The organism is Halomonas huangheensis (genome assembly GCF_001431725.1).
Lineage (GTDB): Bacteria > Pseudomonadota > Gammaproteobacteria > Pseudomonadales > Halomonadaceae > Halomonas > Halomonas huangheensis.
Window position 1 is genome coordinate 1,897,977 of the sequence record NZ_CP013106.1, and the last position, 230,686, is coordinate 2,128,662.

The window sequence follows — 230,686 nt, forward strand, 5'->3', positions numbered from 1 at the left end:
TTCGCGGTATCGAAACACGCCAGGCACTACTGGGCTTCACCTGGAACTGGCTGGAGAACCAGCTGGCGGTGGCCTGCAAGGCCATGCCTCTGGGGCATACCGCAGCCCAGCGTCTGGTGGAGCGTCTGCGACCGGAGTTGATCCGCTGTATCGACCAGGCACTGGTACTCGAGGATGACCAGCTCGGTCCGGCATTGCCGGGGCTGGCATTGGCCAGTGCGAAACACGAAACCCAGTACTCGCGTCTGTTTCGCAGTTGAGTCTCGTCTTCGAGAGGGCTGCGAGGACTGTATGCAATACACAAACAGAGGAATTGACCATGACCGATACCGCACCCCGTCACTGTCTGCGTGTTGGTGTGGGCGGCCCAGTGGGATCGGGCAAGACTGCGTTGCTTCGCCAGCTATGCAAGGCGCTACGTGATCGCTACGACATCGCGGTGGTGACCAACGATATCTATACCCGTGAAGATGCCGATTTTCTGACTCGACATGAAGCCTTGTCGGCGGATCGTATCCTCGGCGTGGAAACCGGCGGCTGCCCGCATACCGCCATCCGCGAGGATGCCTCGATGAATCTCGCTGCCATTGATGATCTGCAGCAACGTCATCCCGGGCTCGAGATGGTGCTGGTGGAATCGGGAGGAGACAACCTTTCGGCGACATTCAGCCCGGAGTTGTCGGACCTGACGCTCTACGTGATCGATGTTTCCGCAGGAGACAAGATTCCGCGCAAGGGTGGCCCCGGCATTACCCGTTCCGACCTGTTGATCATCAACAAGATCGATATCGCCGAGCAGGTACATGCCTCGCTGGATGTCATGGAGCGCGACTCACGAAAAATGCGTGGTGAGCGTCCCTTTGTCTTCACCAATCTTTATGACGGCGTTGGCCTCGACACCATCATCGATTTCATCATCGAGCGCGGCATGCTGCCTGAGCGTCATGTTGCCGCCACCGGCCAGGCCTCATAGGACGCCTGACTCGCTGTGTTGAACCGTCTTCTATACAACGTCTTCCATTGATAAGGAGAAAGCCATGCCCCGCTTGATGTTTCGTCTATTGACCGTTGCGCCACTTGCCCTCGGATCCGGACTTGCGTTGGCGCATCCTGGCCATGGGGCTGAGCAGGGTGGTCTGGTCGCCGGCCTGACGCATCCCTGGTTGGGACTCGATCACCTGCTGGCGATGATTGCCATCGGCCTCTGGAGCATGCGTCAGGGCGCGTCGGTACGTACCGCCGTACCTTGGCTGGCTCTGGGCGGAATGGTTGCTGGAGCCAGTATTGCTGCATCAGGTCTATCTTTACCTGGCGTGGAAGGTGCTATTGCATTGTCAGTACTGCTGGCCGGCATTATGGTAGCCAGCCTGGCTCGTCTGCCGAGTGCCTTGGGTATGGTATTGGTCGTCGCCTTCATGCTGTTTCATGGCTATGCTCACGGCAGTGAAATTCCCGCGGGTAGCTCGTTGTTGGCCTTTTTCGTCGGCTTTGCCATTTCAACCTTGCTGATCACCTGGGGCGCACGTCACCTCGGCGGTTGGCTGGGGTCTCGCGAGAACCCAGCGCTGCGTGTCCTCGGAGCAGGAATTGCCGCTTGTGGGGCGTTCTTCATGATGTCGTGATGACGTTGAGATGATTTTGTAGTATCTGTTGCTACCGACGTATCCTATTGAGGTATATCTGGGTTTATAAGAAAAACAGGGGTTAATAATATTAAATGGCGCCGCTCGGGATGACTCTCTCATCGACGGTGTAGGCGCAGGGAACAAGGGAGAAGAGCACATGGATGTGTCTGCTCAGAAGGTGGCTACCCTGGACAATGAAAGTTCAGGGGTGGATGCCGGCTGTCTGGCATGTGGTGCAATCCAGCCGCTTAGCTGGGGGCAGGTGATTTACCTGGAACGAGGGGGCGAGCACCGATGTACCGGCTGCGGTGTGAACTGTGTGTGCGACAGCAGCACAAGGCAGCAACTGCAGGTTGTCTACGAGCATATGCAGGAAGAGATTCGAAGTCGACGTATGATCATCGGTGTGAGCGTGTTCGTCATGGTTCTGACTTCGATTTCGTTGGTGGTGGCGAACAGTCTGTCCTTCAGTACCAGCGTACTGATTTTGGTAGTTGGAGTCGCCACCAACTTCGCTGTGGCCGGTAAGTGTTTCAGGTTTGGCGATAAGGTTGTAGTGCCACTGCGAACCCTTTCTGATTTCAGGAGGGAAGGCCTGTAGCGGGGTGGGCATGATGATTCGCCTATACCAACCCCTCATTGGATGCCCGGCAGAAGCCGGGCATCGCCATTTGTGGTATTGCACGACAATTCCTCCGCACTTCCTGTCTTCGCCCGGCTTGTTATACCTTGTGACCCAGTGATTGAGGCATGGTCCCAGGGCATCGTCTGTAGCTGGTACTGACGATCAGAGAACATCGGAGATCCTTCAGGAGAAGGTTGATGCAGGGAAGAAGAAAAGGCGCCAGAGCGAAGCGTCTGGTTGTGTGGTTGTTGGTGCTGTTGTTGCTGGCCTGGGGGACGATGGCCCTGTGGCAGACGATCAAGCCATTGCCGGATACGGTGGGCAAGGCCTGGCCGCTGCGGACGGCTGAAGATATCCGCTTTCTCAGTGACCGTACCTGGTACGATGCCCGTGGGCAGCGACATCTTGATCAGCAGATATTCGATGAGGTGTTGAGCATGATTGCTCAAGCGCGCCAACTGGTCGTGATGGACATGTTCCTGTTCAATTCGCTATCCGGGGACAATCCGAGTGTGTCACGCCACCTTGCTGACCAACTGAGCCAGGCGCTGATCGATGCTCGGCAGCAGCATCCGCAGCTACGTGTAGTGGTGATCAGTGACCCCCTCAACACCTTCTACGGCGGGGTCATGCCAGAGCACTTTCGCAAGCTGCAGGACTCAGGTATTGAAGTCCTGTTCACCGACCTTGATCGGTTGAGGGCCTCGAATCCGCTGTGGTCCGGGTTATGGCATCTGGGTCTCGATCGTCTCGGCAATGACCCAGAAGGCGGCTGGTTGCCCAATATCTTCAAGGGACCGGACGTCACGCTGCGCAGCTACCTGGCGATGCTCAATTTCCGCGCCAATCATCGCAAGACACTGGTGGTGGATCAGAATGACACATGGTCAGCGCTGATTACCTCTGCCAATCCCCATGATGGCAGTAGTCGCCATGGTAATGTCGCCTTGCGCATCAGCGGAAATCTCGCATTGGATGTGCTCGCCTCGGAAGCCACCGTGGCGGGTTGGGGAGGAGTAGACATCGAACTACCGGCAGAGCCTGTTGCTGCCTCGGGAGATGGCGCCCAGGTACAGCTGGTCACCGAAAGTGCAATCCGGGATGCATCCCTGGCACTGATCGCGGACGCCGAATCTGGTGATCGTCTTGATATGGCTGCTTTCTACCTCGCGCACCGTCCGCTAATCGACGCTCTCAAGCAAGCGGTGGAGCGGGGAGTCCAGATACGTGTTTTGCTGGACCCCAATCGTGAGGCTTTTGGTTTTGCCAAGGGTGGCCTGCCCAATCAGCCAGTGGCGACGGAGTTGCATGATGTGGGTATTGCGGTCCGCTGGTGTCTTACCGCGGGTGAGCAGTGCCACAGCAAGGTGCTGCACCTGGTTCGAGCGAATGGTGGGAATAAAGTGATCCTGGGTTCCGCCAATATGACCCGCCGTAACCTGGACGACTACAACCTCGAAACCAGTGTGCTCCTGAAAGCGCCGTCTGATGAACCGGTCATGCGGCAGATCAGCGCCTGGTTCGAACAGCGCTGGGAGTCCTCTCCGGAGAGGCGAACCAGCCGCCGCTGGCGACCTGCAGAGCGCAGTGGTTGGTTCGAAAACTGGCGATATCGGGTGATGGAAGCGACAGGGTTATCGACGTTCTAGGCGATATTTCGCCATCAGGTGTTAACCTGGCCCCCCGAACTGGCTGACTTGACACCCAGTGGAGCGCCGCTCATCTTTCCTGGGTAGCGGTTGCTCACGAAGGCGCAGAAGGAATCGGCCAGCGGGCAACCTTTTCCTGTCGTTATCCGGGGGAGCTCATGGATAGATTCTGGTTGGTGATCAAGGTTGTCTGTCTGGCACTGATTGTCATTCTGGTGGTGCAGAACATCGAGATGGTGCATGTCCAACTGCTGGGGTGGACCATCACCATGCCGATGGCACTGCTGGTGGTGGTGATCTATGTGTTGGGAATGGTCAGCGGGCGTGGTCTGATGGGGGTGGTTCGTCGTCTTCGTCACGAGGATCCGAAACACTGACGAAGGGTGGCCGGACTGATTTCGTGGTCAGATAATAGCTTGTAGCTGAATGGTGGGGCGTAGCGAGCTCTCGGGGAGTAGTCTGTTTTCCGGGAGAGACATACCAGGGCAATCCCAGGCGGCTGTTGTGTTCGAGTTCGGCAATCACCTGGGCGCCGAGTAGCAGGATCGCTGCGCCGACTTCCAGACTCAGCAGTATGACAACCAGAGTGGCCAATGAGCCGTAAACTTCGTTGACGAGTGAAAGATTGGCGAAGTAATAGACCAGCACCAGACGTGCAGCTTCCCACATCAAGGCTGCCGCAAAACCTCCTGCCAGGGCGCGGCGTAATGAAATTCTCACCACTGGCAGGATCTTGTAGATGGCGCTGAACAGGAAGAAGACTCCTGTGAAGCTGATCAAGTTGAGTAACGGATCCTGGAGATTGGCGATCGGCAGCGGGCTGCCATATATCGCCATCCACAGTGAGTTGACGATATTGGCGAGGCTCACCGCGATCGCCAGGCTGAACAACAGCGCCGTCAGGACCAGCATGAAGCCATAGGGCAGCAGAAAGGAAACCCATAGACTGCGTCGGTCTTGCACATCGGGCTTGTGAAAGATGATGGCGAGCGCATCTTCCAGCATGCGAAACGCAAAGGAACTGAACAACAGTAATACCGGAATACCGTACAGACTGATCAAGGCACTGGAGTCGATCAGGCCGCGCACCGATTCGAGCATGATATCGGCATGGGCCGGTGCAATGTGCCTCGCCTGCAAGCTGAGTACCGTCAGCAGCTGTTGTTCGTCGACCACCTGGGCGATGACCACTACCATCAGCGCGAACAGCGGAATGGTCGATAGCAGGATATTGAAGCCGACGCCTCCTGCCAGCAGCATCCCGTGGTTATGCACGAAATTGACCAGTACTCGCCAGAAGAAGACTGCGAGGCGCGGGGCCAGCGTAAGCAGGGAAAGATAGTACCTGCGAGCTTTGCTCATGGATCTGTCTTCCTTGATGGACAGCCCATGATAGTCGTCCGCATAGGGCGAACGTCAAACTATCGCGATGGATCATCGGCCGGCTATTCGTAGGCCTGGAACATTCTTGCCAATTCCTGTCGTCATGACAGAGCACCATCCGTAGTGCACCCCGCTGTTAGTGCACCCCGCTGATATTGTGGATTGATGATGAGTGCTGGCTGGGCAGACGGGCTTCGACGCATGCCCCATAGGCATTTGCAGGATTTTTCCGCTGCTCGATGGCGTGAATGCTCGGATGAGCGCATTTTTGGCGAAGCCTGGTTCTGACAGTTGTCGTGACTAGCGGGTATGCTGGAGAGGCACTCATGGTGCCGACCTGAACGGTCGGCGGCTGGAAATTCAACGGGAGACACCCCTATGAATGACAATAATACGCAGGACGGACCTCGGAAGAAGCCACAGAGCTCCTCTCAGGATACGGACGAGAACAACGCCGAGAACGCCACTGAGAACACCAATACGAGCAAGGATGCTGAGGCGGATAAGGGCACCTCGAAGACAGGTGCAGAGAAGGCTTCAGAAAGCGCCTCAAGCAAAGCGACCAGCAGTACCTCCGGGAGCGTTGCTGGAAGCTCTTCGGAGACAATCTCCAGTAAGGCTTCAACCGAGAGCACCGCTGAAGGCTCATCAGGTAGCGCTGCCGGGAACAGTCGAGGGCATGCTGGTAAGCCACCGTCTGCGGGGCAGTCGGGCTCGGTAGCGGAGTTCCTGAAGGATAACCGGGTAAAAGGGCTGGTCGCCGTAGCGGGGGTAAGCCTGGTCTGGGCGATTGTTGCTCAAACCACGGCAAATTCGAACGGGGATGCCCGTGATGAGCTTCAGCAGCAGCTCGAGAGTCGTCAGGCTGAGCTGGCGACTCTCGAAGATCAAGCTGCTGGCATGGAGCAGGAGCTTGGTGAATGGCGCGAGGCTGATCAGACGCTCCAGCAGATGCGCTCGGATGCTGAGACACTGGCGATACGCGTTGAGGAGGCTCGTGCGGAACAGGCCGCTGCCGAGGAAGAAGCGGCGCGAGTTGAGGCGAATCTCCAGCAACTTGAGGCCACCGAGGCCAATCTCGACGCTGAGCTGGTGGCGGCGCGTAACCGACTATCAGAAGTGACGGCTGAGCGTGAGTCCCTGGCTTCCGAACGCGATACGCTGTCCGAAGAAATCAGCTCGCTGGAGAGCAGGATCAGCGATGCTGAGGCTCGAGTGGAAGAATTGGCTGCTGAAATCGAGACGAAGAACGCGACGGTAGGTGAGCTGGAAGAGCAGATTGCCACCCTCCAACAACAGCAGCAGCAAGCCGATCAGCAACAGCAGCAGGCCCTTGCTGAGCTTGAAACCACACTCAAGGATGTTGCTGAACAGCGTGCCAGTGCCGAACAGCAACTCAAGGAAGTGCGGGCACAATCCGAACAGGCAGCGGCAACCCGAGACCAGTTGCAGAACGCGGTAGCAGACCTTGAACAGAGCATCGGTGTGCGTCGTGATCATCTTCAGCAGCTTAATCAGCAGCTGGAAGGGTGGCGCGCATCATTGGCGGATCTTGCCGAATCGGCTCCGGCATTGCCTCCGGCACTCGCCAGGGATTCGAGTGAAGAGTCGACCGGTAGTGCGGCGACCGATAATGCGGCGACCGATAGTGCGGCGACCGGTACTGATGTGGAGGAGTCCGCTGCAACTGGCGACGGCAAGACCTCCAGCGACGACCAGGCCGCAAAAACCGCGGACTCGGAGCCTCGCGTCGAGTTCATTACTGAAAAGGACGGTTCCAGCGCCGAGGATGGCGATGCAGAGAGTGGTGAAGCAGCGGGTTCTGCTGCTGATGCCGAGCAGTCAAAGTCCAGTGAGGACGCGGCCGAGCAGTAGAACGGCTCGATGCCCTTTCCACGTATTGACGGCGGGCCTTCGGGCCTGCCGTCATGCGTTTATGGCATAGCGTTGTTGATGGCCCGCGGTGGCATCGCCTCAGGCCTGGCTGGCGCGTATACTGCAAGGATCAGACAAATGCTGTGAAGATCAACCAGGACTGCACGTTAGTGAACGTGTCAATCTCGGCAACAGGAGTAGGTTGTGATTGAAGGGGTCAAGCATATCGTCGCCGTTGCCTCAGGAAAGGGCGGTGTCGGCAAGTCTACGGTAACGGTGAATCTGGCTTTGGCGATGGCGGCTGAAGGCTATCGTGTCGGAGTACTGGATGCCGACATCTACGGCCCCAGTCAGGCTCAGATGCTGGGAATTGCTGAGGGAACAAGGCCGAAAGCCATTGGCGAGAACCGCTTCCAACCACTCGAGGCCCACGGTATCCAGGCGATGTCGATGGCGTTCATGGTTGATGTGCGTGAGCCCATGGTCTGGCGAGGACCGATGGTTGCAGGTGCTTTTCAGCAGATGCTCAACCAGACGTTATGGGATGAGGTGGATTATCTGTTCATCGACATGCCGCCGGGTACGGGGGATATTCAGTTGACGTTGGCGCAGAAAGTGCCGGTCGATGGCGCGGTGATCGTGACCACTCCTCAAGACATTGCGTTACTTGATGCGCGCAAGGGTATCGAGATGTTCCGCAAGGTCAAGGTCCCGGTGTTGGGGGTGGTCGAGAATATGAGCCTGCACACCTGCTCGCAGTGCGGACACACCGAGCCGGTGTTTGGCGAAGGTGGTGGTGAACGTATTGCCAGCGAATATCAGACCCGCCTGATTGGGCGTTTACCATTGTCGTTGGATATTCGCCAGCAGGTCGATGGTGGACATCCCAGTGTTGTGGCTGAACCGGATGGTGAGGTGGCGGCTACCTTCCGCGAGATGGCTCGACAGGTAGCGGCACAGATCGATACCGGGCAGGGCGATTCCAGCCCAACCATCAGCTTCAGCGACTGAGCCGCGACAGGCACGCGATTCAGCGTTCGTGACGTGATAAGCCGGGGTCGGTATCATGTGGCCCCGTTTCCGAACCACCCAGCAGGAAGTCCCATGAGCATCAAGTCCGACAACTGGATTCGCCGTATGGCCGAGAGCGAGGGCATGATCGAGCCATTCGAGGCCGATCAAGTCCGTTACGTCAACGATCGACGGGTCATCTCCTATGGGACCTCCAGCTACGGGTATGACGTGCGCTGTGCCGATGAGTTCAAGGTGTTTACCAATATTCACTCGGCGGTCGTTGATCCCAAGGCCTTCGACGAGAAGAGCTTTGTCGACGTCAAGGGTGATGTGTGTGTCATTCCGCCGAACTCCTTCGCGCTGGCGAGGACGGTGGAATACTTCCGTATCCCGCGTAGCGTACTGACCATTTGCCTCGGCAAATCCACTTACGCGCGTTGTGGCATTATCGTCAATGTCACCCCGTTGGAGCCCGAGTGGGAAGGACACGTTACCCTCGAGTTTTCCAACACCACTAATCTGCCAGCGAAGATCTACGCCAACGAAGGCGTGGCGCAGATGTTGTTCCTTGAGTCCGATGAAGTCTGCCATACGTCCTACAAGGATCGCGGCGGCAAGTATATGGGACAGCGTGGTGTAACACTGCCGAGGACATGATAGCGACGAGCTGTAAGCTATAAGTCAGAAGCTATAAGTCAGAAGCTGTAAGAAGAACACCCCGCCAATGCTGTTGGCGGGGTGTTCTCGTATCATGGCTTCAGAATGACAACTTGGTTGCTTATAGCTTATAGCTTGTGGTCATTCTTCCTCGTCCAGTTCGTCGGAGGCATCCTCATGAGAGAGACGCATACCGCCGGGAGGCAGTGGATAGCCGTCAATCGTTGCCAGGTTGCCGTCGAGGCGTAGACGTCCCTCAAGGAACCAGCGCACCGCGATCGGGAAGATCAAATGCTCGCGGGTCAAGACACGAGCCTTGAGGCTATCCTCGTCGTCGTCAGGAGTGACATTGACGGCGGCCTGGACCAGCACCGGGCCGCCGTCCAGTTCCTCGGTAACGAAATGCACGCTGCAGCCGTGTTCGGTGACACCGTCCTGAAGCGCGCGACGGTGGGTATGCAGCCCTTGATAGGCAGGCAGCAGCGACGGGTGGATATTGATCATACGTCCGAGGAAGCGCTGCACGAAACGTGGCGTGAGGATACGCATGAACCCGGCCAGTACCACCAGGTCAGGTTCATGGCGCTCGATGACCTTGGTCAGTGCCGAGTCAAAGGCCTCGCGGGAGTCGTACTCCCGGTGAGGTAGCGCGACAGCATCGATACCTGCATCACGAGCGCGCTTGAGGCCATAGGCATCGGCTACGTTCGAAACCACGGCGACAATCTCTCCGCCCAACTCGTCATGCTGCTGGGCCTCGATCAGTGCCTGGAGATTGGTGCCACCACCGGAAATCAGCACCACCACTCGTGGAGTGGTGGACTCTTCGGGAGTGAAACCGTTCAGGGTATCGTCACTCATGCCGACGGCATCTCCAACTGGACCTGTTCCTCGTCACCCTGACGCGCCGCAATATGGCCGATACGGAAGACACTTTCACCCTGTCCCTGCAGGTGGGCTCGCATCTGGTCGGCCTTGTCGGCAGGCACGACCATGACCATACCGATACCGCAGTTGAGGACGCGGTACATCTCGCGGTCCTCGACATTACCCTGCTCCTGCAACCAGTCGAAGACGGCAGAGCGCTGCCAGCTACCGGTGTCGACGTGGGCAGTGAGATTCTCGGGCAACACCCGTGGCAGGTTTTCCAGCAGACCGCCGCCAGTGATGTGCGACAGTGCATGGATCTGGTAGTCGTCATGACGCAGCAGCTCAAGCACTGGCTTGACGTAGATGCGGGTCGGCGCCATCAGTGCGTCGGCAAGGCTCTGACCGTCGATCTCGCGCTGCAGGTCGGCTTCAGCGACTTCAAGGATCTTGCGGATCAGTGAGTAGCCATTGGAGTGCGGGCCGGAAGAGGCCAGCCCCAGCAGCACATCGCCCTCGGCAACCTTGCTGCCGTCGAGGATCTCATCCTTCTCGACAACGCCGACGCAGAAGCCGGCGAGGTCATAGTCGCTGCCTTCATACATGCCAGGCATTTCGGCGGTTTCACCACCGACCAGCGCGCAACCAGCTTGCTCACAGCCAGCACCGATACCGGTAACCACATCAGCGGCGATATCAACGTCGAGTTTTCCGGTGGCGTAGTAGTCGAGGAACAGCAGTGGTTCGGCGCCGGCGACGATCAGATCGTTGACGCACATCGCCACAAGGTCAATGCCGATGGTGTCATGACGTCCAAGGTCCATGGCCAGACGCAATTTGGTACCGACACCATCGGTGCCGGTGACCAGCACTGGCTCGCGGTAGCCGCTGGGCAACTGGCAGAGTGCGCCGAAGCCGCCCAGTCCACCCATGACTTCGGGACGAGCGGTGCGTTTGGCTACGCCCTTGATGCGGTCAACCAGGGCATTACCGGCGTCGATGTCGACACCAGCGTCCTTGTAGCTGAGTGATGCCCGTTCCGGGCGGGATGAGTCGCTCATGACAGATCCTGTGGAGAGGGTTGCGCACGCCTTTTTGAGCAGGGGTATCGTTGGTGCGTCAAGGGGCGAGCGTGAGACAATGAGTCAATGGGTAATGAATGGATTCGGGGGCCGAATTGTAGCACTACGTGGCGCGGCCCGCATCGCAGTTTCGTAAGCGCTCCATGAGCTTTGAATAAGTGGAATCGCCAGCGTCTCGAGTTCAGATTGGTTGCCAGGGCTTGCACCGCTTCGTAGAGTGTGGCGGCTGCAAACCCACCTGGCGGCATGGCGCCGCTACTCGCAGGAGGCATGCCGATGGCTTGTGAAGAGATTACCTTGCAGACTCGGGACGGGAAGTGCTCGGCCTATGTATTCACTCCGCACGGTAATGGCCCCTGGCCAGCGGTGATCGTCTACATGGATGCCTTCGGTATTCGGCCCGGGCTCAAGCAGATGGCGGAAACCATTGCCGCCGGCGGTTATCTGGTGCTGTTGCCGGATCTGTTCTACCGATTGGGAGAGTATGGTCCACTGGTGCCGGAGGACATCTTTGCCAATGGTGATATTCGCCCCGTGATCGGTCCCTTGATGGCCAGCACTGATAACCACAAGGCGGCAGCGGATACCGAAGTATTCCTGAAATACCTGGACTCACGCGATGATATCACTGGCGACCAGATAGCTACGGTGGGGTTCTGCATGGGCGGTGGTATGGCGATCACTGCTGCAGCCTGCTATCCGCGTCGTGTCGCAGCGTCGGTCAGCTTCCATGGCGGCAACCTGGCCACCGACCAGCCCACCAGTCCACATCTACTGGCATCGAAGCTCAAGGCCGAGCTGTATATTGCGGTGGCGGACAACGACAAGAGCTATCCGCCGGAAATGGCGGAACGTTTCGAGAAGGCGTTGATAGCCGCCGGGGTGACGTATCGCAGTGAACTGTACCCGGGGGCAGCCCACGGCTGGATGAAGCCGGATTTTCCTGTCTACGATAGGCAGGCAGCCGACAGGGGCTGGGTCGAGATGTTCGCGCTGTTCGCGCGTACCCTCTGATGGCGACCAATGACTGGAGCAGCGGCTTGCGGAAGGCGTGAGCTGCTGTCACTGCCTCTGCCTTGAGGGGCTACGAGCCTGTAAATGAATCTGTGTAGCGGATATCCAACTGCCGATGGAGTAGCTGGCGCTTCACCGAGGTTGTTCCTGAACAATGGATGTATCGCCACCACCGGTCCTGCCCGCTTGACCAGCCAGGTCTGTGGTCGCTCCCTGCTTCTGCTGCTCTTGCGCCTTTCTCATGTTCGTCGAGGCATGCCGTAACAGTAATCCGTGGCAAGCAAACAGGGCTGTGCTGGTGATCCAATCGAGCCGTTTCTGCTGTAGAATCGCTGGGTGGTATCAGGGAATGGATTCAGCGAAAAAAGCCTTTTTGAATCATAGAGTAACCTCTTCGCAGCATCATGGAGATCAGCGATGCGTAGGCAGTGGTGGATTGTCGCGGCTGTGGTCGCAGTGGCGTTATGGTTCTTCGTCAGTATCGAGCCGGTCCTCGCGCCGTTCTTCGTAAGTATGGTATTGGCGTACCTGGGAGACCCACTTGCCGACCGGCTGGAGGATCGTGGTTTATCGCGTCGCCTCGCCGTTACGGTGGTGTTTGTGCTGTTGATTCTGGTGGTCGTTCTGACGCTGGTATTGGTTGTTCCCATACTGGGACGGCAGTTCGGACAGTTGGTTGAGGCGTTTCCCGCCATTCTCAATTGGATTCAGCAAACGGTGTTGCCCGAAGTGCAGTCGCTGACAGGTCTGGATTTGAGTACGGATTTCGACGCGTTGCGTCAGGCAGTCGTGGAGAACTGGAAGGAGACCAGCACCATTGCCGCCACACTGCTGGCTCAGGTTTCACGTTCGGGACTGGCGTTGGTCGGTTGGTTGGCCAATCTGGCGCTGATCCCTGTCGTGACGTTTTACCTGCTGCTCGATTGGGATGTGCTGGTTGGTAAGGTCCGCAGGATGTTGCCGCGTCAGTGGGAGCCGGCGGCGGTGCGTCTGGCGGGAGAGTGTGACGAGGTGTTGTCGGCCTTCCTGCGAGGCCAGCTGATAGTGATGCTGTGTCTAGGGGTGATCTACGGCATTGGCCTGACCTTGCTTGGTGTGCGTTTCGGTCTGCTGATTGGTCTACTGGCGGGGCTGGCCAGTATCGTGCCTTACCTGGGCGTTATCGTCGGTATTGCAGTGGCGGGTGTGGTGACTTTCTTCCAGTTCCACGATTGGCTGATGCTCGTGGGGGTTGGAGTGGTGTTTGGTTTCGGCCAGTTGATGGAGAGCGTGGTGTTGCAGCCCAAATTGCTGGGCGACAAGATTGGCTTGCACCCCGTCGCGGTCATTTTTGCAGTGCTGGCCGGTGGGCAACTGTTCGGTTTCACGGGGGTATTGCTGGCGTTGCCGGTAGCGGCAATGGTGATGGTGATCTTGCGTTATCTGCTCGAGAATTATAAAAACTCCACTCTTTATGATGCGGGGCAGAAGACACCACAGCGGTCGTCAGTGCCATCATCCGACGAGGAGACTTCATGAGTCGATCGCCCGCGCAGCTACCTCTCGGGGTCGGGCTGCGTGATGATTCCACCTTCAGCAATTTTTACTCGGGTGCCAATGCCGCTCTCGTCGATCATTTGCAGCGGCAGTTCGAGGATGACGGCGAGCCCTTCCTGTACCTGTGGGGGGCACCCGGGTCGGGACGCAGCCATCTGTTGCAGGCGGCCTGTCACGAGGCGTCGGCGCGGGATCTGCGTACGCTATATCTGCCGTTGGAGGAACTTGGGCATTTCCCTCCATTGATGTTGGAAGATGTTGAACGCCTCGACCTGGTGGCGATTGATGATCTAGAGCGGGTCGTTGGACGTCAGCGGTGGGAAGAGGGGTTGTTCCATGCCTTCAACCGCTTGCGGGATAGTGGCAAACGGCTGGTGATCTGTGCCGATCGCCCACCACGTCAGTTGGAAGTGAGTTTGCCGGATCTGGCGTCACGTCTGACCTGGGGGGTGACCTTCCACCTTGCACTGCCCGGCGATGAAGATCGTATGCGTGCGCTGCAGTTGCGTGCAAGACTGCGCGGCATGCAGCTTCCCGATGAGGTGGCGCGTTATATCCTGCACCGTGGTTCCCGGGAGTTCGGTGAGTTATTGCGTTCGCTGGAAATTCTCGACAATGCGTCACTCTCGGCCAAGCGCAAGCTGACCATACCCTTCGTCAAGAAGGCGCTGGACTGGTAGCGATTGTCAGCTGCCCCGAAAACGACTCGAGCCGCGCAATGCGGCCCGAGTGCTGGTCTTTTCCCTTAACGGCTCAGATCCACTTCGGTGCGATGATCATTACGCAGCGTGGTTTCCTTGATGATGATCTGACGCTTGCCGGTAGCAGGGTCGACGATCGTGCCGGAGACGTAGAAGTCACCCGGTGGTAGGCCAGTCAACTGAAAGTAACCATCGGCATCTGTTTTAGTGTAATGGCTGTACTCTCGGGCGCGGGGATCGGCGCGTTCAACGGCCTTGCCAGCCAGTGCCTGGGCGGCCGCTTCGGCAGAGTAGGTGGTGATCGGAGCAACGGAGATGCTTTCATTGGCGCCGATGACGGTACCGCCGCCAATCTCCATGGTCACACGACCACTGACTGCGGCAGTGCCGGTTTTCGGCAGCTGCGCATATTCCTCAGGGTTGAATACGATCTCACGTGTGACGCGGCCTTCATCAGAGGGCGGTTTGCTCTCGGGCGGAGGTTCAGATTGGTCCGTGCCATCTTGGATATCGATGATTTCTGGCTGGCGAGTGGTGCCGCTGGGGCTGATCGTTCCGCAACCGACGAGGCTTACGGCAACGATGGCGGCCATCATGGCCAATAGCCAGTGACGTTGAGTAGGTGTCATATCAAGGTCCCTCCTGGGTGACGTAGAAAGCACGACGCTGTGTCAGATTAACGCAAAATGGCCCCCGATCCAGAGATCGGGGGCCATGTCTTTCGAGCCGCCTTGATGTGAACCTGTATTGTCAGGCCGACATCCGGTGTTCGGCCTATACTTACTTGGCGCTGGCGGCCTTGGAAGCAGTGTCAGTCGCTTTCTTGACGTTTGCTTCGGTCAGCTTCTGGCTTTCGGAAACGAAGTCCTGCTGCAGAGCGACGACTTTCTCGGCATCACCCTTCAGGCGCTCGGTCAGCTCCTTGGCGACTTTCTGCTGGCCTTCCATGTAGCCGCGGAGGCCTTCAGCGTCTTTTACAGCAGCAAAAGCGCGAACCTGAGCCAGACCAGTGTCGGCGTAAGCCTTGGCAGCGTCCAGCTGAGCATGAGCCAGCTTTTCGGTGAAGTCGACGGTCAGGGAAGTGTAGGCACGAGCCGGCGCGAAGAAGATGTCTTCAAACTGGCTGACGTCAAAGAATGCCTTGGTGTCAAAAGTACGCATCGTGAGTTCTCCTGGGGTCATGGAGGTTAGGTCAAGGCGATGACCCTTCGGGTCGATGCCTTTCGCTTGCTGTTGCAATAACTGTTATTGCAATGATTCGTCTGTTGCAGTGCACAATAGCAAAGCGTTTTGTGCACTGCAACATGATTTTCGATGCTATTGTCGAAACCGCTCGTGATTGCATATTTCTGCGTCGTGGGTGTGCTGCAACTGAGGGGCATGGAGTAGCGTAGAGCAGGCCGATGACACTGATATGACGCTTGAAAGTGCAGAGAACGGGCACCATTGTGGTTAGTGGACCGTGGCACGACCTCTGTTTCAGGAGCAGTGCATGACTCAAACTCGAATTGAACGCGACAGCATGGGTGACCTCGAGGTGCCAGAGAGTGCCCTCTACGGTGCCCAGACTCAGCGTGCCATCAATAATTTCCCGGTGTCGGGGCAGCCAATGCCACCGGCCTTCATACACGCCATTGCACGCATCAAGCGTGCTGCCGCGACGGTCAACCAGCAGTTGGGACTGCTGGATGATAGACGCGCGGAGGCCATTGTCGCTGCCGCCGATGAGATCATTGCTGGTCGGCATGATGACCAGTTCCCCATTGATGTGTTCCAGACGGGCTCCGGCACCTCGAGCAACATGAATGTGAATGAGGTGATCGCTCATCTGGCATCCAGCGATTCACTGGAGGTGGCTCCCAATGATCACGTCAATATGGGGCAGTCGAGTAACGACGTGATTCCTACTGCGTTGCATCTGTCCGCGGCGATTGAAGTGACGGGGTCGCTGCGACCGGCACTGGTGCATCTGCGTGAGGCTATCGACGGCCGTGCTGATGAGCTGGATCAGGTCATCAAGACCGGACGTACCCATCTCATGGATGCCATGCCATTGAGTATGGGACAGGAGCTGCGCGGTTGGTCCAGCCAGTTGGGTCAGGCCATTGAGCGCTTCGATAGTGCTCTGGTAAGGGTCTGTCGCCTGGCGCAGGGCGGTACGGCTGTGGGAACGGGAATCAATGCCCATGCGGAATTTGCCGAGCGGATGGCTGGAGAATTATCCAATCAGACGGGGTTGAGCCTGACGCCCAATGACAGCTTCTTTGCCAGCCTTGGCTCCCAGGACGCTGCCGTGGAACTGTCGGGACAGTTGCGTGGACTGGCCTGCGTGGTGATGAAGATAGCCAATGACTTGCGCTGGATGAACTCGGGGCCCCTGGCCGGACTGGGAGAGATCGAGCTCGAGGCGTTGCAGCCTGGCAGTTCGATCATGCCTGGCAAGGTCAATCCGGTGATCCCTGAGTCTGCTGCCCAGGCCGCGGCCCAGGTGATTGGTCTGGATGCCGCGGTCACGGTGGCGGGGCAGAGTGGTAACTTCCAGCTGAACGTGATGTTACCGCTGGTGGCCAATAATCTGCTGACCTCCATCAAGCTGATGGGCAATACCGCTCACCTGTTGGCCGATCGAGCCATTGCCACCTTCACGGTGCGTGAGGACCAGCTACGCGAGCCGCTGGCTCGTAACCCGATTCTGGTCACCGCCTTGAACTCGGTAATCGGCTATAACGCTGCAGCAGCCATCGCCAAGAAGGCTTACCAGGCGGGTCGGCCGATCGTGGATGTTGCCGAGGAAGAGACCGAGCTATCACGTGAGGAGCTCGAGCGGCTATTGGATCCCGCAGCGCTGACTCGGGGTGGGATTCCGGAGTGAGGTGAGGTTATGGCGCTTCGGCCCGTGATTCGGGCCGAAGCACTCGGAATCAGGTTGCGGTGGCAGTGCCGAGGGCGCTGTCGCCGGAGTCAGCTTGCCTGGACGTGGCGCCATCCTGCCGGTGTGCCGGGCTTTGCTGGTGTGCTTGTTGTCCACGCTGCAGGGTGAAGTATTCCTGCAGACGTATGTCGGCATCGTTGCCGAACAGAATCTCGCAAGCCTCCTTCAGGCCTGGCGACTCATGAATTTCGGCCTCGCTGACCACCAGTGATATCTTGGAGCGTCGACGCAGAAAATCTTCGAGGCGCGTCACCATCTCGCGGCTTTGTGCATGCTCCAGCTCACAGCGCAGGTACTCAGTGCCTTCGATCAGCAGCTCGGCCTGGGCGGCGTCCTGTCCGATGCGCTCGAGCATGGCGAAGGCCCCCTCACCATAGCGACGCCATAGGCGCACGCTGAGCGGCTCGCTCGAGGTGGATGGCGTCATCTGGTCGAGCCCGATCTGTTGAGCGCGCTCGATGAAGGCCTGGTGGGTCTCCGGGCCGGGCTCGCCATACCAGAGTGCATCCGGCTCGGGGATCTCGATGCCCAGTTGCTGTACCTCCTTGACGATTTCCTCGCCGACATTCAAGCAATCGGTCAGCTTGCCGCCAAAGATGCTGATATGACCATCCTTCTCGCTGATGTCGATGGCATGCTTGCGTGACATCTGCAGGAAGTCGCGACCACCATTCTGGTTGGACCTGACGGCCAGCGGTCGCACCCCGCAGCGTGTAGCGATGATGTCATCGCGAGTCAGCGGCTTGTCGAGTGTCAGACGCTTGTTGATGTTGTCGAGCACGAAGTTGATATCGTCATCGGTAATCTCGACCTCGGGGTACTCTTCACGAGTATCGGTCGTGCCGATGCAGGTGCGTGGCCCCATGGGGATCACGAAAAACAGTCGGCCATCATCGGCGAAGAATGCCAGAACGCGCCTTTGCTCTGTCAATTGGGGCACGATCAGATGGATGCCCTTGGAAAACGCATGGTGATGGTCCGTGTGCTGGCCAGTCAGGTGGTTGTGCTGGTCGACCCAGGGGCCTGCGGCATTGATCACCACTCGAGCGCGAACTTCCAGGTCTGATTGGTTGGTTACGTCGCGTAGCTGGCAGTGCCAGACACCGTTCTCGCGTTTCGCACCCAGCGATTCCACGTAGTTGGCTGCACAGGCGCCGGCATCCAGGGCGTTGCGTACGAAACTGAAAACGAAGCGTGCGTCGTTGTCGTGCAGGTAGGCATCGGAGTACTCGAAACCGCCCAGCGCGTCATCCGTATTGATGATCGACTCTTCGCGCCGGATGGCACGCGGCTTGAGAAAACGCGGTATCCGGGTGAAGCCGTTTCCCATCAACCAGTACAACCAGGTCCCCGCCCAGAGGGTGCGGGGATGGAAGCGAAAGCCCTTGCTGATGGTGGTGAGAAAGCGAATTTCCTGGACCGTGGAAGGGAAGCTCTCGATCAGGTGGTTACGACTTCGGCACAGTTTGCGCACCAGGGCGAAGTCGTGGCTCTCCATGTACTTGATGCCACCCCAGACCAGGTTGGAAGACTGCTGACTGGTGGCGCTGGCGAAATCGCCGCGATCGATGAGCGCCACCTTGACGCCCTTGCCGGCCAATGCCGCCGCTGCTGACGCGCCATTGATGCCGCCACCGACGATCAGCACATCGAAGGTGTCTTCCGTCAGTCGTTGAAGATTGCTGTTGCGCAGTTGCATTGGATTGGCTCCTGGTGGCGCTTGCCGACCCCTGTTGATTAGTCCCGTTCCCAGCCCATGGTGCGTTCCACGGCCTTTTTCCAGCCCTTGTAGCGCTGTTCTCGATCTTCGACTGACATGCTCGGTTCGAAGGTGCGTTCGATCTCACCCTTGTGCGCGACTTCTTCCTGAGTCCACATGCCCACCGCGATGCCGGCGAGATAGGCCGCTCCCAGGGCGGTGGTCTCGGTCAGTTTGGGGCGGTCGACATTGACGCCGAGCATATCGGCCTGGAACTGCATCATGACGTTATTGGCCACCGCACCACCATCGACCCGTAACGACTTGAGCGTGATGCCTGAGTCTGCCTGCATGGCGTCAATGATGTCGCGGGTCTGATAGGCGAGGGCATCCAGCGTGGCACGGGTGATGTGTTCCTTGCTTGAGCCGCGAGTCAGGCCGAAAATGGCACCGCGCGCATACATGTCCCAGTACGGGGCACCGAGCCCGGCGAAGGCCGGTACCACATAGACACCGCCGGAATCCTCGACCTTGCCGGCGTAATACTCGGAGTCCTCGGCGGAGTCGATCATCTTCAGCTCATCGCGCAACCACTGCACGGCGGCGCCGGCGATGAAGATCGACCCTTCCAGTGCATAGGTCACCTTGCCGTTCAGACCCCAGGCAATGGTGGTCAGCAGGCCGGACCGCGAGGGAACCGGTTCCTCGCCGGTATTCATCAGCAGGAAGCAGCCGGTACCGTAGGTGTTCTTGACCATGCCCTTGTCGAAGCATGCCTGACCAAACAGTGCGGCTTGTTGGTCGCCGGCGATTCCCGCGATGGGCAATTTGGCACCACCGAACATCCTGGCGTCTGTTGTGCCGTAGATCTCGCTGGACGGACGCACCTCAGGGAGCATCGCTCGAGGAATATCGAGAGCTTCCAGCAGGCGCTCATCCCAGTCGAGAGCATGAATGTCGAACAGCATGGTACGTGAGGCATTGGTCACGTCGGTGACATGGCGCTCGCCTCGGGTCAGGTTCCATACCAGCCAGGAGTCCATGGTGCCGAACAGCAGCTCTCCGCGTTCGGCACGCTGCTGGGCACCCTCAACATTGTCGAGAATCCAGCGAATCTTGGTGCCAGAGAAGTAGGCATCGACCACCAGGCCTGTGGTGTCGCGAATATGCTGCTCGAGACCCTGTTCCTTGAGCGCATCACACAGCGGAGCGGTCCTGCGATCCTGCCAGACGATGGCGTGATGAATCGGCTTGCCGGTGGCCTTGTCCCAGACCACGGTGGTCTCGCGTTGGTTGGTAATGCCGATGGCGGCGACTTCGGTAGGAGAGACGCCCTGGGTTTCGAGCACTTCGCGAGCCACGCCCATCTGGCTGCCCCAGATTTCCATAGCGTCGTGTTCGACGCGACCAGGCTGTGGATAATGCTGCTGGAACTCCTTCTGCGCGATGCCGACGATACGGGCATCACGATCAAAGAGAATAGCGCGACAGCTGGTGGTGCCCTGGTCCAGGGCAAGAATGTATCGGGTTTCCGGAGAGTGCTGTGCTTCCATGGTGGCGGCTCCTGAGTGAATCTAGTTGTTTGAATGCCAGAGGTCGGCAGGGTTGCATGAGATCAATAAGGTGTCTGGTCGAGGTCAGTCGCATCCCTGGCGCTTGAGATGGGCCGCCTGTCGGCGCGCGCCAATCACGCCATAAAGCAGCCACAGCACCACCGCGCCGATTGCGAGGCAGAGCAATAATGTATCGCCGTTGACGAACACGTGCTGGTAGAACTGCGCTCCCGCAAGCCCACCGATGATCGGACCGACCACCGGGATCCAGGCATACTGCCAGTGGTTGCCGCCCTTGCCGGGAATCGGCAGTAGGGCATGCGCCAGGCGCGGACCCAGGTCGCGGGCCGGGTTGATGGCGTAGCCGGTGGTGCCGCCCAGCGATAGGCCAATGGCCAATACCAGCAGCCCGACAATCAGTGGGTTGAGGCCATCCGTGAATTGATTGGCGCCGATCGCCAGTATTCCCACTACAAACACAAAGGTACCGATGATTTCGCTGGCGAGGTTGGCCAGAGGGCGGTCGATAGCAGGATCGGTACAGAATACTGCGCGCTTTGCGTCGCTGTCGGAGGTGGCTTCCCAGTGCGGAGCATAATGAAGCCATACCACGCTGGCGCCAATGAAGGCGCCGATCATCTGGGCCAATATATAGCCAGGTACATCACGCCAGGGGAATTCTCCGAGGCTGGCCAGCGCGAGGGTGACGGCCGGGTTGAGATGTGCGCCACTGAACTGGCCAACCGCATAGACCGCCATCGCCACTCCCAGGCCCCAGCCAAAGGTGATCACGATCCAGCCGCCGGCAGCAGCCTTGGATTCCTTGAGCACAACACCAGCTATTACGCCACCGCCGAAGATGATCAGTAGCATTGTGCCCACGAGTTCGCCGATAAACGGAGTCATGACGGCCGGTCTCCTTTGTTTCCGATGGTTTGTTGTAATGAATCCCGAACGTCCTGATGTTCGAAATACGCCTATAAAGTTCGAATTCGAACAAACAATAGTGCGATAGCGAACAGCGAACAAGTGTAAAAGGCGCGTATTGTCTACACCTTTGGTCGTATCCAGTGTTTGAGTGTGCATAGTGAGAGGGGGAGGGAGCAGGCACGGTTCAGCCATTCAGGGCCTGTATGGCTGGCCTGGGTTGAGGCAGCAGCGGATCACACATCTCGCTGATGTTCACAAGGAGTGTTGCGATGTTCGAAAATGGTGAGGGTCAATGCTGAAGCTTGATACCCTCTGACAGCATTCTGTTGGGGCGCTGAGGTATAGGCGGGCACTGGACGAAGGCCAGCGAATGGTCGAGATCACAAAAGGTCTGCGCTGAATGGGTAGCGGCCGGGCTCGAAGGCTTCAGGCGATATGCAGGTTTACATCATGCTCACGCAGCAGACGCATGATGTCGGCCGGTGGTTCGCGGTCAGTGAATAGTGCGTCGAGCTGTGAGACATTGCCCTGACGGACCACCGGGTTGCGATGGAACTTGGAGTGGTCCGCGGCGAGGAACACCTGGCGAGAATTGCCGATGATCGCCTGAGCAACACGAACCTCCTGATAATCGAACTCGAGCAGAGAGCCGTCTTCGTCGATACCGCTGATGCCGATCAAGCCGATATCGACCTTGAACTGGTTAATGAAGTCGATGGTCGCCTCGCCGATGATGCCGCCATCCCGAGCACGGACCTGGCCACCGGCAACGATCACGTTGAAGTCCTCCTTGTGATGGAGAACCGCCGCCACATTGAGATTGTTGGTGATGATTTCCAATCCCTGATGATCGAGAAGCGCCTCGGCGACCAGCTCATTGCTGGTACCGATATTGATGAACAGGGACGAATGGTTGGGCACTTCGCGTGCCACGGCTTCAGCGATACGTCGTTTGGCATCGAGGTTGAGTGTCTTGCGAGTGGCATAGGCTGTATTGACGGTACTGGATTCCAGTCCGGCACCGCCGTGCACCCGACGTACGCGCCCCTCGGCGGCCAGTGCATTGAGGTCACGGCGTATGGTCTGTGGTGTGACCGCAAAGTGCTCGGTCAATTGCTCTATGCTGGCGTAGCCCTGCTGGCTGACCAGTTCGATGATGGCCGTATGGCGTTGTTGTTGGTTCATTCAGGGCTCCATATGGTGTCTCGTCAGTCCGTCGTGCTTCAGAGCCATCCGGCATCGTCGCTTATTGGCACGCTGGATGACGCTGCAGACTTGCGAAACATCATACCAGGGACCATGCCCTGATCGTAAACGAACATGGTGCGGCTGGCGATGATCAAAGAGTCGGCTTCCTGTACGTAACTCAATCACTTGCATTTAGCCGCCATCTGGGTAGAATACGCATCCGTTGTCAGGGCAGTCATTGCCTTGGGACAGTTGCGGGGTTGCTTGCAAAGCGTTTCTTGAAGAAGTCTTGAAGAACAGCAGCAGGACCATAGCTCAGTTGGTTAGAGCGCTACCTTGACATGGTAGAGGTCGGCGGTTCGAATCCGCCTGGTCCTACCACCTTGCAACACTCTGTCGCACGAACATACAGGACCATAGCTCAGTTGGTTAGAGCGCCACCTTGACATGGTGGAGGTCGGCGGTTCGAATCCGCCTGGTCCTACCAGTGTTCCTCCGCGATCTCCCGACAACACCGCTTTCCAGGACCATAGCTCAGTTGGTTAGAGCGCTACCTTGACATGGTAGAGGTCGGCGGTTCGAATCCGCCTGGTCCTACCAGATACAAGAAAGCCCCCATCGCTTCTGGCGATGGGGGCTTTTTGTTGTTGCGGCGGGAGCCCGAGCTATGAATAGCTCGGGCTGTAATCTGTGAGTTACAAGAGGGAAGGGGAGAGAAGGAAGAAACCCCGAACCCCGGTTCTTGTCTGTGTTCTGGCGGGTGGCATTGAGCTGCTCACAGCTCGGGGCTTACGGCTGCGACCGCAGTTCCGTCTGCTCGCGAAACACTTCAATCAGCCCTTCAATCCCGTTCTGATCTTCTGCGCTGAAGCGACCTGTGACCGGGCTGTCCAGATCGAGGACCCCCCATAGTTCGCCATCCTCAGCGATAACGGGTACTACCAGTTCTGACTGGGAGGCGCTGTCGCAGGCAATGTGATCGGCAATGGCGTGAACATCATCGACACGTTGCGTCTGACGGCTGCGGGCCGCGGCTCCGCAAACTCCCTTGGAGAACGGAATGGGATGGCAGGCCGGTTTGCCCTGGAAAGGGCCGAGCGACAGTACTTGTGGCTGCCGCTGCAGGTAGAAGCCTACCCAGTTGAGCTCCGGGAGTTCCTGCATCAGGAAGGCGCTGGTCTGGGCGCTGTTGGTCAGCCAGTCGCGGGTATCAAGCAATGCCCGCAGTTGGCGAGCGAGTAGAGCATAGTCGGTCATGAGACATTCTTTCTTCGGTGGTTCGGTAGCCTGAACGGCAGAAGGCCGGCGCAATGCCGGCCTTCTTCAAGGTGTTGCCATTACTCCCAGCCGGGAACGGCTGCACCCTTGAACAGTTCGTCGGCCTTGGCGGCGACTTCATCTGACTGGTAGGCCTCGACCAACTGCTGGATCTCCTCGCGTTCTTCATCACCCGCGCGTACTGCGATGATGTTGACATAGGGAGACTCGGGGCCTTCGCGCACCAGGGCGTCATCCAGCGACAGGCCGGCAGGCTGAGCAAAAGTGTTGTTGATGAAGGCGAGATCGACATCGGGAAGGATGTGCGGAAGCTGTGCTGCTTCGATTTCCTTGAAATCATAGTCGTGCGGGTTGTCGACGATATTCAGCGGTGTTGCTTCGAGGTTTTCCGGGTCGTCGAGCTTGATCAGTCCCTTGTTGTGCAGCAGGATCAGCGAGCGTCCTTCGTTGGACGGATCGTTGGGCAGCGCGATGCTGGCACCGTCCGGCAGGTCGTCGAGACTGTCGTGCTGCTCGGAGTAGGCACCGATCGGGTAGACAAAAGTGCGCCCGGCAATGGCAAAGTCAAAGCCGCGATCACGTACCATGGCATTCATGTACGGCTCGTGTTGGTAGGCATTGGCGTCCAGGCTGCCATCGGCCAGCGCGGCGTTGGGCGTAACATAGTCGGTGAACTCGATGATTTCGACTTCAAGGCCGAACTTCTCCTCGGCGATATCCGCAGCGACCTGCATGACATCGGTTTCCGGGCCAGCCACGGTGCCTACCTTGATGTGGTGGTCGTGAGCCAGTGCCTGACCAATGGACAGCGACAGTGTGGAAAGCGCGAGGGCGCCGATCAATGTCTTGCGCATCTTTGTATCTCCCTTCAACTCTTTTTCGTTAGCCGTTCTTTTTCGTTAGTCATCAGATGGTGACGCTGGAGTCGATATTAATGGAATAAGAAGCCAAAGTGTAATTCTGTTTGGTTATTTGTGTGACCGTCCGCCAGCATGGATCACTTGTGGTTGCTCTTGCGCACCAGGTAGTCGCCAAGACTCTGCAGGCCCTGGACCATGATGACCAGAATCACCACGGTGACCAGCATGATCGTCTCATTGTAGCGCTGGTGGCCGTAGCGAATCCCCAGATCGCCGAGGCCGCCACCGCCCACGGCACCGGCCATGGCCGAATAGCTGATCAGTGTGACCACCGTAACGGTCAGGGCCGTGTAGATGCCGCCACGGGCTTCCGGCAACAGCACCTTGGTAATGATCTGCCAGGGCGTGGCGCCCATCGACTGGGCGGCTTCGACCAATCCCGGAGAAATTTCATTCAGAGCACCTTCGACCAGTCGGGCGACAAAGGGAATGGCGGCGATGGTCAGCGGTACCGCTGCAGCCGCAGTGCCGATGGAAGAGCCCACCAGCAGGCGTGTGAACGGCACAATGGCCACCAGCAGGATAATAAACGGGATCGAACGGCCGATATTGGTGACCACACTGAGCACCGACTGCAGCACCGGCTGGGCCAGAATCTGCCCTGGGCGGGTGACATACAGCAGCACTCCTAGAGGGATGCCGACCAGGGCGGCGATGATGCCAGAGATTGCCACCATGTAGAGGGTCTCGAGGGTGGCTTCGAGAATCAGATCAATCATTGCGCTGGACATGGCCAAGCACCTCCACGTTCAGGTCATGAGCCATCAGGTAGTCAATGGCGCGCTGAGTATCGTCGGCATTACCCATCAGTTCGGCAATCATCAGGCCCAGGGTGCGGTCCTGGATGGATTCCACCTTGGCCTGGAGGATGCTGACATCGACACCGCACTCGCGCACCAGGCGCGAGATCAGTGGCGTAGCCACGGCGTCCCCTGAGAAGCCCAGACGCACTATGGGATGGGTGTGTTCGTCAGGCGCTTCAAGCAGCCGGTCGATCAGTGCGCGCGGTGGCTCCAGTTCGAGAAAGTCATTGAGGAAGTGGCGGCCGAGGCGGGTACGCGGCGCGGTGAAGAAATCGCCGACATTGGCTTCCTCGACCAGTTCCCCGTCGCTGATCAGACTGACGCGGTGACAGATACTCTTGACCACCTCCATTTCATGGGTGATCAGCAGAATAGTCAGGCCCAGTTTGTGATTGATGTCCTGCAGCAGTTCCAGTATCGATGCCGTGGTCTGCGGGTCGAGTGCTGAGGTGGCCTCGTCGCAGAGCAGTACCTTGGGGCGACTGGCGAGAGCGCGGGCGATGGCAACACGCTGCTTCTGTCCGCCAGACAGTTGGGCGGGGTATTGGCGCGCCTTGTCGCTGAGGCCGACCAGATCGAGCAGTGGTGTGACCCGTTCGCGGATCTCATTGCGTGACACGCCCATCAGTTCGAGTGGCAAGGCCACATTGTCGAAGACGGTGCGTGATGTCAGCAGGTTGAAGTGCTGGAAGATCATGCCGATGCGATGGCGAGCCTTGTTCAGCGTGTCGCGAGACAGGCTGGTCAACTCCTGGCCATCCACGTGCACCTTGCCGGAGCTGGGGCGTTCAAGCAGGTTGACGCAGCGGATCAAGGTTGATTTACCAGCACCTGACAGGCCAATGACGCCGTGGATCTGTCCGGCGGGAACTTCCAGGTCGATGTTCTTCAGTGCAGTGACCGCGCGTGGGCCGCTGCCGAAAGTCTTGGAAATGTTTTGCAGTCGTATCATCTCAGCCACTCGGTGGTGCCGATGACTGCGGGGATGGGCCTGGGTGAAGTGCAGGAAGGTGACGAAAAAAGGCCACCCTGACGGGTGGCCATCAACGCTGGACACACCCTTTTAGCTGCACTTCACCCGACAACGCCTTGTGAGCGTCGTCGTGCTGGCGCCCGCAATCCGGGTACAAATCGGCGCCTCAAAAATGTAGCGGGCAAGCATAGGGGCGCTGGAGTTCAGTGTCAATGATCTGAGGCTGTCAATGCATTGTTCGCACCAGTTGTTGGTTGTTTTGCCGGAAACTCGACTACGCAACAGCAGCCGATGACGAATGTATTGCTACTGTACTGCTACTCCTCTGGATGCGTCAGAAGAGCGAAAATGGTATCAATGAGCGCCTTGCGCGTGCCAACGACCTCGGGCTGTCGCGTCGCCAGCGGCTTGAACCATCAGCAGCATAGATCATCAGTAGTGAAGGGGAGACCTTTGTATGTTTACCGGTATTGTTCAGGGCACAGCAACGCTGCTGGCCATCGAAGAAGCGCAGGATTTTCGTACCCATGTGGTGGCACTTTCCGAGGACTTACGTCAGGGACTGGAGCTGGGTGCTTCCGTATCACACAACGGGGTGTGCCTGACGGTCACTGCTATTGATGGTGAACGCATCAGTTTCGATCTGATGCGTGAAACTCTCAGAATCACCAATCTCGGTGATCTGGACGTTGGCGATTACGTCAACATCGAACGCGCCGCACGTTTCGGTGATGAGATCGGCGGACACGCCATGTCCGGACATGTCTCGGGGATGGCCGAGCTGGTTGAGCTGGATGAAGCGCCCAACAATCGCCGGCTGTGGTTTCGTCTGCCGCAAGGACTGGAGCGTTTTGTATTCGCCAAGGGCTATATCGGCATCGATGGTATCAGTCTGACCATTGGCGATGTTCGTGCCTTTGCGGGAGAGCAGGGGCGGGAATTCTGTGTCGATCTGATTCCCGAGACGCTGTCGCGTACTACGCTAGGCGATCGGCGGCCCGGTGCTCGGGTCAATATCGAGATCGACCCCCAGACCCAGGCCATTGTTGAAACTGTGGAGCGCGTACTGGCATCACGCGATTGACGGAGTGCCGGGGGAGTACATGACTGCGCCTATACCGACATATTGCCTATTCTGGTAGAGTGTCGCGCTTTTCGTGGCGCTATCTTCTACAGTCGATCTTACCCTCAATCGATCTCACTCCAGGATCCGGCATATGTCCCATCCCGACTCCAGCAAGACAGAAAATCATAACAACAGTCTGCTCGACCGCTATTTCAGGCTCAGTGAGCACGGTACCAATGTCAGAACGGAAGTGATTGCAGGTATCACGACCTTCCTGACCATGGCTTACATCATTTTCGTCAATCCCAGCATCCTGGCTGAGGCGGGAATGGACAGCGGTGCAGTGTTCGTGGCGACCTGCCTAGCGGCTGCAATCGGCTGTCTGATAATGGGCCTGTGGGCCAATTATCCGATTGCCCTTGCTCCGGGAATGGGGCTCAACGCCTTCTTTACCTATACCGTGGTACTCGGTATGGGCCATACCTGGCAGGTGGCGCTGGGGGCAGTGTTTCTCTCTGGCTTGACCTTCTTCCTGCTCAGTATCTTTCGAATTCGCGAGTGGATCATCAACTCGATTCCTTTACCCCTGCGTTTAGGAATTGCCGCTGGTATCGGGCTGTTTCTGGCGATGGTGGCGCTCAAGAACGCCGGTATCATTGTCGATAGTCCGGCGACCCTGGTAACGGTAGGCGATCTGTCCCAGCCCGGCCCCCTGTATGCACTTGCCGGTTTCTTCGTGATTACAGCGCTGGCGTATCGCCGTGTTACCGGTGCGGTCATGATCGGTATTCTGGGGATTACCGTGCTGGCGATCATTCTTGGTCACAATGAGTTTGCCGGCCTGATGTCAATGCCGCCATCGGTGATGCCGACCCTGATGCAGATGGATATCGCCGGGGCGTTGGATGTTGGCATGGTCAGCATCATCTTCGCATTCCTGTTTGTGGATCTATTCGATACTTCCGGCACTCTGGTGGGGGTTGCTCACCGTGGTGGCCTGCTGGAAAAAGACGGGAAGTTACCGCGCCTTGGGCGTGCATTGATGGCGGACTCCAGCGCCACCATGGCTGGTGCCGCACTGGGCACTTCCACTACTACCAGTTATGTTGAGAGTACCTCGGGCATTGCCGCGGGAGGGCGCACAGGACTGACGGCGGTGGTGGTTGCCTTGCTGTTCCTTGCCAGTCTGTTCTTTGCGCCGCTTGCCGGGTCCATCCCGGCGTACGCTACTGCTGGCGCACTGTTGTATGTGGCTTCGCTGATGGCTGGCAGTCTGGCGAGCGCTGACTGGGATGACGCTACGGAAGCTGCGCCAGTGCTGATTGCTGCTCTGGCCATGCCGTTGACCTTCTCGATCGCTGAGGGCATTGCGCTGGGCTTCGTCAGCTACCTGGCGATCAAGGTGCTGGCCGGCCGCTTCTCCGACCTCAACCCCGCTGTGGTGGTGTTGGGTCTGTTGTTTGCGGTCAAGCTGATCTTCATCGATTGATGCCATGCCCGTCTGGCGCATGCAGTGCCAGACGGGCATGTCTTTCACCCAGGTACATGTCTTACGTACCTGAGACGAACACTGCTTCATAGAGACATGTGATGAGTATCTACGGCGACTACATCAAGTCGGTCATTCGTACCGTTCCCGACTGGCCGCAACCCGGCGTCAATTTCCGTGACATCACGCCGCTGTTGCAGAACAGCGCGGCGTTTCGCAAGTTGATCGACAGCTTCGTTCATCGTTACCAGGAGATGGATCTCGACGCCATTGCCGCTATTGATGCTCGTGGCTTCATCATTGGCGCGCCGCTGGCCTATGAATTGGGCTGCAGCTTTGTGCCGGTGCGCAAGAAGGGCAAACTGCCGTTCAAGACCATCAGCCAGACCTATACCCTCGAGTACGGTCAGGCCGAGGTGGAACTGCATTCCGATGCGTTCCGTGAAGGTGATCGGATCCTGATCATGGACGATCTGATTGCCACCGGTGGCACCATGCTGGCAGCCGCCGAACTGATCTCTCGCAGCGGTGGTCAGGTAGTGGAAACGGCGGCCATTATCGACCTGATAGAGCTGGGTGGTTCGCAGAAGGTACGCGATGCCGGTTATAGCGTATTCGCTGTCTGTTCCTTCACCGAGGATGAATGATTCCATGAGCAGCCGATATCACAAGCATTTCACCGTTTCCTGGGACCAGTTGCATCGCGATGTTCGCGAACTCTGTCACCGCCTGATGGAGCGTGACCTCAAGGGTATCATCGCCGTGACTCGCGGTGGTTTGATTCCGGCGGCGTTGATTGCCCGCGAGTTGGACATACGCCTGATCGATACAGTGTGCATCAAGAGCTATGAGCATATGGACCAGGACGCGCTGCATGTGCTCAAGGGCGTGGACCATGACGGCGATGGCTGGCTTCTGGTCGATGATCTGGTCGATACCGGCAAGACTGCCCGCGCGGTGCGCGAGATGCTGCCGCAAGCGTATTTCGTGACAATCTATGCCAAGCCGGAAGGGCGTCCGCTGGTTGATCAGTATCTGACCGAGGTAGCTCAGGACTGCTGGATTCAGTTTCCCTGGGATATGGGGGTGGCTTACGTCGAGCCGCTTGTGGATCGGCATCGTTCCGCGGTGGAGTGATGGATATGACCCAGGTGCTTCCCGATAGCTGGCAGGCGTGGTTGGGTGATGAATTCGAGCAGCCCTATATGCAGGCACTGCGTGAGTTCCTTGCTCGTGAAAAAGCGGCGCGCAAGGTCGTCTATCCGCATTCTTCTGACTGGTTCCGCGCCTTTGAACTGACACCGCTGGATCAGGTCAAGATCGTAATGCTGGGCCAGGACCCCTATCACGGGCCAGGCCAGGCTCATGGTCTGTGCTTCTCGGTGAGGCCAGAAGTACGTACGCCACCATCGCTGGTCAATATCTACAAGGAACTGGCACAGGATGTTGGCTTCCAGCCCGTCAATCATGGTCACCTGGAGAGCTGGGCGCGCCAGGGAGTGTTGCTGCTCAACACCTCGCTGACGGTAGAACACGGCAACGCCGGCTCTCATCGGGGGCAAGGTTGGGAGACCTTTACCGACAAGGCCATCGCCACGGTCAGTGCCAAGGCGCCACCTTCGGTGTTTCTGCTGTGGGGTAGCCACGCACGGGCAAAGAAATCACTGGTTGATACCAGCCGGCATCTGATACTTGAGTCTCCTCATCCTTCGCCGTTGTCCGCGTACCGTGGTTTCTTCGGCAACCATCATTTCTCGCGTGCCAATGCCTTCCTGAAAGAGCATGGTCGTGAGCCGGTGAACTGGCAGTTGCCCGATACCCCCTGAGCGCGCCAGACGGCCCATCATCCGGGCTTTACCTTGAGAGATGGCTTTATTGCACCTCTCCGATGCGGTTAAAATGGCGCGCAAATCCGGGTTTGTCGGCATGTCGTCGGCGATCCTGTCCTGCCGTCATCAAAGAGGTCCTCCCATGAGCGTCCACGCCATCAATCATCCCCTGGTTCAGCACAAGCTCGGCTTGATGCGCGAGGCCGGCATCAGTACCAAGAGCTTTCGCGAGCTGGCAGGAGAAGTGGCCAAGTTGCTCACTTATGAGGCCACCGCTGATCTGGAGCTGGAAAACTATCCGCTCGACGGTTGGAATGGCGAAACCATCAACGTCAAACTGCTCAAGGGAAAGAAAGTTACCATCGTACCGATTCTGCGGGCGGGACTGGGTATGCTGGAGGGCGTGACGGACCTGATTCCCAGTGCTCGCGTTAGCGTAGTTGGGCTCTATCGCGACGAGGAGACCCTCGAGCCGGTGCCTTACTTCTCCAAGTTTGCTGGTGATATGGATGAGCGTATGGCGATTGTCATCGATCCCATGCTGGCAACCGGTGGCTCCATGGTGGCGACTCTCGACATGTTACGCGAGCGCGGTTGCACCCAGATGCGTGTGATCGTGCTGGTTGCGGCACCCGAGGGCATCAAGCGGGTTCAGGAATCCTATCCGGACATCGAAATCTATACCGCCTCGGTAGATGATCGCCTGGATGAGAACGGGTATATCGTGCCCGGCCTCGGCGATGCCGGTGACAAGATTTTCGGAACACGTTGATTGTGTTGATGAGGTAAATTGCGTTGGCGCGGTAAATTGTGTTGATGCGGTAAGGAGCTGAGCGTGAATTGACACGCACTTGCGGCTCCAGAGGCGCGTCCAGAGGGCCCGATGTTCAATAACGAACATCGGGCCCTCTGCGTTGTTGAGAGACGGATGACAGGTATTCTTTCGTCGAGTTAGACAAAAGTTGATTTAACGCATGACTGTTAATAAAAACAAATAGATAGAAGTTCGCTACTGCATTTTTAGAGCCAGCTTGCATAGTTTCGTTTAAGGACATCCGGGCGCTATTTCGAATCCAGGATACGTTAAAGAGGCGTACCCCGGTGAACCGAGGGGTGGATTCGACAGCAGGATGGACGAACGCTTATATGTCCCTGAGCCTGGAAGCGGTCACCCGTGCAGTGGCCAATGAAACACATCTCGATCAGATATCACTGACTCTGGAATCAGGGTCCTTCAATGTGCTGCTGGGCCGCACGCTGGCCGGCAAGACCTCTCTAATGCGCCTGATGGCTGGATTGGACCAGCCAAGTAGTGGTCGCATTTTGATAAACGGTGAGGACGTTACCGGTCGCGGTGTGCGCGAGCGCAATGTGTCGATGGTCTATCAGCAGTTCATCAATTACCCCCATCAGAGTGTCTTTGACAACATTGCCTCTCCATTGAAGATTGCGCGCGTTGCGGGTGATGAAATCCAGCAGCGGGTCCATGAAGTGGCGAGCCTGCTGCATATCGAGCACCTGCTGGAGCGTATGCCTCTCGAACTTTCCGGTGGGCAGCAGCAACGCACGGCGATGGCCAGAGCGTTGGTCAAGGATGCCGACCTGGTACTGTTCGACGAACCGCTGGTCAATCTCGACTACAAGCTTCGTGAGGAGTTTCGAGAGGAACTAGGTGCACTATTTGCCAGCCGTGATTGCATAGCGGTGTATGCGACCACCGAACCCGCTGAGGCGCTGGCGCTCGGAGGACACACAGCGGTGCTCCATGAGGGACGCCTGGTGCAGTATGGAGCGACTGCAGATGTCTATCGGCGACCGCAATCGCTGACCGCCGCCGAGATGTTTTCGGAGCCACCGATCAATGTGTTGAGCGGTTATATTCGTGGCGGCGAGGTGACATTTGACGAGGACGTTCATTTTCCGCTGGACGAGGCGCTCGCGACGTTGGCAGAAGGGCGCTACCACTTCGGCGTGCGGCCTTCACATCTGACCCTGAAGCAACAGTCCGAAGATGACCTGACGTTGAATGTACAGGTTGATCTCGCTGAAATCAGCGGCTCCGAGACCTTCCTGCACGTGCACAGTGACAAGGTATCGCTGGTCGCACATCTGGCTGGCGTGCATAGCTTCGCCGTCGATCAACAGCTACGGCTGTACTTCCCGATCCATGGTCTCTACGCCTTCGATGGTAGCGGCACTACTGTGCACGTGCCTGGTGCTGCGCGGATGAATGTTGCACAGGGAGATGTGTAGATGGCGGAAATAACGCTTTCCGGATTGGCGCATAGTTATCAACAGGATCCGTCTGGTGACGAGGACTATGCGCTTAGACGGATGGACCATGTCTGGGAGGAAGGCGGCGCTTACGCTTTGCTGGGTCCATCCGGATGTGGCAAGTCGACACTGCTCAATATCATTTCCGGATTGCTGGCACCGTCGAGTGGTGAGGTGTTGTTCAATGGCCGTCGTGTCAACGAATTGCCGCCTGAAGAGCGCAACATTGCCCAGGTATTCCAGTTCCCGGTGGTCTACGACACCATGACGGTGTACGACAATCTGGCCTTTCCATTGCGTAATGTGAAAACGCCGGAAGAGGTGGTGCATCAGCGGGTGATGGAGGTTGCGGATAGCCTCGAGCTCAGCGCTCAGTTGCAGCGCAAGGCACGCAACCTCACAGCTGACGAGAAGCAGAAGGTCTCCATGGGGCGTGGCCTGGTGCGCGACGATGTCGCTGCCATTCTATTTGATGAGCCACTGACGGTTATCGACCCACAATTGAAGTTCAAGTTGAGGCGCAAGCTCAAGGAAATTCATCAGCGCTTTGCCATCACCATGATTTACGTGACCCACGACCAACTGGAAGCCTCGACCTTTGCCGACCGCATTGCGGTGATGTATGACGGCCAGATCGTCCAGTTCGGTACTCCTCAGGAATTGTTTGAACGACCCACCCATACCTTTGTCGGCTACTTCATCGGCAGTCCCGGCATGAACTTCGTGACCGTCAGTGAGCAGGGCGGAGAGCTGCTCGCCGATGGCGAAGCTCTGCCGTTATCGGTCGCCTGGCAAGACGCCGTGCGTCAGGCATTACAGCAAACCGATAACGTCAAGCTGGGCATTCGGCCTGAGTTTGTTGAGGTTCTCGACACGAGTACCCGCAATGACGCGCAGCAAACAGTCTCGCTGGCGATGGATGTCGAGCACTGTCAGGACCTCGGCACATACGCCATTGTCACATTGCGTGCCGCGGGCATTCGCCTCAAGGCACGTATCAATGAAGGCCACTCCTTGCCTTTCGATGTTGCGGTGGGGACTCGCGTGGATGTGCGCTTGCCAGCCGAGCAGCTTGGGCTTTATGTCGATGAATTCCGGCGGGAGGTGGAATCATGAGCAAGGTCCGCAATAATCGAGCATGGTGGCTGATCCTGCCGATGCTGGCACTGGTGGCATTCTCCGCGATCATTCCGTTGATGACGGTGGTCAACTATTCCGTGCAGGATGTCTTCGACCCCAGCACTCGCTTCTTTACCGGCAGCGAGTGGTTTGTGCAGATGCTCAACGACCCGGCACTGCAGGCGGCGTTGCTGCGGCAGTTCGCCTTCTCATTGACGATTCTGCTCATTGAGGTGCCGCTGGGCATCGGCATCGCGCTGTTGATGCCGAAACGTGGCTGGCAGGCGTCGGTGGTACTGGTGTTGGTGACCTTGCCATTGCTGATCCCCTGGAATGTGGTGGGCAGCATCTGGCAGATATTTACCCGCGGTGACATTGGTCTGATGGGCTGGAGCCTGCGACAGGTCGGCTATCCCTACAACATTACCTCCAATCCGCTGGATGCCTGGGTCACCATCGTGTTGATGGATGTCTGGCATTGGACCTCGCTGATCGCATTGCTCTGTTACAGCGGTCTTCGTGCCATTCCGGAGGCATACTACCAGGCGGCGCGCATCGACCGTGCTTCGCATTGGGCGATATTCCGTTACATCCAGTTGCCCAAGCTGACCAATGTCCTGGTGATCGGGGTGCTGCTGCGTTTTATGCACTCCTTCATGATCTACGCCGAGCCCTTCGTCTTGACCGGAGGCGGGCCCGGCAATTCGACGACTTTCCTCAGTCAGTCGCTGGCCGTCATGGCCACGGCACAGTTCGACGTCGGCCCGGCAGCAGCGTTTTCCTTGATCTACTTCCTGATCATTCTGCTGGTGTGTTGGGTGTTCTACACCGTGATCATGAATCTGCAGAAGGACAGCGCGTCGGGGGTATCCCATGACTGATGTGATACGCAAGGGAAGGGTGATACGCCGTACCCTGCTGATGGGGCTATATCTGCTATTCGTGCTGCTGCCGATCTATTGGCTGGTCAATATGTCGTTGCAGAGCAACAGCGAGATACTCGGCGAACTGACCCTCTGGCCACAGCAACTCACCTGGGGTAACTACACGCGGATTTTCACTGACTCCAGTTGGTACATGGGCTACGTCAATTCGATTACCTACGTACTCATGAACATGGTGATCAGCATGGCTGTGGCACTTCCGGCGGCTTATGCTTTCAGTCGCTATAGCTTCATCGGCGACAAGCACCTGTTCTTCTGGTTATTGACCAACATGATGGCTCCACCAGCGGTCTTTCTGCTGCCTTACTTCCAGCTTTATTACTCGGTGGGGTTGTTCGATACCCATATCGCCGTGGCACTGGCGCACTGCTTGTTCAATATTCCGCTGGCCGTGTGGATTCTCGAAGGCTTCATGAGCAGCGTACCGCGCGAAATCGACGAGACCGCCTTTATCGATGGCTATAGCTTTCCGCGTTTTTTCCTGCGCGTGTTCCTGCCGCTGATCCGTTCCGGGATAGGGGTCACGTTGTTCTTCCTGTTCATGTTCTCCTGGGTTGAGTTGTTGCTGGCACGCACTCTGACGTCGACACAGGCTCAGCCTATTGCCTCGGTCATGACACGGACCTCGACGGCATCGGGAATTGATTGGGGCACTCTGGCAGCTGCCGGTGTGCTGACCATCGTGCCGGGGATTCTGGTGGTGTTCTTTGTTCGGCATCACATTGCCAAGGGCTTCGCCCTCGGGCGTACCTGAGGAGTCTGCATAATGGATTGGATGGTCTGGACCCTACCTACTGCCATCTTCTTTGCGGCAATTGGCGTCATGCTGGCAGGTATGACGATCTGGGAGCTGGCGTCACCCACGCTGGAGAGGCGTGGTTTCCTGCCGATGGCAACTACCCGAGGAGACCGCTTCTTCATCGGTATGCTCTCTGCCGCATGGATTCATCTGCTGATAGTGGGCTTCACTCCCCTCAGCTTGTGGTTGGCGCTGGGCACTTCGGTAGTCTGGATGCTGATTCTGCTGCGCTGGGGTTAAGAGGGCAGCTTGGCTCCGCATGACGCTTCTGGCAGCGGGGAGTGGCAAGGGAGGAATCGCATGACGGGCAGGAGCAACTGCCTGGGTTCACGGTAGCGGTATTCAACCGCTCGATATCAACCACACGATATCAATAACAAGAGGTGACTATGAAAGCGACGTACAAGACAAGCGCCTGGCTGGCCGTCGGGGCGATGCTCGCCAGCATTGGTACGCAGGCTCAAGAGGATCGTAGCGCGGTCATCGAGCGGCTGGCCGATGAAGTCTTCGCTGACTCGACGCTCAGCCGCGAGGAAAAGATCGCTGAGCTGGAGTGGTTCGCCGAGGCCGCAGAGCCGTTTCGTGGTATGGAGATCAATACGGTTGCCGAGGGCCTGACCACTCACACCTGGGAGCGCGATGTGCTGGCGCCGGCCTTTGAAGAACTCACCGGGATCGATATCACGCACAACATCATCGGTGAAGGTGATGTGGTCCAGAACATGCAGACCCAGATGCAGTCGGGCCGCAATATCTACGATGCCTACATCAACGACTCTGACTCGATCGGTACTCATATCCGCTATGGCGCTACGGTCAACCTGAGCGAGGCGATGGAAAATGAGTGGAAGGACCTGACATTGCCGACGCTGGACCTGGAGGATTTCATCGGTATTCAGTACACCACTGGACCTGACGGTAGTATCTACCAGATACCGGATCAGCAGTTCGCCAACCTCTACTGGTTCCGCTATGACTGGTTCCAGCGCGAAGATCTCCAGCAGCAGTTCCGCGATATCTACGGCTACGACCTGGGGGTGCCGACCAACTGGACAGCCTATGAGGACATTGCAGAGTTCTTCACTGAACACGTCGGTGAGATCGATGGCAAGAAGGTCTATGGTCACATGGACTACGGACGTCGCGACCCGTCGCTGGGCTGGCGTTTTCACGATTCCTGGCTGTCGATGGCGGGTATGGGGAGCCCTGGTGTACCGTTCGGCAATCCGGTTGATGACTGGGGGATTCGCGTCGATGAGAACAGCCATCCGGTCGGTGCCAGCGTCAGTCGCGGTGGTGGCACCAACTCTCCAGCCTCGGTGTTCGCTGTTACCAAGATGGTCGATTGGTTGCGCGACTACGCACCGCCTGAGGCTCAGGGCATGACCTTTGGTGAGGCCGGGCCAGTACCGGCACAGGGCAATGTTGCTCAGCAGATATTCTGGTACACCGCCTTCACCGCCGATATGGTCAGCCCCGACGTGGCAGTGACCGATGACGAAGGTAACCCCAAATGGCGGATGGCTCCATCACCTGTCGGCCCCTATTGGGAAGACGGCATGAAGGTCGGTTATCAGGACGTAGGGGCCTGGACGTTCTTCAACTCCACACCAGAGGATCGTCGCAGTGCGGCCTGGCTGTTCGCCCAGTTCACGGTCTCGAAGACCGTCTCGCTGGAAAAGCTGATGGCGGGGCTGACACCGATTCGCGAATCGGACATCTTCTCCGACCAGATGACAGAGATGGCACCGCAACTGGGAGGGTTGGTCGAGTTCTATCGTAGCCCCAACGAGTCCAACTGGACACCAACCGGCACCAACGTGCCGGATTACCCGCGCATGGCGCCGCTGTGGTGGCAGAATCTTGCTCCCGCAGTCAATGGTGACATCAGTGCTCAGGAAGCGCTGGATAATCTTGCCAGTGACCTCGATAACATCATGACGCGGTTGGCGCGTGCCAAGGTGTTCTCGACCTATGAGCCGGTCCTCAATGAGCCGCGTGATCCTCAGGAATGGCTCGATGAACCTGGCGCACCCAAGGCGAAACTGGATAATGAAATGCCACAGGGCACTACGGTTCCCTATGACCAACTGATGGAAGAGTGGATGTCAGCCGGTACACGTGAGTAGAGCACCGATACGACATACCCGGAGCCTCCGCTGGTATCACCAGCGGAGGCTTCTCATATCCGGGGGTACCACTGAGTAGGTGGAGCCTGTTGCTTATGCACTAGCTGTTGATTATGCATCCAATTATCGCCTGGGCATTGGTAACATAGCGCTTGCCTTGTGATGCACCTCTCCCTGCAATGATTCCCACCCTGGAGCCCTTCATGTCTGACTCTCCACCGTCCGCGACAACTGTGTCCGCGGGATCCATGTCACGCGTCATCCTGACCGGCACACAGATGCTGTTCGTCGCCTTCGGCTCGCTGGTGCTGGTGCCACTGTTGACCGGCCTCGATCCCAATGTTGCGCTGTTTACGGCGGGTATCGGCACTCTGGTATTTCATCTGGTCACTGGTTTGAGTGTCCCTGTCTTCCTCGCGTCCTCCTTTGCCTTCATTGCCCCGATCAACAGTTCCATCGCCAATTTCGGTGTTTCGGCCACGCTCGGTGGCATGATTGCGGCAGGGTTGGTCTATGTTGCCATTTCTCAGGCGGTACGCCTCAAGGGCACGGCATGGTTGCACCGTCTACTGCCGGCGGTTGTGGTTGGTCCGGTTATCATGGTTATCGGCCTCGCGCTGGCACCGATAGCGGTACAGATGGCGACTGGCGCCAATAGTGAAGGCATTGGTTACGGGCGCGCCATGGTGCTGTCGATGTCGAGTCTGTTTGTGACCTTGATACTGGCGGTATTCGGACGTGGTCTGTTGCGTCTGGTGCCGATCATGGGCGGTATCGTGGTCGGCTACCTGTTGGCGCTGACGATGGGAGTGGTCGACTTTACGCCGGTTCGTGAAGCAGCCTGGCTGGCTCTGCCATCCTTTACCGCGCCGAGTTTTCACTGGGCAGCGATATTGTTCATGATTCCGGTGGCCATTGCCCCGGCAGTGGAGCATATCGGCGATATGGTTGCGATCGGCTCGGTAACCGGGCGCAATTACCTCGATAAACCGGGCCTGCACCGCACACTGCTGGGAGATGGTCTGGCCACGATTACTGCCAGTATCTTCGGTGGTCCGCCCAACACCACCTATTCGGAAGTGACAGGTGCCGTTACCCTGACTCGTGCCTTCGATCCCAGAATCATGGTGGTGGCGTCGTTCACCGCGATTGTACTGGCTTTTTTTGCCAAGCTTGGGGCCATTCTTCAGACCATTCCCGCGCCGGTGATGGGGGGGATCATGACGCTGTTGTTCGGTTCGATCGCCGTAGTAGGCATGAACACTCTGGTACGTTCCGGCAAACCTCTGACTGCACCGCGCAACCTGGTGATTGTTTCGCTGGTACTGGTATTCGGTATTGGCGGTATGCAGATCGGCGGCGGGCAGTTTGCCCTCCAGGGCGTAAGTCTCGCAGCCCTGGTTGGGATTGTGCTGAACCTGGTGTTGCCTCCGGCGAAGGAAGAGGAGTAGCTACAGGCTCCTCGTTTGCGGCCTCAGGTCTTAGGCCTCAGGTCTCAGGCGTGGTGCAGTTCCTGGCCACCGTCCGAGAAGGTCGGTGGCGTATTGGCGCTGACGATAACGCACTGCTGGCTACCCTGGTTGCGGAAGCGATGGGGTAGCCGCGAATCGAAGTAGTAGGCGTCTCCAGGGCCGAGTAGACCGACTTCGCCATTGACCGTGATTTCGATCTCGCCGGTGATGATGACACCGCCTTCCTCACCATCGTGCTCAAGCATTTCCTCTCCGGTATCGGCACCAGGCGGATAGTATTCGTGCAGGATCGACATGCGACGATCCGGACGCCTGGCAGCCACCAGCCGCCAGCTGAGCTGCCCATCGCCGATATCAGTGAGTTCGGAGGCACGGTAGAACGGACTGGGGTGATTGGGTTCATCGCCGGCAAAGAATGCGCTGATCGATACCGGCAGAGCGTCAAGAATCTTCTTCAGCGAGCTGACTGATGGGCTCACATTGTTGAGCTCAATCAGTGAGATAGTGCTGTTGGTGACGCCTGCGCGTTTAGCAAGCTCCCGCTGGGAAAGCTGCTTTTCCTGGCGTAGTTGGCGTAACCGCGCCCCAACGTCAAAACCTTCTTCCATGCTGATTTCCATCGCGGCGCTGCCGCTGCTTTCCCGAGGTTTGTTCAATACATGCCGTGCGGCGTGCTGTGCAAAATGTGCAACAGATGATACCTGCTTGGATGAGTCTATGACACATCGCATTCAGCGGATCATTTCCATGAGCGAATGGCGGTGGCGGCCAGCGTAAGGCATGATGAATGGGTAGCTGAATGGTATTGATATCCAGATATAAAGCTCTTGGGAGGCTCGAGTAGTGGCGATGGAGCCTGGAGTCTTGACCGGACTGGTATTGGCGGGCGGTCAGGGGATGCGCATGGGAGGCATCGACAAGGGGCTGATGGAGTTCGCCGGGGTGCCGATGGTAGCCTGGGCAACGCAGTGCCTTCGGCCTCATGTAGATGAAGTCCTGATCAGTGCCAACCGGAATCTCGAGCAGTATGCTGCCTTCGCGGATCGTGTAATCGAAGATCGCGTGGCCGGCTTTCATGGCCCCTTGATGGGCATATACAGTGGCATGTGTGCCAGCCGCAGCGAGTGGGTGGTCATCGTCCCTTGTGATAGTCCCATGCTCCCCGAAGATCTGGTGGCGCGCCTCCATGCTGAAGCCGCATCTGGCGCCGACATTGCCGTCGCCCATGATGGAGAGCGATGGCACCCAGTCGTAGCGATGATCAGACGTGACCTGCATGATGACCTGCGTGACGCGTTGCAAGCCGGTGAGCGCAAGGTGGGCCGCTGGTATGCACGCCACTGTTGTCGATCGGTGGATATGTCAGATTGTGCCGAGACCCTGGCGAATCTCAACTCCGAGGTTGAGCGTGGCGCACTCGAAGCGAGGCTGAGGAGGCGGTATGACAAGCACTACTGACAGTCGGCTGATACTCGATCCAACCCTACCGATTCTTGGCCTCGCGGCCTGGAGTGGGACCGGCAAGACGACATTGCTCGAACAGTTGTTGCCGGCTCTGGGGCATGCAGGTATCCGCAGTGCGGTGATCAAGCACGCCCACCATTCCTTCGATGTCGATCAGCCGGGCAAGGACAGCCATCGCCTTCGCCAGGCTGGGGCAACGCCCATGTTGGTGGCATCCCGACAGCGGTTGGCCTTGATGTTGGAAACACCAGGCGAGGAAGACGCCGATCTGGCGATGCTGGTGCGCATGGTGATGCCGCTACAACCCGACCTCATCCTGGTCGAGGGCTTCAAGGAGTGGCCATTACCCAAGCTGGAGTTGCATCGTGTCGGTCTCGGCAAGTCGTTATTGGTCGAGCAGGACCGCTGGGTGCAGGCACTGGCCTGTGATGAACCGGATGCGATGTCGGTCAGCGTGCCGGTGCTGGACATCAATGATCAGGCGGCAATGGTCGATTGGGTGGTCAGATGGGTACGAGACTGGCCATCGAAGTGCCGAGCTCTGAACGGGGAGTGTCGGCCATGAGTCTTGCTCTGTCGTGCTTCGAACCCGGCGATCATATGCTGAGTGTCGAGCAGGCCAGGCAGGCGGTGCTGGGTCTGATCAAGGCACCGCTAGCCAGTGAGCGCGTCGCTTTGGCTGAGGCACATGGGCGAGTGCTCTCCGAGCCCGTATTCGCCAGCTTCGATGTGCCGGGGCACACCAATGCGGCAATGGATGGAATTGCCCTGGCCTGGCCGCAGGTTGCGGAGGCCGATCAGCACGGCGATGCAGAAGTGGCCAGTAGGGGCCGTCAATGGCTGCGTGTTGGCGAAGCATTGGCCGGGCGTCCCTTTGCGGGTGTCATTGGCGCTGGTGAGTGCGTTGTGATCACCACTGGAGCACCGTTACCAACGGGTACTGACACGGTGATCATGCAGGAGCAGGTTGAAGCACAAGGAGACCTGTTCAGTATCTGTGACCCACAGCTCGTGCGAACCGGACAGAACGTTCGTCAGGCTGGTGAGGATATTGCCTGCGGTGCGACGGCGCTGGCCGCAGGTACACGTCTTGATGCGGCAGCCCTTGGCATGCTGGCCTCTCTGGGATTCGCCGAGGTTGCGGTCAGGCGTAGGGCGCGGGTGGCGGTCTTCTCTACGGGAGATGAAGTGACTGCGCCAGGCGAGCGTCGCGGAGCGGCTGCCATTTATGACGCCAACCGGTTCTCGCTTATGGGATTGTTGCGCGAGCAGGGCGCAGAGGTCATGGATCTGGGAATCATCGTCGATGATCGACAGGCGTTGATTGTGGGGTTGCGGAGGGCGGCCTCTATGGCAGATCTGGTGGTTTCCAGCGGTGGCGTGTCTACGGGACAGGCCGATCATACCCGTGCGGCGCTTGAGCAGCTCGGGCGATTGGCGGTATGGCGTATTGCTCTGCGTCCGGGGCGGCCCATGGCCTGTGGTCTGTTGACGGAACGTGAAGTGCCGTTTCTGGGCCTGCCCGGTAATCCCGTCGCCTGCATGGTCACTGCGCTATGCTTCATGATACCGATGCTACGCGTGATGCAGGGCAGGGAGTCCATTACTGAAAGTTGGCAAGGTATCGCCGAAAGTCACTTCGAAAGCCGGGCCGGTCGTACCGATTTCTGCCGTGGTGTTTATCGTGTTGATCAGCAGGGTAACTTGCGCGTGGTCAATACGGGGGAACAGGGGTCCGGTATTCTATCGTCCATGGTGGCGGCCAATTGTCTGGTCGAGCTCAGCGAGCAAAGCAGCGGTGCTGGGCCAGGTGATATGGTGGCAATTCATCCACTATCCAAATTTGTGTGAGGCACAGTAAATGACGCTTACCCATCTCAATGCACGTGGCGAGGCCAGCATGGTCGATGTGAGCGACAAGGCCTCCACCAGGCGTGAGGCAACGGCGAGCGGTGCTATCTATATGGCTCCCGCCACGCTGGCATTGTTGACGGATGGCAAACTGCCCAAGGGCGATGTGCTGGCTACTGCACGCATTGCCGGAATCCAGGCGGCCAAGCGTACTCATGAGTTGATCCCGCTATGCCACCAGTTGGCATTGTCGGGAGTGGCTGTCGATTTCGATATCGATACAGAGCAGGGGTGTGTTCTTGTGTCGGCGACCTGTCGTCTGGCCGGGCGCACCGGAGTGGAAATGGAAGCGCTGACGGCAGTATCTGTTGCCTGTTTGACGTTGTATGACATGTGCAAGGCCGTCGACAAGGATATGGAAATTTCGCGGATCCATCTCGATGCCAAGCAGGGTGGCCGCTCCGGCGTCTATCAACGAGGCGCCTTGTCGGCGGGCCGCGGTGCGGTCGTATCGGCGGTAAGCGAAGATCCGATTGTCACCGGGCAGGGCGCGAGCGGAGAGATGGATCTGGGATTGGTCCCGGGCGCCGAGCAGTGTGTGCGCGTCAAATGTCTTGCAGAGTTGCGGGAACGGTTGGGGATTGGTGAAGTGGTTGTACCTCTGGACCGCTTGCCGAGTGCCGATGTCGCCGGTCTGAAGACCGCACTGAAGTCCATGGATCCACGCTTTGCCGGACTGGATCAGGGGCGTGTACTCTGTGCCGTCAATCAAGTAATGGCGGGTGATGGCACGCATTTGACCAGTGAGGACGAGGTGGCCTTCTTTCCTCCGGTCACTGGAGGCTGAAATGATCCGGGGGTTGAGATGATCCGAGGGTTGAGATGATAAAAGTTCAGTACGAGCCGTTTGATGCCGGGCAGGAACAACAGTCGCTGTTGGCTGGTCGCACAGATATCGGGGCAGTGGTAAGTTTTACTGGCTTGGTACGTGACTTCAATGAATGCCCGGATGTCGAGGCGCTGACGTTGGAGCATTATCCTGGCATGACCGAGGCGAGTCTCGTGCAGATTGCCGACGAAGCGCATCAGCGTTGGTCCTTGTCGGGGTTGACGCTGATTCATCGCGTTGGGCGTCTGGCACCTGGCGACCCTATTGTGCTGGTTATCGTGGCCAGTGAGCACCGTCGTGCCGCCTATGAAGCCTGTGAATTTCTCATGGATTATCTCAAGACACGTGCTCCGTTCTGGAAGAAGGAACATACCGCCAGCGGCGACTACTGGGTGTCTGAGCGGGAACAGGATCATGCGGATGCCCAGCGGTGGGAGGTAGGTACATCATGACGACACAGCAGTTGATCGATGATTTTGGTCGCAGGGTTTCCTATGTTCGTCTTTCCGTGACGGATCGTTGCGATTTTCGTTGTGTTTATTGCATGAGTGAGGAGATGACCTTCCTGCCTCGCGCACAGGTGCTGACGTTGGAGGAAATCTCGCAGATTGCCAGAGCGTTCACTGAGCTGGGTGTCGAGAAGATCCGGTTGACTGGCGGTGAACCGCTGGTGCGTCGCAATATTTCCGAGCTGGTGAGTAACATCGGTAGTTTGCCGGGGCTCAAGGATTTCACCATGACCACCAATGGCGCAGGGTTGCGCCGTTATGCTGATGATCTGCGTCGCGGCGGGATGTCACGACTGAATATCAGCCTCGACTCCCTGGATCCAGAGCGTTTTCGTCGTCTGACTCGTACCGGTGATTTGAGCAAGGTTATCGATGGAATTCATGCGGCAAAGGACGCGGGCTTCGAGCGCATCAAGCTCAATGCGGTGGTGCTCAAGGGACGCAATGATGACGAAGTGGTGGATCTGGTTGATTTCGCGCGCCGGCACCAGCTCGATATCAGTTTTATTGAGGAAATGCCGCTTGGCGATGTCTCCGATCACTCAAGAGCTGAAACCTATTGTTCCAGTGATGAGGTCCGGGAGGTTATCGAGCCATATTATCCGTTGACCCAGACCACTGAAGCCACGGCTGGTCCATCGCGTTACTTCCGTATGGCGGATAGTGGTACTCGGGTCGGTTTCATTTCGCCTCATAGCCATAATTTCTGCAGCAGTTGTAACCGTGTTCGTGTCACCGTGGAAGGGCGCTTGCTGTTGTGTCTCGGCAACGAGCATTCTGTTGACCTTCGCGCTGTGCTTCGCCGCTACCCCGGTGATGGTGAGCGCCTCAAGCAGACCATCATCGAAGCCATGGCGTTGAAGCCTGAGCGCCATTATTTCAAGACCGATGGTGATGTTCAGATAGTACGTTTCATGAACATGACCGGTGGTTGAGCCCGACGGGCTGTCATCTCTTATTCTACCTTGGTGAACAGACACGGCTTTATGCGCTGCTACGCGTGTAAAGCCGTGTCCGTATTTGTGCTGAACGCCTGCTGAAAATGGGCGCTTACCCGTACGGCTCGTGACCACTACTCTGGCTATCCAGCAAAATCGATGTGCATGAATGCGCAAGTACTGTTCGAAATGACTATGGAAATGCGTTGGATAGGTGAACAGCTTGACCGTATCAACAGTCGAAACAGGGTATAGGGTTACAGGTTTTCTACTGAAATATTCAAAAAAACCTTGTCGATATTCTTGCCAACACAAGCGTAGAGCATATACTTTTCATCAAGTGAATATTGCTATCCTGTGATCGTGTAAAAAGGCATGGAGGGATATATGTCCAGTGAATCTCTTGAGCGTATTGCTCGGAACAAGAATGTGGCGCGCGCCGCAGCCCGTCAGCTGAGCATGGAGCAATTGCAGAAGCTGGCTGAGGTTGTTGAAGAAGTGATTGAACAAAAGAAGGGCGAGGATCGTCAGCGGCAGGAAGAAGAGGTGCAAAAGGCACGCAAGCTGGCAGAGATTCGTGAACAGATCACCGAAGCAGGACTGTCGCTTGATGATCTGGTCTCGGAACAGCCTAAGCGCAAGCGTGGCCGTCCGCCGAAGAACAAGAAGTGATCGGTGGCATTTCGTCCCTTGATATATCTGTAACGATGGATTGAACCTGGGTACGCCGGAGTGTCGATATTGAACGCTCTCATGTCAGTGCACGTATCGTGGCAGAGAAACAACAAGCGGCTCGAGAGCTTTCCTCTCGAGTCGCTTGTTGCATATAAGGGATGCCAGTAGGTGAAGTGCTTCAGTAGGTGAAGTACTTCCAGCAGGTGATGGGCCTAGGGCACGCTATCGACAAGATATTCTGTTTCGGTGGCCATCAATTGCAGTTGGATATCCGGAGTGTGCTGTACATGGTCAGATAGCCAACTTCCGATTCGGGGGTGTAGAAGTCGTCTCAGTCCTGCCAGGGTGTCTGTGGCAATATCATCGAGCTGTTCATCCAGCCAGTCGCAGAAGCTATCTTCGTCCAGTGGGCTGCTTTCACTGGTATCAAGTAGCAGGCGCCCGATGCGTGTCCAGCCTGTCGTAGTGGCTGCCAGGGTAATGGCTATGAACAGGGTGCCATGTCGAGAGATTCGAGCTTGCGTGTCTGATTTCACGGGACTCAGTGCATTGCGTTGCACGAGGCGAACTTGCTGGGGAAACCGCTGTTCAAGGCGTAGTCCGCTGTCATCGAAATGAATCATATCGCCATTGCTCGGCAATAGGTTTGCGGTGATACCCATGCCTCTGGCTAGATCTGCATGCGCAGTCTGGTGAACAGGCTCACCGTGTACTGGCAGTAGATGCGCAGGTTTCACCCAGTGATAAAGGCTTTCGAGTTCCTCCTGGGCAGGATGGCCTGACGCATGCAGTTGCGGATGTGAAAATTCGTCGAGAATATTGACCTCGAAACGTTTCAATCCTCTCTTGAGTCGCTCAATGAGATGCTCATTTCCCGGAATGGCCTTGGCCGAGAAGATCACGCTATCACCGGTGGTCAGCTCGAAATGGGGGTGTCGCCCCTGTGCCAGTCTCGATAGCGCGGCGCGAGGCTCGCCTTGGCTGCCGGTGGCAATTACCAGCACTTCGTCGGCAGGTAGATAGCCGAGATCGGAGGCGGGAACCAATGCTGGAAAGTCGTCGAAGTAGTCGAGCTGCCTGGCGATGGCGACCATTCTCTCCATCGAGCGACCCAGCAGGCTGACACGTCTATTGCAGGATGCTGCGGCGCGCGCAATCGACAGCACTCGAGCCAGATTGCTGGCAAAGCAACTGACCACGACACGGCCAGAGCATTTACCGATGGTCTCGGTCAGCGCTCTGGCCACCTGGCGTTCGCTGTGCGAACGGCCGAGGATATTGGCGTTGGTGGAATCGCCAACCACCAGGTCTACCGGTGCCAGACTACGGAATAACTGCTCATCGACCGGAGCACCGATCACTGGGTCGGGATCGATCTTCCAGTCACCGGTATGCAGAATACGATGCCCCCCAGCCTCCATGATGAGTGCGCAACTCTCCGGGATGGAGTGTGTCACTGGGAGAAAGCGTACGTTGAAGGCGTCGCTGCTGCAGGCTTCACCGGGTTCGATGACCTTGATCGAGGCGGTAGCCAGCCCATGCTCGGCGAAGCGTGTGCGAAGCATTTCCGCCGCCAGTGGTGTGGCGTATATCGGGCAGCCCCAGTTTGGCCACAGCCACACCACTGCACCGATATGGTCTTCATGTCCGTGGGTGATGATCAGGGCTTCCGGCGTGATATTGCATGCCTTGAACGCTTGAGGATCGGGAACCTGCAGGGGGTTGCCGTCGAGGTCCTGGCGAATCAGCATGCCGCAATCTACGGCGATCCAACTGTCGAGATAGCCGTATAGGGTCAGGTTCATGCCGACTTCGCCACAACCCCCCAGCGGTAGTATGCGTAATGGTGGTCGGCGGCGGCGGCGGATCTGAACCTTGGGTGTCGGCATCGCATCAGGCATCGTTGATGATATTCCCCCACTATACGGGAAGCCCTGGTGTCCCCTCAATCCGCGTGGCTGTTCTGAATCAAGGCGCCGTGCCGAGAGCTGGGCTTTTGGTTACAATGCCGGCCTCTGTTTTTACCCAGCCCTGTTTTATCCACCCCTGTTTCATCGAGAGTAGTGTAGTCATGTCACATTTTTATCGTCTGGTGGTGTCCTGCCCCGATCGTCTGGGCATCGTGGCAAGAGTGTCGAATTTCATTGCCGGTCACGGGGGATCCATTACCGAGGCCAGCCAGCACTCGGACCTCGAAACCGGACGGTTCTTCATGCGTTACGAGATTCTTGCTGATTCGATTGGCATGACGCTGGAAGAACTTCGTGAGGCTTTTGAGCCTGTCGCGAGAGAGTTCGATATGCAGTGGGCGTTGCGCGATACCCAGCAGCGTCAACGGGTGGTGTTGATGGTGTCGCGAGAGTCCCACTGCCTGGTGGATCTGTTGTACCGCTGGACGGCGGAAGGACTGGATTGCGATGTCGTGGCGGTGGTGTCCAACCATGATGACCTACGCAGCATGGTCGAATGGCATGGCATACCCTACCATCATGTGCCGGTGACCCCGGAGACCCGACCTCAGGCCTTTGCTCAGGTCGAGCAACTGATCGGAGAGTATCAGGCGGACACCATCGTGCTGGCTCGCTACATGCAGATACTGCCGCCGGACCTGTGCCGCAACTACGCGGGCCGGGTGATCAATATCCACCACAGCTTCCTGCCATCCTTCGCCGGAGCCAGGCCCTATCACCAGGCCTATCAGCGTGGAGTCAAGCTGATTGGTGCGACCTGCCACTATGTGACCGAGGAGCTGGATGCTGGCCCGATCATCGAGCAGGACATCCATCGTGTCAGCCATTGCCACACGCCCACCGATCTGGTGCGTTTTGGTCGTGACGTAGAGAAGACAGTACTGGCACGTGGCCTGCGGTGGCACCTCGAGGATCGTGTGATCATCCACGGTAACAAGACGGTGGTCTTTGCCTGACCGGTATGCCGTGACGAGAGTCGTGGTTCCAGGCTGAAACGGTGGTCTTTAGCCTGGGCTGCGGGCGGATACGTCTGCCGCGGCTTCAGCCGCGGCGCATCCGAGAAGGTTGGGGGTGAGGATCGGCGTGAACTGTGCAGTCTGGATTGAAATGCAGGCCACGGGATTCTCGCCGTTGCCGCGCGCAGGTGACCGTCAGCAACGATAGTGTCAGTGCCTGGCGACAGGCTGCCAGATCGGTACTGGGTGCTGCATTCCGGCAGTGATTCTGCATCTTCTGTTCGAGTTGCTGGAGTTGCTGAAACGCTTCATCGAGTCCTGTATCGCTGCGCACGATGGCGACTCTTGCGCTCATGATCTCGCGCATACGGCTCCGCCATTGCTGAATCTGTTGCTTGTCGATCTGGGGGCCACCCCATTGGGTGCCGACCAACTCTGCGGTGTGGTTCTTGGTTGGCTGATGCAGATGCTGTGCTGCCGCACGAGCGAATACCAGGCATTCGAGCAGAGAATTGCTGGCCATGCGGTTGGCACCATGCAGCCCGGTATAGGCTACTTCGCCCACAGCATACAGTCCACGGACGCCGGTGGCGCCGTTCAGATCCGTGGCGATGCCGCCACAGCTGTAGTGAGCGGCGGGAACCACCGGAATCGGCTGTTGGGTGATGTCGAGGCCGCGACCGAAGCAGTGAGCGTAGATGGTCGGGAAGTGATGGCGGATGTTCTCCGCTCCCAGATGGCGGACATCCAGCAACACATGATCGCTGCCACACTGCTGCATCCGCGAGTCGATGGCGCGGGCCACTACGTCGCGGGGCGCCAGTTCCGCACGCTCATCAATGTCCGGCATGAAACGTTGGCCATGGATGTCGAGCAGGATTCCACCTTCGCCGCGTACCGCCTCGCTGATCAGGAACGGTGGCCCTTCGGGATCGTAAAGACAGGTGGGGTGGAATTGCTGGAACTCCAGGTTGGCCAGCTCCGCGCCAAGTTCCCATGCCATCGCCATGCCTTCGCCACTCGCTGGGCTGGGGCTTGTGGTGTGACGATACAGGCCGCTGGCGCCGCCGGTTGCCAGTACCGTATCACCTGCGAGAAGCTCATGAAGCTCGCCGTTGACATCAATACAGCGGGCGCCGCGACAGGCACCAGCGAGATCACCGATCAGCTCGATGGCAGTAAGGTCGTCGCGGATCTGGATCTCCGGATGTGATGCGACCTTGTCGAGCAGGGTGTCGGTGACAGCGCGTCCAGTGGCGTCATCGGCATGGATGATGCGCCGCGTATTGTGTCCACCTTCTCGAGTCAGGTGATAAGGATAGCTCGCGTCGGGATCGGGGTCGGGAGTGAAGGGCACGCCCATCGCCAGTAGCCACTGGATGGCTGAAGGTCCTTGCTCGACGGTGAAGCGCACTGCGGCTTTCTCGCAGAGACCATCACCGGCAACCAGGGTGTCCTGAATATGGGCCTCGACGTTGTCGGTCGGTGCCAGTACCGCGGCAATTCCCCCTTGAGCCCAGCGACTTGCGCCCTGTGCTTCTTCACCGGGCCGCAACAGGGTTACGGGCCGGTGATCCGCGATCTCCAGCGCCATGGACAGGCCGGCGACACCACCGCCGATTATCAGTACATCAATGGGGGCCTGGTTCATGCTGACTTCCTTCCTTGCTGTCGAGGTGCGAGGCCTCGTGAAGCCCGTGGCGACCTGCACGCAGGCGCAGGCGCTTGCTTGGTAGGCGCTCGAGGCTGGCGAGTCGCACGGCGGTGCTCGAGGCGACTCGGGCCAGTTCGCGATTCAACCACAGATAGCCACTGGGACTGAACAGCATACGGCCATCGGCGCCTCTGGCACCGCTGGCCAGATCGGCGAAACCCTGTAGCTCGAAGGGCCGGATATCTGCCGAGACGGTCTGCCCAGTACGGACGTGAAAGGCGAGGGTGCTGAGGTCCCGGGCCAGAGTATGTTGCTGGTCACGCAATCCTTGCATCGCATCGATGCGGTCGTGCCCCTCGCGCGTCGTCCAGTGGGACTCGAGTAGCAGCTCGATGGTTGACAGCATGCGACGTTGATAAGAGACCAGTTCGTCGACTTCCTGGCGAGTCAGGCGGCCTTCGCGGTGAACTGCGTCGGTCAGACCGCGCTGTTTTACCAGCAGAGAAGTGGTGGCCTTGAGCAGCTCACGAGTATCTACCCCTGGCGCGGCGGTCGCAGAAGTGTGGGCATGATAGAGGCGTGCGAGTCGGTCAAGGTTGTCAGCCAGCATGAAACGCATCACGTCAGTCGCCTTGTGGGGCAGCACGACCAGGGTAGCGGCGATACCGATCAAGGTGCCGATCAGGACATCAGCACTGCGCCATAGGGCAACGCTGAAGTCCGGCGCACCATTGCCGATGACCAGCAACAGGCTGATGGCAAACATCAGTCCGGCATAGGCCTGTCGACTGGAAAACACCACCCAGGTGGCTATGGCAATGGCGATCAGCGCCCCGACCTGGACTCCCCAGCCGGGAATCGGCAAGCTGATCAGCATCAGCCCGATACCGGCACCGACGAGGGTGCCTACCAGGCGCTGGCGGCCCTTGTCGAGGACACCACCGATATGCGGCAGGTTGCCCATCACCATCACGGTACTGACCAACGCCCAACCGCTGTGTTGCATGGGGAACAGGTGGACGATGGCAAAGGTGACTGTCAGGGCCAGGCTGACCCGCAGCACATGAAAGAGTCGCCGGTAACGGTAATTGGTATATGGGTCTCGCAGGCGGCCCAGCAGCATTCAGTATGTCTCCCTGATGCGTCGAGAAAAGAGGCGCTGGAGGCGGGGGCTCAGAGGGGCGTAATAGGTGCTCAAGGTTGTTGATCTGCCGACTGAATTACGAACAGGAATGGTCGACAATTCTACCATGTGGTCGGCGTCGAGTCGCGTGGTGGGCGCTGCAGGGCAGTACAATGTGAGTAGGGCTCGTCTTTATCGGGGGCCATCGGGCGAGCTCATGACGATGGCTGGTGTGCACGGCAGACATTGGAGGTGAATTGATGTTGAGGCTATTCAGGATAGAAGGTGGGCTGATTCAAGAGATCCAATGTGCCGACGAGGAGAAGGAACTGCACCTCAAGGACGCTCAATGGATTGATGCTCACGAGCCCGATCAGGAAGAGCGTTCACTTCTGGAGCGAATACTGCACACGGATATCCCGGAGTCAGATGAGGTCGATGAGATTGAAGCATCGGCACGCTGCTTCATGGATCAGGCTGGTATTCATATCCATTCTCTGTTCCTGTCGCCATCCGAGGGTCGTCACCATACCGTCTCCGTGGCCTGCATTCTGCAAACGACCCGGTTGATCACGATTCGCGAGGACGAAATAGCGGATTTTCGTCTACTCCGCATGCGAGCGCGTCGTCAACAGGTCGAGGTGCAGAGCCCCCAGGGATTGATGGTGACACTGCTTGAGCAGAAGGTGGAGAACCAGGCCGACACCATCGAGGATATACATCGGCAGTTGGAAGGCGTCAGCTATTCCGTGCTGGAAGATGAAGACTCCGAGCTGGAAGATGCCATCAGCAAGCTGGCGCGCCTGGAAGACAGTAATGGCAAGGCACGGTTGTGCCTGATGGACACCCAGCGCGATATTTCCTTTCTACTGCGCCATTTGCATACCCAGCCGGATCAGTTGGAGACGCTGCGCGAGATCATGCGTGATATCGAGACACTGATGTCGCACACCACCTTTCTGTTCGACAAGATCAACTTCCTGATGGATTCCACCCAGGGCTTCATCAATATTCAGCAGAATCAGATCATCAAGATATTCTCCATCGCGGCGGTGGTCTTTCTGCCGCCGACGTTGATTGCCAGTATCTACGGCATGAACTTCGCGCATATGCCGGAGTTGGACTGGCTGCTGGGCTATCCATGGGCCATCGGATTGATGATCGGTGCAGGCATTGCGCCGTACTGGTATTTCAAGCGCAAGGGTTGGCTGTAGCCCCAACGGCTCGGTAGGTGATGGAGTTGCATCGGTATAAACGGTTGCTGCCCACGAAGGCTGGTATCATACCTTCGGAACTGGAGAAATTTGATGGCTGAGAAGCGTTACCGCGTAGTGACTTCGCATCAGAGCCTGTATCCGCGCCCGATCACCTTCCGCGAGGGCGCATTGTTACAGAGCACCCGAGTTCGACACTCCCAGTCCGATTTTGATCTGAAATTGGCACCTGTGGTCCGAGAATTCAGGACACCCTGAATAACATCCTCGCTGTCGATGCTGGCATTATGCTTCAGTCTGTAGGTTATTCAGAGCTTGCCTAATCGCTGACCAGCTGCATGATCTCGAACGCATTCAGCGCTGCGCCACGTAACAACTGATCACCGCTGATGAATAGATCCAGCCCGTGTTCGCCGTAGATCAGGTTGTAGCGAATCCGCCCAACCTCCACCGCATGTTTATAGGTCGATGTCATCGGCATCTGATAAGCCCCCTTCTTCGGGTCATCCACAACCTCAACCCCCGGTGCGGCGTGCAACAAATCGCGAACCTGGTCCAGTGACTGGATGTGCTGTTTGAAGTGGAGGCTCAGACTCTCTGCATGAGAGCGCAGGGATGGCACACGAACTGCTGTGGTGCTGATAGCCAGCCCGGGGTCGCCCAGAACTTTGCGTAACTCCCAGACTACTTTCATTTCTTCACGGGTGTAGCCATTGTCCTCAAACGAGTCGACATGGGGAATTACGTTAAAGGCCAGGTTATGGGTAAAGCTTTCACTATCATTCTGGTCGCCATAGTCACTAAAGTCCCTTGCCTTTTCCCGCAACTCCAGCATCGCGGGTTGCCCAGCCCCACTGGCTGCTTGATAAGTAGAGATGATCACACTGTCTAGTCCAAAGGCGTTATGCAATGGACCCAGCACCATCAATGCAATAGCCGAAGAGCAATTGGGGTTTGCAATGAGTTTTTCACCCTTGTAATGCTGGCCATTGATCGGAGGTACGAGTAGTGGGATCTCCTTGTGATAGCGGAAAGCCGACGAGTTATCGATGACATAAGAGTTTTTAGCTAGATGCTCGCCATATTCCAAGGCAAAATCCCCGGAAACACACAAGAAGACGATGTCACACAAGGCACAGCTTTCGACCGTAAAGGCTTCGATCAAGTGTTCGGTATTCCTGACCTTGAGTCTCCTGCCGGCAGAACGTTCAGAGGCCATGCAGACAACATTATAGTCTGTGCTTTCAAGCAACTGCAGCATGGTCATGCCCACTGCACCAGTGCAACCCACCACGGCGACCTTCTTCATTTCAGCTCCTTTGTCTAAAAAACGCACCGTCCTGAAACGGCGAAAACGGATATGTCATGTCGTGCGCATTGGCACCGCCAACCTAGCAGCTGCCGCTGCACGCTGAACTCGTATGGAGTTCCACGTAAACAGCGCAAGCGCCAACCAGATGAACGAAAAGGCCATTAGTTTTAACGATGAGGCCGGCTCACCATAAATGAATGCTGCCAATAGGAAGTTGCAGGTTGGCGGGAAAAATTGCAGGAAGCCCAGAGTGATTATTGATAGTTGCTTAGCTGCCAGACTATACCACTATAACGGCAGCGCCGTGATCAGACCTGTAGCAACCAGTAGTAGATCCCCGGTGTTCGATTGAAGAAACAGATGGCCCAACCCTTGAAATTGTGCCAACAGCAGAAATAGAGCTGCAAATGGCAGCATGACCGCAATTTCCAGGGTTTGGACCACTAATCGGAAAATAACAACCCTATGCCGGTAGTTGAATTGAGGCCAACAATGCAGCTGTCACCTTTGTGAGGTGTCGCCATCTTTTTTCATAAGACTGTCTGCCAATGACTATAATAGGCGAGGAGTGGAAGGTATAGTGCAGGAGGAGGAATTGCCTGAATCCGCACATGCTAAGTGCTTGTGTAGTGATAATTTGGCATGGAATATATAAGATATTAGTTTTAATTGTTTTATTTGGATTGTGAGAGCGAAAATATTAGCTAATTTACTTATCATAATCTTTTGTTAAAGAATCTCTGAATAACTCTGAGTTCATAAAATGACCGCAGCACTTTGGGCCACCAGCAACTGGCCTGGATCCAGCGGTACCAGGTTCATGCCTGCATGGATGTTGGAAAGATCCAGACGCAGATCGCGATAACTTGGAATTCACAGCAGTACTGTCTTCCGGGAGCTGTACCGAAATGCATCGTCAGGGGGAATGCAGGCTCAGGGCCTCAGTGATCAGCGTCGCTGCAGTGTGTGGAAGTGGACGAAGCAACTACCCGGCATGATGGAAGCGGGGTGACCATATTGTTGCTCATGGATTGGAGCCCTGAACAAGTCAGCTAGTTCATGAAGCTCACACCAGGGGCAAGTGTCAGTTACCAATGGATCTATGCCTTCATCTGGGCGGGATAGAGCGAGAGGCGGCAGTCTCTGGAAGAAATTGCGCCACCCCAGGTGACCTGGACGGCAGAGGGGATTAGCGAGTCCGTGCTTGAGGGCAAGCAGACCGACAAGGAACTGCGCTACCTCAGTGGCAGTGATGTCCTGTTTGAAGTGTTACCGGTTTGAGATGAGCATTCCCAGCATGCCAGTCGCCACGGAAGATGAGGCTGGTTAAGAGTTCGATGATTGTGATCCGAGACCCAGCGGGTAGCTACTATGTACAGGAATGGGTCAACGGAATTTTCTACAGAGAGACTTGGGGGGGTATCCAAAGAAACTCGAGAATGCAGTACTGAAATTACTGGGGTGTCGGTAGCCGCATTGGTAGGCTGCCTGGGCAACCTGGCAACCACTCTCCAACAGAGCATGGGCTTTGCGCATACGTAGGTCATGCAACATGCGGTGTGGAGTGGTGTTGAAATGCTTGTGAAAGCCTTCCTTCAGCTTGAATTCATTGAGCCCTGTCGCTGCGCAGAGGTGAGGGATCGTCAACGGCTGGTCAAGACGTTCCAGCATCAGGTCGCGAACGCTTTCCAGAGCTTCGACGTCCTGCCAGCTCAAGGAAGAGGACTCCGGTGTGGGTGGGGCAATTGGGCGTAGTTGTTCGGAAAGCAGGGCAAGGCTGTGAAAGTGCATGTCCAGCAGATTGGGGCTGGACATGCAGAAAGCGCTGGCCAGAGCTGTGGCATGTCCTTGACTGACTCGCGAGCTCTTGCGGAATGCCAGTTGTTGAATGCTTTTCCCGCCCAGTAGGGCCCTGGCCCTGGATTGACCCAGATATTTGCTCAAGGTCTGTTCACCGACCAGCAGGCGCAATTGTGAGACTGTGTTGCCGGCTACGTAGTGGCGTTCACCATGACTACTGCAGAACGCAGCGACAGTCGTAAAACCAGCGCGAAACAGTAACTCCGTCCCTTCTGTACCCCGGTAACCGGATTGTCCTTCGAGCCCGAAGGTGATGGCCAGCATATGCCGACCATGGGGGTTAATGGTCTCTTCCTTCAGATTGCAGGTGGGACGGTAGCGTAGTCGTACCAGAATCAAATCGTTCTCCAGGGAAATGCGCTCGCAGTAGCATGCACCCACGTCTTCAGGAAGCTCGAGGTACTCGCGATTCGAATCTTCGCGTCTGGCCAGCCTGACCTGGTCCATTCTCAGGTGACGTGGAGACTGAGTCATCGCGTTGGAAACCGCCATACCGGATTTCTCCTTCCGTGGATCATACGGATTACTACGAAATGAATATGTATCTCATATGCTATTGATTCACATTTGCTCTTATAATCCTGCCCATGTCAATGCAAAGCGCATTCTTGTAGGTGATAAAGGGCACGGCTGAGCAAGCCGTCCCCTTCTCGTAAGGGGAATGTATGAGAGGTAGGCAATATATCGGGGTGGGGACACTGGCGAGCCTGTTGGCAGTACCTGTGGCAGAGGCACAGGTACTGCCGGCTGTAACCGTAACGGCCAACAAGATTGAGCAGAAGGAAGAACGCGTTCCTGCGTCACTATCGGTACTCTATGGAGAAGATCTTCGTGATGCTGGAGTGGATGATCTGAATGGTCTGGCTCGGCGAACGCCCAATTTTACCTTTCAGCCGTTTGGGCAGTCCGGGACCAATCTGCCGGTAGTGCGTGGTCTGTCCTCCAGTGCCACTGCGTTCTCCTCATCCATGTTGATGCTGGTCGATGGGGTGCCCACGCTTATGGGGCAGGGGTTCGAAAATAGTCTGGTCGGTGTGGAGCGTGTGGAGATTCTGCGTGGGCCTCAATCGACGCTGTATGGCCGCAATGCCGAGGCAGGGGTATTGAGTATCCATACCCTTCAGCCCAGTGATGAGCCTCACGCCCGCGTCGACTTGGGTGTCGGAAGTCGGGACAAGCGCTCTGTACGCTTCGATGCGAGCGGAGCGTTGCTGACAGACAGGCTCTATGCCGGCATTGCGGGGGAGTGGCTGGCTCAGGATGGATTCATCGACAACCGCTTTCAGGGCGGGAAGGAAGATGACCGTGAACGCTACAACGGTCGTGCCGTATTGCGCTGGGAGCCGACGACTTCGAGCAGCGCGACACTTCGCTATAGTCGACAGGAACATGATGACGGTGGGTCTCTCTGGGGCCCTGTGGATTCGTCTCAGCGCGAGGTTCGTTCGGGAACAGACAGCTGGAATCGCTCACAGGGCAGTACGCTGGCGCTGGATGCCGATCTTGAGCTGTCGCCCGGACTGCGATTGCGTTCCATCAGTGCTCGAAACGACTTCCATGACCACGTTCGTCAGGATACCGACTTCCTGCCTGCTGACATCACCCACCTCGAACGTGACTTTCGTTTCAATACGATTTCCCAGGAATTGCGCCTGGAAGGTAGCTCGGAGGAGCACCAGTGGTTGCTGGGGGTGTACGCGGACCGCGCCGATCACGATCTGGGCTTTCACCAGCATGCGCCGCTGGGAGAACAACGCACGGAGACAAGTCTGGGGGGGGATACCCAAGCGATTTTCGGGCAGTGGATCCAGCCGCTGTCGGATCGCTGGCTGTTGACTCTCGGCGGGCGTTACGAGCATGACGAGGTGTCGTTATCACCTGAAGGCAGCGACAGCAGGGACCGCGACTGGCAGCGATTTACACCCAAGGTGGCACTGCAGTACGAGTGGTCAGATGAGACTCAGCTATACGCCAGCTATACGCAGGGATTTCGTGCTGGAGGTTTCAACGCCTTTGCTGGAGCTGCGGATTATCCGAGCTATGACCCTGAACGGGTGACTGCCTATGAGATCGGGGTCAAGGGATGGGCATTTGATCGACGCCTGCAGTATGAAACAGCAGTGTACTGGATGGACATCAGTGACATGCAGGTCCAGCAGATCGTCCAGCCCGGTGTCGTGTTCATCACCAATGCTGCCGAAGCTTATTCTGCGGGTCTGGAATTGTCCGTCGATTATCTGCTGGATGCGGGCTGGTGGCTGCAGGCTTCTCTGGGACTGAATCGTACCCGCTTTGAGGAATTCCATGATTCCGGGGGAGATTACCAAGGGAATCGCAATCCCTTCGCTCCCGAGATGACCAGCTATCTAGGCGTGCGTTACGACGCTCAGCAAGGGTGGTTTGCTCAGGCAGGGTTGACCGGTATCGGCAGCACCTTTCTCGATGCCGCAAATGACTATCGCCAGGACGGCTATGCCTTGCTGGATGTCAGCACGGGATATCAGCGGGGGCCCTACGCTGTCACCTTCTACGTCGATAACGCCACCGACGAGGATCACGATGCCATAGGCTTTCTCAACGGCACGGCACGGGTATATAGCGAGCCGCGTGAAGTGGGGCTGACCGTGAGTTATGAGCTATGAGTGCGTCGCAGACAGGGGCTTGTCATGTCCTTCAGCCCTATTGGGATGTGGCTCTGGCTTCGGTACAAGCTGATGCGCTGCGCATTGCGCTTGAGCTGGATGTTTTTCGGCTCCTGTCGAAGCCGCTACCGGCCAGTGCAGTCGCGCAGCAACGATCTTTGCACGTGGACAATACCGCTCATCTGCTGGAGCTGTTGTGGAGTATGCAACTGCTGGAGCGGCAGGACTGCCGCGATGCGACCGGGCAGTGGCGGTATTACGCCAGCAATATCGCAGCACAGTATCTGAATCCGGACTCCGTCAGCTACTGCGGTGACGCTTGGCGCTTTCGACTGCGTTCACTCAGGCAGTTCGGCGGGCAGATGGATGAGCTACTGCGTTCTGGCCAACCCGGCAGAGAGGTTTCCGAATCCTCGACAGCAAGTGCCTGGCAGGCTGCCGCTCGAGTGCAGATCTGCCAGGAACAGCGTGCGGCGACTGCTGGTGCGGCGAAGAGTCTGGTACTGCGTCTTCCCGAGTTCGCCAGGGCCGAGCGCCTGCTTGACTTGGGGGGCGGCCCGGGATGGGTGGCCATTGCATTGGCCAGTGCCAATAAGAGGTTGAGGGGCGTGGTGTATGACCTGCCTCAAGCGGCTGCGGTGGCGCGGGAGAACATCGAGCGGGAGGGCCTGGAGCAGAGACTGAAGGCCGAGGGGGGCGACCTGACCTGCGATGACTTTGGCGAAGGTTACGACCTGATCTGGTGTTCTTCGGTGTTGCATTTTGTTCCCGACCTGATGGAGACGCTGCGTAGGATAAAGGCCGCATTGCGCCCTGGAGGCGTTCTGGTCTGCGCCCACGCGGAGTTATCCGATACTCCCTCTGCTGCGCGCAAGGTAATGCCCTATTACCTGTCATTGCGTATGCGTGGCCGTCTCGTCACCAGGGATGGTGAGTTGTACCAGGCTCTGCAGTCGGTGGGTTTCAGCGAACTGGACAGCCATTCTCTGGTGCCGTTTCCCATGGCGCCGGTTACGGTTCTGGTCGGTCGCAGGAAGATGACATGACGACAATCTCGCTATCTCTACTGGGGCGACAGGCACTGTTTGGCTGGATGAATTTTGCCCTGGCTCTGCCCAGCATCTACCTGCTGCTGGGGATGCCACTGATCATGCGCGAGTATGGCTGGTCAGGTACCGATATCGGCCTGTTTCAACTGGCTGGGCTGCCGGCAGTGTTCAAGCTTTGCCTGGCAGTACCTGTTGAGCGATGGCGCCTGATCAGGGGGCACTACCAGGGCTGGTCCATGTTGCTCTGCGTGTTGTTGGCTGCGCTGTTGTGGGGGATCGGCCAGCAGAGTCTGTTGAGTCAACGAGAGTGGCTGTTTGGGCTGGCCCTGTTGGTGGGTGTGCTGGCGACCTGGGCTGATGTTCCGGTGAACGCTCTGGCAATCAAGCTGTTGCCGGAGAGTGAGCGGATGCGCGCCGGGGCGATTCGCTCGGCCTCGCTGTTCCTGGCCGCCATTGTCGGCGGAGGATTGATGCTGGTGGCGCACAGTCGCTGGGGCTGGCAAGCCCCTTTCGCTTTGATGAGTGCGGTAGTGCTACTCGGTATGCCGGGGTTGATGTGTTCAGCAGATGCGCCTCGGGAAGCGACATCCTACCCCCGACCGGGACGTGCTGGTGTTGACTGGCGGGGCTATTTCGCCCAACCCGGAGCAGGGTCATGGACCTGTCTGCTGGTGTTGGGCTTTCCCTTCATCGGAGCTGCTTGGTTATATCTCAAGCCGTTGTTGCTGGATCAGGGGATTCCTGTTGAGCAGGTGGCCTGGGGGGTGGGTGTCGGAGGGGGAGTGCTAGGCGCGGCGGCTAGTATTGCCGGGGCTGGAGTCGCACGTCGCATGGGCCTTGTGCGCACCATTCCGTTGTTTACTGCCATGTCGTTGTTCGCGTTGGTCTGCCTGACAGGTGCGGTCTGGAGCGACGCTGGTCGTGCCGGATTGATCCTGTGTGTCGCGCTGGTGGCCATTGCCATGGGGGCGACTTCATCGCTGCTGTTTGGCCTGATGATGTTCTTCGCCCGCCCTCGGCAGCAGGCGTCCGACTATGGATTGCAGGCCAGCCTGTTCGTGATATCGCGGCTGGCTGTCCCGGTGGTTGCCGGAATACTTCTCGATGTTCAGGGATACATCGGCATGTTGCTGGGCCTGACGCTGGCCATGAGCGGTGTCTTCATGCTGGCCGTGAGGTGCCGCCATGTACTGGCAAGCGCAGTTCGACGTCATTCAGGAAGTGGTATCTGCAAAGGAGTGCGCGAACCCGCTTCGCCCTCCGAGCCATTACTTACCGAGAGCAAGTCCTCATTTGTAGCTACGCAAGACTCTGGGGGAAGCCATGACAAGTGACGCGGTGGGAGCGGCGAAGGAAACGCTGGGAATATGTCTCGTCAGCCGTTCATCGGTGCTGGTTGATGATGTGTCCTTCGTTGTCGAGCAGCTCAATCACGGGCTGGCCATCAAGGAGAATGAACCTCCATCCGTTTCCGAGTGTTGCGCCGGTGCAGGACATCTTGACCTTGAGCGCACCCATGGAGGGCGAGTACTGGAAGCGTTGATGGCACAGGCAGAAGGCTATCTGCGTGAGAGTATGTCTGCGAGCCGCGTTTCGCTGGAATTTGTTCTGCTTCATTTCCAGAGCCTGGACAGTGCGCTGGAACGACTTCCGCAAGACGCCCAGCGGCTGCAGGTGGAAATGATCATTGTCGATGCCTGCAATGATGATGCGCCAGACAGCGACCCTTTCGATCCATTACTTGAGCTGTGTCAGTGCGGTAGGGACACATTGCCGCGTTGTTCACCGCACTCGGCGCTACTTTATTGCTCGCGTCAGGCATTACCTATGTGGATGGAGCGAATCGGCAGCAATCGCCACTTGCGAGTGCCGCTGGAGGATCGCTCAGCGAGTCGCGCCGATATACTGCGGATCGCCGTGGATCACCTCGAGCATTCGCGCTTCAATCGCATGCTGGCCAGATCTGTTTGTCACACCCTACCGCCAGTAAGCATGGCGAGCGAGGTGGTGCGCTTCATGTCTGATCGCTGGCAGCAGAACTGGGATCTGCATGCCTATACCGGTTCGATGGTGGCTGGCTTCATACAGTCCGTGCAGCAGCAGGTCGCCGGAACTTCCGTTCGTTGTTGTCATGGCTGCAATGAGCACAGTTTAGCCGTGAGTGCCCTGGCAGGCTGGCAGCTTTATGGCCGAACCTATGTCATTGCCGTCACGTCCGGAATGATCGATGAGTTTCGTGGCACTCTGACGAATCTCAAACGTGCTCGGGCGCCGGGGCTGATCATTTGCGGTGATGTTCCAGAGGAGACCTGGTTTGCTTTCCAGGGAACCATGGACATCGACCATGATGGTCGTCGAGTCATTGAGGCTCGAGGGCTGCGCTATGTGTTCATTCGCCAGACGAGCGAGTTGGCAGCGAAGCTTGAAGAGGCATTCACCATGCTCGCTGAGCGCCCCGAGCCGGTGTTTATCCTCTCCAGTCAGCCGGTATTGGAATCACGTGCCAGCAGGGCGCTTGAGGTACCTCTGCCTTCGAAGGTCGAGCCCATATGTCGTCACATCAACGAGGAACAGAAGGTCCGCCTGAATGAGTCGTTGCAGTTGATCAACCGGGCACCGATGCACATGCTCTGGCAGTGTGGCGAGCTCTCGGAGGAGCAACGCAATCGTGTCTATCAAATAGCTGATCGGGCTGGTATTGCCCTGACCGATGCGATTACCAGGCCCGGTAGTGTCGGTGCCTATCATCAGGGGACGACAGTAGAGAATTATCTCGGCCCTCTGTCGTTGTACGGGTTCAGCCGCCGTGTATATCACTTCTTGCACGATGACCATGACGTCATGGGTCCACAGCGACAGTGTCTGTTCTTTCTCAAGAGCAAAGTGGACCAGGCGGCCACACCGTTTTCCGAAGGCAAGCTGAAACGTCAGATCAAGGTGGTGCAGGTCAACCATGAGCCACGCCATATATCACCATTCACTGACCTGGCGCTGGATATTCCGGTTGATCAGTTCCTCGACTATATCCATACCCATCTTGCGGTGGAGTCGGATGTGCTGACCTCAAGGAGGGAGCGGCTGGATCGCGTGCGAGCTCTTCCTGAGGCGGTGACGGTGGATCACATCGCCACTTTGCCGATGTCTGCCAACCATTTCTTCCTGCGTCTCGGGCAACTGGTTGGTGAATTGGTCGAAGCCAAGGGTTACCGCTATACGGGCGTCTACGATGTCGGCCGGTGCGGTATTTCCGCCTTGCGCAATGTCCCGCGCACTAACCCAGGGTTTTCCGGGTGGTATGGGCGAGCACTGATGGGCGACGGCCTGATGGCGCTGCCATACATCGCCACGACCACCGACGGCAATGTGCTGGCCTTTATCGGTGACGGTGCGCGCAATCTGGTGCCGGACATCGAAGCACACCTGATTGCAGGACTGGCGCGGGATCCGCGCAGTGCACAACGTAATGTCACACTGTTCTATCTGACCAACGGCATGCTGTCGATGATCCAGACTTACCTGGACAAGCGTTATGCCTGCAATGGAGAGCGTCAGGTGATGGTGCCCATGCCATCGAGATCACCGGTCAGCGAACAGGTTGGGTCAATCAAGCTGTCGCGGCAGCAGGTTGTGGAGTTTGATCGTGATGCTCTCTACAAGGCACTGGCGACGCCGGGGCAACTGAACATCATCGATGTCGCACTCGCGCACAACTCTGATGGAGACGGGCTGAGCCTGGTCTCGGAAACTACCTGGAGCCGCCGGTGAAGGATACTCAAATCATGAAATTTGGTTTCATCGCCCATCCAACCTCGGGGGCACTCAAACGCCATGTGAAGATGCTGGATCTGCTGGAGCGCAATATTCGAGAGCAGGATCGAGGCTACAGCAGAGACCTCTGGCAGTGGCGCAACCTGGTACCCTGTGCCGATTTTGGACGTATCGTCGGTGCCAGTGGTGATGTCTGTGAAGGCATTGTGCATTACATGCCTCTGACTGCTGATGAAATGCTGTCCCAGCCTCGAGCCATTGCAGCTCGGGTGATCGATGGTGTGCACAGTCTACAGAAGCAGGGTGCTCAACTGGTGGGATTGGGTGGCTTCACCGCCATTGTCGGAAATCGTGGTCTGGTGACTCTGGAGCGTACGGGCGTACCGGTCACCACCGGCAACTCCCTCACTGCCTATGCGGCCTGGCGCAATGTACTGGAGGCCATGGAGCGTCTAGAGGTTGATCCTGTGGAGACTGAGGTCGCGATCATCGGCTACCCTGGTTCCATTGCTCTGGTGATCGCCAGGCTGCTGGGGCGAGCGGGGTGTCGGCTGTGCCTGGTACATCGCGGCGGCGCCGAGCGCGCACGCCAGGGTCTGGAGTATCTGGAGGAGGGGCTGCGCGAGCGAGTGCGCATGACCCAGGATCTGGAGGAGTGTTACAGCAGCGTACGCTTTTTTGTGGCCGCATCTTCGAGTGGGGGGCTTATCGATCCCTACCGTCTGGCGCCGGGGTCGGTGGTGGTGGATGCCGCATTGCCGCGTGATGTGATGCATTACCACCAGGATCGTGACGACATTCTAATCATTGATGGTGGTTTGGTGTCAGCCAGCGCCGATATCCGTTTTGGTGACGAGAACATGGGGCTGGCTCCAAAGAAGTTCATCAATGGCTGTCTGGCAGAGACCCTGGTATTGAGCCTGGAAGGGCGGGCTGAAGCTTTTTCCATCGGTCGCGAACTTGCCGAGGAGCACGTATTGGAAATCGGAGGTCTGGCTGAGCGTCAGGGCTTCCTGACAACACCAATGGCGTCCTGGGGAAAGCGTCTTGATGACAGAGCCTTCGAGGCGTTGCGCCGCTATCACCACGAGTTCCATCAGCTTCGGGGGGAGCAGGGCGGTACCTTGCTGCGTAACCAGGTGCTGAATCAGTTTGCTGCACACATCAACCCTATCCTGCATGAATTCTATGCCTTCAACAGTATAGAGCGGGTATTCCAGCATGGTAGAGGGTGTTGGCTGACAGACTTGGATGGCTCGCGCTATCTGGACTTTGTCGCGGGATATGGGTGTCTGAATACCGGGCATAACCATCCTGCTGTAAACACCGCATTGCAGAGGTACTTGAAGGACGAATGCCCGACCTTTGTCCAGTACGTATCGGTGCCACTGCAGGCCAGTCTATTGGCGCAACGCCTGACCGAGATAGCGCCAGGCCGGCTGGGGCGAGTGTTCTTCAGCAACTCGGGAACGGAAGCGGTAGAAGCGGCGCTGAAACTGGCCATGGCGTGCAGGCCGGGTTGCCGGGTGGTGTATTGTGAGAACGGTTATCACGGCAAGACCCTCGGCGCCCTGTCCGTCACCGGACGAGACAAACATCGTCAGCCATTCGAACCGCTGCTGTCACGCTGTAGCGCGATTCCCTTCGGTGATGTGCAGGCGTTGGAACGCGCTCTGCAGGAGGGCAATGTTGGAGCCTTCATTGTCGAGCCTATCCAGGGTGAAGGGGGCGTGCTGTTTCCTCCCGCGGGTTACCTGAGACAGGTGCGCGAGCTGTGTAGTGCCCACGACTGTGTACTGATCATCGATGAGATTCAGACGGGACTGGGGCGTACCGGCAAGCTGTTTGCCTGTGAATGGGAGGAAGTGGAGCCGGATATACTGGTGTTGGCCAAATCCCTTTCCGGTGGCGCCGTTCCCATCGCAGCGACGCTGGCGCGCGTGGACCTCTGGGACCGTGCCTATGGCAGCATCGGTACCTTTGCCCTGCATACCTCGACCTTTGGCGGTGGCAATCTGGCGGCGGCGTCGGCCTTGGCAACGCTGGATGTCATACAGGCCGAACACCTGCCGGACAATGCTGCACGAGTTGGCACCAGGCTTCAGTCAGCCTTGAGTGAAGTCGCGGCCGAGTATCCCTTCATTCGTGAGGTACGCGGTCAGGGCTTGATGATCGCCATCGAATTCCACAATAGCTTTGTCGGCAGCGTGGAGGCCTGCGTACGTGAATTTGCCGGTCGCTTGCCCGGCAATATGGCCGCCACCTATCGGATGATGTCTGACAGGGCTCGACAGCTGATTCAGGAAGCCAGCCTGGAGCTGGAAAAGAGCCTTGAGGAAATGTTCGTAATGCGTTGCGTGACAAAGCTCTCTCGAGAGCACGGCATTCTGACGTTCGTCACCGCCAACAATAACCGCGTGCTGCGCATTCAACCCCCATTGGTCCTCAGTGACCTGGAGGCGCAACGCTTCGTCGATGCCTTCGCCGAAGTATGCCGAGATATGTCGACCGTCATCGAGTGATATTGCGTCCTCCGGTCTGCATACGAATAACTCCCTAAAGCAGATGAATCATTCACCGCGTCTACTGAGTCAGTTGATATGATAATGGGACTTATTAGTGTTGGAGGTTGAGGTGATGCAATTACCCCCTTTGGTTGAGCCCTCTGAGGTACTGAGCAAGGACGAAATATCCCGCTACAGCCGACACTTGCTGATTCCAGATGTTGGTGTGGAAGGACAGCGTCGTCTCAAGAGCAGCAAGGTGCTGGTCATTGGTGCCGGGGGGCTGGGCTCACCAGCCTTGCTGTATCTGGCAGCGGCCGGAGTCGGCACTCTTGGGGTCATCGACTTCGACAGGGTTGAGGCGTCCAATCTGCAGCGCCAGGTGATTCACAGGGTTTCAATGATCGGCAAGGCCAAGGTGGAAAGTGCCGAGAATGCCATTCGTGAGCTGAACCCCTATGTCGAAATGCGGCTGCATGATCAGCGTCTCGAGCCGGATATGGCAGTAGAGCTGTTCACACAGTACGACCTGATTGTCGATGGAACCGATAACTTCGCGACCCGTTACCTGGTCAATGATGCATGCGTACTGGCCGGTAAGCCCTATGTGTGGGGTTCGATATTCCGCTTCGAAGGGCAGGCGTCAGTGTTCTGGGAAGATGCGCCGGGTGATGTGGGGCTCAATTACCGCGATCTCTATCCCGAGCCGCCGCCGCCGGAGCAGTCACCATCCTGCTCCGAAGGAGGTGTGCTGGGGATTCTCTGTGCGTCGATTGGCTCGATCATGGCAACAGAGGCGGTGAAGCTGATTACCGGCATTGGTGACAGCCTTCTGGGGCGACTGATGATCTACGATGCGCTAGACATGAGTTATCGGCAGATTCCGCTGCACCGTGCACCGACCCGCCAGCCTATTACCGCTCTGGGTGATTACCAGGCCTTCTGTGGTCTGGGGCCGCTGGAGCCCGACGCAGATACCAGGATTCCCTCGATTACTGCGCTGGAGCTTCAGGCGTTGCGTGAGCGTGGCGACCCGCACTGGTTGATCGATGTGCGGGAGCAGACCGAGTGGGACATCGTGCGCATCGAGGGCGCTCATCATGTTCCTGGCGGACCAGCGTTGATTGGTCATATAGAAGAACGCTTCAGCAAGGAACAGCCGCTGATTTTGCACTGCAAGGGAGGTGTGCGTTCACGTAAGGTGCTGCAGGAATTGCAGCGACACGGCTTTCAGGATGTCTACAACCTGGAAGGGGGAATTCTGGCCTGGATTCGAGAGGTAGATAGTTCGCTACCGACGTATTGATACCAGCGACACCTGGCCCGTTACTCGCAGGAGATGGACCTCCATGCTGATCATTCTTTCCGAGTTGCTCGATGCCATGCTTCAGCAGGCGCGCAATGACCATCCACGGGAAACCTGTGGTGTGATTGCCGGCCCCAGGGCTTCGCGGCTACCGACACGCCTGGTGCCGATGCGTAATAGCGCATCGTCGGAGACCTTCTTTCAGTTCGACGCCCAAGAGCATTTGAAGGTCTGGCGAGAAATGGAGGCTCTCGACGAAGTGCCTTGTGTGATCTACCACTCACATACGCATTCGGCCGCATACCCAAGTCGTGCTGACATCCTGCTGGCCGGGGAGCCCCAGACTCATTACGTGATCCTGTGTACTGCCGAAGGACACGGCCCTTCTGTGCGCAGTTTCCGCATTGTTGATCACCAGGTGACCGAGGAAGCGATTCGCACCATGGAGACCTATTCGCGCCTGAAAAACGGCTGAGCTCTAGCACTTGTCAGCGTTGTCTGACGACTCACCGTTCAAGTATTTCACCATCAAACCTCTAGGAGGTCAGTATGTCTGTTTCAGTTTCGATTCCTACCTTGCTGCGTCCACTAACCAGGAATGAGAAGCGTGTCGAGGTTGAGGGTGACACGGTACGTGAGTTGATAGAGCAGATGGAGAGCCGTTATCCCGGCATCAAGGCACGCCTCATGGATGACGACAGGATGCACCGTTTCGTCAATGTCTATATCAACGACAATGATATCCGCTTTGCCGATGATCTGGATACGCGGCTGAGAGAGGGCGATGACGTGACCATCCTGCCAGCCGTTGCGGGCGGCTGAATATGCCCTGGTAGCACTTGCGTTCCTGTGTTGCTGATCCGCTTCTCATCGGCTCACGGGATTGGTCTTCGCTTGATTCCGGCGTAATCCTATGACTTTTCCATTAACCGGATGTCTGCTTTCCGGCCGCTATGATCATGCCTCGTCGGCCTTCGAACGCTGTGCGTCTACATTGCATGCTCAGGCTGAAGCACTGGCCATCAGTAGTACCAGCCAGCCTGTTGTCGATATCCACGGTCTTGAACTGGATTTCGAAGTGCCTGGCCTTGCGCCGATCCATGGCAGCTTGCTGGGTTGGAGCGGAGGCTGCAGAGAACCGGTCAGTGAGTTGGCCATACAGGCCGCTTCTGGGCTCATGGCAGTCCATGGCCGGGCCAGTGGGGGGCCGAGGCCACTGGGTATCGACTATGTCTCTACGCTTGCGACCAGCCTGACGCTTCTGGGGACCTTTGCCTGCGCACTTGGCCAGTTGCGAGGCAAGCGCCATTCCCGGGTGGAGATGTCTCTTGCGTCAGCTGCTGCTCTCAGTATCGGCCAGTATCTTGCCGGTGCTACCGCCGCGGACAACCCCGAGCAACTGCTGCCTGGTTGTAGTTCTCCTCATGAACGACCGCCGTTCACTTCTGCTGATGGCGTGGTCTTCGAACTGGAAAGCCTGCACGCGGACCCCTGGCGGCGCTTCTGGAATGGCTTGGGGGTTGTCGACGAAGTGGCCGGTAGAGGATGGAAGGCATTTTTGATGCGCTATGCGAAGGCGGTGTCACCGATACCTGCCGAGATGATGGAGGTGCTGGCCAGGCTGCCTTATGCCCTGATTGCACAACGTTGCAGGGAAGCCGGGGTATCCATCTGTCCGCTTCGCAGGCTCACCGACCGGCTCATGGACCAGGACTTGCCCCAGTTGCTGGAGCAGGGGCCTTGGCAATTCACTCCCGGAATGGCGAATCTGCCGCCATTCGAGCGCCATGAGGGCGGTGGTCTACCGCTTGAGGGGATCACAGTCGTCGAATCCTGCCGGCGTATTCAAGGGCCGTTAGCAGGGCACTTGATGGCCTTGTTGGGAGCTGAGGTCGTACGTATTGAGATGCCGGGAGGCGATCCGTTACGTGGCATGCCTCCGTTGATGAATGGGTGTTCGGTACGTTTCGATGCGCTCAATCGCTACAAGCGAGTCCTGGAACTGGATATCAAGTCGGCGAGAGGGCGCAGCGAGTTGTTGGAAATGGTTCGTGGAGCGGATGTCTTCCTGCACAACTGGGCTCCGGGAAAGGCGGCTGAGCTGCAACTTGACCATGAGCATCTGGTTCGAGCCAACCCTGCGTTGATCTACGCCTATGCCGGGGGGTGGGGGGCAAACAACGGTCTGGATGATATGCCCGGCACTGATTTCATGGTCCAGGCCTGGTCTGGCATTGCTCACCAGATTGCGCACAACTCTCCCAGTATCGGCGGCTCGCTGTTTACGGTACTGGATATAATGGGAGGTGTTGTTGCCGCTCAGGGCATTGGGGCAGCCTTGTTGGGCCGAGCCTTGAATGGGGAGTCAGGAAGAGTCGATAGTTCCTTGCTCGGGGCGGCATCGTTGCTGTGTTGTGAAACACTCCAGACGCTGCGTAACTGCCGGCCGTTGCGTGAGCCGGTACTTGCCGGTGTCTATCCCACCGCGGAGGGGCCCCTGATCCTGGAATGTCATGATCAGGTCCAGCTAGAGCGACTGGCGGCCATTCTGGACTGTCGACTGGATACCGAACCCGTAGTACGTGATGAAGAGATCACCCGCTGTCTGGCCACCCATGATGCTGCGACGTGGCAGAGTCTGCTGCGTGATGCTGGTCTGATGGCTTCCTGCGTGCAGGAAGACCTGTCGGCATTGCACCAGGACGAACGCATCGCGGCGTGTCTGGAAACCGATGGCTACACCTTGGTCAAGTCTCCCTGGAGGTTTGCATGAACGATTCTGGCATTGTCGATCTGGTGCCCTCTGCGGTGCGTAGTGAGTGGGTCCGGAATGACCTGTATCCGAATGCATCGGTGTTTCAGCTATTCCGGCAGCATGCAGAGCGCCACCCCATGAAAGAGGCGGTCCTGGCGCCGGACGAGAGTATCAGCTACGCAGATCTGCTCGATCACTCCTTGCGCTTGGCCGCAGGGTTGCGGGCGAGAGGAATCGTGGCTGGAGATGTGGTGGCCTATCAACTCACCAACAGTTGGCGCTGTTGTGCCATTGATCTTGCCGTCGCTGCCTTGGGGGCTGTGGTTGCACCTTTTCCACCAGGCCGTGGACGTCTCGACATCGAATCGTTGTTACGCCGCTGTGACGCGAGAGCGGTCGTTGTACCCGCTGAGTTTGCTGGTATAGACCTGTGTGAGCTTATCGAGTCACTGCGCCCGACACTCCTCTCCGTACGAATCCCTATTGTCGAAGGTGGTGAGCCCCAGCCAGGCTGGTTGTCACTGGATCAGTTGATGAAGACAGAGCCGCTGGAGATGGCATCCTTACCTGCTGTCTGTCCGGATTCGCCGGTGCGCCTGCTGGTTTCATCCGGCACTGAGTCGGAACCCAAGCTGGTGGCCTACTCCCACAATGCTCTACTTGGGGGGCGAGGGCGCTTCCTGCAACGCCTGCATGCATCCGGAAACGACTTTCGTGGATTGTATCTCGTGCCTCTGGGGTCTGCGTTCGGCTCCACTGCCACGTTCGGCAGTTTGTCATGGTTGGGGGGATCTATCGTAGTGCTACCGACATTTGATGTGGCAGCAGCGATTCAGGCTATTGAGCGTTTTCGTCCGACGCATATTCTCGGCGTGCCAACCATGTTCCAGCGAATTGCTGCGGATCCAGCACTGACTCAGGTGGACAGATCCAGTCTGGTGAGTCTAGTCAGCGGTGGGGCACTGATCGATGACGCCAGTGTGCGGCGCTGCACGGAGGCATTCGGTTGCGGCTTCATCAGCCTGTATGGATCCGCTGATGGCGTCAATTGCCACAACACTCTGAACGATACTCCAAGTGTGTTGGGGAGTGTGGGAAGACCCAACCCCAGTGTCTGTGAAATTCGTATTGTTGATGATCAGGGGGGTGAATTACCTCAGGGAGAGATCGGAGAGATCAAGGCCCGAGGCCCCCTGAGCCCGATGCAATACGTCAATGCTCCCGAACTGGATGCACGTTATCGCGATGTGGATGGTTGGGTCCGTACCGGTGACCTGGGCTGCATTGACCGCGATGGGTATCTAGTACTGGCTGGTCGCAAGAAGGACATCATCATTCGCGGCGGGGTGAACATCAGCCCGGTAGTGATCGAAAGACTGGCGACCAGCCATCCCGATGTGGTCAGTGCGGCCTGCGTTGCCGTACCGGATGCCGACATGGGACAGCGCGTATGTATCTGCATCACCCTACGGGACGGGGCGCCCCGTTTCTCTCTCTCGGAACTGACCGATTTTCTAACCAATCAGGGGCTGGAGGTTCACAAGCTTCCCGAATATCTGCGCTTCTATCGACAGTTGCCACTTAGCCCAGCGGGCAAGGTGGACAAGAAGAAATTGACTGCCGAAGTGTCCTGCCTGGGGCACAGGGCCAGCGCGGACATCTAGCGGAGTGTTCATGGATATTTCACAGATGCACTCCAGCGCGGACGTCAAGGCGTTGGCACGGCGCACGAGAGCCTTTGTCGATTCCTGTATCGTGCCTCGTGAATCGGAACTGGCAGGGCCGTCGGAAGTGGCAGAGGCCTGTCACAATGAGTTGATGGGAAGAGCCCGAGAACAGGGGCTCTGGGGATTGTTCCATCCGGGGCACCTGTCGAGCCTGCAGGACTATCTGGTGGTCGCCGAGCAGGAAGGTCGGTCTGAGTATGGGCCGGCCATCTTCGGTGCTGATTTGACTCTGGATGCACACATGTTGTCGCGTCATGGGAATGCTGAGATTCATCGCGAGTTTCTGACGCCTCTGCTGAGAGGAGAGGCCGTCTCTGCTTATGCCATGTCAGAGCCTGACAGCATAGGCTCGGTGCCCGCTACTCTCACTACTCGCGCTGCAATAGGGGATGGTTACTTGCGTCTGGATGGCCGTAAGTGGTTCATCTGCCGAGCTGATCGGGCCAGCTTCTTTACTGTGGTGGCTCGCACAGCTCAGGGAGACCTGGCTGATGGCCTGTCGATGATCGTTGTGCCTTCAGGGTTACCCGGGTTTTCCGTTGCCCGTGAACTGGATGTGTTGGGTAGCTTTCATGGCCAGGCGGAACTCGTCTTCAACTCAGTGCGTGTTCCGTCTACCCATATCCTCGGTCAACCCGGCACAGGTCTGGCCTTGATGCAGGAGCGCCTCCAACTGGGACGTCTGCTGAGGTCTGCTCACTGGTTGGGTTTGGCTCAGCGCTGCTTTGATCTGCTTTGTTCTCGGGTGGCATCCATAAGAGGGAAGCAGGCTTGCTTGTCTGATAAGCAACTGGTGCGCTTACGGGCTTTCGAGTCATATCACGCCATTGTTGCGGCACGAGGATTGCTGCGAGATACCGTACGTCAGTTTGATGCGTCGGCCTGCAATGACATTGATGTCAACGTGACCAAGGTGGCTGTCTCGCGAGCACTCAGCCTGGTAGTGGACTCAGCGATTCAGATATACGGTGCTGAAGGCCTCAGCCATTTGACACCACTGTCCAGTATCTATCGAGCCGCACGTGCCGCTCATATTCTCGACGGCACTGATGATGCTCTGATCAGCGCCGTCGGACGACGATTGCTGGAGGGGGAGCTCAACCACGGCAGCAAGGATGTTGGCTGGTCAATATCGACTGTGCCACATGGGGATATGGCAACACGGACACCGTCATAGGAGAACTCGATGACTCATGATGCTGGCTCAGAGGGCATTATCAACAGGCGACATTCGCTGCTGTTCCGTGGTGTATTGATCAGCGCCATGGCGCTACCGATGCTGGTCTTCTACGCCATCGGTACTCTCGGGCCTTATCTGGTGGATGACCTCAATGTGGTGCCGGGGTGGTTGGGCTATCTGACCATGAGCTCCTTTGGCCTTGCCGCGCTGCTGTCGTTGTGGGCAGGTCCACTGGTGAGCCGACTTGGCGCACGGCAGTCTCTGGTGTTGCTGTTTCTGCTGGCGAGCATGGCCTATGCCTTGTTGGGGCTGGCAACCAGCTTTACTGGCGTAATGTTGGCGGTAGCAGTGTGCGGCATTGCTCAGGCGCTATCCAATCCCGCAACCAACCTGATGATTGCCAACTCTGTACCGCCGCATCAGAAGGCCTCGGTAGTGGGAATGAAGCAGGCTGGCGTACAGATTTCGGCGTTGTTTGCTGGGTTGTCGTTACCGGGAATTGCTGAGCTGCTTGGTTGGAGAGCTGCATTGGCCGTGTTGATCCCTTGTGGTCTATTGCTTGCCCTTGTTACCTGGAAGGTGACAGCTGGTGACAGGCCGACGGCAGCGGCTCGATTCAGTTTGACCAGGCCGAGCCGTATCCTGGCGCTACTGATGGTAATCCAGTTCTGTGCTGGGGTTGCTCTTTCGGCTTTCATCACCTTTCTGGGGGTGTATGCCACCCAGCAGGGGATGTCATCGGTAACCGCCGGTAGCCTGGTAGCAGTCTTCGGTGTCATGGGCATTCTGGCACGAGTCGGGTTGACTCCCCTTGCAGGACGCATGCGCGATGCATCCTGGTTGTTGTTGCTTCTGTTGGTGCTGTCGGCGGTGGCGATCGGGGTGATCATACAGACGTCACCCGATCGTCAGTGGACTCTTTGGGCCGGTACGATCGGGATGGGGTTGACTGCTGTGGCTACCAATGCAGTCGCCATGAGCATGCTACTGCAGGATCGTGCTTTCGGCGCGCCGGCAACGTCGGCGGGGATGCTATCGGCAGCTTTCTTCGCAGGGTTTGCGGTTGGGCCTCCGAGCTTTGGTGGCTTGTCTACGAGTATCTGGGGGTTCACGGGGGCTTGGACTGCTCTGGTAGTAGTTCTGGTGCTGGGAAGCATCGTGGCGTTGGTTCTCTCTCGATGCCGCAGTAATGGATGGGCTGGAGAGGTTCTTTCTCAGCCGGTGGAAGGGAAGTAGCACTATGGATGGGAACAACGCAATCTCTCCGTTGAGCCAGGCAGAACGCACAAAGGCCATTGATTCATTGCTGATGCGGCTGGATGCGATTGCGAGGCTCAATGAGGATGGGGTTCCGCTGTATTCGTCAGGGTTGAGCAATCGTTGGGTGTTCTCTCGACGAGGTTCATGGATGGGAGGGTTCTGGGCGGGACTCTGGTGGCTGCGGGCGAGAATTTCAGGAGCAGCTGTTGATAGGGATACCGCGCAGAGAATCCGTCGCCGACTTGTCGATCAGATGGATGTGAAGACCATTAACCGCAGCATGGTTTTTTGGTATGGAGCGGCGCCGGGAGCCTTGTGGTTCGATGACCGAACGTCTCACCAAATGCTTGAAACCGCCGCCGAAGTGGTGGCGGAATCCTTCAGCCACAGACTGGGATGTATCCCGTTAGGGTCAGGTATGGGAGGCGGAGACGCCGGGGAGCAGTGCATCTCCATTGATGCTTTAGCTCCCACTTTACGTCTGCTGGCACATAGCTCCAGGGAATCCATCCGAAGGCTTGGAGGAGCGCATCTTGGTGGGACCCTCGCTGGCTGCGGTACTCGGGAAGGGGCCTATCATGGGCAGGTGACTCGACCAAGCTATCAGAATCCAACGGAGGCCGCCGGGCGCTGGTCTAGAGGCCAAGCTTGGGCGATGCTGGCGTTGGCACAGGCTGCAGAGCTCCATGGAGAACCGTTCCTGAGTGAGGCTCGGCGAGCTTGCGAGTATTGGCTGACATCACGCACTCAGCTTATTCCGGTAAGTCATCTCGATAAACCGCAGGAAGGAGAAGACCCCAGTGCCGCCGTCCTTTCTGCCATTGCCATGTTGGGGTTGTCCAATCAGCCGGGGCAGACTGATGGCTGGAAGGCGCAAGCTGAGCGTATATTGGCTGCGGTGGTACGTAGCCGGTACTTTATTTCAGAAGGTGATCTGGCAGGCCTTTTCGTGGGTATGCGTTATCGCACTGGTACCAGAGAAGAACTCGTGGAGTGCTGTTGTTCGAGCTTCTTCCTGTTAATTCTGTTGCTGGTTGCTGAAGGAAAAATCGGAGTTTTGGAGCTGTAGTACTCTAGAATGCTCCGAGAGTGGGAGCAGCATCGAACTTGATGATCGGCTCGTAAAGGCACTCTATGAGATTCAGGAGCCTGGGCGTCGGACACTTGACCATACTCAGCGAGGCCGGTGTCCTGGACCCCACATGTAGTAGAACCCCCAATCACTGCTGCGACCATGCCAGCGGACAACTGGAATGGCATGAACAGGTTGCGCCCGATCCAATCGGCGAGAACCATGATGGTCGCTCCCAGACACCCGGCGGCGAGGAGCTGACCCTGTGCCCGGGCGAAGCCTATGACCCGGGCCATGTGAGGAGCCAGAAGACCAACGAACGTCAGTGGTCCTACGGTCAGCGTGGCGGCCAGAGTCATCAAGGCCACGATCGCCAGTGGAATGGCACGGCTGACGGTTGTGCGCACTCCCAGAGCAGAAGCGGTAGCCGCGCCCAATGGCAGGATTTCCAGTCATCGCACCAACGGTGCGAGCATCATGCTGAGCATTACCGCCAAGACCACCAGCCAGGTGCTTGACTCGATACTGGCGTAATAGGTTGATCCGGACAGCCAGCCTCGCCAGATGTAGTAATTCGCGCCGGTCGAGCCGTGGGTATTCAAGACGCTATCCCGACCGGCGCTCCAGTCGCTCATGTCTCATTATTCAGGCCCGATTGTTCAAGCCAGCTTTTCTGGTTGCAGCGCTCTGCGAAATCAATGCGCTGCACTGCGGGTGGCGTACCCTATTTGGCTTGAGCGGTATTGGTCGTCAACAGCGCTGTTCGCCGAGATGGAGTCGGTGATTGTCTTGTGCGGAATAAGCGCGGATAGGGGTAGAACAAAGTGCGGGCAGATCAGGAGGCTGAAAATACTGTAATGCATTGATGATGCTGGTGCCCGGAGCCGGGCTCGAACCGGCACGGTGTTGCCACCGAGGGATTTTAAGTCCCTTGCGTCTACCAATTTCGCCATCCGGGCAAGGAATTCGAGCGTGTCGAAGGGCACATCAAGAAAGGAAAAATGGAGGCTGGAGTCGGAATCGAACCGGCGTACACGGAGTTGCAGTCCGCTGCATAACCACTCTGCCATCCAGCCTCAGGAGTCGGCGTATCTCTTGCGAGATGGAGCGGGAAACGAGATTCGAACTCGCGACCCCAACCTTGGCAAGGTTGTGCTCTACCACTGAGCTATTCCCGCCTGACTCGAGAGCGTATTATAAGGATAAGTCGGTGACTGTCAAACGCTTTTCACGAACTCGTCTACATCGAGCGGCTCAGCTCCGGCCAGGCCGCACGCAGGTACTGAATCATCGACCACAGCGTCAGAATGGCCGCGACATACAGAACTACGACCCCGAGACCTGCGATCAGAGTGCCGGCAGGGAAGGCGAGCAGAACCAGCAGGGCAACCATCTGCAGGGTGGTCTTGACCTTGCCGATCCACGACACGGCCACTGAGCCGCGCTTGCCCATTTCAGCCATCCACTCCCGCAACGCCGAGATCACGATTTCCCGACCGATGATGACCAACGCAGGTAACGTCAGCCACATGGAGTCGTACATTTCGATCAGCAAGGCCAGTGCAACGGCGACCATCAGCTTGTCGGCCACGGGGTCGAGGAACGCACCGAAAGGCGTCGACTGATCCCAGCGGCGGGCCAGATAGCCATCAAGCCAGTCGGTAATCGATGCCAGCGCGAACAATACCGCTGCCAGCGGCATGCTCCATGAGAAGGGCAGATAGAACAGCACCACCAGCAAGGGTATGAAAACGATGCGTGCGAGTGTCAAGAGATTAGGAATGTTCATGGTAACCGCTATCCTTGCTGCAGTGCCGTTCAATGGAGGCAGGCACCCGATTGGAGGTGCCTTATTCTATCCGCGAAGATGCAACTCATCCATGCAATGAACGATGAATTGTTTCTGCCATGGTGGTGCTGATACCAGGAACACGGGCCAGCTCGTCTCGCGTCGCCTGGCGAATTCCCTGAAGACCGCCGAAGAAGCGCAATAGCTCACGCCGCCGTTTGGGGCCGATTCCCGGAATATCCTGCAGAGTCGAGGTACGTCTGGCCTTGTCGCGCCGCGCGCGGTGCCCAGTGATTGCAAAGCGGTGCGACTCGTCGCGCAGGTGCTGGATCAGATGCAAGCCAGGTGACGTAGGTGGCAGCGCCAGGCTTTGATCCACGGTCTCGATGAATAGCGTCTCAAGGCCCGCTTTGCGCGTGGTGCCCTTGGCGACCCCCAGCAGCATGAGATTCTCGATCCCCAGTTCCAGAAGCACGTCCCGCGCCATGTTGAGCTGGCCCTTGCCGCCGTCGACCACCAGGATATCCGGCATGACGCCTTCGCCTGCATTCAGTCGCTTGAAGCGGCGCGTCAATGCCTGTTGCATGGCAGCATAGTCATCGCCAGCGGCGACGCCATCGATATTGAAGCGTCGATAGTCGCTCTTGCGTGGCCCGTCATGATCGAATACCACGCAGGACGCGACAGTTGCTTCCCCCTGGCTGTGGCTGATATCGAAGCATTCCAGGCGTTGCGGCGTTTCTTCCAGGTTCAGTGCTTCGCGCAGTGACTCGAAGCGTTTCTCCAGCTGCTGTTGGTTGGCCAGTTGGGCCGCCAACTGCTGCTCGGCATTGGTGCGCGCCAGTTCTCGCCATTGGGCTCGATGGCCACGCACCTTGTCGGTAACTCGTACCTGGCGCTCGGCCTTCTCGCTGAGTGCACTGGAGATCAAGTTGGCATCAGGAATCGTATGGCTGGTCAGGACTTCCGTAGGGATTTCCTGGGGCTGGCCCAGATAGTACTGGCTGATGAATTCGCCGAGAACCTCAGCCTCGCCGATATCCAGCCCATTATTGGGGCTGTAGTGGCGTGCACCGAGCATGCGTCCCTGGCGAATGGTCAGTAACGAGATGCTGAGGGCGCCGGACTCACTGGCTAACGCGAACACGTCGGCATCACCACTTCCGGTATCAACGATCTGGCGCTGTTGCAGGCGGCGCAGGTCCTGCAGCTGATCGCGCAGGCGGGCGGCCTCTTCGAAATTGAGCTCGCGGCTGGCGGTGTCCATTTCCCGGGACAGTTCGTCGCTCACGGCTTCGCTGCGACCTTCCAGGCACTGAATGGCATGCTCCAGGTCGCGGCGATAGTCCGCTTCGCTGATATAGCCGACACAAGGAGCGGTACACCGCTGGATCTGGTACTGCAGGCAGGGCCGAGTGCGATGGGCGAAGACGCTATCCTCGCAGTTGCGAATACGGAATACCTTCTGCATCAGTGACAGCGTTTCACGTACTGAACCGCTACTGGGATAAGGTCCAAAATAGCGACCGTCCTGATGGCGGGTACGTACGCGCTTGTGTTCGAGAGCCGGGAAGGGGTGGTGGTCACTGGCGAAGACGAAAGGGTACGACTTGTCGTCGCGCAGCAGAATATTGTACGGCGGCCGTAATTGCTTGATCAGCGTCTGCTCAAGCAACAAGGCTTCCGTTTCGCTATTGGTGACGGTCACCTGTATATCGGCAATGCGTCCCACCAATGCCTGAGTCTTGGTGTTGAGCGCCCCGCGGAAATAGCTGGCAAGGCGAGCCTTGAGACGGCGTGCCTTACCAATGTAGAGCGTATTGCTCTCGGCATCGAACATACGGTAAACGCCAGGTGCTTCGCTTACCGTATCGAGAAATCGTCGTGAGTCGAAGGTCATTGTGAGGTCGTGCTGGCTGAGGTCAGCGATCTGGACGTATTGGCATATGCTAACAGACTCTGGCGTCCGGACCCCACTGTCACGCCGGGTTTCAGTGGTGCGTGCATCGATCTGCCACCGGAGAGGCAGATCTGAGTGAGCTAGTCTTCCTTGAAGCCTTCCACCAGCCCATGGCGTAGCCCAAGGTGAGTCAGGGCCACGTCCGAATTGACACTGAGTTTCTCGAAGATCCGGTAGCGATAGGTGTTGACCGTCTTGGGGCTCAGGAACATCTGATCGGCAATATCGGAGACGCGTTGGGCGTTGACGATCATCATCGCTACCTGGAGCTCGCGTTGGGATAGCTGGTCGAAGGGGTTTTCCTCGTGATCAATACGCGAGATGACCAGACGCTGGGCAATCTCTGGACTCACAAAACGCTGGCCGGCGAATACGCTGCGAATCGCCAGCACCATCTCGTCATGATGAGACCCCTTGCTGATGAAACCGTGAGCACCGGCTTCAAGCAGGCGCTGAGCAAAGCTTTCCTCGATGAAGGCCGTCAGTACCAGAATGCGAATGTCTGAGGTCAGGCGACGAATCTTGCGTGTGGCCTCGAGCCCGCCAATCCCCGGCATGCGGATATCCATCATCACTACATCAGGATTCAGGCGTCGTGTCTGGGCAATGGCTTCCTCACCATCGGCGGCTTCACCGATGACGCAGATGTCCTTCTCCGCATTCAGCAGGTGTGCAATGCTGGTTCTAACCAAATGATGGTCATCCGCAACGAGAACCCTAATCAAAGCCGCTGCTCCTGAAAGATAAGATCAATATGGTGACGCCGATACTGGGGTGAGGCGCATGAGAATGCCTGTTATTTTGCCTTGTTATGCCTTCAATGTACTGCCAAGACTGTCACAGATTGTTTCCAAGGGGAATTGGGAACATGACGAGTATCAATGCATCAGCACACATTGTACTGGTGAGTATATTGAGGGTTCTCGAAGCAGGGCGTTATCTACGCGTTCTGTGTGCCATTCACTCGACGCTATTCATGGATAAAGGCGCACATTTTTGCAATGCGCGAATTCCGAGCTCCGTCGGGCGCTTCATGATCGAAGCACGATGAGCGCCTGGACGAAAGTCTCGCGGTTTATGCCTTGCCAGGGGGTGGGCTGCCGACTAGATTCCCTGTGATGGTATGACACGTATACAGTCATCCTATGTTGTTGTTGGTCATCGCATCCGGTGACTATCCGGCACCAGGTCGAATCGATCTGCGTGCTGGAGTGGGGTGATTGTAGTCAGGCTTGCTCGATGCCCCGGGCTACCGGGAAATGTTGCCGGAACCTGACGCCATGGCCTGTTTCCAGGGTCTGGCTCAGGGTTCTGGTTCCAGGAGCTACATCCAGGAGCTACAGGAGAACAACAAGATGCGTACCCTTCCCCGACCTTTCCCTTCAGGTTTTACTCCTCGCGTACTGGTCGCCGCGCTGGCCAGTTTCGGCCTCGCCGGCACGGCTGCCGCTGAGACCCTCACCTTTGCACATGTTTATGAAACCTCCGAGCCATACCACCAGTGGGCCCTATGGGCGGCGGACGAGATAGAGACGCGTACCGATGGCCGTTACAGCATCGAAGTGCATCCTGCTTCGTCACTGGGCAAGGAAGCAGATATCAACGAGGGGCTCAGTCTGGGAACTGTCGATTTGATTTACACCGGCAACCAGTTTGCTGGCCGCTCCTATGGTCCGATCGGCATCGCCGGCGCGCCCTATATGTTCCGTGATTTCGACCACTGGAAGGCCTACGCCGAGAGTGATCTGTTCGATGAAATCGCGCAGGGCTATGAAGATGCGACCGGCAATGTACCGTTGGCGATGAACTACTATGGACGGCGCCATGCCACTTCCAACAAGCCCATCAATACCCCTGCTGACATGCAGGATCTGAAGATCCGTGTGCCCAATGCGCCGATGTACATGATGTTCCCTGAGGCGGTTGGCGCCAATCCCACACCGATAGCCTTTGCCGAGACCTACCTGGCTCTGCAGCAGGGAGTGGTCGATGCTCAGGAAAATCCACTGCCCACCATCAAGGCCAAGGCCTTCTATGAAGTTCAGGACTACATCAACCTGACCGGGCATATCACCGATTCGTTGATCACGATTGCCAGTGGTTCGTTGTGGAGTCGTCTCTCCGAGGAGGACAGGCAGGTCTTCCGCGAGGTCTACACCGAAGCGGGTGAGGGCATCACTGAGGATATTCTCCAGCAGGAGCAGGATCTGGTGGCGTGGTTCGAGGAGCAGGGCGTTACCGTCAACGAGGTAGATACCGAGCCCTTCCGCGAGGCGGTATTACCTTTCCACAACGGCGACGCTGCGACCTGGGATCAGGAAACCTACGACCGTCTTCAGGCGCTGGGCCAATAACGCCTGACCTTCTGTTTGCCGGCGGTTCTCAACAGACAGTGACCGCCGCGCAACGGAGTGGGTCAATCCGCGAACCTGTCGATGTCAATCCGAGAGCCTGTCGATCCACGAGCCCACGGACCCGCGAGGAAAGTGCGATGAATGACAACGGAACCGCTCGGGAATCCTCTGCTTTCGAGGTGCCTGAAGACGATGATCAGATTCGGCGGGGTGATTATGCGCTGGAAGACTACTTGACCCTCGTCGTGTTCTGGCTGTTGGCGCTGGATGTGTTCCTGCAGTTCTTCAGCCGTTACGTGTTGGGTAACTCGATTGCCTGGACTGAGGAAATGGCGCGCTATCTGCTGGTGGCGGTGGGTTTTCTTGGCAGCGCGATGGCCGCGCGCAAGGGAACGCACATTGCTGTGGAATTCTTCTACCGCTACCTGTCGGATTCAATGGCGCGGGTCATGGCAGTAATTGTTGATGTGATCCGTGTCAGCTTTCTGGCGGCCATGGTGTGGATTACCTGGCAACTGGCTCAGCGAACCAATTCGATGATGGTGTCCGTCGATGTGCCCAAGAGCGTGCTGTATTACGTGGTGATGCTGGGCTTCGTGTTGATGCTGTTGCGTTCGTTGCAACTGGCCTGGCACCACTATCGAACCGGGCGTAGTGAGCTGATGCTTCAGCAGCAAGACGACTGACTGACGGGAGCGCCTGACATGAAAGACATGATGTTAACCGTGCGGCGTGGGTCGCGCGTTGCACCACTGATCGTGGGCCTGGCGCTGGCGGGATGTGTGGCTCTTGCCATCAGCGGTCAGTACCTTTCCCTGTTGTTTGCCATGCTGTTCACCATGTTGGTGTGCGGAGTCCCGATTGCCATCAGTCTTGCTGGCTCGTGCCTGATCTACGTAGTACTGACTGGCCGGGTTCCTGATGTAGTGGTGGTGCATCGGATGGTCAATGGCATCGACAGCTTCCCACTGCTGGCCATTCCATTTTTCATTCTTGCCGGAAATCTGATGAATAACGGCGGAATTACCACACGGATTTTCGATTTTGCCAAGGCGCTGATGGGCTGGATGCGGGGTGGCCTCGGACACGTCAATGTGGGCGCCAGCATCGTCTTCTCCGGTATGTCGGGCGCCGCAGTCGCCGATGCAGGAGGGCTGGGAACCATAGAAATCAAGGCGATGCGTGATGCCGGCTATGACGAGGAATTCTCGGTGGGTATCACCGCGGCATCTTCCACCATCGGTCCGATCATACCGCCCAGTCTGCCGATGGTGATCTATGGCGTGATGGCCTCGGTCTCCGTAGGGCAATTGTTTGCCGCTGGACTGGTTCCCGGGTTGCTGATGGGCATAACGCTGATGGTGATGATCTTTCTGCTGGCGCGGCGCCGGGGGTACCAGCGTGACGCCCGGTTCTCGATCAAGGCAATCGGCACCAGCTTCTCGCGGGCCTTTCTGTCACTGCTGACGCCGGTGCTGATTGTCGGCGGGATTATCACCGGCGCGTTCACGCCGACTGAGGCAGCGATTGCGGCGGTTGTCTATGCGCTGGTGCTGGGAGGTCTCGTTTATCGCACCCTGACCTGGCGGAGGCTACTCAAGGTCAGTATGGAGACCATCGAAACCACGGCAGTGATCCTGTTTATTGTTGCGGGAGCCTCGATCTTTGCCTGGATTCTGACCAGTAATCAGGTTGCTCAGCACGTCATGTCGCTGCTCGGGCCGTTCCAGGACAACCCGATAGCGATACTGTTGATCATCAATCTGGTGTTGATTGTGGTGGGCTGCTTCATGGAAACCATCGCCGCAATCACTATCCTGGTTCCGGTATTGCTGCCGGTGGCTGTGGCATCCGGTGTTGACCCGGTGCACTTCGGGGTGATCATGGTGCTCAATCTGATGATTGGCCTGCTGACGCCGCCGGTAGGCATGGTGCTCTATGTCCTGTCACGCGTTTCCGGTATTTCCTTCGAACGCTGCATGAGTGGCACCTTGCCGTTTCTGGTGCCGTTGGTGGCGGCGCTGTTGCTGGTGACTTTCATCCCGGCGATTTCACTGTGGCTGCCGACGCTGGTGTATAGGTGATATGAGCTGCGGGCTACGAGCCAAGAGAAGAGCCAGGAGCCAGAAACGGGAATGAGGAAGGATCATGCACAAGGATGATATCTGTTGTCATGTCGATAGCGAGGATCTGCGGCGCTTCATCGGACAGAGTCTGACAGCGTGTGGTGCTGATGAAGATTCCAGTGCCGCCGTCGTCAGAGCGCTGGTTACGGCATCGCTGATGGGAGTGGATAGTCATGGGCTACGTTTGCTGCCGCACTACGTCAAGGAACTGGAAGGAGGGCGAGTTCGCGGGGCGCCTCGGCTGCAGATCGAACAGCGCCTTGCTGCAACAGCGGTACTCGATGCAGGCCACGGTTTCGGCCACCTTGCCGGGTATCGCGCTGTCGAACATGCGGTAGGCATGGCACGAGAGGTCGGCGTAGGATGCGTAGCGGTCGGCAATTCGTCCCACTTCGGAGCCGCCGGCTGTTACGCGCTGGCTGCCGCAGAACAGGGCATGTTGGGCATGGCGCTGTGTAACTCCGACCCCTTTGTGCTGTTGCACGGCAGCCGGCGCGCCTTTCATGGCACGAATCCCATCGCATTTGCTGCTCCTGTTGAGGGGCAGAAACCGTACCTGCTGGATATGGCCACCAGTTCAGTACCATGGAATCGCGTTCAACAGTATTCGGCCATCGGCCGTTCCCTGCCACCGGATATCGCCGCCGCCGACGATGGAAGCACGACCACCGATGCCGGAGAAGTTGCAGCCCTGCTGCCCCTCGGCGGAGCTGGATTTGGCTTCAAGGGTGCAGGACTGGCCGGGATGGTTGAGATATTGAGCTCGACGCTGGCCAATATGGTGCACGGCTTTCATCTGCTGCCCATGGGCGGAGAGGATATGTCGACACCGCGTGGCGTTGGACATTTCTTTCTGGTGATGAATCCTGAAGCATTTTGCGACCGAGCCATCTTTCAGCAACGCATGGCCGCCTACTTGAAGGACCTACGCGCCATGACTGGTGTCGGCGAGCAGCCGGTATTGGCGCCTGGAGATCGAGAGTGGCTGTGCCACCAGCAGCGTAGCCGAGAGGGTATTCCGCTGGATCGCGCACAGCGTGATGCCTACTGTGAGCTGTCGCAGCATCTGCAGATTCCAGCGCTGACCGAGCAGCACCGGGCAGGCTGATGGGATGAACTGATGGGATGAACTGTGACATGAGCTGACGGGCTGATGCCGCTTCATGTCGTGGGTAGGCGTCACAGCGGTCTCTGGGTGCAGTACCATGGCAGCATTCGACCTCGAATGTAAGCGGGGGAACTGAAGTGAAGGAGAACCGCGTCGATGAGCAGATATCGGGTAGAGCGCAAGACACTCTCCGAGCAAGTGGCAGAGCAACTGGAAGCTGAAATTCTCGAAGGGCGACTGGGTGAGAACGACCAGTTGCCTTCGGAGCGTGAACTGATGGAGCAGTTCGGAGTGGGCCGCCCGGCCGTGCGCGAGGCGCTGTTCTATCTGCAGAAGCTCGGGCTTATCGCCATCAATAGCGGTACCCGTGCGCGGGTGATTCGCCCCACCGCAGAGGCGGTCATGGCCAGGTTGTCGGGAGTGACTCGGCAGCTACTCTCTCAACCCCAGGGCCAGCAGTACTTTCAGGAAGCCCGCGCCCTGTTTGAAGTATCACTGGCGCGCCATGCGGCATCCCATGCGACCGAGGATGACATCGCGCAGTTGCGGGCAGCACTTGACCATCAGCGTTCAGTGATTGGCGATGAGGCGGCCTTCAAGCGTGCTGACAATGACTTTCACGGCGTACTGGCTGCGATTGGGCGTAACCCGATCTATGATGCACTCCACCAGGCACTGTCGGAATGGCTGGATGACCGTCGCGCTCAGGCGTTGCAGCAGGATGGTGAAGATGAAGCAGCACTGCTGGCACACACCGAGATTGTCGAGGCGATCGCCTCGCGAAATGTGGATGATGCGGAAGCCGCCATGCGTCGTCACCTCGATCGCCACTATGGAACCTATATGCAGCTGAAACAGCGACTCGGAAAACACTGACTCTGGCCGACAGCAAGCGCCCGATGCCGTCTTGAGCTCGGCATCGGGCGCTTGTTCTTGCATCGCGGGGCTGTGTATCGAAGCGCTGGTTCGAAGCGCTAAGTCAATTCAAAGGGCTATAGCGAGACGCCGCGCTTCCAGGGGATAAAGTCATATTGCGCCAGTTCGACGGCTCTTGGCGCATAACGCGCGGAAGCGGTATCCAGACACAGCTGCAGTAGCTGGTCCGCGAGCTCATCGATCGATGTCTCACCTCGAATCACCGCCCCGGTATCGAAATCGATGATATCGGCCATGCGCCTGGCCAGATCCGAGTTGCTCGATACCTTGAGCACCGGCACCACCGGATTGCCGGTTGGCGTACCAAGCCCGGTGGTGAATATCACCAGGTTGGCACCTGAGCCCACCAGTGCTGTTGTCGATTCGACATCGCTGCCTGGCGTGCAGAGCAGGCTCAGCCCGGGTCGCGTTGCCGGTTCGGTGTAGTCGAGCACTTCCACGACTGGGCTGTCGCCACCCTTGCGTGCGGCTCCCGCTGACTTCATGGCATCGGTGATCAGGCCGTCGCGAATATTGCCGGGTGAGGGGTTCATGGAGAAGTCAGCGCCCACCGCCGCAGCATGCCGCTGGTAAGCTTCCATCAGCGTGGTGAAACGCTGTGCCGTAGCATCATCCACGCAACGAGCACGCAGCTCATGCTCAACCCCACACAGTTCCGGGAATTCACTGAGAATGCCGCTACCGCCGAGGGCCACCAGGCGGTCGATCGTGGCACCAACCACCGGGTTGGCGCTGAGCCCCGAAAACCCATCCGAGCCGCCACACTCCACCCCGATGCGCAGTTTCGACAACGGTGCGGGTTGGCGTTCGACACGATTTGCCTCGCGCAGCCCATCGAAGATGGTCGTCAGCGCCTCACGGATCAACGCCTCCTCACTGGCGGTAGCCTGTTGTTCGATATAGTGCACCGGTCGCAGCCCTTCAGGGTCGCGTTCCTTCATCGCCTGTTTGAGCATCGCAATCTGGGCTTTCTGGCAGCCAAGGCTCAAGACCGTGGCCCCGGCCACATTGGGATGGTTGATGTAGCCAGCGAGCAGACGGCACAGCGCCAGCGCATCATCATCGGTGGTACCGCAGCCTTGATGGTGCGTCAGGAAGCGCACGCCATCGACATTGGGAAAGGGCGAGACATGGAGCGGTGATGGATTGTCATCGTCCACTCCATGCAGCATTGCCTTCGCCATCCGCTTGTAGTCGCGGTAAGGGTCATCGCCCAGCGCTTCGGCAACACTCTGTCGCAGTACCTCGATGTTACGGTTCTCGCAGAACACCAGCGGTACCACCAGCCATATATTGGCCGTACCGACCTGACCATCAGGCCGATGGAAGCCATCGAAAGTCGCGGTGGAGAAGGCGCTGACATCCGGCATCTGCCAATGTGCCTCGCTGGCACCCGGCCCAGTGGAGTCAGAGTCGGTTGAATGCGCAAGGTTGTCAGTGCGGATCGCGGCTCCGGCAGCTATTGGCTGAGTGGCACGGCCGACGGTGACACCGTACATGGTGACGGTGTCGCCGGTCTTGAGATCGCATAGTGCAAACTTGTGCTTATGCCGAATGGGTTCGACAAGACGGATGATCTCGTTGCCATCCTCAATCTCTGTACCCGCGGCAAGGTCACGTAGCGCAACACGAACATTGTCCCGGGCGTGCACACGCAGGCTGGGGTGTCCGGCGCTATCGCTGGCAATGGTCTGTGGACTGCTGTTGGTATCGATAGCCATGGGTCACGGTCTCCTCATGGGCTGCTGGGGTATCCGACTCAGGTATCCGACTCAGGTAACCGGTTCAGGCATCCGGGTCCGCAATCACCTCTTGAGTCTGGATGCCCAGGCCCTCGATTCCGAGGCGCATCGACTGTCCCGAGCGCAGATAGACTGGCGGCTTTTGACCAAGACCAACCCCGGGTGGTGTACCGGTCGAGATGATGTCGCCCGGCTGCAGGCTCATGAAACGGCTGAGGTAACTGATCAGGAACGGCACCTGGTAAACCATGGTGCGGGTTGAGCCGTCTTGATAACGCTTGCCGTCGACTTCCAGCCACATCGCGAGGTCATGCGGGTCAGCAATCTCGTCCGGCGTGACCAACCACGGGCCGATGGGGCCGAAGGTGTCACAGCCCTTGCCCTTGTCCCAGGTGCCGCTGCGCTCCAACTGGAACTCGCGTTCGGAGATATCATTGACCACGCAGTAGCCTGCTACATGATCAAGCGCATTGGCTTCCTCGATGTAGCGTCCCGCCTTGCCGATGACGACACCCAGCTCTACTTCCCAGTCTGTCTTGTTGGAACCACGGGGAATCAGGACATTGTCGTTGGGGCCACAGATCGCGCTGGTCCACTTGTTGAATACCACCGGTTCAGGTGGGACATCGGCACCACTTTCTGCGGCATGGTCGGCGTAGTTGAGGCCGATGCAGATGAACTTGCCGACCTGGCCCACGCAAGCTCCGATGCGGGTGGTATCACTGACTTCCGGTAGCCGTGACAGGTCTAGAGAGGCAATTCGCGCGAGGTTGGATGCCGATAGATGTTCGCCAGCGAGATCATCGACCTCACTGGAGATATCGCGAATGACACCTTGATCGTCGAGAACAGCGGGGATTTCCTGGCCCAGGGGGCCGACGCGCAACAGTTTCATGGAGAGTCCTTGTAGAAAGCCGGTGAAAAGTCTTTGTCGAAAGTTCTTGTGGGGAGCCCTTATGGAACGCCTCCGTAGAACGACCTGGTGGCACGTCCTCGTGAAGAGCGCGCCTGGCGTTATGCCAGCCAGCCACCATCGATGACCTGAGCGGTGCCCGTGGTATAGGTGGATTCATCGCTGGCGAGGTAAGTAGCCAATGCAGCGATTTCCTCGACACTTCCGAGCCTGCCCATGGGCTGGCGGTCGAGAAAGGCCTGATGTACTTCATCCTGCGGTCGTCCCTCGCGTTCTGCCTGGTCGTGGATGCGCTGGCGCAGCGATGGCGAGTCCACAGTACCGGGACAGATGGCGTTGCAGCGTATGCCCTGGGTGACGTAATCCGCAGCAACGGAGCGGGTGAGTCCCAATACTGCCGCCTTGCTGGTGCCGTAGGCGAAGCGGCCAGCAACACCCTTGAGGCTCGAGGCCACGGAAGCCATGTTGATAATACTGCCCGTGCCGGCCTGCAGCATGCCGGGCAGAAACGCAGAAATGGTATGGAACATCGAACCGACATTGATCGCCATGGAGCGTTCGAAGTCTTCCGTATTGCAGTCCAGCAGGCTGCCGCTATGGACATAGCCCGCACAGTTGAACAGCACTTCTACTGTTGGCAGGCGTGAGGCCAATTCCTGGATAGCGACCGGATCGGTCACATCCAGGCGGTGGCACTCGATGCCATCAATGTTACGCAGCCTGTCGAGCTTATCGGCATCGATATCGGTGGCGATGACTTTAGCTCCCTCGGCCGCAAAGCGAATTGCTGTTGCCTGACCGATGCCCTGGCCTGCCGCGGTGATCAGGGCAACCTTGTGCATGAGGCGCATGCTCTATCCTCGCGATTGTCCAGCCTGCTGCCGTACCCCATGGGCGGGGCACGGCAGAGCCTGCATTTGTTATGCCCGTCAGGACCATCTGAGGACTTACCTATAGGATGGTATGACAGGATGAAAGCATGACGTATGTAGCGAGTATGGCTCAGCTATCCGCGGCTTGCCAATGATCGCATGAGCGACCTCCGCAGGTGCGGCTCGACACATCACAAATGGCGCTTCATTGGCGACGCTGATGAGCCAGCCAGGCACGGATGCCGTATTGCCAGGGCGGCAACTGGTCACTGCGACCCACCGGGTTGGACAAGCTTCCAAGTGTCGGGGTCGAGATGGTGACTACGTCATCGAGGTGATGGGTAAAGCCCTGACCGGGACCATTGCGATCCTGAATGGGCGAGAACATGGTGCCGAGGAACAGCATGAAGCCATCCGGATACTGATGGTGGCGACCGATGGTCTGAGCGACCAGGTCGAGAGGATCACGGCTGATCTCGCGCATATCGCTGCTGTCCTCGAGGACAAAGCCATCGTCGTGGCCTTCGATGCGTAAGCTGACCAGTGCATTTCGAATGTCATCTATCGAGAAGTGGTCATCGAACAGGCGGATGAACGGACCGATGGAACAGGAGGCGTTGTTGTCCTTGGCCTTGCCCAACAGCAGGGCGCTACGCCCTTCAACATCGCGCAGGTTGACGTCATTACCCAGGGTCGCGCCCTTGACCTTGCCGCTGGCATCGACGGCCAGTACGACTTCGGGCTCCGGGTTGTTCCACTGTGACGACGGATGCAGGCCGACACTGGCGCCGAAGCCCACTGCCGAGAACGGCTGCGATTTGGTGAACACCTCGGCATCGGGGCCGATACCGACTTCCATATACTGTGACCAGGCACCGCGTGCTTGAAGTTCAGCCTTCAGCGTCATGGCTGCCTCGGAACCGGGTTTGATGCGCGACAGATCGCTGCCGATGATCTCGTTCAGCTCGCTGCGCAGGGTGTTGGCGCGAGAGGGATCTCCGCCGGCCTGCTCTTCGATGACTCGCTCCAGCAGGCTGACGGCAAAGGTCACACCGCAGGCCTTGATCGCTTGCACGTCACAGGGTGCCAGTAGATACGGGCTGACCTGAGGACGAGCCTGCGAATTGGCAATCAGCGTCTCGATCGAACACAGTGCCTTGCCGTCGCCGTTGGCTGCCAGTTCTGCGGCATCATCACGTTCGAGTAGGTCGGCCATCACGCTGACATGGCCGCTCAGATCAATGACCTCGCCAGCACGCAGGGCCACGATCACCGGGCCACGTTGTTCGTCGAGCCATACGCGTCCTACCAGCAGCGCACGTTCTGCATCCTGGGGAAGAATCGAGTTGATCAAGGGAGAGTCTCCTGAAATCCTGTTTGTCGGAAAATATCTTGTGGCTTGGCTGTGTTTGATTCGAGTGTGTCTGATTCAAGTGTGTCTGACTCGATTGCGATTGGTACGGCAAGCTGATCGGCGGTAGCTAGCGGCCATCCGAGCGCGGCAGTATGCGTCCAGCACTCAAGTTGCCACGTGGGTCGAGTAACCGTTTCAAGCCGCGCATGATGTCGTACTGCGGTGCCGACAGGTTGCCCAGGAAGGCGTTCTGCTTGACTCGGCCGATGCCGTGTTCGGCGCTGATGCTGCCGTCGAATTCTGCCACCAGCTCGAACAGTTGCTCCTCGATGTCGTGGAGCAGGGCTTGTTTGTCGTCGTCGCTGAGTGCCGCCGGGGGAAGTACATTGAAGTGCAGGTTGCCGTCGCCGACATGGCCGTAGGCAATAACCTCGGCGTCATGTGCCAGCCGCTCCACCAACTGCTCAGCCTGCTGATGGAAGGCGTCCAGCGATGAGATCGGCAAGGCAATATCGGTGCGTAGGTGCAAGCCTCTACGCTGCTGACCTTCGAGCATCGCCTCACGAAACTGCCACAGTTGAGCGGCCTGGCTTTCGCTGCTGGCCAATACACCGTCGCTGAGTAATCCCTGATCGAGCCCCTTGCTGAAGAGCGTCTCGATCATTGCATCCAGATCCAGCTCGCCACTGGCTCCAACTTCCAGTAATACGTAGACCGGATGGGTGCTATCCAGAGGGTCCTTCAAGGCCGGGGCTGCTCCCAATGCCAGCTCAATGCAGGCACGCGGAATCAACTCGAAAGCGCTCAGCAGGTCACAGCAACTGCGCCGAGCCAGGCCATAGAGCCGCATCACCGACTGGACATCCGGGCAGCCGATCAATGCCGTTCGCGAGTGAATCGGGCGCGGGCCGAGCTTGAGTACGGCCCCGGTGACAATGCCCAGTGTGCCTTCGGCACCGATGAACAGTTGTTTGAGGTCATAGCCGGTGTTGTTCTTGTGCAACGGCCGCATATCGCTGAGGATGCGGCCATCCGGCAGTACTACCTCCAGCCCCAGCACCAACTGGCGCATCATCCCGTAGCGCAATACATTGAGTCCGCCAGCATTGGTCGAGATGTTACCGCCGATCTGGCAACTGCCTTGAGCACCGAGCGCCAGCGGGAAGAAGCAATCCTCCGCCTGAACTGCATCCTTGATCATCTGCAGCACACAGCCGGCATCGACGCTGACAGTGAAGTTGAGCGGGTCCAGATGACGTATACGGTTGAGGCGTTCCAGACTCAGCACCAGCTCTGGCGTGTGGTGATCGGGTAGGGCACCTTCCACCAGACCACTACCACCTCCCTGGGGTACCACCGGGATATCGTGTTGATGACAGTAGCGCATGACCTGAGCGACCTCATCGACACTCGCCGGGCGGGCGACAGCCAGCGGCTCGGCACCACGGGCACCCGCCCAGTCCAGGCAGTAGCGCTCGGTATCCTTACCGTCGACCAGTACGCCGCTGGGGCCCAGCGATTGTTGTAGAAAGGTGATCAGCGCATCACGCATTGAGAGATCCTTTTCTTTCGGAGTCCATAAGCTTATCGAGCCATGGCCTAGCGGAACCACAGCACAAGGCCGGGGAATACCAGGAACAGCGCCAACAGAGCCAGCAGGGTGAAATAGAACGGCAGCAGGCTCTTGACCAGACTTTCCATGCCGACCTTACCGACGCCACAACCGACGTAGAGCACGGTGCCTACCGGTGGTGTAATCAGCCCAATGCCCAGCACGAACGACATCAATACGCCAAAATACACCGGGTCCACACCAAGCTTGACCACGACCGGCGTCATCAACGGCGCGAGGATCACCATGGCCGGAGTCAGGTCCATGAAGAAGCCGACCACCAGCAGGAAGGCCGTGAGCAGCAACAACAGCAGCAGCTTGTTCTCGGTAATCGCCGACAGGCTGACCACCAGCTGCTGAGGAATCATATTGGCGGTCAGTAACCATGCCAGCACGCTGGCAAAGGCCAGCAGAAGCATCACCACACCCGTCAAACGACCGGTCGCAATGCACAGCTCGAACAGACGCTTGAGCGTCAGGCTGCGATAGACCAGCAGCGAGACGAGGACTGCGTAGATCAGAGCGATGGCGGCGCTTTCGGTGGGAGTGAATATGCCAGTCAGAATCCCGCCGACAATGATCACCGGCAGCAGCAGAGCGAGCACTGCGTCCTTGAGGGCGGCGCCCAGTTCGGGCAGCGAGAAGGGCTGGCCGCGTCCGGTCTTGCGCGACTGCACATAAGTGGTCATCGCGAGACCGAGCGTGATCAGAATGCCCGGCACGATACCGGCGAGGAACAGCTGCGAAATCGACGTGTTGGTGACCACACCGAACAGAATCATCGGGATCGACGGGGGAATGATGATGCCGACCACCGACGCAGCCACCACGATCGCGGTCGCCATCGAAGCGGTATAGCGGTGTTGCTTCATCGGCTCGATCATCATACTGCCGACCGCGGAAGCATCGGCAACGGCAGAGCCGCTGATACCGCCGAAGAACATCGAGGTCATCACGGCTACCTGGCCGAGACCACCAGCCACGAAGCCGACCAATGCACTGGCCAGACGCACCAGACGCGTGGCGATGCCACCTTCGCTCATGACCTCACCAACGAGAATGAACAACGGAATCGCCAGTAGCGGGAAGGAATCCAGGCCATTCACCGCCTGGTCGACGATCGGCGACAGCGAATAGTCGGAATAGAAGAAGATGAACAGACTGATGGCGCCGAGGCCAAAGGAGATAGGCATGCCGATGGCGATACAGATCGCCAGCCCAATGAGGATGCTCCACAGAATCATGACTCATCCCCCCGGCATACCGCGATCAGCGCGAGGGTATTGGCAATCAGCGTCAGCACTGCCATCACTGGCATCGCGCTATACAGCCAGGTTCTGGGAATGCCCAGCATTGGTGTAGCGCTGGTAAACCCCGAGATCAACTCGTTGAAGCCCAGCAGGATGCAGATACACACCACATAGATGATGGCAATCGCCAGTAGGCTCAGCACACGACGTAATCCAGTGGGCGCCATATCCTTGAACCAGGTCACCGCGACGTGCTGGCGCTCAAGGCTACCCAGTCCGGCGCCGAGCAGCACCAGCCAGATGAACAGCACACGCGACATTTCCTCGGCCCAGGAATAGGACGTGTTGAGTACGAAACGGCCAAAGACGTTGGCGCATACGCAGAACACCACGCCAACCACCAGCAGGCCAACCGCGATACGCAGCGTGGAGATCAGGAACCCCAGCCACCCAGGGGTAGGACTTGATGCTTGAGTCGTCATCAAACAACTCCAGAACAGATGGACGGACGATAGCCACACCGACGCGATGTCCGGTGTGGCGGATCGAAATTACTGAGCGGAGCGGGCGCGAATCGCGTCGATCAGGTCACCGCCGATCTGCTCACGCCATTCGTCATAGACGGGGGACAGGGACTGCTGGAAAGTCGCAACCTGTTCCGGCGTCAGCTCGGTGATCTGCATGCCGTCGTCGATCAGCTCCTGCTTGATCTGATCATTCAGCGTGCGGCTGACTTCACGCTCGTAGACACCCATCTGCTGAGCGGCATCCACCAACAGTTGCTGGTAGTTCTCGGGCAGTTTGTTCCAGAAGCGTTCGGAGACCAGCGTGATGAAGGGGGTATAGACGTGATTGGTCTCGCTGGCATAGCCCTGAACCTCGTTGAAACGCGAGGACTGGATGGTGATCCATGGGTTCTCCTGGCCGTCGACCACACCTTGCTCCAATGCAGTGAACAGCTCAGCGAATGACATCGGCGTAGGGTTGGCACCGAGTGTCCGCCAGATATCCAGGTGGATCGGATTCTGCATGGTACGGACCTTGAGTCCGCTCAGGTCATCGGGTGAGTCCACAGCAGTCTGGCTGTTGGTCAACTGGCGATAGCCATTCTCGGCCCAGCCGATCGCTACCAGGCCATTGCTGCTGGCGACATCCAGCATACTGTCACCGATTTCACCATCGAGTACTTCGTCGGCGATCTCCGGTGTCGGGAACAGGAACGGCAGATCAAAGACCGCGAACTGCGGGAACATGTTGACCAGTGGTGACGTGGAGGGGGCTGTCATTTCCAGGGTGCCGGACTGCAGCGCACTCACCGCCTGGAGATCATCGCCCAGCTGTGCACTGTGGAACAGCTCGACCTGAATATGGCCGTCGCTGCGCGCTTCAACAATCTTCTCGAAATATTCGAGACCACGGTACTGTGCACCCGACTGAGTGGTGCCGATACTGAATTTGAGCTTGTAGTCATTGTCGTCACCTTCGACGACGGAGCCACTGACGTCGGGTATCGGCGGCATCTCCGTTGCAGCCTGTGTTGATGTCACGGTGGCCAGCGTCAGCGCCAGAGCGCCGACCGAGGCGAAAAGGGTGCGAGACGTGAAGCAGCCCGGTCGGGTATCGGTCGTTATTGCACTTGTCTCTGCTGTGACTGACCTGGTTGTGACGGTCCTGGTCGTGACTGTCTTTGCTGTGATCGTCTTTGTTGTGATTGTCATTGCGAAACAACTCCTGTTGAGCAGGCGTAGGGGAAAACCGGGGTGCCTCATGGGCGCCCCGGGGGACTGCCTATTGCCACTCCCTGCCGGTGGGGTAGGTGTGGTCATCCAATGAAGCGGCTTTCATGGTGATGCTGTAACCGGGAGCTTCCGGTAGTAGATAGTGGCCCCTGCGGATACGGACGGGATCGATGAAATGGTCGTGGAGGTGGTCGACGTACTCGAGCAGGCGTCCTTCGAGGGAGCCGGAGACGGCGATATAATCGAACATCGAGACATGCTGGGTGTACTCGCAAAGCCCGACGCCACCACCGTGCGGGCATACCGGGATGTCGAACTTGGCCGCCAGCAGCAACACCATGATCACCTCGTTGAGTCCACCGAGGCGCGCCGCGTCGAGCTGACAGTAGTCGATAGCACCCGCCTGCATGAACTGCTTGAACATCACTCGGTTGTGGCAATGCTCACCGGTAGCGACGCCAATGCCCGAATCAAACAGCCGGTTGCGAATCTCGGCATGGCCAAGAATATCGTCGGGACTGGTCGGCTCCTCGATCCAGTGGGGGTTGAACTCGGCAAGATCGCGCATATTGGCGATGGTCTCATCGACATCCCAGACCTGGTTGGCGTCCATCATCAATGTGCGCTGTTCGCCGATTTCGTCGCGAATGATCGCCGCGCGGCGACGATCTTCCTCGAGGTTGCCACCGACCTTCTGCTTGAAGTGTTCCCAGCCGTCGTCCAGTGCCTCACGACACAGGCGACGCACCTTGTCCTCGTCATAGCCCAGCCAGCCGGCGGAAGTGGTGTAGGCCGGATAGCCGTTGGCGCGCATCTCGGCTTCGCGAGCTTCCTTGCCAGGCGCCATGTGCTTGAGCATGGCGATGGCTTCCTGAGGAGTCAGGGCATCGGTAACGAAACGGAAATCCAGGCAACTGACCAGTTGTTCGGGTGACATATCGACCAGCAGCTTCCAGATCGGCTTGCCTTCGCGCTTTGCCCATAGGTCCCAGACCGCATTGATCATTGCCGAGGCCGCGAGGTGAATCACGCCTTTTTCCGGACCAAGCCAGCGCAGTTGGCTGTCACCACTGGTCATCTCGCGCCAGAACTGACCCATGTTGGCGGTAATATCCTCGAGATGGCGTCCTTCCAAGCGAGACGCCATGGCGTTGATTGCCGCAACACAGATGTCGTTTCCGCGCCCGATGGTGAAGGTCAGACCATGGCCGGTGAGGTCATCAGATTGATCGGTATGCAGAATGACATAGGCCGCCGAATAGTCTGGCGCTTCGTTCATGGCATCCGAACCGTCCAACTGACGTGACGTGGGGAAACGAATATCGCGTGCTTCAACCTGAGTGATGATGGTCATTGTTACCTGCTGCCTTTTGTTGTTCGCGTCATGTGTTGCTGTTGGCGTGTGAGAGGTTTTTTCTGTGCATCGAGTCTATGTAGGCCCATGAAATTTGCGCCAATGGTATTTCTTGTTGCACCGATAACCTGTGGTTATCATCGTTGCCAGGCGGCTGATTGTTGCCAGGAGACTGTTCCTGCATTCAACCAATAAGTGCTGCTGCGTTGCAGCGTTAGCGAGGTACTCGGCATGCACCAGGAATTCGGGCTGCACATCAAGAGCTGGTTGCGGGTAAAGCATATGCTGCTGGTGGTGGCGTTGGAGCAGAGTGGCAACATGCATAATGCTGCACGGCAGTTGAACATCAGTCAGCCCGCCGCCAGCAAGATGCTCAAGGATATCGAGGGCTTTCTCGGCACCCGGCTCTTTACCCGAGACCCGGGGCACATGGAGCCTACCGATGCGGGGCGACGCGTTCTGCAGTATTGCCGCCGTGTGCTCAATGACACCGACCGTCTGATCGAAGATCTCGCCTCGATGCGGGAAGGCGGCTTCGGCAAACTCTCATTGGGCACCGTACCCGGCGCGGCGCCGGTGATGCTGCCGCACGCTATTCAGGCTCTCAAGCAACGGCGGCCGCGGTTGGCCATCAGCCTGTTCGAGAACTCCAGCGATCGGTTGCTGGTGGATCTTGAATATCATTTGCTCGACGTGGCGATCGGTCGGTTTACGGAGCCTGCCCAACGTCATCTGTTCGATTTCCTGCCACTCAATGACGAACCGGTATCGGTCGTGGCTCGGCTTGGTCACCCATTGAGCAAAGCTACGCCTGAGCTGGCGGAAATCGTGCGCTGGCCCTGGGTGTTGCATCCCATGAGCAGTCCCATGCGCGGCCTGTTCGAAACCGCGCTGGCCGAGGCTGGAGTGCCATCACCGCGCAACGTGGTGGAAACCACTTCGACTCAAGCGACACTGCAGCTGGTTGCGTCCTCTGACACGCTATCGGTGCTGCCCAGCTCGATCCTCAAGAGCACTTTTTCCCACGGTCGTTTCGCCACTTTGCCGTTGGATGTTGGGGCTCCTCTTGGGCTCTACGGTGCGATGACCCGCAAGGGCGAACCACTATCCGAAGTGGTGGAGGAGTTCATTGCCTTGTTGCGTGTCTCAGAGCAGGGCAGTGATGAGGAGCCTGAGCCGGTACGGCAGCGTAATGGACAAGACCTTGAAGCTCCCGGAAGATAGTCGTTTGATCACGGAGTTCCTGGGCGAGGTCGGCAATGCAACTCTCGGTTGAGCAGCAGAATATCTATCGACACCTGCAACGGGTGCTGTCGGAAAAGGGGTTGGATGAGATACGGATCACCAATGTCCCGGCCGTTGCAGGGGCAGGAAAGAGCCTATTGATCACCGAAGTTGCCAGAAGCAATGCCAATCAAACCGTGCTGTTCCTGGCTCAGAGTCGTAATATCGCCGACCGCGCCAGGGCAACATTGCCGAGCAACTGTACGGTGCGAACGTTGCATGATCAGGCGACACAATTCCTCAAACACGCCTGGCGTGAAAAGCTGGCGCTGCCTATTCAGCGTGTCCTGACCATGGCTGCGGTACAAAACGTCGTTGGTCACATTGATCTTGCTCAGTTGGTCAGGATTCGCCGAGTTCTCGATAACTTCCATGTCAGTGGTTCGCGGCATATCGATGAATCACATCTGCCCGAGCAGCGGTACGATGGCGAGCAAACTCCAACTCCGTCAGCTGGCGAAAATGCCAGACTCCTTCAGCAGGCGCGGGCAGTCTGGTTCGATCAGAATGACTATGCACCCGACACAACGCCGCTGACATATCTGGCAGTCCTCAAGATCTGGACGTTGTCACCCCCTGTGGCAGGGTACGACGCGGTGCAACAGCGGCGTGTCAAGATCGACCCGCTGGGCGGTTATGACATAGTGGTACTGGAAGAGGCTCAGGACGCAACGGAAAGCATACTGTCCCTGCTCCGGCGTCAGCGCTGTGCCGTGGTCATGTTTGGCGATCGTTTTCAGTCACTGAATAGCCGAGGTCGCTTTCAGATTGGATTGCGCCGATTCATCGCTGATCACTGCACCACCATACCCATGCGCATGTCCTACCGGTTCGGGCCGAGCGTTGCCAGCCTGTTGAATGGGGTGGTCTGCAAATCCGGCAAGCGCAGTATGGCCAATATGGAGGGCGCAGGACGGTCGGCGGTTCTCGCCGATACGGCACGATGGGACTGGGAAGCTCAGGGGCAGCACTACACCTACATCTCGCGATACCTGACCACGCTTTTTCAGGAAGCATTGGATGCCAGCTACCGCGGGCTGGCGTTGGCATGGGTCGATGGCCTGGCATCCTATCCTATCTCGCTGTTGCAGGATGTGATCACCATCGCCTCGCGAAACCATGCTGTGTGGCCCGAGAGGGCGCTGCATGACCGACACCTCGCCGGTTTTCACTCGCTTGACGATATTCAAGGGGCTTTCCAGCAGCGTAGATTTCAGCAGGGCATGGAGATTATCAGGTTTGTCAGGCAGAACCTCCAGGACCCGCATCTCCCTGACATTGTTGATCAATGGGAAGCCGCCGATCAGCAGCGTCAGCAGGCGATGTTGGATGACTGGGAAAACCCTCCAGCGCGTGGCCTGACACTCTCTTCGGTTATCCGAGCGAAAGGCCACGAGTTTCCTCGGGTTTGTGTTGCCCAGGACCTGGTGCCTGCAAGGTTGGTGGACCAGTGGGATGCCGCGAGTTACTGGATTGATCTGAATTTCCTGTATACCGCGGCGTCACGGGCGCAACGATTACTGCTGTTGCCCGATATACTCCTCGATCATTTCCACAGGCATGGTTATCCGCTTGAGCCCAATGATGATATCGAGCTTCTCGGCAGGCAGGAGGATGGGGATCTGCATCCCTATTTTGGTCGCCATAGACACCTTCTGTTGGAAATGTTGCCCGGCAATCGCCCTGAACGCAGACGAGGGGCAGACGTGACCGTCAGCCATGGGGCAGCCAGAGAATCTGGGCAGAATCGGGTCAGGCAGTTGATGGAACGGCAGGCGCAGGAATATACCGGGCAGACGGGTCCGGCTGCATTGCGGGCCGCCTTGAAGGGGAAGAAGCAAGAAGAAACATGACCGACCTGAAGACAGCAATGCCTTCAGGTCGGTTGGTCAGGACCGCTACCGCTGCTGCACCTTACTGGGTGGCGGTAACTTCCGCTGTCGCACGCTCCCGACGCCGAGTATTGCTGAGATAGATCAGGACGAGAGCGCCGGCAAGCAGCGCCATGGCAGTGATACGGGACGGGTCGGTGGGCATGGAGGTATTGCCGAACCAACCAAAGTTATCGATCAGTATGCTCATCAGCAGTTGACCGGAAATCGTGGCAACTGTCGCAGCGGCAGTGCCGACACGCGGAACGGCAAACACCACGACAAGCATATAGATTACACCGAACAGCGCACCAATCAGCTGCCACTTGGGTACGGTGAAAAGCGTTTGCTCGTGGGGTGGCTCGAAGAAGAACATCAGCAGAAAGGTGATCAGTGCGCCGGAAGCGAAGGTTAACCAGGCGCTTTCCAGAACGCCGACATTGCTGCCTAGACGACCATTGATGGATGACTGGGCAGAAAGCGCGGCACCACCGATAAGCAGGAGCAGGAAAATCAGGGGAAGTAACATCTCTTGGGGGTTCCTCTCAGTGCATCAGCCAAAGTGCGGCAATGATCAGTACCAATGCCATCAGGCGGTACCCGTCTACGGTGCGTTTTTCGCTGCCGAGCAGGCCGAAGTGGTCAATCGCCAGGCTAGCGCTCACCTGACCGCATAGAATGCCGATCATGGTGACCCCGACCCCGACAAAGGGTGTCGCAACGGTGAGAATGATCACGTAGATCGGTCCCAGAATACCTCCGGTGAGCAGCCAGCGAGGTTGCTGGAACATCAGCGTTAGGCGAGGGCGGGTGAAGATCATGGCCAGCGTCAGCAACAACCCGCCGACCATGAAGATCGATAGTGTCGCCGGCAGGTGACCGATTTCCTCTCCCAATGGGCCGAGTAGGCCTGCCTCCACCGATAGCCCCATGCCGGCGATGACCACCGCCAGCAGGATGAGAAGCGTTTTCATGGTGTATCTCCCGTAAAAGGACGAGGAAAATAGCGAATTGCTTCTAATGCTACAATTGGTATATACGGCATAGGAGTATTGCTGAATGAGCAATGATGTTTCGTTGGTGGCATTGCGCTTGTTTGTGCGGGTTGCCGCGACAGGCAGTTTTGCTGCGGCGGCACGCCAGCATGGCTTACCCGCATCCTCGGTATCGCGCCATATCGCCGCATTGGAAAAGGCTCTGGGACAGCGGTTGCTGTATCGCCACACGCGAGCGGTGAGGCTGACTGAAGTAGGCGAGCAGTATTATCAAACCGTGCGTGAGGTGTTGGATACGCTGGATATTGCCACGGAGCAGGTGCAGGGAGCCGCGACCGAGCCTCGAGGGCTGTTGAGAATCAATGCGCCCGTAGCCTTTGGGCGCTTGCACGTCGCACCGCGTCTTGCTGCTTTCCAGGCCAGGTACCCGGATATCGAAACAGAATTGACGCTGACCGATGCATTTATCGATCCGGTGCAGGAGGGCGTTGATATTGTACTGCGAGTGGGGGTGTTGCGAGATTCCAGCCTGGTGGCACGGAAACTGGCTGACCAGCACTTCGTTGCCTGCGCCTCACCCGCTTATATCGCCGAGCATGGCCGCCCACGGACACCAGAGGAACTTCGTTTGCATAACTGCCTTGTCTACAAGGGCAGCAGAGGCGTGCAGCGCTGGTATTTTCGTGACCCGAATTCGCACCTGTTTCGGTCGCATGAGGTTCGCGGCAACCTGCGCAGTAACAATGCCGAGAGCTTGCGAGAGGCCGCGTTGCAGGGGCAAGGGATAATCCTCTTTCCTACATGGTTGATACATGACGATATTTCCGGGCAGCGACTCACCTCTGTACTCGAGGAGTGGGAAGCGTCGGGGGAACCGGAACCTCAAGGCATCCATGCCATATTCCCCGAGAATCGATTGCGTTCCTCCAAGGTGGCGGCATTCCTGACTCATCTGCAGCAGGCAATAGGCGAAGTGCCCTATTGGGATGGGTAACAGTTGAAACGGTTAACAATTGAGATAGCCAGCAGCTCCGCTGTTCCTGGACCTGAAGGCATGATTGCCTTCAGGTCGGTTGCCGGTATTATCAAGTCAGTACCATCAATCGTAGGCGATGGTCACTACCGCAAGAGCCTGCACTGTGCCGGGTGTGACACTGGCGTCTTTCTGCACGTACTCGGCTGCCAGCGGCAAGCTGATGATCTGTGAGCCGCCGGGGCTGTCCAGAGGAAATTCACTACCCCCCAGGTCGAAGGCCTGATTGGGGGCGAGCCTAACCGGTGTACCTTGATGAGTGAGTCGAACACCCAGACCATCGGCGCTCGAATCGTTCTGCAACGTCAAGATATCGGTGGCGTTGCTCGGGGTCGTTGCATCGCTGATATTCACTTTGGCAGCGGCATCCGCATCGCAATCAAACTCCAGTGTGAATGGCGTGCTGCCCGCAGCACTGCCGACACCATTGAATGCTGAACTGGATACGGTCGGTAACACCACCTGGGTGTTGGCGATTACCATGCTGCATGTCTGGGTAATCTGTTCGATATCGACGTGCAGGGTGACCAGGCTGCCAGCAGCATTTCGATTGCCCCATTCGTTGCCATTACAACTCAGATACATGCGCAGCTCAGCAGAGGTCGACGTTGCTGTCGTGTCGCTGATTTTGATCAAGCGAAAATCGAGTGGAACCGATTGTTGCCCGGTTGCTATCCGGACTCCAGTGTTGTGACGGCCTTCAGAGTCAAGACTAAGGGGTTGTCCAGACGAACTCATGAATTGATAGCCGAGGTACTCAGGCAAGCCATCAAAGGTATAGACGCCTGGACGTGACGTCTCCCGAATCAGTGTTTCACTGGCCTCGGAGAGCGCCCAATTTGGTCCGCCGTTGCAGGTGTCTCCCCATACGTTGTCATTGGACCAATCGCTAGTGCAGTCGATGCTCACCGTATTGGAGATGGTGGAACCGGGGATTACCGAGCCAATCGGGAGATCCTTGGTTATGCGGGCATATAAAACAGGGCTCCATGGGAGGGACGATGCCGTGCAGTTATCGGTTCTTGTCGCATAAGCGGGAGTCGGCAGGGCAAGCTGCGCAGCCAGTGATATGCCCAGCACCAACAATGCTCCCCACCAGGCACTAGTCAGTGTTCTCATTTTCATAGGTTGTTGTCCTGATCACTAACCGCAAGGATGCTAGAGAGGGTATCGAATGGCTGTGGTAGCGCCATAGTCGTTGATCCAGTCGCCGCTGATGTTTGCCCCTGACGGTGAACTCTGTAGATTTTTCACGACAAACACCTGTTGGCCCATTGGTGGAACAGGAGCAGCTTCGACGCTATTACTGCCTCCGGACCAGGTCACCTGAAGGTTGGCCAGGTTGACGTAGTAGGGAGAGACATTTTCGGCGATCAGCTCCTGTCCACCTGGCGTCATGCTTCCCCAGCGCCACTGCAGCCCCTCTGCGGCCTGGGACAGACTTCCCTGCAACCCTTCCGGGCGGAACAACACCTTGATGCGAGTGCGCAGAGCCACTTGTAAGGTGTTGAGATCTTCGCTGCTCGTCGCTTTCGGTGGAATTTCCAGTACGTTGAGCCAGAACAATGACTCGCGGTCCTGAGGCAGGTTATGGCCAATATACGCCAGCCTCAGTGTTTGGCCCGCATGTGCCTCGACACGAGCTACGGGCGGTGTGATCACGAAAGGCAGAGCTTCCTCACCCGGTTGCAGAGTGGCATCACCGCTATCCAGCCACGATTGAACAAGTACGGGCGTGCCGCTGCTGTTGGACAGTTCGATCCCAACGTGTTGCTGCTCGGCGGGATAGATGACCCGTGAGCCTGAGATGGTAACGGCTGCCTGGCTCTGTCCGGTAACCAGAACCGACAGACCCAGAGCGAGAAAGGCTGTCTTGACCCAGTGGAATGTCATGAGTTGAGCTACCTCTTGTCTTGAAAAACGTTAGTATTCGAGAATGTTAGTGTTCAGAAATATCGTTACTGGACCGTGAGTTTGTGTCGGGTCCCGCATGATGGATGACCTGGTCATTGATCGAGTTGTAGCGAATTGATACGAGGCGCCGCGAGCCACTTTCATGAACCTGCTATCGAGTGTAGCTGGCCAGCGCCGGAGCAGGGCAGTTCGATGCTGCGGTAGCCGCGCTCATCCACCGGCAGTGCCTCGATATTCGGAAGTTGTATCTGGCAGCTGGTTCCTTGTCCGAGGTCCACGTCCAGCACGTCATAATCGCCGCGAACATAGATCACCCCTCCCTGGCCGACCATCGTAAGCATCTCGCCACTCAACGGGTCGATGACTGACGAGGCGAACGGAATCTGCTGATTATTGGTAACGCGAATCAATAACGGCATGCCGTTATCTGTCGGATATTCGACTGCCACGATGGCGCCGCGAGTGGGCACAACATCCTGGCCGGTAGCACTTAGTTCTATGCTGGCATCGAGAGTGCTGGTATCGAGGTTCAAGCGGTTATATCGATAGGGTGTCAGGGTGGCCGCCAGAGCATATCCCTGATCGTTGACCACTGGTCCTCGCGATGAACGCAGTGACGCGCCTTCGGCACCTTCCGCCTTGATCAATGCCATGGTTTCGCCTCGTTCCGGACTGAATACCAGACCGCCGGAATGAGCGAGAACGGTACCGCTGATGGAGGCAGAGTACTGGCTGGATGTGTCGCCCACGCTAGCGCTGGTTCCCAGCGCTGCTACGGGGGTATTCCACTGCAGGCTGCCACCATACTCTCTAGCGCTCGCACCTACGTTGGCAGTGTGGGTTGCATAAAGCTGGTAGCTGCCCTGATCGCGTTCGCCAACAACTCCGGTCATGCTGGTGCGCATCTGATAGTTGTCTGAATCTTCAAAGCTGCTGCTGAGTGAAAGTCTGGGACTTCGAGCGCCATGACCAATCGGGAAACTGACTGTAGCGAGGTAACGAGTGTCGGCTCCGTTACCGTCGTCGGGTTCGTTATTGGAAAGGTCCCGGTTGGCGGATAGTGACAGACTGCCCCAGTTGAAGGCACGGCTATAGTTGACCTGAAAGGTTGTAGTGTCATCACGTTCATCCCACCAGGACCTCGATATTCCGCTGACACCCAGGTTGCCATAGCTTCCCAGCGGCTGGCTGATACTCACCTGGAAGCGGTGTTGCTCGCGCCTGATACTGTCGAAACTGTCGTTGCGAGACTCAAGCTGGGCATAGTCGGCGAAATCCAGGTATTCATCGCTGGAAAAGCGGTAGGCGGCCAGTGACAGGTTGGTCTTGCTGGCGTCCAACTGCTTGCTGTAGCTGATACGGTAACTCTCACCGGATAGCGTCTCTCTTTCGCCTGATGTCATCAGTACATCCTGGACCCGTGACAGCGTGGCATCGGTGCTTAAGGCACCCACAGGAGTTGAAACGGCGGCACCGACCACGGCTGAACCATACTGTTCCGCCAGCGTGGCTCCTCCGTACATGGTGATGATGTTGTTGATGCCGCGGCGATAGGTCGCCTGGCCGAACATCGGTCCGCTACCGGTTTCTGTGTCCCTGTACTGACCGAGGGTTGCACTGAATCGTGAGGCACCCGGCCTCAGCAGTTGCACGACTGATGAGAAGGGCACTGTAAAACGTCGTTCGCTACCATCCGCTTCGGTGACTGTCACTTCCAGGTCGCCGGCATAGCTGGTGGCATACAGATCGTTGATCACAAACTCGCCAGGTGGCACCGAGGTTTCATAGATGACGGTATCGGACTGGCGTACTGTGACGACGGCATTCGAGTTGGCGATTCCGCGAACAACGGGGGCAAAGCCACGCTCGGATTCGGGGAGCATCTGGTCATCACTGGTCAACTGCACCCCGCGAAAAGGCACACTGTCAAACTGATCTCCAGGGGTAAAATATTCCCCTGCAGTGAATTGCGCTTTCAGCGGTACCACATCCCGCTGTGCATAGGTGTTGATAGACTCGTATCCTGTCTCATCACCTCCCTGCACGTTGGCATTATGGCGTAGCCGCCAGGCACCAATATTGAAGCCAGCTGCCAGGTTTGCGCTGTAACGCGTTGAACTGTCGCCTGTATCCGGGCGTGAGTTGAAGGCGTTGGCGGTATATCCCAGAAAGCCTGCAGTAATGCCATTGTCCCAGTCCGTCGGCGAGATGTAACCACGCCTGACCTGGCCGAGATAAAGCTGGGGAATGCTGACATCGACACGCAAGGCAGCGACATCTACCGCCGCTTTGGCATTGGGAATCAGTACTTCAACCTGTAGACACTGTTGCTCTCTCTGCTGCTCCAATAGCGCTTGATCCGGCAATGCGCCAAACCTGACGCCCCACTGTTGCACGGCAGTTTCACTGAAACATAATACTGGCTCTTCATCAGGACCGTTGACAACATTGACCTCTTGATCAAACGGCTCTTTCTCATTCAGCCATACAGAGAGCTGGTAACGACCTTCTGTCAATAAGTTTGAGTGTTCAAAATGCGAAACATTGACGTTGCTTCCATTGCCTCTCAGGAAGCGAGAGTCGAATTCAAAAGCCGGCTCCTCTACGGCAGAAGATTCGGGTGCGATGGCTAGCTGCAACAACGTTACTGCGATCAGTATCAGCAGATTGCGAAGCGTTTTGATACGGAGGTGAGATGTGATGGTGTTGCGAAATAAATCGATGTTCTTTTCCAGAAAAGCGACAGAACCAGTGATGACCGGCATTTTCCAAAGCCCTCAAAGGATAATCCCGCCTTCCCATTAAATAGCGAATATGCTCACAAGCGGGGATAACGGCAAGAAACTTCCTGGAGTCTTGCTGATAATACGGTGCGATATTTCGATAGCGAGAATGGCGGCCTTCCCTGGCTGCCATATAAGAAGAAATAAACTTATGGGTATTCCATGGTATAAACCAGCTGGGTATCTACATCACCAGCGGTGGCCCCACCACCAACTGCTACATACTGTGCGTTGTATGTAATATTGGCACTACCAGAGTCGAAAGTGACATAGGGGTTGTTGGTGTTGTCGCGCAGGTCAATGGATGTTCCGTTTGCATTGGCGATCTGAACCTGGACATTCTCAGCCGGGGAGGCCGCATTGTTGACCAGGTAGCCAGTACCCATATCGACATTTGTCGACTCGAAATAGGCGCGAGCACTACCTGTTGTCGGGCAGCCTGACAGATTGAAGGTAAAGGGTGTAGCACCTGCCACTGCGCCATCTGTTGCCAGTGACGTGGACGATATCGTTGGTAGTACGACGCTGCTGCTGGCAGAGCCACCATCCACGGCTATGGTGCATGATGAGTCGGTGACTCGGCCGGTAATATCGATAGTGCCATCAGCAGCCAAGGCGCTACCAGAAAGCAAGGCACAGCAGGAAGCCATAACCAGCTTGATAGAAGTTTTCATATGGTTTTCTCGGTAATGTCCTGGTTTAGCGATGCTGCTTTCATGACGGTCAATAAAAACAGTCATTCAAGAATCATGTACCCGTTTCAGCATCATATGTGGGACGTTGTGTCCCAGAGCCGTTGAGGTTGGCGAGATGGAAGATACTATGCATCAGGAATGAATAATTGATCTGGGTCAATTTTCGAAGGCTGTGGGAAATGTCCTACATTAAAAGTCGCGTGATCCTACGCTTCGGAAGGGGTGGCACCTGAATAGCGGGTAGCGCCTGAGTAGAGAAGAGTAGTTTGCTCTGTGTGGATGCTGCAGCGTGAATGTCGGAGGAAGGGCCTATCCGACACGGTTGATAGAGGTTGAGATAGAGGTAAGTGTTCCGCGGAGCGAGTAGGCAGAAAAACGCCCCGCAGCAGGGTAATGCTGCGGGGCGTTCATCGGCCCAGTGTTCAGGCTGACATCAAGCTTCGCGTTTGCCATCCACCAGTCGGCTGACGCTGGCCGGGTTACCGTCGCGCAGGGCTTCGGGCAACAGCGCCTGAGGCAGGCTCTGGTAGCACACCGGACGCAGGAAGCGATGGATCGCGGCGGTGCCAACCGATGTCGTGCGGGAATCCGAGGTCGCCGGGTACGGGCCACCGTGAACCATGGCATCGCACACCTCGACACCCGTCGGCCAGCCATTGGCCATCACGCGTCCAGCACGGCGCTCGAGGATCGGCAGCAGTTGACGAGCGACATCAACATCGGCGTCGTCCATCTGCAACGTGGCAGTGAGCTGACCTTCGAGATGTTCGGCGACGCGCTTGACCTCGTCGAGGTCGGCGCACTTCACCACCAGCGAGGTGGAACCGAAGATCTCGGCCTGCAGGGCCTCGTCAGCGAGGAAGTCAGCGGCCCGGGCCGTGAACAGGCCTGCCTGGCACTGGTTGGGGCCTTCGCCGCGCTGGCCACGGGCCACTTCAGTGGCCTTGTCGCTGGCACTGAAACCGCTGACGCCACTTTCATAGGCCTCGAAGATGCCCGGCGTGAGCATGGTCTGCGCCGCCGCGCCCTTGATGGTCTCACCGGCTGCCGCCACGAAGGCATCCAGTTCCGGACCTTCGATGGCGATCACCAGGCCAGGATTGGTGCAGAACTGGCCAGCGCCCATGGTCAGTGAACCGATAAAGGCTTCACCCAACGCCGCGCCACGTGCCTTGAGTGCCTCGGGCAACAGGAACACCGGGTTGATCGAACTCATCTCGGCATAGACCGGGATCGGCTCGGGGCGATTCTGGGCGGTCTTCATCAGTGCAGTGCCACCGGCACGCGAGCCGGTGAAGCCCACTGCCTTGATGCGCGGATCGGCGACCAGCGCCTGGCCGACTTCACGGCCGGAACCGAACAGCAGTGAGAACACACCTTCCGGCAGCTCATGCTTGTGTACCGCGCGCTGCACGGCGCGACCGACCAACTCCGAGGTACCGGGATGAGCGGAATGCGCCTTGATCACCACCGGGCAACCTGCAGCCAGCGCCGAGGCGGTATCACCACCGGCGACCGAGAACGCCAACGGGAAGTTGCTGGCTCCGAACACGGCGACCGGGCCGAGGCCGATATGACGCTGACGCAGGTCGACACGTGGCATCGGCTGACGCTCCGGCAGTGCCGGATCGATGCGCACATCGAGCCATTCGCCATCGCGCACTACGCGAGCGAACAGGCGCAGCTGACCACAGGTACGGCCGCGCTCACCTTCGAGACGGGCACGCGGCAGGCCGGATTCGGCCATGGCACGCTCGATCAGTGCATCACCGATGGCCTCGATCTCATCGGCGACGCTTTCGAGGAATGCCGCACGCTGTTCGAGGCCAGTTTCGCGGTAGACATCGAAAGCCTGCCAGGCCAGCTCACAGGCACGCTCGACCTCGGCGTTGGAACCACCGGGGTACGCCGGCTCCATCTGCTCACCGGTGGCCGGGTTGATGGCATGGATGGGGCGGCCGGTTGCCAGTACGGCGTCGGCGCCAATCAGTTGCTTGCCTTCGAGAGACATATCAGCTCCTGTGTCGTGAAAGAGATCCTGAACTTGAGGGCCATAGCCCAAGGGTTATGGCTCAAGGTCTACGATTCAAGGTCTATAGCGCGTTGACGGTAACGACATCATTGTCGTTATCCGGTGTTGCGAGCGGGTTACGCAGGCTGCGACCAAAGGCCGGCAACTCGATCTCGAAGCAATCACCCGGTTCGACGCGAATGTCGTCGGCGAAGCTCAGGGTGGCGGTGCCGAAAAAGTGTACATGAACATCGCCGGGACGGCGGAACCCACGATACTTGAAGTGGTGATGTTCGAGGTTGGCAATGCTGTGAGCCATATTGTCCTCGCCAGTGAGGAACGGCTTCTCCCACAAGGTTTCGCCATTGCGGGTGATGCGGCTGGTGCCCTCAAGATGGCGAGGCAGCTCGCCGACCAGTAATTCAGGTCCGAAACTGCAGGCACGCAGTTTGGAGTGGGCCAGCCACAGATAGTTGAAGCGCTCGGTAACGTGGTCGGAAAACTCATTGCCGATGGCGAAGCCCAGACGGTGAGGGTTGCCGTGATCATCAATCACATAAAGACCGGCGAGCTCCGGCTCTTCACCAGCATCCTCGGCGAAGCCGGGGCAGGGAAGCGGGCTTTCCGGGGCCACCACACAGTCGCCATCGCCCTTGTAGAACCATTCCGGCTGGGCACCGACCTGGCCGTCTGCCGGTTTGCCGCCTTCGACACCGAGCCTGAACATGCGCATCGAGTCGGTCAGTTGTTCCTCGGCTTCTTGAGATTGCTCTTGAGATTGAGCCTTGGCATGCATGGCTGAACGGGTATCGGCGCTGCCGAGGTGCGTAAGACCGGTGCCAGTGACCAGGCAATGGGCCGCATCGGGATGCGTCAGCGGCGGCATCAGGCGCTGAGCTTCGACAAGCTCCGCATAGTCCAGTCGTGTCTTGGTCAGTCGCTCTTCGATGGCCTGGCTGAAGGACTTGCCGGCAGCCATGGCCGCACGTGCGAGGCTGTAAGTATCAGTATCGGCCAAGCGCACAGTGGTCTCGTCTTCTACCAGAGCGGCATGAATGCGACCTTCGTGCAGGCATTGGATCAAGCGCATCAGTATTTCCTCCTCAGCGGGTCGCCGATGATGCATGTGGGATAGGTTGACATGTTCAATAAATAAATCCAAATGTTGTACATAGTCATTGGTGCTGGTTGCCATCCTCGTCGGTAGGCTCTTTCACCAATGACGGGCGACCAAAACGGGGGAAGCCGTCCTTGTCCCAGGCAATGGGTTTAACGTAGGTATGACGATTGGGATCCCAGAGTGGGTCGCCGGTGATCTCGGTATAGGTACGGGCGTGGTACACCAGCATGTCGGTGACACCATCTTCGGCGATAGTAAAACTATTATGTCCAGGACCAAATACTGAGCGTTCGGCATCACTGGTGAACACCGGATGCTGTGCCTTCTTCCAACTGGCGGGATCGAGTAGGTCGGCATCCTCGTCGGCCCATAGCAGGCCCATGCAGTAATTTTCGTCAGTGGCGCTGGCCGAATAGGTAAGCAGTATCCGGCCATGGCGAATCAGCACCGCGGGTCCTTCATTGACCATGAACCCCCGGGTTTCCCATTCAAACTCGGGAATCGAGATGCGAACCGGCGCACTTTCGAGGGTATCCGCTGCGGCCATTCGCGCGATGTAGAGGTTGGTGTTGCCGGGAATGCCGGGTTCCTTCTGTGCCCAGACGTAGTACAGCTCATCGCGGTGATGAAAGGCTGTGCCGTCGAGACAGAAACTATCGATACCGGTTTCGATGCGCTGCGGGTGGCTCCACTCGGCATTCAGAGGATCACTGGCGCTGGTGGCGATGCAGTACATGCGGTGCTGGAACAGGCCATCGCGAATCTCGCGGCTGGGTGCCGCGGCGAAGTAGACGTACCAGCTACCTTGATGACGATGCAGTTCTGGTGCCCAGATCAGTTCGCTGAGTGGTCCAATTGTTTCCTTTTCCCAGATGGTGACCGGGTCGGCGTCGGCCAGGCCAGCGATGGTACTGGCATAACGCAGTTCCAGCCGGTCGTAGGCAGGAACGGAGGCAATGAAGTAATAGCCACCATCGTGCCGATAGATGAAGGGGTCTGCGCGTTGTTCGATCAAGGGAGTAAGTGTCCTGTTCATTGCATTCTCCTGTCCACATTCCGCGATCATGATGGACTGCCGCCACTCGTCAGAGGCTGCTCGTTATTCGGTTTGTCGCTTGTTGGGGCGCCATTATTCAGGGGGTCATTCTGCACAGACTCGATCTTCAAGGATTCATAGAAGCGATCGGTGATGCGGTACTTGAACATGAAGCTGCCCATCAGGGTGTGGAAGACCCCCGGAATGATCGACAGCATCAATGCGATGCCGGTCAGCGTAAAAGCACTCTGTTCGACATTGGCTTCGTAATTGAAGTACGTGAGCAACTGGCCAACGATGAAGCCAGCAACGCCCATGCCTGCCTTCTGGCAGAAGGATATACCACCGAAGGCCAGCCCCGAGACGCGTTTGCCGGTTCTGGCTTCGCCATAGTCGACACTTTCTGCGATGGCCGACCAGAACACCGGAGCATGAAGATCAACAACGAAGGAAATCAGGAAATACAGCACGAAGGCCAGCGCAACATCACCGGGGCCTACCGCGACGAACATCAGCACGCTCAGGACACCGACGGCCAATTGGCTCCAGCGGAACAGCTGGATCTTGCAATAGCGCTTGGTGATCCAGGTCGAGGCGACCATGGCAAGAATTGCTGCAGTGACACCGGTGGTGAGAAATGCCGACAGCATGGTGGCGTCCGCACCAAGGTAGTACTTGGCATAGTAGGCGGCTACCGAGCTGCGGATCACATACCCCATGGTGCCGGTGAAACACACCGCGCACAGCACCAGCCATTGGTCATTCTTGCGCAGAATGCCGAGCTGGGTACGTAGGGGCTTGTCTTCGATGGTGTGTTGCACACGCTCTGTGGTGGTCGAGTAGCAGAACAGGAACAGCAGCGTGGCCAGGCCACCCATCAGCCCCATCGCCACCTGGTAACCGAACTCGAGACTACCGTTACCGACATACTCGGCCAGCTTGGGCACGATGATGGTGACCAGAAATGCGGCTATCTTGGCGAAGAACAGGCGGTAACCGTTGGCGGAGAGGCGCTCCTTGGGGTCAGGAGTCAGCACACCAATCAGTGAGATGTAGGGGATTGTGACAGCCGTGAACATCAGTGTGACAAACAGGTAGGTGGAGTAGGCCCATACCAGTTTGGCGTTGTAGCTCCAGTCTGGCGTAGTGAACAGCAGCAGAACGGAAATACCGAACGGCACCGAGAAGATCAGGAAGTAGGGCCGGTAGCGGCCATGCTTACTGTTGAACTTGTCCGTGACGATTCCCATGAGAGGATCGGTGACGGCATCGACCAGGCGAGCCACGAGAAACAGAATTCCCATATGACTTGGCTTGAGGCCGAAGATGTCGGTATAGAAGTACGAAATGATCAGGAACATCGAAGAAATCACGATGTTGATCGCCATGTCCCCGCTGCCGAAGCCGACTTTTTCCAGATAGGTCAGGCGTCGCGTCGTCATGGTAGCCTCCTTGGCATTGTTATTGACATCTTTGCTCTTGAAACACGTGCTCTTGAAACACGTGCTCTTGAAACTTGTTCTTGAAGTACCCGTTCCTGGGTGGAGCCCCTTGCCGCTGGTGCTCTTGCTTCTGGAACCATTACGCGTTGGTTTGCGGCGCTTGCTTTATGTTGTTGATCGAAGGAGGTCGACGCAGACGTGATGGACTACACGTCTGCGTCGAGATCGGGGATTACACCAGCCACATGGCCATGTTGGGCCAGACCAGCAGTGCGGCCAGCACACAGAGCTGCAGGGCAATGAACGGCAGCAGCGAGACGAAGATGTCCTTGAGGCTGACTTCCGGTGGCGCCACCCCCTTGAGATAGAAGGCCGCCGGGCCGAACGGCGGTGACAGGAACGACACCTGCATGTTGACCGCGAACAGGATGCCGAACCAGATCGGGCTGTAACCGAGCTGGGTGATGATCGGCACGAAGATCGGCAGGGTCAGCATCGCCACCCCGATCCAGTCGAGGAACATACCCAGCACCAGCAGGATCGCCATCATCACCAGGATGATCACGATCGGCGCCACATCCAGCCCCATGATCATGCCGGAGATGAAACGGTTGCCGCCCATCAGGTTATAGACCCCGACCAGTGCTGCGGCACCGATACCGATCCAGATGATCATGCCGCAGGTCACCAGCGTCTGGGACAGGCTCTCGTGCATCATGCGGAAGGTATATTCGCCACGCAGGATCACCGCCAGCAGCACCCCGAATACGCCCATCGCCGCGGCTTCAGTGACCGAGGCCACGCCACCGTAGATCGAGCCGAGCACCATTCCGGCAATCAGACCGGGAACGATGATCGCCTTGAGCGCCTCGAAGCGGTTGGAGAAGCCCTCGGTGCGGTCGGCCTCGCTCATCGGCGGGCCCATCGAGGGATCGCGCAGACAGCGCACCAGCACATAGCCGATGTAGGACAGCATCAGGATCACCGCCGGGGTGATGGCCGCCGTGAACAGGTCGGCAATCGAGACGCTGGCGATCAGGCCATAGATGATCAGCACGATCGACGGCGGCATCATGGTGCCCAATGCGCCGCCGGCACAGACCACCCCGATCGACAGGTGCTTGTCATAGCCCAGCCGCAGCATCTGCGGTAGCGCCAGAATCCCCAGCAGCACGATCTCGCCACCGATGATGCCGGACAGCGCGGCGAGGAAGAACGCCACCACGATGGTCTGCACCGCGACGCCACCGGGCAGACGGCCGGCAAACACACGCATGGCATTGAACAGGTCTTTCGCGATCCCCGATCGGTCCAGCAACGAGGCCATCAACACGAACATCGGCACTGCCACCAACGAGTACTCGGTAACGAAACCATAGACCCGGCTGGTGACCAGCGGCAGCGCGTTGCCGCCAAACCAGCCGAAGGTGAAGACCAGCGCCACCAGGCCGGTGATGAAGGCCAGCGGCAATCCCGTGATCAGCAGGGCGAAGATCAGCCCGACCAGCAGCATGGTTCCTTCTGCAATCCCCATCACACGGCTCCTTCATCATCAGGCAGCGGAGCAGGCTTGCCCTTGAGCGACTGATACAGATGAATCAACGACTGAATGCACATGATCGCCAGCGCCAACAGGATCATGCCCTTGATCAACGCCGGAAACGGTGGATTCCAGGAGGTACCGGAGCGCTCCAGCTGCCAGTCACCCATCGGGTTGTGTGAGGCGCCCCAGAACATCACATAAGCGGCGTAGGTCATGCCCAGGCAGAAACCGAAGGTGACCAGGTCATTGAAACGGTCCAGCCACAGGCGAAAACGTGGGCCGACCGTGTCATACAGCACTCGCACGCGAATATGGCGATTGCTGGCGAGTGCCACGGGTCCACCGAGACAGAAACTTACCGCCACCAGCATGACCACACTCTCGTGGACCCAGGAGGTGGGCGAATTGAAGCCATAACGCATGATGACTTCGTAGACACTGATCGCCATGGCCACACACACCAGCCAGGCCGCGGTCTGGCCGGCCTTGACCACCAGCCGGTCGAAACCGCTGCGCACCAGGTCGGGGGCCTTGCTCGGTATCGTATCGCCGCCGGGTGGTGTGCCCTCTTGCGGCTCACGAGTCGAGTCACTCATGAGACATCCTCAACGATTGTCTGAACAGCCGAGCACCCCCGGACAGAAACTGGGGGTGCATCGAGGGGGGGGTAATCTAGAGTTGGCCACGCGCACGCAGGAAGCTGGTGGTGGCGTCGTAGATCTTCTGGGTCATCTCGTTCTGGCCAGCCCATTCCTGCCATTCCTGTTCAGCGGCCTGACGGAACTTGAGGCGCTCTTCTGCAGGCAGGTCGAACGGATGGACGTCCGGATCTTCCTTGAGGCGTGCAAGAGTCTCGATATCCTGCTCCTTGAGGCGCGCGATCAGGTCGTAGGCCATGCCATCAAACGCAGTCTCGAGAGTCGTCTGCAGATCAGCCGGGAGGCTGTCCCAGATTTCCTTGTTGAGTGATATCGCGATCATCGGCATGGAATGAAAGCCCGGGTACAGCGGGTAGGGGGCGAAGGAGTGAAGGCCCTGGGCGTCGTTATTGGAGAGTACAGTGGAGTCAGCAGCATCGATGACCCCTTTCTCGAGGCCGGTATAGACCTCGGAGCCCGGCAGGTTGACCGGGGTGGCACCGATACGCTCGAAGATGTTGTAGACCATGCCCTGGGGCGCACGAATCTTGAGGCCCTGGAAGTCGTCCATGCTTTCGATGGGCACGGTGGAGGGGATCGACTCCAGCGGGAAGGTCGCAGCGGCTACCAGGTGAGTGCCGTACGGCTCAACCAGCTCGTTGTAAAGGTCCTCACCGCCTGCGGTATTCATGAATTCGAGGAAGTCATAGGGATTATTCCACGCACCGACCAGGTTGCCGATCATGCCGAATGCCGGGTCTGATCCAGAGAAGTAACTGGGGTCGGTCATGTGGCCCTGGAGGATGCCGGCGGACACGGCTTGAAGAGTTTCGGTCGGGCCGACCACCGCGCCGATCGGCAGCACTTCGATGCTGACTCGACCGTCGGTCATGGTGCCGATGCGCTCGGCCCATTGCTGTTTGATCTTGAAGCTTGGCTCGCCAGCAGTTTCGGACGCCTGGAAAGTCCACTCGTACTTTTCATCTTGAGCGGCAGCCTGGGCGGCAGCTGTGGTCAACAGCGCCGCAGAGGCCAGCATCAGTGTAGGTAGCGTTCTGTTCATGGTCGCTCTCCGGTCAGGTGTTGCTGTTGTTATGCAGATGTCATCCACACGGCAGTGTCATGGATCCATTGTCACGTCCCTGCGACGCGGCCCCGATCAGGGGATCACGCGGTAGGGCAATGTTGCTCATTGAGAGAGTATGTTCAACATATACTTTCGTATGTGTGTACTTTTGGCCAGCCGAGGGATAGGGTTGCTGCAAACGAAATGCACAAGTGGCATCTATCTACCGTGACATCCGAGGAGCATTGCCATGGCCCGGGACAACGAATCCTCTGCCAAGCGTCAACTGCGTAGCGCCCAGTGGTTCGGCAGCGCCGACAAGAACGGTTTCATGTATCGCAGCTGGATGAAGAATCAGGGCATTCCCGATCATGAGTTCGATGGCAGGCCGATCATCGGTATCTGCAATACCTGGTCGGAGCTGACGCCATGCAACGCGCATTTCCGCAAGATCGCCGAGCACGTCAAGAAGGGCATTCTCGAAGCGGGTGGCTATCCCGTCGAGTTCCCGGTGTTCTCCAATGGTGAGTCCAACTTGCGGCCTACGGCGATGTTCACTCGTAACCTGGCGAGCATGGATGTCGAGGAAGCGATTCGCGGTAATCCGATGGATGGCGTGGTGTTGCTGGTCGGTTGTGACAAGACCACGCCAGCGCTTTTGATGGGCGCGGCGAGCTGTGATATTCCGACCATCGTTGTGACTGGCGGGCCGATGCTCAACGGTAAACACAAGGGGCAGGATATCGGTTCCGGGACCGTGGTCTGGCAGCTCTCCGAAGAGGTCAAGGCGGGTCGCATCTCGATCCATGACTTCATGGCTGCCGAGGCGGGCATGTCACGCTCTGCGGGTACCTGTAACACCATGGGCACAGCCTCGACCATGGCCTGCATGGCGGAGTCCCTCGGCACGTCATTGCCTCATAACGCAGCAATTCCTGCCGTGGATTCGCGCCGTTATGTACTCGCTCACCTGTCGGGCAATCGCATTGTCGATATGGTCCATGAGGATCTGCGTCTGTCGAAGGTGTTGACTCGTGAGGCGTTCGAGAACGCCATTCGTACCAACGCGGCCATTGGTGGCTCGACCAATGCGGTCATTCACCTCAAGGCGATTGCCGGGCGTATGGGTGTCGAGCTGGAGCTGGATGACTGGAATCGCATTGGCCGCGGTACACCGACCCTCGTGGATCTCCAACCATCCGGGCGTTTCCTGATGGAAGAGTTCTATTACGCCGGTGGTCTACCCGCAGTATTGCGCCGGCTTGGTGAGTCAGACCGTCTGCCGCACAAGGATGCGCTGACCGTCAATGGCCAGAGCCTGTGGGATAACGTCAAGGATGCACCGATCTACAACGATGAGGTCGTTCGCACCCTGGACAACCCGCTGGTCGAGGATGGCGGCATGTGTGTGCTGCGTGGCAACCTGGCGCCACGTGGCGCGGTGCTCAAGCCATCAGCAGCCAGTCCGGAGTTGATGCAGCATCGTGGACGTGCGGTGGTGTTCGAGAATTTCGACGACTACAAGGCACGCATCAACGACCCGGATCTCGACGTCGACGAGAGCTGTGTGTTGGTCTTGAAACACTGCGGGCCCCGTGGTTATCACGGCATGGCGGAAGTCGGCAACATGGGGTTGCCAGCGAAGGTGCTGGAAAAAGGCGTCAAGGACATGGTTCGCATCTCTGATGCGCGCATGAGTGGCACCGCATACGGCACAGTAGTGCTTCACGTCGCACCGGAAGCTGCTGCGGGCGGGCCGTTGGCTGCCGTGCGTAATGGTGACTGGGTTGAACTGGATGCCTATGCGGGCAAGCTGCATCTGGATATCAGTGACGAAGAGCTTCAGACACGCCTGGCAGAAGCCGATCCCACCGCGGCATCGCGTGAAATTGCCTCGACGGGTGGCTATCGTCAGCTATATATCGAACGAGTGTTGCAAGCTGACGAAGGCTGTGACTTCGACTTCCTTGTAGGCTGTCGAGGGTCTGAAGTACCGCGCCACTCACATTGATATCTGCTCGAAGCCAAGGGGATTCCATGACCCAACGTCCACGTTTGACGCCCGATCAGCTGCGCTCGCGCTGGTGGTTCGACAATGCCGAGCATCCGGGAACCACGGCGCTGTGCATCGAACGCTATATGAACTATGGCGTGACCCTGGATGAGCTGACCTCGGGACGCCCGATCATCGGCATCGCCCAGTCGGGCTCGGACCTGACGCCTTGCAACCGCCATCACATTGAGTTGGTCAAGCGGGTCAAGGACGGCATCCGAGCGGCGGGTGGGGTGCCGTTTGAATTTCCCATGCATCCGATTCATGAGAATGTCCGCCGTCCGACGGCGGCGCTGGATCGCAATCTGGCCTATCTGGGGCTGGTTGAGGTCCTTCACGGATATCCGTTGGATGGCGTGGTCCTGACCACCGGTTGCGACAAGACTACCCCAGCTTGCCTGATGGCGGCAGCGACGGTGAATATTCCCGCTATCGTGCTGTCCGGCGGGCCGATGCTCAACGGCTGGCACGGCAATCAGCGCGTCGGTTCGGGCACTATCATCTGGGAGCTGCGCAAGCGTCTCGCTGCCGGTGAAATTGACTATGCCGAGTTCCTGTCCACGGCAACTGATTCCGCGCCGTCGGTTGGGCACTGCAATACCATGGGCACGGCCTCAACCATGAACTCGATGGCCGAGGCGTTGGGTATGAGCCTGCCGGGATCGGCGATGATTCCAGGGCCGTACAAGGAACGCTCGATGGTGGCCTATGACACCGGCCAGCGTGCAGTGGAGATGGTCTGGGAGGACCTGCGTCCGCTGGATATCCTCACGCGTGAGGCCTTCGAGAACGCTATCGTGGTGTGCTCGGCGTTGGGCGGTTCCTCCAATGCACCGGTGCACGTCAATGCCATTGCCCGTCATGCTGGTGTGCCGCTGGATAATGACGATTGGCAACAATTGGGGCACCGGGTGCCTCTGCTGGCCAATGTCATGCCTGCTGGTGTCTACCTGGGCGAGGAGTTTCACCGCGCCGGTGGCGTTCCCGCTGTCACTGCCGAGCTACTCAAGCAGGGCATGATTCACGGTGAGGCGCTGACCATCAATGGCAGGACCATGGCCGACAACGTCAGCGATTGCGAGACTCAGGATGACGATGTCATTCGCCGCTTCGCTGATCCGCTGACAACACGGGCGGGGTTCATCAATCTCAAGGGCAATCTTTTCGATTCGGCGTTGATGAAGACCAGTGTGATTTCCGCGGACTTCCGTCGCCGTTTTCTGGAGAACCCGGATGATCCGGATGCCTTCGAGGGCAAGGTCGTTGTCTTCGATGGCTCAGAGGACTATCACGCACGCATTGACGATCCTGCACTTGGCATCGATGCCACGACAATTCTCGTTATGCGTGGAGCCGGGCCTGTGGGTCACCCCGGCGGTGCTGAGGTCGTCAATATGCAACCGCCGGAGGCCTTGATTCGTCAGGGAGTGGATTCGTTGCCGTGCCTCGGTGATGGCCGCCAGTCGGGTACCTCGGGGTCGCCCTCGATACTCAATGCGTCTCCCGAGGCGGCGACCGGTGGCCCGCTCGCGTTGTTGCAGAGTGGTGATCGGTTGCGCGTCGACCTCGGGCGTGGCGAGGTGCGGCTGCTGGTCAGCGATCAAGAACTGACCAGCCGCCGTGAGCAGCTCAAGTGTCATGGTGGTTATGCCTATCCCGGCCACCAGACTCCGTGGCAGGAGATCCAGCGTACTCTGGTCGAGCCGCTGGATCGGGGCATGACGCTGCGCGGTGCCGATCATTATCGCGATGTCGCCAGGCGCTCGCCGCCGCGTGACAATCACTGATCGATTCCGATATCACGCCGCATACGATGATCCAGATTACCGGCTTCGCGGGCTGCGGCTCTTTGCTGTCGCCGCCCGCGCCACGCCACAACCCGGCGTTTGACCCAGTTTTCAATGGCCATGATCAACCCTAGTGGTGGCATGGCAGGCATGATCACTTCCGGCATGCGATTAAGTGGCTTCTGGTGCTCGATCGGTGGTTTTCCGGCAGTGGCTTTCGCTGACTGATTGATGTTCGGTTGCATGCTCATGACTCCTGTTGCTGATGTTGTGATCGTGGCCCGGTGATTCGGGCTGCGATCTACATCAGCAGCTTCGGCGTCATACATTGTTCAATCCAGCAAAACTTACTACACTCAATTTTCAGAAAAATTGAGGAGTCGGTCATGTCGGTACCCAACGGCCCGGGTTGGCAGGCGCCGCTGCCACTGCTTGACCTGGATGTACTTCGCAACTTTGTTGCCATTGTTGAAAATCGCAGCTTCTCGCGCGCAGCTCATCAGGTGCATCGCACACCATCGGCGTTGAGCATGCAGATCAAGAGTCTCGAAGAGACGCTTGGCAAGACACTGTTGATTCGTGAGGCACGTCGGGTAAGCACCACCTGCGAGGGGGAAACCCTACTGCGTTACGCCCGCCGTCTGCTGAATCTCAACCAGGAAGCTGTCGAGCAGTTTCTGTGTCCTGCGCTGCAGGGAACGGTGCGCCTGGGGACTGCGGATGACGTTGGGACGCGGCTGTTGCCTCAGGTGCTATCGCGCTTTGCACGTTCCCATCCATCTGTGCAGGTGGACGTGAGTGTTGCACCTAGCCTGGACCTGATGAGACGTTTCGATGCTGGTGAGCTGGACGTTGCGTTGATGACATCGGGTACTGACGGAATGCCGGGAGATCGTGGCGAGGTAGTGCACTCGGAATCACTGGTGTGGGCCGGACGCCGCGGAGGCATGGCTAGCGAGCGCCGGCCATTGCAGTTGGCACTGTCCAACCACGGCTGTGCCTGGCGTCGCATGGCATTGTCGGCGCTCGATGCCGCTGGTATCGACTACCGTATTGCGTATGTCAGCGAGAACACCGCAGGCCATTGCGCTGCGTTGTGGGCGGACCTGGCAATCTCGACATTACCGGCGAGCATGGTCGAACCACCGCTCAAGTGTATAGACCAGAGCGCTGGCTTGCCTGCGTTGGGCAAGTATCAGGTACTGATGCTGCGGCATCCCGGTAGTAACTCCGCCAGCGATGCGTTGGCCGATACCGTGGTCGAGGCCTTCCAGCATTGGACAGGGCAGTCGCTGGAACTGGCCAGCGCCTGAAAGTGGTCAGCACCTGAATGTGGTCAGTGCCTGGAGCGACAGTTAGACTGCGCGACGATTTTTGTATTTACCTTTCACATTTTGCTATCGATGTTGGGGGCAGTTCATGTCGGTGTTTCGTATAGGACTCGTTGGGGCAGGCAAGATCGTTCAGGATCAACATCTCACTGCCATCGAGGCGACCGAAGGGCTGGAACTGGTGGCCTATGCCGATCCCCATGTGCCAGCGAATAGTGCGAAGCTGAAAGGCGTACCGGGCTTCGCGGATCTGGCCGCAATGCTGGATGCGCACCCTGATATTGATGCCGTGGCGATCTGCACCCCGGCACACCTGCGTCATCGATTGGCGCGTGAGGCGATGAGCAGAGGCAAGGCGGTACTGTTGGAGAAGCCGCCGGCAACCACTCTGGCAGAGGTCGAGGACCTCAAGGAATACGCAGTGTTGGAAGGGCGGGTACTTTTCGCTGCCTGGCACTCACGCTTTGCACCTGGTATCGCTCGAGCCCATCAATGGCTGGCGGAAAATCAGATCAACTCGGTGGCGATTCACTGGCACGAGGATGTACATGTCTGGCACCCGGGGCAGGCATGGTTGTGGCAAGCCGGTGGCATGGGAGTGTTCGACCCCGGCATCAATGCGCTGTCGATTCTGACTCATTTGCTCGGCGAGCCGTTCTTCCTCAGCCGGGCCGAATTGGAGGTGCCGGCCAACTGTCAGACACCGATTGCTGCCAGGCTGGGCTATCGGTTGGCTGATCTTCACCTGAACCCACAACGGAAGATCAGCGCTGACTTTGATTTTCGTCATGAAGATCCGCCCAGCTGGAACATGACCTTTGATACCGAGCGTGGCGCACTGGCCCTGGAAAATGGCGGGGCACGCTTGATCATCAATGGTGAGGTAGTGATCGACGAACCTGAGCGCGAATATCAGGGCGTATACGCGCACTTCCGCGATCTGCTGGAGCGCGGCATCAGCGATATGGATATCACACCGTTGCGCCATGTCGCCGATGCGCTGATGCTGGGGGAGCGGCATCAGGTCGAGGACTTCATCGATAGATGAGCAGGCGCTCAGCGTGACGGACGACGCCAGCTCTGGCGACGGATAACATCGCGTAGCCTGGTGCTCAAGGCTGCCGCACCCGGTGAGGGGCGTGTCTCTCGTAGTGTGACCAGACCGTAGGGTTGCACGCTCACTGCCTCGCGTGTTGGCAACAGACGAAAGCGGGCTGGGTCGCACAGCAGGCCCGCGACTTCCTGTGTGGTCACCGTCAAGGTGTCGGTCGCTGCGACCAGTGAGAGGGATACCAGAATGTCCGAGGTGTCGACGATCTGCATTGGTGGCGTCAGGCCGTGGTACATCAGCAAGTAATCGAAGCGTTGGCGCATCAGCGATCCGGAAGGTTGTAGTGCCCAGGGGTAATGCATCATTGCCCCAAGCTCCGGGCTGCTGGATGCCGTCAGCGGATGGTTATGGCGACATACGATACAGGTGGCTTCTTCGCCGATTTCCTCAAACACGAAATCCGCTGCATTGAAGCCTGCCGGGATACGACACAGGGCAAGGTCGAGCTCGCCACTCAACAACCTGGGAATCAGCGCCTGACTGACATCGACATCGACACTGACCTTGAGTCCCGGGAGGTCGAGTCGTGTCTCTTCCAGCGCCTGGGTGAGCAGGGTTACCGTGGGGTCCATCACGGTTCCCACCGCGACGGTGCCGGTATTGCCGGCACGCAGGGCATTGAGCTCATCCCCGGTCTGCTTGAGTGACGACAGCATATTGCGGGCATGGCGCACCATGATCTCGCCGTACCAGTTGGGTTCCAGGCCTCGCGAATGGCGCTCGAAGAGTTTCAATCCCAGCCGAAGCTCAAGTTCGCCGAGCAACTTTGACGCGGCAGGTTGGCTAACACCTAGCCAGGCGGCTGCACGGTGCAGGTTTCGGTAGTCATCGAGCGCCGCCAGTAGTTCAAGGTGGCGTAACTTTAGTCGGACATCGAGATACCAGTCGGGGGCCAGGTTTTCCTTATCTGCTGTACGCGTCATGCTGTGATAACCAAATGAATATGGGAAATGTGACAAGGGAGTATTAGCGGTTACCCCACGGGATGTCCAGGGTAATACCGTCGCTGAACCAGCTGATTTATCAGCAGGATTCTTGTTTTCGGGAGAACGCCAATGCTGTCACCTTGCTCATCGCCCCTGAGTTCATCACCCCTGTCGCGTAGCCTGTGTCTACTGGGTATCGCGATGTCCGCCGGTTTATCACTTTCCGCCTGGGCCAGTGATGCGGCGGGCAATAGAACAACAGATAGTAGAACGACAGATAGTAAAACACCTGGTGAGGACGTGAATATGAGTGGAGACCCTGTGGCAGGGGTGACGGCGAAGACATTTGGCCAATTGCCTGACGGGCGAGAGGTGGAACTCTATCTCCTCGTCAACGCCAACGGCCTGGAGATGACGGTAATGTCCTATGGTGGGACGATCGTGTCGCTCAAGGTGCCTGATGCACAAGGTAATGCGGAGGATGTGGTGCTTGGTTTTGATAGTCTGGAGGACTACCTGAGCCCTGCGTACCGTTCCGCCAATCCGTATTTCGGTGCCATCATAGGCCGCTACGGTAACCGTATTGCCGGCGGCCAGTTCGAGATCGACGGCACGGCTTACCAGGTGCCGACCAATGATGGCGAGAACTCTCTGCACGGGGGCGATCGGGGCTTTGACCAGCGGTTATGGCAGGTGAGCGCGGTAGATGCGAAAGACGGTGTTGGCGTGGTTCTATCGCTGGTCAGCGAAGATGGCGACCAGGGTTATCCTGGTCAGTTGGAAACGCAGGTTCGCTACACATTGACCAATGATAATGCGCTGGATATTCGCTATCAGGCGACGACGAATGAGACTACGCCGATCAACCTGACGCAACACAGTTACTTCAATCTCGAAGGCGAAGGCGGAGTTGAAGGTCAGAGCGGCATCCTCGATCACATATTGACTCTGAACGCTGAGGCATTCACCCCGGTGGATGAAGGATTGATACCTACCGGCGAGATTCGCTCGGTAGAAGGCACGGCGTTCGATTTCCGTGAGCCGACGCCAGTTGGATCGCGCATTGATGGTGATGACCAACAATTGCAGCGTGGTAAAGGCTACGATCACAACTTCGTATTGGCCGATAATGCTTCTGACGCCAAGAACGGCTCCGATGCCGAAGGCCTGGTGCTTGCGGCACGTGTTGAAGCTCCGCAGAGTGGTCGGATCATGGAGGTTTACACCACTGAACCGGGAGTGCAATTCTATTCCGGTAACTTCCTTGATGGGTCATTGGTCGGTAAAGCCGGGCAGCCTTATGAGCATCGCTCGGGTCTCGCCTTGGAAACCCAGCACTTCCCGGATTCTCCCAATCAGCCGGACTTTCCCTCAACGCTGCTGTCGGCTGGCGAAACATATAAAAGCCACACACGTTACGAGTTCTCGACCAGGTGATCGAGCTCAGACATCGTATTTTTCGATGATTGTCAGGCCCCGCCAATGCGGGGCCTGATGCGTTGTATACAACGCCAGTCGCGGCCTGTCGGTCATCACAGACAAATTCACTCACATTCTTCCCCACACTTTAGTCGCAGCGCCTGCAGGCGGTCTTCTGGCGTGTGGTGGCGTATTCTGGTCGTTAGGCACTAAGTGATAACCAATTAAGTATTACTAGAGGTCTAAAATGCTATTTGGAGGTTATTGGGCATGCGCCTAGAGTTCGAGAAGGTCGGGTAGTGGGCAATCCCTTTCCCGAAGCCACAACAATAATTCCCGCTCGAAAGAGGAGCACAATGATGCGACCCCTATTTCTTCTGACGACCGCCACTCTGGCACTGATGACGGCCACCGCCAGTCAGGCTGCTGACGACGTCAAACTCGGATTTATCGTCAAGAAGCCAGAACAGGCCTGGTTCATCAATGAGCAGAAAGCTGCTACTGCACTTGGCGAGGAAGAGGGGTTTGAAGTGGTACGCCTGGCCGGAGAGGACGGGCAGCAGGTACTCAGCGCCATCGATAATCTCAATTCCCAGGGAGCACAGGGCTTCGTCATCTGTCCTCCGGATGTGCGCCTTGGGCCAGCGATCATGAACCGTGCAGAGCAATATGGCATGAAGGTTGTCACCGTTGATGACCGCTTCGTTGGCTCGGATGGTGAGCCGATGGAGGGCGTGCCACACCTCGGAATGTCAGGCTTCAAGATCGGCCAGCAGGTAGGTAACGCGATCGCCTCTGAGATGGAGGCGCGTGGCTGGAACCCCGAAGAAGTTGCCGCGTTGCGTATCACCAACTATGAGCTGCCGACGGCGAAAGAGCGTACGGATGGCGCGACCGAGGCATTGCTGGAGAGTGGTTTCGCCGAGAGCAACATCTTCGATGCTCCGCAGCAGAATACCGATACCGCCAGTGCCTTCTCAGCGGCATCACCGGTCATTTCGCAGAACGGCGACTTCGAGCATTGGGTCATCTACGCGCTCAATGAAGAGAGTGTTCTGGGCGGAGTACGTGCCACGGAGCAGTATGGTCTGGCACCTGAGGATGTGATTGGAGTGGGTATCAACGGCTCAGGGGCTGCTTTCGCCGAATTCTCACGGCAGAATCCCACCGGCTTCTACGGCACCGTAGCTGTCAGTTCCACCTCCCATGGTCGCGAAACCACCAGCAACCTCTACAACTGGGTGACCGAAGGCGTTGAGCCGCCGGCCAATGTCGAGACAACCGGTACTCTGATGACACGGGAAAACTGGGAGCAGGTGCGCGATGAGCTTGGCCTTTGAGGAAGTCTCGGCGGCTGACGCTGTTCAGGGTTCAGCGTCGGATGCCTTTCTGCGCGTCGAGAATATCACCGTCGAGTTTCCTGGCGTACGTGCTCTGGACGGCGTGAGCTTCAATGCTCGCGCCGGCGAGGTCCACGCCTTGATGGGCGAGAACGGTGCCGGGAAATCGACCTTGCTCAAGGTGTTGAGTGGCGTTAACCGAGTCAGTTCGGGAGCGGTGTGGCTGGATGGTCAGCGTCATGTGTTTTCCAACGCACGAGAAGCACTGGCACAGGGTATTGCCATCATCTACCAGGAGCTGACGTTATCGCCCAACCTGTCGGTGGCAGAGAACCTGTTGCTCGGACAACTGCCGGAGCGTAATGGCCTGCTGGATCGCAAGCGTCTCTACAGCAGGGCACGAGAAGTGTTGGCGGATCTCGGTGAGACGGAAGTGCATCCTGCTACCAAGGTCAGGGACCTGTCGATTGGCCAGCAGCAGATGATCGAGATCGGGCGCGCGCTGTTGCGCGATGCCAGGGTCATCGCCTTCGATGAGCCCACCAGCAGCCTGTCTATCCAGGAAATTCGCCAGCTCAAGCGTATCGTCAAACGTCTGCGTGACGAGGGGCGGGTGGTGCTGTATGTCACTCACCGTATGGAAGAGGTGTTCGAGATGTGTGATGCGGTCACGGTATTCCGTGATGGCTGCCACATTCGTACCCATGACGATATGCAGGGGCTGGACCACGATATGCTGGTCAGCGAGATGGTGGGTCGTGATATCGAGGACGTCTATGGCTATCGATCCCGCGACGCCGGAGAGGTGTTGCTTTCGGTAGGCAACATTGAAGGGCGAGGGCTGGCCGCACCGGTGAGTTTCGACGTGCACCGGGGTGAGGTCTTCGGCCTCTTCGGCTTGGTGGGAGCAGGGCGTAGTGAACTGATGCGCCTGGTGTGTGGCGTCGAAACGCCGAAATCCGGGCAGGTGCACTTTCAGGGCAGAGAGCAGCGTTTTGCGACACCGCGAGACGCTATCCGCGCCGGGCTGGCGATGTGCCCCGAGGATCGCAAGTCTCAGGGCATATTCCCCGTCGCCAGCGTATCTGACAACCTCAATATAAGCTGTCGGCGTTTCTTTAAACGCTTCGGCTGGATGCGCCACACCAGGCGCGAACTCGACAACACCCAGCAATATATCCGCCAGCTCAGTATCAAGACGCCTGGGCCGCGCACACCTATCGCAACGCTTTCCGGTGGCAATCAGCAGAAGGTCATTCTGGCACGCTGGCTGTCAGAGCAGATCGAGCTGTTTGTGATGGATGAGCCAACGCGAGGCATCGATGTGGGCGCACGCAGGGACATCTACACCTTGTTGTATGACCTTGCGGAAGACGGCAAAGGCGTGGTGGTGATTTCCAGTGACCTGGCGGAGATCAGTGCTATCTGTGATCGCGTGGGGGTCATGCGTGATGGCGAGTTGGTCGAAATCGTGCCGCGTGACGAGGCGACGCCTGAACGGCTGTTGAGCCTCGCGTTGCCGAGCTGATGGCGATGAGGCTCTTGTACTTGCTGCACCACGGGCCCTTTTGCCAACGATCCATTCATTGAACAACGCCCCTTCCTTCAACAACGATCAATTCCTTGAAAACAATGAGCGAAGATTCCATGACAACTCAACGCCTCGCTGAAGGCGAAACCGCTCAGGCTCCCCATGCCAAGGGGCGTCAGGGGCTGGCGAAGCCTTTGCGTACTCTGCTGGATACGTCAGGCCTGATTGCCGTCTTCATTCTGCTGTTCATCGGCCTTTCGGTGCTGATCCCCGACTTCCTGACCAGCCGCAATATGGTTGGTCTACTACTGTCGGTCACTGTCATCGGCACTATCGCCACTACCATGATGCTGGTGTTGGCGCTTGGAGAAGTCGATCTATCGGTGGCCTCCATTGTCGCTTTCAGCGGCGTGGTGGCTGCGGTTGCTACGACAACGTCAGGCAGCGTCTTCATCGGTGTGATGGCGGGGGTTCTGGCCGGAGGAGTGGTCGGTGCCTTCAACGGCTTTGTGGTCGCACGTTTCGGCATCAATTCGTTGATCGCGACGTTGGCAGCGATGGAGTTCGTGCGTGGCCTGGCTTACATCACCTCCGGCGGTGATGCGGTGATGATTACCGTCCCGGGCTTCTTCGATCTGGGCAGTGCCTCCTTTCTCGGCCTGACGCTGCCGGTCTGGGCGATGATCGTGTGTTTCGTGGTGTTTGGTGTACTGCTCAACATGACCTCCTTCGGGCGTAATGTGTTGGCCACGGGCGGCAATGCAGAAGCGGCTGCGTTGGCAGGGGTCAACGTACGCCGATTGAAGATTATTGTCTTCGGCCTGCAAGGCGTGGTCGCGGGGGTTGCCGGGGTGCTGCTGACATCACGCATGGGTCTGGGTGATCCCAATACGGCGCTGGGTCTTGAGCTGGCGGTGATCTCTGCCTGCGTACTCGGTGGCGTGGCACTGTCCGGTGGTGTGGCCTCGATTACCGGCGTGCTGGTGGGGGTGTTGATCATGGGCTGTGTACAGAACGCCATGGGCCTGCTCAATGTGCCGACCTTCTACCAGTACCTGGTGCGTGGCGCGATCCTATTGCTGGCGGTGATGTTTGACCGCTGGAAACAGACCAGGCGTGCCAGGGGCTGACTGCTACCAACGACGCTGATCAGATAGCGAGAACGTAGCCATATGCAAACGGCGAGCAGGGCATAATGCCCTGCTCGCCGTTTGCATGTTTGTCATTTGCACGTCAGAGGACGATCAGGGGGAGGGCGGAAGCTCCAGACCACCACCAAGAATCGAGTCTCCCGGCTGGATGCCCAGCGCCTCGGCGGTCCCATCGAGCACCGCCTGGGCGGCGCGGAAGGCGGCCTGAGGTTGGCGAGCGCGGATCGCTTCCATCAGCTCGCGGTGGCGTTCCAGACTGGCCTCGGGATCGGTGGAGCTCTCGTTGGACATCTCGATCAGCAGGTAGATCGAAGGGCGCAGAATATGCGAGAGCTGCGACCAGACGATATTGCGCGTCGCCTTGAAGATAGCAACATGAAAGGCAATATCGTGATCGCTGTGCAGGCGCTTGACCTCGGAGCCGGCGACATTCATCTCGCGCGCCATGCCGTCGAATGCCTCTTCAATGGCAACCAGGTCACGCGCAGTAGCGCGGCGTGCAGCGGTCATCGCCACCCAGGGTTCAACATCGAGTCGGAAGGCGAGAATCTCGCGCTGAATATCCGGGTTCGGCGCCGCATATCGTGTCATCCAGTCCGTGACCTGCGGATCGAGAATGTTCCAGGCCTCGAAGTTGCGGACACGCGTGCCATGGCCTGAAATACGTTCGATGATACCGGCATCGACCAGTTGGCGAATATCACTGCGTACGGCGGAGCGGTTGAGCGAGAACTGTGCCGAAAGATCCACTTCCTTGGGAACCAGGTCGCCGGGCCTGTAGTGGCCGGAAAATATGGCTTGAGCAAGATACTCAGTGACGCTGGGTCGTTTGCTGTTGTTTGTGGTGGAAGGCGGCACTATTCAACTCCATTGATGATCCCACCGATCCTCGCATATGTTGAACATATACTCAATTATGCGCGGCTGTAGCGTAGAGGGTGAGTAGGCGAATCCATGCAGGGTCTGTCAGCGGTAGGTTTGCGTTTCCTCGGTTGGGAGCACAAGGCGCTGCGTAAGTGAGAGCACAAGCCGGGGTGAGCGGTGGAGCATGGCACTGGTGTCATCTCTCCAGGAAAATCGGATCGGAAGCGACGGCCAGGGTCCAGACAACGTCACTGAGTGGAACACGAATAGGTTGTATTCTGCCAGGTTGTATTCTGCGGCTGACTTTATTCGTCAATGTTATTGCTGAAAGAATCGCCGCAACAATCGCAGTAACAATCCAGTTCAGTATTGGTATGACCATTGCCAGGGTTTCTTCGGGTAAGGAAAAACCAGGCGGGACAATCTGATTTCCAACAGCTCGGCTGGGATTCGGTCTCCTCTAGAGTCTCAAGGCAAGATTCATTAGGGGTTAACCTCACTTTGGGGCTTAAGTTGTTGGTGGGGAGGCTCAGGTGGTGCTTTGTGTCTGTGCTGTCACAGAGTTTTGAACACCCTCCAATCCAAATACAGTGGCTTCGATAATTTTGTGATACTTGAGTTACATATTCTTTCAATTATTTAAATTTTGTATAGATTTTTCGGTTTACAAGGTCAGTATTGGTGCTTCAGGTGAGTTGCCGGTTAGTTGTTTCTGTCTTTATGGCATTGTCGAAATCTTTTGCTACACTTCGGTTCAGGGAAATGGTTTAAATGCTTGACAGACAGCGTGTAATTGCCAGGAACCTGCAATATTCCAGCAAAGTTCCGGGGCTTGCTATTTGGCTCTCCTGGTTGGCTTTGGTATTTATAGGTCGCTAGCGTCACATGGAGTTTTCCGATGGGTGACTGGGAGCCATTTCAGCGTTGAGTGTGAACATTATGCGTTGAGCGGGAATTGTAGTGAGGCGATACATTTGTATGTATGTGTCCTTCGAATGTAACGATGAGTCAGGGAGGAGTTATGCGGAACAGTCTTCTTGCCCGTGGTAGCCTTTTTACTGTCTTGATGATATCGGCGAGTTATGCCGCCGCACAGACAGCGACCACACAGTTCAACGTTCAAATCACCATCAATGCCGAGTGTCAGATCAATTCTGCATCGGATCTGGATTTCGGTAGCGCTGGTGTGATTGATACTGCAGTTGAAGCCTCGAGTGAAATTGCAGTTCAGTGCACAAGCGGAACCACTTACGACATCGGGTTGGACGAGGGCCAGGGCACTGGTGCAACAGTCGCTACGCGTTTCATGACCGGCCCGGACTCCGAGACGGTCACCTATTCCCTCTATACCGAGGGAGGCCACACTGATGTGTGGGGCAACACAGTCGGAACCGATACGGCTTCAGGCACCGGCACAGGATCCGAACAGCTATACACCGTCTTTGGTCAGGTTCCTGAGCAAGAAGCTCCAGCTCCGGGCACCTACACGGATGTTGTCACTGTTACCGTGACTTACTGATCGATCTGACCGAAGTGAGAACAATGCGATCAATCGCCATATTGGTAGGGTGCCTCCTTACTGCGTTAACCCTCGTGGCACCTTCAGAAGCAGCATCGCTGCGTGTTGCTCCAGTTATTCTTGATCTCAGCGCGCCGACTGCGGCATCCACGATCCGAATCTGGAACGATGCACAGCAACCGATCAACGTCCAGATTCGCGTGTTTCGCTGGACTCAGCAGAATGGTGAAGATGTCTACGAGGAAGCAAGTGATGTCGTTGCCAGCCCTCCGATCACCACATTGCAACCTGGCGGAGAGAATCTCGTACGGGTCGTGCGAACCGCAAAGCAGCCAGTGCAGGCAGAAGAAAGCTATCGGCTGATCGTGGATGAGCTGCCAACCTCATCGCAACGAGAGGCTGGTACCGTCTCCCTTGTAGTGCGGCATTCCATTCCTGTGTTCTTTGCCGATCCTGATGTTCCGGAAGCGGCTCCCGCCTGGTCCGTCGATCAGCGCCAAGGTGGCTATATGGTCACGGTCCGTAATGATGGAGCGCGCAGGTTCAAGGTCTCCAACCTCTCCTTGAGCAATGGCAGTGCGGTCGTTGCACGGCACGACGGCCTTGTCGGTTATGTGCTGGGAAATTCGACTGCCAGGTGGTTTGTTCCGGGCAGGAGTATCGAAGGCGTGTCAGGAGAGTCGATGACAATAACGGCGGACAGCGAAACAGGAAGTTTTGATGCGACCGCACGTCTCAGTGGCGGCTAGTATTCTGGTGTCAATATCGGTTGAGTTGCTGACACCTCTGTACGATGGAGAGGCACGCGCAGGGACAATTCCCCGTCCTGTCACTGACTTCGGTTCTGCCGGAGCTCTATCGGTCGGTGCGCGAGACCTGCAGTTGGAGGTCTTCATCAACGGCAGTTCGACTGATCTGGTTGCCGTCTTTCGTCACAGCGTCGATGGGAGTCTTGCGATCTCCCCTGATCAGTTGCGTAACGTGGGTATCTACCCAGCAGACGAGGCCATCCAGTCGAATGGGCTTGTCGATATCGCACAGCTTCCGGGGGTCTCCGCCGATTATCGCGAGACCAGTCAAAGTATCCACTTTACCGTTGAGTTCGCTGCGTTGTCCGAGCGGGTCATAGAAGGGCGCGGAGGTGTTCGCGATGGTGCCGCTGGAACTGATGCGCAAAGTAGTCTTGGCGCACTGATGAACTACACCCTGTATACCAGCACCGGTGGCGATGACATGGATGACATCTGGGGCTTTGAAGGTGTCTCGGGGTGGTTCGAAGGGCGCATCTTCAGTCCAGTTGGTGTGTTCACGAATTCATATGTCGTCAGCGTTTCGCCGAACGAACGTTACGACTCGACGCGCCTTGATACCACCTGGTCCTATTCGAATCCTGAATGGCTGACATCGTTCCGAGCCGGAGATGTCATCACGGGAGGTCTGAGCTGGACTCGCCCAACCCGGCTTGGTGGCCTGCAGGTCCAACGCAATTTCGGGCTGAGGCCGGACCTGGTGACCATGCCATTGCCGGATCTTTCCGGATCTGCAGCGGTTCCTTCCACTGTCGATATCTACGTCAACAATGCACGCCGGGTTTCCGAGGAGATTCCGGCGGGTCCGTTTCAGGTCACTAACCTGCCGGTCGTCACGGGAAGTGGGACGGCTCGTGTGGTGGTACGCGACGCGCTGGGGCGCGAGACGAGCTCGGAGACTCCCTTCTTCGCTTCATCCGATCTGCTCGCGTCAGGGCTTTGGGATTACTCGGCTGAAGCCGGCTTTGCACGTCGCTTCTATGGGGTCGAATCCAACGACTACGACGGCAGTTTCATGGGCTCTGGCACGCTTCGCTACGGAATCTCCGACCAGTTGACGCTGGAAGGCCATACCGAAGTAGGTGGCGGGCTCATCAATGGTGGTGCCGGCACAGTGTTTGGATTGGGGCCGATGGGCGTGGGCTCTCTGGCGGGGGCTGCGAGCAGCTTCGATGGTCAGACCGGCTATCAGCTTGCAGGAAGTGTGGAGTTCGAAGTGGGGGACATGCACGTCTTTACACGAACGCAGCGCACGTTCGGGAGTTACAACGACATCGCCGGCGTAACGGCCGAGGCAGCCCAGTCGACATGGCCGGACGATGGAGTTTTTACCGCGGCTCCTCCGCGTAAGCTCGACCAGGCATCGATCTCGGCTCCTTTGCAGTTCGATCCTTCAACGGTCAATTTGAGCTACACCCATCTCGAGACGGTTGAACACGATCGCTCTGAAATTCTGGGGCTGTCCTTCACTCGCCCAGTCGGCAGAGCATCCATCTTCGCCAGTGCTTTCACCGACCTGGAAGATGACGATGCGTTCGGTGCATTCGTGGGTATTTCGATTCCCCTCGGTGACGACCTCTATACGTCGGCCAGTGTTTCCTCCGACTCCGATGGAACATCCGTTACGACGGACCTCGTGAAGACAGAGAATGCGGAGATCGGCGGTGTTGGCTGGCGCCTTCGAGACACTGAAGGAGCGGTTACCAACCGAACGGCGGCGATCAGTTACCGACCGTCTTTTGCCCGTATTGAAGCTGGCGTCGAGCAGTTTGACGATCTTTATCGCGCAACGGCTCAGGTTGATGGTGCTGTGGTCTTTGCCAGTCAGGATGTTTTTCTGGCTAACCGTATCGATGATGCCTTTACCATCGTTGACACCGGTGTTCCCGGTGTTGGGGTGCAGTATGAAAACCGTCCAGTGGGGCATACCAACCCAGAGGGAAAGCTTCTGTTGCCTGATCTACGTTCCTACGAACCCAACCAGATCACGATTGATCCGACAAACCTTCCTGTTGATGCGACGGTAGGTGGTACTCGCATCGTAACGGTTCCGGCTGATCGCAGCGGCACCGTTGTCGACTTCGACGTAGTTACCGATGCCAAGGCCGCGCTCGTCACCCTGAGAAACGAGGCAGGCGAGTACCTGCAAGCGGGAACGGTCGGTAGCGTAGAGGGTGCATCAAGCAGCTTTGTCATCGGTTACGACGGTCAGGCTTTTATCACCGGGCTTGACTCGCGAAATCGCATCACGGTGGACCTCCGTGGTCGTGGGCGTTGCTCCGCTGAATTCGGTTATGAGCCGCGAGAAGGAGAACAAGTCACTATCCCCAATGTGGTCTGCCACCCGGTTGAGTGAGAAATCGCATGCTGCGCCTCATACTGATCCTGTTGACACTTATCTTCCTGCAGCCGCTATCGGCGGTTGCACAGGTACTTAACAATTGCTCCTTCAGCGTAACCAATGTCAACTTCGGTACTGTCAATACGCTGGCGGGTGGCGTCGTTGACACCACAGGAACCGTCAATGTCACCTGCAACTCTACGTTGGGTGCGACGTTCCGTGTCTGTCTCAACCTGAATGCCGGGGTGGGGGGAGCCACCTCCGGCATCCGTCATATGACTGGCCCCGGAGGTAGCCGCCTGGACTACCGGTTATACAAGGACGCCGCGCGTGCAACACCCTGGGGCTCACGTACGCTGACAACTCTCGGGACGCCGGTAGCCCTGCAGCTATCGGTACCGATCCTGGGGTCCGTATCCACCACTCGGACGATCTATGCACGGGTTGCCGGGAATCAGCAGGCCGCTCCGCCTGGCACCTATACATCGACGTTCTCAGGAGGCCAGGTTGAGTTCAATTGGCGCGCAAGTGGGACGACGGATTGCAATGCTCTGACGCGGAACCCCACCCGTCCGAGTTTCAATGTGCAGGCAATCGTCGCTCCGAATTGCAATGTTACCGCGCAAGACATCAATTTCGGTGATCACGGAGTGCTGGACACTGAGGTGAGCGCGACTGGGGCTATCAGCGTGAATTGCACCTCTGGCACGACCTACAATATCGGCTTGAATAACGGACTCAATGGTGACGGACCGACACAGCGACGTATGTCGTTGGGTGACCAGGCGATTACCTATGGGCTTTATCGGGATGCCGCTCACAGCCAGCCATGGGGCAACACCATTGGCAGTGATACGGTGAGCGGTGCAGGTGTTGGTGGAGAGCAGAACTTGAGCGTATACGGCCGCGTACCTGCACAGATGACCCCTTCACCGGGGACATATAGCGACACTGTTGTGGTCACCGTTACCTATTGATGATGCTGACAGTGGAAAGGGGCCATGTTATGGAAAACAGGTACCCAGCAATATCTGTCATCAATGCTGTATTGATCCAGATACCCCGTTCAAGACATCCCTTTTTATACCCTGAATTCTGGCCATCTTCTCTGCGCGAAGTGTGTCGTCGGACTGGGGCATGGTCCTATTGCAGCTCCAGCTATAGCGGATAGTAAGCGCTCCACAAACCGCATCTTATGCAGCTGAATAGTGTTCGTCAGACTGGTGTCACTTGATTTCAAGGAGAACACCATGACCGAGCTGACCTCGACACAGGCCTTCTGGCTGGGCCATCTGTTCCATGCCTCCTCGCGGCAGCTGCCGCTGAGCGGGTATGCCGAAGAGCGCTCTGGGCAAGGCCCTCCACTATCTGGCAGGCCAGTGGGAAAGGCTGACGCGTTTTCTTGAGGATGGTCTGATCCCACTGGACAATAATCCGGAGGAAAATGCCATCCGCCCGTTCGTGGTGGGTCGCAAGAACTGGCTGTTCAGCTAGACGCCGAGAGGCGCTCATGCCAGTGCTGCCCTCTACAGTCTGGTGGAAACAGCCAAGGTCAACGGCCTGTCCCCCTACGAGTATCTGCAGTTCGTGTTCGAGACCCTGCCAACCCTCGGCGAGGATGACGACCTCGGCACGCTGCTTCCCTGGCGCTGGAAAGACACTCTACCGGTCTGACTCGTGGGGTTGCTGGACCGTTTACCGACCAGTGAGGCGGCGCTGAACGCCCTGCTGCCTTGGAATGTCCCTCTTGAGAGCACCTCAAAAGATACGCCTGCCTACGAATAGGGCAAGTACGTCGTTTTAACGGCGCTTACGCTGAAGGCACGCCACTCATACCAATAATGCACGAAAGTTTAAGGTTAAGCACTTAATACTCACAAGAAGGATGTGATAAAATGGTCAGCTGTGGGGGAAACAAATTGGGAGATTGCAGAAATATTAAGCTGTAGCGAATCGACTGTTAACTTTCATTTTAATAACGTCAGGAGAAGGTTTAGCGTTATCGTCAGGAAATAATAAAAGCAATACAGGGGAATATGGTTTCGGTCTGACTTGAAAGGCTAGCCTTTCAAGTCAGAAAATCAGATATGCAATTAGTTACTAGTTCTTTTGCTGATAGATCCGATCTCAGTTTAGACAGAATGTGGTGATCGCAACCTGGAATTATCAATTTTTTCAGTTTGGCGTTTGTGGCAGACTCTATACCTTCGATTACCTCCGCGGGAATTGGACTGTATAGCGCGCTCCCATCGCAAGAGGAGATTAAACCAACCGAACTTCCTTCGCACTTCTCGTAATCCATTGCTCGAAGCCCGTCATGCTCTCCAATAATCAAGAGCACACGGCCTGTGAAGCTCCTAAGAAATTCATATGAGGAAGAATTCAAGAAGCTGTAAGGCTGTGTGATTGCAGTTTTGAATTCTTTCCCAAATGGACGGCTATAGGCTTCTTCACTGTAGATTGCGGGACATACAAGGATCAGCTTTTCAAAAGTGTGGCGATGGCGCTCTGCTAACTTCAGCGCTATCGCTCCTCCCAAGCTATAACCTAGAAGCGTGTTGATATTAGGTTTGAATATGCCAGCTAGGTGCTGTGCTTCTGAAAGGTTGCGATGAAGTGAGGACTGCTCTCCCATTAAATTTTGGTCTGTATGGTGACCGGATAAATCGAAGCTCGCGCTATGTATATTTCTTTGGGTCAAAAGGTTATGTAACAAGTGATCAAGAGATTCTAAATTTGAACGGGCGCCGTGTATCGCCAATAGAGTGGGGTTGGATGTTTTGCGAGTGTAGACCCTATACCTGATAGCACGATCATGCGGGCCAATGCAGGATTTGGTAATCACGAAGTTTTCAAGCATAGGATGTTGTGTCAACGCTCGCTGCCTATAGTTCATTTGGTTTGGCGCAGTACTGTACGAACGCAGCATGCCATGGATTTTCCGGAGCGCTGAGCAATTTTATTGCCAAGAAGCAGCAAACTACGATGAGCATAGGCTTAATTAAGCGAGGCCCAACAACTAGAGCGCAACGTGCGCCAAGCTGAGCGCCTAGAAATGCACCGATTGCCATGCTGAGAGCGATTGGCCACAAAATCACCCCCTTTGTCATGAAAACTGTAAGTGACCCTAAATTGCATGATACGTTTGCAAGCTTTGTGAAACTCATGGCGCGCAACATGGCCATCCCACAAAGCATCGTAAGAGTGGCCATGAAGAAAGAGCCTACGCCGGGACCAAAAACTCCATCATAAAAGCCGAGTAATGGTGCAATGGAAAAGGAAAAAGCAAGAATGCTAATGCGTTGCTTTCTATCTAAGTCACTAACCTTCGGTGCTAGACTAAAATATAGCGCCACTAGGATTAGCATCACCGGAACAGCCGCTTGAAGATATGTTTGGTTGATGCTGCTTACTAGCAGCGCTCCGCTGCCCCCGCCTAAAAAGCTAAATATTGCTAGATACCGGCCCTCTCGCCATTGTATAAGGCCTTTTCTCGCAAACGCAACTGTGGCTGAAAATGTACCAGATGCGGCTTGGAATTTATTCGTCGCAATAGCTGTGACTGGGTCGATTCCGGCCAAAAATAAAGCTGGCAAGGTTATTAGCCCTCCACCTCCAGCAATTGCGTCAAAAAATCCGGCGAAGAAAGCGACGCATCCTAATATTGTGACTAATTCTAAATTCATCACACACAACCCCAGTAATAAATGTAATGCATCAGGTGAAAATTTAAAATTATAAATATAAGCTAACCTTTAACTATCATTGGTGATTCGTTCAAAACGATTGGGGCCGCTTTCATGCAGTAACCGAACAGCCTTACGAGAAGTCGTCGATTATCTTTGATAACATCGCGACAATGCAGGCTTCGGTAGTTGTTTATTAGGACAGCAGTATTCTGATTTAAGACGATTTTTTCGTGTTGGGCAGAACCCATCGCCGATATAAATTTGGAGTAAGAATCTCTGATCATAATGGGTGCGTCCTCAACTACCGAGAAACGATAGGAGTTATATCGTATGGCGAAACCGTTGCTCGCACTGTAGTCAAGAATAGATACGCCATTGCCATCTTCTCCTTTTTCATCAACAAATGAGTCGCTACGTGTAAACTTAAAACTTTTTGATGTTAATGCAAGTGCATTGATTGCGCCAATGCTTTGAAGGACTGAATCGATGGGAATAATAGTCGTAGGTTCTTTCAATGGATTCCACAGCGCGCTAAGAATCAATGTTGATGGCGCGGGGGAGTGACCATTTTCGGAGTTGAAAGAGCACCAGTAGGGTGCTTCGGTATGCGGCCCTAGTTCAAGACCTGAATGCGAGCTTAGCTCAATATCAGCGGGTTCACGTTCCAAGCTTTCTGATCCCCCCCCCTTATAATTGGCTACAACTCTGACTATTTTTCCTTCGTTATCTATGTCGTATGCGAAGGCTCTGTTACGAACAACCTCAAGTAGGATTTGACTTCTTGATGCCAAATATAACACGTCCGAACTAATTTCAGCTTTCTCCAGTGGCTCGAGAAGAGAAGGAGGCTGAGAGTTATTGACGTTTTGCATCCCATCAAATACTAAGTATGAAAGCAGCCCTTCAGCATAAGCGTCTATTAGGTCTCCCTGTCCTGGCGTCATCATCTGACGCAACTCGAGTGCCGAAGCCTTAGCAATGATATCCGCACCTTGCTTCTGAGGCCCGCCAGCAGCTGCCATCAATAGGCTATGGTTGTGGAGGCTGCTTGACTGGGCCATCGATAAGGTTACGGTTGGAGTCCCGCTTTCCTGACTGTGAGTGTAGACAGTTTTGCTGGCGATCATCGAACCAGGCGTTCTTTCTACTGAATCCGCTGAAATTTCCATTTAAAGTTCCTATCCAATTTTATATCAGGATCCGTCGAGGTATTCGCCTCATGCGGGCTCAACCATCACATGATAGAGGGAGAGGCGCACTGCCAATATCTATCAGTTCTGTTAGAGCGCACCATAAGTAAGTGCTTATGCAGAAGAAAAAAAACATTAACTCTGCACAACCGCATGATTTTAATGACATGCTGTGCACGAAAACTTGCGCGCAGGCACTTAAGTCGCCTTTATCAACCAACATTGATACAGATGTTTTCCGAGCTTCTATCAATCCTCTGAAAAATCGGAATTTTATAAAATGATTGCAACAAGATATAGAAAGAAAGGTTAGTTGCGTTCCGAAGTTCAGTCCACATATATTTCAACTCGCCTACTACTTCGGCACAAAAAATAATACATAACCCACTGCAATAAAATTTAGCAAAAAAAAGAATTAGCAATTAATGATATAAGTCTTCAAAATCAAAAAAGAAAAAACAACAAATGGATAGTAAGTGCTTATGCAGAAAAACATACATTAACTTTTCATAACCGCATGATTTTAATGTAATTGCTCCACAAACCGCATCTTATGCAGCTGAATAGTGTCCGTCAGACTGGTGTCACTTGATTTCAAGGAGAACACCATGACCGAGCTGACCTCGACACAGGCCTTCTGGCTGGGCCATCTGTTCCATGCCTCCTCGCGGCAGCTGCCGCTGAGCGGGTATGCCGAAGAGCGCTCTGGGCAAGGCCCTCCACTATCTGGCAGGCCAGTGGGAAAGGCTGACGCGTTTTCTTGAGGATGGTCTGATCCCACTGGACAATAATCCGGAGGAAAATGCCATCCGCCCGTTCGTGGTGGGTCGCAAGAACTGGCTGTTCAGCTAGACGCCGAGAGGCGCTCATGCCAGTGCTGCCCTCTACAGTCTGGTGGAAACAGCCAAGGTCAACGGCCTGTCACCCTACGAGTGTCTGCAGTTCGTGTTCGAGACCCTGCCAACCCTTGGCGAGGAGGACGACCTCGGCACGCTGCTTCCCTGGCGCTGGAAAGACACTCTACCGATCTGACTCACGTCGCAACAGGTGGGGTTGCTGGACCGTTTACCGCGGATACAGGTTCTCGCCACCCATCAGCCCGATGGGATCCTGGGTAATGAAGCGTCCTATCTCGGGATCATAGTAGCGGTGGCGGTTGTAGTGAAGTTCCGTTTCCGTATCATGATACTGCCCTTGGAAGCAGAAGGGGTTGTCGGTGGTGATATTGTCGCTGCTACCATCATTGGCCTTGCGTAGCTGGCCCCAGACGCTGTAGTGGCCAACCCAGGCGAGGTTGCCATCGCTGTCGGTGACTTCCAGTGGGGTACCGAGGTGGTCGGCCTGGAAGTAGTAGAGCGTTGGTTCGCTCAGGCGATAGTCGGTGTACAGCACCGTGCCGCTGCCGGTCGCCTGAAGCACGGTTTCGTAGCGGGCTTCCAGTTTGGCCGCCGGTGCGAGGCGGCCTCACGCGAATAAATGGAACTCATTAAACCACAACACCGGAAATCACACCTCAAGCTAGAATACTTATGCGCGACTCATCGGTTTCGGCCAATTCTATTCCCGGTTACTCCTGCCTAGCTATTACTCGTATTTTGACAACTCATTTTTCAAGTCAGATGTAAGCTCTGATGCTGATTTTGTTGCCGTGGCCGATTGGTCAGGGACCATGAAGATGGCAATGCCAATACCGTCGATTTCAAGTTTTTGGAGCAATTCGTTAACCATGTAGTACACATCAATTGTTAAAGGGGTATAGTCTTCCCAGTCATTTGATGCACATGCTCTTGCTGCTTCCTCTGTAGGCCATATAGGGAAAAACTGCCTCCCTTCGTTACCGCTTAAAGCCCATCCATCATTGTAAAGCCCCCAAGCACTCTCTTGATCCGCTATCTTTTTTATCGTAAAAACATAGCGATCCATAACAGGCTTTTTTGAAAGAAGCTCAAGCTGTTTGCTCATACCAGATCTCTCTTAATCCTTGATAAAACATCGGCCGCATGCATAGGGCTGGTTGGCTCTTCCTTTGTCATCATATCTATGTTGCAGTCGATGCAAATCAGTGTGTTGGGGCTCCGAATATTCATACCCAAACCCCTTTTGCGCTTCATAGCCTCTTCTATGAGCTAGCTGGTACCCTGGGGGATTCCTGATATTGGTACGGTTTCCTTGGGTAATTGCATTTTGTTCTTGCTGAATCCAACCGCGTACATGCGCTGGCTGTCTTGGATCTTGGCCAATTTCTCGCAATCTTGCCTGTTTTCCTGCTCTTCCGCCGTTCAACCCCAGCGGATCCACCCAACCAGTCGGGTTGGGTGCGTATTGATACAGGTTCTCGCCACCCATCAGGCCGATGGGGTCCTGGGTGATGAAGCGTCCTATCTCGGGATCATAGTAGCGGTGGCGGTTGTAGTGAAGTCCCGTTTCCTCATCATGATACTGCCCCTGGAAGCGGAAGGGGTTGTCGGTGGTGATGTTGTCGCTGTTACCATCATTGGCCTTGCGTAACTGGCCCCAGGCGAGGTTGCCATCGCTGTCGGTGACTTCCAGCGGGGTACCGAGGTGGTCGGTCTGGAAGTAGTAGAGCGTTGGTTCGCTCAGGCGATAGTCGGTGTACAGCACTGTACCGCTGCCGGTCGCTTGAGGCACGGCTTCGTAGTGGGCTTCCTTTAGTAGCGGGTATAGAACCCGCCTAGTGTAGGAGAAATAGGTTAGAATTTACGCTTTCTACAAATTTGTATCATATAAGTAAATAATGTCGCATGAAATCTCTACAAAGCCCAAATTATCATATGGGAAGTTATTGCACTCAATCATGATAATAGACCCATCTAAAGACAGAAATAAAATCCCATCCGGCTCACAAGAAGTTATTTCTCCTACGACTTTTACCTTGTTGTCAGTGCTCTGTATTGATGGTGAATGGGATGTTGACGGAGATATGTTCGCCCCCCATGTTGTGATATAGGGAATCTCAATCTCGACATTGTGTTCTCCTCCAACTTCTATCGAGCCTCCTTTCCATATGGCGAACGCGCTGCCTAACGAACAAGAAAAGTGCACTTGTTCTTGAAGGTCATTTTTTACGACATCTATTATGCTGATTAGCATCATAACCACTTTGGTAGAGGAACGCGAATGACTGTGTTGTCTACGTTCATTGAGTTGTTACTTGGGTCTGATGTCCATGTTTCCTCATGATAATGATGCTTTGCCGGGGAGCCATTCATTTCATGATATACCATATCTGATACTTCGAGTACCGTCTGTTGACACAATCCTGCCGGGGTCAGCCTGGCCTGTTCGTGGATGAATATTTGTATGAGGGCCAGGGCCAAGGAATTCATCCCACTGGTCAGTAGCATTTTCTGGGTTAACTGGGTTAACTGGCTTAACTGGCTTGTTGCTATATGTTTCGTGATGATAGCCACGATTTAGCTGACAATCGCACTTACTCAACCCCAGCGGATCCACCCAACCAGTCGGGTTGGGTGCGTATTGATACAAGTTCTCGCCACCCATCAGCCCGATGGGATCCTGGGTAATGAAGCGTCCTATCACGGGATATAGTAGCGGTGGCGTTGAAGATATAGTTACCTATACCATGGCACTACTCCATATTTTTTACTTCCTTACCCTATTTTAAAGATAGATATATATCATGGAGGTCTTTGTTTTCATTGATAGCTGTGCACTGTCCATCTTTCTTGTAAAATAGGGAGAGTTCCCCCTTTTCTCCATTTTCCTCGATTGCTCTCACTCCGTCTAAGACACAAAGTGCTCCAAATGCAGCTCCGTCGGCTACATATTGTATGATTTTCTCAATTTCTTCTTTCTCTCTATCTTCCAGTTCATTATAAAATTTAGATATCTCTAAAATATCGTGTGCAGGGCGTCGTCCTGGAGGGGATTTTAGAACGGAAATGGTATCTTGAACTGCTCCGTCTTTTACTGCTCTTTTGAAAGCATCTACAAAATCATCGGCGTTCATGGTCTTTTTCTCTGCTCTAAAATGAGTTTGGGTACATTTCTTTATTAAGAGATATCAGGTCTTGTATCGCTGAGTTTGGAGCATTGGTATAGTTTCTGAGGTCTCTTACATCCTTGGCCAAAAGCTCACGAGGACTTCCTGAATACTCTCCTCTAAGTGTTGGTATCGCTCTATGTTCAGCACTAGGAACTGCCATTGAAGGAGCCGTTTTCAGGTCATAGCCAGGAATCACCTGTCCTGCTGGGTGCTTCTGAGCGACATGATGAATATCGAGCCCATCACCAACTTGGGAACGGCTCTGTAGATCATCAAATGCACCAACTTCATACGCACTACAATTACATTTCGCCAACCCCAACGGATCCACCCATCCGGTAGGATTGGGCGCGTACATATACAGGTTCTCACCACCCATCAGGCCGATGGGATCCTGGGTGATGAAGCGTCCTATCTCGGGATCATAGTAGCGGTGGCGGTTGTAGTGAAGTCCCGTTTCCTCATCATGATACTGCCCCTGGAAGCGGAAGGGGTTGTCGGTGGTGATATTGTCGCTGTTACCATCATTGGCCTTGCGTAGCTGGCCCCAGGCGCGGTAGTGGCCAACCCAGGCGAGGTTGCCATCGCTGTCGGTGACTTCCAGTGGGGTGCCGAGGTGGTCGGTCTGGAAGTAGTAGAGCGTTGGTTCGCTCAGGCGATAGTCGGTGTACAGCACCGTACCGCTGCCGGTCGCCTGAGGCACGGCTTCGTAGCGGGCTTCCAGTTTGGCCGCCGGTACGAAGCTGCCTGGTTCGAACAGGTAGCTGACTCGGCGCTGCGGGGCCATGGCCACGGTATCCAGCCGATGCAGGCGTTTGGCGATGGGGGTTGATCGTTGGCGCTCGGGGTTCTCGCGTACCAGTTCCAGCGGATCAGAGGGCCACATACTCGGGAGTGAGCCCTGAAAACTCTCTTCGCTCTGCAGCAGGTCGCCATCCCAGGTGAATACCGTCAGCTCAGGCAGCTTGCCCTGGTGTTCAACCTGTTTCCAGATACGCCGTCCGAGGCTGTCGTAGGCATATCGAGCGCGGGTCTCGGGTTCAGCGGTATCGCCCGCAGCGGGGGCCTGGGCGTAATGGGCTGCTTCGATCAGACGATGCTCGGGATTGTAGCGGTACTGCCAGGTCGCGCCATTAGGCGAGATACGTCGCACCAGATTGCCGAAGTCATCGTAGTGGTAGTGGGTTCCTGCATAGCGCTTGAGCAGGTTGCCCATTGCCGGGGAGAGTTTCGGCGCATTGGGATAGTCCACGCGAATATGCTGGTGGGGCTCACTATCCAGGTGATCACTGGTCCGCTCGCCACGCCAGCGCGTGGCATCGGTATAGTCAGTATCGCTGCTGTCCTGCGGATCGATCAGGTTGCCCGCGGGATCGAAGGCAAACTGTTCCTCCAGTCCGGGTGCTGCGGCCTTGCGCAGCCGTCCCAGCGGGTCGTAGCCATACTCGGTGTGACCACGCAGACTGTCATCGATGGCGGTCAGCAGGCCATTGTCGGCATAGTGCCACTGGCGTTGAATCGTCTGGCCCTGGTCGCCGGGCTTGATCTGTTGCGCAATGAGTCGTCCGGCAGGATCGTAGCGTGATTCGACCAGGCGGCCGCGCTGGTGACGTCGGACTTCGCGATGCAGGTCATCCCGTTCGAAGCCAATCAGCTCCTGCTGGTTGAGTGCCATGGCATGTACATGGCCAGAGCCGTAGCGCAACCAGGCAATCTGCTGGCCGTCGGGGAGGGTAGTGGTCTCGCGATTGCCCAGCGCATCGTGAGTGTGGCGGGTTACGGCGCTGTACTCACTGCCGTTGGGCAGTTGGTGGCGCTGCACTTCAGCTATCAGGTTGTCGGCGGCGTCGAAGTGGAAGTGGGTCTCACTGCTTTCGTTGGCCGCGCGCACCAGATGACCAAGCGCGTCATAGGCAAACTGAGAGGACACCGGCAACAGGCCGGGGCGCTGGCTGTGACGCTCCAGCAGGCGTCCCATGCTGTCACGCTTGAAGGTAGTGACCTGGTCGCCCTCATGCATCTCGAGCAGCGCACCGGCGGCGTCGTACTTATAGGTCTTGCGGCGTCCGTCGAAGCCTTGCTCCTCGATCAGGTGGCCGCCACCGTCATAGCGGAAGCTCCAACGGTTGCTATTCTGGTTGGTCAGGTGTCCTGGTTGCTATAGACAGGAATACTGTCAGGGAGAGTATTACCTGACAGTGAAAAATGCATTGTGAGTATATTGTGAAAGAGCTATGGCCGGTGATTAGTGTTTTTATTGACCTTTTTTTGGAAGGAGGCCGCTATTGGATAGTGCAGCCTTGATGGCTTGGCCCAACTCCATATGTGAAGGGTTTAAGTTCATCGCAATATTCACGAGTTTTTACCAGAAGAGTGCCTGTATCTGGGATATACTCATCATGAGCGAGAAAGGGGAACGCTCCAGTCAAAAGGTTATCGGGCCTCTGGCAGAAGTCCAAGTTTATTCAGCGCTACCTCCGCTGCTTGGCTTGCTTCAATATGCTCAGGGTTGAGAATGCTGAAGCGATCTTTTGTGGTGACAATAAGTGTTCCGATATCTGGAAGGTATTCATCATATGCAAGAAAAGATAATTCTCCTGAAATGTCAGCACCAGGAACGACTGCCATCCATCCAATTCGATGTCTATGAGGAAATACTGCGTAGTCAATATAAGCTGAAGGACATGCGTTTAACCAAATAGGTACTGTGACGCCAGAGATTGATTTACATATTCTTGTGAATGCTTCCATCTCTTTTTCTGAAGGAGCATCTTGCAATTCAGTCACTTCCAAATGAAAGCGTGCTGGCCTCCTGTCGGTTCCTCCCGTCAAACTGCTGAATGCAACCAGCGAGTCCTCCCTTTCATTTTCTGGCCCTTTCGCCGGAATGCGCTTGGACCATGCACGGAACCTTGCCCCTTTTACATCATTTCTAGATACGTTATTTCCTTTGGACTTTTTCCTAAGAACACTCGATATCACCTTCTCTTTTTCTTTAATTGCATCAAAGTACACTACTTCATCTGGAGTAGCCTTTGCGAGATAGAACCAGTTGTCTAATGCTGGATCTATTCCTTTTATGGATTTGTTAAAATCTAACCATGCATTATAGACGCTGTCTGGATCGGCGTGATTCATGTCCTGATTGTAGAAAGACATAATGTTCATGGTTGCTTGTGGCATTCTCTCCTCCGTATAATATGCATGATTACCTTGGTGTACCATAATAAGACATGCTATCTGAGTATGGGTAGAAATGGCAGTCGACTTCTATTAATGATAACCTAAATGACTTTTGGAAATATTGGTAGGTAGGTTGGGCCGAAAAATACCACCTTAGGCTTGCTGTCGGCCTATTGTCTTCTATGGTCATTGACTGCTCATCGGCTTGTTCAAGGAAAGCATCTAGAGATTCCTCCATGAAAGGAACGTTTCCAGGCTCCCAACTGCCATCATTAGCTCTTTTAAGAAAACTATCGTATCCTTTTTTAGCCTCTACTAATGTACAGGAATAAGACCAGAATCCATCAAAATCCACGCCATTGTACTTCCACTCCTGGATTCTTCCTTCGACCATGCTGAATGTGGGGTTCCCACCCATATTAGCTACATATAGCTGATAGAAAACCCAGTCACCACCGCCGGTATGGTAGTTTCGGTTAGCAGGTTGAAAAATGTATCCGTCTCTAGGCTTGCAATCATTGCAGTCTTCGCACTCTTCTGTGCGCGCATCTGTTGTTGAGCCGGGAACGGGGCGGGCATCCTCGTTCGTGGGGTTGGCAACTCCCTCTAGAGACGCTTCTCCAACAACATCTCCAGTAGCCTCGATATCCTCAACGTCAATATCAGTATCAGTAGTGGCGTCACCCAATATTGCTCCTGCACCCGCAGCAGTACCCGCACCTGCAATTCTTCCTGCTATTTTTCCTATGCCCCAACGAACAACGAAACCAGCGGCGTGTGCTACCATCAGTGCCTCCCTGCATTTGGATTAGCTGGGCGGAACGCCAGCAATGCGAATAGGTCCTGAGCCACCAAGTCTGGTCTATCAGGTGTTTCCTGAAAGTGTTTCTTTACTCGTGAAGCATCTCTGAGAACGGGCATGCTCACACTGTACAGCATGTACTTGAAGACAAGCTCCCGCTTGGATAAGCCGACTTCAATTGCAACCGCATAGCCTTCATTCAAGCGTGAGGCCAATATGCCATGCCCCAGTTTCTGGTGAATGGAGGGTAGCTTGTGCTGATAGAATAACAACGCCTCCTGCACCATGCTTTGCTGGTCAGGCAGTCTCATCTGCCTTTCCTGGTCCTGTGTCAGTTCGATCATATTGGTGTTCCCTGCGAATCAAACACATGTCGCTGCTGGCCCACATTGACACTCCAATACTGTACGGGACCAATCAGTTCTTTTTTCTGTTCTTCATCCAATATGTCCATCAGCTTCATCCACACATGCGGATCATAGTAACGAAGCATCGCCAGGTCGCCATTTGGCAAGCGCATGTCCATCTGGGACTTGAGATGGCTGAAAGGAGAGGGTGTTTCTTCGTTGGACGTCCACAACCAGGCAAAAGCGGGCACTTGCTGGTCGAGGTCAATTACCTGATTTCTTTCGGTGGCAGACAGGTCTCCCCAACGGATCAGGTGAGGAGCAATGTGGGAAAAGCCTTCCTCAGGGGTGCCCTGAAACAGGCTAAGTGTGCGCTGTTGCTCATGAAGCCTCAGTATCAGTCGTTGTGTCAGTGGCGAAATAGACAGGTCGACCAATAAATAGCCGTCAAGCTGCTCGGCATTGGCCTGTGATAACAATCGAATTAGCCTTGGGTCGGCCTGCATGTGCAAGTGATCCATCACTTGGCCTCATCTAATTTACTATCGCTTCAGGAAAATGGTGCCATTCTTCGCTACATCCAACAGGCAGCTGTAGCAGATATGCTCTGGAGTCAACCAATCATCGCAGGTATAGTTGGCCAAATGATTCTTTGCGATTTGACAGAGGCGTTCATGTCTAAATTAGGTGCGGCGATTCTCCTGGTTCTATTTTCTTCTAATGTATCTGCAATGGTGGATGTCTATTCGGGAACCATTACTATCGAATGAGAAAACCTTATATTGACCAAGTGTGATCTTGGCAGCAGTCGATTCATACTGATCAGCCAGCAACGTGAGAACCAGTCATTGATTGATCAGTTGCCAGAAGAGATCAGTGTTGAAGGTAAGCAGGTGACGGCCAGTGTGTTGGGGGAGTATGCAGGAATGCAAGGCGAATACATGCTGATCGTCGATGAGTTTAAAAATGTTCAGCCAGGTTCGTGTCATCTCGAGGATGCGCTTGTTAGGTAGATAAGGTTACTTGCATATTTTCGGTAAATACAATGTTTGGTATCCGAGCCGCTTTCTCGGTATTAAATGTGCCACGCACTGAGCAAGGCGATACCACTGTTATCCTTCGGGTCAATCGGGGTGCCCGCGATAGGACTTGACGACCCCGCCATCGCTGACGGGGCACTGTGCAAGCTGTGTGTCAATCGCGAAAACTGATCCAGAAGTGCAGATGGTTCGGGTTGAGATCGGAGTGCTGTGGTCCTGGCAGTGTTTGACCTTTTTCCAGTACGATCTCATCGCCAAGTAGATTGCTTTTCCAGCGTGCTGTATAGGGTGTAACTGCACCGGGCAGCAGAATGTCATGACGTTGCTGATCGGTCATCAATGCCGGGTCCAGCAGTTTGTCATAGCCCTGTTGCCGAGCATGATCGACCAGATCCTTCGGGTAGTACTTCATATCCCGGTAGCTACTGTCATCCAAGTCGTAAAGCAGGGTGACGAGCCCCGCCTCGAAAGCCCAGTAGCCGAAGAAGGTTGGGAACCTTCCTTTATGTCGTCCGTACCAGTAGCAATCCTCCATACCCTGGTACCAGCTCTTTAGATACTGTTTGACATAAACTTGACGCTCTTCCTTAGGGCGGGAACTATCGCCTAGAATGGCTTCATAAAGCGCACCGTAAGATTTGGGAAACTCCAGCTTGGTGGAAGGCGACAGACCCAAGATTCCCAAACGTCCCATCAAGGCATAAAGCAACGGGTCTTCCCCTTCGCCATCCGGAGCTGGTGAATACCAGCGTATCAGCTCGGGTAAACTTTCGGTTTGACCGGTCATTACGACAAGACTAAAGAACCATAGGTAGTATTGGTAGGAGTCTTGTTCCCAATACAGCATCAGATTGTCAGGAAAGACTGTCTTGTGCTGGCAATAGGAATCCAAGCATGATAAGAAAATTTCCTTGACGTCATCAATGTTTTTTCCCGCGGAATAGCTGAGTATCGTGTACTCCATTAAGTCAGTAACTTGGCCGCGACTGATTCTCTTTCTGGTAGCAAGATCTTTTGATGAGTCAATTATAGCGTCTTCTTTTTTCTTGTTATTCAAAACGCGATTCAAGAAAAATTTTTCTTGCTCTTCAAAAACTTCACTTGTCAGTAGCGGATCGCGTTTGATTTGAGGGAAATGATCCATCACTTACTCCATCAGCTTATAGAATCGGGATAGAGCCAATCGAATTGGCGGCGTCATCCAGCTTTGAAATCCCAATCACTTGGCCTGATTCATCCACCATCATTAACCATTTTTCATAGCCAGATAGTGCGACTTCATCCCCCATTCCACGATCCAGCGCATCTGGCAATCGGGCTCGAACCCACTCATCACTCATCTGCTTTCCTGAGCCTTTGGTCATAGGCAGCAATCGATCACTAACTGTACCATCACCATCAATATAGCGGCTCTTTCCATCGGGGCCGGTGGTGCGGAACTTGGTCTCCGTTACAACATAAGGCGGCGGAGGGTTGGTGTTCTGGTAGACACCATCAATACCACGGCCCCTTGGCCGATCAGCCAATGAACGCACTTGCCGGTCTTCCGGCAGCAGGTTGGTAAAGCCGCGATCCGCCATATGGCGGTCGGAGATGATTTCGCCAAATAGGCCCTTCTGGGCATTGGTCATGCGCCGGATAATAGCAGGATCTGGTGTGTTCAACGTATGGTCGAGCGGATGAACTGCACGAGTACCTGCATGGGCATTGAAGTTGGGATGCATCCTGTCAGCTTCGTGCCGGAGAGAAGCCTGGATATTGTCCAACATGTCGTCCAGTGGCCCCATGGCGCTTTCCATCTGAGGTCTGGCCTGTCCTTGGATACGCCGTACAACATCTAATGCCTCATCCAGCCAGTTCGCCATAGCAGCTGTCAGTAGCCATGAGAATCTGCTGCGAACTTTCTCGATCTCTTCCAGTGCGCTGGTCAACTGGCGCATCAACACGTCAACAGAGAGCATCTGCTTGACTTCGTCGATGGAGTTGGCGGCACGGTTGAGTATGCCGGCAAGGTCGATTCTGCCAACCAGACGCTGCACCTTATCGGCGTGTATGAAGCTGGCAATTGCGGGAACCGCGCGACCGATGGCTTGGCCAATGCCTGTACCATGGCGAACATAGAGGAAGGCGATTTTCAGTACACCCTTGACGGCTGAGCCAAGGATTGGGATCAAGCCTACCAATGTCAGCATTAACGCAAGCCAGGCAGCCTGATTGGAGGTGTCCTGGCGCAGTTCCTTGCAGTTGGCGACAACATCCCGAACGTCCAGTAGCTGATCAACGACTGGAATCATTCCCAGCGCAGCATTGGCTGCGATCTGTCCCACTGTCATGTTGGGATTGAAGTCGCCTTGCAGGGTTTCCATTATCCACTGGAGGCTCCAGATCGAAACATCTTCCTCCAGATCCTCGGATTCCCTGGGTAATTCGGCCGCGTGCTCTTCCAGGGTTCGGTGAATCACTGCATCAGCAGCTTCCTCGCTTTGCGCTGCTTCTTCGAGCTTGTCGTACAGGCCGATATAAACAGTGTTACCGACCAGGCCATCCTGGCTTGTGTTGATTTCCGTCATGTGGACAACTCTCCCAGAATGCACTTGAGGTTGGCTGACAGGTTAGCTATTGACTCACGGTGACGTTCACGGAATGTGTCAGGTGACACATTGCCGAAGGTTCCGGCAAGTGTCTCATCCAGTTGATCCGCCATTCGCAGAAGGGCGGCCTTGATGCCCTCCAGTGTCGCCATGGTGGCAGCGCTGGAGTCCGTGAGTTTCGTTGGGGCTAGCGCGCGTACGGAACGGGCCATCATCAGATGAGCGTCCCACCACTGATGCATGAAAGGGGTCATCTGCTTGTTGGCCCACAGTCGAATGTCCTCGACTTGTGTCAGCCATGCATCAAAGGTCTCCAGCACCCTGCTGATCGATAGCTCTGCCTTGAGCAGGTCAATGGCATCGGCAGCGCGCCGTATGGCAAGGGAAGGATTGACTGGCCCCATCAATGACTGGCTATTGGGTGCGGCGATGAAGCTGGCGATGGAGCGAGTCCCATCAGCGACAGCATTCCCAACGTTGGATTTGCCCTGTGTATGGATGACGGCAAGTTTCAGTATTCCCTTGGCGGGAGACGCCAGGATCGTAGACAGGCCTACCAGTGTCAGCGCTAATGTTACCCAGGCTTCGGGATCTTCGGTATCGTGATGTACCAGCCGACAATGGGCAAACAAGTCACGAGTATCCTGGAGCTGGTCGACAACTGGAATCAGCCCCAAGCAAGCATCGCCAGCCAACTGAGAGTCAGATGCTGTTGAATCCATTTCGCTCTGCAGGGTTTCCGTTACCCATTGCAGTTCCTGGATCAATCGAGTTTGCCTGGGTAAGCCCGCACCATGCTGTGTCAGGGTATGGCGAATAACATCACGGCATGACTCAACCCCTTGTACGGCTTCGCTGAGATGTTCGTACAGGCCAGTAAAGACGATGTTGCCGACCAGTCCTGCCAGTTCGCTATCATCAGCCACGCTTAGGCCCTCTCAGGATGCGATCCAACTGGCTGGACAGGTTGTCGATAGGCTCACGAGACTTGTCCTGGAAACTTGGCTGATCCAGGTAGCGGACCTCTGCACGGCCGGGCGGTACATTTTCCAGGCGTGCAAAGCCCTGGTCGTCCAGTGTGCCTTCCCGGACAGTGTTATCACTCAATACCGCTCGGTAGGGGGTATGCGGGATAGGCTGAAGGTCACCATCAAGGTGCTCGAATTCCAGCCACAGTGGCGGATTGTCGGGTAGATTGACCAGTGGGGCACTCATGGCTGTCGGCCCACCAAACTGATGCTGTGAGCCTTTGACGTCGATCTTGCCCGGGGCGTGAACTTCGATATCACCGCCTTTGATCCTTACATAGGCGCCTGCACAGACCAGCAGGATTTCCTCGGCGGCGGCGAGGTCGATGCTCTTCTCGGTGGAGGTGATCTTGACGTCCTTCTCGGCGGTCAGCTCCATATTGTCGCTCTGCGCCTGCATCTCGACCTTGCCCTGGGCGGCGAACAGTTTGATGCCGGCGCGCTGTACGAACATCGACAGCTTCTCGGACAGGGTGGCGACCAGGCTCCTGCCGGTGGCGAGATTGATATCGCGACCGCTGGTCACGCTCAGTGAATCACCCTGCGCGAGGTGGGTGGATTCCGGTGTGCTCAGTGCGATACCTGCCGGGGAGGCAGCATGCAACCAGGGAGCCTCAAGCTTTGCGGCTTCACCCTTGCCGCCCTGACTGGCAGTGCTTGCGCTGCTGTCGTCAAAGGAGGAAGTGCTTTCAGCCGAACCATAGCGGCCCTGAGCGTCTTCTTGTGCCTGCTTGAGGTTGGTGCGGGCATCGAGGGGCTCGGCATTGTGGCTGGTGGCGCTGTCGCTGAGGCTATCGGATAGCTGCCAGGCGCTCTGTAATTGCTGCCAGGCCGGGGTCATGTCGAGCTGCTCGCCGTTGGCTCCAATCTGGCCCCAACTGGTCAGCAATAGGCCTTGATTGGCGCGTACCGCGCCATAGGCATCGGAGCGCAGTTCGAAACCGGTGCCGCGGAAGGCGCCACGGGTATTGCCCTGTTGGTCGATCAGGTAGCCGAGGTTGAGCTGGCTCTTGCTGTGCTCGGAACTGAGACGCACGCGCTCCTGGTCGGTGGCATCATCGAACACCAGTTCATTGAACTTGCCACCGCGATAGGTCTTGGTCTTGAAGCCCGACAGCAGGCCATTGCTGTGCCATTCGGGCGTCTGATCGCCGTTGTAGACTCGACCGGTGATGATCGGGCGATCCGGATCACCTTCCAGCCAGTCAACAATCGCTTCCTGCCCAATACGTGGTACGAACACGCCGCCCCAGCGGCCGCCCGCGTTGGGTTGAGCAACACGTATCCAACAGCTGGTGTGGTCGTTACGTTCGCCGAGGCGGTCCCAGTGGAACTGAATCTTGACCCGGTTGAGGTGGTCAGTGTGGATCTCCTCGTTCTCGGGGCCGACAACGGTGGCTGTCTGGGGGCCGCCGATGACGGGGCGAGGGTGGTCAAGAGAGGAGCGATAAGGCTGGCTGAGACGCTGCGCTTCGAAGTCCACCAGGTAAAGGCCGGTGCCTGCCTGCTGATAGTCCTTGTGACGGTGACTATCCGCCTGTTGGTCATCCAGCAGGCCATGGGCTCGTCGCGCAGCTTCAATACTCGCCTGCAGGCTGCCGGGCAGTGTCTTGAGGTGAGCAGACACCGGTAGCGCGTTCTCGGCATGAACTCTGAGGCTCAACACCAGGAATTGACGCTCGCTCTCGTCGCTTCTGTTGTTGATACCCGAGGCATGACGGGCGTGCTGGCTGAGCTCGAACCATTGACCCGCCTGCAATTGACGTGCGCCGCCGGAACCGTGGAAGCGTTTGGCCTGAGATTCCAGTGCTTCAAGACGGTTGAGGGTCAGGTGTTCGCCGCGATCATGATCAAGGTAATAGTACTCGCCGGGGTAGTCGTAGACCTCCATGCTCGGCAGGTTACCCTGATCGCGGACGGTCTCCATGCCGGTGCGCTTTTCCAGGTCTGGTTGTTTGTAGTCAAAGGTGCCGAGGCTAACGCGGGTGGGTTGCTGCCGACGAACGCCGCTCCATTGAGTAATCGAGTCCTCGCTCTCGGTGGCGTCCTGGCGGTGAAAGCGAATGGTTTGAGGGGCTACGGCAGCGCAGGCCTCGGGATCGTCGGTGAAGACAATACGATGACCGGAGAAGTCATCGTCTTCGCCAGCATATTCGGCAAACCAGAAGATGCCTTCCTGCTCGGCCAACCGGTTGATGAAGTTGAAGTCGCTCTCACGGTACTGCACGCAATAGCTGCGAGCCGGGTATTCGCGGCGTAGGTCGAAACGCCATTGCACCGTGCTTTTGCCCATGGAGGAAGCATGCTGCTCGAAAACGTCCTCGAGAATATCGACGACATTGCGGTCCTGGAAGATACGGCTGTCGCGGCCCAGCTTGAGCATTGCCAGCCACGGCACAAGGGTGAGCTGATAATAAAAGACGCCACCATCTTCGCCGAGAAGCGACGCTGACTCCACCAGCCCGGAAACTCGGCGATAGCTACCGTTGGCCTGGCGAAGGGACAATTCGGCAGGCTGGGCCATCAGTGTCTTGAGTTCGATGTCACCGTTCTGGGAAATGCAGTCGAGGGTATAGGTGGAGGGCCGTGAAAGGCGCTCTTCGCCGACCAGTCGGTGGGGAATGAAATCGCTGCCCGGCAGTTGCAACTGCAGCAGACGTTCATCCTGGGTCAGGGTGACGTCGAAGGACTCGAGGATATTGTCCAACAGGTTGAATTCTTTCATGCCGCGCTCCCTTCACCATTTGCGGAGATCCATTCCGTATCCTCAGCACCGTGCGCGTCAGCTATAGGTGCGGCACAGTTGCGCAGGATTATGCTGCGACGGTTCTACTGTTCTATTACCACTGCTCTATTACTACTGTTTCTTCACTCTTCCTTCACTCTTTCAGCTATTTCGTACCCGGCGCGAAGACTATTTCGCCATTGCCCATCAATGCGATGGCTGACAGTCACTGGATACCGTCAGCGCTTTCCCTTCGCATGACGCCATGCATGTGGGAAGAACCGGAACATTATGCCCAGGCAACGGCAATTATGCAGAGCTGATGCATGGCGCGGCAAACTCTGCTGTGGCAATTCCCGCGATAAAATGAATGGCCCGCTATCAAAAACCACTCTCGCGTACTGCGACGGCAGCGATCCAGGTGCCGAGGCGGGCGGCCAGACTCTGGCGTTCGGCGTCGACGTGCAGGCGACCTCGGGCTTCTCGTGTTTCAGGCCATGGGCTGTCAATGCGCGCCTGCACGGCGAACAACGGTTGTTCCAACTGCAAGGGTTCACCATTACCGCCGCTGTCCTGCTGTGTCTTGAGCACTCCGCCGTGACGCTCAGCCAACATGGCTTGATTCAGAATGCGGGTGCGAGATGGAGCGATACGCACCAGTTCACCTTGCAGCGGTGTTGTCTGTCCCTCGATGAAGAAACGGACTGGGCTGCCAACTTCCAGGCGATGCACGTCCTGCTGGTCGATATATCCTTCCACTACCCAATGTTCGGGGTCGATCAGTACGCCCAATGGTTCTCGTGGGCTCAACCACTGGCCCGGCAATAGCTGTTCGTTGATGCGTTGCCAGCTGCCGGCAAAGGGCGCTGAGAGATGCAGGCGGGTGATTTCGCGCTGGTGGGCTTCGATGTTGCTGAGACTGAGCAGTCGCCGGGCCTGGGCGGCACTAAGTTGAGCCTCGCCCTTGGGGTTGGCCAGCAGCCCGGTCAATTGGGCATCGATATTGTCGAGCTCGACCTGTTGTGCCGCAAGGTCGAGGCCGATATCCGGTTCGACAAGGCTGACGAGTGCGGCTCCCTTGTCGACCTTTCCGTCGTCATGGCGGCGCTCGAGTTTTGCCGGCATGGGCGCGTAGTAGGTGATGGCTCGGGCGGAGTGGATCACGCCAGGGCCTCCGACGCTGGTCTGCCAGGGAATGAACAGCAGAGCGGCCAGGCCCATGGCAACGAGCAGCCAGGCAAGGCGGAAGCGACCGGGAACCGCTTGGCGCTGAGACCACCAATGCGAGAGTTCCTGGGTGACTGGACGCACGATGAACCACAGGATCTCGACGACAAACAGGATGATTCCCAGAGCCTTGAAGAACAGGGCATAGACAGCCACGGCAATCCCCAGAAACAGCACCAGACGATATAGCCAGGTGGCGAAGGCAAACAGCACAAGGGCGCGCCGGTGTGAGCGTGAGAAGGGTTCTGGCCAGCTTTCATCCAGTCCCAGCAGGTTGCGACGCAGCCAGCACCGTGCCTGCCCGCCAGCACGTTCGTGCAGGTTGGGAAAATCCAGTACATCGGTAAGGATGAAGTAGCCGTCGAAGCGCATGAAAGGGCTGGAGTTGAGCGCCAGCGACAATACCCAGCTGGTGGTAGCGAGATACAGCAGGGCGCTATTGAGTGCCCCCGGCTGAGTCATCACCCAGCCGAGCGTGGCGAGCCCGGCCAGCGCCAGTTCGGTCAGTATGCCGGCCGATGAGATCGCCAGTCGCTGCCGTGAGCCCTTGAGTTTCCAGCTTTCGCCGGTATCGGTGTAGAGCATCGGCCACAGCACGATAAAGGCGACGCCCATATGCGCAACCTTGACCCCAAGGCGTGTTGCCACCAGCGCATGACCGAGCTCATGCAGCGACTTGGCCACCACCAATGCGCAGGCAAAGCTGACCAGCCCCGACAGCGAGAAGGCCTCGACCACGGCGTGGGTGAAGCGATCCCAGCGTTGGACCACCAGCAGGATGCCGAGCAGGCCCAGCAGCAGTACCGACACCACGCAGGCACGGGTAAAAAGCCAGGGAAGGGCACGTGCCATGCCTCGCAGCGCATGCTGTGGACGCACCAGCGGCAACCGGAAGAACAGATAGTTGTGCAGCCACCAGCTTGCCTTGAGCCATGGTGAACGCTCGTTCGCCTGGGCGGCAAAGCGGTCGACGGTGGCGATATCCGGACGCAGCAGATGATGCGTGTCGAGAAACTCGACCATCGAGAGAATCTGATCGACATCCGGCTCCAGGGCAGTCTGGGCCTGGATCTGATGACAGATGCGCTCGGGGCTTTGTCCCCAGCGCCGCAGGATCTCGAACTCCAGCCAGCCAATCCGAAAGAAGCGATTGGTGACCGGGTCCTCGATGCACCAGGCCGGCTCACCATCACGCTCATGGGCAACTTCGACCAGATGCAGGTCGTCACGCAGTGGCGGCACTGGTTGCTGAGTACGCGGGTCCGCTTCGCTATGCTGGGACGCATCGGACTGTGACATGCTGATCATGTAGTTCTCATCAAGCAGTTCTCATCAAGCAGTTCTCATCAAGCAGGTCTCATCAAGCAGGTCTCATCAAGCAGGTCTCACCATCCCGTCCAGGCACGTATTGCGGAGATTGGTCGACGCATCAAGTAGTAGCCGAGGCTGACCTGTTCACCATACAGTCTGGCCGTGCCGTAGAGGCCCAGTCGAGCGTGCGCGGCATCATCCTCGACGCTGGCCACCAGCCGGTAGGCGGAGACACCATTGTCGTCCGGCCTTGCCTGGTAGTTGGTCTCGGTGATTACGCCCTTGATTGGCTCAAGGGGGTAGGCGGTCAGGAACAGGGTGACCTCGCCACCAGGCTCGAGGGCGATGGCATCGGCGACGGCCAGTTGCACCTCGATTTCTGGTTGCCCGGGGTCGGCCAGCTGCAGGATACGCTCGCCGGTAGTCACCGGGCGGCCCTGCCAGTCGTCCTCATCACGATAGATGGCAACACCGGCGACTGGTGCGCGTACCAGGGTGCGTGCCAGTTCGGCCTCCACGGCCTCGAGTTCGGCCTGGCGTTGCCCGCGTTGGCCACGCAGGCGGGTGAGCTCGGCAAGGCTCGAGGCATCGTCAAAGGCGAGGCTGCTGGCGGCGCTGAGTTCGGCGTCGGCTACCGCAAGTTGTTGGCGCAACACCTCCGAACGGCTTTCGAGGCTGGTGGTGTCCAGTCGGAACAAGGGAGTTCCCGCGCTGACAGTCTGGTTGGGGGCGACCAGCATTTCGGCAACTACGCCATCCAGCGGACTGGTGACGAGCCTGCTCTCGTGAGAAATGATCTGTGCCGGGGCCAGAGCCGATTGGCGCACCGGAATGAACATGGCCGCCACGACGGCGATCAGTATCAACCAGGCAATCCGATTTCCGGGGATGCGCCACTTCTTGCGTTGTGGCTCCAATGCCTGCCAGCAGAAAGCCCAACAGTTGGCGAGTCCAGGCATCTGTTCGCGCAGCGCCTGGGGAGGGGCCTGGTCAAGTAGAAAGATCGCGAGCCCCAGGCGTTGGCCGTCTCGCGCGTGGAGCGGGACACACCAGAGCACGGATGGCCACCACTGCGCCCAACCGTCGGCGATGTCGTCGGGTAGTTCGAGTTGTTCGCGTGACAGCACCCGTGGTGCGCTACGCGGTAGTTGAGGATCGGGCTGTTGGCTATCGAGCTGTTGAGTTTCCAGCCAACGTCCTGCACGTTTCAGCCACTGTAGATACGGCGTTTGTTCGCGCGGCGTAGCAAGACCTGACACGCAAGCGACCTGAATGTCTCGGCCAGAGGTGTTCAGCACCACGGCCTGCCGAAAGCGCAGCAGCGGGTAGGGGTCGTTGGCGATGGAGAACGCCAGAGCCGCCGAGGATTCGGCGGCCATGGCGCGATCACGCAACGCCGTCAGCAGCGGAGCCAGCGATGCCGGACTGGGTTGTTCATGTGCACTCATGTTCTACTCGGAGGCCGCGACAGTGTCTTCAAACAACATTCTGGCACTGCCGGTCATTCCCGGCCTCAATTCTTCATGCGCGCTATCCAGCCTGGCTTCCAGTGCGACTGTCTGCGCCACGGCGTCGATGCGTGCGCTGATGGCACTCAGGGTGGCGGTATAGGTCTGTTCAGTTTCATTGACCGTTACCTCGAGCGCCTGGCCAACCTGGAGTTTCGGCAACAGTACCGAGGGCGCATTGAGACGCACCTTGAGAGCACCATCGCCGACCAGATCGACGATCGGGGTGCCGGCACTCATGGTCTGATACGCCTTGACGTGTACCCGTGCAATGCGGGCATCAAAAGGCGCTGACAGCGTACATTGATCACGTTCGACCGACGACAGGTTGAGGGCACTCTGAGACTTTTCGACCTCGGCCTGGGCGACAACCACTTCATGATCGCCAACCGCATCAAGTCGTCTCAAACTGCGCTTGGCATCAAGGTTGAGGCGTGCCACCGAGACTTCGGTGCTGGCAGCATTGACTCGCGCCTGCTGTATGCGGCAGTCGAAGCGTGCCAGCACGTCGCCCTCACTGACCGTATCACCGAGGTTGACGGGCAGCTCCTCCAGGGTGCCATCCATACGGCTCGAGAGCGTCGCTTCCTGTTGAGGCGCGAGCAGAACCCGCAGGCGCAGGGATTCGGGGGATTCGCGTACTTGTTCGATCTGGCGCTGCTTTTCAGCGTTGGCAGCAGGAGGCACCTCCTGCTGCTGTGCCAGAACACTGAATGGCAGCGATGAAATGGCGACAACCGCTGCCAACTGTGACAGAAACCCATGAGGTTGTGGGTTACTGAGCATTGCCACCTCCCTGTACCGCAGGTTGGCTGGCAGGAGTCGTAGTGGTTGCAGGTGTTTGCGGTTCGACACGCTTCAGGGGCGCGCCGTAGGAGCCGTCAGCGTTGCCGCTCGGGTGCGAAGCAATGATGCCCTGTGTTTCGTGGATGTTCATCGAGCTTTCCAACGCGGAGGCAAGGGCCTGCACGCTATGGTCTTCTATGGTGTCGGGCATGACATCGACACCCACCGAATTGAACAGTCGTCCCCATGCCGCCTGGGCGCGGGAATAGGCGGCTTCGCGGGAGTACTGCGACAGCAGGTAGCGACTCTGGGCGCGGATGACCTCCAGCTCCGAGCCGATCGAGGTCGAGGCGGCAGCCCTGGAATAGTCGAGCAGATCCTCGTCGACTTCGAGACTTTCGTCGGCGTACTTGAGCTCCTCGAGGGCCAGGTGGTAGCGCAGAGCCCCGACGCGCACCTGTGTCAGTACTGCCATCGACAAGGCTGTGCGGCGCAGCTCATCGACATCCGATTGGGTCTGCTGGGCGTCGTTGAGGTCCGGATACTGCAGCAGGCGCAGTAGGTTGAGCGAGACGTTGACGCCGCTCTGCGCCCAGTCGTTGTTGTACAGGTAGTCGTTGGAATCGTACTCAAGGCCAGCGCTGACGGTGATATTGGGCCATAGGCGCAGCTTGGCAGCTTCAAGGTCGGTCTGGTTGACGCGTTGGCGATACCATTCCTCCATGATCTCGGGGCGCTGCTCGAGGGCGATCTGTTCGAGTCGTTCGATATCACGAACTTCCGGGGGCAGTTCCGGCTCCGGCATATCGGCCAGTTCCAGACGCGTGCCTGGTGGCAGCGACATCAGCGCGGCAAGCTCTGATTGGGCGAGCTCGAGATCCTGGCGACGTGCGGTCAGTAGTGAGGTCGAGTCCAGCAGCGCGCGCTGGTAAGCCAGTAATTCCTGACGCGGCAGCAGTCCCTGGCGCTGGGCTTCACGTGATGCGTCCAGTGCCACCTGTGTGCGTGCCAGCAGCACATTGAGCTGCGGAATCAACTGCTGGGCAGCCAGCGCGCGCCAATAGGCATTGCGCACATCCCGTAGTACGTTCTGGGCGACCTTGCGACGGCGTTCCTCGGCCATCAGCATCTGGTCGGCCTTCTGCTGGTTCTCGTAATAGGCCAGGCCGAAATCGAGTAGGCTCCAGCTCAACTCCAGCCCTGCTGTGGTGCGATAGCGTTCCTCCGAGGTAGAGGGGCGCAGACTCTCTTCGCCATCCTCGATGCCGATCGATGTACCCCCGGAGTCGTTGCTGCGGTCGCTGTAGCCCGCGTCGGCGACCAGCTGCGGCAACAGTTCATGTCGTGACACATCTCGCAGGTCTGATGCCAGCGCGCTCTCCATCAGCTTGAGCCGGTAGTCGAGGTTGTACTTCAGCGCGCGTGCTGCCGCCTCGTAGAAGGTGATCGGGTGAGCGATCGGTTCTTGTGCCGTGTACATCTTCGCCTGGTCACTGATGGCGCGTTGGCGAACCTCCTCCTCGGTATACGGATTGATTTCCAGGCTGGAGCAGGCGCTGAGTGTCAGGCTGGCAGCAATGGCTGCCCCCAACGCGGTAACCGGGAAACGAGCCAGACGCAGTGAGGGGGTAGCAGAGGTCATGAATCAGACTCCAGTGTCAAAGGGGCGATACGAAGATTCGAGGTCTGCAATTGCTGACGGAAACCGAGCGCGACGGGAGGCTCTACCTCTTCCACCGTGCTCCATTCTGGAATATCAGCATTGTCTGCCTGTTGTTGTTCGGTGCGTACCGCACCGTCCGTGGGTAATGCTTGACGATCATCCGTGTTGGAGGCTGTTGCTGGCCCGTCATCAACACCAGCATCTTCATTGGGTCGGAAGCCTTCCAGCATAGTGCTGCGTGTGGCGGCCTCGATCGATGGGTCCGGCAGTAGGCCGTCGGCCGATAGGCTGGTGCGCCCATGGCGCCCAAGCAGTATCAATTGGTCCTGCTCATGGAAGGCCTGGCTGACGGCGACCATCTGTCCCACGAATTGGCCACCGACCTTGCCGAGATCGGCACCGACCAGCGTCATGGGCTCCAGCGGGCGCACCAACCAGGGGTTTCCGCTATCGCTGAGACGTAGATAGTTGGTTATCTCGATATTGTTCAGCTCGACCTCAGGCGTGATGTAGACGATCGGCTCGAAGCCGAGATTCAGCCCGGGGCGGGAGCCCAGGGGTGATGAGCCCTGATAATAGGGATCTGCGTCGCCGGCTGTTGGGATGTAGGGGGCGGCGATATCGAGGGAGATGGTCAGATTGGCGGTAGCAGGAGCGCCCGCGAGATCGCCGATGCGGTAGACAAACACATCCTGCAGAATCGCTCCGCGTCCCGCTGCCTGCAGCACCTCGCTGTTGCTCATGTCGATGACATATTCGTAGCTGCCATCGGTGTTGAGAATCAGGGTGCCATAGCGCCCGTCAAGAGACTGTCCGGCGGCGGTGACCGCATCGTCATCTATCGGCCGTACATCGATAACCTCACGACTGTCGCCGCCATCGACATCGCTGTCGTTGGGCAGCACATTGCCGGTAGCCTGGGGAGCAGGGGTCTGATCCGAAGCGACATTGCTGTCATCACGTGCCACCGGGTTGTCATTGGCCCCTTCGAGGACAATGGTCAGTCGAGCGCTGGAGGTATCCCCAGCGGTGTCGCGCATCACATAGTCGAAGCGCTCGGTCAACGTCTCGCCAGCGGTACGCAGCGCCTGTACTGTCGGATCGTCGTTATTGACCTCGTAGCGGTAGCTGCCGTCGGCGTTGATGATCAGAGTGCCGTAGCGACCCTGAAGTGTCTGACCAGCGCCAGCCGTGTTGTCTCCCTGGCGGAAACTGACCACAGTCTTGCTTTCGCCGTACTCGGTGCCATCGACATCGGTGTCGTTGTCGAGCACGTTGCCGGTGGGGTCGACACCCGGAGTACCGTTATCGATGCCGCCGGCCTCGACGGCAGTGGTTCCATCGTCATTGGCAATCGGGGTGTCATTGGCTCCCTGAATGAGAATGCTCAGCACTGCTGAAGTGGTGTCACCAGCGGTGTCACTAATGATGTAGTTGAAGTTCTCGGTAAGGGTCTGTCCCGCAGTACGTAGCGCCTGTACATCGGGGTTGTCGTTATCGACCTCGTAGCGATAGCTGCCGTCGGCATTGAGCACCAGGGTTCCGTACTGTCCCGTCAGGTTCTGACCTGGCTGAACGCTGCTGGCGCCCTGGCTGACGTCGATAACAGTAGTGGTCTCACCTCGGTTCGGCCCATCGACATCACTGTCATTATCGAGCACATTGCCGGTCGGGTCCGTCCCCGGAGTACTGTTGTCGCTTCCACCGGCCTCGACGGCAGTGGCGGTGTCATCATTGGCCACCGGAGTATCATTGGCGCCCTGGATGACGATCGTTAAACGTGCGGTTGAGGTATCCCCGGCGGTATCGCGCATCACATAGTCGAAGCGCTCGGTCAGCGTCTGGCCCGCAGTGCGCAGGGCCTGTACGGTCGGGTTGTCGTTGTCGACCTCATATTGATAACTGCCGTCATCATTGATGAGCAGCGTGCCGTAGCGGCCCTGGAAGGTCTGGCCGGCGAGGGCGCTGCTGCCACCCTGGCTGACACTGACTACGGTTTTCGTTTCACCGTAGTCAACGCCGTCGACATCGGTGTCGTTATCGAGCACGTTACCGGTCGGGTCGGTTCCTGCCGTGCCGTTATTGATTCCACCGGCCTCGACGGCGACAGCATCATCGTCATTGGCAGTCGGGGTATCGTTACGGCCATCAATGGTAATGCTCAACTCGGCGCTGGCCTCTGCTCCCCAGCGATCATCCATGGTGTAAGTAAAGACATCCATCAACGTCTGGCCGCTCTGGCGCAGGGCCTGAACCTCGGGATTGCTGTCATCGACCTCGTAGATATACTCGCCGTCACTACCGAGAATCAGGCGCCCATATTCGCCCTCAAGATACTCGCCAACCGTTCCCGCAGTACCTGTGCCATCGGCGCTACCGGTGCGGATGCTGATGACTTCAAGGTTAGGGCCTCCGGGTGCCGGGCCGACATCATCATCGGGGTCCTCATCGTTATCCAGCACATTGCCGGTGGCGTTCTCACCTGGACTGGCGTTATCCAGACCGCCGGCTTCAATGGCCGAGCCGGTGTCGTCACCAGCGATGGGCGTATCATTGCCCCCGCGAATGATGACTCGTAGCTGGGCAGTGTCGACCAGACCACCCTGGTCCACGGCTTCATAGGTGAAGTAATCGTTGAGAAAATCGGTAGCATCCAGGGCGATGACGGTGGGGTTGGTATTGTCGACTTCGTACAGATAGCTGCCATCGGGGTTGATGGTCAGCATACCGTACTGGCCGGCCAGGCTGAGTCCTCCCGGCGGAACTGCCAGCAGAGGACCGCCAGCAGATTCTTGTCCAGCGCGGACAGCCCCCACTGACAGACTGTCATTACCGTCGACATCGGTATCGTTATCCAGCACGTTGCCATCGGGATTGCTACCGGTGCCGTTGGGATTCTCTGCAACGGCGTAGGCCAGATCATTGTCAGCTACCGGCGCGTCCCAGGCGCCTTCGATGGTCAGGGTCAACTGTGCGACGTCGGTAGCGCCGATGGTATCCAGCATGCGATAGCTGAAGGTCTCGGTCAGTGATTCTCCTTCCACCAACTGCTGCACGGCATCGAGGCTGTTGTCGATGGCGTAGGTGAAGCTACCGTCGGCATTGATGGTCAAGGTGCCGTATTGACCGGCAATTTCGGTGCTGCCGGACACGCCAGTGAAGTCACCGCCAGCTGCTTCGCTGCCGGTACGAATGCCATTGACTGCCTTGGTGTCTCCGTCATCAACATCGGTATCGTTGTCGAGCACATTGCCGGCCGGATCAGTCCCCGGAGTGGCATTGTCGATACCGCCAGCCTCGACGGCGGTGGCGGTGTCATTCTCGGCCACCGGCGTATCGTTGGCCCCCTGGATGACGATCGTTAGAAGGGCGGTTGAAGTATCCCCGGCGGTATCGCGCATCTCATAGTCGAAGCTCTCGGTCAGGGTCTCTCCCGCAGTGCGTAGGGCTTGAACGGTCGGATTATCGTTGTCGACGGTATATTGATAGCTACCGTCATCGTTGATGACCAGCGTGCCGTATTGGCCCTGAATGGTCTGCCCGGCGAGGGCACTGTTGGCCCCCTGACTGACACTGACTACGGTTTTGGTTTCACCGTAGTCAATACCGTCGATATCAGTGTCGTTGTCGAGCACATTGCCGGAAGGGTCGACACCTGCAGTGCCGTTATCAATGCCGCCGGCCTCCACGGCAGTGGTGTCATCGTCATTGGCGATCGGGGTGTCGTTGGCCCCCTGGATGGTGATGGTCAGCACCGCTGAAGCGGTGTCTCCATCGGTATCGCTGATGATGTAGTCGAAGTTCTCGGTGAGTGTCTGTCCCGCGGTACGTAGTGCTTCTACTGCCGGGTTATCGTTGTCGACGTCATATTGATAGCTGCCGTCGTCATTGATGACCAGGCTGCCATATTGGCCCTGGAGGGTCTGGCCGGCGGGGGCGCTATTGCCACCCTGGCTGACACTGACTACGGTCTGTGTCTCCCCATAGTCGGCACCGTCCACGTCCGTGTCGTTGTCAAGCACATTGCCGCTTGGGTCTGTGCCGGGAATCGTATTATCGACTCCGCCTGCCTCGACCGCAGTTGCGGTATCGTCAGTGGCTTCCGGGGTATCGTTGCGGCCTTCGATGGTGATGGTCAACGAGGCACTGGTTTCGGCACCCAGCGGATCAAGGGCGGTGTAGGTGAACACCTCATTGAGTTGGTCACCTGATGTACGCAGTGCCTGAACATCCGGGTTGTCGTTATCCAGCACATAGCTGTAGCTGCCATCGGCATTGATGGTCAGGGTACCGTAGCTGCCGGTGAGCGAGCTTCCTGCAGTGGCCGTGGTGGTGTCTTGGGCAAACTCGCTGACTTCCAGGGGCTGGCCGTCAATATCCGTGTCATTGTCGAGCACATTACCGGTTGGGTCGACGCCAGCCGTGCCGTTGTCGATACCGCCAGCCTCGATGGCAGTGGCCGTATCATCGACCGGGACGGGCGGATCATTGGCGCCGGTGATGGTCACCACCAGCTGTGCGAGGTCGGTATTGTCCGCCGTATCGACCAACTGGTAAGTAAAGGTTTCGGAAATGGTTTCGCCAGCAGCCAGCGCCTGGACATCAGCATTGTCGCCGTCCACGACATATTCATAACTGCCATCGGGATTGACGGTCAGTGTGCCGTAGGTACCGATGACATCTGTGCTGGCAGCTACGTCAGTGAGTGCCCCTCCGGCATCTTCGGTGCCGGTACGGATACCATTGACCGTGAGATTGGTGTTGGGGCGGTCGATGGCATCGACATCTTCATCGACACCGTCGCCATCATCATCACTGATCAGATTACCGCTACCGTTGACCGCTGGGGTACTACCATCGGTAGATGGCGCCTGGGCATCGGTGGTGTTATCGGTGGCGAGCGGGTTGTCCTGGTTACCATCGATGGTGATGGTTAGATTGGCGATATCCAACAACCCGCCAGCATCGACCACGGCATAGCTGAAGGTTTCACTGAGGGATTCGCCATTGGTGAGGCGTTGCACATCGACATTGTCGTTGTCGATCACATACTCGTAGCTGCCATCGGCACCCATGGTCAAGGTGCCGTATTGACCAACGATGCTGGTACCGTCGCCACTGGTGGTGCCGGTACTGACATTGAAGAACGGGCCGGTGGCATCCTCGTCACCGCTGCGGATGCCGTTGACGACCTTGGTCTCGTCGAAGGCGTCGACATCGGTGTCGTTATCCAGCACATTGCCGTTGGCATTCTGGCCGCCAGTGGCATTGTTGACGCCGCCGGCTTCAATGGCAGTGCCTGTGTCGTCCTCGGCTATCGGGGTGTCATTGGCGCCCTGAATGGTGACGCTGATGGCGGCTTGAGCGGTGACGCCCTCCAGATCGGCAATCTCGTAGACAAAGTTTTCCTGCAAGGTGTCGGAAGACAAGCGTAGCGCCTGGACGTCGGGATTGTCGTTGTCAACGATGTACTGGGCGAAACCATCGCTGCCGACAATCAGCGTGCCGTACAGGCCAGCGATCTCGGTTGGTACGCTGGGGTCGCCGTCGACCAACTGCAGGCTATCGGCATCGACGCCTACCTGGGTGACGGTCAGAACATCGCCGTTGGTGGCGATATCGACATCGGTATCGTTGTTGAGCAGGAAACCATTGGGATCGACACCGACCTGGTTGTTGTCGGTACCGCCGGCCTCGACGGCGATGCCGGTGTCGTCGTTGGCCACGGGGTCGTCATTGACGGCATTGACGGTGATGGTCAGGCTATCGACATCGGTCAGCGCATCAGCGGTTTCCCCGGGGATGCCATTGCCTTCACTGGCATCTGGATGATCACCAAAGTTGCCCTGATCGCTGGTGGTGATGGTCAGGGTATCTTCGCCGTTGAAGTTCAGATTGCCCTGATAGGTGAGGCTATCGAGGGCGGCATTGATCTGGGCCACGCTGCCGGTAATGGTCAGCGTAGCGGTGCCACTGCCGGTGACCGTTGCATCGCCGACATCGGTGATATCGAGCGTGCCTTGAGTCACTTCCAGCACAACCTGATGGTTGTTGGCTCCTGCCTGACTGGCCGGGTCACGGGCATCGGGGTCGCTGATCGACAGACCATCGATATCGATGACGGTGTCTTCATCCCCAGTTGCCGTGGCGCTATCCACGCCTTCATTGACCGGGGCTTCGTTGAGCTGCACATAGCCGATATTCGCCGGGCCAGTAGCGCCTTCGGCCAGGTTCACGCTGATATCGGCAAGGCTGCCATCGCCGTAGGTACCGCCATCGGTGTCGTAACGCGCGCGAACCTCATCCGCATCAGCGTCGGTGAATTCGTTGTCAGCGATGATGCGATAGAGGCCGGTTGGCAACACCCCAAATTGATAGCTGCCATCGGCACCGGTCTGAATGGTGAACTCGCCGTCGTCGTCATTGCCGAATACGCCGTCATTGCCGGCCCAGGCCAGGGTCACGGTACGGTCGGTAAAGCCGGCTTCGCCAGCATCCTGGCTGCCGTTGGCATTGTTGGTGTCATCCCACAAGGTGCCTTCGATAATGCCGAGGCCTGCACCCTCGCTGAGGATGTAGTCGTTGAGGCCACCGCTGCCATCACTACTGTCACGCTCGCCGTCGGCGGTGCCATCTGCTCCGACCGCGCTATCACCATAACCGGCGAAGTCTTCGGGTAGGCTCGACCAGGTCAGGGTCGCCTGAGCATCGGCTTCGGCGACGACCGCGTCGTTGGGCACATCGACGCTATAGTTCACCGTCACTTCAGTATCCGGATTGAGCTGCTCGAAGGCGAGGCTGATGCCATCTGCGTCTGTGGTCAGGGTAACGCCCGGCGGCAGGGAGTCAGGCGCATAACTGTCGCCACCAATGGTGATGGTATTGACGGTGTAGTTGCTGCCATCGGGGAAGGCGTCGGTCAGCGTTACATCGTAGGCGGGGGCCGTGCCGTTCTGAGAGAAGCTGATGTCTACCGTGGCATTGCCGGTAGCGTTGCCGACGCCGGGATCGAAATCGACCACGCTTTTATCGAGACCGGTAAAGCCGGGCTCGACGATGGTTTCAGTAAGGGTTTCGCTCTCACTGCGTGCCTGGCCGTTGACGGAGTCGCTGGCGGTTACAGCCAGCTGTTGGCCAGCCTGGTTGGTGTCGATGTTATTGACGCGGACATTGAATTCGATGCTGAAGCCTTCGAGGTCTGCATCGTTGCCATCAGTGTTGCTCAGGTTGCCCAACGAGAACACCACATCCTGGCCATCGAAAGTCACAATACCCGCCGCAATGGCCTCGGTTAGCCAGTTGTCACCAGAGATCAGTTGGGCTTGGTCAGAGTCTTCGTTGCCGGAGACCTGCTCTCCACCAAGGCCTATCGACGTCCCGATGCCGCTGTCGGAGATCAGCGCCAGGGTGATGGTGCTGGGGTCATCGATGAAACTCAGGCCATCGGGCAACGTAACGCGCAATTCGTAGTTATCGAGGTCGCCCTCTGGAATCAACACCGTGGCGCGGTAGCGAATGATCTCACCGACAGCGACATCCTCACTGGGGCCATCTGTCGGATCTGCGGCGTTGGTATCATCGAGGCCGCCAATTCGCGATAACTGGATGGCGGCTGCAACCGGAATTTCCAGTACGTTGCTGGTCTGGTAATCGTTGAGCACACCGCTGTTGAGCTCACCATCCACCCCGGTACGCTCGGTACCGGCACTGGTGGTGACCTCGTCATTGAGGCTGGTCCATTGCACCGAAGCATCGCTGATCAAGTTGACCGCATCCGGAGCATCGGCGGTGACCGTGCCACTAATGGTAATGACGATATTCTCGCCATCCGCCAGGTCGATATTGGCGCCATCCATGGACACCAGTTGACCATCGATGATCTGGAAGTCGCCATCTGCGGCGCTACCGCTGACACTGACGATATCCAGACCTTCGAGCTGTGCGGGTAGGTCGGCGAGCACCGACAGATCGAAGGCATCGGTGCCGGAGCTGTTATCGAGGGTGATGGTGAACTCGACCGCATCGCCTTCATCGATACCAAAACCCGGATCGACGGGAACCGTCAGTGCCTGGTCGATGGTCACCGTCGGCTCGACAATGGTGATGGTGGGATTGGCGTCATCATGGGAAACATCACGGATAACGGCGGTATCACCGTTGACCTCATCGCCATCCGGGTCGGAGTAGCTCAGCTCGACATCATTGGCCTGAGCCGTGCCTTGCTGATTGCCTTGCACGTTATCGGCAATCAGGCGCAGGCGGATGACAAAGCTGTTGTTGGTGATGTCATTGTCTGCGTTGGCGACACTGCTACTGAAAATGATGGTGCCGGTGGCCGGGTCGAAACTGCCAACCGTGACATCTCCGGCGAAATCTGCACCCAGTGCACCGCTTCCTGCTTGAGACAGGATCAGTTCGTAACCCTGGTCAGTATTGAACGTGGTGTCGACCGACATGCCCGGCGGCAGCAGGTCATTGATGTTGAGTTCCTGCGTAGAGCCCTCGGGCAGGGTAACGACGATGTCGTAGTCCATGCTCTCGCCGACCACCAGGTTGGTGCCTGTGGTATGGCCTTCGCTGGAATCATCTTCGCTGATCCCACCATCGGCGAAGCCGATGCTGACCTCGGGTGCGGCGACCTGTTGGTTGGCATCATCGCTGAGATCGTTGGGAGTAAAGTCTTCCCCATCATTGACGCTGGCATAGTTGGTCAGCGTCGCGGTGCTGCCCATGGTACGGCTGGCGGCAACGGCGGCAACTACCTGCACGTCATAGGTGATAACGATAACGTTGAGGCCGCTGGTGTCGTTGGCGGTTCCTTCACGTCCTGCCAGCAGTGTGGCGGTGTTATCGGCATCGAGCAGGGTAATGGTATTGCCGTTGACTTCATAATCAGTACCTTCCGTCAGCACAGTGCCGTCGCCACGGGAGAGGATCAGATTGGCGGCGTCCAGACTGTCGCCGACAAAGGTCAGATCATCGGGCAGGTCCACGGTGGTGGTGACATCGTAGGCACCGCCGCCACCGCTGTTCTTGAGAATCGTTGCCAGGCGCAAGGTGTCGCCGGCATCGATGTCGCTGACATTGCCATCTCCCACGCTGGGGTCGGTGACGGCACCAGTATGAGGGTCACCGGTAGAGCCGGGATCTGCCCAGTTGCCATCGGTGCCGGTCACGGTGCCGTTATCGGAACTGACTACACCATGCGTAATATCGACGACCGGCTCGGCCACCGACTGCACACGAACCACATCTTCACTGACCAGTAGCGTCTGCTCGATAGTGGTGGTCTGACGCGACTGGGCCAGCACATCCAGCGAGCGTTGGTCGGCGAAGGGTTGGTCGCCCACTGTCATGGTGAAGTCAATGGCGATGGTGCTGGGGTCGGCGGCATCAAGGTCAGCGAAGGTGAAGATCAGCGAGTTGCCTGGCCCGCTTTCGACATTGGTGATCTCGCCCTCGTGGGTGTTGGCGGCATTGATCGCCCAGGTTCCAGGGCCATCACCCTCGCTCCAGTCGATACCCGAGGTATCCAGCAGCGGCAGCGGCAGATAGACGATCAGCTGGAAGTTTTCGTGATCGCCGGTAATCAGCTCATAGCTGACGGTGAAGGTCACTTCCTCGCCGGGCGAAAGCTCGGTATCGCCGCTGGGGATCTCGATATCGACGTTGCTGGTGGGCACAGTGGTTTCGGTGTTGGAGTTGTCGCTTTCATCGAAACCCGTGGTGTTGTTCTCGTCGATCAGGATATCGGCGCTGACCTCAGCGCTATTGCTGACGCTGTCGCCCTCGTTGAGCGCGGGATGGTCAACGTCGGTGGCATATTCGTCGTCGATGGTGGTGGTGTAGGCAATGCTGGCGCGGGTAGCGGTGCCATCAATGGTGTTGTCGAGCGAGGCGTCACCGGCCAGCCAGGGCTGGTCGGGAAACGCCTGCTGCATGGAGGCAGCAATATCAAACACCAGCGTGGTGGTGCCATCGCCGTTGTCGGTTTCGGTGTAGACGAGATCGACAGTGACATTCTGCTGCGTATTACCGTCTCTATCGGAGAAACTCACCGTCATGGTCGGCGTGCCTTCCACCGTTTGGCCGTTACTGACGGTGTCGGTGATCAGGAACTGTCCCTGGTCCTGAGTGTCGTTGCCGAAGGCGAAATAATCCGACAGCGTCATTTCAAGCTGGTACTCGAGGGTATCGCCTGGCGTCAGGCCTGTCGTGCCGGTGTCGGTGATGATCGTCGCTGTCTTGTGCAACGCGATGGACTTGGCGGTAAAGCTGATCGGCTCACCGGTTCCACTGAAATCGACGGTGCCACCGCCATCGGGTTCGTCACGATCATCGATAGGATCCCAATCGCCAGACCCGGTGGGGGCATCGAAGGTGATGGTGACGTCATCGCCGGTGTCCGGATCGAGAATCGGGTTGCCGTCGGCATCCTGTTCCGGGACATAGAATTCTATGGTGCTTGATTCAGCACCCGTAAGAGTGGCGTATTCGACCGTATATTCGGTGATGAACACATCGTCCCGGTTGATCATTGTCTCGATCACACCCGGGTTGGTAACCACCTGGCCGCTGGCCAGTGTGATCGAGGTCAGGGTGCCGTTGCCGGGATCGATGTTGGTGACCTGAACATTGGTCGGCACCGGTTGGGTAATCACCACGTTGGTGAGCGCCTGGGTATTGGGATCAATGCCCGCAGGTCGAATGGTGGTCGTCAAGCTGTGAGTGTAGTTTTCACCGGTGGCGGTCTCGTCCTCGGTCATGTTGAGGGTCTGATCGACTTCAATTACCGTCGGCGTGACGGTAATGACCGCTGGATTGGTGCCAATGATGCTGGGGTCGTCCTGGGGGTTGTCGAGGGAGTCGTGGCCCAACTCGAAGCCGCCGATGGCGGTGATATCCAGATTGGGAGAACCATCAGTGGCTGAGGTATCGGCTAGGTCACTCAGCGTGGCAGTAAAGGTCACGTCGATCGCCGGTTGATCGGGACCAAAGCTGGCGAAAGGAATCTCGACGACGACCAGCGTATCGCCGGGTCGGTAGCCATAATCGGCGGCATTGATGATCACCGCATTGCCGTTGGAGTCCTTGGCAACCGGGTGTTCCGCCTGGCCGTTGTCATCGAAGGTGATGGTCGTAATGGGTAGATCACCACCGACATAGTTGGCCGAGGTGACGGTGATGCCATCGTCGATTTCAGCTCCAGCGCCGTCCTTGCCGGTGGTTGGTACATAGAGATGGATAAAGGGCGCGTAGCCGACTTCAGTGGATGTATTACTGAAGCTGACCGTGAACTCGAAACTCTCGCCCAGCGGCACTTCCTGGCTGGTTGCGCCCAGCGAAACCGTCGGAGCAGCAGGCAATAGGCCATTCATGGTCGCCAGACCGTCGAGGTCAGTGCCGGTTTGTTGGTCGATATCGCCGCGAGTGGTTTCCAACTGCCAGTCGCCACCGAAGCGTGCTTCACCGGTATCATCATTGGAGGCGGCGACATCAGCGCCAGTGGCATCGGCGAGGCTGTCGACCAGTTGCTGGCCAGTCGTGCCGTCGCCCACCTGGCAGCCGTAGAGCAGCAGGTCGGCATCGGCGGTCAAGGCATCGCGCCATTGCCCCAATTGCTGTTCGAGTTGCGGCAGGGTATCGCCACTGACGTAGCTGGTGCCCAGCTGAAACTGTCCTTCGGCACCATGGCTGAAGATCTCGACACTCTGCACACCGTCCATGCCGGCCAGTGCCGAGGTAATGGAGTCGATACCATTATCACCAGCATCGACTACCAGCAGGGCGGCGTCGGGCGAAGTGTTGTCGATGATGGTCTGTCGCTGAGCTGGGTCCAGCCGCGCATCCACCACCACCAGATGCTTCTGGGCACGGTTGGCATTATCCGCTGTCTTCGCCTCACTGGCCGTATTGGCTTCGACATGACGATCACCATCCTGCTGGTTGTCGTCGGAGCCATGGTCCTGATCTACCGCCGCAGCCGCGGCACCGTCAAACAGCAGTCGAGGCTCAAGCGCAACCAGGCGAGAGCGGGGACGAATTCCTTTCATGACGACTCCGTCAGCTAGATTCCTGCACCAGCCAATGACAAAACATAGCCAGTGTCTGCGTTAGTCCGGGTACACTGCCGACAGCCGTTGAGTTCAGGACTGCCTGCCGAGCCGCGGCTCGCCTTTGCCATGCGCTGATCAGCACCCTCCAGACATCAGTAGATCAACATCCCGCATCTTGACCCCGGCGGCACTGACGCTGAATGATTCGCATGTTTCCATGCCCCCGTCGCGCGGAGCGCAGGCTTTTCCTGCGCCTGGAGGCATGGATCTGACAATTGATAATTAGCGTAGTCCAATTACATGAAATATGAGTAATTGAAAAACGTGACATTTTCGCCGCCGATGGTGGTAGTGACTGGGCAACAGGAGGTAGTCGAGTGCTGAACAATGTGGATATCCAGGGCACCGAACATGTTGGCTTTCTACTGCTGCCGGGATTTTCGATGATGGCGTTCTTTTCCGCTGTCGAACCGCTGCGTATTGCCAATCGGATGGCGGGTCGCAGGCTCTATGAATGGACACTCATCGGGCTGACTGGCGAGCCTGTGACCGCCAGCAATGGCATGACGTTGATGATCGATCATGCGCTGGCGGACGTTCGTCATCTGCCATCACTGGCGGTGTGCAGTGGTTTCGAGCCAGAGCAGTGGATAGGCCATGGTCTGACGGCGTGGCTCAATCGGTTGGATCAGGGTGGATGTCGCATTGGGGCGCTCGATACCGGCGCCGTGGTACTCGCCGAGGCAGGGTTGCTCAGCGGTGAAACGGTGACATTGCATTGGGAGTCGCTGCCTGCCTTCAATGAGCGCTATCCCGGTATCGACACCTGTGACGAGCTGTTTCTTCTCGGCGAGCGACGTTTCTTCTGTGCCGGAGGGGCGGCGGCCATGGATATGGCGCTGGAAGTGATCGCAAGGCGACACGGAATGGCGTTGGCGGTGGAGGTTTCCGAGCAGTTGATTCATGACCGGTTACGCTCGCGTGGCGATCATCAGCGCATGACGCTGGCGCGCCGGCTGGGCAGTCACAACCCACGGCTGGTCGAGGCGGTAGCGCAGATGGAAGGGCATGTGGAAGCGCCGTTATCGTTGCAGGTCATCGCCCAGCGTAGCGGTATCTCCGAGCGTCAGTTGCAACGACTGTTCTCCGAGACGTTGGGTACTACTCCAGGCAACTGGTACTTGAACATACGCCTGACACGAGCCCACTACCTGCTGAAGGAAACCGATCACGATGTGCTGGCGATTGGCCTGGCCTGCGGCTTCAGCTCGCCTTCAACCTTCTCGCGAGCCTTCCGCCGACATTTCGGTTATTCCCCTCGCGAGGTGCGCAAGCGCTCGTGAAAGGCGGGTGGACCCCGCCTTATTGTTCGTTTCATGGTATGCCAGCAGTCGGTTTTATGGTGTTTGGGGTGCGGTTGCAGTGCGTCGCCACCATTTGCTGCTGCGTTGGGGCTTCATCCCCGGGAAATTATGTTCCACCTGGCGCAGAATCAGCGTCAGTATCACCGTCAGTAGCAGGTAGATTGCGGCAATCAGCAGCAGTGGCTCATAGGTGAGGAAGGTCTCATCACGAATGATGTTGGCGGCCTGCAGCAGGTCCATCATGGCGATGGTCGACACCAATGGCACTGACTTGAGCAACAGGATCATCTCACCGGTCAACGTTGGCAGACACAGTTGGATGGCCCGTGGCAGCCATAGGTGAATGAACACCTGGAAGGGCGACAGGCCAAAGGCACGACCGGCTTCACGTTCGCCTGGCGGCACGCTGAGCAGCGCGCCACGCAGCACCTCCCCGGTATAGGCGCCTACCGAGAGAATGAAGGTGAGACTGGCATAGAAGAACGGGTCGCGCAGCAGGTCCTTGAACGGACCCTGTTCGGCCAGCGGCAGGCCTTCCAGTAGACGACCAACGCCGTAATAGAAGAAGAACAGCTGCACCAGCAGCGGGGTGCCGCGCATGACGATCGAAATCCCCTGGGCCAGCCACGCCAGAGGACGGGGGCCCTTGATACGGACAATCGCCATGAGCACTGCCAGCAGTAAACCGCCCACCGCCGACACCAGCAGCAACCACAGGGTACTGACCAGGCCTTCAAGCAGATATTCGCGGTAAAAGGGATCACTCAGCCAACTGAAATCCATATCAGGCCTCCTCGGTGTTCAGTGCTGGCTGGCCACGGCGCACGCGTTGTTCGAGTCGTTTGAACAATGCCGTCGAGCTCAGAGTCATGATCAGATAAAGCACGCCCGCCGCGGAATAGAACAGGAAGTGGGAGCGTGTGCTCGATGCTGCCTGCTGGACCGTGAAGAACAATTCGCTGTAACCGATGACGCTGATCAGTGCGGTGTCCTTGATCAATATCAGCCACAGGTTGGACATCCCGGGTAGGGCGTTGGGCAATAGTGCCGGTAGCGTAATGCGATGGAAGCGCGCCCAGGGAGAGAAGCCGAAGGCATCGGCGGCTTCCAGTTGGCCGCGAGGTATTGCCAGAATCGCTCCGCGCAGCACCTCTGTCATGTAGGCGCCCTGTACGAATGCCAGTACACCTACCGCAGTAACGAAGCCATTGATGGTGACTGCACCGCTGAAACCCAGTTGGTTGGCGAGTGCCGTGAGTGCCTGCGACCCTGCGTAGTAGAGCAGAATGATCAGCAGCAGTTCGGGCACCGCCCTCACCGCAGTGGAGTACAGGGTGCCAATCGCACGCAGTGGCGCCCAGGGGCTCAAACGGCAACCTGCACCGATCAACCCGAGCACCAGACCGATGGCATAGGCCAGCAGCGCAATCTCGAGCGTGGTCAAGGCACCGGACAGAATCGGGCCCGCCCAGTCGGCGAGGCCCTCTTGAGAAACACTATTCATATCAGTCCATTAGAGGCTTGTCAGTCTGTTGCAGAACACTGAGACAGGACTCTCCTCATTCGTCGCTGATACAGACGTCAGTACCGAAGTACTGCTCGGAAAGCGACGAGCAGGTGCCGTCGGCATTGATTTGGGCGATAGCGGTGTTGAGCGAGTCGGTAAGCGCGTCATCGTCCTTGCGTACGCCAATGCCGACCCCCTCACCATAGGCTGCGTGGTGAGGCGCAGTCGCCTTGATCTCGAAACCGTCAGCTTCATCGCGTTCAACGAACTCGCGCATGGCAATCTCGTCGGCGAGGATCACGTCGAGACGACCCGCGAGCAGGTCGCGATTGACCTGTTCGGCCTGGTCATACAGGCGTACATCGACATCCTGGTCCCGCAGGGCACGGCGAGCGAAGGTGGCGTTGGTGGTTGCACTCTGCACACCGAGTACCTTGCCGTCGAGGCCCTCCGGCAGCTCATCGGTAAAGTCGGTCGCGGCGACATAGGCACCGGGCGTGAAGTAGTACGGGGAACTGAAGTCGATCACTCGCTGGCGAGCCTCGGTGATCGACATCGAGTTCATGATCATGTCGATACGGCCGGATTTCAGCGAAGGAATGATCCCGCTCCAGCCGGTGGGCGTGATTTCACACTCGCGCTGCATGGCGTCGCAGATTGCGTTGGCCAGTTCGACCTCGAATCCGGTCCATTCGCCATTTGAAGAGGTGTAGGTAAATGGCGGATAGGGCTCGGCGGAAATGCCGATGCGTAGGGGTTCCTCGGCCTGAGCGGAAAAGGTGATGCTGGTCAGGGCTGTGGTCAGGACGGTCGCGGTCAATAAGTGGAGTTTCATCAGGAGCTCCTGGTTATTATGTAAATGTTCGTTATATGGGTGCTTGTCGAAGGCACCCGGTACGCAGGCCGGTCAGGCCGCTGGAGCAATGAAGCGACGACAACGCGTGTTGCTGCTGTGGAACACCTGTTCGGGCGTTCCTGCGGCACCGATAACGCCTTCATCGAGAAAGATCAGCTGGTCGGAAACCTCGCGAGCGAAAGCCATTTCGTGAGTCACCATCAGCATGGTGCGGCCTTCATCGGCGAGGTCACGGATCACACCGAGCACTTCGTTGACACGCTCGGGGTCCAGTGCCGAGGTTGGTTCATCGAACAGCAACACACTGGGTTCCATGGCCAGCGCTCGAGCAATCGCCACTCGCTGCTGCTGTCCGCCGGAGAGGAAGGCGGGGTAGCTGTCAGCGCGTTCGGCCATTCCTACGCGTTCGAGATAATGAAGAGCGAGCTTGTTGGCCTGCTGTCGCGACATTCCCTTGACGCGAATCGGCGGTTCACTGACGTTGCCGAGTACCGTCAGGTGCGGCCAGAGATTGAACTGCTGGAAGACCATGGTGGCCCTCGAGCGTAGGCGTTGTATTTGGATACGGCTGAGGCCCTGGCTGGTGGCCTGGGGGTTGCGGTCGAAGCAGATACGCTCATCCGCAATCGCCAGCTCACCCTGGTCAGGGCGTTCCAGCAGATTCATACAACGCAGTAGAGTACTTTTTCCTGATCCACTGGCACCGATGATGGTAGTGACCGTGCCTTCGTCAACCGTGAAGGAGACATCGCGCAGCACGGAGAGTTGGCCATAGTTCTTGACTAGATGACGCGCTTCGACGGCGGGTGTCGGGCGCGTATCCGGCGCGTTGGATGCATTCACTAAGTGGGATGCATCCGTGGAGTTGGACTTGTCCGTGGGATTGGCAATCGGCGATGGAGTCATAGGCACTCGGAGCTGGTGGAAAGGCATGCCTCGGCGCACTGCCGCAGGCGGAGACTGGCCTGGGTTAGACGCTCGGGCGATTGAGTCAGACTGAGGCGGATAAAGCCTGCCGCGGAGGGACCAAAGGCCTCTCCCGAGAGTGCCGAAATCCCATGCTCATCAAGCAGGCGATCGGCAAACTCGGCAGAGCTGAGACCGGTGCGGCGAATATCGACCATCACGAACATTCCTGCATCTGGGCAGATGGCTGTCACGGCATCGCTGTGTGCCAGGGCCTGGCAAACGGCATCACGGCGCTGGCGATAGGCATCGCGCATGACCTCGAGTTCGCCATGATCACCCTTCAGTGCGGCGATGCCGGCATCCTGAATGAAGTCGGGGCAGCCATACAGCATACACAGGGCGAGGTTGCTGAGGTGGCCGATAAGTGCTGGTGGGGCCATCACCCAGCCGAGGCGCCAGCCGGTCATGGCGTGGGACTTCGACAGACTGCTGATCACCACGGTGCGGTCTTCAATTCCGGCCAGTGACGCGGCGCAGGTGTGGCTGCCGTCGAAAACGAGATCGGCGTAGACCTCATCGGAGATCAGCCACAGGTCGTGTGCTCGGCATAGCTCGGCAATCGTCTGCCACTGTTCCGGCCCGATGCTGGTACCCGTCGGGTTATGCGGGCTGTTGAGCAGAATCGCGCGCGTTTTGGGCGTAATCGCGGCGGTGATGTCGGCAACATCGAGTTGAAAGCCGTTGTCGGCGCGCAGCGGCACCTGAACCAGGCTGGCGCCGGTTGACTGGATCACGGCCTCGTAGGTCACATAGCCGGGTTCCGGCACGATCACTTCGTCCTCAGGGTCCAGCAGACACTGTGCGGTGGCGTAGAGCCCACATTGGGCACCGGCGAGGACGATCAGTTGATCCGCGGAGGCGTCGACATCGTACTTTCGGTAGTGGTCGACGATGGCCTCGCGCAGTGCCTGCTTGCCCTGAACATCGGCGTAGTGAGTGTTCCCCGCATACAGGCTGTCACGGGCAGCATCCATGATGCGTGCCGGGGTAGTGAAGTCCGGGTCTCCCACCGAGAGCACCGTGATATCGTCACCGGCCTGTTGGCGCGCCATGGCGCGATAATGAATGTTCCAGGCGGCGGCGCCTTCGCCAGCGATTCTGGCGGTCAGTTGCGATACCTTCATGGATTCCTCTTCTGTTCCGACGACAGCGTGTTCGGTTGACTGCATCGCACGGGATCGAGGGATGCCTGCCAGCGGGCAGCATCGACTTCGATCACCAACACGTTGTCGCTGTCATGCAGTTGTTTCAGGGCGCTGGCGAGTTGGGATGGCGTGCCGACATCGATATGTCGGCAGCCAAAACCTTCGGCCACCGCGGTGAAATTCGGTGCCTTCAGGTTGACACCGAGGTGGGCGACGCCGTCAGCGCTCATGTAGCGGCGAATCTCGTCGTAGCCATCGTTGTTCCAGATCACCAGTGCCAGCGGCCTGCCCAGATCCCTCGCTGTACCAAGCTCTCCCAGTACGAATTGCAGGCCACCGTCACCGACCAGCGCCACCACGGGGGATTGCGGCTGAGCGATGGCGGCACCGAGAGCGGCCGGCAGAGCATAGCCGAGGGTGCCGAAGCCGGTAGCGGCGTTGAACCAACGGCGCGGCGCATTACGTCGTGCGATCATGTTGCCGGCGTATACCGGTCCAGTGGAGTCGCCGACGATGATCGCTTCGGGAAGAATCTCGTCAAAGGTGTCAAACAGCGGGACATACTGGGCCAGATCGGGATCCTGTTCCAGTGCCATGACCTCGCGAACAGCGTCGCTCCGTTGCCGGCCATGGCGCTGTTGTGCAGTGACCTGTTCCGCCAGCGCAGTGGCCGCAAGTCCGATATCAGAGACGATCGCCAGGTCAGCGGCATGGTTGCGAGCCAGTTGACGAGCGTCGATATCGACACGTACCAGTTTGCCTTCGACATGGAAGCCATCATCGAAGACCAGGTCGTAGTCGGTTTCACCCAGTTCGGTGCCCAGCGCCAGTACCACATCCGCATCGCGAATCAGCTCGCGGCAGGCGGAGTGGCTTGCGTTGGCGCCGAGATCCAGGGGATGGCTGTTGCCGAGGATGCCGCGCGCATTGATGGTGGTCAGCACCGGAGCATCGAGGCGTTCGACGAGCGATTGCACGGCCTCAGGCGCTGCGACGGCGCCACCTCCGATCAGCAGGAGTGGCCGGCTGGCTTCATTGAGCCATTGCTGCGCCTGGCGGATGGCAGCAGGGGCAGGACCTGGAGGATGAAACGCAGCAATGCGCGGTGCCGCCTTGCTGGAGACCTCGGCGGCCATCACGTCCAGCGGTATCTCGATATGCACCGGGCCGGGACGAGCACCGCGCAGCACGGCAAACGCCTGGCCCATGACCTCGGCAAGATTGTCGGCATCGAGCAGGGTATGGCTGAAGCGACTGACGCCGGCCAGAGTCTGTTGCTGGCTGGGCATCTCATGCAGGTGACCGTGGCCCAGTCCCAGTTGGTGACGCGCGTTGACACTGGAAATCACCAGCATGGGGATGGAGTCCGCCAATGCCTGGCCCATGGCCGTGGCGATATTGGTCATGCCCGGTCCGGTGATGATGAAGCATGCTGCAGGACGGCCGCTGGATCGGGCGTAGCCATCCGCCATGAAGCCGGCACCCTGTTCGTGACGCGGCGTGTAATGCTGAAGCGGACTATCGGCCAGCTCGCGGTAGAGCTCGATGGTGTGCACACCGGGGATTCCGAAGGCAGTGTCGACGCCGTAGGCATCAAGCAACTGGATCAACTGTTGGGCACAGGTGGTCATGCTCCGGACTCCTCAGGGTTGGACGCTGCAGATGCCGCGTCTGAACTGGAAGCAGGGTCTGAACTGGAAGCAGAGCCAGCGACGCTGACGGTCGGCAGGCCGCCGAAGGGCGCCCGTCCGAGGACACGCTCGACCATGGGAATGAAATCTTCCAACGCCAGGGTGTCGTAGTCGGGATCAAAGCTGGTTTGATCCCATTCGTCGCAGAAGCGCACGGTGCGTTCGTAGGCAGGGTGGTCACTCCAGGCGTCCCGAGCGTGCCGATCCTGTCCATAGAACTGCCGATAGTGATAGCCCTGAAAGAGCTCGTGATGGCGAATCATCCAGGCATTGAGCGGGTCGATGAACGGTTCGAGTATCGCCGCCGCAATCTCCGCATGGTTGGCTGGCGCCAGGTCATCGCCGATGTCATGCAACAGCGCGCAGACCACGGTTTCCTCATCGGCACCGGCACGTAGCGCACGGGTAGCTGTCTGCAGGCTGTGCTCGTAACGATCGACTGGGTAGCCGTGATGATCTCCACGCAGGCGTTCAAGGTGTAGCAACACCCGACGGCTGGCGTCAGCCTGAAAACGATGAAAATGCTGGTCGATCACGGCCCAGTCGCTGTGACGGCTTTCATCGAAGCGGCGAAAACTCGCCTGTGCAAGAGGTCTTGTCGATGATGACTCGGCACTCATGCCACGACTCCCTGATGGTTTGTATTCAACTGGTCGCGTAGCCATTGGCGGCGGCTCTGGGTGCTGTCGCGGTCGACATATCCCTGGCGCAGGTGGCGGACGCCTCCAGAAAGCTGGAAGGATGTGCGGCCATGCAGCAGGCGGTAGTTGTCCATAATCAGCATCTGGCCGGGGTTCAGCTTCAGCTTCAGCGTCAATTCGTCGCTGGTGATCAGGCGATAGAAGGACTGGCGTGCCGCGTAGTAATCGCGAAGTTGCTCACTGGGCAGTGCCGCCACGCGCTCCGTGCGGTTGTTGTAGCGCACACGCACCACCTTGTTGTTGCCGTCGGTTTCGATCAGCGGCCCCGAGCTGTCCAGTCGTGTGCCGTCGTCGTGGTAGCGAAAGTCGGGACGCACCCGAGTCAGGCAATCGAAGGCCTGAGGGTCTTCCACACGCAGTCGGCGCGCGGCCTCGAAACCGTCGACGAGCGTGCTGTCACCGCCGTCGGCAGCATTGGTAAGGCAATGCAACCAGATAAAGCCCGGGATGGGGTCGCGATAGGGGTTGTCGGTGTGCGGCTCCAGTCCTCGCTGGGTCATGGTCAGGTCATAGGCATCTGCCACCGAGCGGACGTCGGCGATGCCGCCCCAGTTGGTTTGACGCAGCGGACCGATACGATCGATCAATGGCTGCATACCATCGACCTCGCAGGGAACGTCATCGACCCTCACAAAGCCATAGCGATGTAGCGCTTCCAGCATCGCCAGCAGAGCTTGATCGTCGGCCATGGCCGCCGTGAAGCTCGCTTGTGGCACGCTCTCCAGGTTGGCATCCCACAGACTGATATCTTCCCCGGTGTGAAGGGCATGGGACTGGTGCAGATCTTCGATCAGGAAGCTGGCGGTGTGGCCATCACTGAAGCCCAGAACCAGCGACCCATTGTTGGTCTCCAGCGTGGTGATACTTAGGTCCAGCGGCAATTCAGCAGCTTCAATCAAGCGTTGGCCGGTCAGAGGGTCCAGAGTGTCAGCGTCAGGGGCGCGTTCACGGAGCCAAAGGGCATCAAACAGCAGATCGCCACTCGGACTGGTCAGGGATAACTGGCGCCCGGCATCGATCAGGCGTGGTGAGGCTTGGGAGCTCATCAGGCATTGCTCTCCGCGGTTGGCTCTGTTGTTGAAGTAGAACCGTTGAAGTTGAACAGTTGAACAAGTGATGGTGCCGCAAGTGAGCGCTGGCGCATCGTGCGGCAAGGTATTGCTGTGGCACGGTCCGGTGCCGGGTAGAACTCGTCAGTACAGGGTCTTGTCGTTGTGAAGACTCTTATCATTGCTGTATTGGCTGCTGTGCTGACTCGTTTACCTTACCCTCGCTAATTGGTTATGATTTGATGAAATTCGCCATAACCTTGTCGGAAATCGCCACATGTCGGACGACACCGTCTATCCTTATCCGCGCCCGGACTCCCCACCTCTACTCTCGCCTGACGATGCAGAGACCACGCTCAATGTCTGGTTGGTGCCGAAGTTTTCGATGCTGACGCTGTTCTGTCTGCTGGAGCCACTGCGGGTTGCCAACCGTTTTGGCCGCAAACTATTTGCCTGGCGATTGCTGTCGGCAGATGGGCAGCCGGTGACGGCCAGTAATGGCGTGTACATCGATGTCGATGGGGCAATTGGCGATCTGGAGATGGAGGCGCCGGGGCAGACCTGGCATAGCGAGTCGATCACGCGGCTGATGGTAGTGTCGTCCTGGGAGGCAGAGGCAACCGTTACTGCCGAGGATCGTGCGGTGTTGCGTCGACTGGCGGCGCATGGTGCCTGGCTGGGCGGCATGGACACCGCGCCCTTTATTCTGGCTCGTGCCGGGGTGCTCGATGGGGTGAGGGTGGCCATGCACTGGGAAAGCTTGCCGGCGTTTCGTCAGGAGTTCCCCTCGATCAGGGTCAGCACTGCGCGCTTCGAATGGGATAGCGACCGGCTTACCGGTGCCGGCGGCTCTGCCAGCATCGATATGATGCTGATGTGGATCGAGCAACGCTATGGGCCGTCCCTGGCGGAAGCCGTTGGTCGGCAGATCGTCCACCACCGTACGTCCGAGGAACAGCCCGATAACCAACTGCAACATGATTCCCGCCTGCCACGTACGGTAGTAAGGGCGTTGGCGGTGATGGAAGCCAACCTGGCTCCACCGCTTGCGATTCCCGAACTATGTCGGCTTGCTGGACAGTCGCAGCGTCAACTCACTCGACACTTCCAGAGCTGGTTCAAGGAAACGCCCAGACAGACGTATCTGGGCATGCGGCTGGACGTGGCACAACGCATCCTGGCCGATAGCCACGTCAGCGTGACTCAAGCCGCCATGGCGGCGGGTTTCAGTCACCTTGCCACCTTTTCGCGCGCCTATCGGCAGCGTTTCGGCGAACCGCCCAGTGCTACGGCTCGGCGTGGGCAGGCGCACTGAGTTCATCGCCTGCCGCTGCGACGAGTTGCTCGCGTCGGCGACGCTGCACGATACGGTAGCGTGAGCGAATCTCGTCACGCTCCAGGTAACAGCCCTGCAGCCAACGATGGCCGGAGTCCCCGGAGAAGGCATCGCGTGCGTGGAGCAGGCGACGGTTGTCGAAGATCACCAGGTCGCCGGGCGCATAGGTGAAGCGAAGTGCGAAGCGTGGTTGGCGTAGACGCTGCTGCAATGCCATCAGCGCTCGGTAGGCGGCATCGACTTCATCGAAATTCGTCATCAGCGGACCGCGTAGAAAGTCGGCGATGCGCACTTCCTCCAGTTGGCCCCGGTCGTCGAGCACGATCATCGGTGAGTGCCAGACGTAGTCGGTATTGCGCGAGGTATTGGCGAAGCGCCATTGAACTCGCGTCAAGGTGTCGAAAGCGTCTGGATCTTCCTCACGCAGTGCTTCGGCTACTGCAAAACCATCCAACATCACGGCCTGACCGCCACTGACACTGTTCTCCAGGCAATGCAGCAACTGCAGCCCCGGATGATACTCGCGCGTCGGTAGATCGACATGGGGTGGCAGAGCAATCGAGGTGTAGGCGTTGGAGTCCGGATCGTGCTTGGCCTTGACGTTGAACAGGGTGCCGAAGTTGGTACTGCGGATCGGTCCGATTCGTTCGGCGATATGCGCCAGAGTACCGGGCTCCGTGGGAAGACCACGTAGCCTGACCAATCCTCGACCGAGAATCGCTTCCAGTGCCGGCGTCAGGACTTCGGCTTCTTCTCGACTATCGGGGGTGGTATCGAGCCAGCCATCGGCTTCAAGAGTCACCGGAGATTGCTCCGGACCTCCAAGCCAGGTCGTGACGGGCACCAGAGGTTGCCTGTCATCGATGGTGTTGTCGTAATCGTGATAACGCAGCCAGCCGGGATGAAAGCGCAGTTCAATGGCTTCGGGGGCGATCCCCACGACCAGTGCCCCGGACGCATCGATATGGCAGTTGTCGATCTCCGGCCAGGCGCTCAGCGTGGACAGGTCGAGGATACGTTCGCGGGTGGCGGGATTGACGGTGCTGTCGTCAGCTGCGTTCTCGCGCAGCCAGACACTGTGATAGCGGCTGATGCGGCCGTCGTCCCAATGCAGGGTGACGAGACGTGCGTCATGGCTGACATCGGTAATCTGGTGGGTGACCGGCCAGGCGTCGTAGTCAGGTGTGGCAGGCAATGAGGGATGCACGGTGACGAACTCCTCGACTGAAGAATGGAGCGAGATTGCAGTGTCGTCAGCATGGCCTGGCGCTGGGGTGATTACTGTGCACGATTCGACATGCGATGTGCACGATTCGACATTTTGCTGCTTGGGCAACGTTGGTAGTGCTCGATCAGTGTTGTTGGCTCCTGGTCACTGTTGTTGGCTCCTGGTCACTGTTGTTGGCTCCTGGTCACTGTTGTTGATGTCTGATCAGCGTTGATATCTGAACAGCGTTGTTGTCTGGTCAGCGTTGGTGATGCCCGGAGTTGTGGCGCAGTGCACTGGGTGTGACGCCGTGCATACGCTGAAAGGCTCGGGTAAAGCTGGATGCTGAGGCGAAGCCACAGGCCAGGGCGATATCCATGATGGTATGGGAAGAATTGGTCGCCAGTTGCCTTGCCAATGTCAGCCGGCGCTCAAGATAGATCTGCAACGGGGTGCGTTGCCATTGGTGCAGGAAAAGACGCTCCAGTTGACGTTGCGATAGGTTGGCGTGCTCCGCCAGCTCGCCAATGGTCAACGGCTCTTCGAGATGCCTATCCATCTGCGCGATGACCCGTGCCAGTCGAGGTTCTGGTGCATTGTGTTGGGGCCGCTGGCGACTGGCGGGAAGGCGTAACTGGTCGTGAACCAACTGCTCGCGCACGAGCTGTGCAAGGGAGCTTCCATGTCGGCGCTTGATGGTATCGAGTGCCAGGTCCAGGGACGCGCTGGCGCCAGCCCCGAAGAAGCCTGCCTCCGTGACCTCAAACAGCGACTCCACGGCTTCGATATGTGGGTAGCGTTGGCGAAACTCGGGAAGACTCTCCCAGTGCAGGGTGGTGGTGGCCTGGTTCAGAAGCCCCGCTTCAGCCAGCACAAAGGCACCGGTATCGATGGCGCCGAGTGCGGTATTTATCGCTTGTTGATGATGTAGCCACTCCAGCAAGCGCTCATCCACCACATCCAGCGGAGCAAAACTGGCGCAGACCATTAGACTCGAGACATCTAGAGGGCTGCCGATGGAGGTATTGACGGCCAGTGGCATCCCGTTGCTGGCTTCCACCGGCTCACCGTCGACGCTGATCAACGTCCAGCGAAACAGTTCCTCGCCGGCAAAGCGATTGGCGATACGCAAGGGTTCGATGGCGGAAAACAATGCCACCATAGCGAAACGAGGCAACAGCAGGAATCCGATCTGTTCGGGTGCGGGTCCCTCGTAGGTGAGTTGCATGGTCGTGCCACCGTTGCCGGATAAGGAAAGCGCGGCCTGTCCGTTGGATCAGCGCCGCGCGCGGGACCCACATCCCTGTGGGTCTAGCCAGGAGTCATGAGCTACGTTCTATCTTCGCTCAGCCTGTTTGCCCTCAGACTGTACGATAGACGAACTGGACTTGCGCCATCCTTCCTGGAACAGCGACACCAGTACACCTGCAGTCATAACCAGTATCACCACACTGAGCGGCAAGGCGGCGGCAATCAACGCCGTCTGCAATGCTGTGAGCCCGCCGGCCACCAGCAATGCTGCTGCGACCAGGCCGATCACCAGCCCCCAGAAGATGCGAAAACGTTGCGGCGGTTCCGGATTGCCCAGTGACAGGATGGTAGTCAGCACCAGGGTGCTGGAGTCGGCGCTGGTCACGAACCAGCTCATCAGCAGGAACACCATCATTGCCGATAGTACCCACCCCAGGCTGCCTGTGCCGGCGACGCCGTCCGAGGTTGCAAACAGCGCGGCAGGCAGGTTCCAGGCGTTGACCAGCTCAATGATCCCCGCAGTGCCGGTGCCACCTGCGGCAGTCAGTTCCTGATGCAGGGCAGTGCCGCCAAAGATCGCCAGCCATACAAAGATGATGAACGTCGGCACCAGTAATACGCCAAGCACGAACTCGCGAAGGGTTCTGCCTTTTGAAATACGTGCAATGAACAACCCGATAAACGGTGCCCATGCCAGCCACCAGCCCCAATAGAAGATCGTCCATGCCTGCAGCCAGTTTGTATTGCTCTGATCCTCCGGATACCACAGACCCATGGGAATGAATTCGACCACGTAATCGCGCATGGTCTCGCCGAAGGTCGTCAACAGCCACAAGGTGGGTCCACCGACAACAAAGGCTCCAATCACCAGCACCGATACCCAGATATTGAGTTCGGAAATGATCCTGATGCCTCGTTTGACGCCGGAGACCGCCGACAGGATCGAGATCACGGTAATCGCGGCAATCAGAATCAGTTGAGTGTCGAGGCCTGCGCCGATGCCGGTCAGACGCTGCAACCCGACGGCCATCTGGCTGACGCCGAGGCCCAGCGAGGTGGCAACACCGAACACACAGCCGAGGACACCGAGAATATCGACCAGGTGGCCGATCGGGCCGTAGATGCGATTACCGATGAACGGATAGAGCGCGGAGCGCAGCGCCAGCGGCAGGTCCTTGCGATAGGCAAAGTAGGCCAGTGCCATACCGACAACTACGTATACTGCCCAGCCGTGCAGTCCCCAGTGGAAGAACGTCACCCGCAGGGCATCAACGGCGCGCTGCTGATTCATCGCCGCGTGGCCCGCCAGGTCCGCATGCGGGTTGTTGGGATACCCGAAGGCACCGCTATTGTCGAAATAGAAGATCGGCTCAGCGACACCAAAGAACAGGATGCCAATGCCGATGCCCGCTGAAAACAGCATCGCGAACCAGGCGAAGCGCGAGAATTCGGGCCGTTCGTGATCCTTGCCCAGCCGCTTGCTGCCGAAGGGAGAAAGCACGATGAAGAAGCATACCGCGATCAGCAGTACCACCGTGACCAGGTAATAGCCGGCGAAGGTGTCTTCGATCCAGTTGCGCGCTGCACTGAATACAGCGCTGGACAGCTCAGGATTGATGACGGTGACAGCGACAAAAGCCAACACCAGTAGCGCGGATGAAAGGGTCATGCCGCGATGCATGTTGGCGAACATTCCCCGGCTCGCCAGTGCGGACGCTCTATGGCCATCATGCTGGGTGTGGTGCGAGTTGCTTGACGTAGCGTTGTCTTCAGTATCGTTATTTTGAGTATTGCTTGAGGTATCGATAGCCTGATTCCTTCTGTAGCCGGTCATCGGGCCGGTGATCCCGTGGTGGCGGGGCGCCACGCTAATCTGTAACTGCAACGGCACGAACCACCTGCCGATGGTTCGTGCCTGGGTACTGCTGGTTGCCTCGAACGCCTACTCGTGCTGAGTATCTACTTGCGTCGAATGCCGATGCGGCGCCCGACCGCATCAGCGAGGTCTCCGCTGGCGTTCGGCAGTGAGCCAACGGCTGTTGCTACTGGCTCGGGAAAGGCGGCGGGACGGCCACTTTCGACATCGATTCCCATCAACATCTGCTCGCTGGTGGCGAGTAGGTTGTTATCGCTGTCGCGCATCTCGAACAGCACGTGCAGGCGCTTGGCATCGTGGTCGGCCAGGTACAGGTCCACGTTCAGTTGCTGCTCAAGATGCGCCTCACGCCGATAGCACAGGTGCGTCTCGAGGGTATAGATCGTGTAGCCGTGTTGCTGGCGGCCAGCGGCATCGAGACCGATATGATCCATCAGCGCTTCAACGGCCAACGAGAACACTCGTGCGTATTCCGCATCGTTCATGTGGCCGTTGTAATCCACCCATTCGGGGGCGACCTGGGTGTCCAGTAGGCGTAACGGTTGCAGCAGTGGCATCAGATGCGTCCTTCCAGTCCTTCGGCTTCCGGCCAGTACTTCCTGGTCAGCCCCAGCAGTTCGACAAGGAAATCATCGCGACGACGATCAAGCTCGGCCACCGGACGGCCAGCAGCCTGGTGTTCGCAGCCTTCAACCACGCGATCGATGAGTTCATCGGTCAGCTCTGGCGCTTCGAGCTTGGTCCAGGGAAGCTTCAGAGCCGGTCCGAACTGTTCCAGCATATGGCGCATGCCCTGTTCACCACCGGCGAGATGGAAGGTCAGGAAGGTGCCCATCAAGGACCAGCGCAGGCCGCAGCCATAGACCACTGCAGCATCGATCTCTTCGGTGGTCGCTACACCGTCGTTGACCAGGTGCAGTGCTTCACGCCACAGCGCTTCCATCAGACGGTCGGCGATATGCCCTTCGATCTCACGGCGGACGACCAGCGGACGCATGTCCAGCTCGCGGTAGAGGCGCTGGGCGAGGGCGATATGCTCACCGTTGGTCGCTTCACCACCTACCAGTTCCACCAGCGGCAGCAGATAGACCGGATTGAAGGGGTGCGCCACGATCACCCGACCAGGCGCCTGCTGGCAGTCGCGCTGGAGATCGGTGGGTTTGAAGCCGGACGTGGATGAGCCGATCACGACGTCGGCAGATACCAGCGTGTCCAGTTGAGCAAGAATTTCCTGTTTGAGTTCGAGCCGCTCAGGAACATTCTCCTGAATCAGGCTGGCCCCCTGCACGGCTTCTGCCATATCAGTGGCAAAACGCAAACGCTCAGGGCTTGCACCTTCGGCCAGCCCCGTCTGCTCAAGGGCGGGCCAGGCATTGTCGATAAAGGCACGGGTGCGTTGTGCTGCATCCGGGGCCGGATCGAATGCGACGACGTCCCAGCCGTTGGCCAGTGCGCGGGCGATCCAACCGTTGCCGATAACACCAGTACCGATGACAGTCAGCTGTGTCATGCCAGATCTCCTGCCGCGGTAGCGCCAACGGGATTGCGCAGTTTCAACTGTTCGCGTGTTTCTGCCGGAGTCATCACGCGGGCACCGAGGTTCTCGATGATGTTGGCGGAACGTTCAACCAACTGGCCGTTGCTGGCCAGCACGCCACGGTCGAGATAGAGGTTGTCTTCCAGACCGACACGAGCGTGACCACCGAGCAGGACGGCCTGAGCTACCATCGGCATCTGCATACGGCCGATACCGAAAGCAGCCCAGTTGGCATTGGAGGGCAATTTGTTGCGCATCGCGACCATGGTTTCAGTGTCCGCTTCCGCGCCCCATGGAATCCCCATGCACAGCTGGTACAGCGGATCACCATCGATCAGGCCTTCCTGCTGCAGCTGGCGGGCGAACCATACATGGCCGAGATCGAAGCACTCCAGTTCAGGTTTGACGCCTGCGGCCTGGACCAGGCGCGCGTGTTCGCGCAGCCAGTCAGCCGGGTTGACGTAGACCATGTCGCCGAAGTTCAGGCTGCCGCAATCCAGGGTGCACAGTTCCGGCAGCAGCTCTGCGACCGGAGCGTGGCGCTCCGCAGGTGTCTGGATGTCGGTCCCCGGCCCGCCACGTGTAGGATCCTCGGCAGACGGAATCCAGTCACCGCCGCCGCCAGCGGTGATGTTCATGACGATATCGGTATCGGCTTCACGGACTCGCTGCATCACTTCACGGAAGTGTTCCAGATCATGGCTGATGCCGCCGGTTTCCGGGTCGCGAACGTGGATATGCGCCACGCTGGCTCCCGCCCTGGCGGCCTCGATGCAGGCGTCAGCGATCTGCTTGGGCGTTACCGGAACACCTGAGTGCTTGGCGGTGGTATCGCCTGCGCCGGTAACGGCACAGGTGAGGATGACATTACGATTCATGGAGGGCTCCCTGGTCTCAAAGATTGTCTCAATGAGCGCAGTGTCGCGAAGATTAGCCGACATGACTTTGCATAATGCGACTTGGAATATGCTTTAAAAGACAAATGTTGATAGAGAGGAAGGAAGAAGAAAGAGGAAAGAGGAAAGAGTGGTGTGAGAACAGGTGAACAGGAGAGAGGGAATGCAGGGAAGATCTGGAAGGAAAGGTCATTCCCTGAAGAAGCGGGCGTTTGAGGGCACGCTGGAAAGGATATTGAGCGGGAACAAGCACCAGCACCATGTGAACAGTCTGGAAAAGGGGCTTACCAGAGGGGTTTACCAGAAGGGCATGCCAGGGAGGGCTTGCCAGAGGGGGCTTAATAGTCGGTCGCGCCGACGCCGAACATATCGAAGACCAACTGACGACCGGTGCCGGTAACCACCAGGCGGCCCTTGTCGTTGTAGCGAGTGGTTCCACTGAGCAGTAGGCGACGCAGACGCGCTGAGGACTCACGGTTGCTGGACAGCCGGTCCAGAGTGCCGGCGTCGAGACCACGGGCATTATCGGTCAATGCCTCGAGCACACCGCCGCAACGATAGAGCGCCTGAGCCATGGCGGCCAGATCGATACGAATTTCGGTGTCGTTGAGGACGGTGCTGTTGGTTTTGACTTCGGGGGGCATGGCGGTCTATTCATCAGCAAGACGATGACCGTCATTATATCGATAGCGGGACATTAGACCAAGGTCTAATGTCCCGCTATCTTGAGGGCGCGACTATCTCCGGGGCGCGGCTATTGCAGTTACTGGCTGAGGGTCAGCGACTGACCCGGCCAATCAACAGGAACTCGATCAGTGCCTTCTGAGCATGCAGGCGGTTGCCGGCTTCCTGCCAGACCACGGCGCGCGGATCATCGAGTAATGTCTCGCTGATCTCTTCGCCGCGGTGTGCTGGAAGACAATGGAGGAAGAGCACGTCGTCGTTGGCTGCGTCGAGCATGGCTTCGGTGACCTGGAAGCCGGCAAAGTCGGCTTCACGACGTGCCTGCTCTTCTTCCTGACCCATGGAGGCCCAGACATCGGTGGTCACCAGGTCGGCGCCCTGCACAGCCTGCATGGGGTCGCGGACGATCGTTACGCGATCACCGGCTGCGCTCAGGATGTCTTCACGTGGCTCATAGCCTTGTGGACAGCAGATGCGCAGTTGGAAGTCGAACTGACGGGCGGCATTGATCCAGGAGTGGCACATATTGTTACCGTCGCCGACCCATACCGCAGTACGGCCCTGGACCGAACCACGCAGCTCTGTCCAGGTCATGACATCGGCCAGCAACTGGCAGGGATGGTAGTCATCGGTCAGCGCATTGATAACGGGTACTGAACTGGCGGCGGCAAACTCCTCAATCCCGGCGTGCGAGAAGGTGCGAATCATCACGATATCGACCATTTCCGACAGCACACGAGCGGTGTCACCGATAGGTTCGCCGCGGCCTAGTTGGCTGTCACGTGGGGAAAGAAACAGCGCATGGCCGCCAAAGTGCGCCATGCCGGTCTCGAATGACACGCGGGTGCGTGTTGAGGACTTCTCGAAGATCATTGCCATGGTGCGATTGGCAAAGGGCGTGTAGGTAGGCCCATGAGCCTTGAGCGCAGTCTTGATGGTGATGGCACGTTGGATGAGGTAACGCAGCTCATCCTGGTCAAGGTCAAGAAGGGTGAGGAAATGGCGGGCAGCCATGGCGACTCTCCAACGAGGAAAAAACGACCATCCTAGTGGAGTCGGCAGTGAATGCGCAATGTGCTGCTGTAGAGTGGCTGTGCCGGGGAGCAGGCGGCCTTGTTGGCGAGACGTTCAATGGCAGAGGCATGGTCAGACCAGAATGAGATCTGGCGACATTGGTCGGCGCTTCCCCTAGAATGGGTCCACTGGCCGTAACCATTTCGCGCAGTGCATTGAATTTGTCGGTGTCTGCCCGCATGGTGTTTGCCTGTTTCACTGCACCAAACGCATTCAGGAGCCGCAATGAGCACCACTGTAGAGAACATCCAGCGTCAGATCAGCGAGAATCCGATCCTGATCTATATGAAGGGATCACCGCAGCTGCCGCAGTGTGGTTTCTCCGCTCAGACTGTGCAGGCGTTGATGGCCTGTGGCGAGCGATTCGCCTTCGTCAACGTGCTCGATAATCCGGACATTCGTGCCGAGTTGCCGAAGTACGCCAGCTGGCCGACCTTCCCGCAACTGTGGGTCGAGGGTGAACTGGTCGGCGGTTGTGACATCGTCGTCGAGATGCATAACAGCGGTGAGCTGGAGCCGCTCATCAAGCAAGCTGCCGAGCGTGCTCGTCAGAACGAGGAAAGTCAGGGCGAGTAATTCCATAACGTCGCTGTCTTCGCGAGGGCTTGAAATCCCGGGCTTGAACCCTTGAGTTCATCAGCCTGGATCAGCAACCTTCGTCGGCAATATGAAAAGGCCCGCAAGCAGTGCTTGCGGGCCTTTTTGCATCGATTTCCACAACATTTTCTACAACAATTTACACCACGATTTCCAGGGCGACGGTAGCGGGTTCGTCCCGGGGTGGCGGGTTAGTCCTCGTCGAGGCCCTGTTCCTGTTGTGCCAGCCGCCACCCCCCAAGGTCCTTGTAGCGATTGACCATGGCGCAGAACAACTCGGCGGTGCGCTCGGTGTCGTAGCGTGCCGAATGAGCCGAACTGTTGTCGAACTCGATACCGGCGGCACGGCAGGCACGTGCCAGTACTGTCTGGCCATACACCAATCCAGCCAGTGAGGCGGTATCGAAGCTGGAGAAGGGATGGAAGGGATTACGCTTGATATCGCAACGATTGACGGCGGCGTTGAGAAAACCATGATCGAAGGCCGCGTTGTGCCCGACCAGGATGGCGCGTGTGCACGCATGCGACTTGATCGATTTGCGTACGGGGCGAAAGATCTCTCCCAGCGCTTCGGCTTCACTGATGGCGACCTGCTGACGTAATGGATCGTCGAGCCGGATACCGGTGAAATCGAGCGCCGATTGCTCCACATTGGCGCCCTCGAAGGGCTTGATGTGGTAGGCATGGGTGGCGTCGGGCAACAGATTGCCCTCGGGATCCATGGTCAGTGTTACCGCAGCGATTTCGAGTATAGCGTCGCGCTCGGGATTGAACCCGCCGGTTTCGATGTCCACCACGACGGGCAGGAAACTGCGAAAACGTTGAGCCATGAGTTCGCGGGCAATCAGCTCGCTCATGCACTTCTCCTTGTCTACGGATGCTTGTCTGGTGACTCCAGACTTAAACGGCGCAAGTCTAGCAGTTTGCACAACTCACGTCCCGTCACCGGTGTTCGCGCTGCAACAGGCGCGCTATAATCGGCGTCCTTACGGTGCTTTCTGCACCGGCCAACGGTTATCAGCATAAGGAGCCTCCAGCATGTCCGATGTCAAGAAGGTCGTGCTCGCCTATTCAGGCGGTCTGGACACGTCAGTCATCGTCAAGTGGTTGCAGGAAACGTACGACTGTGAGGTGGTGACATTTACCGCAGACATCGGTCAGGGGGAAGAGGTTGAGCCGGCGCGCGCCAAGGCTGAGGCTCTGGGCGTCAAGGACATCTACATCGAAGATCTGCGCGAGGAATTCGTGCGCGATTACGTCTACCCGATGTTCCGTGCCAACACCATCTACGAGGGTGAGTACCTGCTCGGTACGTCCATCGCTCGCCCGCTGATCGCTCGTCGCCTGATCGAGATCGCCAATCAGACCGGCGCCGATGCCATTTCCCACGGTGCGACCGGCAAGGGTAACGACCAGGTGCGTTTCGAACTGGGTGCCTACGCGCTCAAGCCGGGCGTCAAGGTCATCGCTCCGTGGCGTGAGTGGGACCTCAACTCCCGTGAGAAGCTGATGGCCTACTGTCAACAGCACGATATTCCGGTCGACTTCAACAAGAAGAAGAAGTCACCGTACTCCATGGATGCCAACCTGCTACACATCTCCTACGAGGGCGGCATTCTCGAGGATCCCTGGGCCGAGGCCGAGGAAGACATGTGGCGCTGGAGTGTATCGCCGGAGCAGGCTCCCGACGAACCGACCTATGTCGAACTGACCTACGAGCGCGGCGACATCGTCGCCATCGACGGCGTGCCGATGAAGCCGCATGAAGTGCTCGAGAAACTCAACAAGCTGGGTGGCGACAACGGCATCGGTCGTCTCGACATCGTCGAGAATCGTTACGTCGGCATGAAGTCACGCGGCTGCTATGAAACGCCTGGTGGCACGATCATGCTGCGTGCGCACCGCGCCATCGAGTCCCTGACCCTGGACCGTGAAGAAGCTCACCTGAAGGATGAGCTGATGCCAAAATACGCCAAGGTCATCTACAACGGCTACTGGTGGAGCCCCGAGCGCCGCATGCTGCAGGCTGCCATTGACGAGACGCAGCGCCATGTCTCTGGTGTCGTGCGCATGAAGCTCTACAAGGGCAACGCTGTGGTCGCTGGTCGTCGTTCCGAGCAGTCTCTGTTCGATGAGTCCATCGCGACATTTGAAGACGATCAGGGCGCCTATGATCAGAAGGACGCCGAGGGCTTCATTCGCCTCAATGCGTTGCGCCTGAAGATTGCTGCCGGCAAGGGTCGCCGCCAGGATTGATCAAGCACAACTCAGCCGGGGCCTTGCGCCCCGGTTTGCTTTTCAAGGAGGCGACATGCTGAAGAAACTGTTCGCAGGCCTGTTTGGGGCGGATGACAAGGCAGCGGATCAACCCTCCGCTGCCGATGCTGTTGAGTACCGAGACTTCCTGATCATCTCCCAGCCTGAGGCTCAGGGAGGTCAGTTCCGGGTCAGTGGTGCGATCCGCAAGACACTCGATAATGGCGAAGAAGGTGAGTTTCGTTTCGAGCGTTCGGACTTGTGTCCATCGCGTGAAGCCTGTGATGCCCTGATGATTCAGAAGGCTCAGCGGTTCATCGACGAAACCGGCGATGAGATGTTCGTCCCTCGACAATAAAGCTCGTCTGTAAAGAGCCGAGGAGTGTGTCGATATTACATTCGACCCGCGCAGCGCCGCGAGCGGCTGAACAGGGAGTTGGTTGCCATGATTCGACTGCATCATCTCGAGAACTCGCGTTCCCAGCGTATTGCCTGGTTGTTGGAAGAGCTGCACGTCGACTATGAAGTCGCGTTCTATCGCCGCAATTCCAGCACCATGCTGGCCCCTGATGAACTGAAGCGGATACATCCGCTGGGTAAATCACCGCTGATCACCGATGAAGATGCCGGTGGACGTGTTGTGGCGGAGAGTGGGGCGATCATCGAGTACCTGCTGGAGCGCTTTGATACCCGGAATTGCCTGTCGCCGCCGCCTGGTAGCGACGCCCATCAGGATTATCGCTTCTGGCTGCATCACGCAGAGGCTTCTGGTATGCCGCCGCTGGTCATGTCGCTGATTTTCTCGCGTCTGGGCAAGGCCCCTGTTCCGGCCTTGCTGCGTCCATTGGGACGGCGTTTTGCCGCCGGTATTCGCCAACGCTACCTTGGGCCGGAGATCTCTCGCCTGCGGCAGTTCTGGGAAGACAGTTTGAGTGATCGTTGCTGGTTTGCCGGCAACGCCTTCAGTGCGGCGGATATCCAGATGAGTTTTCCTCTGATGGCATTGGCAGGCCGGGCAGGTTTGGAAGGCTACCCACGTCTCGAGAGCTTCCTGCAGCGTGCGACCGCACGAGAAGGCTATCAACGCACGATCGAGAAGGTCGGTGACTTGAAGCTGATGTCCTGAATTATTCTGGATTTGAAGTGGATCGGGCGTTATTTGCGTGAGCCGGAGTGGCGGCAGAAATGTTGCCGTTTCTGTTTCGTCGGTTGGCGACTCCTCTGTGTACCCTGTTGAGATGTGGTGGGTCTTGAGTTTGTGCGCGTGGCTCGCATAATGAAATAAACCCCAGTAAAGAGGTCAGGAATATGCGTCGGACATTTCCCGCCGTGGCACTGTTGATGGCCACTGGCACAGTCTATGCCGCGAATGTTGAACCGTTGGTCAGTCCCCAATGGCTCAGCGAACATCTTGAGGATGAAAATCTTGTCGTACTGGATATCCGTTCGAGTGTTGATAACGGCGGCGATCGTTCCAGTTTCGAGAAGGCGCATATCCCGGGCAGCATCTATTCGAGTTATACCGAGGATGGCTGGCGTGAAACCCGCGATGGGGTGCAAGGCGTGATGCCACCGGTCTCGAGCCTCGAACGGCTGATTGGCGGTCTGGGGATCGACAACGACGATACCGTGGTCATCGTGCCGGCGGGAACCGGTGCTACGGACTTCGGTAGTGCTGCCCGCGTATTCTGGACCTTCCAGGTCCTCAGCCATGACGATGTCACCATCCTCGATGGCGGCTTTGCTGGTTGGCAGGAGGCCGGCCTCGATGTGGCAAGTGGAGAGGTCCAGTACCCCGATCCGGTGCGCTTTGAAGGTAGTCTTGATGACTCGTTGCTGGCGACAACCGAGGAAGTTGAAGCCGCACGCGATGCTCAGGTGCAATTGGTGGATGCGCGCCCGGAAGGCTTCTTTTCCGGCGGCGAGCAGTCATCGGCCACGTCGTCACCGGGTACCATTCCTGGAGCATTGAATCTGCCCTATGAGAATTTTCTACGTGATGACAAGGGCGCCTGGCACCTGGATACCGCAGAGGTGACGGCTCGATTACAGGCGTCGGAACTCAGCGGCGATGCGCCCATGGTGTCATTCTGCAATACCGGACATTGGGCAGCGACCGATTGGTTCGTGCTCAGCCAGATTGCTGGTTATGACGATGTCGCGCTTTATGATGGCTCGATGGCCGAATGGACTCAGGATGGAACACGACCAGTGCAGGTAGCCAAGCGTGGCCTGGGTAAGGTGCTGGATGCGCTGGGCATCGGCAACGATAGCGAAAGTGGGTCCTGATATCCCGTCATTCGGGGTCCAATGGTGATGGGACCCCGACCTTTTTTCCCTTGACGAGAACGCTGATCAGATGAGTGAGGTAGCGGCTTCGATACTCGGTTCCACACGGCCCCGAAGTGATGGATTCAGAGATGATGAATTCAGAAGTGACCGATTTATAGCCGGCCTGGCACTGGCGGGAATGCTGGTGGTAGGCGGCCTTGTATGGCTGGAGACGGCGCCTTTTCTGGTGGCGCTGTTTGCCGTAGGCGTGGTGCTTGGGGTTGCGCTGTACCACGGTGCCTTTGGCTTCACGGCGGGTTGGCGTAACCTGGTGACCAAGCGGCGCGGGGCAGGTATGCGGGCCCAGTTGCTGCTGTTTGCGCTGTCATCGCTGATCATGATTCCGCTGCTTGGCAGCGGTCAACCGGGCATGGTGGGCGCCGTCGCACCAATCGGTGTTTCGTTGGTGGTGGGCTCCTTCCTGTTCGGTATCGGCATGCAGCTGGGTGGCGGCTGTGGCTCAGGCACATTGTTTACTGTGGGCGCCGGCAACATCCGCATGCTGGTTACGCTGCTGTTCTTCATCGTCGGCGCGGTGGTCGGCTCCATTCATCTGCCCTGGTGGCTGGATCTGCCTGCTGTTGATCCGATAAGCCTGATAGATGTCGCCGGCGTACCGGGTGCGATTGCCATTCAGTGGCTGGGACTGGCGCTGGTCATGCTATGGGTCAATCGCGTCGAGCGCCGCGCTCATGGCGAGGTTCAGCGTGGCGAACTGCAATGCTCCCCAACCGAAAACGGCTGGTGGCGTACCTTGCTCACCGGGCGGTGGCCTTTTGTGTGGGCGATTCTGGTGCTCGCGGTCGGTAATGCGCTGACACTGGCCATCGGCGGCGCTCCCTGGGGGATCACCTTCGCCTTCAACCTGTGGGGGGCCAAGGCCTTGCAGGCAGTCGGCGTGGATATGAGCCAGTTTGAATTCTGGACCTGGGATTATCCGGCCATGGCACTGTCCGACTCAGTGCTGGTCAATATCACTTCGGTGATGAACTTCGGTTTGTTGCTGGGCGCCATGTGGGCCGCAGGCATGGCCAATCGTTTCAATGAAGCCAGTCGTCAACGCCCGCAGGGACGCCCGTTTCTTGCTGCAGTCATCGGTGGCCTGCTGCTCGGCTATGGGGCTCGGTTGGGTTTTGGCTGCAATATCGGCGCACTGTTCTCCGGTCTGGCTTCGGGGAGCCTGCATGCATGGGTGTGGTTCGCCTGCGCTTTTGTCGGCTCGTTGATCGGTATTCGGCTGCGACCGATGTTTCGTCTGGCCAACTGAGACAGGAGGAGATCGAAATGCAAGCTGCCTATAAACGCTATCGTGTGATCGCCTTCCTGTTGGTTGTGTTGATGTTGGTCCTGGCGGACCACCTGGCGAGCCCGACCTTTGCCTTCAATATGGGTGATGGACGTGCGCAGACCGCACTCAACCAACGAGATGCTTCGGCTTGTGCGCCCTGTGGCGCGCCTTGTCCGTCAACGAGGAAATAAGAGCAAGCGACGGGCTACGCGTACGCTTCGCTCGAGCTACGAGCAGTGCCCGCGGCTGACTGACCCCACGGGCGTTGTCGATAGCCCATGACATGGCATTGAAGAGCTCGCAGCTCGTGACTCGAAGCGGCTGCTATTCCGACTTCCGCTGAGATATCTTCGGCCCGAGCGGGCCGAGCCACAACCAGACCTGTAGCACGACCAGCACCGGCAGCAACCAGTCCGGTGCTCCGACCGTCCACACCAGTACCCGATGGATCATGAACGCGGTGAGGCCACCCAGTAGACCCAGAATCGGGAACATCAGCGGTCGTTCGCTACCGGGACGACGCGTGAGGCGGAACAGTGACCCGGTGAAGGCGCCAAAGCTGATGGCCATGGCCAACGGAATCCAGAGTTCGCGAAGCACATCCTGCATCGGTTGCTGCTCATGTGATGGGTTTCCGATAGCCTGGCGATTTGTGGGCCATCTGGCGATACCACTTTGGCCTGGATGTACGTGGGTCCGGATATACATTGGCGGGGGCGCGGGCCGGTTACAGTTCGACCTTGTCCTTGTACTCGCAGAGATCTTCAATCACACAGCTTCCGCAGCGTGGCTTGCGGGCCACGCAGGTATAGCGGCCATGCAGAATCAGCCAGTGATGTGCATCCTGGCGGAACTCCCTGGGAACGTGGCGCATCAGCTTGTTCTCTACCTCGACGACATCCTTGCCCCTGGCGATGCCGGTACGGTTGGAAACCCGAAAGATATGGGTATCCACCGCGATGGTTGGCTGTCCGAAGGCGGTGTTGAGAATGACATTGGCTGTCTTGCGACCGACGCCGGGGAGTGCCTCCAGCGCCTCACGAGTCTGTGGAATCTCACCGCCATGGCGTGACAGGAGCAGGTGACAGGTCTTCATCAGGTTCTCGGCCTTGGTGTTGAACAGGCCGATGGTCTTGATGTGTTCCTTGAGTCCGTCGATACCCAGCTCGATGATCGCTTGTGGAGTGTTGGCTACAGGGAACAGCTTGGCGGTCGCCTTGTTGACACCCACGTCGGTGGCCTGGGCCGAAAGCAAGACCGCAGCGAGGAGCTCGAACGGACTTGACCAGTTCAACTCTGTCGTCGGATGAGGATTATGGTCGCGCAATCGGGTGAAGATCTCGAGGCGTTTCTGGGCGTTCATGGGCGGCGTCGGCTATGGGGCGGTGGAAGTGAAGGCGTCATTGAACGGCGAACCCGTCGATCAACTCGAGTGATGGGCCAGTGTTTCGCGAGCCTGTTGCAGCAACTGCTCGGCCTGCTCGATCTGTTGATGGGCACTGGCGATGGCCGCGCTATCATTCTGACGCTCGGCATGGGCAAGCTGTTGATTCGCGCGGCGTCGTGCCTGTTCCGCAGCATTGACGGCAAGGCGCTGCTGGCGCTCCTCGGCACTCGGCCGTGATGCAGGTGTCATAGGCGATATGGCGCCTTGCTGGTCGAGTTGGTTGATCTGTACCTGCAATTGGTTGGCAACCTGCTCGAGCTCCATGCGCTGTTGAGGCGTGAGCTCGTCGCTCTGCAGTTGGCGTTGGGTGCGCTTGAGACGCGCCACCAGGCTGATACGTTTGGTGCGTGGGTTACCGGTTACTGTTGGTGCCGGAGATGTTTCCTGCTGTGTTCCGGCAACGGGGCGGCTTGCCTTGCGTTCTGCGCGCCGACGTTCACGTTGTTCCGCCTCTCGGGCCAGGCGTTGTTTACGAGCGACGAAGCGCTGCCGACCGCTGGTGGCGCGCTTGTCGAGATATGCCCGACGCTCGTCATCGCTATTGGCTGTCTGCCAGTCAGGATGGGGCAGTAGGTCGATGCAATCAACCGGACAGGGCGCGACACATAATTCGCAACCAGTACATTCCTCGGTGATGACGGTATGCATCTGTTTGGCGGCACCGAGGATCGCATCCACTGGGCAGGCCTGGATGCACTTGGTGCAGCCGATGCACTCATCTTCACGAATAGAGGCAGTCAGTGGTAATTGGGCTGGTTGCTCGAGTGGTAGCACCGAGCGGTCGGTCAGCTCGGCAAGCCGCACAACCGTTGAGTCACCACCTGGCGGGCAGCGGTTGATGGGCTCGCCGACGGCGATCGCTTCGGCGTAGGGGCGACAGCCGTCATGGCCACACTTGCCGCATTGAGTCTGCGGCAAGGCGGCATCGACGGCTTCGATCAGAGCGTACTGATTCATCACCGATATGTCAGCTGACGCGCTGGCCAGGCTGGGCGCCGCTGTGCGGCTCGAGCAGATAGATGCCATTGTCATCACCTGCGGCCAGCACCATGCCTTCGGATACACCGAAACGCATCTTGCGTGGTGCCAGGTTGGCGACCATTACCGTCAGCTTGCCTTCCAGTGCCTCGGGGGCATAAGCGCTGCGGATACCAGCAAATACCTGGCGGGTTTCTCCACCTAGGTCGAGTTGCAGTTTGAGCAGCTTGTCGGCTCCCTCGACATATTCCGCGCTGGCGATTCTGGCAATACGCAGATCGACACGGGCGAAGTCGTCGAAGTTGATCTGTTCGGCGATCGGATCATCGGCCAGTGGGCCGCTGGCTTTTTGCTTGAGCTTCTGTTCTTCCACCAGGTCCTCCTTCGATGCCTCGATCATGGTATCGATGCGATCGGTTTCTACGCGGGTCATCAGTGGCTTGAAACGTGTGATGCTGTGCCCGAGTAACCATTGCTCGCGGCTGGCCCAGTCGAGGCTGTCGACCTGCAGGAAATTGCGCGCCTGCTCGGCCATCGCCGGTACCACCGGGGCCAGGTAGACCATCAACTGGCGGAACAGGTTGATGCCCAGCGAGCAGATGTCGATGACCTGCTGCTGTTGGCCTTCCTGCTTGGCCAGTGCCCAGGGAGCCTTGTCGGCGATATAGGTGTTGGCTTCGTCGGCCAGCTCCATGATCAAACGCATGGCACGGGCAAATTCGCGATTCTCGTAGTATTCGGCGATTTCCTCGCCGGCAGCGATGAAGCGTGCCTGGAGTTGAGGTTCGCTACATTGCGCCGACAGCTGGCCATCGGCGAGCTTGTTGATGAAGCCGGCACAACGACTGGCAATATTGACCACCTTGCCAACCAGGTCTGAATTGACGCGTAGTGCGAAATCCTCAAGGTTGAGGTCGAGATCATCGACGCGTGAGGTCAGCTTGGCGGCAAAGTAATAGCGCAGGTATTCGGGATTGAGATGTTCCGCGTAGGTCGCGGCCTTGATGAAGGTGCCACGTGACTTCGACATCTTGGCGCCGTTAACGGTCAGGAAACCGTGACAGTTGACCGCACTGGGCGTACGCAGATCGGCACCGTGGAGCATGGCCGGCCAGAACAGGGCGTGGAAATAGACGATATCCTTGCCGATGAAGTGATAGACCTCGGCATCGGAGTCGGCCTTCCAGTAGCTGTCGAAATCAATGCCTTCACGTTCACACAGGTTACGGAAGCTGGCGAGATACCCGATAGGAGCGTCGAGCCAGACATAGAAGTATTTACCTGGCGCATCGGGAATCTCGAAGCCGAAGTAGGGTGCATCACGCGAGATATCCCACTCGTTGAAGCCGGACTCAAACCATTCCATCAGCTTGTTGCGAATCTGTGGCTGGACGTGGCCATCATCGATCCAGCTCTGCAGGAATTCAGCGAAATCAGGCAGTTTGAAGAAGTAGTGGGTTGAACTACGCACTTCTGGAGTGGCGCCGGAAATGGCCGAAACCGGATCGATCAGTTCGGCTGGTGTATATGTCGCGCCACAGGCCTCACAGTTGTCGCCATACTGATCATCGGTATGGCACTTCGGGCAGGTACCCTTGATGAAGCGGTCGGCGAGGAACAAACCCTTGACCGGATCATACATCTGCTCGATATCGCGAGTGGCAATATGTCCACGGTCGCGCAGGCGGGTGTAGATCAGCTCGCTGAAGTAGCGATTTTCGTCGGAATGGGTGGAGTGATAGTTATCGAAGGCCACGCCGAACCGTGCGAAGTCCTGCTGATGCTCGCGGGATACGCGGTCGATCAGGGCTTCCGGGGTAATGCCTTCCTGTTCCGCTCGCAACATGATCGCGGTGCCGTGAGCATCATCGGCGCACACATAGTGGCACTGATGGCCGCGGCTCTTCTGGAAGCGCACCCAGATATCGGTTTGCACATATTCCAGCAGGTGCCCCAGGTGGATGGCACCATTGGCATAAGGCAGGGCGCTGGTGACCAGGATCTTGCGCGTGGCGGGAGCGATGTTGGACATGGCGGTAAGGATTATCCCGTTGAAAATCAGGCGACGATTGTAGCCAGGATGCCTGCTCAGTGCATCTGCCAGGCAGCATCTGGCCGCGATGTTTCAGGTATCAGGGTGACGTTGTTTCAGCGGTCAGGATGACACCGGTGCAAGTATCGCGACATTGTTGATACCGCGGTCACGTAGATGCAGTGCCTGGAGTCGGCTCATGGTGCCCTGATCGCAGTACAGCAGATAGTGGCGCTCCTGGCTCAGCTCATTGGCGCGTGTCTGCAGTTCATAGAAGGGAATCTGCAGGATATCCGCATGACCTTCCGGAAGCGGCCGTGCCTCGGCTTCATCGGGGGAGCGCACGTCAATGATGGTCGTGGCCTGTCCAGATGAAGGCGATAGGCTTTCCAGCTGCACGGTGGCCAGCGATTCCTTTGCTACAGGCGGTGCTTGGCGTCCCAGTTTGCCGCTCCAGGCCTCGTCGACGGCATTCTTGATCAGCGCTTCGATATCAAGCGAGGCTTCCGCTTCGACCACTGCGTGGTGATTGGCCTTGATATGAGGGCGTCGAGAGACGGTGCCGCAGTATTCCGGCATGCTTGCCGAAAGGTCCGCGGTATCGATCTGGCGAGCGAGATCAATGATGTCCTGTTTGTTGTCGGCCAGCACCGGGCGCAGAATCGGCAGGTGCGAGGCGTCATCGATCAACGCCAGGTTATGCAGAGTCTGGCTGGACACCTGAGCAATGGCCTCTCCGGTTACCAGCGCTGGTACACGAGCTCGCTGTGCCACACGCGTTGCGGCACGAATCATCATGCGCTTCAGGACAACACCGCTCAGCCCTTCGTCCACATGCTGGCGGATCTCATCAATGATGTTCTCGAAAGGCACGCTGATGAAGTTCACCTGATGGGAGCTGCCATGCAGTTGCCACAGGTGGTGCGTGATGCGATGAACCGCCTGCAGTTGTTCTTCACCCGCGAAGCGGAATAGCACGAAGTGGCACTTTATGCCACGCCGCATCATCTTCCACGCGGCGACCGGAGAGTCGTAGCCGCCAGACATCAGTACCAGTGCCTGCCCCTGGCTACCAAGGGGGTAGCCGCCGACACCAGGGTATTCGACCACATGATGCAACAGGTGGTCGCCCTCCATGCGCAGGCGCACATCAACCTGTGGGTGGCTCAGATTGACGCTGGCATCATCCACTTCAGCGAGCAGCGCCGCGCCAATATGCCGCTCTGCCTGCGTTGAACTGAAGTCGTTTCTGCCACGTCGGCGGACGCTGACCCGAAACTGCCTGCCCTGAATTCTGGGTGCCCAGCGAGCCACTGTCTGTCGTGTCAGGTCATCGAGATCGGATACGGAAGTACGTTCGACTCGCGCGACCAGATGAATACCTGGCGTACGGGCCATGCATTGCTCCAACTGCTCGAGGGTATGTCTCTCGAGCGTATCGGGCAATCGCGCCCAGATCTGATCCCACTCGGCACGTACTCGAGCTCCCGGTTCCACACGCCGCAGAGCGTTACGCAGGTTGGTGGCCAGAATCTTGCCCAGGTGACGACGAACGGAAGGCGATTTGATGGTGATGTCAGCTGACAGCGTTAGGTGATAGAGCATCTGAAGGCATTGGTACTGAGGTAAGAAGTAGTGCCACCAGTTGATCGGGAGGGATCAACTGGGGCGGGATGGACTATGCGGGATTGAGCGAGAGCGTTACTGACCAGATGCCACCTGAAGCTGGCATCAGTCGCTGACTCAGTAGAGCGCCTGCTCCTCCAGGACCACTTCCTTGAGCAGCTCAAGAAACAGACGGTCGGCTTCGGAGTGATCCTCGGCGGTATCCGGGATGTGAATGCTGGTGGTGTCAGAGATTTCGTTGGCTATAGCTGCCAGCACATCTGCGTCAGGGCCATTGCTGGCGAAGTGCCGGCGAGCGATATCCAGGGAGGTTTCGAGGACACTCGGGTCCTGCAGCAACTTCTTTATGAACCCCGATAGCTCGTTGATGATTCGGGTTTTCTGGATTTCGGAAGAAGACATCTGTGTTATCCCCAATGGCCGTGCCGATTAATGCGCCAACCATAGCATGTTTCGAGTTCCGGCAGTGAGTGTTGGAGCACACCGAGCGGTGGGGTATGCAGCACGATGCCAGAGCGTCGTGAGAATTTTGTAACTTAAGAAAAATTTGATCTTGCTCAGTCAGTGCGACAGAGGTTTGTCACCAATTGTTAATGTATGTTACGTTCATGGTGTTACGTGTTGCTTGCTGTGTTTGCAAAGGGTTCTTCTATTCAGCTTAAAAAGAGGGCTCGTCTATTCAGCTTAGAAAGAATTAGCTAATAGAGAGAGCTTTAGCATAAATGACAATAAACATTCGGGCTGAGAGTGGTTTGTGACTTTTTAAAGAGTTGTGATTTTTTCGAGAGTTGCGACTTCTTTCAAGAGAAGTCTGTATGAGAAGACATCATCCTGATCTTGCAGGCTCATTGTATCGGCACTAGTTTTTAGTAACAGCCATATCCACTAATCATAATGTAAAGAAAGCGTATATATCCCCCTGGACTTCAAGGCACAAGGTGTTCGGTCCCGAACCTATTGCTGTTTGACGATAAAGCAGGCGTCAGAGGTAATGCTATGAATCAAGTCTTCAGAATCATCTGGAACCGCACATTGGGTCGCTTTGTCATTGCCTCTGAGATGGCGCGTTCCTCGGGTAAGTCGACGGTGTCGCGGGGCATTGCCGGTGGTGTCATTCTGAGTGGCGTGCTCGCCATGGGGTTGGGCGGCAGTGATGATGCCTTGGCTCGGAAGTTCGCCAACGATGGCGCCACTTGTAATTCGAGTGGGGGGTCAACGGAGGTAGGCCGACTAACCACTGGGGCAACAAATAGCGATCCTGTGGATGGTTCCGGCACCTACTCTACGGTGGCAGGATGTAATGCCGACGGTAACAATCAACTCGCGGCGACGGCTTATGGCACATTCTCCGAGGTAAGGGGCGCTGGCGGTCTTGCTGTCGGCTTCAATAGCCAGGCGACCAAATGGGCCACCGCGCTCGGCCTGGAAACCCGTGCGACACAGACGGCGGCTACCGCTCTGGGCTTTGGTAGCCAGGCCACGGCACTCAACGCGATTGCGATCGGTGCTGCCGGTGGGGATGGCACAACGCCGCTGTCGGTGGCGAATTCGACCATTGCCTCCGGCTCGCATTCCATCGCCATCGGTGCTGATAACGTCCGTGGTGCGCAGGCAAAAGGGAAAAGTTCCATTGCGCTGGGTGGACAGGCTTTGGCAGCGGGGGCGGGAGATATCGCGATTGGCCAGGAAGCCACGGTATTCGGAAGGGATGATGGTATTTCCGCTGTTACCATTGGGTTCAAGAGCAATGCGATGGGGGCTGCGGCCACGGCATTGGGGAATAGCACCAATGCCTCTGCGGACTTCTCTCTGGCTCTGGGAAATTTTGCGGCCTCAAGTGCTCGTAACTCGGCAGCGGTTGGTAACAGCGCGTCTGCCAGTGGTGTTGGTGCTTCCGCATTCGGTAACTTCTCCAGTGCTCAGGGGCCCAATGCCACGGCGTTGGGGGGCGGTGGTGAGCCTGGGTCCTTCCAGGGGGCGCAGGCACTCGCCGGTGGTGCAACGGCGATTGGCGGTAACGCTGTGCGTGGCGCCAGTGCGGACGGTGTCAACAGTATTGCCGTGGGAGGAGAGGCCACGTCGAGTGGTGTCGATGCCATTGCGATAGGCACCGGTTCCATCGCTTCAGGCAATCAGTCGATCAGCATTGGTTTGCGTAATGACGTCAGTGGTACGGGAAGCGGCGCGATCGGTGATCCGACCACGATCACAGGGGCTGGCTCCTATTCGCTGGGCAACGACAACACCATTGCTGCCGATAACGCCGGCACCTTCGGTAATGACAACGTCCTCGGCGCTGATGCCGATGGCAGCCGCATTATCGGTAATGCCAATGGCACTTCAACCACGCCGATCTCTGCAGCCGACGCTTTCATCATCGGCAATAATGCCGATGTGACCGTCGACGGTGGCGTGGCATTGGGTAGTGAGTCGGTGGCGGATACTGCCGGTGGGGTCGCCGGATATGACCCGTTGACCGGGGCTGCGAGCACAGACATCACCAGCACATGGCTGAGCACAAATAGCGCCATCAGTGTCGGTGATGCCGATAACGATGTGACTCGTCAGATCACCGGGGTTGCCGCAGGTACTTCGGACACCGACGCAGTCAATATCGCCCAGCTAAAGGCCAGTGAAACGCACTACTACAGCGTCAACGACAATGGTGTGCAGGGCGGCAACTACGCCAACGATGGCGCCACCGGCATCAATGCGATTGCCTCGGGTGTGGATGCGTCGGCAACGGCGGATGGCGCTATCGCGATGGGCAGTGGCGCCGAAGCATCCGCGCTTCGTGATGTCATGATCGGTGATGGTGCGGGTGACAATGCTGGCACCGGTGGGCGAGACAACATTGCTATCGGCGGATTTGCGGGCCAGGGGCGTGGAGATAGCGGTAGCTTCAATGTGGCCACTGGTTTCATGGCCGGCCAGAACGTTACTGGAAATAACAATGCCGCATACGGCCGTTCGGCCGGCCAGAACGTGGAAGGTAGCAATAATCTCGCCCTTGGCACGGGTGCTGGGCGTGGTACCGATCCCTCGCTTCGGCTAGAGGCTGACCGCACGGTATCCATCGGTAACGGGGCACTGGCCTCGGCTGACGACGCCATCGCGATTGGCTCGGGCGCGCAGGCCAATGGTTTGCAGGCCATCAGCATTGGTACCGGCAACCAGGTGGATGGCGACAACTCCGGTGCGATCGGCGACCCGACCACGATCACCGGGGATGGCTCCTATTCGCTGGGCAACGACAACACCATTGCTGCCGATAACGCCGGTACTTTCGGTAATGACAACGTCCTCGGCGCTGATGCCGATGGCAGCCGCGTTATCGGTAATGGCAATGGCACTTCAACCACGCCGATCTCTGCCGCCGATGCCTTTATCATCGGCAACAATGCCGATGTGACCGTTGATGGTGGCGTGGCATTGGGCAGTGAGTCTGCGGCGGATACTGCCGGTGGGGTCGCTGGATATGACCCGGTGACTGGTGGTGCGAGCACTGACACCACCAGCACATGGCTGAGCACACGTAGCACCATCAGTGTCGGCGATGCCGATAACGATGTGACGCGTCAGATCACCGGGGTTGCCGCAGGCACCTCGGACACTGACGCGGTCAATGTCGCGCAGTTGAAAGGTGTGGAGGACCTCGCTACCTCCTCACTGACCTTCGCTGGTGATGGTGGTACCAACGTCGAGCGTCAACTCGGTGAGACTCTCAACATCACCGGTGGTGCCACAGGCGCGCTGACCGATGGCAATATCGGCGTGGTCGGTGATGGCACCGACACTCTCGCGCTGCAACTTGCCGAAGATATCGACCTTGGCGCCAATGGCAGTGTCACCGCGGGCGACAGCCTGCTCGATACCAACGGCCTGACGGTGGACGATGGCGCGGGCAATGTGGCCTCCACTACGGCCACCGGTACCACGGTAACCGACGGCACCACCACCACGGCGATGACGGCGGGTGGCCTGACCAGCGGCAATATCAATCTGGACGGCACCAGCGACGAGATCACCGGCCTGTCCAACACCACACTCACCGATCCCGGCTTCGCGACGGAAGGCCGAGCAGCCACCGAGGAGCAGTTGGATCTGGTCAACCAGACCGCCAAAACCGGTTGGAACCTGACCGCCGAGGGTGCCGATGGTACCAATGTGGCGCCGGGCGACACAGTGGATCTGAGCAACAGCGATGGCAACCTGGTGATCGCCAAGAACGCCACCGATGGTGCTCAGGAAGACGTGACCTTCGAGCTGGCCGACGATGTCACGGTGGATAGTGTCACCGCGGGCGACAGCCTACTCGATACCAACGGTCTGACGGTGGACGAAGGCGCGGGCAACGTGGCCACCACCACGGCCACCGGCACCACGGTAACTGACGGTACTACCATCACGGCGATGACGGCGGGAGGCCTGACCAGCGGCAATATCAACCTGGACGGCACCAGCGACGAGATCACCGGACTGTCCAACACTACGCTGACTGATCCCGGCTTCGCGACGGAAGGCCGAGCAGCCACCGAGGAGCAGTTGGACCTGGCCAGTCAGAACCTGACCGATCAGGGGCTGAACTTCGCCGGTGACAGCGGTACCGATGTGCACCGCGATCTGGGGCAGACGCTTAACCTGAATGGCGGTGCGGATGCCAGCGGCAACACCAATATCAGCACGGTGGCCAATGGCACGGATGGGCTCGCGATCGTGATGACCGATCAGCCGACCTTCGGCGATGTGACGGTCAATACCGGGGGTGGCGGCACCATCAACGAGCTGAGCAACCTGACCTTCGACCCGGATAGCTTCACCTCCGGGCAGGCGGCCACCGAGGATCAACTGGCCGCGGTCAGCGATGTGGCCAACACCGGTTGGAACCTGACCGCCGAGGGCGCCGATGGCACCAATGTGGCACCGGGCGACACGGTGGATCTGAGCAATACCGACGGCAACCTGGTGATCGCCAAGAACGCCACCGATGGTGCTGAGGAAGACGTGACCTTCGATCTGGCCGACGACATCACGGTGGATATCGTCACCGCAGGCGATAGCCTGCTCGATACCAACGGCCTGACGGTGGACGATGGCGCGGGCAATGTGGCGAGCACCACGGCCACCGGCACCATGGTCACCGACGGTACCACCACCACGGCGATGATGGCGGGAGGCCTGACCAGCGGCAATATCAACCTGGACGGCACCAGCAACGAGATCACCGGCCTGTCCAACACCACGCTCACCGATCCCGGCTTCGCGACGGAAGGCCGAGCGGCTACCGAGGAGCAGTTGGATCTGGTCAACCAGACCGCCAACACCGGCTGGAACCTGACCGCCGAGGGCGCCGATGGCACCAATGTGGCGCCGGGCGACACGGTGGATCTGAGCAATACCGACGGCAACCTGGTGATCGCCAAGAACGCCACCGATGGTGCTCAGGAAGACGTGACCTTCGATCTGGCCGACGACATCACGGTGGATAGTGTCACCGCGGGCGACAGCCTACTCGATACCAACGGCCTGACGGTGGACGATGGCGCGGGCAACGTGGCCACCACTACGGCCACCGGTACCACGGTAACCGACGGCACCACCACCACGGCGATGACGGCGGGAGGCCTGACCAGCGGCAATATCAATCTGGACGGCACCAGCGACGAGATCACCGGCCTGTCCAACACCACGCTCACCGATCCCGGCTTCGCGACGGAAGGTCGTGCGGCTACCGAGGAGCAGTTGGATCTGGTCAACCAGACCGCCAACACCGGCTGGAACCTGACCGCCGAGGGCGCCGATGGCACCAATGTGGCGCCGGGCGACACAGTGGATCTGAGCAACAGCGACGGCAACCTGGTGATCGCCAAGAACGCCACCGATGGTGCTGAGGAAGATGTGATCTTCGATCTGGCCGACGACATCACGGTGGATAGCGTCACCGCGGGCGACAGCCTGCTCGATACCAACGGCCTGACGGTGGACGATGGCGCGGGCAATGTGGCCTCCACTACGGCCACCGGTACCACGGTAACCGACGGCACCACCACCACGGCGATGACGGCGGGAGGCGTGACCAGCGGCAATATCAATCTGGACGGCACCAGCGACGAGATCACCGGCCTGTCCAACACCACACTCACCGATCCCGGCTTCGCGACGGAAGGCCGAGCAGCCACCGAGGAGCAGTTGGATCTGGTCAACCAGACCGCCAACACCGGCTGGAACCTGACCGCCGAGGGCGCCGATGGCACCAATGTGGCGCCGGGCGACACGGTGGATCTGAGCAATACCGACGGCAACCTGGTGATCGCCAAGAACGCCACCGATGGTGCTGAGGAAGGCGTGACCTTCGATCTCGCTGACGATGTCACGATCGGCAACAGCCTGACCATCAACAACGGCCCGACGCTCAATGACAACGGCATCGACATGGGGGGGGACAGGATCACCAATGTCGGCGGGCCAACGAATGGAGGCGATGCAGTCAATCTCGACTACTTCAACGAGAACAAGGCTCACTACTATAGCGTCAATGATGGCGGTACCCAGGGAGGGAACTACGCCAACGATGGCGCCACCGGCATCAATGCCATTGCCTCGGGTGTGGATGCGTCGGCAACGGCGGATGGCGCTATCGCGATGGGCAGTGGCGCCGAAGCATCCGCGTTTCGTGATGTCATGATCGGTGATGGCGCGGGTGCCAATGCTGGCACCGGTGGGCGGGATAACATAGCCATTGGTGGCTCGGCAGGCCAGTAACGCGGCGCCAATGGCAGCTTCAATGTGGCCACGGGTTTCACGGCAGGCCGGAACGTTACCGGCAACGCCAATACCGCGTACGGTCGTATGGCCGGCCAGAACGTGGAAGGTTCCGAGAACCTGGCTTTCGGCACGGCTGCTGGGCGTAACGTGACAGGCTCGGACAACGTCGGGATCGGTCAAAATGCTGGGGAGGGCGTGGACGGCATCAACAACCTTGCAATCGGCCATGAGACTGGACGATCGGTAACCGGGAGTCAGAACGTTGGCTTGGGGATTAGCGCTGGTGCCGGGGTTACTGGTTTCAATAACGTGGGTGTCGGGGCGCTTGCGGGTGGGTCCTCCGAAGGTGATTACAATGTCGGGGTTGGTGAGAGGGCCGGTCGGATTGTGACTGGCGACAGCAATGCGGCTTTAGGCCATTTTGCGGGTAATCGAGTAACCGGTAGCGACAATGTAGCCATTGGACACTATGCGGGCACCCAGGTGCATGTCGACCCGGCGCTTCGGGTTGAGGCTGACCGTACGGTATCCATCGGTAACAGGGCCGTAGCCATGGCCGACGATGCCATCGCGATTGGTTCGGGCGCGCAGGCCAACGGGTTGCAGGCCATCAGCATTGGTACCGGCAACCAGGTGGATGGCGATAACTCCGGTGCGATCGGCGACCCGACCACGATCACCGGGTCCGGCTCCTATTCGCTGGGCAACGACAACACCATTGCTGCCGATAACGCTGGCACCTTCGGTAATGACAACGTCCTCGGCGCTGATGCCGATGGCAGCCGTATCATCGGTAATGGCAACGATGTCGATGTAGCGGATGCCTTCGTGATCGGTAATGGCGCGGATGTCACCGTGGCTGAGGGCGTGGCGCTGGGCAACGGTTCGATTGCCGATACCGGTGCGGGCGTTGCGGGTTATAACCCGGCCACGGGTGCCGCCGATGGCCTGGATGCGGGCATTGCCGCGACCCAGAGTACTACCGGGGCGCTGGCGGTGGGCGATGCCGGTGGCGGGGTGTTCCGTCAGATCACAGGAGTCGCGGCGGGTACCGAAGACAGTGATGCGGTCAATGTGGCGCAGTTGAAAGGTGTGGAGGATCTCGCCACTACCCCGCTGACTTTCGCGGGTGACAGCGGCAGCAACGTCGATCGTCAGCTTGGTGAGACCCTCAACGTCACTGGCGGTGCCGCGGGCACGTTGACCAGTGGCAATATCGGCGTGGTTGGTGATGGCACCGACACCCTCGAACTGCAACTCGCAGAAGACCTCGATCTCGGTGCCAACGGCAGTGTCACCGCGGGCGACAGCCTGCTCGATACCAATGGCCTGACGGTGGACGATGGCGCGGGCAACGTGGCCACGACCACGGCCACCGGCAGCACGGTAACTGACGGTACTACCATCACGGCGATGACGGCGGGAGGCCTGACCAGCGGCAATATCAACCTGGACGGCACCAGCGATGAGATCACCGGCCTGTCCAACACCACACTCACCGATCCCAGCTTCGCGATGGAAGGCCGAGCAGCCACCGAGGAGCAGTTGGACCTGGTCAACCAGACCGCCAACACCGGCTGGAACCTGACTGCCGAGGGCGCCGATGGCACCAATGTGGCGCCGGGCGACACAGTGGATCTGAGCAACAGCGACGGCAACCTGGTGATCGCCAAGAACGCCACCGATGGTGCTGAGGAAGATGTGATCTTCGATCTGGCCGACGACATCACGGTGGATAGCGTCACCGCGGGCGACAGCCTGCTCGATACCAACGGCCTGACGGTGGACGATGGCGCGGGCAATGTGGCCTCCACTACGGCCACCGGTACCACGGTAACCGACGGCACCACCACCACGGCGATGACGGCGGGAGGCGTGACCAGCGGCAATATCAATCTGGACGGCACCAGCGACGAGATCACCGGCCTGTCCAACACCACACTCACCGATCCCGGCTTCGCGACGGAAGGCCGAGCAGCCACCGAGGAGCAGTTGGACCTGGTCAACCAGACCGCCAACACCGGCTGGAACCTGACCGCCGAGGGCGCCGATGGCACCAATGTGGCGCCGGGCAACACGGTGGACTTGAGCAATACCGACGGCAACCTGGTGATTGCCAAGAACGCCACCGATGGTGCTGAGGAAGACGTGACCTTCGATCTCGCTGACGATGTCACGATCGGCAACAGCCTGACCATCAACAACGGCCCGACGCTCAATGACAACGGCATCGACATGGGGGGTGACAGGATCACCAATGTCGGCGGGCCAACGAATGGAGGCGATGCAGTCAATCTCGACTACTTCAACGAGAACAAGGCTCACTACTACAGCGTCAATGACGGTGGCGTGATCGGTGGCAACTATGACAACGACGGTGCTACCGGTGTGAACGCCATGGCCGGTGGGGTAGGTAGCCTGGCTTCGGCCGATGGTGCCATGGCATTGGGCTTCGGTGCCGACGCCCGCGTTCTCGATAGCGTGGCGCTGGGGAGTGGTTCGGTCTCCAGTCGAGCCGTAGCTCCCGCTTCGGGTAGTATTCCGGCGGGGAGTGCCAACATCACCTACAACACCACCGACAAGACACTGCTGGGAGCGGTCTCGGTTGGTTATGACGACGCCTACCGTCAGATCACCAATGTGGCGGATGGCACTCAGGAACACGACGCGGTGACAGTGCGGCAGTTGCAGGGTGCGATCGGCTCGGTGATCGATACGGGGATCATGTACTTCCATGCCAACTCGGCCCAACCGGATTCCATCGCGGCTGGTCCGGAGAGTATCGCGGTGGGGCCCGCGACGGTTGTCAACGGCGATGCCGGTATTGGCATGGGGAACGGTGCGATTGTGGAAATGACGGCGCCGGGCGGCACTGCCATCGGAGATGGCGCGCATGTGATGCTGGCCGACGGGATGGCACTGGGCACCTCTTCGCTGGCAGAGGCAGAGCAAGGTGTGGCACTCGGTGCGGGCGCGACGGTCAGCCACGATCAGAGCGTGGCGCTGGGCAGCAACTCGGTGACTGCCGAGCCAGTAGCCACTGCGGGCACGACCATTGCCAGCAGCAACTATGACTTTGCCGGTACTGCACCGCAAAGCACGGTGAGCGTGGGTGATGTGGGCAATGAACGTACCATCACCAATGTGGCGGCGGGACGACTCTCGGCGAGCAGCACTGATGCCATCAACGGCAGTCAGTTGTTCGCTACCAACCAGGCGGTGGAGAACGCTAGCCAGGGCTGGAATCTGACCGCCGAGGGCGCCGATGGCACCAATGTGGCGCCGGGCGACACAGTGGATCTGAGCAATACCGACGGCAACCTGGTGATCGCCAAGAACGCCGCCGATGGTGCCGAGGAAAGCGTGACCTTCGCTCTGTCGGACGATGTGACGATCGGCAACAGCCTGACCATCAACAACGGCCCGACGCTCAATGACAACGGCATCGACATGGGCGGTGACACCATCACCAATGTCGGCGCGCCGGTAAATGAAGGCGATGCGGTCAACAAGCAGTATGTCGATGGCGCGGGTGATGCGTTGGTTGCCGAGGGCATGAACTTCTCGGGTAACGACGGCGATACCATCCATCGTGACCTGGGCCAGACTCTGGCCGTGACCGGCGAGGCGAGTGCCGATGGCACCTTCAGTGGCACCAACCTGAAGACGGTGACCGATCCGGCTACTGGTGCCATCCAACTGCAGATGACGGATGCGCCGCAGTTCGGCAATGTGACCATCAACGACGGCGACACCGGCAGGATTACCGGCGTCACGGCGGGCACTGAGGACAACGATGCGGTCAACGTCAGTCAGCTCAACGACGTCAGCGACGTGGCCAACACCGGCTGGAACCTGACCGCCGAGGGCGCCGATGGCACCAATGTGGCGCCGGGCGACACAGTGGATCTGAGCAACAGCGATGGCAACCTGGTGATCGCCAAGAACGCCACCGATGGTGCCGAGGAAAGCGTGACCTTCGCTCTGTCGGACGATGTGACGATCGACAACAGCCTGACCATCAACAACGGCCCGACGCTCAATGACAACGGCATCGACATGGGCGGTGACACCATCACCAATGTTGGCGCGCCGGTAAATGAAGGCGATGCGGTCAACAAACAGTATGTCGATGGGGCTGGTGATGCGTTGATTGCCGAGGGCATGAACTTCTCGGGTAACGACGGCGATACCATCCATCGTGACCTGGGCCAGACTCTGGCAGTGACCGGCGAGGCGAGTGCCGATGGCACCTTCAGTGGCACCAACCTGAAGACGGTGACCGATCCGGCTACTGGTGCCATCCAGCTGCAGATGGCGGATGCGCCGCAGTTCGGCGATGTGACCATCAACGACGGTGGCAGCGGCAAGATATCTGGGGTTGCTGATGGTGATATCAATGAAGACAGCACCGATGTGGTGAATGGCAGTCAGCTTTGGGAAACCCAGCAAGCCCTGGAAGGGGAGCAGGTGCACTACTACAGCGTCAACGACGGCGGCACTCAAGGTGGCAACTACGCCAACGACGGTGCGACAGGCGTGAATGCCATTGCCGCGGGGGTGGATGCTACAGCCACGGCTGATGGTGCCATCGCCATTGGCGCTGGTGCCACAGCCAGCGAAGCCGGCAGTGTAGCGCTCGGCGCTGCATCAACAACTGATGCAGTTGTCGGAACCGCCGGTACTACTATCGGTGGTCAGACTTACACCTTTGCGGGCGCTGCACCGCTCGGTACTCTCAGCGTGGGGTCCGTCGGTGCCGAACGCACGATTACTCACGTAGCGGCAGGGCGAATTTCGGCCGACAGCACCGATGCGGTAAATGGCAGTCAGCTGTATGCCACCAATCAGGCAGTGGAGAGCATCGATAACCGAGTGGGGGATGTCGAGGGAGACGTCAGTGTGCTTGGTGACCGAGTGACCAATGTCGAGGGTGATGTGAGTAGCATCAGCAACGACCTTGGGGAGTTGGCCGATCAGGCGGTGAAGTACGATACCAATGACGACGGTAGCGTCAATTATGAATCGGTTACCCTGGCGGGTGGAGAAGGAACCACAATCACTAATCTGGCGGACGGTGAAGTGTCTGAAGGCAGTAGTGACGTGGTCAACGGCAGCCAGCTTTGGGCGGTTCAGAACCAGATCAACAACAGCCTCGCAACAGGTGAGACAAAGTACTTCAAGGCCAACTCTGAAGCAGCGGCTGCGCGTGTTGAGGGTGCCGAGAGCGTGGCGATGGGGCCGGAGAGCGTGGCCGCTGGCGATAACAGCGTGGCAGTTGGCAACGGAGCTCGAGCCGAGAGCGACGGCGGGGTGGCCCTGGGGGCTGGCTCGCAGGCAACTCGCGAAGGGATGAATGGTGCAGAGGAAGCCTTCTCCAACGAATCTGTCGCCTCGACACAGGGTGCGGTTTCAGTGGGTAGTCAAGGCGGTGAGCGCCAGATCACCCATGTGGCGGGTGGTACTGAAGCCACGGATGCGGTCAACGTGCGCCAACTGGAATCGGTGCAGGCAGGCTCGGTGAACTATGATCGCCACTCGGACGGCAGCGTGGATTACAGCTCGGTGACGTTTGGTCAGAAAGGAACACCGACGCAGATCCACAACGTTGCGCCTGGCACCGCGCCGACTGATGCGGCTAACGTGGGACAGCTGCAGGAGCTGAACCAGCAGTTCAACCATCAGATCGGTGGGCTCAGCAACCGCATCGATGAGGTTGAGCGCAATGCGAACGCCGGTATTGCGGGTGTCGCCGCCATGGGCGATGCACCCTATGTACCAGGTAAGCTGACGTACCATGTTGGAGGTGGCTATCACGGTGGTGAGAGTGCAGTAGGTCTCAATTTCCGTCGTACCGCAGATAACGGACGCTGGAGCTTGACGGCAGGAGCCGCCGGCTCTCGAGCGGGTGCCACGATAGGTATTGGAGTGTCGGGGGTTATCGATTAAGCCAGTCTCTCGTTTACATGGCCTTTGAATCCCGGTGCTCTGTATGTACCGCGTGTCGAATCAACGACGTTAGCGTGAATTACAGCTCGGTGACGCTAGGGCAGGAAGGGACGACGAGTTCACAACGTGACCCCTGGCACGGCCCGACCGATGCGGCCAAAGTGGGGCAACTGCAGGAGCTGAACCAGCAGTTCAACAGGTAACTTCGGCGCCGGTGCTGGTGCGGGTTTCCACTGGTAATCGAGGAGGGGGAGCATGGAACTGGGAACACGTCACGGCATGATACTGGCTTTGGGGGCCGTTGGTTTGTTGACTCTGGGGCTGCAGGGATGTGCCATGGGCACGGAATCGCCGGTACAGACGGCGAATGAGCAGGCATCATCGATGTCCGAAGCACAGAACGATGTCACCTTCCCGGAGCCGGGAGATGCATGGATGGAAGAGGGGACCTACGTCAATATCGAGAATCTGCGCAAGATGCAGGTTGGGCTATCCAAGGACCAACTCTATGATCTGCTTGGGCGCCCGCACTTTTCCGAGGGACTGTTCGGTGTGCGTGAGTGGAACTATATCTTCCAGTTGCCCACGAGCAATGGGGGCTACATGACCTGCCAGTATCAGGTGCAATTCGATGCTGACATGCTGGCCGAGAGCATGCATTGGCGTGAGTCGAGCTGTGCCGCCTTGCTTGAGCTTCAAGAGAGCGAGCCGACTCGAATGACACTATCTGCCGATACGCTTTTTGATTTCGATAGCGCCCAGTTATCGCATGAAGGGCAGCAGCGGGTAGCCGATCTGGCCGGGCGTATTCGTGACGACTTCGTCGAGCCCAGCGTCATGGTCGTAGGCCACACGGACCGATTGGGCAGCGATGCTTATAATCAGGCATTGTCTGAGCGGCGCGCTGCCACGGTCCGTTCAGCCCTGGTCAGTAGTGGAATCGCACCAATGACAATGCAGAGTCGCGGTGTCGGTGAACGTCAGCCGGTGAAGCATTGTGACGGCGATCGGGGCACGCCAGGACTGAAGGCTTGTTTACAACCCAATCGTCGTGTCGATATTGAGGTGAGTGGCGAGAAACGCTGAACTATTTCGATCATTCCCGTGGGGGGCTGGCCGGGTTTCAGGTCTTCCCATGGGGTGGTGATTGCGAGCCTGACGTCATTTCAGCAGAATGGAAGATATCCAGCCGAGTTGATCTTCATACGGTGAGTGGATTTGGCTCCAGCCATCAACGTTATCCAGGATGTACAAGGTGCTGCTCTGTTGCATCCTGGCGATGATCTCCACCTGATGGTTTGGGTATGACCCTGCTCAACGCCACGGCCATTTTCTCGGAAGAAGACGAGGTTGTTCCGGGCCGTAACGATATTCTTCCCGGCGGCTTTGAGCCATTTGGTAGTCTTGGTATTATTCTTATTGAGGCCCATTCCCTCCGGGTAGAATAGGGATCGGCATCTTCGCATTGCCTGTCAGGTATCGTTCAACGAGTGCCATGCTCGTATCCAGCTATGGACAAGAGAACGTTGGGACCAACAAGACTAACCGCGATTCATTTTCAATAGATGGTTATTCCCTCTTTTCTGGTCGGCAGGCTGTCTTGAGTGGTGTTCTGTGAAGAGCTTTCCTGCTGCGACTCCATGCCTGGCGTTGTGCTCGTACTGTCAGTGAATATGTTGAGTCGCTGGTGAGTCATGACACACATCACACTGGCATCATTTGTGAATGATGGGGCAGTTGGTGTCACCGTATAAGTTCACAGTATTCAAGGTTTTAAAGGTACAAAGTCTGGGATGAGCTGTGTCAGTATAGCCTAGAGATTTCACCTTCAAGGCATGCCGTGGCCTGTGCTTTTGTCGAAGCGATACACAATCGAGATTGATACACCGTTTGAGATCATAGGGCGTCTGAAAAGCAGCCTGTCAAAAGTAATGGGCTGCAAGAGAAAAGTATCGAGTATTCTATTGTGTTTTTCATTTTAGTTTTCTCTTAAGTTTCGCTATTTACCGAAATATCGGATGACATCCTTTTACCAGAAAGGCACATCAAGGCACATATAGAGTGTTATGTAAGCCGATTGTCATTCAGCTTTTCGTTGAAGTTTTTTCATAGCCAGAGTGTTTGCATCCAATCCATGGGGTCTCTCGTTTTTGTCATTCCGAGGCCACTATTCTATAGATATTTTCAATTCATAATGCCTTCAATGGCCGGGTATCTCTGTACCTTGACAAAAGGTTCAGGGACGCTCTGGATACCCCAGCCTCAAGCATGATTTCAGCATCGACAGCGGGATGGCACGTGGGTCAGATCAGTTTTGCGGATGCCGGAGTATCGCCACAGGAAGCGCAAGACCTGAGGTGAGCAATTCCTGGAGAAACTGGATGCGCTGATCCCATAGACTCGCCTCGAGAAGCAGATTGCCGGATTCTACCCCAGGGGAAGGAACAGGCGTCCTCCTTACCCCTTGGCGCATGCATCGTGTGCACTGTGTGCAGCTGTTCTACAACCGCGATTCTACGAGATCGAGTTCATGCGCCATTTTGCCGAGCTACGGTTGGAGCGCATTTCCGATGAAACCACGACCCCGAATTTTCGCCACTTGCTTGAGCAGCATGACCTGGGTTGACAGATATTTACGTTGATAAATCAACATCCGGCCAGCCAGGGCCTGATGCTGAAGGAAGGCACCATCGTTGATGTCACTACCCTCTCAGCTCCGAGTTCTAGCTGAAAACGATCAGGAAAACGTGATCCCGGACATGCATCAGACCTACAAGGAAAATCAGTGGTGTTTCGGTATAAAGCTGCACATTGGCGTGGATGATCAACTGGAGCTTATTCACTCAATCGATACGACGGCAGCGAATCAACACGATATTGCGAGCGCTGACAAGTTGTTGCATAGCAAGGATGCATAGTAAGAAGCGCCTGGTCAGCTGGCGAATTGCCATGCGCTCCGGAAAATGAAGAACCCTGCCGGAGGACTACAGTGTTGAGCACCGGCTTGAGCGACTCAAGGCGCAAGTGATGTCCTGGGCTAGCATCCGTTCTAGATAATAAAATAGCGTTTGGCTACACGATGGTGCACTACGGGGGACTGTACAAGAATACCCAGCGACTCTATCTGCTTGCAGGATTCAGCAACCTGCTGATAAGCCAACATTTGAGGTCAGCGTAGGACAAGTCAGTGCATGCTCTGCTTTTTCTGCAGAAGGTGCACTGAAATGGCGGTGGTTTACATGGAGTTCAGCTCGTTTCTGCATAAATAGGTTCTTGAATCACTCAGGACAGCCGCTTACCCAGAGGTAAGCGTGTTGTTCAGGCCATCCTTGAAAAAATTTGACCTTGCGCAGTCAGTACGCTAGGTTTGCTAGCTATTGTAACAAAGTGTTACCAATGTGATGGTTTGTGTTACATGTCATGGTTGCGAAGGATTTTTCTATTCAGCTAAAAGAGCAGTAGCTAATAGAGAGAACTGTATCATAAATGAGAATAAAACCACGAGCCTGGGTGGTGTTTTAACTTTTTTTGGAGTGGTGGGTTTATTAAAGATTTATTGTTTATGATTTTCTTTAAGATGGCTTTCTTCAAGGCGGCTTTGTGAGAGAAGTCGCGGTTATGATTCTGGAGTATTGTTTTCTATAAGTGATATTGAATAAAGTAAATGTGCGCTAATTATAATTTAAATAAATTTCATCCTTTCCTGGGTTACAGGGAGCAGGACTGTTCAGTCCTGAAGTCTATCGTTGCTTTCCGGTGAGCCAAGCGTCAGAGGTAATGTTATGAAGCAATTGGGAAAATTTTCTGGAATTGAACAGCGGGGCGTTTTGTCATTGCCTCGGCACAGTATGAATCATGAGTTTAAGCATCCTCTGATAACCCCCCCAGCAAAGGCAGCAATGCGGGGTGTTGATGCCTCCCTCTGGCTGCGCCGTGGAGTTGAAGCATGAATAACGTATTTCAATTGATCTGGAACAGCTCACTGGGCCGGTTTGTAGTGGCATCAGAGATCGCGCGAGTGCGCAGAAAATCAGCTATGCGTAGGGGTGTTTTAGGGGCGCTTGCTGCGACGAGGAATATTGCTGCCAGTTCTTCTGAAAGGTTTTTCACTTTCTCGGCGTTGGCGTCAGTACTGATTTTTCTGGGACTGTCTGCTGCGCAGCCAAGCTTTGCCTCCAAGTATGCCGTGCTGAATGGTTCTGGAGATGGCGTGAGGGTCGGCGATGGTACTGTTGCCAACGACGTTGGCCTTACCACTCTGTATTGGAATAATCCTAATGTGATCGGACTTGGATTGCCTATCGACTATTCCAATGACTTGACTATATTCGGCGCGGTGGCTATTGGCACTAATGCCGAAGCAAGGTCCAGAGCGTCTGTGGTTATTGGTGCCGGCTCGATAGCTGAGTCCTCACAGACTAATCACGGTGTTTCGACGGTGCTTGGTGCCTATTCCTATGCGGGAAGCAATAACAATGTGGTGCTTGGCAATCGAGGGGTGGCGACCGGCTGGGCCGCTATGGCAGTGGGGCGTGAGTCGGCGTCGCTTGGAAACAATGCTATCGCATTCGGCAATGTATCATCTGCGTTAGGTAATGGCTCGGTGGCTATGGGTCAGTCTTCGCTGGCGTCAGGTGCGCGAGCCATTGCAATTGGTTCAGCTGATACGTCCCGGGATCATACAACGGATAGTACCCAGGCACTAGGTATCGACTCGTTGGCCTTTGGTACTCGGTCGGTAGCCAGTCAGCAGGATGCAGTGGCATTTGGCCGCGATGCCGCAGCGTCAGGCATCCAATCGGTAGCAATCGGCACGACCGCCGAAGCTTCCGCCAATCAGGCCGTGGCAATCGGTAATGCCACGCAGGCGGCCTTCGAGGGTACTGCTATCGGTGGGCAGGCTACATCCACAGGAGAGAGCTCGGTCGCCATCGGTGTACTTTCCGATGCTCAAGGCAACAATTCCCTGGCGGTTGGTGGTCAGGCTGTTGCGGCAGGAATCGACAGTCTTGCCCTGGGGCGTGAGGCTTTCACGAGTGCAACTGCAACGAGCGGCATAGCAATCGGCAGTAATGCCGAAGCATCTGCTGAAAATGCTTTTGCCGCAGGTTCCGGCAGCCAGGCATCCGGTCCAAACTCCCTGGCTCTGGGCACCGGCGCCGTCGCCAGCGGCGAACAGTCCATCTCCATCGGTACCGGTAATACCGTGTCCGGAAATGGCTCTGGTGCGATCGGCGATCCGACCACGATCACCGGGGATGGCTCCTATTCGCTGGGCAACGACAACACCATTGCTGCCGATAATGCCGGTACTTTCGGGAATGACAACGTCCTCGACGCTGATGCCGATGGCAGCCGTATCATCGGTAATGGCAACGATGTCGATGTAGCGGATGCCTTCGTGATCGGTAATGGCGCGGATGTCACCGTGGCTGAGGGCGTGGCGCTGGGCAACGGTTCGATTGCCGATACCAGTGCGGGCGTTGCGGGTTATAACCCGGCCACGGGTGCCGCCGATGGCCTGGATGCGGGCATTGCCGCGACCCAGAGTACTACCGGGGCGCTGGCGGTGGGCGATGCCGGTGGCGGGGTGTTCCGTCAGATCACAGGAGTCGCGGCGGGAACCGAAGACAGTGACGCGGTCAATGTGGCGCAGTTGAAAGGTGTGGAGGATCTCGCCACTACCCCGCTGACTTTCGCGGGTGACAGCGGCAGCAACGTCGATCGTCAGCTTGGTGAGACCCTCAACGTCACTGGCGGTGCCGCGGGCACGTTGACCAGTGGCAATATCGGCGTGGTTGGTGATGGCACCGACACCCTCGAGCTGCAACTTGCCGAAGATATCGACCTTGGCACCAATGGCAGTGTTACTGCGGGCGACAGTCTGCTCGATACCGATGGCCTGACAGTAACCGACGGCACCACCACCACGGCGATGACGGCGGGTGGCGTGACCAGCGGCAATATCAACCTGGACGGCACCAGCAACGAGATCACCGGCCTGTCCAACACCACGCTCACCGATCCCAGCTTCGCGACGGAAGGCCGAGCGGCCACCGAGGAGCAGTTGGATCTGGTCAACCAGACCGCCAACACCGGCTGGAACCTGACCGCCGAGGGCGCCGATGGCACCAATGTGGCGCCGGGCGACACAGTGGATCTGAGCAACAGCGACGGCAACCTGGTGATCGCCAAGAACGCCACCGATGGTGCTCAGGAAGACGTGACCTTCGATCTGGCCGACGATGTGACGATCGGCAACAGTCTGACCATCAACAACGGCCCGACGATCAATGACAACGGCATCGACATGGGTGGTGACAAGATCACCAATGTCGGCGGGCCAACGAATGGGGGCGATGCAGTCAATCTCGACTACTTCAACGAGAACAAGGCTCACTACTACAGCGTCAATGATGGCGGCACCCAGGGCGGCAACTACGCCAACGATGGCGCCACTGGCATCAATGCGATTGCCTCGGGTGTGGATGCGTCGGCAACGGCGGATGGTGCCATCGCGATGGGCAGTGGTGCCGAAGCGTCCGCGCTTCGTGACGTCATGATCGGTGATGGTGCGGGTGACAATGCTGGCATCGGTGGTCGAGACAACATTGCTATCGGCGGATTTGCGGGCCAAGGGCGTGGAGATAGCGGCAGCTTCAATGTGGCCACCGGATTCATGGCAGGCCAGAACGTTACCGGCAACGGCAATGCCGCATACGGCCGTTCGGCGGGCCAGAACGTGGAAGGTAACAATAATCTCGCCCTTGGCACGGGTGCTGGACGTGGTACCGATCCCTCGCTTCGGCTAGAGGCTGACCGCACGGTATCCATTGGTAACGGGGCGCAGGCCTCGGCTGACGACGCCATCGCGATTGGCTCGGGCGCGCAGGCCAATGGTTTGCAGGCCATCAGCATTGGGACCGGGAACCAGGTGGATGGCGACAACTCCGGTGCGATCGGCGACCCGACCACGATCACCGGGAATGGCTCCTATTCGCTGGGCAACGACAACACCATTGCTGTCGATAATGCCGGTACTTTCGGGAATGACAACGTCCTCGACGCTGATGCCGATGGCAGCCGTATCATCGGTAATGGCAACGATGTCGATGTAGCGGATGCCTTCGTGATCGGTAATGGCGCGGATGTCACCGTGGCTGAGGGCGTGGCGCTGGGCAACGGTTCGATTGCCGATACCAGTGCGGGCGTTGCGGGTTATAACCCGGCCACGGGTGCCGCCGATGGCCTGGATGCGGGCATTGCCGCGACCCAGAGTACTACCGGGGCGCTGGCGGTGGGCGATGCCGGTGGCGGGGTGTTCCGTCAGATCACAGGAGTCGCGGCGGGAACCGAAGACAGTGACGCGGTCAATGTGGCGCAGTTGAAAGGTGTGGAGGATCTCGCCACTACCCCGCTGACTTTCGCGGGTGACAGCGGCAGCAACGTCGATCGTCAGCTTGGTGAGACCCTCAACGTCACTGGCGGTGCCGCGGGCACGTTGACCAGTGGCAATATCGGCGTGGTTGGTGATGGCACCGACACCCTCGAGCTGCAACTTGCCGAAGATATCGACCTTGGCACCAATGGCAGTGTTACTGCGGGCGACAGTCTGCTCGATACCGATGGCCTGACAGTAACCGACGGCACCACCACCACGGCGATGACGGCGGGTGGCGTGACCAGCGGCAATATCAACCTGGACGGCACCAGCAACGAGATCACCGGCCTGTCCAACACCACGCTCACCGATCCCAGCTTCGCGACGGAAGGCCGAGCGGCCACCGAGGAGCAGTTGGATCTGGTCAACCAGACCGCCAACACCGGCTGGAACCTGACCGCCGAGGGCGCCGATGGCACCAATGTGGCGCCGGGCGACACAGTGGATCTGAGCAACAGCGACGGCAACCTGGTGATCGCCAAGAACGCCACCGATGGTGCTCAGGAAGACGTGACCTTCGATCTGGCCGACGATGTGACGATCGGCAACAGTCTGACCATCAACAACGGCCCGACGATCAATGACAACGGCATCGACATGGGTGGTGACAAGATCACCAATGTCGGCGGGCCAACGAATGGGGGCGATGCAGTCAATCTCGACTACTTCAACGAGAACAAGGCTCACTACTATAGCGTCAATGATGGCGGTACCCAGGGAGGGAACTACGCCAACGATGGCGCCACCGGCATCAATGCCTTGGCGGCAGGCGTGGATGCAGAAGCTTCGGGGGAAAATAGTACGTCTGTGGGCTATGACAATAGCGTTGCTAGCACTGACAGTTCGGCCATCGGCCTGAGAAATACGGTTTCGGGAAGTTACCCGCTATCACCGCTCGTTCCAACTGAGAAAAACACTGTCGTAGGTGTTGATAATACGATTACCAACAGCACCAGAACCACGACGTTCGGTGGTGGAAATACCATTACCGGTTCAATATATATATCTTCCATCGGTGCCAACAATACGGTGGACGGCGGTACAGCTGTCGGGATTTATGGCATCGATAATGAGGTAACCAGCGGGTCGTTTGGGGTCAGTATCATGGGCGGTCAGAACGAGGTAGTGGGTTCCAGCAACTCGTTCATTGTCGGTAGAAGTAATACCGTTTCTGGCTCATCGGGTGACCTGGGGATCTTTGGTGCTGGCAACCAGGTGATCGCGAGCGACTCCCTCAGTGTCGTTGGCGATAACAACACGTTGGATACCGTTGGTGCCAATGGTCCTTCAGGGGTTCATGGCTCGGGTAACACGGCGACGGGCGCTTCCAGCTTCCGTTCGATAGGCAACGACAACAGTATCGGAGCGGATGGCGCCATGATTCTGGGTAATGCCACCTCGGTCAGCGCAGCGAACGGTGTGGCACTGGGGAGTGGTGCCAGCGTTAGTGCTGTCGATAGCGTGGCACTCGGTTCTGGTTCGGTAGCCGATGGCAGCACCTTGGGTAGTGCTGGGTATCAACCGTTTGATGCGGCGGGTAACCCGATTGCGGTGGCTGCGCCGACGGCTGCCAGTGAGATTTCCGTGGGGGATGCCGGTAGCGAGCGCCGTATTACCAATGTGGCCGCCGGCGCGGAAGACACTGATGCCGTTAACATCAGCCAGCTCCAGGCCGTTGAGCAATTGGCCAACACCGGCTGGAATCTGACCGCCGAGGGCGCCGATGGCACCAATGTGGCGCCGGGTGACACAGTGGATCTGAGCAACAGCGACGGCAACCTGGTGATCGCCAAGAACGCCACCGATGGTGCTGAGGAAGAGGTGACCTTCGATCTGGCCGATGACATCACGGTGGATAGCGTCACCGCAGGCGATAGCCTGCTCGATACCAACGGCCTGACGGTGGACGATGGCGCGGGCAATGTGGCGAGCACCACGGCCACCGGCACCACGGTCACCGACGGTACCACCACCACGGCGATGATGGCGGGAGGCCTGACCAGCGGCAATATCAACCTGGACGGCACCAGCGACGAGATCACCGGCCTGTCCAACACCGACTTGAGCGCCGGCGACTTCGCCACTGCGGGTCGTGCGGCCACCGAGGAGCAGTTGGATCTGGTCAACCAGACCGCCAACACCGGCTGGAACCTGACCGCCGAGGGCGCCGATGGCACCAATGTGGCGCCGGGCGACACGGTGGACTTGAGCAACAGCGACGGCAACCTGGTGATCGCCAAGAACGCCACCGATGGTGCTGAGGAAGAGGTGACCTTCGATCTGGCCGACGACATCACGGTGGATAGCGTCACCGCAGGCGATAGCCTGCTCGATACCAACGGCCTGACGGTGGACGATGGCGCGGGCAATGTGGCGAGCACCACGGCCACCGGCACCACGGTCACCGACGGTACCACCACCACGGCGATGATGGCGGGTGGCGTGACCAGCGGCAATATCAACCTGGACGGCACCAGCAACGAGATCACCGGCCTGTCCAACACTACGCTGACTGATCCCAGCTTCGCGACGGAAGGTCGTGCGGCCACCGAGGAGCAGCTGGATCTGGTCAACCAGACCGCCAACACCGGCTGGAACCTGACCGCCGAGGGCGCCGATGGCACCAATGTGGCGCCGGGCGACACAGTGGATCTGAGCAATACCGACGGCAACCTGGTGATCGCCAAGAACGCCACCGATGGTGCTGAGGAAGACGTGACCTTCGATCTGGCCGACGACATCACGGTGGATAGCGTCACCGCGGGCGACAGCCTGCTCGATACCAACGGCCTGACGGTGGACGATGGCACGGGCAATGTGGCGAGCACCACGGCCACCGGCACCACGGTCACCGACGGTACCACCACCACGGCGATGACGGCGGGAGGTCTGACCAGCGGCAATATCAACCTGGATGGCACCAGCAACGAGATCACCGGCCTGTCCAACACCACGCTCACCGATCCCGGCTTCGCGACGGAAGGTCGTGCGGCCACCGAGGAACAGTTGGATCTGGCCAATCAGAACCTGACCGATCAGGGGCTGAACTTCTCCGGCGACAGCGGTACCGATGTGCACCGCGATCTGGGGCAGACGCTTAACCTGAATGGCGGTGCGGATGCCAGCGGCAACACCAATATCCGCACGGTGGCCAATGGCACGGATGGGCTCGCGATCGTGATGACTGATCAGCCGACCTTCGGCGATGTGACGGTCAATACCGGTGGTGGTGGCACCATCAACGAGCTGAGCAACCTGACCTTCGACCCGGATAGCTTCACCTCCGGCCAGGCGGCCACCGAGGATCAGCTGGCCGCGGTCAGCGAGGTGGCCAACACCGGCTGGAACCTGACCGCCGAGGGCACCGATGGCACCAATGTGGCGCCGGGCGACACAGTGGATCTGAGCAATACCGACGGCAACCTGGTGATCGCCAAGAACGCCACCGATGGTGCTGAGGAAGAGGTGACCTTCGATCTGGCCGACGACATCACGGTGGATAGCGTCACCGCGGGCGACAGCCTGCTCGATACCAACGGCCTGACGGTGGACGATGGCACGGGCAATGTGGCGAGCACCACGGCCACCGGCACCACGGTCACCGACGGTACCACCACCACGGCGATGATGGCGGGTGGCGTGACCAGCGGCAATATCAATCTGGACGGCACCAGCGACGAGATCACCGGCCTGTCCAACACCACACTCACCGATCCCAGCTTCGCGACGGAAGGCCGAGCAGCCACCGAGGAGCAGTTGGATCTGGTCAATCAGAACCTGACCGATCAGGGGCTGAACTTCTCCGGCGACAGCGGTACCGATGTGCACCGCGATCTGGGGCAGACGCTTAACCTGAATGGCGGTGCGGATGCCAGCGGCAACACCAATATCAGCACGGTGGCCAATGGCACGGATGGGCTCGCGATCGTGATGACCGATCAGCCGACCTTCGGCGATGTGACGGTCAATACCGGGGGTGGCGGCACCATCAACGAGCTGAGCAACCTGACCTTCGACCCGGATAGCTTCACCTCCGGGCAGGCGGCCACCGAGGATCAGCTGGCCGCGGTCAGCGACGTGGCCAACACCGGTTGGAACCTGACCGCCGAGGGCGCCGATGGCACCAATGTGGCGCCGGGCGACACGGTGGATCTGAGCAACAGCGACGGCAACCTGGTGATCGCCAAGAACGCCACCGATGGTGCTGAGGAAGAGGTGACCTTCGATCTGGCTGACGACGTAACGATCAGCAACAGCCTGACCGTCGAGGGTGATACCACGGTCAATGGTGACACCATCGTCAATGGCGACACCTTCCTGGGCGACAACTTCTCGGTGGTCAACAACGAGGCGTACTACGACGGCCCGATCACCGACGAGACCCACATCGTCAACAAGCAGTATGTCGACGATCAAGGCGATGCCAGCGCGGGTGGAGGCTTTGGCCTGGCCGATGCCAGTGATGTCGAGGTCAAGGAGGACCTGGGCCAGACCATCAAGGTCTACGATCCGAATGGTGATATCACCACGACAGCGGACAACGCCAACGGCGAACTGCAGCTTGGCCTGTCCAGTGACCTGAGCGTAGGAGGGCCGGGTGCCGACGGCGCCGACGGTGAAGATGGCTACATCGGCATCGATGGCGCGGATGGCGAGACGGGGGTTGGCATCGACGGTTCGGACGGCTCCATCGGCCTGAGAGGGCCGGCCGGTACCGAGGGCCAGACGCCAGAATTGACCCTGCGTCCGACCATCGAGCCGGGCGATGTGGTGGCCGATGACACCGACGTGACGCGTTTGAGCTATGAAGATGGCGACGGCAACAACCACACCGTGGCGACGCTGGAGAATGATGGCCTGCGTTTCTCGGGCAACGACAACACCGGTACGGCTAACGGCCAGTACCTCACGCGTAATCTGAACGAGGAGCTGCCGATTATCGGTGGTGCACAGACGACGGGCGATTACTCCTCGGACAACATCAAGACGGTGGCGACCGAAGCGGGCGGCATCGAGGTGCGACTGGCCGATTCGCCGCAGTTCGGTAATGTGACCATCAACGACGGCGACACCGGCAGGATCACCGGCATCACGGCGGGCACTGAGGACAGCGATGCGGTCAATGTCAGCCAGCTCAACGACGTCAGCGAGGTGGCCAACACCGGCTGGAACCTGACCGCCGAGGGCGCCGATGGCACCAATGTGGCGCCGGGCGACACGGTGGATCTGAGCAACAGCGACGGCAACCTGGTGATCGCCAAGAATGCCACCGATGATGCTGAGGAAGAGGTGACCTTTGATCTCGCTGACGACGTAACGATCGGCAACAGCCTGACCGTCGAGGGTGATACCACGGTCAATGGTGACACCATCGTCAATGGCGACACCTTCCTGGGCGATAACTTCTCGGTGGTCAACAACGAGGCGTACTACGACGGCCCGATCACCGAAGAGACTCACATCGTCAACAAACAGTATGTCGACGATCAAGGCGATGCCAGCGCGGGTGGAGGCTTTGGGCTGGCCGATGCCAGTGATGTCGAGGTCAAGGAGGACCTGGGCCAGACCATCAAGATCTACGATCCGAATGGTGACATCACCACGACAGCGGACAACGCCAACGGCGAACTGCAGCTCGGCCTGTCCAGTGACCTGAGCGTAGGGGGACCGGGTGCCGACGGCGCCGACGGTGAAGATGGCTACATCGGCATCGATGGCGCGGATGGCGAGACGGGGGTTGGCATCGACGGTTCGGACGGCTCCATCGGCCTGAGAGGGCCGGCCGGCGCCGACGGCCAGACGCCAGAATTGACCCTGCGTCCGACCATCGAGCCG

At 57.8% G+C, this 230,686-nt stretch carries 180 protein-coding genes, 6 tRNA genes and 3 pseudogenes (2 of these 189 only partly in view); 92 read left to right on the top strand and 97 right to left on the bottom strand.

Annotated elements, in window-relative coordinates; translation table 11 throughout:
• The 6 genes from AR456_RS08500 to AR456_RS08525 all read left to right on the top strand — a co-directional run.
• Positions 1-260, top strand: partial view of an urease accessory protein UreF gene (locus AR456_RS08500; protein WP_021820999.1) — the final stretch only. 424 nt of this gene lie to the left of the window's left edge; 260 of the gene's 684 nt are visible here — the last part of the coding sequence; its start codon lies off the left edge, out of view; its stop codon occupies positions 258-260.
• 59 nt (positions 261-319) lie between these two features.
• Positions 320-973 (top strand): urease accessory protein UreG, encoded by a 654-nt coding sequence (ureG, locus tag AR456_RS08505; protein ID WP_021821000.1) that lies wholly within the window; start codon positions 320-322, stop codon positions 971-973.
• A gap of 64 nt (positions 974-1,037) precedes the next feature.
• Positions 1,038-1,622 carry a HupE/UreJ family protein gene (locus AR456_RS08510; protein WP_021821001.1) on the top strand — a complete coding sequence of 195 codons (585 nt, stop codon included), beginning with the start codon at positions 1,038-1,040 and terminating at the stop codon, positions 1,620-1,622.
• Between the two features lie 160 nt (positions 1,623-1,782).
• Positions 1,783-2,226 (top strand): hypothetical protein, encoded by a 444-nt coding sequence (locus AR456_RS08515; RefSeq protein ID WP_021821002.1) that lies wholly within the window; start codon positions 1,783-1,785, stop codon positions 2,224-2,226.
• A 221-nt stretch (positions 2,227-2,447) separates the two neighbouring features.
• On the top strand, positions 2,448-3,899 hold the full coding sequence (locus tag AR456_RS08520) for a phospholipase D-like domain-containing protein (protein ID WP_021821003.1): 1,452 nt from the start codon (positions 2,448-2,450) through the stop codon (positions 3,897-3,899).
• 158 nt (positions 3,900-4,057) lie between these two features.
• Positions 4,058-4,276, top strand: a complete 219-nt coding sequence (locus AR456_RS08525) for a LapA family protein (protein WP_021821004.1) — start codon at positions 4,058-4,060, stop codon at positions 4,274-4,276.
• Here AR456_RS08525 and AR456_RS08530 read toward each other — a convergent pair.
• Positions 4,215-5,261, bottom strand: coding sequence for a YihY/virulence factor BrkB family protein (locus tag AR456_RS08530; protein WP_021821005.1), 1,047 nt, complete (start codon positions 5,259-5,261; stop codon positions 4,215-4,217). The genes AR456_RS08525 and AR456_RS08530 overlap by 62 nt on opposite strands.
• A gap of 399 nt (positions 5,262-5,660) precedes the next feature.
• Between AR456_RS08530 and AR456_RS08535 the strand changes: the two genes are divergently transcribed.
• From AR456_RS08535 to dcd, 3 genes are all read left to right on the top strand, one after another.
• A complete protein-coding gene (locus AR456_RS08535; protein ID WP_021821006.1) occupies positions 5,661-7,157 on the top strand; it encodes a coiled-coil domain-containing protein in 1,497 nt (498 codons plus the stop codon).
• Between the two features lie 207 nt (positions 7,158-7,364).
• Positions 7,365-8,168 (top strand): iron-sulfur cluster carrier protein ApbC, encoded by an 804-nt coding sequence (gene apbC, locus AR456_RS08540; protein ID WP_172796134.1) that lies wholly within the window; start codon positions 7,365-7,367, stop codon positions 8,166-8,168.
• Positions 8,169-8,261: 93 nt separating this feature from the next.
• Complete coding sequence (gene dcd, locus AR456_RS08545; RefSeq protein WP_021821008.1) at positions 8,262-8,828, top strand: dCTP deaminase; 567 nt, start codon at positions 8,262-8,264, stop codon at positions 8,826-8,828.
• Between the two features lie 141 nt (positions 8,829-8,969).
• Here dcd and purN read toward each other — a convergent pair whose 3' ends face one another.
• Positions 8,970-9,689: a phosphoribosylglycinamide formyltransferase gene (purN, locus tag AR456_RS08550; protein ID WP_021821009.1), complete on the bottom strand. Its 720-nt coding sequence runs from the start codon at positions 9,687-9,689 to the stop codon at positions 8,970-8,972.
• Complete coding sequence (gene purM, locus AR456_RS08555; protein ID WP_021821010.1) at positions 9,686-10,756, bottom strand: phosphoribosylformylglycinamidine cyclo-ligase; 1,071 nt, start codon at positions 10,754-10,756, stop codon at positions 9,686-9,688. The genes purN and purM overlap by 4 nt, the downstream gene beginning before the upstream one ends.
• Before the next feature lie 297 nt (positions 10,757-11,053).
• Between purM and AR456_RS08560 the strand changes: the two genes are divergently transcribed.
• From AR456_RS08560 to hda, 3 genes are all read left to right on the top strand, one after another.
• Complete coding sequence (locus AR456_RS08560) at positions 11,054-11,791, top strand: dienelactone hydrolase family protein (protein ID WP_021821011.1); 738 nt, start codon at positions 11,054-11,056, stop codon at positions 11,789-11,791.
• Positions 11,792-12,208: 417 nt separating this feature from the next.
• Positions 12,209-13,309 (top strand): AI-2E family transporter, encoded by a 1,101-nt coding sequence (locus AR456_RS08565; protein WP_021821012.1) that lies wholly within the window; start codon positions 12,209-12,211, stop codon positions 13,307-13,309.
• A complete protein-coding gene (gene hda / locus AR456_RS08570; protein WP_021821013.1) occupies positions 13,306-14,007 on the top strand; it encodes a DnaA regulatory inactivator Hda in 702 nt (233 codons plus the stop codon). The genes AR456_RS08565 and hda overlap by 4 nt, the downstream gene beginning before the upstream one ends.
• A gap of 65 nt (positions 14,008-14,072) precedes the next feature.
• On the opposite strand, the gene AR456_RS08575 is transcribed toward hda, so the two are convergent.
• Both AR456_RS08575 and AR456_RS08580 read right to left on the bottom strand, forming a co-directional pair.
• A complete protein-coding gene (locus AR456_RS08575) occupies positions 14,073-14,657 on the bottom strand; it encodes a hypothetical protein (RefSeq protein ID WP_021821014.1) in 585 nt (194 codons plus the stop codon).
• Positions 14,658-14,808: 151 nt separating this feature from the next.
• Entirely contained in the window at positions 14,809-15,189 is a 381-nt protein-coding gene (locus tag AR456_RS08580; RefSeq protein WP_021821015.1) for a phasin family protein, read from the bottom strand.
• Between the two features lie 331 nt (positions 15,190-15,520).
• On the opposite strand from AR456_RS08580, the gene AR456_RS08585 reads away from it, so the two are divergent.
• Positions 15,521-16,900, top strand: coding sequence for a class II fumarate hydratase (locus AR456_RS08585; protein ID WP_021821016.1), 1,380 nt, complete (start codon positions 15,521-15,523; stop codon positions 16,898-16,900).
• A gap of 49 nt (positions 16,901-16,949) precedes the next feature.
• Here the strand turns inward: AR456_RS08585 and AR456_RS08590 are convergent, their stop codons facing one another.
• The 4 genes from AR456_RS08590 to AR456_RS08605 all read right to left on the bottom strand — a co-directional run bounded on the left by AR456_RS08590 (position 16,950) and on the right by AR456_RS08605 (position 22,327).
• Complete coding sequence (locus AR456_RS08590; protein ID WP_021821017.1) at positions 16,950-18,659, bottom strand: glycerol-3-phosphate dehydrogenase/oxidase; 1,710 nt, start codon at positions 18,657-18,659, stop codon at positions 16,950-16,952.
• 38 nt (positions 18,660-18,697) lie between these two features.
• On the bottom strand, positions 18,698-20,212 hold the full coding sequence (gene glpK, locus AR456_RS08595) for a glycerol kinase GlpK (protein WP_021821018.1): 1,515 nt from the start codon (positions 20,210-20,212) through the stop codon (positions 18,698-18,700).
• A gap of 84 nt (positions 20,213-20,296) precedes the next feature.
• The gene (locus AR456_RS08600; RefSeq protein WP_021821019.1) at positions 20,297-21,118 is read right to left on the bottom strand and encodes an MIP/aquaporin family protein; all 822 of its coding nucleotides are present in this window, start codon (positions 21,116-21,118) and stop codon (positions 20,297-20,299) included.
• A gap of 450 nt (positions 21,119-21,568) precedes the next feature.
• Entirely contained in the window at positions 21,569-22,327 is a 759-nt protein-coding gene (locus AR456_RS08605) for a DeoR/GlpR family transcriptional regulator (protein WP_021821020.1), read from the bottom strand.
• A gap of 307 nt (positions 22,328-22,634) precedes the next feature.
• On the opposite strand from AR456_RS08605, the gene AR456_RS08610 reads away from it, so the two are divergent.
• From AR456_RS08610 to AR456_RS08620, 3 genes are all read left to right on the top strand, one after another.
• A tRNA-Val gene (locus AR456_RS08610) sits at positions 22,635-22,711 on the top strand.
• Positions 22,712-22,740: 29 nt separating this feature from the next.
• Positions 22,741-22,817 (top strand) — tRNA-Val (locus AR456_RS08615).
• A gap of 36 nt (positions 22,818-22,853) precedes the next feature.
• A tRNA-Val gene (locus AR456_RS08620) sits at positions 22,854-22,930 on the top strand.
• Positions 22,931-23,119: 189 nt separating this feature from the next.
• Here AR456_RS08620 and AR456_RS08625 read toward each other — a convergent pair.
• The 4 genes from AR456_RS08625 to AR456_RS08640 form a co-directional block, all read right to left on the bottom strand.
• Positions 23,120-23,587, bottom strand: coding sequence for a GAF domain-containing protein (locus AR456_RS08625; RefSeq protein WP_021821022.1), 468 nt, complete (start codon positions 23,585-23,587; stop codon positions 23,120-23,122).
• 80 nt (positions 23,588-23,667) lie between these two features.
• Entirely contained in the window at positions 23,668-24,462 is a 795-nt protein-coding gene (locus AR456_RS08630) for a MetQ/NlpA family ABC transporter substrate-binding protein (protein ID WP_021821023.1), read from the bottom strand.
• Between the two features lie 143 nt (positions 24,463-24,605).
• Positions 24,606-25,259: a methionine ABC transporter permease gene (locus AR456_RS08635; protein ID WP_021821024.1), complete on the bottom strand. Its 654-nt coding sequence runs from the start codon at positions 25,257-25,259 to the stop codon at positions 24,606-24,608.
• Positions 25,240-26,283 (bottom strand): methionine ABC transporter ATP-binding protein, encoded by a 1,044-nt coding sequence (locus AR456_RS08640; protein WP_021821025.1) that lies wholly within the window; start codon positions 26,281-26,283, stop codon positions 25,240-25,242. Before AR456_RS08640 ends, AR456_RS08635 begins: the two co-directional genes overlap by 20 nt.
• 478 nt (positions 26,284-26,761) lie before the next feature.
• On the opposite strand from AR456_RS08640, the gene AR456_RS08645 reads away from it, so the two are divergent.
• The 13 genes from AR456_RS08645 to AR456_RS08705 all read left to right on the top strand — a co-directional run bounded on the left by AR456_RS08645 (position 26,762) and on the right by AR456_RS08705 (position 39,404).
• A complete protein-coding gene (locus tag AR456_RS08645; protein WP_021821026.1) occupies positions 26,762-27,388 on the top strand; it encodes a riboflavin synthase in 627 nt (208 codons plus the stop codon).
• A 133-nt stretch (positions 27,389-27,521) separates the two neighbouring features.
• A complete protein-coding gene (locus AR456_RS08650; RefSeq protein ID WP_021821027.1) occupies positions 27,522-28,859 on the top strand; it encodes an NCS2 family permease in 1,338 nt (445 codons plus the stop codon).
• Positions 28,860-28,960: 101 nt separating this feature from the next.
• Positions 28,961-29,506 carry an adenine phosphoribosyltransferase gene (locus AR456_RS08655; RefSeq protein ID WP_021821028.1) on the top strand — a complete coding sequence of 182 codons (546 nt, stop codon included), beginning with the start codon at positions 28,961-28,963 and terminating at the stop codon, positions 29,504-29,506.
• Between the two features lie 4 nt (positions 29,507-29,510).
• On the top strand, positions 29,511-29,996 hold the full coding sequence (gene gpt / locus AR456_RS08660; RefSeq protein WP_021821029.1) for a xanthine phosphoribosyltransferase: 486 nt from the start codon (positions 29,511-29,513) through the stop codon (positions 29,994-29,996).
• A 5-nt stretch (positions 29,997-30,001) separates the two neighbouring features.
• Entirely contained in the window at positions 30,002-30,685 is a 684-nt protein-coding gene (gene ung / locus AR456_RS08665) for a uracil-DNA glycosylase (protein ID WP_031208878.1), read from the top strand.
• A 145-nt stretch (positions 30,686-30,830) separates the two neighbouring features.
• A complete protein-coding gene (upp, locus tag AR456_RS08670; protein ID WP_021821031.1) occupies positions 30,831-31,460 on the top strand; it encodes a uracil phosphoribosyltransferase in 630 nt (209 codons plus the stop codon).
• Between the two features lie 374 nt (positions 31,461-31,834).
• Positions 31,835-32,941: an ABC transporter ATP-binding protein gene (locus tag AR456_RS08675; RefSeq protein WP_021821032.1), complete on the top strand. Its 1,107-nt coding sequence runs from the start codon at positions 31,835-31,837 to the stop codon at positions 32,939-32,941.
• Positions 32,942-34,078, top strand: coding sequence for an ABC transporter ATP-binding protein (locus AR456_RS08680; protein ID WP_031208882.1), 1,137 nt, complete (start codon positions 32,942-32,944; stop codon positions 34,076-34,078).
• A complete protein-coding gene (locus AR456_RS08685) occupies positions 34,075-34,962 on the top strand; it encodes a carbohydrate ABC transporter permease (RefSeq protein WP_021821034.1) in 888 nt (295 codons plus the stop codon). Before AR456_RS08680 ends, AR456_RS08685 begins: the two co-directional genes overlap by 4 nt.
• Positions 34,955-35,779 carry a carbohydrate ABC transporter permease gene (locus AR456_RS08690; RefSeq protein WP_021821035.1) on the top strand — a complete coding sequence of 275 codons (825 nt, stop codon included), beginning with the start codon at positions 34,955-34,957 and terminating at the stop codon, positions 35,777-35,779. The genes AR456_RS08685 and AR456_RS08690 overlap by 8 nt, the downstream gene beginning before the upstream one ends.
• A gap of 12 nt (positions 35,780-35,791) precedes the next feature.
• A complete protein-coding gene (locus tag AR456_RS08695; RefSeq protein ID WP_021821036.1) occupies positions 35,792-36,064 on the top strand; it encodes a DUF2160 domain-containing protein in 273 nt (90 codons plus the stop codon).
• 149 nt (positions 36,065-36,213) lie between these two features.
• Positions 36,214-37,953: an ABC transporter substrate-binding protein gene (locus AR456_RS08700; protein ID WP_021821037.1), complete on the top strand. Its 1,740-nt coding sequence runs from the start codon at positions 36,214-36,216 to the stop codon at positions 37,951-37,953.
• A 203-nt stretch (positions 37,954-38,156) separates the two neighbouring features.
• Positions 38,157-39,404: a uracil-xanthine permease family protein gene (locus AR456_RS08705; protein WP_031208886.1), complete on the top strand. Its 1,248-nt coding sequence runs from the start codon at positions 38,157-38,159 to the stop codon at positions 39,402-39,404.
• Positions 39,405-39,448: 44 nt separating this feature from the next.
• Here AR456_RS08705 and AR456_RS08710 read toward each other — a convergent pair whose 3' ends face one another.
• Positions 39,449-40,033 carry a cupin domain-containing protein gene (locus tag AR456_RS08710; RefSeq protein WP_021821040.1) on the bottom strand — a complete coding sequence of 195 codons (585 nt, stop codon included), beginning with the start codon at positions 40,031-40,033 and terminating at the stop codon, positions 39,449-39,451.
• Between the two features lie 241 nt (positions 40,034-40,274).
• Between AR456_RS08710 and mobA the strand changes: the two genes are divergently transcribed.
• From mobA to AR456_RS08745, 7 genes are all read left to right on the top strand, one after another.
• Positions 40,275-40,883, top strand: coding sequence for a molybdenum cofactor guanylyltransferase MobA (gene mobA, locus AR456_RS08715; RefSeq protein ID WP_021821041.1), 609 nt, complete (start codon positions 40,275-40,277; stop codon positions 40,881-40,883).
• Positions 40,867-41,454 (top strand): molybdopterin-guanine dinucleotide biosynthesis protein B, encoded by a 588-nt coding sequence (gene mobB / locus AR456_RS08720; RefSeq protein WP_021821042.1) that lies wholly within the window; start codon positions 40,867-40,869, stop codon positions 41,452-41,454. Before mobA ends, mobB begins: the two co-directional genes overlap by 17 nt.
• Positions 41,451-42,740 carry a molybdopterin molybdotransferase MoeA gene (gene moeA / locus AR456_RS08725; RefSeq protein WP_021821043.1) on the top strand — a complete coding sequence of 430 codons (1,290 nt, stop codon included), beginning with the start codon at positions 41,451-41,453 and terminating at the stop codon, positions 42,738-42,740. The genes mobB and moeA overlap by 4 nt, the downstream gene beginning before the upstream one ends.
• 10 nt (positions 42,741-42,750) lie before the next feature.
• Complete coding sequence (moaC, locus tag AR456_RS08730) at positions 42,751-43,587, top strand: cyclic pyranopterin monophosphate synthase MoaC (protein WP_021821044.1); 837 nt, start codon at positions 42,751-42,753, stop codon at positions 43,585-43,587.
• Between the two features lie 35 nt (positions 43,588-43,622).
• On the top strand, positions 43,623-44,081 hold the full coding sequence (moaE, locus tag AR456_RS08735; RefSeq protein ID WP_021821045.1) for a molybdopterin synthase catalytic subunit MoaE: 459 nt from the start codon (positions 43,623-43,625) through the stop codon (positions 44,079-44,081).
• Positions 44,078-45,073: a GTP 3',8-cyclase MoaA gene (moaA, locus tag AR456_RS08740; RefSeq protein WP_031208893.1), complete on the top strand. Its 996-nt coding sequence runs from the start codon at positions 44,078-44,080 to the stop codon at positions 45,071-45,073. The genes moaE and moaA overlap by 4 nt, the downstream gene beginning before the upstream one ends.
• 390 nt (positions 45,074-45,463) lie before the next feature.
• Positions 45,464-45,748: an H-NS family histone-like protein gene (locus AR456_RS08745; protein WP_021821047.1), complete on the top strand. Its 285-nt coding sequence runs from the start codon at positions 45,464-45,466 to the stop codon at positions 45,746-45,748.
• A gap of 215 nt (positions 45,749-45,963) precedes the next feature.
• Here the strand turns inward: AR456_RS08745 and AR456_RS08750 are convergent, their stop codons facing one another.
• Positions 45,964-47,556, bottom strand: coding sequence for a ribonuclease J (locus AR456_RS08750; protein WP_031208894.1), 1,593 nt, complete (start codon positions 47,554-47,556; stop codon positions 45,964-45,966).
• Between the two features lie 266 nt (positions 47,557-47,822).
• Between AR456_RS08750 and purU the strand changes: the two genes are divergently transcribed.
• On the top strand, positions 47,823-48,677 hold the full coding sequence (purU, locus tag AR456_RS08755) for a formyltetrahydrofolate deformylase (RefSeq protein ID WP_021821049.1): 855 nt from the start codon (positions 47,823-47,825) through the stop codon (positions 48,675-48,677).
• A gap of 85 nt (positions 48,678-48,762) precedes the next feature.
• On the opposite strand, the gene nadB is transcribed toward purU, so the two are convergent.
• A complete protein-coding gene (gene nadB / locus AR456_RS08760) occupies positions 48,763-50,328 on the bottom strand; it encodes an L-aspartate oxidase (RefSeq protein WP_021821050.1) in 1,566 nt (521 codons plus the stop codon).
• Entirely contained in the window at positions 50,309-51,454 is a 1,146-nt protein-coding gene (locus AR456_RS08765; RefSeq protein WP_021821051.1) for an FUSC family protein, read from the bottom strand. The genes nadB and AR456_RS08765 overlap by 20 nt, the downstream gene beginning before the upstream one ends.
• A 260-nt stretch (positions 51,455-51,714) precedes the next feature.
• Between AR456_RS08765 and corA the strand changes: the two genes are divergently transcribed.
• The gene (gene corA, locus AR456_RS08770; protein ID WP_021821052.1) at positions 51,715-52,668 is read left to right on the top strand and encodes a magnesium/cobalt transporter CorA; all 954 of its coding nucleotides are present in this window, start codon (positions 51,715-51,717) and stop codon (positions 52,666-52,668) included.
• Positions 52,669-52,987: 319 nt separating this feature from the next.
• Here the strand turns inward: corA and AR456_RS08775 are convergent, their stop codons facing one another.
• Both AR456_RS08775 and AR456_RS08780 read right to left on the bottom strand, forming a co-directional pair.
• Positions 52,988-53,977, bottom strand: a complete 990-nt coding sequence (locus tag AR456_RS08775; RefSeq protein ID WP_021821053.1) for an aspartate-semialdehyde dehydrogenase — start codon at positions 53,975-53,977, stop codon at positions 52,988-52,990.
• Positions 53,978-55,366: 1,389 nt separating this feature from the next.
• Positions 55,367-56,332, bottom strand: coding sequence for a helix-turn-helix transcriptional regulator (locus tag AR456_RS08780; protein ID WP_021821056.1), 966 nt, complete (start codon positions 56,330-56,332; stop codon positions 55,367-55,369).
• Positions 56,333-56,505: 173 nt separating this feature from the next.
• Between AR456_RS08780 and AR456_RS08785 the strand changes: the two genes are divergently transcribed.
• From AR456_RS08785 to AR456_RS21245, 13 genes are all read left to right on the top strand, one after another.
• Complete coding sequence (locus AR456_RS08785; RefSeq protein ID WP_021821057.1) at positions 56,506-58,482, top strand: TonB-dependent receptor; 1,977 nt, start codon at positions 56,506-56,508, stop codon at positions 58,480-58,482.
• Positions 58,479-59,528: a class I SAM-dependent methyltransferase gene (locus tag AR456_RS08790; protein ID WP_021821058.1), complete on the top strand. Its 1,050-nt coding sequence runs from the start codon at positions 58,479-58,481 to the stop codon at positions 59,526-59,528. Before AR456_RS08785 ends, AR456_RS08790 begins: the two co-directional genes overlap by 4 nt.
• Complete coding sequence (locus tag AR456_RS08795; protein ID WP_021821059.1) at positions 59,525-60,865, top strand: MFS transporter; 1,341 nt, start codon at positions 59,525-59,527, stop codon at positions 60,863-60,865. The genes AR456_RS08790 and AR456_RS08795 overlap by 4 nt, the downstream gene beginning before the upstream one ends.
• Positions 60,855-63,296 carry an ATP synthase subunit c family protein gene (locus tag AR456_RS08800; protein ID WP_021821060.1) on the top strand — a complete coding sequence of 814 codons (2,442 nt, stop codon included), beginning with the start codon at positions 60,855-60,857 and terminating at the stop codon, positions 63,294-63,296. The genes AR456_RS08795 and AR456_RS08800 overlap by 11 nt, the downstream gene beginning before the upstream one ends.
• A gap of 14 nt (positions 63,297-63,310) precedes the next feature.
• The gene (gene pigE / locus AR456_RS08805; protein WP_031208905.1) at positions 63,311-65,821 is read left to right on the top strand and encodes a prodigiosin MAP biosynthesis aminotransferase PigE; all 2,511 of its coding nucleotides are present in this window, start codon (positions 63,311-63,313) and stop codon (positions 65,819-65,821) included.
• 115 nt (positions 65,822-65,936) lie between these two features.
• A complete protein-coding gene (gene moeB / locus AR456_RS08810; RefSeq protein ID WP_021821062.1) occupies positions 65,937-67,109 on the top strand; it encodes a molybdopterin-synthase adenylyltransferase MoeB in 1,173 nt (390 codons plus the stop codon).
• A 43-nt stretch (positions 67,110-67,152) separates the two neighbouring features.
• Positions 67,153-67,584, top strand: a complete 432-nt coding sequence (locus AR456_RS08815) for a M67 family metallopeptidase (RefSeq protein WP_021821063.1) — start codon at positions 67,153-67,155, stop codon at positions 67,582-67,584.
• Between the two features lie 74 nt (positions 67,585-67,658).
• Positions 67,659-67,931, top strand: coding sequence for a MoaD/ThiS family protein (locus tag AR456_RS08820; protein WP_021821064.1), 273 nt, complete (start codon positions 67,659-67,661; stop codon positions 67,929-67,931).
• A gap of 91 nt (positions 67,932-68,022) precedes the next feature.
• Positions 68,023-69,882, top strand: a complete 1,860-nt coding sequence (locus AR456_RS08825; RefSeq protein WP_021821065.1) for a CoA transferase — start codon at positions 68,023-68,025, stop codon at positions 69,880-69,882.
• Positions 69,879-71,528 (top strand): class I adenylate-forming enzyme family protein, encoded by a 1,650-nt coding sequence (locus tag AR456_RS08830; RefSeq protein WP_021821066.1) that lies wholly within the window; start codon positions 69,879-69,881, stop codon positions 71,526-71,528. The genes AR456_RS08825 and AR456_RS08830 overlap by 4 nt, the downstream gene beginning before the upstream one ends.
• A 10-nt stretch (positions 71,529-71,538) precedes the next feature.
• Positions 71,539-72,768: an acyl-CoA dehydrogenase family protein gene (locus tag AR456_RS08835; RefSeq protein ID WP_021821067.1), complete on the top strand. Its 1,230-nt coding sequence runs from the start codon at positions 71,539-71,541 to the stop codon at positions 72,766-72,768.
• 9 nt (positions 72,769-72,777) lie between these two features.
• Positions 72,778-74,007: an MFS transporter gene (locus AR456_RS08840; RefSeq protein WP_021821068.1), complete on the top strand. Its 1,230-nt coding sequence runs from the start codon at positions 72,778-72,780 to the stop codon at positions 74,005-74,007.
• Positions 74,008-74,011: 4 nt separating this feature from the next.
• On the top strand, positions 74,012-75,100 hold the full coding sequence (locus AR456_RS21245) for a hypothetical protein (RefSeq protein WP_021821069.1): 1,089 nt from the start codon (positions 74,012-74,014) through the stop codon (positions 75,098-75,100).
• On the opposite strand, the gene AR456_RS21790 is transcribed toward AR456_RS21245, so the two are convergent.
• The 8 genes from AR456_RS21790 to AR456_RS08880 form a co-directional block, all read right to left on the bottom strand.
• Entirely contained in the window at positions 74,992-75,510 is a 519-nt protein-coding gene (locus AR456_RS21790) for an iron chelate uptake ABC transporter family permease subunit (RefSeq protein ID WP_417935337.1), read from the bottom strand. The two genes, AR456_RS21245 and AR456_RS21790, sit on opposite strands and share 109 nt — an antisense overlap.
• A gap of 45 nt (positions 75,511-75,555) precedes the next feature.
• On the bottom strand, positions 75,556-75,738 hold the full coding sequence (locus tag AR456_RS21795) for a hypothetical protein (RefSeq protein ID WP_081694740.1): 183 nt from the start codon (positions 75,736-75,738) through the stop codon (positions 75,556-75,558).
• 237 nt (positions 75,739-75,975) lie between these two features.
• Positions 75,976-76,062: transfer RNA gene (locus AR456_RS08855), tRNA-Leu, on the bottom strand.
• A gap of 43 nt (positions 76,063-76,105) precedes the next feature.
• Positions 76,106-76,179, bottom strand: a tRNA-Cys gene (locus tag AR456_RS08860).
• Between the two features lie 27 nt (positions 76,180-76,206).
• Positions 76,207-76,281 (bottom strand) — tRNA-Gly (locus AR456_RS08865).
• Between the two features lie 62 nt (positions 76,282-76,343).
• The gene (gene pgsA, locus AR456_RS08870) at positions 76,344-76,892 is read right to left on the bottom strand and encodes a CDP-diacylglycerol--glycerol-3-phosphate 3-phosphatidyltransferase (protein ID WP_021821071.1); all 549 of its coding nucleotides are present in this window, start codon (positions 76,890-76,892) and stop codon (positions 76,344-76,346) included.
• A gap of 85 nt (positions 76,893-76,977) precedes the next feature.
• Entirely contained in the window at positions 76,978-78,792 is a 1,815-nt protein-coding gene (gene uvrC / locus AR456_RS08875; RefSeq protein ID WP_021821072.1) for an excinuclease ABC subunit UvrC, read from the bottom strand.
• Positions 78,793-78,932: 140 nt separating this feature from the next.
• Positions 78,933-79,577: a response regulator gene (locus tag AR456_RS08880; protein ID WP_021821073.1), complete on the bottom strand. Its 645-nt coding sequence runs from the start codon at positions 79,575-79,577 to the stop codon at positions 78,933-78,935.
• Positions 79,578-80,207: 630 nt separating this feature from the next.
• Here AR456_RS08880 and AR456_RS08885 point away from each other — a divergent pair.
• The 5 genes from AR456_RS08885 (at position 80,208) to nanR (ending at position 85,316) form a co-directional block, all read left to right on the top strand.
• The gene (locus AR456_RS08885; protein WP_031208912.1) at positions 80,208-81,206 is read left to right on the top strand and encodes a sialic acid TRAP transporter substrate-binding protein SiaP; all 999 of its coding nucleotides are present in this window, start codon (positions 80,208-80,210) and stop codon (positions 81,204-81,206) included.
• A 137-nt stretch (positions 81,207-81,343) separates the two neighbouring features.
• Entirely contained in the window at positions 81,344-81,892 is a 549-nt protein-coding gene (locus AR456_RS08890) for a TRAP transporter small permease (RefSeq protein WP_021821075.1), read from the top strand.
• Positions 81,893-81,910: 18 nt separating this feature from the next.
• Complete coding sequence (locus AR456_RS08895) at positions 81,911-83,290, top strand: TRAP transporter large permease (protein ID WP_021821076.1); 1,380 nt, start codon at positions 81,911-81,913, stop codon at positions 83,288-83,290.
• A 64-nt stretch (positions 83,291-83,354) separates the two neighbouring features.
• Positions 83,355-84,440 carry an Ldh family oxidoreductase gene (locus tag AR456_RS08900; RefSeq protein WP_021821077.1) on the top strand — a complete coding sequence of 362 codons (1,086 nt, stop codon included), beginning with the start codon at positions 83,355-83,357 and terminating at the stop codon, positions 84,438-84,440.
• A 156-nt stretch (positions 84,441-84,596) separates the two neighbouring features.
• Entirely contained in the window at positions 84,597-85,316 is a 720-nt protein-coding gene (gene nanR / locus AR456_RS08905; protein WP_021821078.1) for a transcriptional regulator NanR, read from the top strand.
• 116 nt (positions 85,317-85,432) lie between these two features.
• Here the strand turns inward: nanR and AR456_RS08910 are convergent, their stop codons facing one another.
• The 9 genes from AR456_RS08910 to AR456_RS08950 form a co-directional block, all read right to left on the bottom strand.
• The gene (locus AR456_RS08910; protein WP_021821079.1) at positions 85,433-87,097 is read right to left on the bottom strand and encodes a UxaA family hydrolase; all 1,665 of its coding nucleotides are present in this window, start codon (positions 87,095-87,097) and stop codon (positions 85,433-85,435) included.
• 64 nt (positions 87,098-87,161) lie between these two features.
• Positions 87,162-88,013 carry a fumarylacetoacetate hydrolase family protein gene (locus tag AR456_RS08915; RefSeq protein WP_021821080.1) on the bottom strand — a complete coding sequence of 284 codons (852 nt, stop codon included), beginning with the start codon at positions 88,011-88,013 and terminating at the stop codon, positions 87,162-87,164.
• A gap of 119 nt (positions 88,014-88,132) precedes the next feature.
• On the bottom strand, positions 88,133-88,882 hold the full coding sequence (locus AR456_RS08920) for an SDR family oxidoreductase (RefSeq protein WP_021821081.1): 750 nt from the start codon (positions 88,880-88,882) through the stop codon (positions 88,133-88,135).
• A gap of 226 nt (positions 88,883-89,108) precedes the next feature.
• Positions 89,109-90,257: a fumarylacetoacetate hydrolase family protein gene (locus AR456_RS08925; RefSeq protein WP_021821082.1), complete on the bottom strand. Its 1,149-nt coding sequence runs from the start codon at positions 90,255-90,257 to the stop codon at positions 89,109-89,111.
• A 127-nt stretch (positions 90,258-90,384) separates the two neighbouring features.
• Positions 90,385-91,809 (bottom strand): FAD-binding oxidoreductase, encoded by a 1,425-nt coding sequence (locus AR456_RS08930; RefSeq protein WP_021821083.1) that lies wholly within the window; start codon positions 91,807-91,809, stop codon positions 90,385-90,387.
• A 47-nt stretch (positions 91,810-91,856) separates the two neighbouring features.
• Positions 91,857-93,113, bottom strand: coding sequence for a TRAP transporter large permease (locus tag AR456_RS08935; RefSeq protein ID WP_021821084.1), 1,257 nt, complete (start codon positions 93,111-93,113; stop codon positions 91,857-91,859).
• Positions 93,110-93,601 carry a TRAP transporter small permease gene (locus AR456_RS08940; RefSeq protein ID WP_021821085.1) on the bottom strand — a complete coding sequence of 164 codons (492 nt, stop codon included), beginning with the start codon at positions 93,599-93,601 and terminating at the stop codon, positions 93,110-93,112. The genes AR456_RS08935 and AR456_RS08940 overlap by 4 nt, the downstream gene beginning before the upstream one ends.
• 69 nt (positions 93,602-93,670) lie before the next feature.
• Positions 93,671-94,837 carry a TRAP transporter substrate-binding protein gene (locus AR456_RS08945; RefSeq protein ID WP_236995552.1) on the bottom strand — a complete coding sequence of 389 codons (1,167 nt, stop codon included), beginning with the start codon at positions 94,835-94,837 and terminating at the stop codon, positions 93,671-93,673.
• Positions 94,838-94,907: 70 nt separating this feature from the next.
• A complete protein-coding gene (locus AR456_RS08950; RefSeq protein WP_021821087.1) occupies positions 94,908-96,212 on the bottom strand; it encodes an L-fuconate dehydratase in 1,305 nt (434 codons plus the stop codon).
• A gap of 231 nt (positions 96,213-96,443) precedes the next feature.
• Between AR456_RS08950 and AR456_RS08955 the strand changes: the two genes are divergently transcribed.
• Both AR456_RS08955 and AR456_RS08960 read left to right on the top strand, forming a co-directional pair.
• Positions 96,444-97,436 carry a LysR family transcriptional regulator gene (locus tag AR456_RS08955; RefSeq protein ID WP_051995812.1) on the top strand — a complete coding sequence of 331 codons (993 nt, stop codon included), beginning with the start codon at positions 96,444-96,446 and terminating at the stop codon, positions 97,434-97,436.
• A gap of 35 nt (positions 97,437-97,471) precedes the next feature.
• Positions 97,472-99,349, top strand: coding sequence for a DEAD/DEAH box helicase (locus tag AR456_RS08960; RefSeq protein WP_021821089.1), 1,878 nt, complete (start codon positions 97,472-97,474; stop codon positions 99,347-99,349).
• A gap of 61 nt (positions 99,350-99,410) precedes the next feature.
• Here AR456_RS08960 and AR456_RS08965 read toward each other — a convergent pair whose 3' ends face one another.
• A complete protein-coding gene (locus AR456_RS08965; protein ID WP_021821090.1) occupies positions 99,411-99,896 on the bottom strand; it encodes a DMT family transporter in 486 nt (161 codons plus the stop codon).
• A gap of 16 nt (positions 99,897-99,912) precedes the next feature.
• On the bottom strand, positions 99,913-100,341 hold the full coding sequence (locus tag AR456_RS08970; protein ID WP_021821091.1) for a DMT family transporter: 429 nt from the start codon (positions 100,339-100,341) through the stop codon (positions 99,913-99,915).
• 85 nt (positions 100,342-100,426) lie between these two features.
• On the opposite strand from AR456_RS08970, the gene AR456_RS08975 reads away from it, so the two are divergent.
• The gene (locus AR456_RS08975) at positions 100,427-101,356 is read left to right on the top strand and encodes a LysR family transcriptional regulator (RefSeq protein ID WP_021821092.1); all 930 of its coding nucleotides are present in this window, start codon (positions 100,427-100,429) and stop codon (positions 101,354-101,356) included.
• 105 nt (positions 101,357-101,461) lie between these two features.
• Here AR456_RS08975 and AR456_RS20915 read toward each other — a convergent pair whose 3' ends face one another.
• From AR456_RS20915 to AR456_RS09030, 11 genes are all read right to left on the bottom strand, one after another.
• On the bottom strand, positions 101,462-102,475 hold the full coding sequence (locus AR456_RS20915) for a fimbrial protein (protein WP_236995570.1): 1,014 nt from the start codon (positions 102,473-102,475) through the stop codon (positions 101,462-101,464).
• A gap of 78 nt (positions 102,476-102,553) precedes the next feature.
• A complete protein-coding gene (locus AR456_RS08985) occupies positions 102,554-103,288 on the bottom strand; it encodes a fimbrial biogenesis chaperone (RefSeq protein ID WP_021821094.1) in 735 nt (244 codons plus the stop codon).
• Positions 103,289-103,449: 161 nt separating this feature from the next.
• On the bottom strand, positions 103,450-106,074 hold the full coding sequence (locus AR456_RS08990) for a fimbria/pilus outer membrane usher protein (RefSeq protein ID WP_021821095.1): 2,625 nt from the start codon (positions 106,072-106,074) through the stop codon (positions 103,450-103,452).
• 167 nt (positions 106,075-106,241) lie between these two features.
• Positions 106,242-106,832, bottom strand: coding sequence for a fimbrial protein (locus tag AR456_RS08995; RefSeq protein WP_202903974.1), 591 nt, complete (start codon positions 106,830-106,832; stop codon positions 106,242-106,244).
• Positions 106,833-107,220: 388 nt separating this feature from the next.
• Positions 107,221-108,798: an aldehyde dehydrogenase (NADP(+)) gene (locus tag AR456_RS09000; protein WP_056932997.1), complete on the bottom strand. Its 1,578-nt coding sequence runs from the start codon at positions 108,796-108,798 to the stop codon at positions 107,221-107,223.
• 82 nt (positions 108,799-108,880) lie between these two features.
• Positions 108,881-109,888 carry an AraD1 family protein gene (araD1, locus tag AR456_RS09005; RefSeq protein ID WP_031208958.1) on the bottom strand — a complete coding sequence of 336 codons (1,008 nt, stop codon included), beginning with the start codon at positions 109,886-109,888 and terminating at the stop codon, positions 108,881-108,883.
• 85 nt (positions 109,889-109,973) lie between these two features.
• Positions 109,974-110,954: a glycoside hydrolase family 43 protein gene (locus tag AR456_RS09010; protein WP_021821122.1), complete on the bottom strand. Its 981-nt coding sequence runs from the start codon at positions 110,952-110,954 to the stop codon at positions 109,974-109,976.
• Positions 110,955-110,980: 26 nt separating this feature from the next.
• Complete coding sequence (locus AR456_RS09015) at positions 110,981-112,396, bottom strand: MFS transporter (RefSeq protein WP_021821123.1); 1,416 nt, start codon at positions 112,394-112,396, stop codon at positions 110,981-110,983.
• A 232-nt stretch (positions 112,397-112,628) separates the two neighbouring features.
• Entirely contained in the window at positions 112,629-113,930 is a 1,302-nt protein-coding gene (locus AR456_RS09020) for a TRAP transporter large permease (protein ID WP_021817714.1), read from the bottom strand.
• Complete coding sequence (locus AR456_RS09025; protein ID WP_021821125.1) at positions 113,930-114,535, bottom strand: TRAP transporter small permease subunit; 606 nt, start codon at positions 114,533-114,535, stop codon at positions 113,930-113,932. The genes AR456_RS09020 and AR456_RS09025 overlap by 1 nt, the downstream gene beginning before the upstream one ends.
• Positions 114,536-114,611: 76 nt before the next feature.
• On the bottom strand, positions 114,612-115,640 hold the full coding sequence (locus AR456_RS09030; RefSeq protein ID WP_021821126.1) for a TRAP transporter substrate-binding protein: 1,029 nt from the start codon (positions 115,638-115,640) through the stop codon (positions 114,612-114,614).
• Between the two features lie 253 nt (positions 115,641-115,893).
• Between AR456_RS09030 and AR456_RS09035 the strand changes: the two genes are divergently transcribed.
• On the top strand, positions 115,894-117,654 hold the full coding sequence (locus AR456_RS09035; protein ID WP_021821127.1) for an IlvD/Edd family dehydratase: 1,761 nt from the start codon (positions 115,894-115,896) through the stop codon (positions 117,652-117,654).
• Between the two features lie 26 nt (positions 117,655-117,680).
• On the top strand, positions 117,681-119,483 hold the full coding sequence (locus AR456_RS09040; RefSeq protein WP_021821128.1) for an IlvD/Edd family dehydratase: 1,803 nt from the start codon (positions 117,681-117,683) through the stop codon (positions 119,481-119,483).
• Here AR456_RS09040 and AR456_RS09045 read toward each other — a convergent pair.
• Positions 119,477-119,728 carry a hypothetical protein gene (locus AR456_RS09045; RefSeq protein WP_021821129.1) on the bottom strand — a complete coding sequence of 84 codons (252 nt, stop codon included), beginning with the start codon at positions 119,726-119,728 and terminating at the stop codon, positions 119,477-119,479. The two genes, AR456_RS09040 and AR456_RS09045, sit on opposite strands and share 7 nt — an antisense overlap.
• A 141-nt stretch (positions 119,729-119,869) precedes the next feature.
• On the opposite strand from AR456_RS09045, the gene AR456_RS09050 reads away from it, so the two are divergent.
• Complete coding sequence (locus AR456_RS09050; protein WP_021821130.1) at positions 119,870-120,796, top strand: LysR substrate-binding domain-containing protein; 927 nt, start codon at positions 119,870-119,872, stop codon at positions 120,794-120,796.
• A 106-nt stretch (positions 120,797-120,902) separates the two neighbouring features.
• On the top strand, positions 120,903-121,862 hold the full coding sequence (locus AR456_RS09055) for a Gfo/Idh/MocA family protein (protein ID WP_021821131.1): 960 nt from the start codon (positions 120,903-120,905) through the stop codon (positions 121,860-121,862).
• 8 nt (positions 121,863-121,870) lie between these two features.
• Here the strand turns inward: AR456_RS09055 and AR456_RS09060 are convergent, their stop codons facing one another.
• Positions 121,871-122,848, bottom strand: coding sequence for a LysR family transcriptional regulator (locus AR456_RS09060; RefSeq protein WP_021821132.1), 978 nt, complete (start codon positions 122,846-122,848; stop codon positions 121,871-121,873).
• A gap of 309 nt (positions 122,849-123,157) precedes the next feature.
• Here AR456_RS09060 and AR456_RS09065 point away from each other — a divergent pair, with 309 nt between their 5' ends.
• The 4 genes from AR456_RS09065 (at position 123,158) to araH (ending at position 128,271) form a co-directional block, all read left to right on the top strand.
• On the top strand, positions 123,158-124,288 hold the full coding sequence (locus tag AR456_RS09065; protein WP_021821134.1) for an aldose epimerase family protein: 1,131 nt from the start codon (positions 123,158-123,160) through the stop codon (positions 124,286-124,288).
• A 383-nt stretch (positions 124,289-124,671) separates the two neighbouring features.
• Positions 124,672-125,610: an arabinose ABC transporter substrate-binding protein gene (locus tag AR456_RS09070; RefSeq protein WP_236995571.1), complete on the top strand. Its 939-nt coding sequence runs from the start codon at positions 124,672-124,674 to the stop codon at positions 125,608-125,610.
• A complete protein-coding gene (araG, locus tag AR456_RS09075) occupies positions 125,594-127,138 on the top strand; it encodes an L-arabinose ABC transporter ATP-binding protein AraG (protein ID WP_021821136.1) in 1,545 nt (514 codons plus the stop codon). Before AR456_RS09070 ends, araG begins: the two co-directional genes overlap by 17 nt.
• A 119-nt stretch (positions 127,139-127,257) precedes the next feature.
• On the top strand, positions 127,258-128,271 hold the full coding sequence (araH, locus tag AR456_RS09080; protein ID WP_021821137.1) for an L-arabinose ABC transporter permease AraH: 1,014 nt from the start codon (positions 127,258-127,260) through the stop codon (positions 128,269-128,271).
• Positions 128,272-128,385: 114 nt separating this feature from the next.
• Here the strand turns inward: araH and AR456_RS09085 are convergent, their stop codons facing one another.
• Positions 128,386-129,150 carry a FadR/GntR family transcriptional regulator gene (locus AR456_RS09085; protein ID WP_021821138.1) on the bottom strand — a complete coding sequence of 255 codons (765 nt, stop codon included), beginning with the start codon at positions 129,148-129,150 and terminating at the stop codon, positions 128,386-128,388.
• Positions 129,151-130,159: 1,009 nt separating this feature from the next.
• On the opposite strand from AR456_RS09085, the gene AR456_RS09090 reads away from it, so the two are divergent.
• From AR456_RS09090 to AR456_RS21800, 6 genes and pseudogenes are all read left to right on the top strand, one after another.
• The gene (locus tag AR456_RS09090; RefSeq protein WP_202903977.1) at positions 130,160-130,675 is read left to right on the top strand and encodes a Csu type fimbrial protein; all 516 of its coding nucleotides are present in this window, start codon (positions 130,160-130,162) and stop codon (positions 130,673-130,675) included.
• 74 nt (positions 130,676-130,749) lie between these two features.
• Positions 130,750-131,424: a fimbrial biogenesis chaperone gene (locus tag AR456_RS09095; RefSeq protein ID WP_021821140.1), complete on the top strand. Its 675-nt coding sequence runs from the start codon at positions 130,750-130,752 to the stop codon at positions 131,422-131,424.
• Entirely contained in the window at positions 131,396-133,840 is a 2,445-nt protein-coding gene (locus tag AR456_RS09100) for a fimbria/pilus outer membrane usher protein (protein WP_021821141.1), read from the top strand. Before AR456_RS09095 ends, AR456_RS09100 begins: the two co-directional genes overlap by 29 nt.
• 8 nt (positions 133,841-133,848) lie before the next feature.
• On the top strand, positions 133,849-134,802 hold the full coding sequence (locus tag AR456_RS09105; RefSeq protein WP_021821142.1) for a Csu type fimbrial protein: 954 nt from the start codon (positions 133,849-133,851) through the stop codon (positions 134,800-134,802).
• A gap of 358 nt (positions 134,803-135,160) precedes the next feature.
• Positions 135,161-135,499 (top strand): annotated as a pseudogene (locus AR456_RS20920) (IS66 family transposase); the annotation flags it as partial.
• A 213-nt stretch (positions 135,500-135,712) separates the two neighbouring features.
• Positions 135,713-135,841, top strand: a complete 129-nt coding sequence (locus AR456_RS21800; RefSeq protein WP_081694744.1) for a LuxR C-terminal-related transcriptional regulator — start codon at positions 135,713-135,715, stop codon at positions 135,839-135,841.
• Positions 135,842-135,893: 52 nt separating this feature from the next.
• On the opposite strand, the gene AR456_RS20930 is transcribed toward AR456_RS21800, so the two are convergent.
• The 3 genes from AR456_RS20930 to AR456_RS09115 all read right to left on the bottom strand — a co-directional run bounded on the left by AR456_RS20930 (position 135,894) and on the right by AR456_RS09115 (position 138,683).
• The gene (locus AR456_RS20930) at positions 135,894-136,754 is read right to left on the bottom strand and encodes an alpha/beta hydrolase (RefSeq protein ID WP_081694745.1); all 861 of its coding nucleotides are present in this window, start codon (positions 136,752-136,754) and stop codon (positions 135,894-135,896) included.
• Positions 136,711-137,511, bottom strand: coding sequence for a TSUP family transporter (locus tag AR456_RS09110; protein ID WP_021821144.1), 801 nt, complete (start codon positions 137,509-137,511; stop codon positions 136,711-136,713). Before AR456_RS09110 ends, AR456_RS20930 begins: the two co-directional genes overlap by 44 nt.
• Before the next feature lie 62 nt (positions 137,512-137,573).
• On the bottom strand, positions 137,574-138,683 hold the full coding sequence (locus tag AR456_RS09115; RefSeq protein ID WP_202903978.1) for a Fe(II)-2OG oxygenase family protein: 1,110 nt from the start codon (positions 138,681-138,683) through the stop codon (positions 137,574-137,576).
• A gap of 714 nt (positions 138,684-139,397) precedes the next feature.
• On the opposite strand from AR456_RS09115, the pseudogene AR456_RS20935 reads away from it, so the two are divergent.
• Positions 139,398-139,736, top strand: a pseudogene (locus AR456_RS20935) (IS66 family transposase); the annotation flags it as partial.
• A 33-nt stretch (positions 139,737-139,769) separates the two neighbouring features.
• On the opposite strand, the gene AR456_RS09120 reads toward AR456_RS20935, so the two are convergent.
• The 10 genes from AR456_RS09120 to AR456_RS09160 form a co-directional block, all read right to left on the bottom strand.
• On the bottom strand, positions 139,770-140,123 hold the full coding sequence (locus AR456_RS09120; RefSeq protein ID WP_021821147.1) for an RHS repeat-associated core domain-containing protein: 354 nt from the start codon (positions 140,121-140,123) through the stop codon (positions 139,770-139,772).
• Positions 140,124-140,288: 165 nt separating this feature from the next.
• A complete protein-coding gene (locus tag AR456_RS09125) occupies positions 140,289-140,666 on the bottom strand; it encodes a DUF2750 domain-containing protein (RefSeq protein WP_021821148.1) in 378 nt (125 codons plus the stop codon).
• Between the two features lie 12 nt (positions 140,667-140,678).
• Positions 140,679-141,353: an RHS repeat-associated core domain-containing protein gene (locus tag AR456_RS21580; protein ID WP_021821149.1), complete on the bottom strand. Its 675-nt coding sequence runs from the start codon at positions 141,351-141,353 to the stop codon at positions 140,679-140,681.
• 582 nt (positions 141,354-141,935) lie between these two features.
• Positions 141,936-142,226, bottom strand: coding sequence for an RHS repeat-associated core domain-containing protein (locus AR456_RS21805; RefSeq protein ID WP_417935331.1), 291 nt, complete (start codon positions 142,224-142,226; stop codon positions 141,936-141,938).
• A 115-nt stretch (positions 142,227-142,341) separates the two neighbouring features.
• The gene (locus AR456_RS09135) at positions 142,342-142,695 is read right to left on the bottom strand and encodes a hypothetical protein (protein ID WP_021821151.1); all 354 of its coding nucleotides are present in this window, start codon (positions 142,693-142,695) and stop codon (positions 142,342-142,344) included.
• A gap of 16 nt (positions 142,696-142,711) precedes the next feature.
• Positions 142,712-144,751, bottom strand: a complete 2,040-nt coding sequence (locus tag AR456_RS09140) for an RHS repeat-associated core domain-containing protein (RefSeq protein ID WP_056932998.1) — start codon at positions 144,749-144,751, stop codon at positions 142,712-142,714.
• Positions 144,752-145,164: 413 nt separating this feature from the next.
• Positions 145,165-145,914 carry an Imm52 family immunity protein gene (locus AR456_RS20945; protein WP_162148473.1) on the bottom strand — a complete coding sequence of 250 codons (750 nt, stop codon included), beginning with the start codon at positions 145,912-145,914 and terminating at the stop codon, positions 145,165-145,167.
• Positions 145,915-145,939: 25 nt separating this feature from the next.
• Entirely contained in the window at positions 145,940-146,701 is a 762-nt protein-coding gene (locus tag AR456_RS09150) for a Tox-REase-5 domain-containing protein (protein ID WP_021817709.1), read from the bottom strand.
• On the bottom strand, positions 146,701-147,060 hold the full coding sequence (locus AR456_RS09155; protein ID WP_021817708.1) for a hypothetical protein: 360 nt from the start codon (positions 147,058-147,060) through the stop codon (positions 146,701-146,703). Before AR456_RS09155 ends, AR456_RS09150 begins: the two co-directional genes overlap by 1 nt.
• Positions 147,057-147,584, bottom strand: a complete 528-nt coding sequence (locus AR456_RS09160) for a DUF4123 domain-containing protein (protein ID WP_021817707.1) — start codon at positions 147,582-147,584, stop codon at positions 147,057-147,059. The genes AR456_RS09155 and AR456_RS09160 overlap by 4 nt, the downstream gene beginning before the upstream one ends.
• Positions 147,585-147,587: 3 nt before the next feature.
• On the opposite strand from AR456_RS09160, the gene AR456_RS21255 reads away from it, so the two are divergent.
• Both AR456_RS21255 and AR456_RS09165 read left to right on the top strand, forming a co-directional pair.
• Positions 147,588-147,833: a hypothetical protein gene (locus tag AR456_RS21255; protein WP_155829155.1), complete on the top strand. Its 246-nt coding sequence runs from the start codon at positions 147,588-147,590 to the stop codon at positions 147,831-147,833.
• Positions 147,834-147,845: 12 nt separating this feature from the next.
• The gene (locus tag AR456_RS09165; protein WP_021817706.1) at positions 147,846-148,076 is read left to right on the top strand and encodes a hypothetical protein; all 231 of its coding nucleotides are present in this window, start codon (positions 147,846-147,848) and stop codon (positions 148,074-148,076) included.
• A gap of 181 nt (positions 148,077-148,257) precedes the next feature.
• On the opposite strand, the gene AR456_RS09170 is transcribed toward AR456_RS09165, so the two are convergent.
• From AR456_RS09170 to AR456_RS09210, 9 genes are all read right to left on the bottom strand, one after another.
• Positions 148,258-149,247, bottom strand: a complete 990-nt coding sequence (locus tag AR456_RS09170; RefSeq protein ID WP_021817705.1) for a PoNi-like cognate immunity protein — start codon at positions 149,245-149,247, stop codon at positions 148,258-148,260.
• A 16-nt stretch (positions 149,248-149,263) separates the two neighbouring features.
• On the bottom strand, positions 149,264-150,673 hold the full coding sequence (locus AR456_RS09175) for a hypothetical protein (protein ID WP_021817704.1): 1,410 nt from the start codon (positions 150,671-150,673) through the stop codon (positions 149,264-149,266).
• Positions 150,670-151,620, bottom strand: coding sequence for a hypothetical protein (locus AR456_RS09180; protein WP_021817703.1), 951 nt, complete (start codon positions 151,618-151,620; stop codon positions 150,670-150,672). Before AR456_RS09180 ends, AR456_RS09175 begins: the two co-directional genes overlap by 4 nt.
• On the bottom strand, positions 151,613-154,447 hold the full coding sequence (locus AR456_RS09185) for a type VI secretion system Vgr family protein (RefSeq protein WP_021817702.1): 2,835 nt from the start codon (positions 154,445-154,447) through the stop codon (positions 151,613-151,615). Before AR456_RS09185 ends, AR456_RS09180 begins: the two co-directional genes overlap by 8 nt.
• Positions 154,448-154,828: 381 nt before the next feature.
• Positions 154,829-156,982, bottom strand: a complete 2,154-nt coding sequence (locus AR456_RS09190; protein ID WP_021817701.1) for a site-2 protease family protein — start codon at positions 156,980-156,982, stop codon at positions 154,829-154,831.
• A gap of 77 nt (positions 156,983-157,059) precedes the next feature.
• On the bottom strand, positions 157,060-158,433 hold the full coding sequence (locus AR456_RS09195) for an efflux RND transporter periplasmic adaptor subunit (RefSeq protein ID WP_021817700.1): 1,374 nt from the start codon (positions 158,431-158,433) through the stop codon (positions 157,060-157,062).
• A gap of 3 nt (positions 158,434-158,436) precedes the next feature.
• The gene (locus AR456_RS09200; RefSeq protein WP_021817699.1) at positions 158,437-159,279 is read right to left on the bottom strand and encodes an efflux RND transporter periplasmic adaptor subunit; all 843 of its coding nucleotides are present in this window, start codon (positions 159,277-159,279) and stop codon (positions 158,437-158,439) included.
• A complete protein-coding gene (locus AR456_RS09205; RefSeq protein ID WP_021817698.1) occupies positions 159,269-160,921 on the bottom strand; it encodes a TolC family protein in 1,653 nt (550 codons plus the stop codon). Before AR456_RS09205 ends, AR456_RS09200 begins: the two co-directional genes overlap by 11 nt.
• Positions 160,918-172,995, bottom strand: coding sequence for a VCBS domain-containing protein (locus tag AR456_RS09210; RefSeq protein WP_021817697.1), 12,078 nt, complete (start codon positions 172,993-172,995; stop codon positions 160,918-160,920). The genes AR456_RS09205 and AR456_RS09210 overlap by 4 nt, the downstream gene beginning before the upstream one ends.
• A 380-nt stretch (positions 172,996-173,375) precedes the next feature.
• Here AR456_RS09210 and AR456_RS09215 point away from each other — a divergent pair, with 380 nt between their 5' ends.
• Positions 173,376-174,341, top strand: a complete 966-nt coding sequence (locus AR456_RS09215; protein ID WP_021817696.1) for a GlxA family transcriptional regulator — start codon at positions 173,376-173,378, stop codon at positions 174,339-174,341.
• A gap of 54 nt (positions 174,342-174,395) precedes the next feature.
• On the opposite strand, the gene AR456_RS09220 is transcribed toward AR456_RS09215, so the two are convergent.
• The 8 genes from AR456_RS09220 to tmpA form a co-directional block, all read right to left on the bottom strand.
• Positions 174,396-175,145 carry an ABC transporter permease gene (locus AR456_RS09220; RefSeq protein WP_021817695.1) on the bottom strand — a complete coding sequence of 250 codons (750 nt, stop codon included), beginning with the start codon at positions 175,143-175,145 and terminating at the stop codon, positions 174,396-174,398.
• Position 175,146: 1 nt separating this feature from the next.
• The gene (locus AR456_RS09225) at positions 175,147-175,866 is read right to left on the bottom strand and encodes an ABC transporter permease (RefSeq protein WP_021817694.1); all 720 of its coding nucleotides are present in this window, start codon (positions 175,864-175,866) and stop codon (positions 175,147-175,149) included.
• Between the two features lie 55 nt (positions 175,867-175,921).
• Positions 175,922-176,704 carry a transporter substrate-binding domain-containing protein gene (locus tag AR456_RS09230; RefSeq protein ID WP_021817693.1) on the bottom strand — a complete coding sequence of 261 codons (783 nt, stop codon included), beginning with the start codon at positions 176,702-176,704 and terminating at the stop codon, positions 175,922-175,924.
• Between the two features lie 72 nt (positions 176,705-176,776).
• Positions 176,777-177,631 (bottom strand): amino acid ABC transporter ATP-binding protein, encoded by an 855-nt coding sequence (locus AR456_RS09235; protein WP_021817692.1) that lies wholly within the window; start codon positions 177,629-177,631, stop codon positions 176,777-176,779.
• Positions 177,628-178,818 (bottom strand): pyridoxal phosphate-dependent aminotransferase, encoded by a 1,191-nt coding sequence (locus AR456_RS09240; RefSeq protein ID WP_021817691.1) that lies wholly within the window; start codon positions 178,816-178,818, stop codon positions 177,628-177,630. The genes AR456_RS09235 and AR456_RS09240 overlap by 4 nt, the downstream gene beginning before the upstream one ends.
• Entirely contained in the window at positions 178,815-180,470 is a 1,656-nt protein-coding gene (locus AR456_RS09245) for a 5-guanidino-2-oxopentanoate decarboxylase (RefSeq protein WP_021817690.1), read from the bottom strand. Before AR456_RS09245 ends, AR456_RS09240 begins: the two co-directional genes overlap by 4 nt.
• Positions 180,467-181,150, bottom strand: coding sequence for an HD domain-containing protein (locus AR456_RS09250; RefSeq protein WP_021817689.1), 684 nt, complete (start codon positions 181,148-181,150; stop codon positions 180,467-180,469). Before AR456_RS09250 ends, AR456_RS09245 begins: the two co-directional genes overlap by 4 nt.
• The gene (gene tmpA / locus AR456_RS09255; RefSeq protein WP_021817688.1) at positions 181,147-182,277 is read right to left on the bottom strand and encodes a 2-trimethylaminoethylphosphonate dioxygenase; all 1,131 of its coding nucleotides are present in this window, start codon (positions 182,275-182,277) and stop codon (positions 181,147-181,149) included. The genes AR456_RS09250 and tmpA overlap by 4 nt, the downstream gene beginning before the upstream one ends.
• Positions 182,278-182,557: 280 nt before the next feature.
• Here tmpA and AR456_RS09260 point away from each other — a divergent pair, with 280 nt between their 5' ends.
• On the top strand, positions 182,558-183,595 hold the full coding sequence (locus AR456_RS09260) for a GlxA family transcriptional regulator (RefSeq protein ID WP_021817687.1): 1,038 nt from the start codon (positions 182,558-182,560) through the stop codon (positions 183,593-183,595).
• On the opposite strand, the gene AR456_RS09265 is transcribed toward AR456_RS09260, so the two are convergent.
• From AR456_RS09265 to argF, 8 genes are all read right to left on the bottom strand, one after another.
• Positions 183,567-184,823: a TauD/TfdA family dioxygenase gene (locus AR456_RS09265; protein ID WP_021817686.1), complete on the bottom strand. Its 1,257-nt coding sequence runs from the start codon at positions 184,821-184,823 to the stop codon at positions 183,567-183,569. The genes AR456_RS09260 and AR456_RS09265 overlap by 29 nt on opposite strands.
• 259 nt (positions 184,824-185,082) lie before the next feature.
• A complete protein-coding gene (locus AR456_RS09270; RefSeq protein WP_021817685.1) occupies positions 185,083-186,051 on the bottom strand; it encodes a GlxA family transcriptional regulator in 969 nt (322 codons plus the stop codon).
• Positions 186,052-186,159: 108 nt separating this feature from the next.
• Positions 186,160-187,767: a BCCT family transporter gene (locus AR456_RS09275; RefSeq protein WP_021817684.1), complete on the bottom strand. Its 1,608-nt coding sequence runs from the start codon at positions 187,765-187,767 to the stop codon at positions 186,160-186,162.
• Positions 187,768-188,033: 266 nt separating this feature from the next.
• Complete coding sequence (locus tag AR456_RS09280) at positions 188,034-188,507, bottom strand: thioesterase family protein (RefSeq protein ID WP_021817683.1); 474 nt, start codon at positions 188,505-188,507, stop codon at positions 188,034-188,036.
• Entirely contained in the window at positions 188,507-189,460 is a 954-nt protein-coding gene (locus AR456_RS09285) for an L-carnitine dehydrogenase (RefSeq protein WP_021817682.1), read from the bottom strand. Before AR456_RS09285 ends, AR456_RS09280 begins: the two co-directional genes overlap by 1 nt.
• Entirely contained in the window at positions 189,457-190,365 is a 909-nt protein-coding gene (locus AR456_RS09290; RefSeq protein ID WP_021817681.1) for a beta-keto acid cleavage family enzyme, read from the bottom strand. The genes AR456_RS09285 and AR456_RS09290 overlap by 4 nt, the downstream gene beginning before the upstream one ends.
• 356 nt (positions 190,366-190,721) lie before the next feature.
• Entirely contained in the window at positions 190,722-191,027 is a 306-nt protein-coding gene (locus AR456_RS09295; RefSeq protein WP_021817680.1) for a hypothetical protein, read from the bottom strand.
• Between the two features lie 133 nt (positions 191,028-191,160).
• The gene (argF, locus tag AR456_RS09300) at positions 191,161-192,081 is read right to left on the bottom strand and encodes an ornithine carbamoyltransferase (RefSeq protein ID WP_021817679.1); all 921 of its coding nucleotides are present in this window, start codon (positions 192,079-192,081) and stop codon (positions 191,161-191,163) included.
• Positions 192,082-192,366: 285 nt separating this feature from the next.
• On the opposite strand from argF, the gene AR456_RS09305 reads away from it, so the two are divergent.
• On the top strand, positions 192,367-192,717 hold the full coding sequence (locus AR456_RS09305) for a Grx4 family monothiol glutaredoxin (RefSeq protein WP_021817678.1): 351 nt from the start codon (positions 192,367-192,369) through the stop codon (positions 192,715-192,717).
• Positions 192,718-192,929: 212 nt separating this feature from the next.
• On the opposite strand, the gene rnt is transcribed toward AR456_RS09305, so the two are convergent.
• A complete protein-coding gene (rnt, locus tag AR456_RS09310; RefSeq protein ID WP_021817677.1) occupies positions 192,930-193,595 on the bottom strand; it encodes a ribonuclease T in 666 nt (221 codons plus the stop codon).
• Between the two features lie 181 nt (positions 193,596-193,776).
• Here rnt and AR456_RS09315 point away from each other — a divergent pair, with 181 nt between their 5' ends.
• From AR456_RS09315 to AR456_RS09340, 6 genes are all read left to right on the top strand, one after another.
• Positions 193,777-194,994 (top strand): argininosuccinate synthase, encoded by a 1,218-nt coding sequence (locus AR456_RS09315; RefSeq protein ID WP_021817676.1) that lies wholly within the window; start codon positions 193,777-193,779, stop codon positions 194,992-194,994.
• 55 nt (positions 194,995-195,049) lie between these two features.
• On the top strand, positions 195,050-195,352 hold the full coding sequence (locus AR456_RS09320) for an HlyU family transcriptional regulator (protein ID WP_021817675.1): 303 nt from the start codon (positions 195,050-195,052) through the stop codon (positions 195,350-195,352).
• A gap of 87 nt (positions 195,353-195,439) precedes the next feature.
• On the top strand, positions 195,440-196,120 hold the full coding sequence (locus tag AR456_RS09325) for a glutathione S-transferase (protein WP_021817674.1): 681 nt from the start codon (positions 195,440-195,442) through the stop codon (positions 196,118-196,120).
• A 182-nt stretch (positions 196,121-196,302) separates the two neighbouring features.
• Positions 196,303-197,283 (top strand): sulfurtransferase, encoded by a 981-nt coding sequence (locus tag AR456_RS09330; RefSeq protein WP_021817673.1) that lies wholly within the window; start codon positions 196,303-196,305, stop codon positions 197,281-197,283.
• A gap of 70 nt (positions 197,284-197,353) precedes the next feature.
• Positions 197,354-198,592: a YeeE/YedE family protein gene (locus AR456_RS09335; protein WP_031207115.1), complete on the top strand. Its 1,239-nt coding sequence runs from the start codon at positions 197,354-197,356 to the stop codon at positions 198,590-198,592.
• A 17-nt stretch (positions 198,593-198,609) separates the two neighbouring features.
• Positions 198,610-198,804, top strand: coding sequence for a hypothetical protein (locus AR456_RS09340; protein WP_021817671.1), 195 nt, complete (start codon positions 198,610-198,612; stop codon positions 198,802-198,804).
• A gap of 133 nt (positions 198,805-198,937) precedes the next feature.
• Here the strand turns inward: AR456_RS09340 and AR456_RS09345 are convergent, their stop codons facing one another.
• From AR456_RS09345 to AR456_RS09370, 6 genes are all read right to left on the bottom strand, one after another.
• Positions 198,938-199,222, bottom strand: coding sequence for a hypothetical protein (locus AR456_RS09345; protein WP_021817670.1), 285 nt, complete (start codon positions 199,220-199,222; stop codon positions 198,938-198,940).
• 118 nt (positions 199,223-199,340) lie between these two features.
• A complete protein-coding gene (gene nth, locus AR456_RS09350; RefSeq protein ID WP_021817669.1) occupies positions 199,341-199,976 on the bottom strand; it encodes an endonuclease III in 636 nt (211 codons plus the stop codon).
• Between the two features lie 60 nt (positions 199,977-200,036).
• The gene (locus AR456_RS09355; RefSeq protein WP_031207113.1) at positions 200,037-201,017 is read right to left on the bottom strand and encodes an RnfABCDGE type electron transport complex subunit B; all 981 of its coding nucleotides are present in this window, start codon (positions 201,015-201,017) and stop codon (positions 200,037-200,039) included.
• Positions 201,018-201,027: 10 nt separating this feature from the next.
• Positions 201,028-203,070, bottom strand: coding sequence for a methionine--tRNA ligase (metG, locus tag AR456_RS09360; protein WP_021817667.1), 2,043 nt, complete (start codon positions 203,068-203,070; stop codon positions 201,028-201,030).
• 123 nt (positions 203,071-203,193) lie between these two features.
• Positions 203,194-204,675 (bottom strand): tRNA uracil 4-sulfurtransferase ThiI, encoded by a 1,482-nt coding sequence (gene thiI / locus AR456_RS09365; RefSeq protein WP_021817666.1) that lies wholly within the window; start codon positions 204,673-204,675, stop codon positions 203,194-203,196.
• Between the two features lie 138 nt (positions 204,676-204,813).
• The gene (locus AR456_RS09370) at positions 204,814-205,098 is read right to left on the bottom strand and encodes a hypothetical protein (RefSeq protein WP_021817665.1); all 285 of its coding nucleotides are present in this window, start codon (positions 205,096-205,098) and stop codon (positions 204,814-204,816) included.
• 594 nt (positions 205,099-205,692) lie between these two features.
• Between AR456_RS09370 and AR456_RS09375 the strand changes: the two genes are divergently transcribed.
• The 7 genes and pseudogenes from AR456_RS09375 to AR456_RS21725 all read left to right on the top strand — a co-directional run.
• Complete coding sequence (locus AR456_RS09375) at positions 205,693-211,458, top strand: ESPR-type extended signal peptide-containing protein (protein WP_056932999.1); 5,766 nt, start codon at positions 205,693-205,695, stop codon at positions 211,456-211,458.
• A gap of 24 nt (positions 211,459-211,482) precedes the next feature.
• Complete coding sequence (locus tag AR456_RS09380; protein ID WP_156405780.1) at positions 211,483-217,410, top strand: YadA-like family protein; 5,928 nt, start codon at positions 211,483-211,485, stop codon at positions 217,408-217,410.
• 255 nt (positions 217,411-217,665) lie between these two features.
• Positions 217,666-218,496, top strand: a complete 831-nt coding sequence (locus AR456_RS09385; protein ID WP_021816953.1) for an OmpA family protein — start codon at positions 217,666-217,668, stop codon at positions 218,494-218,496.
• A 218-nt stretch (positions 218,497-218,714) separates the two neighbouring features.
• On the top strand, positions 218,715-218,858 hold the full coding sequence (locus tag AR456_RS21260; RefSeq protein WP_021816954.1) for a hypothetical protein: 144 nt from the start codon (positions 218,715-218,717) through the stop codon (positions 218,856-218,858).
• Between the two features lie 1,248 nt (positions 218,859-220,106).
• Complete coding sequence (locus tag AR456_RS21470) at positions 220,107-220,328, top strand: transposase (protein WP_021816956.1); 222 nt, start codon at positions 220,107-220,109, stop codon at positions 220,326-220,328.
• Positions 220,329-221,356: 1,028 nt separating this feature from the next.
• A pseudogene (locus AR456_RS21810) lies at positions 221,357-221,473 on the top strand (ESPR-type extended signal peptide-containing protein); the annotation flags it as partial.
• 216 nt (positions 221,474-221,689) lie between these two features.
• Positions 221,690-230,686, top strand: partial view of a YadA-like family protein gene (locus tag AR456_RS21725; RefSeq protein WP_269465165.1) — the 5' portion only. The gene runs 4,674 nt beyond the window's last position; only the first 8,997 of its 13,671 coding nucleotides appear in the window; the start codon lies at positions 221,690-221,692; its stop codon lies off the right edge, out of view.

Bases quoted from the DNA above. Each gene is read 5' to 3' on its own strand.
- AR456_RS09370 (WP_021817665.1), bottom strand. From the start codon at position 205,098: ATGTCTTCTTCCGAAATCCAGAAAACCCGAATCATCAACGAGCTATCG.
- AR456_RS09040 (WP_021821128.1), top strand. From the start codon at position 117,681: ATGACCCAACGTCCACGTTTGACGCCCGATCAGCTGCGCTCGCGCTGG.
- AR456_RS09305 (WP_021817678.1), top strand. From the start codon at position 192,367: ATGAGCACCACTGTAGAGAACATCCAGCGTCAGATCAGCGAGAATCCG.
- AR456_RS09175 (WP_021817704.1), bottom strand. From the start codon at position 150,673: ATGACGGAAATCAACACAAGCCAGGATGGCCTGGTCGGTAACACTGTT.
- AR456_RS09045 (WP_021821129.1), bottom strand. From the start codon at position 119,728: ATGCAACCGAACATCAATCAGTCAGCGAAAGCCACTGCCGGAAAACCA.
- AR456_RS08710 (WP_021821040.1), bottom strand. From the start codon at position 40,033: ATGGAAGAAGGTTTTGACGTTGGGGCGCGGTTACGCCAACTACGCCAG.
- AR456_RS09355 (WP_031207113.1), bottom strand. From the start codon at position 201,017: ATGAATCAGTACGCTCTGATCGAAGCCGTCGATGCCGCCTTGCCGCAG.
- pigE (WP_031208905.1), top strand. From the start codon at position 63,311: ATGAAATTTGGTTTCATCGCCCATCCAACCTCGGGGGCACTCAAACGC.
- ung (WP_031208878.1), top strand. From the start codon at position 30,002: ATGACCCAGGTGCTTCCCGATAGCTGGCAGGCGTGGTTGGGTGATGAA.
- AR456_RS09210 (WP_021817697.1), bottom strand. From the start codon at position 172,995: ATGAAAGGAATTCGTCCCCGCTCTCGCCTGGTTGCGCTTGAGCCTCGA.
- mobA (WP_021821041.1), top strand. From the start codon at position 40,275: ATGGAGCCTGGAGTCTTGACCGGACTGGTATTGGCGGGCGGTCAGGGG.
- AR456_RS08520 (WP_021821003.1), top strand. From the start codon at position 2,448: ATGCAGGGAAGAAGAAAAGGCGCCAGAGCGAAGCGTCTGGTTGTGTGG.
- AR456_RS08785 (WP_021821057.1), top strand. From the start codon at position 56,506: ATGAGAGGTAGGCAATATATCGGGGTGGGGACACTGGCGAGCCTGTTG.
- AR456_RS09230 (WP_021817693.1), bottom strand. From the start codon at position 176,704: ATGAAACTCCACTTATTGACCGCGACCGTCCTGACCACAGCCCTGACC.
- AR456_RS08745 (WP_021821047.1), top strand. From the start codon at position 45,464: ATGTCCAGTGAATCTCTTGAGCGTATTGCTCGGAACAAGAATGTGGCG.
- AR456_RS09170 (WP_021817705.1), bottom strand. From the start codon at position 149,247: ATGGATCATTTCCCTCAAATCAAACGCGATCCGCTACTGACAAGTGAA.
- AR456_RS08815 (WP_021821063.1), top strand. From the start codon at position 67,153: ATGCTGATCATTCTTTCCGAGTTGCTCGATGCCATGCTTCAGCAGGCG.
- AR456_RS09225 (WP_021817694.1), bottom strand. From the start codon at position 175,866: ATGAATAGTGTTTCTCAAGAGGGCCTCGCCGACTGGGCGGGCCCGATT.
- dcd (WP_021821008.1), top strand. From the start codon at position 8,262: ATGAGCATCAAGTCCGACAACTGGATTCGCCGTATGGCCGAGAGCGAG.
- AR456_RS09060 (WP_021821132.1), bottom strand. From the start codon at position 122,848: ATGACGCGTACAGCAGATAAGGAAAACCTGGCCCCCGACTGGTATCTC.
- AR456_RS08655 (WP_021821028.1), top strand. From the start codon at position 28,961: ATGAGTATCTACGGCGACTACATCAAGTCGGTCATTCGTACCGTTCCC.
- AR456_RS21470 (WP_021816956.1), top strand. From the start codon at position 220,107: ATGTCACTACCCTCTCAGCTCCGAGTTCTAGCTGAAAACGATCAGGAA.
- AR456_RS08835 (WP_021821067.1), top strand. From the start codon at position 71,539: ATGGATATTTCACAGATGCACTCCAGCGCGGACGTCAAGGCGTTGGCA.
- AR456_RS08945 (WP_236995552.1), bottom strand. From the start codon at position 94,837: ATGACAATCACAACAAAGACGATCACAGCAAAGACAGTCACGACCAGG.
- AR456_RS09125 (WP_021821148.1), bottom strand. From the start codon at position 140,666: ATGAGCAAACAGCTTGAGCTTCTTTCAAAAAAGCCTGTTATGGATCGC.
- AR456_RS08780 (WP_021821056.1), bottom strand. From the start codon at position 56,332: ATGGCGGTTTCCAACGCGATGACTCAGTCTCCACGTCACCTGAGAATG.
- moaE (WP_021821045.1), top strand. From the start codon at position 43,623: ATGATAAAAGTTCAGTACGAGCCGTTTGATGCCGGGCAGGAACAACAG.
- AR456_RS08560 (WP_021821011.1), top strand. From the start codon at position 11,054: ATGGCTTGTGAAGAGATTACCTTGCAGACTCGGGACGGGAAGTGCTCG.
- AR456_RS09295 (WP_021817680.1), bottom strand. From the start codon at position 191,027: ATGCCCCCCGAAGTCAAAACCAACAGCACCGTCCTCAACGACACCGAA.
- AR456_RS09100 (WP_021821141.1), top strand. From the start codon at position 131,396: ATGCGACCGCACGTCTCAGTGGCGGCTAGTATTCTGGTGTCAATATCG.
- AR456_RS08695 (WP_021821036.1), top strand. From the start codon at position 35,792: ATGGATTGGATGGTCTGGACCCTACCTACTGCCATCTTCTTTGCGGCA.
- araD1 (WP_031208958.1), bottom strand. From the start codon at position 109,888: ATGCGCTTGATCCAATGCCTGCACGAAGGTCGCATTCATGCCGCTCTG.
- AR456_RS09155 (WP_021817708.1), bottom strand. From the start codon at position 147,060: ATGATCGAACTGACACAGGACCAGGAAAGGCAGATGAGACTGCCTGAC.
- AR456_RS09010 (WP_021821122.1), bottom strand. From the start codon at position 110,954: ATGAACAGGACACTTACTCCCTTGATCGAACAACGCGCAGACCCCTTC.
- AR456_RS09340 (WP_021817671.1), top strand. From the start codon at position 198,610: ATGCAAGCTGCCTATAAACGCTATCGTGTGATCGCCTTCCTGTTGGTT.
- metG (WP_021817667.1), bottom strand. From the start codon at position 203,070: ATGTCCAACATCGCTCCCGCCACGCGCAAGATCCTGGTCACCAGCGCC.
- AR456_RS08565 (WP_021821012.1), top strand. From the start codon at position 12,209: ATGCGTAGGCAGTGGTGGATTGTCGCGGCTGTGGTCGCAGTGGCGTTA.
- AR456_RS08995 (WP_202903974.1), bottom strand. From the start codon at position 106,832: ATGACTGTTTTTATTGACCGTCATGAAAGCAGCATCGCTAAACCAGGA.
- AR456_RS08975 (WP_021821092.1), top strand. From the start codon at position 100,427: ATGAGCAATGATGTTTCGTTGGTGGCATTGCGCTTGTTTGTGCGGGTT.
- AR456_RS08935 (WP_021821084.1), bottom strand. From the start codon at position 93,113: ATGATTCTGTGGAGCATCCTCATTGGGCTGGCGATCTGTATCGCCATC.
- AR456_RS09115 (WP_202903978.1), bottom strand. From the start codon at position 138,683: ATGGAAATTTCAGCGGATTCAGTAGAAAGAACGCCTGGTTCGATGATC.
- AR456_RS09160 (WP_021817707.1), bottom strand. From the start codon at position 147,584: ATGGATCACTTGCACATGCAGGCCGACCCAAGGCTAATTCGATTGTTA.
- upp (WP_021821031.1), top strand. From the start codon at position 30,831: ATGAGCGTCCACGCCATCAATCATCCCCTGGTTCAGCACAAGCTCGGC.
- AR456_RS08950 (WP_021821087.1), bottom strand. From the start codon at position 96,212: ATGACCATCATCACTCAGGTTGAAGCACGCGATATTCGTTTCCCCACG.
- moeA (WP_021821043.1), top strand. From the start codon at position 41,451: ATGAGTCTTGCTCTGTCGTGCTTCGAACCCGGCGATCATATGCTGAGT.
- AR456_RS08510 (WP_021821001.1), top strand. From the start codon at position 1,038: ATGCCCCGCTTGATGTTTCGTCTATTGACCGTTGCGCCACTTGCCCTC.
- AR456_RS08750 (WP_031208894.1), bottom strand. From the start codon at position 47,556: ATGAACCTGACCCTATACGGCTATCTCGACAGTTGGATCGCCGTAGAT.
- AR456_RS09320 (WP_021817675.1), top strand. From the start codon at position 195,050: ATGCTGAAGAAACTGTTCGCAGGCCTGTTTGGGGCGGATGACAAGGCA.
- rnt (WP_021817677.1), bottom strand. From the start codon at position 193,595: ATGAGCGAGCTGATTGCCCGCGAACTCATGGCTCAACGTTTTCGCAGT.
- AR456_RS08775 (WP_021821053.1), bottom strand. From the start codon at position 53,977: ATGAAGAAGGTCGCCGTGGTGGGTTGCACTGGTGCAGTGGGCATGACC.
- AR456_RS08640 (WP_021821025.1), bottom strand. From the start codon at position 26,283: ATGATACGACTGCAAAACATTTCCAAGACTTTCGGCAGCGGCCCACGC.
- AR456_RS08585 (WP_021821016.1), top strand. From the start codon at position 15,521: ATGACTCAAACTCGAATTGAACGCGACAGCATGGGTGACCTCGAGGTG.
- araG (WP_021821136.1), top strand. From the start codon at position 125,594: ATGAGCTTGGCCTTTGAGGAAGTCTCGGCGGCTGACGCTGTTCAGGGT.
- AR456_RS09345 (WP_021817670.1), bottom strand. From the start codon at position 199,222: ATGCAGGATGTGCTTCGCGAACTCTGGATTCCGTTGGCCATGGCCATC.
- AR456_RS08920 (WP_021821081.1), bottom strand. From the start codon at position 88,882: ATGCGCCTCATGCACAAGGTTGCCCTGATCACCGCGGCAGGCCAGGGC.
- moaC (WP_021821044.1), top strand. From the start codon at position 42,751: ATGACGCTTACCCATCTCAATGCACGTGGCGAGGCCAGCATGGTCGAT.
- AR456_RS08970 (WP_021821091.1), bottom strand. From the start codon at position 100,341: ATGAAAACGCTTCTCATCCTGCTGGCGGTGGTCATCGCCGGCATGGGG.
- nadB (WP_021821050.1), bottom strand. From the start codon at position 50,328: ATGAACCAGGCCCCCATTGATGTACTGATAATCGGCGGTGGTGTCGCC.
- AR456_RS08900 (WP_021821077.1), top strand. From the start codon at position 83,355: ATGCACAAGGATGATATCTGTTGTCATGTCGATAGCGAGGATCTGCGG.
- AR456_RS21260 (WP_021816954.1), top strand. From the start codon at position 218,715: ATGACCCTGCTCAACGCCACGGCCATTTTCTCGGAAGAAGACGAGGTT.
- purM (WP_021821010.1), bottom strand. From the start codon at position 10,756: ATGAGCGACTCATCCCGCCCGGAACGGGCATCACTCAGCTACAAGGAC.
- AR456_RS21795 (WP_081694740.1), bottom strand. From the start codon at position 75,738: ATGAGCGACTGGAGCGCCGGTCGGGATAGCGTCTTGAATACCCACGGC.
- AR456_RS08820 (WP_021821064.1), top strand. From the start codon at position 67,659: ATGTCTGTTTCAGTTTCGATTCCTACCTTGCTGCGTCCACTAACCAGG.
- uvrC (WP_021821072.1), bottom strand. From the start codon at position 78,792: ATGACCTTCGACTCACGACGATTTCTCGATACGGTAAGCGAAGCACCT.
- AR456_RS08645 (WP_021821026.1), top strand. From the start codon at position 26,762: ATGTTTACCGGTATTGTTCAGGGCACAGCAACGCTGCTGGCCATCGAA.
- AR456_RS08690 (WP_021821035.1), top strand. From the start codon at position 34,955: ATGACTGATGTGATACGCAAGGGAAGGGTGATACGCCGTACCCTGCTG.
- AR456_RS08840 (WP_021821068.1), top strand. From the start codon at position 72,778: ATGACTCATGATGCTGGCTCAGAGGGCATTATCAACAGGCGACATTCG.
- AR456_RS08605 (WP_021821020.1), bottom strand. From the start codon at position 22,327: ATGAACCAACAACAACGCCATACGGCCATCATCGAACTGGTCAGCCAG.
- AR456_RS08625 (WP_021821022.1), bottom strand. From the start codon at position 23,587: ATGACCGACTATGCTCTACTCGCTCGCCAACTGCGGGCATTGCTTGAT.
- mobB (WP_021821042.1), top strand. From the start codon at position 40,867: ATGACAAGCACTACTGACAGTCGGCTGATACTCGATCCAACCCTACCG.
- AR456_RS09200 (WP_021817699.1), bottom strand. From the start codon at position 159,279: ATGCTCAGTAACCCACAACCTCATGGGTTTCTGTCACAGTTGGCAGCG.
- AR456_RS09260 (WP_021817687.1), top strand. From the start codon at position 182,558: ATGTCGGACGACACCGTCTATCCTTATCCGCGCCCGGACTCCCCACCT.
- AR456_RS08675 (WP_021821032.1), top strand. From the start codon at position 31,835: ATGTCCCTGAGCCTGGAAGCGGTCACCCGTGCAGTGGCCAATGAAACA.
- AR456_RS08535 (WP_021821006.1), top strand. From the start codon at position 5,661: ATGAATGACAATAATACGCAGGACGGACCTCGGAAGAAGCCACAGAGC.
- AR456_RS08985 (WP_021821094.1), bottom strand. From the start codon at position 103,288: ATGACATTCCACTGGGTCAAGACAGCCTTTCTCGCTCTGGGTCTGTCG.
- purU (WP_021821049.1), top strand. From the start codon at position 47,823: ATGTCACATTTTTATCGTCTGGTGGTGTCCTGCCCCGATCGTCTGGGC.
- AR456_RS09220 (WP_021817695.1), bottom strand. From the start codon at position 175,145: ATGGATTTCAGTTGGCTGAGTGATCCCTTTTACCGCGAATATCTGCTT.
- AR456_RS08825 (WP_021821065.1), top strand. From the start codon at position 68,023: ATGACTTTTCCATTAACCGGATGTCTGCTTTCCGGCCGCTATGATCAT.
- AR456_RS09290 (WP_021817681.1), bottom strand. From the start codon at position 190,365: ATGAATCGTAATGTCATCCTCACCTGTGCCGTTACCGGCGCAGGCGAT.
- AR456_RS08705 (WP_031208886.1), top strand. From the start codon at position 38,157: ATGTCTGACTCTCCACCGTCCGCGACAACTGTGTCCGCGGGATCCATG.
- AR456_RS08885 (WP_031208912.1), top strand. From the start codon at position 80,208: ATGCGTACCCTTCCCCGACCTTTCCCTTCAGGTTTTACTCCTCGCGTA.
- AR456_RS08700 (WP_021821037.1), top strand. From the start codon at position 36,214: ATGAAAGCGACGTACAAGACAAGCGCCTGGCTGGCCGTCGGGGCGATG.
- AR456_RS09315 (WP_021817676.1), top strand. From the start codon at position 193,777: ATGTCCGATGTCAAGAAGGTCGTGCTCGCCTATTCAGGCGGTCTGGAC.
- AR456_RS08515 (WP_021821002.1), top strand. From the start codon at position 1,783: ATGGATGTGTCTGCTCAGAAGGTGGCTACCCTGGACAATGAAAGTTCA.
- AR456_RS09025 (WP_021821125.1), bottom strand. From the start codon at position 114,535: ATGAGTGACTCGACTCGTGAGCCGCAAGAGGGCACACCACCCGGCGGC.
- AR456_RS08790 (WP_021821058.1), top strand. From the start codon at position 58,479: ATGAGTGCGTCGCAGACAGGGGCTTGTCATGTCCTTCAGCCCTATTGG.
- AR456_RS09325 (WP_021817674.1), top strand. From the start codon at position 195,440: ATGATTCGACTGCATCATCTCGAGAACTCGCGTTCCCAGCGTATTGCC.
- nanR (WP_021821078.1), top strand. From the start codon at position 84,597: ATGAGCAGATATCGGGTAGAGCGCAAGACACTCTCCGAGCAAGTGGCA.
- AR456_RS08895 (WP_021821076.1), top strand. From the start codon at position 81,911: ATGAAAGACATGATGTTAACCGTGCGGCGTGGGTCGCGCGTTGCACCA.
- AR456_RS08680 (WP_031208882.1), top strand. From the start codon at position 32,942: ATGGCGGAAATAACGCTTTCCGGATTGGCGCATAGTTATCAACAGGAT.
- AR456_RS09385 (WP_021816953.1), top strand. From the start codon at position 217,666: ATGGAACTGGGAACACGTCACGGCATGATACTGGCTTTGGGGGCCGTT.
- AR456_RS09055 (WP_021821131.1), top strand. From the start codon at position 120,903: ATGTCGGTGTTTCGTATAGGACTCGTTGGGGCAGGCAAGATCGTTCAG.
- AR456_RS08765 (WP_021821051.1), bottom strand. From the start codon at position 51,454: ATGCTGCTGGGCCGCCTGCGAGACCCATATACCAATTACCGTTACCGG.
- AR456_RS08575 (WP_021821014.1), bottom strand. From the start codon at position 14,657: ATGACACCTACTCAACGTCACTGGCTATTGGCCATGATGGCCGCCATC.
- AR456_RS08580 (WP_021821015.1), bottom strand. From the start codon at position 15,189: ATGCGTACTTTTGACACCAAGGCATTCTTTGACGTCAGCCAGTTTGAA.
- AR456_RS20930 (WP_081694745.1), bottom strand. From the start codon at position 136,754: ATGCTGCGTTCGTACAGTACTGCGCCAAACCAAATGAACTATAGGCAG.
- AR456_RS21805 (WP_417935331.1), bottom strand. From the start codon at position 142,226: ATGGGTGGCGAGAACTTGTATCAATACGCACCCAACCCGACTGGTTGG.
- AR456_RS08795 (WP_021821059.1), top strand. From the start codon at position 59,525: ATGACGACAATCTCGCTATCTCTACTGGGGCGACAGGCACTGTTTGGC.
- glpK (WP_021821018.1), bottom strand. From the start codon at position 20,212: ATGGAAGCACAGCACTCTCCGGAAACCCGATACATTCTTGCCCTGGAC.
- AR456_RS08910 (WP_021821079.1), bottom strand. From the start codon at position 87,097: ATGGCTATCGATACCAACAGCAGTCCACAGACCATTGCCAGCGATAGC.
- AR456_RS09150 (WP_021817709.1), bottom strand. From the start codon at position 146,701: ATGGTAGCACACGCCGCTGGTTTCGTTGTTCGTTGGGGCATAGGAAAA.
- AR456_RS09250 (WP_021817689.1), bottom strand. From the start codon at position 181,150: ATGAGTGCCGAGTCATCATCGACAAGACCTCTTGCACAGGCGAGTTTT.
- AR456_RS09245 (WP_021817690.1), bottom strand. From the start codon at position 180,470: ATGACCACCTGTGCCCAACAGTTGATCCAGTTGCTTGATGCCTACGGC.
- AR456_RS08890 (WP_021821075.1), top strand. From the start codon at position 81,344: ATGAATGACAACGGAACCGCTCGGGAATCCTCTGCTTTCGAGGTGCCT.
- AR456_RS21245 (WP_021821069.1), top strand. From the start codon at position 74,012: ATGGATGGGAACAACGCAATCTCTCCGTTGAGCCAGGCAGAACGCACA.
- moaA (WP_031208893.1), top strand. From the start codon at position 44,078: ATGACGACACAGCAGTTGATCGATGATTTTGGTCGCAGGGTTTCCTAT.
- hda (WP_021821013.1), top strand. From the start codon at position 13,306: ATGAGTCGATCGCCCGCGCAGCTACCTCTCGGGGTCGGGCTGCGTGAT.
- AR456_RS09020 (WP_021817714.1), bottom strand. From the start codon at position 113,930: ATGGGGATTGCAGAAGGAACCATGCTGCTGGTCGGGCTGATCTTCGCC.
- AR456_RS09140 (WP_056932998.1), bottom strand. From the start codon at position 144,751: ATGCATGAGGGCGACCAGGTCACTACCTTCAAGCGTGACAGCATGGGA.
- araH (WP_021821137.1), top strand. From the start codon at position 127,258: ATGACAACTCAACGCCTCGCTGAAGGCGAAACCGCTCAGGCTCCCCAT.
- AR456_RS08965 (WP_021821090.1), bottom strand. From the start codon at position 99,896: ATGTTACTTCCCCTGATTTTCCTGCTCCTGCTTATCGGTGGTGCCGCG.
- AR456_RS08915 (WP_021821080.1), bottom strand. From the start codon at position 88,013: ATGAAACTGTTGCGCGTCGGCCCCCTGGGCCAGGAAATCCCCGCTGTT.
- AR456_RS08600 (WP_021821019.1), bottom strand. From the start codon at position 21,118: ATGACTCCGTTTATCGGCGAACTCGTGGGCACAATGCTACTGATCATC.
- purN (WP_021821009.1), bottom strand. From the start codon at position 9,689: ATGAGTGACGATACCCTGAACGGTTTCACTCCCGAAGAGTCCACCACT.
- AR456_RS09285 (WP_021817682.1), bottom strand. From the start codon at position 189,460: ATGACACAGCTGACTGTCATCGGTACTGGTGTTATCGGCAACGGTTGG.
- AR456_RS09050 (WP_021821130.1), top strand. From the start codon at position 119,870: ATGTCGGTACCCAACGGCCCGGGTTGGCAGGCGCCGCTGCCACTGCTT.
- AR456_RS08635 (WP_021821024.1), bottom strand. From the start codon at position 25,259: ATGTCCAGCGCAATGATTGATCTGATTCTCGAAGCCACCCTCGAGACC.
- ureG (WP_021821000.1), top strand. From the start codon at position 320: ATGACCGATACCGCACCCCGTCACTGTCTGCGTGTTGGTGTGGGCGGC.
- AR456_RS09090 (WP_202903977.1), top strand. From the start codon at position 130,160: ATGAGTCAGGGAGGAGTTATGCGGAACAGTCTTCTTGCCCGTGGTAGC.
- AR456_RS08930 (WP_021821083.1), bottom strand. From the start codon at position 91,809: ATGCGTGATGCGCTGATCACCTTTCTACAACAATCGCTGGGCCCCAGC.
- AR456_RS09240 (WP_021817691.1), bottom strand. From the start codon at position 178,818: ATGAAGGTATCGCAACTGACCGCCAGAATCGCTGGCGAAGGCGCCGCC.
- AR456_RS08590 (WP_021821017.1), bottom strand. From the start codon at position 18,659: ATGCAACTGCGCAACAGCAATCTTCAACGACTGACGGAAGACACCTTC.
- moeB (WP_021821062.1), top strand. From the start codon at position 65,937: ATGCAATTACCCCCTTTGGTTGAGCCCTCTGAGGTACTGAGCAAGGAC.
- AR456_RS08955 (WP_051995812.1), top strand. From the start codon at position 96,444: ATGCACCAGGAATTCGGGCTGCACATCAAGAGCTGGTTGCGGGTAAAG.
- AR456_RS09110 (WP_021821144.1), bottom strand. From the start codon at position 137,511: ATGAATTTAGAATTAGTCACAATATTAGGATGCGTCGCTTTCTTCGCC.
- AR456_RS08940 (WP_021821085.1), bottom strand. From the start codon at position 93,601: ATGACGACTCAAGCATCAAGTCCTACCCCTGGGTGGCTGGGGTTCCTG.
- AR456_RS09070 (WP_236995571.1), top strand. From the start codon at position 124,672: ATGACGGCCACCGCCAGTCAGGCTGCTGACGACGTCAAACTCGGATTT.
- AR456_RS09330 (WP_021817673.1), top strand. From the start codon at position 196,303: ATGCGTCGGACATTTCCCGCCGTGGCACTGTTGATGGCCACTGGCACA.
- AR456_RS09275 (WP_021817684.1), bottom strand. From the start codon at position 187,767: ATGTTCGCCAACATGCATCGCGGCATGACCCTTTCATCCGCGCTACTG.
- AR456_RS09280 (WP_021817683.1), bottom strand. From the start codon at position 188,507: ATGCCACTGCTGCAACCGTTACGCCTACTGGACACCCAGGTCGCCCCC.
- AR456_RS09030 (WP_021821126.1), bottom strand. From the start codon at position 115,640: ATGAACAGAACGCTACCTACACTGATGCTGGCCTCTGCGGCGCTGTTG.
- AR456_RS08525 (WP_021821004.1), top strand. From the start codon at position 4,058: ATGGATAGATTCTGGTTGGTGATCAAGGTTGTCTGTCTGGCACTGATT.
- AR456_RS20945 (WP_162148473.1), bottom strand. From the start codon at position 145,914: ATGCCACAAGCAACCATGAACATTATGTCTTTCTACAATCAGGACATG.
- AR456_RS09195 (WP_021817700.1), bottom strand. From the start codon at position 158,433: ATGAGTGCACATGAACAACCCAGTCCGGCATCGCTGGCTCCGCTGCTG.
- AR456_RS08530 (WP_021821005.1), bottom strand. From the start codon at position 5,261: ATGAGCAAAGCTCGCAGGTACTATCTTTCCCTGCTTACGCTGGCCCCG.
- AR456_RS09105 (WP_021821142.1), top strand. From the start codon at position 133,849: ATGCTGCGCCTCATACTGATCCTGTTGACACTTATCTTCCTGCAGCCG.
- AR456_RS09335 (WP_031207115.1), top strand. From the start codon at position 197,354: ATGAGTGAGGTAGCGGCTTCGATACTCGGTTCCACACGGCCCCGAAGT.
- argF (WP_021817679.1), bottom strand. From the start codon at position 192,081: ATGGCTGCCCGCCATTTCCTCACCCTTCTTGACCTTGACCAGGATGAG.
- nth (WP_021817669.1), bottom strand. From the start codon at position 199,976: ATGAACGCCCAGAAACGCCTCGAGATCTTCACCCGATTGCGCGACCAT.
- AR456_RS09000 (WP_056932997.1), bottom strand. From the start codon at position 108,798: ATGTCTCTCGAAGGCAAGCAACTGATTGGCGCCGACGCCGTACTGGCA.
- AR456_RS08830 (WP_021821066.1), top strand. From the start codon at position 69,879: ATGAACGATTCTGGCATTGTCGATCTGGTGCCCTCTGCGGTGCGTAGT.
- AR456_RS08630 (WP_021821023.1), bottom strand. From the start codon at position 24,462: ATGCGCAAGACATTGATCGGCGCCCTCGCGCTTTCCACACTGTCGCTG.
- AR456_RS08650 (WP_021821027.1), top strand. From the start codon at position 27,522: ATGTCCCATCCCGACTCCAGCAAGACAGAAAATCATAACAACAGTCTG.
- AR456_RS09375 (WP_056932999.1), top strand. From the start codon at position 205,693: ATGAATCAAGTCTTCAGAATCATCTGGAACCGCACATTGGGTCGCTTT.
- AR456_RS08685 (WP_021821034.1), top strand. From the start codon at position 34,075: ATGAGCAAGGTCCGCAATAATCGAGCATGGTGGCTGATCCTGCCGATG.
- corA (WP_021821052.1), top strand. From the start codon at position 51,715: ATGTTGAGGCTATTCAGGATAGAAGGTGGGCTGATTCAAGAGATCCAA.
- pgsA (WP_021821071.1), bottom strand. From the start codon at position 76,892: ATGAACATTCCTAATCTCTTGACACTCGCACGCATCGTTTTCATACCC.
- thiI (WP_021817666.1), bottom strand. From the start codon at position 204,675: ATGCTCTATCACCTAACGCTGTCAGCTGACATCACCATCAAATCGCCT.
- AR456_RS09205 (WP_021817698.1), bottom strand. From the start codon at position 160,921: ATGACCTCTGCTACCCCCTCACTGCGTCTGGCTCGTTTCCCGGTTACC.
- tmpA (WP_021817688.1), bottom strand. From the start codon at position 182,277: ATGAGCTCCCAAGCCTCACCACGCCTGATCGATGCCGGGCGCCAGTTA.
- AR456_RS09235 (WP_021817692.1), bottom strand. From the start codon at position 177,631: ATGACTCCATCGCCGATTGCCAATCCCACGGACAAGTCCAACTCCACG.
- AR456_RS08960 (WP_021821089.1), top strand. From the start codon at position 97,472: ATGCAACTCTCGGTTGAGCAGCAGAATATCTATCGACACCTGCAACGG.
- AR456_RS09135 (WP_021821151.1), bottom strand. From the start codon at position 142,695: ATGAACGCCGATGATTTTGTAGATGCTTTCAAAAGAGCAGTAAAAGAC.
- gpt (WP_021821029.1), top strand. From the start codon at position 29,511: ATGAGCAGCCGATATCACAAGCATTTCACCGTTTCCTGGGACCAGTTG.
- AR456_RS09065 (WP_021821134.1), top strand. From the start codon at position 123,158: ATGAGTGGAGACCCTGTGGCAGGGGTGACGGCGAAGACATTTGGCCAA.
- AR456_RS08800 (WP_021821060.1), top strand. From the start codon at position 60,855: ATGACAAGTGACGCGGTGGGAGCGGCGAAGGAAACGCTGGGAATATGT.
- AR456_RS09190 (WP_021817701.1), bottom strand. From the start codon at position 156,982: ATGATCAGCATGTCACAGTCCGATGCGTCCCAGCATAGCGAAGCGGAC.
- AR456_RS09270 (WP_021817685.1), bottom strand. From the start codon at position 186,051: ATGCAACTCACCTACGAGGGACCCGCACCCGAACAGATCGGATTCCTG.
- AR456_RS09015 (WP_021821123.1), bottom strand. From the start codon at position 112,396: ATGACGACGCGACGCCTGACCTATCTGGAAAAAGTCGGCTTCGGCAGC.
- AR456_RS09185 (WP_021817702.1), bottom strand. From the start codon at position 154,447: ATGAAAGAATTCAACCTGTTGGACAATATCCTCGAGTCCTTCGACGTC.
- AR456_RS09035 (WP_021821127.1), top strand. From the start codon at position 115,894: ATGGCCCGGGACAACGAATCCTCTGCCAAGCGTCAACTGCGTAGCGCC.
- AR456_RS08990 (WP_021821095.1), bottom strand. From the start codon at position 106,074: ATGCCGGTCATCACTGGTTCTGTCGCTTTTCTGGAAAAGAACATCGAT.